This window comes from Rhizobium sp. Nf11,1, assembly GCF_050587665.1.
Lineage (GTDB): Bacteria > Pseudomonadota > Alphaproteobacteria > Rhizobiales > Rhizobiaceae > Rhizobium.
On sequence record NZ_JBOBHU010000009.1, the window covers coordinates 1 to 226567 of the forward strand.

The following is a 226567-nucleotide window of genomic DNA, read 5'->3' on the forward strand; positions in this document are numbered from 1 at the left end:
AGCGCGCTTAGAGCGCGCTTTTATAAACGCAAACCGAAACGGCATCAGCCGCCATTTACCGGGATCTCGCCGCGCAGCATCACGCTGTCATAGGCGGGACGGGGGGTCGGGATCGCGATCCTCATCGCCGGCTCGGGCGCAGGCGCGGTTTCCGGTTGGGTCACCGGAGCCGTTATCTGCATTGGCGCCGTGCTCGCCGTCGCCATCGGATCGGGCGCCGGCAGAGGAACGGGAACGGCCGAGGGTATCAGCGCCTCGAATTGCGGTGGCAGCATGCTTTCGCCGGGCACATAATTCATCGCCACCTCATAGGACGGCAGCGGCGGCGGCGTTTCCAGCATGCCGTTCGAATCGCGCTTCTCGTAGAAGGCGTTGCCGCCGGCGACCGTCACATAATGCATGTTGTCGTAGGGGAATTTCAGACCATCGGTGTGGAAGAACATTGCATCCTTCACGGCCGGATGGCGCGCCCCCTTCAGCAGGATCGCATCAGCCGCGGTGGCAAGTTCCGGTTCCGCCTGAGGCTTGACTTCGCGCGTCATGACCCCGGGCGCAAACTGCTTCTCCTGGGCGACGACACCGCAGATCGATGGGGGGTAGGCGCCTGACGTCAGCCTGTTCATGACGACGGTGCCGACGGCCAGATAACCATCCTCGTCGGAGTGCTGCGATTCGAAATACATCGCGCGCTTCAGGCAGTCGCGATCCTTGGCGGTATAATTGAAAGTGACTTTCGCCGCTTGAGCCTGTTTTGTCTTTGCCGGCGTCGTCGCCGGCTTCGGTGTTGTGGTGCAGCCTGCAGCCGCCAGTCCTACGAATAAAATCCCGATCAGGGATTTTCGAAAGGAAATCTCCGCCCTCAACGCCAGGTGCCTCCTATGGGATTAGTCCAGCCCTTTATGATTAACGCGCAAAATCTTTTACTCGTCATATGACTGAAATACAAACAACCTCAGATAACAAAAGGTCGGAGGGACTCCCGCGAAGGGCGATTCCGGCTGAGCCCTGCGACCGACCGATGCATAAATCCGGAGGGTTAACGAATTATTAAGCAAGGCGCCGTGAGCGCGTCAGGAACGACGCGCGCAATCGAGATCAGCCGCGGAACAGCTTCCAGCGGGTCGGCTTGAACGCCACGCGGTGACGGTCGAGCCGGTCAGCCTCGCTCGGCGGCAGCTCGATTTCGATATTTGGCCGGTCATTGCCGATATCGAGTTCGATATGGCGCGTACCGGCGACGCGGCGGCTGGACACCGGCTGGCCGCCAATGCAGTTTTCGGCTGATTCGCAGAGCCTGACATCATGCGGGCGGAAGTAGAGCTGCGCCGGTCCATCCGGCTCGCCATCGGCATTGAGGCCGAGCGAGCGGCCTTCGAAGAGAATATCGCCGCCCGAAATCTCGACCTGCAGGCAGTTGGATTGGCCGATGAAGCCGAAGACGAAAGGCGAGTTCGGATAATCATAGACTTCGTCGGGCGTCCCGACCTGCTCGATCGCGCCCTGGCTCATCACGACGACGCGGTCGGCAAGCTCCAGCGCCTCATCCTGGTCGTGGGTGACGAAGACGGTGGTGTGGCCGGTACGGTCGTGGATCTCGCGCAGCCATTTCCGCAGGTCCTTGCGCACTTGGGCGTCGAGGGCGCCGAAAGGTTCGTCGAGCAGCAGCACGTTCGGCTCGACCGCCATGGCGCGGGCGAGTGCCACACGCTGGCGCTGTCCGCCTGAAAGCTGGGCGGGATAGCGTTTTTCGAGGCCGGAAAGCTGCACGAGGTCGAGCAGCTCCAGCGCCCGACGGCGGATGTCGGCTTTCGCGGGACGCCGGGCGCCCTTTCTGACCCTCAGGCCGAAGGAGACGTTGTCGAGCACCGTCATGTAGCGGAAGAGTGCGTAGTGCTGAAAGACGAAGCCGATATTGCGCTGCTGTACCGATTTCTTCGAGGCATCCTCGGCGCCGAAGAAGATCTGCCCCTCGGTCGGGCTTTCCAAGCCGGCAATCAGCCGCAGCAATGTCGTCTTGCCGGAGCCCGAAGGGCCGAGCAGTGCGATCAGCTCGCCGGAGCGGATATCGAGCGAGACGTCGTGCAGCGCCGGAAAACGCTCGAATTCCTTGCGAATGTTTTGAACGCGTACTTCCATTTCAAATCCTTCAGTGCCGCCGGCTGGCGGATATTTCGGCGCTGTAGCGCATTTCCAGCAGCGTCTTCAAAACAAGAGTGACCAGCGCCAGCAAGGCCAAAAGCATGGCGACGGCGAAAGCGCCGGTGAAATTATATTCGTTGTAGAGAATTTCCACCTGCAGCGGCATGGTATTCGTCTGGCCGCGAATGTGGCCGGAGACGACCGACACGGCGCCGAATTCGCCCATGGCGCGGGCGTTGCAGAGCAGCACGCCGTAGAGCAAACCCCATTTGATGTTCGGCAGCGTTACGTACCAGAAGGTTTGCCAGCCGCTGGCGCCGAGCGAAAGGGCGGCCTCTTCGTCGGCCGTTCCCTGTTCCTGCATCAGCGGGATCAGTTCGCGGGCGACAAAGGGGAAGGTGACGAACATGGTCGCCAGAACCAGCCCCGGCACGGCGAACAGGACCTTGATCTCGTAGGCACTGAGCCAGTGGCCGAGCCAGCTATTGGCGCCAAAGAGAAGGACGAAGACCAGGCCCGAAATGACAGGCGAGACCGAAAAGGGCAGGTCGATCAGCGTCGTCAGGAAGGCCTTGCCTTTGAACTCGAACTTGGCGATCGCCCAGGCGGCGATGACCCCGAAGGCGAGGTTGAGCGGCACGCTGATGCCGGCAACGATTAGTGTCAGGCGGATCGCCGAGAACGTCTCGGCATCGCTGAGCGCCTCAATGAAAGGGCCGGCGCCCTTGCGGAAAGCCTCGACGAAGACGGCGGCGAGCGGCAGCAGCAGGATCAGCAGCAGGAAGACGAGTGAAAGCGCAATCAGGCTATAGCGCGCGATGCGGTGTTCCGTCGTCACCGAACGCAGCTTTGCCGGTTTGACGATTGCATCAAGCGCCATAACCATACCTCCGCCTGCTCCAGCTCTGGATGAGGTTGATGACCAGCAGCATGGCAAAGGAGAGGATCAGCATGATCGCCGCAATGCCTGTCGCCGCCGCATAATTGTATTCTTCGAGTTTGATGACGATCAGCAGCGGCGCGATCTCCGATTTGAACGGCAGGTTGCCGGCGATGAAGATAACAGAGCCATATTCGCCGACGCCTCGGGCAAAGGCGAGCGCGAAGCCGGTGAGCACGGCAGGCGCCAGCCCCGGCAGCAGCACGCGGAATATCGTCTGGAAGCGGTTGGCGCCAAGCGTTGCCGCAGCCTCCTCGACTTCCTTGTCGATCTCCTCCATGACCGGCTGCACCGTGCGCACCACGAAGGGCAGGCCGACAAAGATCAGCGCGATGACGATGCCGGCCGGGGTGAAGGCGATCTTGATGCCGAGCGGCGTCAGGAACTGGCCGACCCAGCCGTTCGGCGCATAAAGCGTCGTCAGCGCGATGCCGGCAACGGCAGTCGGCAGCGCGAAGGGCAGGTCGACCATGGCGTCGATGATGCGTTTGCCGGGGAAGCGATAACGCACCAGCACCCAGGCGAGGATGATGCCGAAAACGGCGTTGGCAACCGCGGCGACGAAGGCGGTGCTGAAACTGATGCGCAGGGCGTTCAGCGTACGCGGATCGAGCGCGATCGACCAGAATTTCTCCCAGCCGAGCGCGCTCGACCGGACGGCAAGGCCGGAGAGCGGGATGAGGATCAGAAGGGTGAGCCAGGTTAAGGTAAGGCCGAGCGCCATTCCGAAACCCGGAATGACGCTCGGCCGCCTGAACCGCCACCGCGTGGGGCTATGTACTCTCATGAAATCTATTATTGTGCCGGCTTGTAGATTTGGTCAAATACGCCGCCATCGCCAAAGAATTTCGGCTGCGCTTCTTTCCAGCCGCCGAAATCGTCGATGGTGGCGAGCGTCAGCTTTGGGAAGCGGGCGATATCGGCCGGATCGGCGGCTTCCGGCTTGATCGGCCGGTAATAATGCTTGGCGGCGATCTTCTGGCCTTCGTCGGAATAGAGGTAGTTGAGATAGGCTTCGGCGACCTTGCGCGTGCCCTTCTTGTCGACATTGCCATCGACGACCGCGACCGGCGGGTCGGCACGGATGGAGAAGGTTGGCGTCACGATCTCGAACTGGTCGGGGCCGAGCTCTTCGAGCGAAAGATAGGCTTCGTTTTCCCAGGCGAGCAGCACATCGCCGAGGCCGCGCTGGACGAAGGTGGTCGTGGCGCCGCGCGCGCCGGTATCGAGAACCGGAACATGCTGCAGCAGCTTGGTGACGTAATCCTGCGCCTTGGCGTCGTCGCCGCCATTTGCCTGCTTGGCCCATGCCCAGGCGGCGAGGAAGTTCCAGCGTGCGCCGCCCGAGGTCTTCGGGTTGGGGGTGATGACCTGCACGTCATCCTTGATCAGGTCGCCCCAATCCTTGATGCCCTTCGGATTGCCTTTGCGGACGAGGAAGACGATCGTCGAGGTGTAGGGCGTCGAATTGTTCGGAAGCTTGCTCTTCCAGTCGGCCGGGATCTTGCCGGTCGCCTTGGCGATGGCGTCGATATCGCCTTCGAGGGCAAGCGTGACGACGTCGGCGTCGAGACCGTCGATGACCGAACGCGCCTGAGCGCCGGAGCCGCCATGCGAGGCTTTGATCGTCACGGTTTCACCTGTGTCCTTCTGCCACTTGGCGGCAAAGGCGGCATTGAAATCCTTGTACAATTCACGCGTCGGGTCATAGGAAACGTTGAGCAGCGCCTGATCCGCGTATGACGGCGCAATGCTCCCGATGACGAAGCTGCCTGCCATGACCGCGGCCGCGAGGAGCCGGGTGAACCGTTGTGTCTGCATGGGAACCCTCCTGTTATATGCCTTAACTCTATCAAGTCAGTCGTATAAGGAAACGAAACTTGTTCCGGTTTGGGCGGGTCGGTTAGAATGCCGTTCCATTCGACGGGTAATTTTGAAATGCACGTGCCGGGAGTTGGCCGCGGCCAATCATGCGGCTGCCGCGGCCATGCCGCACAACCGTGTTTTTTTGGCCACAGTTCCTCCACATCGGGCGCGAGCAATGCTAATTTTTGCCCGCATTTTGCCGCGATGGCACTTGCGGATTCCTATATGGCGGCGGTGCGGTCGTATTTGCTACCGCTACGTGGGGGCATCTCTTGAAATGCGCCTCGCATTCCAACCTGTTAGGGCCATTCAAAATGAATATCAGAACTATCCTTTTTGCCTCCGTTGCCGCCCTTGCCGCGGCCTCCGGAGCACGCGCAGCCGACGCCATCGTGGCGGCGGAACCCGAACCCGTGGAATATGTTCGCGTTTGCGACGCTTACGGTACCGGCTATTTTTATATTCCGGGAACGGAAACATGCCTTTCGATCGGCGGTTACATCCGTACCGAAGTGCGCTTCGGTGACAACATTGCCGGCGATTCCGATGTAAACTTCTGGACTCGCGGTCAGGTCACCTTCCAGGCCAAGAACGACACTGAGTACGGCACGCTCACCGGCGTCCTGACGCTGCGTTACAATGCCGACAATGCCTCCGATCAGGAAGCGCTGCTGGATGAGGGCTACATCGATATCGCCGGTTTCCGCGTCGGTAAGCTCTATAGCTGGTGGGACGACGACATGAGCGGTGAGACCGATACGCTCGCCAGCAACGAGACGACCCACAACTCGATCCGTTATCAGTACGAGAATGGCGCTTTCGCCGCCGGCCTCTCGGTCGACGAACTGGAAGAAGACTATGCCACCAAGCCGGGCGAAGGCCCGAACAACTTCGGTGTCGCAGGCCAGGTTTCCTACAAGGCCGGCGCCATCAGCGCTTACCTGCTTGCCGGTTATGATGTCGACACCAGCGAAGTCGCCGTCCGCGGCATCGTCTATGCCGATATCGGCCCCGGCACGCTCGGCATTGCCGGCATCTGGGCAAGCGGCGCCAACTACTACTACGAAGAGTCCGAATGGACGATCGCAGCAGAATATGCCCTGAAGATCAACGACAAGTGGACGGTGACCCCGGGCTTCCAGTACTTCGAAAACATCGCCCTCGAGGCTGACGGCAACGGCTTCACCGGCGGCAGCGCCTATACGACCGGTGTGACGATCGACTACCGCATCGTCGACGACCTCAGGACGAAGCTCAGCGTGCAGTACCACGATGAGGACGAAGGCGACGACGAAGTCTTCGGCTTCCTGCGCTTCCAGCGCGATTTCTAAGATCGTCTTATAGAGACGAGCGGGCGCGGCCTTCGAACCGCGCCTTTTTCATACCCGGGAATCAGCAATGAAATCGGAATAGAATTCGTCCACCGTCCTTGCCTGGCGCATGGCGGCAAGCACGCCATCCGATTGCAGCCGCCGGGCGATGGCCGACAGCACATTCAGATATTCGCCGCGATTGTTCTCCCCGAAGATGAGCACGAAGGCGATGTCCGTCAGGATATCGTCGATCGCTTCGAAATCCAGCGGCGGCGCGAAACGAATGAGAAGGCCGCGCGGGCTGGTCATGCCGTCGATGGCGGCATGGGGATGGCTATACCGTTGCCGATTCCGGTGGAGCCGAGCTTCTCACGCGCTTCGAGCGCCTTCAGGATGGTCTGGCTGTCGACGGAAAAGGCCTTGGCTGCCTTGTCCGCTATGATATGCAGCGCGCGCCACTTTGTCGGTGCCGACATGCCGATGAAGGTGTGTTCGGGCCGGATGATGTTGGGAAGATACATGTCGTTCTCGATACTGTTCAGGCGGCGGGTGGGAGAGCAGGTCAGTCCGGTTCCCTGAGCCGATAGCCGACGCCGGTTTCAGTGGTGATATAGTGCGGCTGGTCGGGGCTCTGCTCGATCTTCTGCCTGAGCTGCCTGATATAGACACGCAGATATTGCACGTCAGCTGCCGGCCCCCATACCTGCTTCAAGAGGAACTGGTGTGTCAGCACCTTGCCGGCATGCTGGGCGAGTACGCGCAGGATTTCATATTCCTTCGGCGACAATTTTATTTCCTCGCCGTCGACCTTGACGATGCGCTTGACGAGGTCGACCGACAGGCCGCCGGTCTGGAAGATCGCCTTTTCGCCCTGCTGCTGCAAGCGATGGCGTAACGCCACCCGGATGCGGGCGCCAAGTTCGTTGATGCCGAAGGGCTTGGTGACATAATCGTCGGCGCCGCTTTCCAGCGCCTTGACGATGCCGGCCTCGTCGGTGCGGCTGGAGAGGATGACGACCGGTATGGACAGGCCTTCGTCGCGCCACTCCTGCAAGAGGTCATGGCCAGGCGTGTCGGGCAGGCCGAGATCGAGCAGGATGAGATCGGGCCTGCCGTCGGCAACCGATTGGCGGGCGTTTGCCGCATTCGGCGCCTCCTGCACCTCGTAGCCCTGCGCGGTCAGGCCGACGCGAAGAAGCTTGCGGATTGGGGGCTCGTCGTCAACGACGAGGATCTTGACGGCTGAACCGGTCATCTGAGTTCATCCAGTTTCGGTATGTCGTTGGGTTTTGGCAGGCGGATGGTGAAGACGGCGCCCGGGCGGCCCTTTCGGTTGGCGGCGGTGATCGTGCCGCCCATCGCCTCGACGAAACCGCGACAGATGGAAAGGCCGAGGCCGGTGCCGGCACGCACCTGATCGCCCTTGCGCACGCGATAGAAGGTGTCGAAGACGCGGGTAAGGTCGGCGGGTGGAATGCCTGGGCCTTCGTCCGAGACCTGCAGGACGACGTTGTCGGCATCGGCCCAGCCCTCAATATGGACCACCGATCCCTCGGGCGCATATTTCGCGGCATTGTCGAGGAGGTTGAAGATCACCTGCTCGAACAGGACAGGATCGACGCGCACCATCGGCAGGTCGGCGGGAATGCTCGTCTCGGTCTTGTGGCGCTCGAGGATCTTTGCTGCGCGACGCAGCGCGCTGCCGACGATATCGCCGGCATAATGCAGCGCAAAATTCGGCTCCATCGCACCGGATTCGATCTTAGTCATGTCGAGCAGGTTGGCGATGAAACGATTGAGGCGCTCGGATTCGTCGACGACGGTGGAAAGCAGATCGGCGCGGTCCTCCTCCGGCATGGAGGCGAAATAGTCGCGCAGCGTGCCGGCGGCGCCGAGGATAGCCGCAAGCGGCGTTTTCAGATCATGCGAAATCGAGGTGAGCAGGGCCGAACGCAGCCTGTCGGCTTCGGCCGCAAGCCTTGCCCGGTCGACATCGGCGACGAGCTGGACGCGTTCGATCGCAAGGGCCGCCTGATCGGCCAGCGCATCGAGCAGCCGCTGCTGCTCCGGCGTCAGCAGCGGCCCGTCGCGGCGGTCGCTGTCGAGGCCGATGACGCCGACGGCGGTGCGCCCGGTCCTCAGCGGCACATAGAGCCGCTTGGCGCCGGGCAGGGTATCGGCGCCGCGGCCGGCGGCGTGATTGTGCTCCCAGGCCCAGCGGGCGGCGGCGATATCGGCATCGTCGAGCGTGTCGTCGGGCGGATAACCGGCCTTGACGGCGATGGTGCCCTCTTCCGGCAAGAGCAGGACGACACGGACCTTCAGCATCGAGGCGAGCTGGAAGGCGGTTGCCCAGAGCACGTCGTCGAGCGTGCCGGTGCCGGCGAGCTTCTTTGAGAAAAGATAGAGATCTTCTGTCGTGCGGGCCCGCTGCCTGGCGGCGGCAGCCTGCCGCTGCACGGTCGCGGTCAGATTGCTGGCGATAATGGCGACGCCGAGGAAGAAGAACAGGGCCAGCACGCTTTCCGGATCGCTGATCGTCAGCGTATAGCGCGGCGGCAGGAAGAAGAAGTTGAAAGACAGCGCGCCGAGAATGCAGCTGTAGAGCGCCGGCCGTAACCCATGCAGCACGGCAGAGGTCAGAACCGCCATCAGGAACACAAGGGCAAGGTTGCGCACGTCGAGCACCTGATCGAGCACGATGCTGACGCCAAGCGCGATGACGACATAGACGGTCGCCAGCAGATAGGCTCTGAAATCGAATCCAGGGGCCGTGGCCGCCGCCCGCACGCCGCGCGCGGTGGTGCCGTCCTTCTCATTGCCGGAAATGACATGGACGCTGATCTCGCCGGTCTTGCGGATCAGTTCGTCGGTGATCGAACGGCTCCACCAGTCGCGCCATGTCGCCGCCTTGGGGGCGCCGATGACGATGTGGGTGACATTGTTGGCGGTGGCGTGACGGACGAGCTCTTCGGCGACCTCGCGGCCGGGAATGGTGATCGCCTCGCCGCCGAGCTGTTCGGCAAGACGCAACGTTGCGGCAACAATGTCGCGCTCGGCTTCGGTCAGATTGACCGAACGGCTGGTCTCGACATAGACGGCGGCCCAGGGCGCGCGCAGGCGCGAGGCCATGCGGGCTGCGTATCGCACCAGCGAGGCGCAGCGCGGGTGATGGTCGATCGAGACGAGGACACGTTCGCCCGCCGCCCAGGGGCCCGAGATCGCGTGAGCCTGCATATGGGTGAGCAACTGATCGTCGACGCGCTGGGCGGTCTTGCGCAGCGCAAGTTCTCTCAGCGCCGTCAGGTTGCCCGGGGTGAAATAGTTGGTCAGCGCACGCTCGGCGGTGCGGGGCACATAGACCTTGCCGTCATGCAGGCGCTTGATCAGATCGTCCGGCGTCAGATCGATGATCTCGACGTCGTCGGCAAGGTCGATGATCGAATCCGGCACCGTCTCGCGCACACGGATGCGGGTGATCTGCGAGACGACGTCGTTCAGGCTCTCGACATGCTGGATGTTGAGCGTCGTATAGACGTCGATGCCGCGATCGAGCAGTTCCTTGACGTCGAGATAGCGCTTTGGATGGCGGCTGCCCTCGGCATTGGTATGGGCGAGCTCGTCGACCAGGACGAGGTCGGGCCGGCGGGCGAGGATACTGTCGAGGTCCATTTCTTCGAGCGGCCGCCCCTTATAGTCGATTTTGACACGGGGAATGATCTCGAAACCGGCGAGCAGCGCCTCGGTCTCCTTGCGCCCGTGAGTCTCGACGACGCCGATGACGACGTCGCGGCCGTCGGCGATCTTGGCACGGCCGGAGACCAGCATTTCATAGGTCTTGCCGACACCTGGGGCGGCGCCCAGAAAGATCTTCAGACGGCCGCGCATCTCCGCCCGGGCTTTTTCGAGAAGCGCATCGGGCGAGGGCCTGCCGGCCTGGTCGCGGTTGTCGTCTGGCATGCGTGTTGTCTTTCTGCGAATGGCTGCAATCGAGGTTCAGCTGGCGGATGGCATTCCCGATGTTTACGCGGCGAGATCAGCCCCTCATCCGGCTGCCGCCACCTTCTCCCTGTAAACGGGGCGAAGGGGACGCGCCGCGACCTCTCCGTCCCTCGCCTAGCTCCCGCTTGGCACGTCCCCTCTCCCCGTCAGAACGGGGAGAGGGTTAGGGTGAGGGGCAGCCGTTAGCGCCAACCGGACATCAGTGAGTCAAGCCCGAGGATGGCGGAGAGTGGGGTTGGCCTTGTCGCCAAACCACAGCATCTAACCTGCCAAACTCACTCAGTCATAGAAGCATCAAGGCTCTGGTTCAACGCCAGAACATTGACGGTAGGTTCTCCCAAAATGCCGAGCTCGCGGTCGTGGACGGCGCCGTCGACCAGCGCCTTGACCTTGGTCTCATCAAGGCCCCGCGCCTTGGCGACGCGCGGCACCTGGAAATAGGCGGCCTCGGGCGAAATATCGGGATCGAGGCCGCTGCCGGACGCGGTGACGAGGTCGGCCGGCACCTCGGCGTTTGGGTTTGCAGCCTTGGCTGTTTCGTAGTCGCCCTTTACGCGGTCGATCAGTTTCTGGCTGGTCGGGCCGAGGTTCGAGCCGCCAGAGGCAGCGGCATTGTAGCCATCGCCGGCGGCCGAGGGACGGCCGTGGAAATACTTGTCGCTGGTGAAGGCCTGGCCGATCAGCCTTGAGCCGATCACCTGACCGTTCTTCTCGATCAGGCTGCCATTCGCCTGGGTCGGGAAGAGCGCCTGGGCCGCCCCCGTCATGGCGAGCGGATAAAGCAGGCCCGTGATGGCTGTAGTGGCAACGATCATAACGACGGCCGGGCGAAATTCTTTCAACATTGTTCTTAGCTCCTAGAGATGTCAGGCGAGACGGAGGGCCGCGACGGCCATGTCGATCGCCTTGATGCCGATGAAGGGAACCACAATGCCGCCGAGGCCGTAGATCAGCAGGTTGCGTGACAGAAGCGCGCCAGCGCCGATCGGACGGTAACGCACACCCTTCAGCGACAGCGGGATCAGCGCGATGATGATCAACGCGTTGAAGATGATCGCCGAAAGGATGGCGCTCTGCGGAGTCGAAAGCCCCATGATGTTGAGGATGCCGAGCTGCGGGTAGAAGGTCAGGAACATCGCCGGGATGATGGCGAAATACTTGGCGATGTCGTTGGCGATCGAGAAGGTCGTCAGCGCGCCGCGTGTCATCAACAGTTGCTTGCCGATTTCGACGATCTCGATGAGCTTCGTCGGGTCGGAGTCGAGATCGACCATGTTGCCGGCCTCGCGGGCGGCGACGGTGCCGGTGTTCATGGCAACGCCGACGTCGGCCTGGGCCAGCGCCGGGGCATCGTTGGTTCCGTCGCCGCACATGGCGACGAGCTTGCCCTTGGCCTGTTCCTCGCGCATCAGCGCCAGCTTCATCTCGGGTGTTGCCTGGGCAAGGAAGTCGTCGACGCCGGCTTCGGCGGCGATGGCCGCTGCTGTCAGCGGATTGTCGCCTGTTATCATGACGGTACGGATGCCCATGCGGCGAAGCTCGGTGAAGCGTTCGCGGATGCCGCCCTTGACGATGTCCTTCAGCTGGATGATCCCGAGCAACCTGCCGTCGCGAGCAACGGCGAGCGGCGTGCCGCCTGACTTGGCGACCTCGTCTGATATCGACTGCAGCTCGCGCATAACCTCGTTGCCGTTCTTCGAGGGGGCGTCGCCTTTGACATAGGCGAGCACCGTATCGACCGCGCCTTTGCGGATCGAAGCGCCTTCGAGATCGACGCCGCTCATGCGGGTCTGGGCGGTGAAAGGCACGAAGCTGGCCTTGAGACTCGCCATGTCGCGGCCGCGGATCGCATATTTCTCCTTGGCGAGCACGACGATCGAACGGCCTTCCGGCGTTTCGTCGGCAAGCGAGGCGAGTTGCGCGGCATCAGCGAGCTCCTGCTCGGAAACGCCGCGCACCGGGTGGAAGGCCGTCGCCTGGCGATTGCCGAGTGTGATCGTGCCGGTCTTATCGAGTAGCAGCGTGTCGACGTCGCCGGCCGCTTCCACGGCACGGCCGGACATGGCAAGCACGTTGAAGCGGACGAGCCGGTCCATGCCGGCAATGCCGATCGCCGACAAGAGCGCACCGATCGTCGTCGGGATCAGGGTGACGAAGAGCGCGACGAGCACGATGATCGGGATCGAGCCGCCGGCATAGATGGCAAAGCTCGGGATCGTCCCCGTCGCCAGCACGAAGATCAGCGTCATGCCGGCGAGCAGGATGTTGAGCGCGATCTCGTTCGGCGTCTTCTGGCGCTGCGCGCCTTCGACAAGCGAAATCATCCGGTCGAGGAAGGTGGAGCCGGCCGCCGCTGTGATGCGCACGCGGATCCAGTCGGAGAGCACCTGCGTGCCGCCTGTCACCGCCGAACGGTCGCCGCCGGATTCGCGGATGACCGGAGCGGATTCACCTGTGATCGCCGCTTCGTTGACGGAGGCGACCCCTTCGATGACTTCGCCGTCCGAAGGGATGATGTCGCCGGCTTCGACCAGCACGATATCGCCGCCCTTGAGACTGGTGCCCGGCACCATGCGGTAGCCGCCGCCGTTGGCTGTCAGCAGCTTGGCCTGGGTTTCGGTGCGCGCCTTGCGCAGCGAATCCGCATGCGCCTTGCCGCGGCCTTCGGCGACGGCCTCGGCGAAATTGGCAAAGAGCACGGTGAACCAGAGCCAGAGGTTGATCTGGAACGAGAAGCCGAGATTGCCGTTGCCCGCCACGAGATCGCGCAGGAAGATGACGGTGGTCAGCACCGAAACAGTGGCCACGACAAACATGACGGGATTTCTGGCAAGGTCGCGTGGGTCGAGCTTCTTGAAGGCGGCGCCGACGGCCGGAATAAGGATGCGAGAATCGATGATGCTCGCGGATTTTGCCTGGCTCATAAGAGACTCCAGCTTTGAAACAAGGACGACGAGGAAACCTGGGGATGTGGGTTACGGCATCGCCTCAGAAGGTCTGTCCGGCGATCGCGACCAGGTGTTCGACGATCGGACCGAGCGCCAGCGCCGGGAAGAAGGTCAGGCCGCCGACGATCAGGATCGTGCCGATCAGCAGGCCGACGAAGAGCGGACCGTCGGTCGGAAAGGTGCCTGCCGAGGCCGGAACTGTCTTCTTGGCGGTGAGCGAACCGGCGATGGCGAGCGCCGGGATGATGACAAGGAACCGGCCGGCAAGCATGCCGATTCCAAGTGTCACATTGTACCAGGGCGTGTTGCCTGTGAGACCGCCGAAGGCCGACCCGTTGTTGGCCGCAGCCGAGGTGTAGGCATAGAGGATCTCGGAGAAGCCGTGCGGTCCGGGAGTGCCGACCGAGGCGACAGCGGAGGGCAGCACCGTTGCTATGGCGGTAAAAACAAGCATGGCTAGCGGCAGGCAGAGGATGGCGAGAACGGCCATCTTCATTTCTTTCGCCTCGATCTTCTTGCCGAGATATTCCGGCGTACGCCCGACCATCAGCCCGGCGACGAAGACGGCGACGATGATGAACAGCAGGATGCCGTAGAAGCCGGCGCCGACACCGCCGACAATGATTTCGCCGAGCTGCATGTTGATCAGCGGGATCAGGCCGCCGAGTGCGGTGAACGAACCATGCATGGCGTTGACGGCGCCGCAGGAGGCGGCGGTGGTGATGACGGCGAAGAGTGAGGACAACGCGACGCCGAAGCGGACTTCTTTCCCCTCCATATTGCCGCCGGCGAGGCCAAAGCCATGCATCAGCGGATTGCCGGCCGCTTCGGCCCAATAGGTGATGCCGACGCCGACGACGAACAGCGCGCCCATCGAGGCCAGAATCGCCCAGCCCTGACGCTGGTTGCCAACCATGCGGCCGAAGACGTTGGTCAGAGCCGCACCGATCGCGAAGATCGAAACCATCTGGATGAGGTTGGAAATCGCATCGGGATTTTCGAACGGATGGGCCGAATTGGCGTTGAAGAAGCCGCCGCCATTGGTGCCGAGCATCTTGATGGCGAGCTGCGAGGCGACCGGGCCGAGCGCGATCGTCTGCTTGCCGCCTTCGAGAGTCGTCGCGTCGACATAGGGCCCGAGCGTCTGTGGTACGCCGAGATAGACGAAGACGAGCGTCAGCACGATGCAGATCGGCAGCAGGATGTAGAGCGTGCCGCGGATCATATCGACCCAGAAATTGCCGATCGCCTTGCCAGACGCCCGTGCGAAGGCACGGATGAAGGCGACGGCGATGGCCATGCCGGTGGCGGCGGAAAGGAAATTCTGCACCGTGAAGCCGGCCATCTGCGTCAGATACGACATGGTGCTTTCGCCTCCGTAGTTCTGCCAGTTGGTATTGGTGGGAAAGCTGACGGCGGTGTTGAAGGAAAGGTCGGGCGGAACAGCGGCCATGCCGGCCGGATTATAGGGCAGAACGCCCTGCAGGCGCATCAACGCGTAGAGGAGGAGGACGCCGAGAAGGTTGAACATCAGCATCGCCAAGGCATAGGAGGTCCAATGCTGCTCCTCGCCTTCGCCGGTGCCGGCCATACGGTAAAGTCCGCGTTCGATCGGGACGAGGGCGGGCGAGAGGAACGTTCGCTCGCCGTTATAGACGCGCGTCATATAGCCGCCGAGCGGTTTGACGAGCAAAAGGACGATCCCGCAATAGAGCAGGATCTGAAGCCATCCGTTGAGGGTCATGGAGCTAAAACTTTCAATACCCGGCTGGTTCTCGGTCGCGCAGCGCGGCCTCGCAAGCGCCGGTTCAGAAGCGTTCTGGGCGTAAGAGAGCGTAGGTGAGGTAAACGGTGAGAAACACGGTTACGGCGCCGCTCAGGACATAATCGAGGGTCATCGTCGCTTCTCCTTAGAGCTTGTCGCAGGCTGCGACATAGGCAAAGCACAGCGCGAAGAATAGGATCGCTGTGCCGAGCAGAATGGTATCCATCATGATCGTGACTCATGTTGTTCTTGTTGGAGTCAGACAAGACAAAGGGCCGCCGCCGTTGGAGACTGCCTTTTATGCTTTCTGGCGTGGAGAGGATCCTTCGATCTCTCGGGCACCAATATGGAGCCGGAGCGCATAAAGGTTCGAGACGGCCGAAACCGCATCAATATAAAAATCTTATAAATGCTTTCAGGCGGCTGCAGCGGGAACGAGAGCAGGGCGCGATCTTGAAATTCAAGGGTCGACCCGGAACTGGTAGCGGCCTTCGGCGCTGCGGCCGTCCATCGAGAGGACGCGCCAGTCGAGGGTATAGAGGCCGGGCGCCATTGCGGGATCGAGAGGGATCTTGAATATGGATCCTTCGGGGCCGGAGAGGAACGGCTTGCCGAGGGGGAGCGCCCTGCCTTGGGCATCGAGCAAGGTGGCGGTCGAGCGGGCAAGATCGACGGGACCGCTGAAGGTAAGCTCGACATTGGCCGGCACGAGTTCTTCTTCCTGCTGCTGCGAGGGCAGTGATGCTTGTTCGAGGGCCGCGGCCGCCTGGTTGCCGGCGAAAAGAAGGGATGCGAACAGGCAGAATGACACGACCGACTTCATGATGGCCTTCCTATATTGCCGAGCCATTGGCGCCGGGAGCCGTCATGCTCCCGCCACGCCGTGCGGGCTGCATGCTATCAACGCTGCCGGGGGCGATTTCGATCCCGTGTCCGCAGAATGACGCGCATTGGCTGCCCCGGGTTGTCTCTGCGAAGGGCGGCGTTCAAATCGGCCACCAGTCTGCGCCAGAATTTTCGAAGCGGTCTAAGCATCCTCTGGGAAAGCCGGCTTCCGCCGACATTGTCGTTATCATGCTTCATCACTTGTCGCCTTCCCGCCTTGCCGTGGCTCACGAGTAAGACTGTACCGCGCGCTGTGCTCTTCCGGAATCATACGGAGGTTTATCGGCGCTTATCTTTCGGGCTACGCACATGAGCATTTCGTCGCGTGATGGGCAAAAGCTTACTCAGGCGGTTGAATCGGAGCGCCCTGCGGTCTTATAGTCGCCTCAACGGCACCTCTGAATCTTCGGGGCCATAGGGAAGGAAACCAACAATGACCAAAGTCCGTGCGCTGGTGCTGGAGCGCCAGCATGAGCTTGCGTTGCGCGATATCGATCTGCCGCTGGAGACAGGGCCAGGGCAGGTGAGAATCAAGATTCATACTGTCGGCGTCTGCGGTTCGGACGTTCATTATTACACCCACGGCAAGATCGGCCCATTCGTCGTCAACGCGCCGATGGTGCTCGGCCATGAGGCGGCCGGCACGGTGGTCGAGGTCGGGGCCGGTGTGACACATCTGAAAATCGGCGACCGTGTCTGCATGGAGCCCGGCATTCCCGATCCGAACTCGAAGGCGAGCAGGCTCGGCATGTACAATATCGATCCTGCCGTCAGCTTCTGGGCGACACCGCCAATCCATGGCGTACTGACGCCCGAAGTGGTGCATCCGGCCAACTATACTTTCAAGCTGCCCGACAATGTCAGCTTCGCGGAAGGCGCGATGGTGGAACCCTTTGCCGTCGGCATGCAGGCGGCAGCCAAGGCGAAGATCGCGCCCGGCGATACTGCCGTCGTGCTCGGCGCCGGGCCGATCGGCACGATGGTCGCGATTGCCGCTCTTGCCGGCGGCTGCGCTCGCGCGATCGTTGCCGATCTCGCCCAGCCGAAGCTCGATATATCCGCGCAATATCAGGGTGTCATCCCGGTCAACATCCGCGAGAAGAACCTGGCCGAAGAGGTCGGTCGGCTGACCGACGGCTGGGGTGCGGATGTCGTCTTCGAATGCTCCGGGTCGCCGAAGGCCTGGGAGACGATCGTGGCGCTGCCGCGCCCGGGCGGTGTCATCGTCGCCGTCGGCCTGCCGGTGAACCCGATCGGCTTCGACGTCTCGATGGCCTCCACCAAGGAAATCCGCATCGAAACGGTGTTCCGCTATGCTCACCAATATGAGCGGTCGATCGCATTGATCGGTTCGGGCCGGGTCGATCTGAAGCCGCTGATCTCCGAGACGTTCAAGTTCGAAGATTCGGTCAAGGCATTCGACCGCGCCGTCGAGGCCCGGCCGAGCGACGTGAAGCTGCAGATCGTTATGGAATAGGCGCCGCAGCGCCTTTACGGATGCCTGCCGCTTGGTTTCATCCTGCGAAAGAGTAGAGCCGCGGCTGCGACGACAGCGGCGGCTGCGACGGCGATCAGCAGATGCCGGTGCAGGGGAAGGTGGCCCAGTATCTGCTGGATGCCGTTGCCGAACAGATAACCGAGTGCTGTGAAGAGCTGCCCCCACACCAGAGCGGCTACCGCATTCAGGATGACGAATTTACCGGTTGTTATCCGCGTCGTGCCAATGACGATCGGGCTGATCGTGCGCAAGCCGACGAGAAAACGGAACGCCAGGATGAAGCCGGTCTGATATTTTTCCAGCAGCCGTGTCGCACGGGCGAGCGCGGGTCGTTCCATCAGCCGGCGGACGGGAGCCCATTGCCCAGCATAGCGGCCGGCGAAGAACCAGAACTGATCGCCGGCGAAGGAGCCTGCGACGGCCGCGAGCGACGCCGACCAATAGGACAGCAGCCCGCGGTGGGAAATCACGCCGCCGAGAAAAGCCGCGGTTTCGCCCTCGAAGGCGGCGCCCAGAAAGATCGCCAGCAGGCCATAATTTTCGATCAGCAGTTCGATGGACACGCGTTCCTGGCCTTAAACCGGCTTCAAATCCCCAAGCAGTGTCGGAATCAGCTCCGACACTGTCGGATGGATCGGCACCGACCATTTCAGCGCGGGATAGGTGGTTCCGGCATTCATTGCATCGATCAGGCCGTGGATCACCTCGTCGCCTTCGATGCCGAGGATCGCCGCGCCGAGGATCTCTTTGGTCTCGGCATCGGCAATCACCTTCATGAAGCCCTTGGTCTCGCCGCGTTCATTGGCGCGGCCGACGCGGCTCATCGGCCGGGTCGAGACCATGATCCTGCGGCCGGAGGCGCGCGCCTGCTTCTCCGTCATGCCGACCCGGCCGAGCGGCGGGTCGATATAGAGCGCATAGGCCTGGATGCGGCTTGAGACCTTGCGGTCGTCGCCGTCGAGGAGGTTGGCGGCGGCGATCTCGAAATCGTTGTAGGAGGTATGGGTGAAGGCGCCGCGACCATTGCAATCGCCGAGCGCAAAGATACCCTCGACATTGGTGGCAAGCTTGTCGTCGACGGTGATGTAGCCGCGCTTGTCGATCGCTACGCCGGCGGCATCAAGGCCGAGGTCGTCGGTGTTCGGCTTGCGGCCGGTGGCGATCAGAACATGGCTTGCATCGATCTTCGCCGCGCCGGCGACAACGCTCACTCCGCTGCCGTTTCGGGCAAAGGCGATATCGCCGGCATCGGTATGAACCTCGATGCCTTCGGAGCGCAATATATCGGCGATCGCGTCCGATATATCCTCATCCTCGCGTGAAGCGAGCTTCGGGCCGTGCTCGATGACGCTGACTTCGGCGCCGAAGCGGCGATACATCTGCGCGAATTCCAACCCGATATAGCTGCCGCCGATCACCGTCAGGTGCCGCGGCAGCGTATCGAGATGGATGATCGACGTGCTGGTGAGGTAATCGATATCGTCGATGCCCGGCAGTTCGGGGATGACGGGCCGCGCGCCGACATTGAGGAAAATGCGCGGCGCCGTCAGCGTCTCGCCGTTGACGCGGATGGTTTTCGCATCCTCGAAACGGGCATGGCCGTAGATCACGCTCATGCCCTCCATGCTGTCAAACCAGCCGATCAGGCCGTTGCGGGCATTCATCGTCACGGTTTCCGCCCGGGCTCTCACCACCTTCATGTCGATAGCGATTTCGCCGGGGATATTGACACCGTAGGCGGCGCCACTTCTTGCGACATGGGCAGCGCGGGCGCTGGCGACCAACGTCTTGGTCGGCATGCAGCCGGCATTGACGCAGGTGCCGCCCAGAAATTTGCGTTCGATCAGCGCTACCTTCATGCCCTTTTCGACCATGCGGGCGGCGAGGAACGGGCCGGCCTGGCCGGCGCCGATAACCATGGCGTCGAAGCTCTTCATGACACGGCTCCCACGATTAATAGAGCGCCGACAACGGCAACGGCATCCTCGATGAGAGCGGCCGGTAGATCCTTGCCGAAGGCGGCGGCAAGCCTGGCGCGCAGGGCGGCGCCGCCATAGGTGCCGATGACGGCGCCGATCACGCCGGCGATCAGCCCGCCGAAAAGCAGGCTGCTGGCTGCGCCGATCGTGGCGCCGGCAAGTGCTCCCGTGACGATGCGGGCGCCGAACTGCATCGGCACCTTGCGCGACGGCGTCGACGGCAGCTGGTCGGTGACGAGTTCAACGACGGCGAGAACGGTGAAAATCCACGGCGTCCACCGGTAGCCCATGAAAGCAAGCGGTGTCTGCGATACGTCGACCCAGCCGAGCGCGGCGCCCCAGGCGACGGCAGCGGGCGCGGTCATGGCGCGAAGGCCCGAGATGACACCGATCAGCAATGCAAGAAGCAAAAACATGCGCGATCCCCTCATTGCCGGCCGTGTGCCGCAGCCAGGGAAGGTCGCACATTGTCGGGCGCGTGGCAATTCGCCAGCGCTGACCGGCGCCGGGCAACTTAGTTCGCAAAGGCGGCGATGCCGGTGATCGCCCGGCCGATGATCAGCGCGTGGATGTCGTGCGTGCCCTCATAGGTGTTGACGACTTCGAGGTTGACGAGATGGCGGGCGATGCCGAATTCGTCGGAGATGCCGTTGCCGCCGAGCATGTCGCGGGCCGCGCGCGCCATTTCCAGCGCCTTGCCGCAGCTGTTGCGCTTGAGGATCGAGGTCAGCTCCACCGGCGGATGGCCTTCCTCCTTCATCCGGCCGAGCCGCAGGCAGCCCTGAAGGCCGAGCGCTATTTCCGCCGCCATGTCGGCGAGTTTCCTCTGGATCAGCTGGTTGGCGGCGAGCGGCCGGCCGAACTGCTTGCGCTCCAGCGTGTATTGCCGGGCCCTCGCATAACAATCCTCGGCCGCACCAAGTGCGCCCCAGGCAATGCCGAAGCGGGCCGAGTTGAGGCAGGTGAACGGCCCCTTGAGGCCGGTGACGCCGGGCAGCAGGTTTTCCTCGGGCACGAAGACCTCATCCATCACCACTTCGCCCGTGATCGAGGCGCGCAAGCCGACCTTGCCATGGATGGCTGGCGCGGAAAGCCCTTTCCAGCCCTTTTCGAGGATGAAACCACGGATGAGGCCGTCCTCGGTCTTTGCCCAGACGACGAAGACATCGGCGATCGGTGCATTCGAGATCCAGGTCTTCGACCCGGTGAGGCTATAGCCGCCGTCGACCTTCTTGGCGCGTGTCGCCATCGAGCCGGGGTCGGAGCCATGATCGGGCTCGGTCAAGCCGAAGCAGCCGATCCATTCGCCGGCCGCTAGCTTCGGCAGGTATTTCATTTTCTGTGCCTCTGAGCCGAAGGTTTCGATCGGCACCATGACCAGCGACGACTGCACGCTCATCATCGAACGATAGCCGCTGTCGACCCGTTCGACCTCGCGAGCGATCAGGCCGTAGGCGACATAACCGAGGCCGGCGCCGCCATAATCGGGCGAAATCGTCGGGCCGAGCAGGCCGAGTTCGCCCATTTCGCGGAAGATGGCTGGATCGGTCTTTTCATTTCGAAAGGCGTCGAGAACACGGGGAGTGAGCTTTTGCTGCGCATAGGCATGGGCGGTATCCTGCGCCATGCGTTCCTCATTGGTCAGTTGCTCCACCAGGCGGAATGGGTCCGCCCAGTCGAAAACCTCGCGCGTATGCTGCATGGCGGCGTCTCCTCATTCAGGCTTGCCTCGCTCAAGGTCGCATAGACCCGCCAGCCGAGCGCGTCAACAACAAGGCGGCCCTATCGAAAAGACAGGGGCCGCCATCTTTTCAAACGCCGCGGTATGATCCACTTTGCCCCCGTTCGATTCTGGAATGAGGAGGCGGAAATGTCGTCAAGCGATCTGTTCGTATCGGCCGAAGGCGCCCAATGGGTCAATCCCGAACCCGGCGTCACCAGGCGCATCATGACCTATCTGCCCGAGATGATGATGGTGGAAGTGGCGTTCGAAAGCGGCGCCATCGGAGCTGCCCATTCGCATCCGCACATCCAGGCAAGTTATGTCGCCGAAGGCAGCTTCGAAGTGACGATCGATGGCCGCACCGAGGTGCTGAAACAGGGCGGCAGCTTCATCGTGCCGCCCAATCTCGTCCATGGCGTCAAGGCATTGGAAAAGGGCCGGCTGATCGATAGCTTCACGCCGCACCGGGCCGAGTTTCTCAAGTAATCACGTTTCGGATTCTGGTTGGCGCGGGGCGTTGGCGACAAAAGGCGGCACGAAACGCGCATCTTCGCCGCGCACGGCCTCGCGCAGAAAGTCGATAACGGCCCGCACACGCGGCGCCTGTTTCAGGTCGCGATGGCAGGTAATCCAGTAATGGCGCTTCAGGTCGATCTCCTCGGGCAGCACGCGCACGAGTTCGGGATAACGGCTGGCGAAGAAATAGGGCAGGATGCATAAGCCGAGGCCATTTCGGGTGGCGGTGAGCTGCGCGAAAATGCTGGAGCTCTGGAACTGCGGTTTGATGCGCGGATGCACATCGCTGAGATAATCCAGCCCCGGCGCAAAAATCATTTCCTCGATATAGCTAACGAAGGGATGCTGAAGCAGATCTTCGCGGCTAGTGATATCAGGCGCCTTTGCCAGGTAGTTGCGCGAGCCGTAGATCTGCAGGTGATAGTCGGTCAGCTTTTCAGCGTAATAAGGCCCGCCTTTCGGCTCGTCGAGCACAACGGAAAGATCGGCCTCCTTGCGCGACAGCGACATGATCTGCTGGATTGTCACCAGCTCGAGCGAAAGATGCGGATGCTGGGCGGCAAAGCGCGGCAGCACGGTGGCGAAGAAGAAATTGGCAAAGCCCTCGGGCGCGCTGAGGCGCACTAGGCCGCGCTGCGCCATCGAGCCATCGGCAAGGTCGGCGCGCAGCCGCTCGGTCTCCTGCTCCATCCGCTCGGCCGTCTCGATGAAACGCGTGCCCATGGCAGTCAGCACGTAACCGCGCGGATTGCGCTCGAACAGCTTGACCTTGAGGGTAAATTCCAGCCGGTCGATACGTCGCGAAACGGTGGCATGGCTGGAGCGCAACTGCCGGGCCGCCGTCGAGAGCTGTCCGGTACGGGCGACCGCTAGAAAAAACTGAAGATCATCCCAAGTAAACTGCGGTGGATTGGTCATCGCCGTTCCTATCTGTTCAAAAACGAACAGATACTGTTTGGAATTAGTTGTAAACCACCCGTTGCTTCAATGCGGAATTTCCGTGATCGTAGGCCAAGGATCGGCCGCTCTGAGGAGTGCGGCTGGCCAAATCTGAACAGACCCGCAATCTGGCTCATCTCTGGGAGGAGAGAATATGCGTAAGAATCTCGTTGCATCAGTTGCATTTCTGCTTGCGAGCAGCACAGCGGTGCTCGCGCAGAGCGCGACCGATGGCAAGGTCAAGATCGGCATCCTGAACGACCAGTCGGGCGTCTATGCCGACTTCGGCGGCAAGTCTTCCGTCGAGGCCGCCAAGATGGCGGTCGAGGATTTCGGCGGCAAGGTGCTCGGCGTTCCGGTCGAGATCGTCGATGCCGACCACCAGAACAAGCCGGATATCGCCTCCAACATCGCCCGCCAATGGTATGACACCGAGCAGGTGGATGCGATCATGGAACTGACGACCTCCTCGGTGGCGCTTGCGGTGCAGGCGATCGCCAAGGAGAAGAAGAAGATCGACATCGTGACCGGCGCTGCGACGACCGATCTCACCGGCAAGGCCTGTTCGCCCTACGGCTTCCACTGGGCTTATGACACGCATGCGTTGGCCGTCGGCACCGGCGGCGCGCTCGTCAAGCAGGGCGGCGACAGCTGGTTTTTCCTGACCGCCGACTACGCCTTCGGTTACTCGCTGGAGCAGCAGACAACCGACTTTGTGAAGGCGAGCGGCGGCACGGTCGTCGGCGCCGTTCGCCATCCGCTGTCGAGCCAGGACTTCTCCTCCTTCCTGCTGCAGGCGCAATCATCGGGCGCCAAGGTGATCGGTCTTGCCAATGCCGGCCTGGACACTTCGAACGCCATCAAGCAGGCGGCCGAGTTCGGCATCACCCAGGGTGGCCAGCATCTGGCGGCGCTGCTCTTCACACTCGCCGAAGTCCATGGTCTCGGCCTTGAGGCGGCGCAGGGGCTGACGCTGACAGAGGGCTTTTACTGGAACCGCGACGACGAAAGCCGCGCCTTCGCCAAGAAGTTCTTCGACCGCACCGGCAAGATGCCGAACATGGTCCATACCGGCACCTATTCGGCGGTGACGCAGTATCTGAAGGCGGTGCAGAAAGCCGGCACCGACGAGACGGAAGCCGTCGCCAAAGAGCTGCATCAAATGCCTGTTGACGACGTCTTCGGCCGCGGCGGCACGGTCGGCGCCAACGGCCGCATGATTCACGACATGTATCTCCTGCAGGTCAAGAAGCCCGCCGACAGCAAGGAGCCGTGGGACTACTTCAACGTTCTCGCGACCATTCCCGGCAAGGAAGCCTATATTGATCCCGCTAAGAGCGGCTGCGATCTGGTGAAGTGAGCACGATGGCGGTTTCCGCGATTGAAACTCAGGCAAAGCCGCGGGTGGTATTGTCCGCCCGCGGCCTGCGCCGCGATTTCGGCGGCTTCACGGCCGTCAAGAATGTCGATCTCGACGTGCGCGACGCAAGCGTGCATGCGCTGATCGGCCCGAACGGCGCCGGCAAGACCACGGTCTTCAACTTGCTGACGAAGTTCCTGCAGCCGACGGCTGGCACGATCACCCTGTTGGACACCGATATCACCGACACGCCGCCCGACAGGGTGGCACGCATGGGGCTGGTGCGCTCCTTCCAGATCTCGGCGGTCTTCCCGCATCTCTCGGTCCTCGACAATGTGCGCGTGGCGCTGCAGCGGCCGAACCATCTGTCGACGCAATTCTGGCGGCCACTGTCGGCACTCGACCGGCTGAACGAGCGTGCCGAACAGCTGCTTGCGAGCGTCGGCCTTTCCAAGGAGCGCGACCATTTCGCCGCCGATCTTTCCTATGGTCGCAAGCGCGTGCTGGAGATCGCCACGACGCTGGCGCTGGAGCCGAAAGTGCTGCTACTCGACGAACCGATGGCCGGCATGGGGCATGAGGATGTCGGCGTCGTCTCGGCGATCATCCGCGATGTTGCCCGCGATCGGGCGGTGCTGATGGTCGAGCACAATCTTTCCGTCGTCGCCAATATCTGCCAGCAAGTCACCGTGCTGCAGCGCGGCGAGATCCTTGCCGAGGGCGATTATGCCACGGTCAGTCAGGATGAGCGCGTGCGCGAGGCCTACATGGGCACGGAGGAGCACTGATGGCCGCTCTCCTCGAAGTTCAGGGCCTCAACGCCTGGTACGGCGAAAGCCATATATTGCACGGCGTCGACATGCATGTCGGCGAGGGCGAGACGATCACCATTCTCGGTCGCAACGGCGTCGGCAAGACGACGACGCTGCGCACCATCACCGGCATCGTGCGAACCCGCAAGGGAAGGATCAGCTTTGCCGGCAGCGACATGATGCATGTGCCGCTGCACAAGACGGCGCATCGCGGCATGGGCTTCGTGCCGGAGGAGCGCGGTATCTTTTCGACGCTCACCGTTTCGGAAAATCTGCTGCTGCCGCCGGTCGTTGCCAGCGGTGGCATGACGCTCGAGGAGATCTACGAGCTCTTCCCCAATCTCTACGAGCGCCGCGGCAGCCCGGGCACCAAACTATCAGGCGGCGAGCAGCAGATGCTGGCGATCGCGCGTATCCTGCGCACCGGCGTGCGGCTGCTGATCCTCGACGAACCGACGGAAGGGCTTGCTCCCGTCATCGTCCAGCGCATCGGCGAGGTGCTGAAGAAACTCAAGGAGCGCGGCATGACGATCCTGCTCGTCGAGCAGAACTTCCGCTTCGCCAGCCGTATTGCCGATCGCTTCTATCTGATGGATCATGGGCAGATGGTGTCGGAATTCCCGGTCGGCGAACTGCCGCAGCGCATGGATACGCTGCACAAGGTTCTGGGAGTGTGACCAGATGACGATGATCTTCGGCATTCCCCTGCAGGCGCTGCTCGGCCAGCTTCTGATCGGCCTGATCAACGGCTCGTTTTATGCGCTGCTCAGCCTCGGTCTCGCGATCATTTTCGGCCTTCTAAGGGTGATCAACTTCGCCCATGGCGCCCAATATATGCTCGGCGCCTTCGTCGCCTATCTGTTGTTGACTTATGCCGGCATCGGCTACTGGCCGTCGCTGATCCTGGCGCCCGTCATCGTCGGACTTGCCGGCGCGATCATCGAGCGGCTGTTCCTGCGCCGGCTCTACGATCTCGATCCGCTCTACGGCCTGCTTTTCACTTTCGGGCTGGCGCTCGCCGTCGAGGGCACCTTCCGCTATCTCTATGGCTCGTCCGGCCAACCCTATGCGACGCCCCCAGCCCTTGCCGGCGGCGCCAATCTCGGCTTCATGTTCCTGCCGATCTATCGCGGCTGGGTGGTCGTCGTCTCGCTCGTCGCCTGTCTCGGCACATGGCTTCTGATCGAGAAGACCAAACTCGGGGCCTATCTTCGCGCCGCCACCGAAAATTCCGTCCTGGTGCAGGTCTTCGGCGTCAACGTGCCGGTGCTGCTCACGCTCACTTATGCGCTTGGCGCCGGACTTGCAGCCTTTGCGGGCGTGCTGGCCGCACCGATCTACCAGGTCTCGCCGCTGATGGGCTCGAACATGATCATCGTCGTTTTCGCCGTGGTCGTCGTCGGCGGCATGGGATCGATCATGGGCGCGATCATCACCGGTTACGTGCTCGGCATTGCAGAGGGACTGACCAAGGTCTTTTATCCCGAGGCATCCAACATCGTGATCTTCGTCATCATGGCGATCGTGCTTCTCATCAGGCCCGCGGGCCTCTTCGGCCGGGATGCTTGACATGGCTGACATCACCGAAACCATCCGAACGGAAAAAAGCCGAACCGCTCTTTCGGTGCAGGCTGGCTTCCTCCTCGTGGGGCTGCTGCTTCTGCTGCTCGCCCCGTTTTTCTTCTATCCGATCTTCCTGATGAAGCTGCTATGCTTCGCGCTGTTCGCCTGCGCCTTCAACCTGCTGCTCGGCTATACCGGCCTGCTTTCCTTCGGACATGCCACCTTCTTCGGCGGGGCGGCCTATTTTACCGCCTATACGGTAAAGTCATGGGGGCTGCCGCCGGAGCTCGGCATCCTGATCGGTGTCGTTGGGGCTGCCTTGCTCGGCCTCGTCATGGGCTTCTTCGCCATCCGCCGGCAGGGCATCTATTTCGCGATGATCACGCTGGCGCTGTCGCAGATGTTCTTCTTCTTCTGCCTGCAGGCGAAGTTCACCGAGGGCGAAGACGGCATCCAGTCGGTGCCGCGCGGCCATCTCTTCGGCGTCATCGATCTCAACAGCTCGACCAACATGTATTATTTCGTGCTCGCCGTGTTCATTATCGGCGTGCTGATTATCTGGCGTTTCATCAATTCGCCCTTCGGCATGATCCTGAAATCAATCCGCGAAAACGAGCAAAGGGCGATCTCGCTTGGTTATTCCGTGGCGCGCTACAAGCTCGGCGCCTTCGTCATGTCGGCGGCGCTTGCCGGACTGGCGGGCGCGGTGAAATCTATCGTCTTCCAGTTCGCGACGCTCACCGACGTCGCTTGGCAGATGTCGGGCGAGGTGATCCTGATGACACTGCTCGGCGGTATCGGCACGTTGATCGGCCCGCTTTTCGGTGCTGGGTTGGTGGTGGCGCTGGAAAACTACCTCGCCACATCGGAATTCCCGGTCACGATCATCACCGGCGTCGTCTTCATGGTCTGTGTGCTGATCTTCCGCCGCGGCATTATCGGCGAATTCTACGCTTCGCGACTGGGGCGGAAGCTGGGCTTCGTCTATCGCCGCTAGCTCCTCTTCCGCAGCGGACGGCGGAAGCGGCAGGCATTGGAATTTCGTGCAGGGCGGACATGGATCGTTACGACTACATCATCATCGGGGCAGGCAGCGCAGGTTGCGTGCTCGCCAATCGTCTATCCGCCGACGGCAGGAGCCGCGTGCTGCTATTGGAAGCCGGCGGCAGCGACAATTACCATTGGATCCATATTCCCGTCGGTTATCTCTATTGCATCAACAATCCGCGCACCGACTGGTGCTTCACCACCGCGCCGGAAGCCGGGCTGAACGGCCGGGCGCTGAGCTATCCCCGCGGAAAAGTGCTCGGCGGCTGCTCTTCGATCAATGGCATGATCTATATGCGCGGGCAGGCGCGCGACTACGATCTCTGGCGGCAGATGGGCTGCACCGGCTGGGGATGGGACGATGTTCTGCCCTTCTTCCGCAAGTCAGAGGATTTTTACCGCGGCGAAGACGAGATGCATGGGGCCGGCGGCGAATGGCGCATCGAGAAGGCCCGTGTGCGCTGGGCCGTGCTCGACGCTTTTCAGCAGGCGGCGAGGGAAGCCGGCATTCCGGAGACAGAGGATTTCAACCGCGGCAACAACGAAGGCTCCGGCTATTTCGACGTCAATCAGCGCTCCGGCATTCGCTGGAACACGTCGAAAGCCTTTCTGCGCCCGGCAATGCGGCGCTCCAACCTGACGGTCCTGACCAAGGCGCAGGTGCGGCGGCTGCTGGTCGAGGAGGGGGCGGTCTCCGGTGTAGAATTTCAGCATCAAGGCGTGGCCAAGCGTGCCTACGCGGCGAAAGAGACAGTGCTTTCGGCCGGCTCGATCGGTTCGCCGCATATTCTCGAGCTATCGGGCATTGGCAGGGGCGAAGTTCTGCGGCAGGCGGGTGTCGATGTGGTCACCGAGGTAAAGGCGGTCGGCGAGAACCTGCAGGATCATTTGCAACTGCGCTTGGCTTATAAGGTGACCGGGGTTCCGACGCTGAATGAGAAGGCGACGAAGCTGATCGGCAAGGCGGCGATCGGGCTCGAATATCTCGTCCGCCGCTCCGGCCCGATGGCGATGGCGCCGAGCCAGCTCGGCATCTTCACCCGGTCAGGCCCGGACCGGGAAGCGCCGGATCTGCAATATCATGTGCAGCCGGTGTCGCTGGAGAAGTTCGGCGATCCGGTCCATCCTTTCCCGGCGATCACCGCCAGCGTCTGCAATCTGAGGCCCGAAAGCCGCGGTTCGGTGCACCTGTCGAGCCCGGATTTCGCCGCCCAGCCGACCATCAGCCCGAAGTACCTCTCGACGCAGCGCGACCGTGACATAGCTGTCCGTTCAATACGGTTGACGCGCAGGATCGTGGCGCAGCCGTCCTTCGCCCGTTTTAGGCCGGAAGAATTCAAGCCCGGGCCGAACTACCGGACGGAGGCCGATCTGGAGCGGGCGGCGGGCGACATCGGCACGACGATCTTTCATCCGGTTGGTACCTGCCGTATGGGCGCCGACCGGGACAGCGTCGTCGATCCCAGGCTGAAACTAAGGGCGCTCGGCAAGCTCAGGATCGCAGACGCCTCGGTGATGCCGTCGATCACCTCGGGCAACACCAATTCGCCGACCATCATGATCGCCGAAAAGGCGGCGGCGATGATCCTCGAAGACAATCGATAGGAGAAGACCATGGCAAGGATCGCATTCATCGGCCTCGGCAACATGGGCGGGCCGATGGCGGCCAATCTCGTCAAGTCAGGCCACGAGGTTCTCGGCTTCGATCTCGCCGCTCCCGTGCTGAAGGCGGCCGAACAGAGTGGCGTCAAGCCGGCAAGCCATGTGAGCCAGGCGGTCAAGGACGCGGAGATCGTCATATCAATGCTGCCGCAGGGCAGACACGTGCTGACGGCCTGGACCGATATCCTGCAGACCGCGGCGCAAAATACGCTGGTTATCGATTGCTCGACAATCGATGTCGACAGCAGCCGCAAGGCGCATGAGATGGCCAAGGCCGCCAGTTGCCTGTCGCTCGATGCTCCCGTCTCCGGCGGCACCGGTGGGGCGGCTGCGGGCACGCTGACCTTCATGGCCGGCGGTTCGGACGAGGCCTTCGCCCGGGCGAAACCGATTCTCGAGGCCATGGGCAAGAAGATCGTCCATTGCGGCGAGGCGGGTGCCGGCCAGGCGGCGAAGATCTGCAACAATATGATCCTCGGCATTTCGATGGTCGGCGTCTGCGAGGCCTTCGTGCTGGCCGAAAAACTCGGTCTTTCGCACCAGGCCCTGTTCGACGTCGCCTCGACCTCGTCTGGCCAATGCTGGTCGATCAACACCTATTGCCCGGTGCCCGGACCGGTGCCGACGTCGCCGGCGAACAATGGTTACAAGCCGGGTTTTGCCGCTGCGCTGATGCTGAAGGACCTCAAGCTTTCGCAGGAGGCGGCGCTGGCAACCGGCGCCTCGACGCCGCTCGGTGCGGAGGCCGCCCAGCTTTTTGCGCTGTTCGAAAAGCAAGGCAATGGCGGCAGAGATTTCTCCGCGATCATCGAGATGTTCCGCGAGAAAGTGTAGGCGGCGACTATAGGAGATAGCTGACCGGCTCGTTTCGAACCGGATGCGCGAAGACGCCCATGCCGACGCCGAAAATCGAGTGCAGCGTGTCGGTCTGCATGATCTCGGCGGGCGTGCCTTCGGCAGTGATCCGGCCGCGGTTGAGCGCGACGATCGCGTCGCAGTAGCGCGCGGCAAGATTGATATCGTGCAGCACGATGACGACGGTCAGCCCGCGTTCGTGGCTGAGTTGCTGTACCAGGGAGAGGACGCTGGCCTGATGGGCGAGGTCGAGCGCCGATGTCGGTTCATCGAGCAGCAGGCAGCGGGCATTCTGGGCGAGCATCATGGCAATCCAGGCGCGCTGGCGCTCGCCGCCGGACATGTCGGAAACGAGACGATCGGTGAAGTCCTGAAGCTCGGTGCGGGCGATGGCCTCCTCGACCTTGCTGCGGTCTGTCGCGGTGAAGCGACCGAGTGTGCCGTGCCAGGGAAAACGCCCGAGCGCCACGAGTTCGCGCACGGTCATCCCGTCAGTCGCCGGGGTAAATTGCGGCATATAGGCGACGTGCCGGGCAAATTCCCGGGCGCCCCAGTCCGCCGCCACCTTGCCGCCGAAGGAGATCGCGCCGGATTGCGGCGCGATCTGCCGGGCAATGATCTTCAAAAGCGTACTCTTGCCGGAGCCGTTCGGTCCCACCAAGCCGTAGATACGGCCCTGATCGAGGGTCAGGTCGATGCCATGCAGGATCGGCTTCGGCCCAATGGCATAGGTGATTTGAGACAGGGCAAGGAAAGACGAAGGCATGGTCTGCTCCGGGTTCGGCGCTGCAGGTTGGGGAGTGCCTCTGACATGCATCGGCCTCCCATCCACACCCGGTTCCTGCAAAACTAAACCTGGATTGTCAACTTACCTTTTCTCTGGAGAAGGTGAGACAGCGGGGAATTGCCGCGGCCGCGGGTATAACCAACGTTCATCATGTCTTCGATACCGAAAAACTTAGCCTGGAATCGCCGAAAAGGATGTCGATCTCGCCGGGTTCGGCCAGTTCGATCGCGCCGCTCAACGTGCCCGTTGTGATCAGCGCGCCTGCCTTAAGCGATGTTTGCGGACGCCAGCCGTCATTAGCGTAGTCGACCAGCCAAGTGAGAACGTCGCCCTTCGGATGCTGGGCAGGGCCGTCATAGATGGTGCGTCCGGCATGCGTGACCTTGAGCGGGGTGCCGCCGGCGATATCAACAAGGCTGTTGTCGAGCCTCGGGCCGAGCACATAGCCGCTGTTGCCGAGGCGGTCGGCGGCAAACAGCAGGAAGGAAACGCTGCCGCTTTCCCTGACCGCGCTGATCAGCAGTTCGGCGCCGAGATGGACAGTGGAAATCGCCTCGACCACGTCGGCGCGGCTGTACGGCTTGCCCGCGCGGATCGGCAGGTCCTTGCCGAGGCGCACGGCGATCTCGGTTTCGAATTTCAGCCCTGGATACCAGGGGATTTCAGCACCTGAGACGGCTTCGGCATAGGGATGCAGCGGAGCGCTGACGGCGTGGCCTTGCGGCGAAACCGTCACCTTCCATGCATTGCTGGAAATGCCGTCGGCCGCGGCGAGAAAGTGCTGCGCTTCCGTCGCCTGATGGAGATTGGCCGGCGACAGGAAGGCGCTGGTCGCCTCCTGTCTGCCGGCCCGCCGCAGACTGTAAAGCCTGGCTGCGAGGGCGCGCGGATCGAATGCTTCTGTCATGCTGTCTCCCCGACCTGAGTTTCGAGGCGCCACACTAACCGCAAGCCGGTGAGGAACAAGGGGCGTTGCAGGAAAAGCTCCTATTCGATTTCCGCGAACCAGCGATCCCGATAGACCTTCAACCCGGCAATTTCGGACGGCGGAACATGTGTCTCGGCACCGGAGACTGGCCGGATGCCAGTCAGAAGTGCAGCCCCCTGGCTGGTGCCGGTGGAGCCTGGATGGGCGACGACAACACGGCCGGCGAGGGCGGCGAGCAGCTTAAGATAGGGTTCGTTCAGGGCAAAAGGCCCTTCGACGACAACAGGGCCCTTGGCGCCGATCAGCCCGAGGCAGGCATCGGTCATCAGCGCCAGATAAAGACAGGCAGCGGCATGACGCGCCTCGCGGCCTGCTCCCTCCGCGCCGATCCAGCGGCTTGCCTTTCCGGGAAAGGGTCCGGAGCCGGGGGCGACGTTGGGCAACAGCATCATGCCCTTGCCGATCACCGCACCGATCGCAGCCCAGGCGGCCTCGTCATCCACCGGACCGATCTCGGCCGAAAGAATTTCGAATTCCCGCCCGCCCATGAAACGCGAGGAGGGAACGGCGCGGCCATAGGCGTCGACGTTGGCAAGCGCATCGCGGCTCGGATCAAGGTGGTCGAGATCGCCGCCGACGCCGAAATTGATCACCCACGTGCCAGTGGAGACGACGGCGAAGGGCGCTTCGCGATGAACCAGATGCGGCAGCAGCGAGGCGTTGGAATCGTGGATGCCGCAATAGACCGGCACCGGCGCTGAAAGCCCGAGCGCGGCGGCAATCTCGGGCAGGACCGGGCCGAGCGCATCGAAGGCGGAACGGATCGGCGCCATCAGATCGCGGATGCCGAGCCGGTCGACGAGCGAGGAATAGCTTGATGTTTTCGGGTTCCAGAGGTCGGTGTGGCAGCCGAGCGACGTCAGTTCATTGGCGGCGACTCCGGTCAGTCGCGCCGTCCAGTATTGCGCATAGGTGAGGATGGTTGCGACCTCGGCGAAGTCTTCCGGAAAGGCGCTCTTCTGGTAGTGCAGCTGCGCGCCGACATTGAGGCCCATCGCGAGGCGCGGCGAGAAGGTTTCGCCGAAGGAGGGGCGCAAGGCCGTATAGGCATCGCGGATCGCCTCCGGATATTCATGTTCGTAGTCGATCACCGGCATGGCGAGCGCACCGTCCCGGTCGAGCAGCGCGGCTGCGGCGCCATGGGTGGTGATCGAGATGGCATCGAAGCCGGGTTCCCGCGCAAGGCTCTTCAGCGCGTCGAGGGCGAAGGACCAGAGCGCCTCGATATCGTAATGCGGGTAGGGACCGTTCTTGATCGCAATGTTCGGCCGCTTCAGGACGGCAATTTCGGCACCGGTCGCGCTGTCGAGCACGACGACCTTGGCGTTGGTCTTGCCGATGTCGAGGACGGCGATGCGGCGGTAGGAGCTGGCGGTCATGGCATATGGAAGAGGGTGACGAGGTCGCTTTGAACGGGCGAATTATCCGGATTGGTCGCCATGATGTCGGCCATATGAGCCCACCATTTCTTCATGACCGGATGGTCCGGCAAGCTCGCCATCGTGTGATCGGTTGGCCGCGTCAGAACACCGAACAGCGTATTGGTCTCGCGGTCGAGATGGATGGAATAGTCGCTGGCGCCCGACTGGTGCAGGAGATCGACCAGTTCCGGCCAGATCTCGTCATGCCGCTTGCGGTATTCGGCTTCCATGCCGGGATTAAGCTGCATCTTGAAGGCGTGTTTTTCCAGGGTCATCGGGAGCTCATGAGCTTGATGCGGCGGGCGAGGATCGGGATGGCGATGGTGATGATCAGAAGCAGGCCGATGAAGATCGACATGACGATGCCGGGCACGTTCAAGAGGCCGAGGCCGAAGGTGACGAGGCCCATGACGAAGGCGGCGATGACGACGCCGCCGATCGTGCCGGAGCCGCCGAGGATCGAGATGCCGCCGAGCACGACCATGGTGACGACTTCGAGCTCCCACCCTTGCGCAATCGACGGCCGGGTCGAACCGAGGCGCGAGGTCAGGCAGACGGCGGCAACACCGCTCATGACGCCGGTCAGCAGGAAGAGAATGAATTTGACGCGCTCGACCGGAATGCCGGAGAAGCGGGCGGCGAAATCATTGTTGCCGATCGCATAGACCTGCCGGCCGAAATTCGTCGCATGCAGCAGGATGGCGAAGAGGACCGCCAGCACGATGAACAGCACGAATTCGAAGGAGAACACCCAGAACACGTAGCCCTGCCCGAAATAGGCGAAATCGGCGGGGTACTTGCCGTAGGCCTGGTCGCCGAGCACGATATAGGAAATGCCGCGGAACAGGCTCATCGTGCCGATGGTGACGACGATCGACGGCAGTTTCAGCACCGAGACCAACACGCCGTTGAAGATGCCGCAGGCGAGGCCGGTGCCGATGCCGATCGCGACCAGGCCCGGCGTGCCGACGCCGAGCTGGGCTGCCGCGCCCATCGCCGTTGAGGCGAGCGCGATGATCGCGGCGACGGAGAGGTCGATTTCGCCAGAGATGACGAGCAGCGCCATGGCGAAGGCGATCATTGCCTTTTCGGTGAAGTTGAAAGTCGCGTCCGAGAGGTTCCAGGCATCGAGGAAGTAGGGCGAGGCCACGGAATTGAAGAAGAAGATCAGGACGGCGACACCGAAGAGCAGCACTTCCCAGCTTGCGACGATGCGGCGGAAGGGCGTGCCGAGGCGGTCGGGGATGACGCGCTTTTCGTGGGTGGATACGGTGCTCATGCTGCGGCCTCCGTTCTGATTTCGGCTGCGGCGCGGTCGCGCAGGATGATGCGGCCCCGGTTGCGCTCACGCCGGGCATTGAAGGCGACGGCGAGAATGATGACGGTTCCGGAGATCGCCATCTGCGTGAAAGGGGAAATGCCGATGACCGGCAGGGCGTTCTTGATGACGCCGAGGAAGAGCGCGCCGAGCACCGTGCCCGCGACCGAGCCGACGCCGCCGGCAATCGAGATGCCGCCGATGACGCAGGCGGCAACGCTGTCGAGCTCGAAGCCGTTGGCGATATCGACATAGGCGACGGCATAACGCGACACCCAGAGATAGCTGGAAAGGCCGGCGAGCGCGCCCGAGAGCACGAAAGCGAGGAATTTCGTCCGGCCGGTATCGATGCCGGCATAGACGGCCGCCGTCGGATTGCCGCCGGTCGCATAGGCCGAGCGGCCGAACGGGCTGTAGCGCAGCAGCATGTACATCAGCGCGACGATGATGATCGCAACCCAGCTCAGCACCGGCAGGCCGAGGATAGGCGTGCGGGGGACGGCGAGGAAGGTGGGTGTCATCTGATGGGCGTTCACCCAGGCGCCGCCCGACAGCACGAAGGCCATGCCGCGATAGATTGTGAGGGTGCCGAGGGTGACGACGATCGGCGGGATTTCGAGGCGCCAGACGAGGAAGCCGTTGATGGAGCCGAGGACTGCACCGATCACGACCGCGGCAAGGATCAGCACGATCAATGGCAGGCCGGGAAATGCGGCATTCATCATCGCGATTGCCATGCCGGTGAAGGCAAGGTTGGCGGCAACCGAGAGATCGATCGATTTCGTCAGGATGACCGTCATCTGGGCAAGCGCCAGGATGATCAGGATCGCGGTGTCGTTGAATATCCCGGCGAGATTGTCCGGTGTGGCGAAATCGGCGGCCCGCGTCGAGAAGATGGCAATCATTACCACGATGATGGCAAAGAGCAGCGTTTCGCGTTTTCTGATCAGTCTCATCATGCTCATCACCTCATGCATTTCCGGTCGCCGCGCGCACCAGCGCTTCCGGCGAAAGCTGATCGCGCTCGAAGAGCCCGGCGGACAGACCTTCCTTCATGACAAGCACCCGGTCCGACATGCCGATGATCTCGGGCAGTTCGGAAGAGATCATGATGATCGAGAGGCCCTCTGCGGCAAGCTCGCTGATGAAGCCGTGGACGGCCGCCTTCGAACCGATGTCGATGCCCTTTGTGGGTTCATCGAGGATGATGACCTTGGGCATGGTGGCGAGCCACTTGCCGATGACGACTTTCTGCTGGTTGCCGCCCGACAGCGTGCCGACCGGCACGGAGAGGGCGGCGGCGCGCAGATCCAGCCGCTCGGCATATTTGCGGGCGAGCCCGAATTCTTCCGCCGCCTGCAGGAACCCCTTCCGCGAGGTGCGCGCCAAGGACGGCAGCGTCATGTTCTGGTAGATCGGCATCGGCAGCGCCAGGCCGTGGCGGCCGCGCTCTTCCGGCACGTAGACGATGCCGGCTCTGATCGCATCATGCGGCGAATTGATCGAAATTTCCCGGCCCTCGAGCGTCAGCCGCCCCGAGAGCGGCTTGGTGATGCCGAAGAGCGATTGCGCCAGTTCCGAGCGGCCGGCGCCGATCAGGCCGTAAATGCCGAGGATCTCGCCCTTGCGCAGCGTCAGCGAAATGTCGCGGAACTCGGTGCGGTGGCTGTATTTTTCGACCTCGAGCACCGGGCCGCCGATGGCAACCTCGATCTTCGGAAAAACGTTTTCGACGTCGCGGCCGACCATCATGCGGACGATTTCGTCCTGCGGCGTTTCCTTCAGCCGGCCCTGGCCGACGGCGCGGCCGTCGCGGAAGACAACGAAATCGTCGGCGATTTCGTAAAGCTCGTCGAACTTATGGCTGATGAACAGGATCGCCTTGCCCTGTTCCTTCAGACCCTTGATGATGCGGAAGAGATCGTCGATCTCCTTGCGGGAAAGGGCGGCCGTCGGCTCGTCCATGATGACGATGCGGGCCTCGATCGACAAAGCGCGGGCGATCGCCACCAGGTGGCGCTGCGCGATCGAGAGGTCCTTCAGCCGGATCGTCGGATCGATATTGCTTTCGAGCGCGGTCAGCAGCGTCTTCGAGCGGCTGTTCATCACCTGCCAGTCGATGGTGCGAAAGCGTGTGCGCGGCGCATGGCCGAGGAAGATGTTTTCGGCAACAGTCAACTCGTCGAACAGCACGGTTTCCTGATGGATAGCGGTGACGCCGGCATCGATCGCGGCCTGGGCGCTGGCGAAGGTCACTGTCCGGCCGTCGACCAGAATCTCGCCTTCGTTCGGCCTGTAGATGCCGGTCAGGATCTTCACGAGCGTCGACTTACCGGCGCCGTTTTCACCGATCAGCGCAGTGACCGTGCCGGGATGGAGTGCGATGCTGACATTGTCCAGCGCCTTCACGCCAGGAAAGATCTGGGAGATGCCGCGCATTTCCAGAATGGCGGGGGCATCGCCGGTTTTGCTGTCCGTGACGGATTGTTGAAAGGCGGCGTTCATCGGCTTCTACCAGTGTCGAATGAGAAATCCCGGCGGCTATCACGCCGCCGGGCTTTTATAGAGCTGCTTCGGATCAGAAGACCTTGGAGAACTGGTCGATGTTCGAAGCATTGTAGACGAAGGGATCGGCCATGGCGGCTTCGCCGTTGTCCCCAACCTTGATCTTGCCCATGCGGCCGGCGTTAATTTCGCTGCCCGGCTTGCCGTCGGCCTCACCCTTGACGAGGCGATAGGCGATCTGGGTTGCGGAGTAGCCGAGATCGATGGGGTTCCAGATGGCGAATTCCTTCGTGGCGCCTGACTTGATCGCGCCGGCCATTTCGGATGGCAGGCCGAGACCAGTGACGTAGACCTTGCCAATGAGACCCTTGTCTTCGACGACCTTCGAAGCAGCGAGAACGCCGACCGTCGTCGGAGCGACGATGACCTTAACGTTCGGATTCGACTTCAGCAGGCCTTCGGCTTCACGATAGGACTTGTCCGAGAGGTCGTCGCCATAGACCGTGGTGACGAGGTTGAGGCCCGGGAAATCCTTGAGCTGCTTCTTCATCTGGTCGATCCAGATGTTCTGGTTGGTCGAGGTGGTCGTGGCCGACAGGATGGCAAAGTCGCCCTTGCCGCCTTCCAGATGGTCCTTTGCGAGCGTCAGGCACATCTTGCCGATCAGCTCGTTGGACGAGGGGTTGAGCTGCAGGATGCGGCCTTCGGGTGCAACACCGGAATCCCACGAAATGACCTTGATGCCGCGCTGGGTAGCCTTCTTCAGCGCCGGAACGAGCGCGTCCGGATCGTTGGCCGAGACGGCGATGGCGTCGACGCCCTGAGCGATCAGCGAATTGATGACTTCGATCTGGCCTTCGGCCGTCGTCGACGTCGGGCCGGTGTAGATCACTTCCACGCCGCCGAGTTCCTTGGCGGCTTCCTGGGCGCCCTTGTTGGCGGCGTCGAAGAAACCGTTGCCGAGCGACTTCACGACGAGGCCGATCTTGATGTCCTTGGCACTGGCAGTGCCAGCCATCATGGCGATGGCGAGCGCTGCGCCGAGCGCCAGTGTCTTTGCAAATTTCATGTCACTTTCCTCCCATTAAGATTAGACGTCCACACCTCGGCGGCGCCTCATGCGACCGACGAGGAATCCTCCTTCGCAAGCTGCGCCACCGGGCTGGCGACGACGAGCCGAACGCCGGCATTCTCGACCATGCGAGCCGCCTCGTCGGTAATCCCGTCATCGGTGATGATCGCAGAAACGCGGTCGAGCGCGCAGAGAATGAGGCTCGACCGGCGATTGAACTTGCTTGAATCGACCATGACGACGAGTTCGTCGGCCTGGTGCATCAGCTTCTGCTCGCTCTGGATGATGAGGGCATCCGCCTCCATGATGCCGAGCGGGCCGACGCCCTGCGCGCCGATGAACATGCGCCGCGCATAAAAATTGCGGATCGCGTCATTGTCGAAAGGCGACAGGATGAGGCTCTGTTCGCGATAGATCGCGCCGCCCGGCACCGTCACCGTGTTCTTGGAATGCTTCACCAGATGTTCGGCGATGGCAAAAGAGTTGGTCATCACCTGCATGCGGTGACCGGCCATGTAATGCACCATCTGGAAGGTGGTCGTGCCGCCATTGATGATGATGGCGTCACCCGCCTCGCAGAGATCGACGGCTGCGCGCGCAATTGCGCGTTTTTTATCGATGTTGACTGATTCTGAAACCCTGAAGGGCCGGCCGGCAAGATTGCCGAGCTGCGGCGGATGCACCGCTTCAGCGCCGCCGCGGACGCGGCGGATCTTGCCCTGCACATGAAGGGCCGCAATATCGCGTCGGATCGTCGCTTCAGAAGCTTCCGTCAACTCGGAAATGTCCTGGATCGTGACGACGGACTTTTCCTGAACGGCGCTTAAGATGATGCGATGGCGTTCGCGTTCGTGCATTGGGCTCCTCCTCTTGTCATATTTATTTCGTATCCGTTGGAGGCTGTCAATCACAAACGATCATAAATTTTCATATTGCGCTGCACAATAATCGAATTTGATCGTTTTCGATTGACAACCCTGCTTTTGATGCGCGATACCGTGAGCGAAAGGGCGCTGGGATTGCGGCGCCTTGCAAGCCTATATGGGAGGATGACATGGCGGCAAACGTCCGGCTTCTGGAAAACCGGTGGGATGATGGTTATGCGGCAGGCCTCGATGAGCCCGGCAAGCTGCTCTATCGCTCCAATCTGCTCGGTGCCGACAAGCGCATCACCAATTATGGCGGCGGCAACACCTCGGCCAAGGTGATGGAAACCGATCCGCTGACCGGCGGCAAGGTCAAGGTGCTCTGGGTCAAGGGTTCGGGCGGTGATGTCGGCACGATCAAGCTCGACGGTTTCGCCACGCTCTACCAGGATAAGCTGGAATCGCTGAAAGGCATCTACAAGGGTGTCGAGGATGAAGACCGCATGGTCGGCTTCCTGCCGCATTGCACCTTCAACCTGAATGCCCGCGCCGCCTCGATCGACACGCCGCTGCACGGTTTCGTGCCGTTCACCCATGTCGACCACATGCATCCCGACGCGATCATCGCAATCGCCGCATCGAAGAACTCCAGGGAATTGACCAAGCAGATCTTCGGTGACGAGATCGGCTGGCTGCCCTGGCGCCGTCCTGGCTTCCAGCTCGGCCTCGATCTCGAAGCTTTCGTCAAGGCGAATCCGAACGCCAAGGGCGTCGTGCTCGAAAGCCATGGTCTCTTCACCTGGGCAAACGACGCCAAGACCTGCTACGAACTGACACTCGATATCATCAACAGGGCGATCGAGTGGTTTGCCGGCCAGACCGAAGGCAAGATGATCTTCGGCGGCGCGGCCGTGCAGAGCATGCCGGTTGCCGAACGTCGCGCCGTCGCCGCGCGCCTGATGCCCGAGATTCGCGGCCGCATCGGCAAGCAGGAGCGCAAGCTCGGCCATTTCGACGATCAGGACGCCGTGCTCGAATTCGTCAATTCCAAGGAACTGCGTCCGCTCGGCGCGCTCGGCACCAGCTGCCCCGATCATTTCCTGCGCACCAAGATCCGCCCGCTGATCGTCGATTTCGACCCGGCCAAGCCGGATGTCGATGCGATCGTCGCCGGCCTCGACCAGGCTCTGGAAGATTACCGCGCCGATTACGCCCGCTATTACAACGACTGCAAGCATGACAATTCACCGGCGATGCGCGACGCCAATCCGGTGATTTTCCTGGTGCCGGGTGTCGGCATGTTGTCCTTTGCCCGCGACAAGGCGACGGCCCGCATCGCCAGCGAATTCTACGTCAACGCCATCAACGTTATGCGCGGCGCCTCGACGGTCTCGGAATATCAGGGACTGCCGGAGCAGGAAGCCTTTGACATCGAATATTGGCTACTCGAAGAGGCCAAGCTGCAGCGCATGCCGAAGCCGAAGAGCCTTGCCGGCAAGGTCGCCTTCGTCACCGGCGGCGCCGGCGGCATCGGCCGGGCAACGGCCGCGCGTCTTGTCGGCGAGGGCGCCTGCGTGGTGCTCGCCGATATCGACCAGGCAGCGCTCGAAGCCACCGAGGCCGATTTCGTCAAGAAATACGGCGCCGACGCCGTGCGCAGCGTCCGGCTCGACGTCACCAAGGAAAATGCGGTGATCGCCTCCTTCGCCGAAGCCTCGGTCGAATTCGGCGGCATCGATATCCTCGTTTCGAATGCCGGCATTGCTTCCTCCGCGCCGATCGAAGCCACCGAGCTTTCGACCTGGAACCGCAATATCGATATTCTGGCGACCGGCTATTTCCTCGTTTCGCGCGAAGCCTTCCGCCTGTTCCGCCGCCAGGCGCTCGGCGGCAATATCGTCTTCGTCGCATCGAAGAACGGTCTCGCCGCTTCGCCGAACGCGTCCGCCTATTGCACGGCGAAGGCCGCAGAAATCCATCTTGCCCGCTGCCTGGCGCTGGAAGGCGCCGATGCCGGCATCCGCGTCAACACCGTCAATCCCGATGCCGTCCTGCGTGGCTCGAAGATCTGGAGCGGCGAGTGGCGTGAACAGCGTGCGGCCTCCTCGAAGATCGAGGTCGACGAGCTGGAGGAACATTACCGCAAGCGGTCGATGCTGAAGCTCAACGTCTTCCCGGAAGATATCGCCGAGGCAGTCTACTTCCTGGCGTCAGATCTATCGGCGAAATCGACCGGCAACATCATCAACGTCGACGCCGGCAACGTTCAGAGTTTTACGCGCTGATTTTTGACTGGGGGGCGGATGCGTCTGCCCCTCACCCTAACCCTCTCCCCGTTCAGACGGGGAGAGGGGACTTGCCCAACGAAATGTTGGAGTGAGACGGAGACGGCGCGGCATATCCCCTTCTCCCCGTCTGAACGGGGAGAAGGTGCCGGCAGGCGGATGAGGGGCGGCCGCACGGCAGTTCCAATGTAGAAATTGCAGAACCGGGAGGAAAAAATGGCCGAGTTCAGGATCGCGCAGGATCTGGTCGCGAGCGAAAACGACAAGCGGGCAGCCGCGCTGAAAGCCGATTACGAGGCGCTGGGGGCGACGCTTGATCGCCGCGGCGTCGATATAGAGGCGGTGACACGCAAGGTGGCGGAGTTCTTCGTCGCCGTTCCTTCCTGGGGCGTGGGCACCGGCGGCACGCGTTTCGCCCGCTTTCCCGGCACCGGCGAACCGCGCGGCATCTTCGACAAGCTCGACGATTGCGCCGTCATCAATCAGCTGACGCAGGCAACGCCGAATGTGTCGCTGCATATTCCCTGGGACAAAGCGGATGCACGGGATTTGAAAGCCAAGGGTGATGCGCTCGGCCTCGGCTTCGACGCAATGAATTCGAACACCTTTTCCGACGCGCCGGGGCAGACTTATTCCTACAAATACGGCTCGCTTAGCCACACCGACGCGGCAACACGCGCGCAGGCGGTCGAGCACAATCTCGAATGCATCGAGATCGGCAAAGCGATCGGCTCCAAGGCACTGACCGTCTGGATCGGCGATGGGTCGAACTTCCCCGGCCAGAGCAATTTCACCAAGGCATTCGAGCGTTACCTCGCCTCGATGGCTGACATTTACAAGGCGCTGCCCGACGACTGGAAGCTGTTCTCCGAGCACAAGATGTACGAGCCGGCCTTCTATTCGACGATCGTTCAGGACTGGGGCACCAATTATCTGATCGCCCAGACCCTCGGCCCCAAAGCCCAGTGCCTCGTCGATCTCGGCCACCATGCGCCGAACACCAATATCGAGATGATCGTCGCCCGGCTGATCCAGTTCGGCAAGCTCGGCGGCTTCCACTTCAACGATTCGAAATATGGCGACGATGATCTCGACGCCGGCGTGATCGATCCCTACCGGCTGTTCCTGGTGTTCAACGAACTGGTGGATGCCGAACAGCGCGGCGTCAACGATTTCAACCCAGCCCATATGATCGACCAGTCGCACAATGTCACCGACCCGATCGAAAGCCTGATCAACAGCGCCAACGAAATCCGCCGCGCCTATGCGCAGGCGCTCCTCGTCGACCGCAAGGCGCTCGAGGGCTATCAGCAGGAAAATGATGCGCTGATGGCCTCGGAAACACTGAAGCGCGCCTACCGCGCCGATGTCGAGCCGATCCTCGCCGAGGCCCGCCGCCGCGCCGGCGGCGCGATCGATCCGATTGCCGCCTACCGCGTCAGCGGCTACCGCAAAAAGGTGGCGGCCGAGCGTCCGGCGTCGGTTGCCGGCGGCGGCGGCATCATCTGAGCTGCCGGGCTGAATAAAAGTGTGGTCGCCGGCAACGTGGGGTGAAACGCTGCCGGCAATCGCTCAGGGTTTCCAGGCGCCGGCGACCTGACGGGTTGCGATGTTCAGCCGATTCCAGACATTGATGTTGGCGATGGCGATGACGAGAGCCGCAAGGCTGCGGCCGTCATAATGCCGGGTCGCCTCGTCCCAGATCTCGTCAGGCACCGGGTCGGCGCGGTCGCTGGTGCGGGTCACCGCCTCGGTCAAGGCGAGAGCGGCGCGTTCAGCCTCGCTATAATAGGGAGCGTCGCGCCAGCCGGCGACCGCAAAGAGCCGCTCATCCGTTTCGCCGTGTTTGCGGGCAATGCGCCAATGACCATCGATGCAGACGCTGCAGCCGTTGATCTGGCTGGCGCGCAGATTGACGAGTTCGAGCAGCCTTGGCGAAAGGCCTGTTTCGGTCGGCACCTTGCTGAGCGCATTGAGCGCCTGCATGGCTTCTGGAAGCACGAGGGCGGGATTTCCCATTCTCTCCTGCATGATAGGTCTCCTTGATGGGTTTAGGGTGCGACGATCCGCCGGCGCTGTCACAGCGGCCCGGTTTCATTCGTCATTGATGTGACGGAACGCAGCGAAGGAATGTGACGGATGAACGAGAATAATTGGCTGGCCGATCAATTCGAAGCCAACCGGGCGCATCTGAAGGCGGCCGCCTATCGCATGCTGGGGTCGCGCAGCGAGGCCGAAGACGCGGTTCAGGAGGCCTGGCTGCGGCTCACCCGCGCGGATAGGACTGAAGTCGGCAATCTCGCCGGCTGGCTGACGACGGTGGTGGCGCGCATCTGCCTCGATATGCTGCGTGCCCGCAAGACCCGGCGCGAGGAGCCGCTAGAGACATCGGTCCATGCAGCGATCGCCGATCCGGCAAAGGATCCGGAACGCGACGCCGCCTTCGCCGATTCGGTGGGCGTGGCGCTGCTCGTCGTGTTGCAGACGCTGGCGCCTGCCGAACGAGTTGCCTTCGTGCTGCACGACATGTTCGATCTTCCCTTCGACGAAATTGCGCCGATTATCGGCCGGTCATCCGCCGCCGCCCGTCAGCTCGCGAGCCGTGCCCGCCGCCGGGTGCAGGGCGCGGACGAGACGCCGGATGTCGATCTCGGCCGCAAACGAACGATTGCGGAGGCCTTTCTGACGGCTTCGCGTAACGGCGATCTGCAGGCGCTGATTGCCGTGCTCGCCCCAGATGTCGTGTTTCGCCTGGATGCGACGGCGGCGCGTTTCGGCGCCTTCGGCGAAAGACGCGGCGCATCCGAAGTGGCAGAGTTGTTCAAGGGCCGGGCGCAGGCGGCAGAGATCGCCATCGTCGACGGCGAGCTTGGCTTCGTCGTGCGCATCGCGGGTCAGATCCGCGTCGTGGTGGCGTTTACTATCGCCGACGACAGGATTGCGGCAATCGAAGCCATCGCCGATCCAGACCACCTCAAACGGCTTGAATATTCGATCCTGCGGGATTGAAATCGCTCGAAAAATTTGCCGCTCCTTGACGGCGAGTGCGGCTGAGAACGAGCGCGCTGCCGCCGTTCCCGTGCGGCTGGCTGCGCTTCATTTCTCTTGACAGCAGTCTCTTCGATTTTATTCTATTATAAGGATTAACATGTCATAACTATGGAATTTGCAAATATGATCATGTCGGGCGACCAGGCGAAGAAGCCGCTTCTCCTCACCAATGTCAGACCGACGGCTTTCGGTGCGGGCGCATCCGAGGGGGTGATCGACATTCTCGTCAATGCCGACGGCCGCATCGCCCGGATCGGTCCATCGCTTCCAGCCGCTGAGGATGTGACACGCATCGACGGCAAGGGGGCTTTCATTTCGCCGGGCTGGATCGATCTGCACGTGCACATCTGGCATGGCGGCACCGACATCTCCATCCGCCCGTCCGAATGCGGTCTCGAGCGCGGCGTCACCACCCTGGTCGACGCCGGTTCGGCCGGCGAGGCGAATTTCCATGGCTTCCGCGAGTATATCATCGAGCCCTCACGCGAGCGCATCAAGGCCTTCCTGAACCTCGGCTCGATCGGCCTCGTCGCCTGCAACCGCGTCGCCGAGCTCAGGGATATCAGAGATATCGATCTCGACCGCATTCTCGAAGTCTACGCTGAAAACAGCGAGCACATCGTCGGCATCAAGGTGCGCGCCAGCCACGTCATCACCGGCTCCTGGGGTGTCACTCCCGTCAAGCTCGGCAAGAAGATCGCCAAGATCCTGAAAGTGCCGATGATGGTCCATGTCGGCGAGCCGCCGGCGCTTTATGACGAAGTGCTTGAAATTCTCGGCCCCGGTGACGTCGTCACCCATTGCTTCAACGGGAAGGCCGGTTCGAGCATCATGGAGGACGAGGATCTTTTCAATCTCGCCGAGCGCTGCGCCTCCGAAGGCATCCGCCTCGACATCGGCCATGGCGGCGCCTCCTTCTCCTTCAAGGTCGCCGAAGCGGCGATCGCGCGCGGGCTTCTGCCGTTCTCGATCTCGACCGACCTGCACGGCCATTCGATGAACTTTCCGGTCTGGGACCTGGCGACGACGATGTCGAAGCTGCTGAGCGTCGGCATGCCCTTCGACAAGGTCGTGGAAGCAGTCACCCATGCCCCGGCCTCGGTCATCAAGCTGCCGATGGAGAACCGGCTTGCGGTCGGCGCGCAAGCCGAATTCACCGTTTTCGACCTCGTCGAGTCCGAACTCGAGGCGACGGATTCGAATGGTGATGTCTCGGTGCTCAACAAGCTGTTCGAGCCACGCTATGCGGTGATGGGTGGCGAGGCCGTCGCCGCCAGCCGCTACGTGCCGCGGGCGCGCAGGCTGGTGCGCCACAGCCACGGCTATTCCTACAGATAGAATCCGCCGCGAGGCGGGGGTCCGATCATAAATTCTCCCGAGAGGCCTCAGATGATCGATGGTTCCAGGGATTTACGACAGTCAGTCCCGCCGCCTCAAAGGGGCTTATATCGCGTGTCGCGACAACAAAGCCCTTCGAAGCGGCGATCGCGGCGATATATCCGTCCGGCGTCGGGAAGCCTTTGCCGTTCGTTCTAGCTCTGATGGCAAGGTCGGCATAATGCCGGGCCGCTCCGACGTCGAATGGCAATACCCGATCCCCAAAGAGTGCTAGTAAGCCGCCAAACATCTCGGTCAGGGCCGCTTTGCGTCGACCGTCCGGTAAGGCGCCGATGCCGAACATCAATTCGGCCAAGGTAACACTCGACAAATACAGCGTTTCCGCGGCTTGCTCGTTGAGCCACGCGCGCACAGCCAAACTGGGCGTCGGTTTCATCGTCTCGGAAAGCACATTCGTATCGAGTACGATCATTCAAATCTCAAGGGCTCCGCCGCCGCCCTTTCGCGCAGCTGATCAAGCACCTCGAGATCATCATTGGTCAGCGCCAATTGCCGGCCGAGTTCAGCCAAAGCGTCTCCCATGCGAATGCGCTGCTCGGGCTTTACGGCATTTTGCAGGATTTCGCGAACTTCCGCCTCGGTGCTGCGGCCATGCATCGCCGCCCGGACACGCAGTGCGCGATGCACGTCATCAGGCACGTTTCGAACTGTCAGAACGGCCATATTCAGACCCCCCCCCAAATGCTGTCAGTGACGTCAATATAGAAGCAATGCAGTCAGAGGACAATCCTTCAAGGATCGTGTCCGAGCTCACGTCAGCGGTTGCGCCAACCCATCAGTTTTTCGATCCGCTCCGCAGAATTGCGCACATGCGCGGTATAATGGTTCTCGTCGGAAAAGGCCTTCTGCTCCGGCAGCACGATCGAAATGGTGGCAACGCACTGGCCGTCGCGATCGCAGATCGGCGAGGCGATGCAGGCGACCGCATAATCGGATTCGCCGGCTTGGATCGACAGGCGCGCCTCGAAGGCCTTGCCGGCCGCTTCCGATAGGGTGCGCGGATCGATCTCGGCGCGGCCGGTCGGCGACGAGCGGGCGCAGCGTTTGAAAAGCTCGATGCGTTCCTCTTCGGGCAGGTGGCCGACGAGCAGGCGACCCGACGCCGTCCAGTTGAGCGGCACCCGGGTACCGACGCGCGACGCCACCTGGAAGTGGCTCGGGCCATCCGCCATGGCAAGCACCAGCATGTAATCGCCGTCACGGCCGCAGACCTGCACGGTTTCGCCGGCCTGGCGACAGAGATCGTGCATTTCGTGGGTGGCGATACTCATGAAATCCAGCGACCGGGCATAGGCAAGCCCGTAATGATAAAGTCGGGCGCCGAGCCAGATCGAGCCATCCGCCTGGCGCGTCAGCATATTCTTTTCGACGAGGTCGTCGACGATGACGTAGACGGTCGATAGCGGCGCCTTCACCGCCTTGGCGATGGCATAGACGCCGGCCGGCGATCCTGTTTCATAGAGATGATCGATCACCTGAAGAGCGCGGTCGATGCCGCTGACGCGGGCGCGGCGCGCGCTCTTGCCGCCGGCTTCGCCGACAAGGCTCTCATCTTCGGAGTAAACTGCGGGCGATGTCTTTCCGTCCAATTTCATGCACCTCATGAACACTGCGACCATATTACATTACTATGGTACAGCGGTCGCTGTGGCAAATCGCAACATTTTGTAGGTTGATCGTCGGTGCGAATGTGCGGCGGTGGAACCGGGAGACTGCGTGGTTTCCGCATCCGCCGATACCGCCCACCTCATAACAAGCGGTGACGCGCTCCGATGAGACTGCAGGCTTTTGCCAGCCCCTTGTCCAGCGTGACGAGCGTGGCGTCGCTATCGATTGCGACGGCGAGATGCAACGCATCACCGGCACGAAGACCGATATTGAACTGTTCGATCATTCGCGCCGCTTCGATGAAGTGCGCCCGCGATATCGGCAGGCATTCGAAGGTCGTCGAACATAGTTCCTTGAACAAGGCCAAAGCCTTGCTGCGATCGGCCGGATCGATCTGTCCGTTTCTCGCCTTGAGCCCGATGGCGCTTGAAAATTCGGTTATCGTCCAGCTGCTGACGGCGATCTCCTCGGATCGACGCTCCGCCAGCCATTGCTGCACGTCGTCCGTGCGGGTTTCGACCGTCCATGCGGCGACGAGGACTGAGGTGTCGATGTAAAGCATCAATAACGATCGGTATCGCGCAGATCGCGAATGAAGGTCGCGGAATCGACCGGCTCGGCCGGGGGCTTCATCGAGGCCGTCAATGCTTTCAGCCGTTCGACATCGATCGGTTGTTTCGGCGTCTTCACCGGCACGAGCTGCGCCACCGGCTTGCCATGCCGCAATATCTCGATGGTTTCGCCGGTCTCCACCCTATTGAGCAACTCGCTCAGGTGGGCTTTTGCTTCCGCCAGGTTGACACGTGCCATCATATTGTCTCTGTGACCAATTTTCTGGTCATTTTATTCGGAAAGCGATGTGGCTGCAATGCCGTTGGAACAACCAGCCGCAGCCTGAGTTTGTCCCTCAACTCAGGAGGCTATAATGACGCATTATCCAACACCCCCTTTCCCGTCCCAGAAACAGCCGATGCCGGGTTTCACCGCCCAGATGGACCCGGTTCCCGACCATGGCGAAAAAACCTATCGCGGATCCGAACGGCTGAAGGGCAAGCGGGCGATCATTACCGGCGGCGATAGCGGCATCGGCCGCGCAGTGGCAATCGCCTATGCAAGGGAAGGCGCCGATCTGTTGATTTCCTATCTCGACGAGGATGAGGATGCCGACGAGACGAAGCGGCTCGTCGAGCAGGCCGGGCGCAAGGCAGTGCTCGTCAGCGGCGATATTCAAGATCCCGCCCATTGCCGGCAAATTGTCGAGACGGCGGTCAAGGAGCTCGGCGGTATCGACATCCTCGTCAACAATGCCGCGCACCAGGCAAGTTTCAAGAGCATCGATGAGATCAGCGACGAAGAGTGGGAGCTGACCTTCAAGGTCAACATCCATGCGATGTTCTACCTGACCAAGGCGGCCGTCGCCCATATGAAGCCCGGCAGCGCCATCATCAACACGGCCTCGATCAATTCCGACAATCCGAACCCGACACTGCTGGCCTACGCGACGACAAAGGGCGCAATCCAGAATTTCACTGCGGGACTGGCACAGCTTCTGGCCGAAAAGGGCATCCGCGCCAATGCTGTGGCGCCGGGGCCGATCTGGACGCCGCTCATTCCCTCGACGCTGCCCGAAGACAGCGTCAGCAATTTCGGCAAGCAGGTGCCGATGAAAAGGCCCGGCCAGCCGGCCGAATTGGCCACGGCCTATGTCATGCTGGCCGATCCCTTGTCGAGCTATGTCTCCGGCACGACCATCGCGGTTACAGGCGGCAAACCGATCCTTTAATGCATGTCGCCCGGAATTGGCGGTTCCGGGATGAAGGCATGCACGGATACAAGGAGCTGAAGCGCGTCATCACGATCTGGTAGGATGCGCGCTTCAGTCACGGCTTGCCGTAGCCGCCGCCGGTCGGCGTCGTGACGATCACGGCGTCGCCGGCGGCGAGTATTGCCTGGTCGCAGCCTTCCAGCCTTTCGAGCTTGCCGTCCGCACGACGGATCTCGGTTTTCCCCAGTTGCCCGTCTTCCCCGCCGAAGAGGCCGAAAGGCCGAATCGTTCGGTGCGAGGAGAGAATGCTGCAATCCATCTTTTCCAGAAAGCGGATGGTCCGCTCGGTGCCGCTGCCGGAACTGTATCGTCCTTTGCCGCCGGAGCCGCGGCGGATGTGGAAATCCTCCAGCACGACGGGAAAGCGGAACTCCAGCACCTCGGGGTCGGTCAGCCGTGAGTTGGTCATATGCGTGTGCACGCCGTCCGCGCCGCTGAAGCCGGTGCCGTCGTTGAGCAGCCCGGCCGGGCCGCCGGAGCAGATCGTCTCGTAATATTGGTAGGTGGCGTTGCCGAAGGTCAGGTTGTTCATTGAGCCCTGGGCGGCTGCCAGCGTTCCGAGCGCCCCGAATAGCGCATTCGTCACATGCTGGCTGGTCTCGACATTGCCGGCGACGACGGCAGCCGGATAGGCCGGACGCAGCATCGAACCGTCCGGCACGATGATCCGGATCGGCCGTAGACAGCCGGCATTCATCGGAATCGGCTGCTCGACCATGACGCGGAAGACATAGAGCACGGCGGCGCGCGTCACCGGTTCCGGCGCATTGAAATTGGTCGGTTGCTGCGCACTCGTGCCGGTGAAATCGACCGTCGCCTCGCGCGCCTTCCGGTCGACGGTGATCTTCACCTTGATGACGGCGCCCTGATCGGTGGGATAGGTGAATTCGCTGTCGCTGAGGCGGGCAATCACCCGGCGAACGCTCTCCTCGGCATTGTCCTGGACATGACCCATATAGGCTTCGACGACGTCGAGCCCGAAATGGGCGACCATCTTGCGCAACTCCTGAACGCCCTTTTCGTTGGCGGCGATCTGCGCCTTCACGTCGGCGAGGTTCTGAGCCGGGTTGCGGGCGGGATAAGGATGCTCCCGCAACATTGCGGCGAATTCGGCTTCGCGGAAACGGCCGTTGTCGACTAGTAGGAAGTTGTCGATCAGCACGCCTTCTTCATCGACCTTGGTCGCCCGCGGCGTCATCGAACCCGGCGCCTTGCCGCCAATATCGGCATGATGGCCGCGTGAGGCGACGTAAAACAGGATGGTCTCGCTGTCGTCGTCGAACACCGGCGTGACGACCGTGATGTCGGGCAGATGCGTGCCGCCGTTGTAAGGCGCATTGAGCGCGAAGACATCGCCGGGACGAATGCGGCCTTCGTTGAGGCGGATGATCGTTTCGACCGAGCGATCCATCGATCCCAAATGGACCGGCATATGCGGCGCATTGGCGACGAGTGCGCCGGTGCGATCGAAGACGGCGCAGGAGAAATCGAGCCGCTCCTTGATATTGACCGAGTGAGCGGTGTTCTGCAGCGTCACGCCCATCTGTTCGGCGATCGCCATGAACAGGTTGTTGAAAACTTCGAGCATGACCGGATCGGCGCTGGTGCCGATCGCGGAATTGCGGGAAAGCGCGACCTCACGGGTGAGAACGATATGGTCGTGGCCGGTAAGCCGTGCCTGCCAACCGGCCTCCACGACGATCGTCTGATGCGCTTCGATGATGAGGGCAGGTCCCGCGACCACGGCGCCCGGCTTCAGCGCATCACGCCTGAAAATACCGGCCTGGTGCCAGGTTCCGCCGGAATAGAAGCGGCTCGTGCGCAGCGCTTGCGGCGTGAAGGTCGCCGCCTGGCCGTCCATCTCCTCGATATCGGCGCCGCCCCCGATGCCCTCGACTTCGATGGAGTCGACGACGACAGGCCGGTCGTCGAAGATGAAACCGAACTGCTTCTTATGGGCGGCGGCAAAGGCTTGCGTCATCTCCTCCTGTGGCCCGAAGGCGACCGGCAGCGCCGTGTCGGTGCCTTTATATTGCAGGTGCAGCCGGGTGACGACTTCCATATCGCCGGGCTCGACACCCTGCAGGATAAGTTCCCCGCGCACCTCTTTCTCCAGCTCGGCCCGGATGCCGCCGATTGTCGGCAGGGCCGCTCCGAGTTCCGTCAGCACCGCGCGCTGGCGTGTGGCGCGGATATCGGCGAGCCCCATGCCATAGGCCGAAAGAATGCCGGAGAAGGGGTGGATCAGCACCGTTTTCATGCCGAGGCTGTCGGCGACCAGGCAGGCATGCTGGCCGCCGGCGCCGCCGAAGCAGGTGAGCGCGTAATTGGAAACGTCATAGCCACGCTGGACGGAGATCTTCTTGATGGCGTTGGCCATGTTCTCGACAGCGATGGCGAGGAAGCCGTCGGCGACCTCTTCCGCCGTCCGCCCGCCGCCGATCTTTAGCGCCATCTCGGCAAAGGCCGCGCGCACCGTCTCGGCATCGAGCGGCTGGTCCTGCTCCGGCCCGAAGATTGCGGGGAAGAATTCCGGCAGCAGCTTGCCGGTCATGATGTTGGCGTCGGTGACAGCCAGCGGCCCGCCGCGGCGATAGGATTTCGGGCCGGGCGTGGCACCGGCCGACTCCGGGCCGACGCGGAAGCGTGAACCGTCATAACTCAGGATCGAGCCGCCGCCGGCTGCGACCGTATGGATCTTCATCATCGGCGCGCGCATGCGCACACCGGCGACCTCGGTCTCGAAAGCGCGTTCCAGCTCGCCGTCATAATGCGAAACATCCGTCGAGGTGCCGCCCATGTCGAAGCCGATCATCCTGTCGAAACCGGCGATGCGCGAGACCTCGACCGCGCCAACCACCCCGCCTGCGGGGCCGGAGAGGATCGCATCCTTTCCCTGAAAGAGATGCGCATCGGTCAGTCCGCCCGAGGACTGCATGAACATCAGCTTCGGGCCCTTTCCTTCGACGGCGCCGAGCTCGACGGCAACCTGATCGACATAGCGCCGGAGAACGGGGGACAGATAGGCGTCGACGACGGCGGTGTCGCCGCGGCCGACAAGCTTGATCAGCGGTGAAACGACATGCGACGGCGAGATCTGCGTGAAGCCGATGGCGCGCGCGATGGCGGCGGCCTGTTGTTCGTGCTCGGGATAGCGGTAGGCATGCATGAAAACGATGGCGACGGCGCGCAATCCCTGCGCATAGGCGACTTCAAGCGCGCGCCGCAGATCATTTTCTGAGAGGGGGCGTTCCACCGTGCCGTCCGCCAGTACGCGCTCGTCGGCCTCGATCACATCGGCGTACAGCAGTTCCGGTTTGACGATTTTCTTGGCGAAGATATCGGCGCGCGCCTGATGGCCGATCTCCAGCGCATCGCGGAAGCCCTTTGTCGTCACCAGCAAGGTCGGGTCGCCCTTGCGTTCCAGAAGCGCGTTGGTGGCGACCGTCGTTCCCATCTTCACCGCGCCGATGAGCTCGGAAGGGATCGTCTGGCCGGGATTGAGGCCGAGCAATTCGCGGATTCCATGCACCGCCGGGTCGCGATAGGCTTCCGGATTTTCCGAAAGCAGCTTGTGGGCGACAAGCGAACCGTCGGGGCGGCGGGCGACGATGTCGGTGAAAGTGCCGCCGCGATCGATCCAGAAATCCCACTGTCCGCTCATCGTCCGACCTCCTTTTGAACTGAAAATTTATTGACGATTTATCGATAAAATGTCAACGTCGAGATGGTGATCTTGGAGGGATGGAATGGCAGGTGAGCGCGGGCAGCCGGAAATCGGGCCGATCGTCTCCTCCTCGCATCTCGCCGATGGCGCGCTTCCCGTTCTTTCGGAATTGGAATTCGGTCTCATCCTCGCCGGCAATGCCTTCGACCGCTGGATGGTGCGCTGCATGACGGCGGCGGGCGAGCCCGGCTGCGCGGCGATCGACGTGCTGGTGTTGCATTCGGTGGCGCACCGGCAGCGGCCGAAGCGGCTCGGCGACCTCTGCAGCGTGCTCGGCGTCGAGGATACGCATCTGGTGATTTATGCGCTCAAGAAGCTCGAAAAGCGCGGCCTTGTGAAAAGCGCGCGGGCGGGCAAGGAGAAGGTGATCGCCGCCACGGCCAAGGGCCTTGAAACCTGCCTGAAATACCGGGCGGTGCGGGAAGCGCTACTGGTGGAATCGATAAAGGGACTCGGGCTCGATGCTGGCGCGACATCGGCGGTGGCAGCGACGCTGCGGGCGCTTTCCGGCCATTACGATCAAGCAGCAAGGGCCGCCGCCTCTTTGTGACGACAGCCCTTGTCGGGGGCAGGGAGAGATCCCCCGGTATTCAGGCGGCTTTTTCAGCCGAAGCAGGGAATAGCCGGCAGATTGGCGCGGCTCGTAAGCGCTCCGATCATCTTGCCCACCGGCGTCGGGCGTGGTTCGCTTTTCCCGGCGGCCGTTTCCAGGAGTTGCTTGAAGTCTTCAAGCTTCACGCCGTCGGCGCGCAACACCATGGCGATCAGGGGGTCGCGAAGGGCTTCGGATATTGTCAGGTCGTCTCTGGTCTTTCTCATGGTTTGTCCTCCTTTCATGGGCGGTCGCCCGTGTTCCACATCCGCCGCCAACCCTCTGCGTTGACTTTCGCGGTCTGTGGTGTTACCGGTAAGTAACAATGCTGTTGTTACCGATCGGTCACATTGATGTCAAGGACTTCGTCCGCAAAAAAACCAGAAACTTCGAATGAAATCTCCGCAACCGTTTCAGAAGATCGCATCCCGCCGCGGGAGCGCATCGTCTCGACGGCCGTGGAGCTTTTCCGCGAGCGCGGCATCCGCGGCATCGGCGTCGATGCCATCGCCGACGCCGCGCTGACCAACAAGATGACGCTCTACCGGCATTTCGGCTCGAAGGACGAACTCGTCTGCGAGACGCTGCGGCGCGCCTCCGAGAAGGCCGATGCCATTTGGCGCGATCTGGAGGCCGCTCATCCCGGCGATCCCCGCGCCCAGCTCGACGCCTGGGTGGAGATGCGGGCGCAGTGCCTGAACGGCGAGCCGGCCGGCTGCGATCTCGCCAACGCCGCCATCGAGCTCAAGGGAGAAGGGCATCCCGCCCATGAAATGATCGAGAGGCACAAGGCCGCACAGCGCGATCGCCTGGCCGCGCTCTGTTCGGCGGCCGGTGCGCGCGAACCTCAACTTCTTGCCGATACGCTGACGCTGCTGCTCGAAGGCGCGCGCGTCAGCCGTCAGGCAATGGGCGCCGCCGGCTGTTGCGGCCATTTCGCCAAGGCCTGCCGAGCAGCGATCGCTTCTTTCACCTGATAGACCGGAACCTTACCGCCTCCACACCGTTTTTCCATCACCGGGACGATGTGGAGACCGGGAGATGAACTACGCCTATCTCAAGCGCCTATATGCCAGACGCGCCGAGCTCGAAGCCAAGCTCGAGCTTCACGAGGCACGCTATTGTTTTGGCGAGGAAGAGGTCGATGACGGCACCGACAGCGACCTGCGTCAGCGATTGAGCGAGGTCTCCGAGGAGATCGCCGCGTTGGAAAATCGGGCGGCCAGAGCCTTTCCGGCTTAGATCTCAGCATCCTGCGAGCGCGTTCCTGCGATGCAAGCTCACCGTAGCTGCAGCTGCTGTCGGATCATGGGCAGAGCCATGGTGAGGAGCGCGGCGAAAACCATGATGACGCCATAAGGTATCTTTCGGCTCTTTCGAATTTCCTCGACACGCATGAAAAAGGCGAGATGCGCGACGGGCAGCGGCACCGGCAGCCGCAGGGCCAGCAGCGTCACGATGCCGATGAAAAGGAGCAACACCGCAAACGGCAGCATTCCGTGCCATCCAACAAAAAGGCCGATCGGCAGGAAAAGCTTGGCGTCTCCTGCGCCAAACAGCCGGAATGCCCAGAGCGCCACCCCAAGCATGAACATCAGCAGACCGGCGCCCATGTCCCCGCCGATTCCGCTCGAAGCAAACAGCGCCGCACCGACGTCGTTGGAGCCAAGTATCAAGGCCACCGCACGCAGTGCATAAAGTGTCACGAGCGCCAGCACGACGGCATTGGGGATCTTCCATGTGCAGAAATCGCTCCAGGCGGCGTAGAGAAAAAGACATACTGCAAGAAAATTAATAACATTGACCATTTGCAGCATAGGCTTCAACCTTTTCGGCTACTTTAATCTTACTGTATAGGCTAGGTCCGTGCGGTTACGGCAAAAAAGTCGGCTTTAACGATCATCTCTGTCATTTCCGGTTTTAACTATAAAGTATAAATATAGCCAGTTCCCTTACAAAATATTTGACTAAATTAGAATTAACAGATTATTAATATTTCCAGTCGAAGGGGCGGTCTCGACGACAAAGTGCCGGGGGAAATGACGGCGCACAACTTACCTGGGAGGTAATTCTCGATGAAAGCTTTTGTAAATAGCGTACGCGCTTTCGCGCGGGAAGAAGATGGCGTCGCACTGACAGAATACCTTATTCTGCTTGGTTTGTTGGTCGGCGGAGTTGTTGCATCAGTTGTTCTGATCGGCGGTGAACTCAACACGGCATGGGCATCGTGGGCCACTTGGTTCCAAGCACAAGACCTGGAAGCGCCGGCGGCGTGATGCACCTCAGCTGCTTCCTGAGCAGCGCTTTTGAGCTGAAGAGAGGGGCTTTGTTAACCCCTCTCTTCTAAATTAGCATCAATGAATGGATGCGCTCCGTCCAGTGTAGCGAGTAACCGCGATGCGTTCTTCAACGATTTTAAGCCTCGTTATTGCATTTGTCCTCGCCGCCGCCGCCGTTTTCGGCATGCGAGCGTATCTCTCCGATCAGAAGGCCCGGCTGCTGGCGATGAACGGGACGAAGGCCGAGGAAAGGACACTTGTTGTCGCCGCCACGCCGATGCGCTTCGGCGACCGGATCCGATCCGAAAACCTCAGGGCCATTCCGTGGCCCTCCAATGAAACACCCACAGGCTCATTCGTCAGTATCGACAAGGTCGTCGGCAATGATGCCCAGCCGCGCTATGCCATGGCGGCGATTGACCCTGGCGAGCCGGTGCTCTCCTCGAAAATCACTGGTGCCGGCGAACGCGCCACGCTGTCGGCGGCGCTTGACCAGGGCATGAAGGCGGTTTCCATCCGCGTCAATGACGTGCTCGGCGTTGCCGGCTTCGTCAGGCCTTCCGATCGCGTTGACGTGCTTCTGACGCGGGTCGTGCGCGGACCGGCAGGCAACGATCAGACCTTCGTCGACGTGCTGCTGCAAGGCGTCAAGGTCCTTGCGGTGGACCAGACGGCAGACGAGCGCAAGGACGAGCCATCCGTCGTGAAAACGGTGACGTTTGAGGTCACGACCGACGAGGCGCAGCGCCTGACCCTCGGCTCCAGTGTCGGCACGCTCTCGCTGGCGCTTCGCAATGTTGCCTCTTCCTCAGTCGAGCAGACCCGGCCGATCACTGTCGCCGACCTCGGTGGCGGGGCGATGGCGACAGAACTGGGCAAGGATTTGGAAAAGCAGTTGCCAGAACCGGCAAAACAAGTGCAGATTGTGGAACAAAAGGTTGAGCCGGTGTTGCCGGTTGAGCCGAAGTGGGTGACAGTGGGAGTCTGGAACACGACGAAGCGCGAGGAGCACCGAGTCGGCCTGGTCCAGTGATGTTGATGCGGAATGCCGCAGGTGTGGCGAGCCGGATGAGGGGGCTAAAGCAGGCATGGCGAACGGCAAGAGAAAAATCGCGAGGACGAAAAGCCTTGCGGCACTAGCGGCAGTGTTTTCGGCCTGTGTATGTTTGGGCCCCGGAGTTGCCGGCCGCGCCAACGCACAGGAGAAGTCCATCACTTTAGGCGAATCAGTCCAGCATGTGACCTTGCCTCCGAACGAGACGCTGACGCTCAATACAGGCCAGCCCTTCGGTGATCTTGTCATCGGCAGCGCCGATATGATCGACGTGGTGCCGCTTTCCGACAAGTCGCTGTTCATCCGCGGCAAAAAGCCCGGCGCCACCAATATTTCGGTCTATGGCGACGACAAGTCGCTTCTCGGCGTCATCGACATCCGCGTTGCGAGCGATTTCAGCGAAGTCGCTTCCGCCATTCGCTCTGCCGCGCCCTCGGCTCGGGTCAGGGTCATCAACTCCAACGATCGCATTCGCCTGACAGGCTTCGTCCGTGACGGCATCGAACTGCAGCGGGTGATGGAAATCGCCCAATCCTATTCCGATCAGCCGGTGCTGAATCAGTTGCGGGTCAGTGACAGCCAGCAGGTGATGTTGGAGGTCCGTGTCATCGAAGCCTCGCGCCAGACGGGTCGTGATCTCGGGATTGGATGGTCCGGCTACGGCAATAACAACCGCATCGGCAAGGCAACGACCAGCCAGGGGATCGCCGTGGACGACGGCAGCCTGGCCCGTACCCTCCTTGATCCCAAGGGTGCGGCAACGGGTGCGCTGCCCTTCGGCCAGCTGATCGCCAAGGTGCTGGAAATCTCGGGCGGCCACATCGACGTGGTCATCAACGCACTCGAGCAGAAGGGACTGGTGCGCCGCCTGGCGCAGCCGAACCTCATCGCCATGAGCGGCTCTACCGCTAGCTTTCATGCCGGCGGTGAAGTGCCGATCCTGAAGACGACGAACAACGGCACGACGGTGGCCACAGAGACGGACTATCGCCCATTCGGTGTGCGGCTGACCTTCAAGCCGGTGGTTCTTGATGATGGTCTCATCAACCTGGAGATCGAGCCTGAGGTTTCCGAGATTGATCCGTCGATCAACGTCAACGGCAATCCGGGATTCATCTCGCGCGCTGCCAGCACCACGGTCGCGCTCCGCGACGGCCAGAGCTTTGCCTTGGCGGGCCTGCTGCAGTCGATCAATGCCAAAGACATCCAGCAATTGCCGGGACTCGGGCAGATACCGGTGCTCGGCGCTCTGTTCCGTTCGACGAGTTTCCAGAAGAAGGAATCCGACCTCGTCATCGTCGTCACGCCGCACATCGTGCGCCCGGCCCGCCCGGGTGAGGACCTCTACAGTCCGCTCGATCAGACGCGTTCGTCCAACGACGTCGAGCTCTTCGCGCTCGGGGTTCTGGAAGTCGACAAGGACATGCTCCGACGCTTTCGAAATGGCGTAGGTGTGACCGGGCCTTATGGCCACCGTCTCGACTTGAACCAGGGAGTCCAAGCCGTTGCTACAAAACGCTAAGCGCGTCCTTCTCGTCTTTGCGGCCGCCGGCCTCGCTTCCGGCTGCGCCGACTATATGAACCATCGCGACACGGTCACCTTCGGGCTTGGCAACGCCGTGGAAGCAAACAAGGCCATCCAGATCGAGGACCCATTCCCGCCGGAAGCCCAGCGAACCCGAATCGCAAGCGACGGCAAGGTGATCCGCAGGGTGGTCACTCAATATCAGAACGGCGGGCTAGGCGTTGTTCAGCCGTCGCCGGCTATGGGGGCGAATGGGGCCTCCAACGGGGCGATCGCCAGCCAGTAGCTGGCGGAAGGCATGAACGGCGCAGCGCGCCGCAGGGGAAATGCACGAAACGGGGTCATCCCGGCGATAGCGCCGTGATGGGGGGACGCCAATGCTCAGCAGGGTTGTCAGACGGTTCTGGAATGATCATCGTGGCTATGTCATCGCCTTGACGCTCATCGCCATGCCCATGCTTCTCGGCTTTTCGCTGCTGGTCATCGATGTCGGCCGCAGCAGCAACCTGCATACCGATCTCCAGAACGCGGTCGATGCGATGGCGTTGGCGGGGGCCCGGGAACTCGATGGCCGCGATGATGCCATTTCGAGGGCGCAGACGGCGATCGAGAAAATCGCCAATAGCGCGGCTTTCTCCGGCGGCGGGACCGGCATGTCGCTTGGCTCGTATATCAGCGTGAGCTATGACGCCGGCAATGATGCCGGAAGCACGGTTACCGTGCTTTTTCTGAAGAGCATCCCCGCCAATGACGATACGCCCATCCCGGCTTCGATGGAAACGACAGAGCCCAGCGAAGCTTCCTATGCCTGGGTCATCGCCAAGCCGCAAGCTATGCAGACGATCTTTCCGATTCCGGTCGGCTTCAACCGCGATACGATCAACATTGCCGCCGACGCCGTGGCGGTATACCACGCCAGCGCATGCGACGTGACGCCGATCTTTATCTGCAATCCGTTCGAGCCTGCTGGCAACACCAGTGAAAGCACAGACGCAGCTGCCGCAGCCGCCTTGCACACGAATTTTGCGGCCGGCAATCTCTACGGTCGACAGATCGAGCTTCACAGCACCTCGTCGTCCAGTCCCGGCCCCGGCAATTTCGGCTTCCTGCGGACCCCCTTGGGCAATGGTGCGTCCGTGCTGGCGGAGGCTCTTGCCACTGGCAATCCCGGCGCCTGCTACACACAGGACAATCTTGATACCGAGACCGGCGCAATGGCGGGGCCCATCGAGGACGGGGTGAATACGCGCTTCGGCTTTTACGCCTCCTCGTTCAATAGCGCGAAGGGAGATTATCGTTACCGTCCTGCCCGAAACGTACGCTCCGCTCGGACAACCACCAAGGGAAAGCCGGACTGCGATACCTATGCTCCGGTCATGGTCGGAGACGTTGTCGGCGATGCGACCAAGGCTTTGCCGCTCGGCTACGGAGCGGCCATGAGCTCGCTTGCCGGCGGCAAGATCAGCAGCGGCAACAATTGGAACTACACGACCTATTGGAATGTCGCGCAGGGCACGGCTGCGCCTTCAGTGAGCACGGTCCTCAGCAACTACTCCAGCTATCCCCCGCAGGCGACCGGAACACCGAGCCAGCCCTCCGCCTACGACGTTTATCGTTACGAGCTTGCTAACCCATCTCTGATCAACCATGCCTCGGCGAATGGCGAAACCGGCAAACCGACAACCGGTGGCCAGTGCTATACCGGCCCGGACCTTTCAAACTATACCGCGGCTGAATATGGTGATCGCCGCGAAATCTTCTCAGCCATCGTCAATTGTGGCTATGAAGCCTCAGTCGGGCATCTGAACGGTCATAAGGCCACCCGCGCCGTGGCCTTCGCGCGCATGTTCCTGACCAAGCCGGCGATAAAGGATTCCAGCGAACGATACCTTTCCCTGGAGATGATCGACATCACCGGCAAGGGTGGTCGGGGTACGGCAGACGAATTCCTGCGGGAAGAAGCGGAGTTGGTCAGATGATGGCGCTCCGCAAGTTTATCTTGCATCAGCTTTGCCTCAGCTTCTGGCGGCGGGAGGAAGGCGCGGTGCTTGCCGAGGCGCTGCTCGCGATCCCCTTTGTGACGCTCTTTGCTGCTGCCATACTGGAGTTCGGCAGCATTTTCTGGCAGCGGATGCAGATCGACGCAGGTCTGCGGGATGCTGGGCGTTACCTCTCGCGATGCCGACCGCTGTCGGGAACTTATGTGCCGACATGCAATCAGGCAACGGCAAAGACGATCGCTTTTTACGGAACGCAGACACCTGCGGCAAACGCTCAACCGCGCGTCCCCGGCTGGAACGACCCTGCCGACATTACCATCAGTGCGCCCGACGCCGATGGGAACATTACCATTTCCACTGCGCATCTCTACCAGAGCTCGCCGGTATTCGGTTTTCTTGGAATCGACGCCATCACCCTCAGTTCCTTCCATGAAGAGAGATATATCGGATGGTGATCTTTCGGCAGATCAAGACATTCTGGCAGGATAGCAGTGGTGCCAGCCTGGTCGAAGCGTTGCTGACCTTTCCGATCGTCATGCTAGTATTCGCCGCCTTCATCGAGTTCGGCTATGCCATGTCGCAGTGGAATCTGACGGTGAAGGCACTGCAATATGGTGCCCGACTGGCGGCAGTATCAGATCCGCTGACAACCAATTTCAATGCCGTTTTCCCGACCGACGCTGCGGATCCGCTCAACAACGGCAAAGCCACTCCGAACGATGCCACGATATCGTCGACCTGCGGACCGGCTCTTGCCAACTGCACCGCGGCATTGAACCGGATCGTTCTGGGAAGCGATGGCGTTTGCACCGCCGGTGATCCCAACCCCGGCATTTGCGATCTCAATTGGCGCATCCAACCGCAGAATCTGGTCGTCACCTATCAGCGATCGGGACTCGGCTATTGGGGCCGCCCTGACGGACCCGTGCTGTCGATGCGGGTAGAGGTGCGTGACATCACCTTCGATCTGCCGATCCTCGGCGGGCTGTTGGGACTGAACGACGTCACCATCCCGGCCCATCCGGTGACCATCACGACGGAAGACCTGAAGACCTGCTCAACCTGCTGACTCCTTGTTACGCGTAGGAAAGCGAAAATGACAGCTCACATGAACATTGCCGCATCCACCAAGATCCTGGTTCTCTCCGACGACGCGGCGGCAGCGAGCTTCATGCTCGATACGTTCGGGTCGCTTTCGCGTTACGATGTCCGCCATCTCTCGCTGAAGGCGCTCGGAGAAAAGGGCCGGCTCGATCCGACGCAGTTCGACCTGATCGTTCTCGACGTCGACAACGGGGAGTTGCTGCAGCAGCCGGAGCTCTTCACGTTTCGCACCCGCTATCGCGACATTCCCCTCGTTGTCGTTTCCGAAGACCTGCCGGACGACATGCTGCGGCTGCTCTTCCGCCTGAACGGCAATGACTGGCTGAAGAAGCCGCTCGAGCGCCGCGCCCTGATCGACATGATTTCGACCCATGCGCCAGGCACCGGGGCCAGCGACAGCCGGGTGCATGCCGTGGTCTCAGCCGTCGGTGGTGCGGGCGCCAGCATGATCGCTTCGTCGCTTGCACATTCGCTGGCTCAGCCGACCAAGAACTCGACGCCGCGGGTAGACCTGTTCGATACGGATTTTTGCTCCGGGGCGCTTGGCTACTATCTCAATCTTGTGAACGACTATGACTTGAAACCCGTCATCGCCAACCCTTCCCGGGTCGATCTGGAATTCATCGATCTCGTCCGAAAGCGGCATCCGGGAGGCTTTTCACTGCTTTCCTTCAAGCAGCCGTCAGTCCTTCTGTCGCCGAAGGGTGGTGAACTCGTGCTGCGTATGCTCGACGTGGCCGCCTTCGAGAGCGACCACACGGTCGTCGACGTCCCCTATTATGACACGCCGTGGAAATACGAGGTGCTCACTTCGGTCAACAGCATCTACATCGTCACCGAAATGACGATTCCCGCGCTTTCTCAAGCCAGGGATTTGTTTGCCAATCTGGTACGGCTGCGAGGCAGTTCGGATCAGATATTTATCATCATAAACAAATACCGCGCCAAGCTTTTCGGCCTCGGCCTGCGCCGACAACAGACGGAGAAGATCTTCAAGGGCATCCCGACGCATGTCATTGCGGATGAATGGGATACTTTGAGCGAGGCGGTTAACCGAGGCGTGCTGCCGGCTCAGGTGAATTCCCGCGCGCGCTTCTGCGGCGCGGTCGGTAAACTTGGAGCATTGGTACGATGAAGGCGAGTGACCGTGGGCGCATAAGGTCCTGCGTCGGCCTTCTGGCTCTGGCCGTTCTGGCCGTTGCCGGGGATGCCGCGGCAGCCGGGCTTGTGCCTCGAAGCCTCGGGCCGACGACAAGCACCGTGGTGACGATCGAAAAAAGCTACGCGGCCGGAACGATCGTCATCGTCAGCGCGAACCGAACGCTGGATCTCGTCATCTCTGAAGGACGTGCGATCCGTTACAAGATCGGCGTCGGACGTGACGGATTTCGCTGGAGCGGGACCGTCAAGGTTGGACGCAAGGCAGAGTGGCCTGACTGGCGCCCGCCTGCCGAGATGAAGGCGCGCGCGGCCGGACTTCCGGACCTGGTACCTGCCGGTCCGCTCAATCCCTTGGGCGCTCGCGGGATCTATCTCTTCAAGGGCGGGACCGACACGCTCTACCGCATTCACGGAACGAACGAGCAGTCGACGGTCGGCGATTTCGCTTCATCGGGCTGTTTTCGCATGAGCAATGCCGACGTCATCGATCTCTATGAGAGGGTGAAAGTCGGTTCCACGGTCATTGTAAAATAGTTCAGGGGTGGGAAGCATGGCGAACGGCATCATGGGGCGTTTCTACAAGCATCAGCAGGAGCCTGAAAGCCGCGAACATCCGGAGGCGGCCGACCTGTCTCTCGTCGCAGCTCAGAACATGCCTGCCCGACCGGTCTCCGACAGCGCCACGGCGGGTGGCGAAGAGGCGTCTCTGGGGCCGGACATGGTTTCCGAGCGGGTCAATCTGCACCGTTACCTGCTCGATCGTATCAACCTCGGGATCCTCGACACGCTCGACAACGAGGAGATCGCGACCGAGATCCGGCCGTTGGTCAAGGACTATATCCGGAGTAACAACTTTCCGCTGAATGCCAAGGAAATCAACGATCTGATCCGCGATATCACCGATGAGATGCTCGGGCTGGGACCAATCGAGCCACTGCTGGCCGACGAGACGATCGCAGATATTCTCATCAACGGCTACAGCAGCGTCTATGTCGAGCGGAGCGGCAAGCTCGAAAGCACCGCCGTGCGTTTCAAGGACGAGGACCATCTCCTTCGGGTGATCAACAAGATCGTCTCGGCGGTCGGCCGCCGCGTCGACGAATCGACGCCGATGGTTGATGCCCGCCTCAAGGATGGCTCACGTGTCAACGTCGCCATCAGGCCGATCTCGGTCGATGGGCCGCTCGTTTCCATCCGCAAATTCACCCGCAAGCCGCTGACATTGGAGCGCCTCGTGCAATATGGCGCCATGGCCGATGCGATGCGCATCCTTCTCAGCGCCGCAGTCAAGGGCAAAGTGTCCATGGTCATTTCAGGTGGCACCGGTTCTGGCAAGACCACCTTGCTCAATGCTCTCTCCTCGCAGATTTCTCCAAAGGAGCGCCTGATCACTATCGAGGATGCGGCCGAGCTTCAACTGCAGCAGCCCCATGTCGGGCGTTTGGAAACCCGGCCGCCGACGCTCGACGGACGCAACGAGATCCGTCAACGCGAACTTCTGAAAAACGCCCTGCGCATGCGCCCCGACCGCATCATCGTCGGCGAAGTCCGCGGAGACGAGGCATTCGACATGCTGCAGGCGATGAATACCGGTCACGAGGGGTCGATGACGACCATTCACGCCAACACGCCTCGCGACGCCGTGGGCCGGCTTGAGCAGATGGTCGGCATGGCCGGGATGCCGATGTCGCAGTTGAGCATTCGCTCGCAGATCTCGTCCGCCATCACCGTCATCGTGCAGGTCCAGCGCCTGAGCGACGGCAGCCGCAAGGTTGTCTCGATTTCCGAAATCACCGGCATGGAAGGCGAAGTGGTGCAGATGCAGGAGATTATGAAATTCAAGAAAATCAACACCGACGAAGGCGGGCGCATTCATGGAGAATTCCGCGCCACCGGCATCCGGCCGCGGTTCGTCGAGGAATTTGCCGAACTCGGCATCGATATCCCTGTGTCGATTTTCGATCCCGGTAAACCGCTGCAGACGGGACCTGTTCAATGACGACCCTGACTCTCGTTTACGCTGCCGTTTTCACCGCTGCCCTCGTCGCTGTCGAAGCGATCATGCGCGGCTACTTCAAGACATCCGAACGCCATCGCGCGGTGAACCATCGGTTGCGTTTGCTCGAGGTCAGCGACGATCATCGCAAGACCTATGGCGATATGCTCAAGGAGCGCGGCGCCGGCGGCAGTTGGCGGCAAATCGCCGTGATGCAGCGGCTGCTGCAGTTCTACGCCCAATCGGGAATCAAGTTCGATGTCCGGCGGTTTGCCCTCGTCGCGATCGCCGGCGCGCTTGTGACGTGGTTGGTCGTTCAGTTCCTCGTGCCGAGCACCCTGTTTAGAATACCCGTTTTTCTGCTGATCTGCCTCCTCGTCCCTGCGCTCGTCGTCTGGCGCGCCCGGGCGCGCCGCATGAAGAAATTCGAACTGAAGCTCCCTGAAGCGCTCGATGTCGCCAATCGCAGCTTGGCGGCCGGCCATCCGCTGCCGGCGGCGATTGCTCTGGTGGCCCGCGAGATGCCGGATCCGATCGGCACCGAATTCGGCCTCCTCTCGGATGAACTCGCCTACGGCGTGACACTGGACGATGCCCTTCTCAACCTGGCAGGCCGGGTCGGCGTCGAGGATCTGAATCTGCTTTCGATTTCGTTGAGCGTCCAGGCGGGAACCGGCGGAAATCTGGTCGAGATCTTGCAGAACCTTTCGAAGACGCTGCGAGACCGGACGATGCTGAAGGCAAAGGTCAGGGCGATTTCCTCGGAAGGACGCATCACGGCGATCTTCATGTCGGTCTATCCCTTTCTGCTCTATGCGATGATCAAGGCGTTGTCGCCGACCTACTTCGATCCCCTCTGGGATAGCGGCTATGGAACCGCCGTGGTGAGCGTGCTGCTGGTCGTCATGGCGATCGGGAATGTCATTCTCTACAAGATGGTCAACTTCGAGTACTGAGGCGGTCATGTCGAGTGAGTATGGAATTTACCTCATCGTCTTCTTTGCGGTCCTGATCTTTACTGCAGCAGCCTCGGAACTGTTTTTTCGACAGCGCGAGGTCTCCGTTCGGGTGTCGAAAAGCTCGGCGGCAGCCCGCGAGGAGTTCCAGCTCGGCGATACGACGATTGCCGATCTCGGTGAGGCGGAAAACCGCTTGATCCGTCGCTATTTCGAGATTACGCGACGTGACACGAATGTGCACTCCACCCAGAATCGGCTGATCCGGGCTGGATATTTCGCTGCCGGCGCCGTCACCACCTTCCAAGTCGTTCGCGCGGTGGTCTGTATCGGCATGCTCGTCGCGGCGGTCTGGGCCGTAAACCGGATCGCGCCAGCCATGTCGCAGATGGCGGCCCTGATCATTGCCATGTTTGCTGCGGGCGCAACCTTCATTCTCGTCAACATCTATATCGACCGGCGGGGCGCCGCAAAGGAAAGGGAGTACCGCCGCCTCTTTCCCGATTTCATGGATATGCTGATCGTCTGCCTCGATGCGGGCATGAGCATCGAGGCGGCGGCGAACCGGGTTGCTCGCGAATTCGTCGACAAGCAGCAGGACTTCGGCCTCCATCTCTCGATCATGATGCTGGAAGTGCGGGGCGGCCGGCGATTGCGCGAAGCGCTCGCCAACCTTGCCACCCGCCTGAGGATCGACGAGGCCCGGGCCCTTTCCGTTCTGTTCCGCCAATCGGAGGAGCTCGGGACTAGCGTCACGCAGACGCTGCGGGTCTACAGCAAGGAAATGCGTGACCTGCGTGTGGTTCGCGCGGAGGAAAAGGCGAACGCCCTGCCGGTCAAGATGCTGCTGCCGCTCGGCGCCTTCCTTTTCCCGGTAAGCCTCCTCATCGTTCTCGTTCCCATTATTATGCGTGTCGTCAGTCTTCTCATCGGCATGAAACCCGGCGGTTAAGCCCAGCGAGGTCGTATGCAGTATTCGCTCGAACAGGATCGTAACGATGCCGTCATTTCTCTCGATCCGCGCATGCCGATGGCACCGGCGAGCATAGAACAAGCGGGATTGGACCAGTCGTTCCTGCTTCGGCTGGCCGCAAAATGTGCAGCCGAGCAGGATACAACCACGGCATCTCATCTCGCTGAGCGCATGAAATTGCCGAAAGTGATCGTCAATATTTTGATCAAGGAACTGGTGAAACTCGCATACCTCGAGGCTCGCGGCCTGGCGGGTGAGGATGTCAGATCCGATGTTCGATATGCGCTGTCAACGAAGGGGTTCGAATATGCCCACGCGGCGTCGCGCCAATGCCAATATGTCGGGCCGGCGCCGGTGTCGCTCGACGCGTTCTGCCGGCAAATAGGTTTGCAGTCCATCCATCACGAGCGCGTGACCCCAGACCGGCTGACCGACAGCCTTGAGGGGCTGGTGCTCTCGCACACCCTGGTCGAAAAACTCGGCCCGGCCATCAACTCCGGTCGCTCTATCCTGCTTTACGGACCGCCCGGCAACGGGAAGACCAGCATCGCCGAGCGGACGTCGCAACTGTTTCGGCAAACGATCTGGGTGCCATATGCCATCGAGGTCGGCGGTCATGTCATCAGTTTCTATGACGAGGCCGTGCATCACCCCGTATCGGAGGCTGGCACGGACTCCCATTCGAAAGCGGATCAACGATGGATCGAATGCCGCCGTCCGGTGATCAAGACGGGCGGGGAATTGACCCTCGATCAGCTCGATCTCACCTTCAACGCCGGGCCAAATGTCTATGAAGCACCCATACACTTGAAAGCGTCCGGCGGCGTGTTCATCATCGACGACTTCGGGCGTCAGCAAGTGGCGCCACAGGCGCTCATCAATCGCTGGATTGTGCCGCTCGAGCGCGGATATGACTTCCTGACGCTGCACACCGGCAAGAAGTTCAAGGTTCCCTTTGACGAGCTGGTCGTGTTTTCAACGAATATCGCACCGAAGGACCTCTCCGACGAGGCGGGCTTGCGGCGCCTCAAATACAAGATTTTTGTCAACACTCCGTCGCGCGACGAATATCTCAGAATTTTCAAATCCTACGCCAGCGGCACTGGATTGGTTGTCGCTGACCCAGAGCTGAACTTGTTCTACGATCGCAAGTACAACGGTGATGTGTTAGCGTCTTGCTACCATCCGAAGTATCTTCTCGATTTCGTCGGTTCCTACTGCGAGTTTAATGGCTTAGCGCGAATCGCGTCGCTTGAGATGCTCGAACGCGCGTGGGAAGGTGTATTTACGTCGGAATGATTGCGGGCCTGGCGCTGATCACCGCCTGTTCCTGGACATTGTGTCCAACACGGATTTCATGGCTTACGGGAGTAAAACAATGACCGGCATACCGAATATCGACGTCGAAGCCGACCGCGCAAAACCAAGCCACATGCGAACACCAGAGCCGAGAGGCTCAAGAAACCCGTTGCTCGTCGGATTGATCCTGATGCTCCTGCCGGTGAATGCCGGCGTTCTCATTTATACTGCCAAGAACTCGGCCGATGTTCGCGAGAGCCGCGAGACCATGGCCGCGCTCAAGAGGTCGATTGATGGCCTGAGAGGACAAATGGAAAAGCAGTCGGGCAACATAGCGGACAATGCCAAGGCCGACGAAGTCGCACTGATCCGCCAGGAGATTGATAGCCTGCAAAAGTCCATTCTGTCGATCAACGAAGGAATGCGCAACGACATGAGCGGTGCACGCATGGGTTCAGCTTTGGTCCTCAGTGCACCCGGCAAGGAGCCGGCACAGTTTTTCGCACCCCGTGGCGTGTCAGCGGAAACGCAAACTGCAGATAGCACCCTTGCGTCGATCGAAGCCGGCGGCATTTCCGTCAGTAACCTGCCGCGTTACGAACGCACACTCTCGCCGGAAGGCAAGCTCATTCTTCGGAAGGCACGGTAAACACCGACTCGCCGAAATCTCCAAAGCAATCGGTGGACGCCGCCAGGGGCGTCGTGCCGCTGCTCATATCCAGGGCGTTCTCATCTCGACGCAGATTGCCGATCGCTGAAGGATCGATTACCGCTGAGCATACTTCACGCTGTTCTTCATCAGTTCGAGATTACGGGCAGTGACTTCGTTTCCGGGATCAAGCTCATAGGCTTTCAGGAAATAGCGCCTGGCGGTACGCAGGTCACCGCGTAACAGGTGAGAATAGCCGATATTGTTGTAGTAGACCGGGGTGTTGCCGATCATCCGCGAGAGTTGCTGATAAGCGCGGTCGGAGGTATCGAAGCGGGCAACCATATCGGCGGAGGCCGCCAAGCCTAACCAGGCGGCCGGGTCTTCCGGAAAAACGTCAACCGCTCGCTTGTAGATGGCGTAGGATTTTCCGTAATTCTTTTCCTGAAACTGCAGTTTGCCGTTGGTTATCAGCTCGTCGTTCTTATAGAAGGCGACGGCCGAGTCATCCTGGAGAGTTTTTGCGCTGTCGCCGTAAGCAGCCAGACCATCAACGCCGGATGACTGGCAACCAGCCAAAATCGCTCCGGTCGCCAGCAAAAAGGCAATGCATTTAGTCCCAGCTCTGATCTGCAGCATTGGCAATTTGATCCCCATCAGACATTCTTACCCAAGACTCGGATGCGTTCACCGGCATCATCGTGAAAAAAAGCTAACAACTCAAGAATTTAAGCAGATACTCACAAAAAAGGCGACAGAGGCGGTCTTCGCTGGCTTGCGCCATGGGCAATAAACGCCAACTACTCGGGGTAGGCAACATGTGCGCGCCAAAATCTCGGCCTGATAGAAAAACTTGGCGGCCCATGTCGCTCCGGTTAGAGCAATTCCAGGAAAAGCGCGGAGCGCCTTTGCCGGGAATTGCGTAAAAACAAAAACTTGGAGCGGGTCTGCGCTTCCGTGAAAAGCTGAACCGCTCTAGTCCTTGGCGCTGAGGATCTCGATCGTCCGCTCGTCGAATTTTCCTTGATAAAAACGGTCGATCGCCCGGTGGAAGGGCGACCCGTGATCGCTGATCGCTGCAAACAAGGTCATCGATGAGCGCAGCTTGAGATCATCAGGCGAGCCGAGGATGTCATGGGCCGATCGGCCGTCGATCGATAAAAGAGCCTCGACGCAGCGCAGCAGCCGGCTTGAGAGCGTGGGATCGGCGAGATAGGCGGCCGCTTCCCCGGCCGAGCGTATGGCATATTTTTCCGCCATTGCAGAAGTGCCGAGACCAGCGATCTGCGGAAAGATGAACCACATCCAATGCGAGGTTTTCCGTCCGGCCTTCAGCTCGGACAGCGCCTGCTCGTAGACGCCGTTTTGGGCATCGACGAAACGTTCGAGATTGTATTCGATCTTGCCGGCCATGGTTCTTTCCTCTTTTTGCTGTCAACGCAGCCTTGAGCCAGAGGTCTCTATGCCCGGCGAAGGAACTTCTCCCTGGCGATCAATGTCGCCAGGGGTCGTAGACTCTGCTGTCAGCAGACCCTTTCAGCATAAGGACTGCTGTCACGGCAATGGCCGTAGGGCTGATGATGCGGCGTATCGCCAGGTGTGGCGGCAATGGCCGATGTCGTCACCGGATCCGTCTCGCTGGAAGAATATGCGGCAAAACCAACAAAGCTCAAGACAATCAACGCTGCGACGACGACAACACGCTCGAAACCGGAAAGTTTCTGGGCGCTGACATGTTCCACATAGTCTCGCTCGCCCGGACCAGCAGTTTCGTCCTCTTTCACGTGGAGGGTCACCATATCCTGGCGACCGCTTAAAGTTTCACAATCTGTCATTCTAACTACTCCTGCAACACATGCGGCCGGTCAAAGAGTAAACTCTCACCCTCGTGCCGAGCCGGCTCGCCATGCGTGCATGCATGTGTGTCTTCAATCGTGGCAATTGAAGGGGCAATATTCAAACTCAGTGTTCAAAAATTCGTACCAATAAATGCAAAAGATCGTGAGGCTCTGGCCCGCTCGAATGATCCAGGTTAGTTCTTGGCAGCATCTCTCATCAGGACCATCTCATGAGCAAATCCTTCGGTGCGATGTCGGTCGCCCAGCTTTCCGTTCTCATCCAAGGCGGCGCCGCCGATCCGATCGATGTGGCCGAGACGGTATTCGAATCCATAGCGAACTATGCCGACAAGGCGGTCTTCACCACACTGCTCGAAGGTCGGGCGATGGAGGAGGCGCGCGCCTGCTCCAAACGTTTGCGGGAAGGGCGCTCGCTCGGTTTGTTGGACGGCATTCCGATCGCCTGGAAGGATCTTTTCGACATCGAGGGCCTGCCGACGACGGCAGGGTCCGTCGTCCTGGCCGCCGACGCGCCCGCCACTCGCGATGCGGCGATCGTCAGTCTCCTCAGGCGGGCGGGCATGGTCGCCATCGGCCGCACCAATATGAGCGAATTCGCCTTTTCCGGCCTTGGCATCAATCCCCATTACGGCACGCCGGTCAATCCGCGCGGCACCGATCTCCCGCGCATCCCCGGCGGCTCCTCCTCTGGCGCCGGTGTTGCCGTCGCAGCCGGGTTGGTGCCGGTCGCAATGGGCACGGATACCGGCGGCTCGGTGCGCATTCCCGCCGCCTTCAATGGCATCGTCGGCTACAAGGCGACATCAGGTCGTCATGCGATGGGCGGCGTCTATCCGCTGGCAAAGAGCCTCGATTCGCTGGGGCCGCTCTGCCGCAGCGTCAGGGATGCCGTGTGGATCGATGCGGCGATGCGCGGCCTGACCGTTCCCGATCTCGCCGAGCGTCCGCTGCGGGGACTGGAATTGCTCGTGCCCGAAAATGTCGTTTTCGATGCGGCGGAACCGGGCGTTGTCGAGGCTTTCGAGGCAGCTTTGGAGCGCCTTCAAAGTGCGGGCGCCGCTGTTTCCCGCACGGTTATTCCCGCCTTCAACGAAATTTTCGATCTGATGACAAGATACGGTCCGCTAGTGACGGCGGAGGCTTTCGCCCTTCACCAGGAGCGTTTGGCGGGACCGGACGCAGAGCGTATGGACCATCGCGTCGTCATGCGCACTCGCTTGGGAAGCAGGACGACGGCGCCCGATTACATCGCGATGCTGCAGGCGCGCAGCCGCCTGATCGCCGATACCGACCGTCTCATTGGCAATCGTCTGATCGCCTTCCCCACGGTCGCCCATGTCGCTCCGCCGATCGCGCCGCTGGAGCGCGACGACGAGCTCTTCTTCGCGACCAACAACAAGACGCTGCGCAACACCGCGCTCGGTAACTTTCTCGACTGGTGCGGCGTTTCCGTTCCCTGCGGCACGGCCGGGGCCGGCATGCCTGTCGGCCTGCTGCTTTCAGCGACCGCCCATCGCGACGAGGCGCTGTTGGGGGCTGCCCTGGCCGCCGAGGCAGTCATCCGTGGCGATTTCGCTTGACGGCAATTGAAGCGCGCGGGCTTTTTTTGCCATTAATGGAACGAGAAGCTTTCTGGAGGAAGGCACATGCAGCTTTTGCAGAACGAACGCTTTGCGGTTTCAACGTGGTCACTGCACCGGCTGCTCGGCGCGGTCCATGCCTACAGCCCTGATCCCAGCAAACGCGCTGCCCCCAAAGAACCGTATGGCCCCGGTGTCGCGGCGCTGATCGACGTTCCGGCGGCGCTGGCGGTACGTGGCATCCATCGGCTGGAGATCTGTTCCTTCCATCTGCCGAGCCTCGAAACCGGCTACCTCCACGAGCTGCGCGACGCGATGGCAGCGTCCAATGTGCTGTTCCAGACGCTGCTCGTCGAGGACGGTGACCCGAGCCATCCCGAAACGGCCGAACGCGACGTCGAATGGATGGCGCGTTGGATCGACATATCCGCTGCCCTCGGGGCTGAGCGGATGCGGGTCATTGCCGGCAAGCAGAAGCCGACGGAGGGAAACCTTGCTCGCGCTGCCCGCCATCTGAACTGGTTGGCCGACAAGGCCAAAGGCAGTGGGGTGCGCGTCGTTGTCGAGAACTGGTTCGACCTGCTGCCGTCGCCGCTGGAGATGAACTGGCTGCTGGACCGGCTGGACGGCAAGGTCGGCCTTAACGGCGACCTCGGCAATTGGTCGGCACCCGCCAAGTACGAAGGTCTTGCCGATATCATGCGCCGGGCGGAAATCTGCCACGCCAAGGCCGATTACGGCCCTGCAGGTCTCGATGCCGAAGACTACCGCAAGTGCCTGGAGATGTGCGAGCAGGCCGGTTACGCCGGTCCTTTCACTGTGATTTACGACTCGCCGTTCTTCGCCGATGAATGGGACGGGATCCTGCTTCAAAAAAAATTCATCGAGGATTTTCTGCGCGAGGCGCCAGAGCGCAGGACGGCTTAAAGTCCAAGGACTTCGCGCTTATTCCTGACGCGGGAATCTCTGGCTTTCCTCCAGCACGTTCAGATCCATGTGGTTGCGCATATAACGCTCCGAGGCTTTCTGCAGCGGCTGATAATCCCAGGGGTAATAGGCGCCGTTGCGAAGCGCTGCGTAAACCACCCAGCGGCGCGCCTGGCTTTCGCGCACGGCTGCGTCGAAATCGCCAAGGTTCCAGCGCCGGCTTGCTTGCTCGGTTAGCCGCGCCAAGCCTTCAGCATGCGAGGGATCGCTCGCCAGATTATTCAATTCTCTCGGGTCGGCCTCGAGGTCGAAAAGCATCGGCGGGTCCTTCTCGCAGAGCGACAGCTTGTATCGCCCATCCCTCAGGCAGACGAGCGGCGCTTCGGAACCTTCAGCGGCATATTCGATCGGCACGGGGCCGCGGCTGCCGGTGCCTTGGGAAAGCGGGGCGAGATCCTCGCCCTCGGTCCACGGTTTCAGTGAGGCTATATCGATGCCGACGAGGCCGGCGAGCGTCGGCGTCACGTCGAGGGTGGAAACCGGCTGGTCGATGCGCTTCGGCGCCCAGCCGGGCGCTGCGATCATCAGCGGAACGCGGGCCGACCCTTCGAAGAAGTTCATCTTGAACCAGAGGCCGCGATCGCCGAGCATGTCGCCATGGTCGGACACGAAGAGGATGATCGTGTTGTCGGCCATGCGGCTGCGTTCGAGCACATCGAGAATCTCGCCGATCTTTTCATCGACATAGGAGATATTGGCGAAATAGCCGCGTCTTGCCCGTCTGATCTCCTCCGGGCTGATGTCGAAAGCCTCGTGATCGCAGGCTTTCATCAGACGCTGCGAGTGCGGGTCCTGCTCATCGAAAGCGATCGGCGCAACCGCCGGATCGAGGGCCGGGCAGTCCTCATAGAGATCCCAGAATTTGCGGCGCGCGACATAGGGGTCATGCGGATGGGTGAAGCTGACGGTCAGGCACCAGGGGCGCTCGTCATGGCCACGGGAGAGATCATAGAGTTTCCGCGTGGCGTGATAGGCGACCTCGTCGTCATATTCCATCTGGTTGGTGATTTCGGCCACACCGGCGCCCGTGACCGAGCCGAGATTGTGGTACCACCAGTCGATGCGCTCGCCGGGCTTGGTGTAGTCGGGCGTCCAGCCGAAATCCGCCGGGTAGATATCCGTCGTCAGGCGTTCCTCGAAACCGTGCAGCTGGTCGGGGCCGACAAAATGCATCTTTCCTGACAGCGCCGTCTGGTATCCGGCGGCGCGTAGGTGATGGGCGTAGGTGGGAATGTCGGAGGCGAATTCCGCCGCATTGTCATAGACGCGCGTTCGGCTCGGCAATTGTCCCGACATGAAGGATGCCCGCGCCGGCGCGCAGAGCGGGCTTGCCGTATAGGTATTGGCGAAGCGCACCGAGCGCTCGGCCAGGGATTTCAAATGCGGCGCATGAAGGAAATCGGCCGGACCATCGGGAAACAAGGTCCCATTCAACTGGTCCACCATGAGAATGAGGATATTCGGGCGCGCCATATGATTTGCCTTTTGCTATTTGAAGATTTTATTGAAGCGCCTATCATTGCGCCTGTAAAGGCAGCTTTTTTCGATGGCTGCCTAAAGGGATTTTTATGGCAGAGCACCCCCCTGAGCTTGGATGGATGCGCCTTTTTGTTGAAGTCGCGCGACTGGGCAGTTTTTCGGCGGCTGCGACGCTACTCGGGCTGACCCAGCCCGCCGTCAGCTACCAGATCCGCCGGCTGGAAGACCAGTTCGGTGTCAGCCTGCTGCGCCGCCAGCATCGTGGCGTCGAGCTGACCGCGGAAGGCGAGCGCCTTCTCGCGGTGACCGCCAAGGCAGTCGGCGACATCGATGCACTCGCCCGCAGTTTTCGCGTCGAAGCTCAACGGCCGGTCGTCAGGCTCAGGACAGACTATGCATTCTCCGCACTTTGGCTGATACCACGGATGGAGAGGTTTCGCCTTCTGCATCCAGAAACGGACATACAGATCATTGCGACGCAGAGGCTTGCGGCCGGATTCCGCGATGAAGCCGATGTCGCGGTGGTTTTCGGTACGCGTAAGGAATTTGCAGCCGTCGGTACGCTCCTGCTGCCGGAGAGGGTCGTGCCCGTCTGCACGCGCGGATTTCTCGATCGCAACGGCCCCCTCGACGATCCAAGAGAGCTCGCAAAGGCGCGGCTGATCCATCTTGACGGACCGCTGCCATCGCCCTGGTTCGACTGGCGCAGCTACTTTGCCGAATTATCGGTCCTGCGCGACATCAACGCCGGGCGCGGCGATATCAGCTTCAATACCTATTCCTTGGTCATCCAGGCCGCCCTCAGCGAGCAGGGCGTCGCGATCGGCTGGAAGGGCCTCGTCGATACGCTTCTTTCGGCACGCATGCTCGTCGAAGCCGGTCCACCGCTGGAGGCGCCCGACCACGGTTACTGGCTGGTGCCGCCGCGGTCTCCAAACGTTCACAGCGAGAGGCTCAGCGCCTGGCTGGCGGATGAGGTGAAGAGAAATGATTAGCGGCGGTTGCAGTTCTGTCCAGGAGAAGCCTTGTCATCGGCGATCGCGATCGACATTGTGGGGCCGAATCGATGGCGAAGGTAGCTGAAGCATGCGAACGATCGGATATGTCATAGGTCTGCTCATGGTCTTGCTAGGCCTGATCTGGATCGGGCAGGGAAGCGGCTATTTTCCCTATCCGGCGTCCAGTTTCATGATCGCTCAAAAGATCTGGATGCTCTGGGGAGCCATTCTGGCCGCAGCGGGTATCGTGGTGATCGTCATGCTCTCGCGGCTGCGCCGCAGAGGATGAATTGCTGCTGCCGTCTGGCGGCAAATCCGGCCGCTGACGGCCTGTCGAAATGAGGAGAATGGCATGAGCGCAGCTGAAATCGACGGTTTTGCCGACCGTATCAGAAAGCACCAGGGCGGCATGATCTCCGCCTGGGTCGGCATCCCCGATGCCATGCTCGTCAACCATTTGGCGCAAGAGGCTTTCGATGCCGTCGTGCTCGATATGCAGCACGGGATGTGGGACATGCCGTCGGCGGCAAACGCCGTCGCTCAGGTTCGTCTCGCCGGAAAGCCGGCCATCGCCCGCATACCCGTCGGCGATTTCGCTTCCGCCTCGCGCCTGCTCGATGCCGGCGCCTCCGGCATCATCGCGCCGATGATCAATTCGGCGGAGGACGCGCGAGCGCTGGTCAGGACCACGAAATATCCGCCCCTCGGCGAGCGAAGCTGGGGGCCGTCATTGGCGCTGAACCATACCGGCCTGTCGGCCGATGCCTATCTCAGGAGCGCCAACGAGCTCACGGTCGCCATCGCCATGGTCGAAACCCGCGCCGCGCTCGACGCGATCGACGGCATTCTTGGCGTGACCGGCATCGACGGCATCTTCGTCGGCCCCGCCGACCTTTCGATTGCGCTGTCGAACGGCGATCAGGTGGCGCCGAACGCCGCCGAGATCGACAGCGCTATGCAGCACGCCGTTTCCCGCTGCCGCGCCCACGGGAAATTCGCCTGCGCCTATGCCGGCGATGGCGAGCGGGCCGGGGAACTGCTGAAGTACGGATTCGATCTGGTCATCGCCGGTGCGGAGACTGTGCAACTGCGCGCCGGCGCTCGCCGAGCGATCAACGCTGCGCGCAGAATCGCTTCCGGCGGCTGAGCTCGTCTCAGCGAGCCGGTTTGGCCGCCAGCCAGATCACGTGGCGGGCGCCGCGCTTGCGGTTGGCGCGGGTATTGACCACGTCGACGGATAAGCCGCTGTCCTTGAGACGGCGGGTGAAATCGGGATCAGGGCCGGACGACCAGACGGCGAGCACGCCGCCGGGGCGAAGCGCGTCGCGGGTGGCGCGAAGGCCGGCGAAATCGTAGAGCCGATCATTGGATTTGCGGGTCAACCCGTCCGGGCCGTTGTCGACATCGAGCAGGATCGCATCATAGGCAGCCTTGCCTGCATGGATCGCCTCGCCGACATCGCCCTGGTGAACGTGGACGCGCGGGTCGTCTAGACAGCCCTTGAAGACTTCGGCCATTGGTCCGCGCGCCCAGGCGACGACAGCGGGCACCAGTTCCGCGACGATGACGCCGGCATCCTGGGGAAGGACGGCAAGGGCGGCGCGCAGGGTAAAGCCCATGCCAAGCCCGCCGATCAGGATTTTCGGCTTTGGATGCGCCTTGATCCGCTCCCAGGAAAGGGTCGCCAGCGCTTCTTCCGAGCCGCTGAGGCGGCTGTTCATCAGCTCGTTGGCGCCGAGCATGATCGAGAATTCGCTGCCGCGCCGCTTCAGCCTGAGTTCGCCGTCTTCGCCGGGAATGGTCGCGGAATCGAGCTGGATCCAGGGCAGCATGACGTCTTCGCCTCACTTAAAAGGGACCGTCCCCTAGCACAGGGCGAAGAGCGAGGCCAGCAAGCGGGCCTCAGACCATCCGTATGAAATGATCGGGTTCCACTTCGACGATAGCAGTCTGCGGTGCGGCGGAACGGCGGCGGACATCGTCGATCTCGTCGGGCCTCAGGCGTGCCTTTGGATCGTCGAAGCGGACATCGGGATCGGGCACGGCCGAGAGCAGCAGCCTTGTATAGGGATGCAATGGATTGTCGATCACCCGAGCGGTGCTGCCCCATTCGACGATCTGGCCGGCATACATCACCGCGATGTCCTCGGCGACATAGCGGGCGGTGGCGATGTCATGGGTGATGTAGAGCAGGCCGAGATTCATATCCTGCTTCATTTCGTTCAACAGATTGAGCACCCCCAGGCGCACCGAGACGTCGAGCATCGAGGTCGGTTCGTCCGCAACGATCACCTCCGGCTTGACGGCAAGGGCGCGGGCGATATTGACGCGCTGGCGCTGACCGCCGGAGAGTTCGTGCGGATATTTCGGCGCGACGAGATCGGGATCGAGCCTGACCCGCTGTAGCAGTCTGCGGACCGTGATGTCGATCTCAGCTCCGTTGATCTCCGGCCGGTGCAGCTTCAAGGGCCGCCTCAGATGATGGGCGATGGTATGCGCCGGGTTGAGCGAAGCGAAAGGGTCCTGGAAGATCATCTGTACCGAGCGGCGATAGCGAGCGATCTCATTTGCTCTCGCCCCTTCCACCGGGCGGCCTTTAAAGAGGATCTGCCCCGATGTCGGCTGATATTCGCGCATCGCCATCCGCGCGCAGGTGGTCTTGCCGCTGCCGGATTCGCCGACGAGCGCCAGCGCCCGGCCGGCATGCAGCGAAATGGAGATCGAGCGGGCGGCATGAACGGCGGATGCGCCGTGGCCGAAGGTCTTCGTCACCTTGTCGAGGGCAAGGATGGCATCGCTCACAGCAGCACGCCTCCATGAAGCGAGGGAAAGGAGGCCCACAGCTTCTTCGTGTAGGCGTGTTTCGGCGTCCTGTAGATCGCCTCGGCGCCGTTCTGCTCGACAAGCTTGCCCGCAAGCATGATGCCGATACGGTCGCAGAACTGCACCATCAGCCCGAGATCATGGGTGATGAACAGCACGGAGAAGCCAAAGCTGCGGCGTAGCTCGTTGATGCGCTGCAGGATTTCGCGTTGAACGACGACGTCGAGCGCCGTTGTCGGCTCGTCCATGACGACCAGCTTCGGATCGAGCGCCATGCAGATGGCGATGACGATGCGCTGGCGCATGCCGCCGGAAAACTGGTGCGGATAGTCGCACATGCGGTCCGGCGCGATGTCGACGAGCTTGAGCATCTCGGCAGTGCGTTCGCGCGCTTGCGCACGGCTCATATTCTTGTGGGTGCGCAGCACATCGTAGAACTGCCTCTCGATGCGCAGCACAGGGTTCAACGAGTTCATCGCGCTCTGGAAAACCATGGCGACCTCGCGCCAACGGAACGCGCTGAGCGCCTGCTGGTCGAGGCCGAGCACGTCGCGGCCGTCGAGCAGGATCCGGCTTTCCCTGCGGATCAATGCCGGCGGCTTGTGCAGCCGGCTGATGGCAAAGGCGATGGTGCTCTTGCCGCAGCCGGATTCGCCGGCAAGGCCGAAGACTTCGCCCGGTGCGACATCGAAGCTGACATCGTCGACGGCGCGGAAATCCTTCTCCTCGCCGATGTAGTCGATGGTTAGGTTCCTCACCGAAAGCAGCGGCTGGGTCACAGGCGGCCCTCCCCGGAACGGACGAGCAGGGACCAGCGCTTCAGTTGATTGCCGGTGCGGAGACGCGGATTGGCGATCTCGTCGACGGCGAAGTTCAGCAGCGACATGCCGATGCCGAGGAAAGCAAGCGCGAAGCAGGGGGTAAGGATATCCCACCAGGCGCCTACCGAAAGGGCGGAGGCCTTCTGGGCATTGTAGAGCATCGTTCCCCAGGAGATCGCTTCGGGATCGCCGAGGCCCAAGAATTCCAGCGTCGCCTCGGTGATGATGGCGAAGATGACGCTGCCGATGAAATTGATGCCGACGATCGAGATCACGTTGGGGAAGATCTCGAATGTCATGATGCGCCATTGCGGCTCGCCCATCATCTCGGCCGATTTGACGAAATCCTTGTGTTTGACGGAGAGCGTTTCGGCGCGAGTGACGCGTGCGCCCCAGGCCCAGGAGGTGGCGCCGAGGATGAGGGCGATGACGATGGGGCTTGCCTGGCCGATGAAGGCGGCAAGCACCAAGAGCAGCGGCAGGTTGGGAACGACCAGCACCATGTTGGTGAAGAAGCTGATGACCTCGTCGGTCTTGCCGCCGCGATAGCCTGATATGATGCCGAGCGCGGTGCCGACGAAGGTGATCAGCAGGCCGGCGCCGAAGCCGACGGCAAGCGAGGTGCGGGCGCCGTAGAGCAGGCGGGCGAAGACATCCTGGCCGATGCGGGTCGTGCCGAGGATATGGTCGAGCGACGGCGGCTGGTGCGGCCTGCCGGTGCGGGCGGCGGGATCGTACTGCGTCAGCAGCGGCGCTGCGATCGCGACGGCGATGATGAAAGCGATGATGGCGAGGCCGGTGAGCGCCTTGCGGTTCCGAAGCAGGGTCTTCATCTCATGCGCCCTTCAGCCGCGGGTCGAGCAGGATATAGCTGACGTCGACGATGAAATTGGCGATCAGCATGGTCGCGGTCATGATGAGGAGTTGGCCCTGGATGACGGGATAATCGCGGGCGAGGATCGCCTGATAGAGAATGTTGCCGAGGCCGGGATAGTTGTAGACGACTTCGGTCACCAGCGAACCGCCGAGGATGGTGCCGATGGCGATGGCAAGGCTGGAGACGGTCGGCAGCAGGGCGTTGCGGGCCGCATACCAGAGCATCACATGCCTGTCGGAAAGGCCCTTGGCGCGGGCCATGACGATATAATCCTCGCCGAGCAGGTTGATCATGTTGTTGCGCATGGTGACGGTGAAGCCGCCGATCAGCACGGTGCAGAGCGTCACCATCGGCAGAATGCCGTGATAGGCGACGCTGCCGATATAGTGCAGGCTGAAGGCCGGATCGAGTGAGGGATCGGCGGCATAACCGTTCGGGAACCAGCCGAGCGTGAAACCGAAGATGAAAAGCACGATCAGCGAGGTAACGACGGCTGGGACCGAGGTCGCGAAGATCGCGCCGACGGAAACGACGACATCGAACCTGCTGCCGCGCCGCCAGGCGGCGACGATACCGAACAAGGTGCCGAGCGCGAAGCTGACGATCGTCGCCGTTCCCATGAGGCCGACGGTCCAGACGAGCGCATGGCCGAGCACCGAGGTGACGGGCAGCGGGAAATATTTGATCGAGCGGCCGAGATCGCCGGTGAAGATGCTGCCGAGATAGGTGAGATATTGTTGCCAGAGCGGGCCGTCGACGAAACCGAAGGTCAGCTTCAGCGCCTGCAGGCTTTCCGGCGGCAGTTCGGTGCCGGCACTCGAAAACATGATCTGCACCGGATCGCCCGGCATCAGGCGCGGCAGGAAGAAGTTGATCGTCGCTGCGGCGATGAAGGCTGCCATGTAGAAGACGAGGCGGCGAAGCAGAAAAGCCATGAGAACTCCGTCGTGACGGAAGCGGCGTTCATACGCCGCTTCCGGAGATCGTGATGCTTACTTCACGGGTTCCAGGGCAAGCAGGTTCAGCAGGCGTGCCGGATTGGTGCGCGAGATCGACGGATTGACGAAGGGATTTTCCTTGGTCGACCAGCCGGTGAAGCGCTTGGTGTTGTACTGGTACCAGTTCGGATTGTTGAACACCGGAATCATCGGCATGTTTTCGGCGACGATGCGTTGCGCCTTGTTCATCACCTCTTTCTGCTTGGCAAGATCGGCGGTCTGGGTGAATTCGGTGACGAGTTTTTCGACATCGGGGTTAAACCAGCGCTGCGCGGTGAAGCGGGTCTTTCCCTTGTCGGAAGCACTGAAGGCGCGCTTGTAGGGATAATAAGGCGAGGCCGAAGCCGGCAGGCTGTTGATCGCCGCATCGAACTTGCCGGCGATGAGGTTGCCGGTCCAGACGGCTTCTTCAGGCGTTTCGATCTTGGCGTCGATGCCGACCGCCTGCATGCCTTCGACGGCGATGTTGACCGTGTCGACCCAGTCCGTCCAGGAGTTCGGGACGATGATCGAGAAGGAGATCTTGCTGCCGTCGGGATTATCACGGAAGCCGTCGCCGTCCTTGTCCTTGTAGCCGGCCTCGTCGAGCAGGGCCTTGGCGGCGTCGGCGTCATAGGTCGCGAACTTGCCGAAGTCGGCCTTGACGGACGGATCCGCCCAGCTCCTGTAGAGCTCGCCCATCAGGCCGGGGTCTTCGTTCAGCGTCGGATAGCCGTAGCCGGCGACGTCGATCATCGTTTTGCGATCGAGCGCCATACCGATGGCGCGGCGGAATTTCACATCGTTGAAGGCCTTTCTATTGTTCTCGTTCGCCGTTTCCAGATTGAACAGGAAGGCGACCATGCTGCTCGGTGAATACCAGTAATGGAAATGCGCCGGGTCCTTCGCGACATAGACGTTGTCGATATCGGGAATGAAGGAGACGCCCCAGTCGAGCGTGCCGTCGGCGGTCGCCGTCAGGATCTGGTTGTTGTCGGCAAGCTGCGGGAAGCGAATGCAGTCGACCTTCAGATGCGCATTGTCCCAGTAATTCGGGTTGCGGCACTGGTCGTAGGTCTGGCCGGTGAAGCGCGGCACCTCGGTCAACGGCCCGCTGCCCACCGGGTTCTCGTTGGCGAAGGTGACAGGATCGGCGACATCCTTCCAGACATGTTCGGGAACGATCGGCAGCTGCGAGATCTGCTCGGCAGCAAGCGAGCTCGGATTGGCAAGCGCGAAGCGCACCGTCTGGCCGTCGACGGCCTGCACGTCGGTGACGAAGGTCCAGATGCTGACGAAGTCGAGCGCCGGGAACTTTTTCAGATAATCATAGGTGAACTTGACGTCGGCTGCCGTCAGCGGTTTGCCATCAGACCATTTCAGGTTCGGGCGCAGCTTGAAGTCGATGCTCTTCAGGTCGTCGGAGAGCTTGAAACTTTCGGCCAGGCGATAGACCGGCTTGTTGCTGTCGAAGCGATTGAAAATAACCAGCGGCTCATAGACGAAATCGAGCGTCGATTGGCGCGCCGAGGTCTGGTTGAACGGGTTGAAGTTGCGAACCCAGGTCGTGGCCGGTTCGATATTCGCCGTCAGGATCGTCTGCGCCATGGCGGATCCCGAAAGCAGCGTCAGTGCGGCGGCTGCAAATAGATATTTTTTCATGTTCCATTCCCCTTTTCTTATGCGTGAAAAATGATCTGCCGGTCAGGCGGCCGGCACGCTGGCAAACATGTCTTCCACCTCGGCATGGGCGGCGCGGACGTCGATCTTGAGATTGCCGAGGCGAGCCTTGCCGGCGGCGATACGCTTCAGAGCGGCATCCGTGAGCGGGCGGGCGGCCTTGGCGGCGGCTTCGCTTTCCCTGACGTCCCCGTGGCTGTGGAGGGCGATATCGAAACCCGCATCGAGGACTTGGGCGACGCGTTCCGGCAAGGTGCCCGTGAGCGACTGCATGAAGATGCAGTCGGAGATCAGCACGCCCTCGTAACCCATCTCTTTGCGGATCACGTCGTGCATGACAGGAGAGACGGATGCCGGCAATTCGGCATCGTAGGTCGAGTAGACGACATGGGCGACCATGGCCCAGGGCGTATCCTTCAGTGCGACGAAAGGCTTGAAATCGGTGGCGGTGAGCGTCTCACGGCTGGCATCGACGACCGGACGCTCCTTGTGGGAGTCGAGCGTGGCGCGGCCGTGGCCGGGAATATGCTTCATGACCGGCATGTTGCCGGTCTCTAGCAGCCCGTCGACCACCTCACGGCCGAGGGCAGCGATGAAGTCGGGATCGGGGCCGAAGGAGCGGGCGCCGATGACCGCACTCGTCGTCTCGAAGACGAGGTCGAGAACGGGCGAGCAGCCGCTGGAAAGGCCGAGTTCCGTCATCATCGCGCCCATGGCCCGGGAGGAAAGGCGCAGTGCTTTTTTGCCGAGATCGAAATCGCGGCGGGCCAGTTCGGCGAACTGGCCGAAGCTGCGGAAGAGCGGCCAGGGACCGGCGTCGAGATGCTGGACGCGGCCGCCTTCCTGGTCGGTGAAGACGGGCGCATCCTCTCGTCCGACGGCTTCGCGGAAGCGTTCGATCAGCCGCTTTGTCTGCTCCGGCTCGCGCTGATTGCGCCGGCCGACGAACAGGCCGAGCGGATTGGTCTCGCGAAACAGGGCGAATTCGTCATCCGAAATCGCGGGGTTCGGGAGACCGACAAAAAGGGCGAGCGGGGTCGAGGACACTTCTGGAACTCCGGTATCAACTGGTCATTTCGGCGCGCTTCGCAGCATGCCTTCGTAAATGCCCTTGTCGGGGGCAGGGATGGCGATCGCACCCGCGGTGCTGGCGTAGAAATCGACCGGCCCGGCATCGCCGATGAAGGCATAGGCATGGCCGAGCGTCTTCATCGTCTGAAGGCAGGCGGAAAACAGCGCGAGGCCGATGCCCTTGCCGCGTGCCTCGGGATCGACGCCGGTCGGACCGAAGAAGCCGCGGGCCGTCGTGTCATAGCAGGCAAAGCCGAGCAGCTTGCCGCCGTCGACGGCAATCTGGCAGGCGACGGGTTGGCGGGAAAAGGCAACCGAAACTTCACTCGCCCAATTCTCGCTGAATTGTTCGCGAACCCAGCTGACCACGAGGTGCAGTTCCGGAGGAAGAGCCGGACGGATGGAGATGCCACGATGATCGGCCCGCTCTTTCAGGTCGGCGAGCCTGTTGGAATATAAGCTCACAAGCAGGTCTGGCACCTGTCTCTCCTCCAGATATTCCTTTATAGCGGAATATATATCCGTTTAATGTCATAGACTTGGCTATCTAACTGGGCTTGTCAACAGGGATTTTCAAATGGAGCGGTGCGCCCGGCTTCGGACCAGCGCCAGCTGGCGCGAATGAAAACGGCCCGGGGAGGCCGGGCCGTTTTTCTCTCATAATCCTAAGCCTGCGCCTTTCGGCGGGATCGGTTATTCGCCGTGCTTCCAAAGCGCATGAAAATGCTGCACCGGGCCATGTCCGGAGCCGACAGTGAGACTGCCGGCGGCGGCGACTGCATCGGCAAGGTAATCCTTCGCAATGGCGACGGCTTGCTCGGCCGATGCGCCCTTGGCAAGCTCGGCGGCCAGTGCGCTGGAGAGCGTGCAGCCAGTGCCGTGTGTATTTTTCGTCGGCACTCGCCTGGCCTCGAACCAGTGCAGGCCGTCGGCCGTGGCAAGCACGTCTGGGCTCTCGTCGCTGCCGAGATGGCCACCCTTGACCAATACGGCGGCGGGGCCAAGCGCGCGCAGCCGCTCGGCCTGCGCCGCCATCTCATCGCGATTGGTCGCGACCGGCTGGTGCAACAGGGCCGCGGCCTCGGGCAGGTTCGGGGTAAGGAGGGTTGCGAGCGGCAGCAGCCGCCGGGTCAGCACGTCGACCGCTTCGGGCGCGAGCAGGGCAGCACCACCCTTGGCGATCATCACCGGGTCGAGAACTATGGGGATTCCCGGTCGACCGGCAAGGGCTGCGGCGACAGCTTCGGCTATGCCGGCATTGGCGATCATGCCGATCTTGACGGCGTCGACGCGCACATCGGCGAAGACGGCATCGATCTGGTCGGCGACGAATTGCGGCGGCACCAGATGCACGCCGGTCACCCCTTGCGTGTTCTGTGCCGTTAACGCTGTGAGCACTGCCATGCCGTAAACGCCACGGGCGCCAAACGCCTTGAGATCGGCCTGGATGCCGGCGCCGCCGGAGGGATCCGAGCCGGCGATGGAGAGGACGTTGCGGATCATGGGCGGACCTTTCGGATTTCTGCGGCGATGCGGCGGGCGGCGGCCTCGGGGTCCGGCGTGCCCGCAATGGCGGAGACGACGGCAAGCCCTTCGGCTCCGGCTGCAAACACTTCGGCCACATGCTCCGCCTTGAGGCCGCCGATGGCGACGGACGGCACCGGCGATGCCTTCACCAGCCTGGCAAGACCATCAAAGCCGACCGGCTGCTTGTGGTCGGCCTTGGTCGGCGTCGCAAAGACAGGTCCGACGCCGGCATAATCGACAATATCAGGGTCGACGGCGGCAGCGAGCCGGGCTGTTTCCACCGAGAGACCAAGGATCATCTCGGGTCCGATCATGTCTCGTGCCCTGCGCGCATTCATATCCTCCTGGCCGACATGCAGGCCATCGGCGCCGATCGCGACCGCAGCCTCGACATCGTCATTAACGATGAGGAGGGCGCCGGTTCCAACGAGCGCCTCTCTCAAGGCGCGGCCGGTCTCGATCATGCTGGCCGTGCCGGCATGTTTGTCGCGCAACTGCACCATCGTCGCGCCGCCGGCAACGGCAAGCCGCGCCGTCTCGATCATGCCGATTCCGGCGCAGAGATCGGGATCGAGAACGAGATAGAGCGAAAGGTCGAAGCGCTTCATGCGACCGATACCCTTGCCCTGGCATCGAGCGTTTCGGCGTCGATCGCAGCCAGCGCATCGAGGAAGCGCCAGGAAAAGGAGCCCGGGCCGGCGGCGCCGAGCGCTGCATCTTCGCCGGCGACGGCGAAGGTCGCAAGCGCGGCGACAGTCGCGCCGAAGAGATCTTCGGGCGCGGTCGCGGCAAAGGCGCCGACGAGGCAGGTGAGCGAGCAGCCGAGCGCGGTGACCTGCGGCATCAGGGCCGATCCGCCCGCAATACGGACTGCCCTTGCGCCATCGGTGACGAAATCGACAGCACCGGTGACGGCGACGATGGTCCGCTGCCTCTCCGCCAGCCGCCGTGCCGAATCCTCCGCCTGTTCGACTGGATCGCGGCTGTCGACGCCCTGACCACGGCTCTCGCCGCCGGCAAGCGCGATGATCTCGGAGGCGTTGCCGCGGATAATCGTCGGGCGAAGCTCCAGAAGGTCGGCCACCGCGGCGCGACGGAAGCCCGTGGCGTAATGGGCCACCGGATCGAGCACCCAGGGTTTGCCGGCCGCATTGGCGGCCTTGGCAGCCCCCTGCATGCCTTCGAGCCATTGCGTCGAGAGCGTGCCGATGTTGATGGTCAAAGCATTGGCGATGCCGGCGAATTCGCCGGCTTCTTCAGCGGCATGCACCATGGCGGGCGAAGCGCCCGCGGCCAGCAGGACGTTGGCCGCGATATTCATCGCGACATAATTGGTGATGCACTGAACGAGCGGCGGCTTTTCGCGCATCGCCTTCAGCATGGCTCCCGACGTGATCTTGCTCTGCATGGTGCCCCTTTCAGGCGGGGGCGGGCGCGGGGCGCTGCTCTTACGGCGGTGCCCCGAGCGACTCCCTCCGCCGGCATTATCCGGTTCAGGTTCGAAGGGTTCTTCTCAGCCCGTCTGTCGACGAACGCCCCTGTCTCTCATCACGCTCTTTTTCGCAGAGAAGGGCGCGGCTGTCACTCCGAAAGTGAGTATTCCGGTATTTCGGAGCGGCTGCTCTTGGGCGTGGACATTGCTGGAGGCCTTCCCAGCGCAATCCTGAAGGCATCCAATTTTGCCTAACTCAAATCATGCAGCCCCGTCGTAATAGCCTGGCTGATTGAAAACTCCGAAAATCGAACCCCCAAACCACTCCGCTCCGGCGTACAGGCTGTCGGCCCGACCTCATAGCGATCGGCAGCCGGGAAGGGTGCTAGCCGCAGCAACGGCCAGCGGCTACCGTCGCGGGAGCCCTGGATGCGCACGGCGCCGTTTGCGACAGTCACACGGATGCGGAAATCCTCCAATTCCTTGAAGGGCTGCGACACCGACCAGTCTGACTTTCCGTCGGTGACGACGGTGCTGAGGAAGGCTTCGCCGTCGGTGAATTCGACGCCTGTTTTCACCCAGCGGCTCTCGTCGATGCGTACCATCAGGCCGGCCTGATCGTAGAGGGTGCGGAATTCGCCCTGGACGCGGATCTGTGCGGTGAAGCTGTCGCCGGTGGGAAAGGCGAGGAAGTGGCCGGTGTCGCGGGTGAAGCCGTAATAGGTCTCGCGCCAGAAATCGGTCTTTTCGCCTGTCGTCATCGTCAGGCCGGTTTCGTCGGCGTGCCAGCTGGCCGGCTCGTTCAGCCATTTCCCGTCATTGAAGTCGATGCTCATTCGCTTCTCCCTTCCTTTAATCTTGCCGCAGGGCAGTCGTCTCACTTGGCGTATCACGCAGGCCCCGTGCGGAGAACTAGCGCAGCTGAAGATGGTGCTTTCCGGAAACGCGCCATCCGCGGCTGCATAATCGACCGCTCATGCTTGACACGATAGCTTCAGCTTCTATTCTGTTACAAAAAGATGAATTACATAATTGTGGAACTAAATCGGGAGCTCTCATATGAAAACATTCGTCGCATTCCTTCTCGGCACCGCGCTCGTCGCCCTGCCTTCGACCCTGCTCGCTCAGGAAAAGGGCGGCGTCATCAATGTCGCGACGATCGGCGAGCCGCCGACGCTCGATCCGATGTCGTCCACGGCTGATCTCGTCGGCATCGTCACGCAGCATATTTTCGAGACGCTCTACACTTTCGACAAGAGCTGGAACGTCACGCCGCTTCTCGCTGAAAGCCTGCCCGAGATCAGCGCCGACGGCAAAACCTATACGATCAAGCTCAGGACTGGCGTCAAGTTCCACGACAATACCGATATGACGTCCGAGGATGTGGTCGCTTCGCTTACCCGCTGGATGAAGATCGCCTCGCGCGGCAAGCAGGTGGCCGGCTTTATCGACAAGATCGCGGCTACCGATCCTTCGATGGTTACGATCACGCTGAAGCAGCCCTATGCGCCGCTGACCTCGCTGCTCGCCTTCAACAATTCGGCGGCGATCATCATCCCGTCCGAAAAACAGGACGAGCCGATGAAGGAGTTCATCGGCACCGGACCCTATATGCTGAAGGAACGGAAAGCCGACCAGTATATCCAGCTTGTCCGCTTCGATGGGTACAAGCCGCGCAGCGGCGAGAGCGATGGTTATGGCGGCGCGCGTCATCAATATCTCGATGAAATCCGCTTCGTGCCGGTGCCGGACCCGAACACCCGCGTCGAGGCCGCCGTTTCCGGGCAGTACGACTATGTCGACTCGATCCCGGTCGAATCCTACGACAAGCTAAAGGCCTCGACCGCCGCGCAGCCGGTCATGCTGAAGCCCTTCGGTTATCCGGTTTTTGTCTTCAACACCAAGGAAGGTGTGGCTGCCAAGGTCGATGTGCGCAAGGCGATCCGCCAGGCGCTCAGCATGGAAGACATGCTGGCGGCCGCCTTCGGCAGCAAGGATTTCTATGCGCTCGATGGCGCCATCTATCCCAAGACCTTTGCCTGGTCGACCGATGCCGGCGTCGAGGGCGCCTATAATGTCGCCGATCCGGAAGGGGCCGCGGCCGCCGCCAAGAAGGCCGGCTACAATGGCGAGCCGATCCGCATCCTGACCAGCCGTCAATACGAGTTCCATTACAAGATGGCGCAGGTCGCCGCCGAATATCTGAAGCTTGCCGGCTTCACCGTCGATATGCAGGTGGTGGACTGGGCGACGCTGACGCAGCGCCGCACCGATCCGAAGCTCTGGGATATCTATATCACCCACAGCCCCTTCCTGCCGGAGCCGGCCCTCATCGGTTCGCTGTCGACGAGTTCGCCCGGCTGGTGGGACACGCCGGCCCGCAAGTCGGCCGTCGATGCCTTCACCTCCGAAGTCGATCCGAAGAAGCGCGTGGCGCTCTGGGCCGATGTCCAGAAGGCCGTCTATGCCGATGCACCCTTCATGAAGATCGGCGATTTCAACGCCGTCTCGGCAAAGTCGGTCAAGCTTGAAGGGGTGGATCCTGCTCCGTGGCCGTATTTCTGGAACGCTTCAATCAAGAAGTGAGCATCACCGCCGGTGCCGGTCCTTCGCGATCGGTACCGGTCATCTTTTCTGCCGCATCTGTAAGGACTTGAAGGCCGGCATTCATGATACGCTACATCCTCCAGCGCCTGTTCGGCATGATCGTCGTGATGTTCCTGGTCGTCACGATCGTCTTCGTCATCGTGCGCGTGACGCCGGGTGATCCGGCGGCCGTCATGCTCGGGCCGGATGCGACGCCGCAGGATATTGGCGACCTCAGAAGCCGGCTCGGCCTCGATCAGTCGCTCGGCCTGCAATATGTCTATTATATCGGCCAGCTACTGAAGGGCGATCTCGGCCAGTCGATCTTTCTGAACATGCCGGTCACATCGGCGCTCATCGACCGGGCCGAGCCGACCTTCTTCCTGACGCTGTTTTCGCTTGCCATCGCCAGCATCATCGCGCTGCCGATCGGCATCTATGCCGCCTATCGGCGCGGTTCCTTCATTGATCAGGCGGCAACGACGCTCGCCATGTTCGCCGCCAGCATTCCAAGCTTCTGGCTCGGTCTCATTCTCATGCAGTTCTTCGCCGTCCGGCTCAATCTCTTCCCGGTCTCCGGTTATGGCGGCCCGGGCTCGACCTTCATCGACCGGATGTATCATCTGACGCTGCCGGCCTTTGCGCTCGGCATCGTCTCTTCGGCGCTAATCCTGCGCTTCACCCGTGCCTCGATGCTCGATGTGCTCGGCGACGATTATATCCGCACGGCGCGCGCCAAGGGGCTGATCGAGCGCAAGGTCATCCTCAAGCACGCGCTGAAGAATGCGTTGATCCCGATCCTGACGGTGCTCGGCCTGACGGCGGCGGTGCTGATCTCGGGCGCTGTCGTCACCGAAACCGTTTTCGGACTGCCGGGTGTCGGAAATCTCGTCGTTTCGGCGGTGCTGCGCCGCGACTATCCCGTCATTCAAGGGGCGCTGCTCGTCATCGCCGCCCTCTACGTGCTGATCAATTTTGCGATCGACATGCTCTACCTGCTGGTCGATCCGAGGGTGCGGTACTGATGGCCGACGTCGCAATCAAACCCGTCGAAAGCGAAGGCAGCAAGTTCGTCCGCCGCCTGATGAAGCGCAGGACGGTGGCCTTCGGCCTGCTGATCCTGACGGTCTTCGTGCTGCTGGCGGTGTTAGCACCGGTGGTCGCGCCCTATTCGCCGTCGAAGCTTTCCATCGTCAACCGTCTGAAGCCGCCGAGCGGCACCTTCTTTTTCGGCACCGACGAGTTCGGCCGCGACGTCTTCTCGCGCACGATTTTCGCCGGCCGCCTGTCGCTGCTCGTCGGTGCGGCTGTTGTGGCCTTGTCGGCGGCCATCGGCGTGACGCTCGGCCTGCTTGCCGGCTTCTTTCAAAAGCTCGATACGCCGATCGCCCGGCTGATCGACGCGATGATGGCCTTTCCGGATATCCTGCTCGCCATCGCCCTCGTCGCCGCTCTCGGCCCGTCCTTGACGACGGTCATCATTGCGCTGTCGATCGTCTACTCGCCGCGCCTTGCCCGTATCGTCCGCGCCTCGACGCTTGTCATTCGCGAGCTGCCCTATGTCGAGGCGGCGAGGGCGCTCGGCATTTCGACTTTCCACATCATGACGCGACACGTGTTGCGCAATCTGCTGTCGCCGATCCTGGTACAGGCCACCTTCCTCTTTGCCAGCGCCATGCTTGCCGAAGCCGGCCTCTCCTTCCTCGGCCTCGGCGTCAGCCCCGAAGTGCCGACCTGGGGAACGATGATCGCTGCCGGCCGGCAATATATCGGGCAGGCCGACTGGGTGACGGTTTTCCCCGGCGTGGCGATCGTCCTCTCGGTGCTGTCGCTGCAGATGGTCGGCGACGGCCTGAGAGACATGCTCGATCCAAGACTTCGCAAGGACCTTTAATCCGCCGACAGAGGTCGCCCAATCCAAATCCGCCAATAGAAATTCGCATGACAGGAGTTCGCGTGAATCAGTTCCCCGCCGCCGCCGGCAAGGTCGAGAACTCGCCTTACCAACGGTTAGCCGCGCTTGGCATAACGCTGCCGCCGCCACCGCCGCCGATCGCCAATTTCGTGACGCATGTGCTAGAAGGCAACATGCTCTATCTCTCCGGCCAGGGCCCGCGCGAGGCCGATGGCTTCCTGCATGCCGGCAAGGTCGGCGGCGGAGTTGGTGTCGAGGAAGCTTACCGACATGCGCGGCTGACCGGCATCAACCTGCTTGCCGTCATGCATGAAGCGCTTGGCGATCTCTCCCGCGTCAGGCGGGTGGTCAAGCTGCTCGGCATGGTGAATGCCATGCCCGAGTTCGAGGATCATCCGAGCGTCATCAACGGCTGCTCGGATCTGTTGATCGCCGTATTCGGCGCGGCCGGCGAACATGCCCGCTCGGCGGTCGGCTTCGGCTCGCTGCCCGGCAATATCACCGTCGAGATCGAGGCCATCGTCGCCTTGCATGGCTGAACGTGTTTTCGTGTTTGGAGTGGTCTTCGGATGACTTATTTCTATTTTAACAGGCATCCTTCCCCCGGCTGCTCGACACTACCAGATGGCCGCGCCATGTTCTGCCCTTCCTCCCAGACTTTCGGAGATCTTCATGCCCGATGATATCAGACCTTCGCTCGGCCTTCGTCCCGTCATCAATGTGTCCGGCACGATGACCAGCCTCGGCGCCTCGATCGTCGTTCCGGAGGCGATCGAGGCGATGGCAGCGATCCTGCCGCACTTCGTCGAAATCAACGACTTGCAGCGCAAGGCAAGCAGCGTCATCGCCCGGCTGACCGGCGGGGAGGCCGGTTTCGTCACCGCCTCCTGCTCGGCCGGCATTTCGCTTGCCGTCGCCGGCGCAATCACCGGCGACAATCTGTTGGCGATCGAGAAACTCCCGGACGCCGTCCCGGAGAGGAACGAGGTGCTGGTGCAGATGGGCCATGTGGTCAGCTACGGCGCGCCGGTTGACCAGGCGATCCGGCTTGCCGGCGGCACGGTGGTGCTTGTGGGACAGGCGACCTCGACGCATCGTTTCCACATGGAAAGGGCGATCACCGACAAGACGGCTGCTGCCGTCTATGTCGTTTCCCACCATGTCGTCGATTATGGGCTGCTGAACCTCAAGGAATTCATCGAGATCGCCCATGCCAAGGGCGTCCCCGTCATCGTCGATGCGGCCTCGGAATATGACCTCAGGACCTTCCTGGAGCAGGGGGCCGATATCGCGCTCTATTCCGGCCACAAGTTTCTCGGCGGCCCGACCTCGGGCATCGTCGCCGGCAGCAAGGAATTGGTGCGGCACGCCTTCCTGCAGAATATGGGGATCGGCCGCGGCATGAAGGTCGGCAAGGAAAGTATCTTCGGGGTCATGGCGGCGCTGGAGGCGTGGGAAAGGCGCGATCATGCCGGCATCCGCGAGCGCGAGACCGGTTATCTCAATCTGTGGAAGAAGACGCTCGACGGCCGTCCCGGCGTCACCGCGTTGATCGAGCCCGACCCGACCAACAATCCGCTCGATCGGCTGCGGCTCATCGTCGATCCAGAAGAGGCGCATATCACCGCCTGGGATCTGGCCGATGCGCTCGCCAAGGGCAGTCCGCCGATCATCGTGCGCGATCATGAGGTGGAGCACCGCTATTTCTATCTCGACCCCTGCAACTTGCACCCGGGCCAGGAGGTCATCGTCGCAAACCGCCTCGCTGAGGAACTCGACAAGGCGCGCGCCTCCAACGAAGTCATCGCCACACCGATCGAAAACCGCAGCCGGCACCGCTTCGACGGGTTGCTGTGCTGGCCGGATTGATCGACCGTTCTCATCCGCCGCAAGAGGAGCCGATATGGCCAACGCCCAAGCCCAGCCGATCGAGACATTGAGCCCCGTTCTTTCCGTCGACCGGCTGACTACGTCCTTCCTGGTCGACGGCGCCTGGAAACCGGTCGTGCGCGACGTCTCCTTCACCGTCGCGCCCGGTGAAACTGTGGCGATCGTCGGCGAATCCGGCTCGGGCAAGAGCGTCACCTCGCTGTCGATCATGCGGCTGCTGCAGGCGGAGACGAGCCGCATCGAGGGCCGCGTCATGCTCAACGGCCGCGACCTGCTGGCCCTGCCGGAACATGCGATGCGGCAGGTGCGCGGCAATGAGGTGGCGATGATCTTCCAGGAGCCGATGACCTCGCTCAATCCGCTCTTCACCATCGGCGATCAGATCTCCGAAGCGCTGCTCTGCCATTCCGATATGAGTAAAGCCGATGCCAGGGCGGAGACGATCAGGCTGCTGGAAAAGGTCCGTATCCCCTCGGCCGCCTCGCGCTTCGACGAATATCCGCATCGTTTTTCCGGCGGCATGCGCCAGCGGGTGATGATCGCCATGGCGCTCGCCAGCCGGCCGAAGCTCCTGATCGCCGACGAGCCGACGACGGCGCTCGACGTGACGATCCAGGGCCAGATCCTCGACCTCATCAAGCTGCTGCAGGAAGAGGAGGGGACCTCCGTGCTCTTCATCACCCACGACATGGGCGTCGTCGCCGAGATCGCCGATCGGACGGTCGTGATGTATCGCGGCGAACAGGTCGAAAGCGGGCCTACCGCCGATATTTTTCACCGTGGCAAACACCCCTATACGCGGGCGCTGCTATCGGCCGTGCCGGTGCTCGGCTCGATGCGGGGCCGGCAGCGGCCGCTGCGCTTTCCCGTGGTCAACACGGCGACGGGGCAATCGGACGTTCCCGCCGAGGCTGCCGATACGGTCGCGGCGAAGCCCGTCCTGCAGGTGAAGAACCTCACCAAGCGCTTCGAGATCCATTCCGGCCTTTTCGGCCGGCTGACCAGCCGCGTGCATGCGGTCGAAAACGTCTCTTTCGATCTCAATGCCGGCGAGACGCTGTCGCTCGTCGGCGAGTCCGGCTGCGGCAAATCGACGACGGGGCGCGCCATCATGCGCCTGATCGAGCCGCAGGCCGGCTCGGTGCTCGTCGAGGGCAAGGAGGTGCTCGGGCTCGACAAGAAGGATCTGCGCGAGATGCGCAAATCCGTGCAGATGATCTTCCAGGATCCCTTCGCCAGCCTCAATCCGCGCATGACGGTGGGGGCTGCGATCGCCGAACCCTATCTCGAACACCGGATGGGCAATGCGAAACAGGCAAGGGAGGTCGTCGCCGACCTGCTGGTGAAGGTTGGCCTGTCCGCGGATATGGCGGCGCGCTACCCACATGAATTTTCCGGTGGCCAACGCCAGCGCATCTGCATCGCCCGCGCGCTTGCCTTGCAGCCGAAGGTGATCGTAGCGGACGAAAGCGTCTCGGCGCTCGACGTCTCGATCAAGGCGCAGGTCATCAACCTGATGCTGGATCTGCAGCAGAGCCTCAACCTCGCCTTTCTGTTCATCTCGCACGACATGGCGGTGGTCGAGCGCGTCAGCCACCGCGTGGCGGTGATGTATCTCGGCGAGATCGTCGAGATCGGCCCGCGCGCCGCCATCTTCGAAAACCCGCAGCACCCCTATACCAAGAAGCTTATCGCCGCCGTGCCGGTGCCAGATCCCGACCGCCGCCACGAGAAGCGGATGGTGGCGAACGACGAGATCAAGAGCCCAATGCGCCCGGTCGACTATGCCCCTCCGATAGCCTCCTATCGCGAGGTCGGGCCGGGCCATCTGGTCATGGTCGCTCGCTCGTCCGGGCTGGGAGTTGCCTAACGGATCATCGGCGCATAAAGCAGATGCGGAGACAAATGCTTGGAAAGCCGCACCGATGAACAAGACAGAGTATTTTTCGACGCTCGGCGGCCTGCCGCCGCAGACCCAACTGCTTTCCGGCAAGGCCGTTTTTACCACGGCTTACGCGGTCATCCCCCGCGGCGTCATGAGCGATATTGTCACGAGCCTCCTTCCGCATTGGACGGGAACGCGGGCGTGGGTTCTCTCACGGCCGCTTTCCGGTTTCTCCGAAACCTTCTCGCAATATGTGATGGAAGTTCAGCCGGGCGGCGGAAGCGACCGGCCGGAGCCCGACAAACGAGCCGAAGCGGTGCTCTTCGTCGTCGAAGGCGGCATGACGGTTGAGCTCGAAGGCGTCAGCCATGCGCTGCGCGCCGGTTCCTTCGCCTATCTTCCGGCCGGCTCGGCCTGGCGCCTGAAAAACAACGGTTCGGCTGCTGCCATCTTCCATTGGGTCCGCAAGGCGTTCCAGGAAGTCGAGGGGCTGGAGCCGCCGCCGGCAATTTTTACGCATGAGGATGACCATCCGATCCAGGCCATGCCCGACACCGACGGCCGCTGGGGCACGACCCGCTTCATCGATCCGGCCGATGTGCGCTACGACATGCATGTCAATATCGTGACGCTGGAGCCGGGTGCGGTGATCCCCTTCATGGAAACACACGTCATGGAGCACGGCCTCTATGTGCTGGAGGGCAAGGCGGTTTATCGCCTGAACCAGGATTGGGTCGAGGTCGAAGCCGGCGATTTCATGTGGCTGCGCGCCTTCTGCCCGCAGGCCTGCTACGCCGGCGGTCCCGGCCGCTTCCGCTACCTGCTCTACAAAGATGTCAATCGGCATATGAAGCTCTGGTAAGCGGCTTCGCATAGGCCGCACACGAGGCATGCTCGCACCTGTCCGGTTGCTTGACAGCTCTCCGGTTAACACGCATCGTCCTTCGATGCGGGATATGGATTCATGGCTGTCGGAGAAGAACGAAATCAACCGAAGAAACGCTGCCGAAGCGGTCTTCGAAGATATCCGCACGGCCATTGTGGATCAGAAACTGCCGCTCGGAAGCCGTCTTCCCTCGGAGGTGCAACTGGCCGAACGCTACGGCATCAGCCGGGCGATCGTGCGTGAAGCGCTTCGCTCCCTGCAGACGCTGGGCTTCACGCAGACCAGGACCGGCCGCGGCACCTTCGTCGTTTCGGAAAGCCCCGCACGACAACTTGGCGGCGGTGCCTATTCCGCCCGCGATCTGATGGAGGCGCGCCCCTGCATCGAAATTCCGGCTGCCGGTTGGGCGGCATTGCGCCGTTCGGGCGAGCAGCTGGTCCGGCTGACATCCTTGTGCGACCGGATGAACGAGGAGGAGGATGTCCAGAAATGGGTGCGGATGGACGCGACCTTTCATGGAGAAATCGCGGAGGCTTCAGGCAATGCGATCTTCCGGAAAGTCGTCGCCGATGTTCGCGGCGCGCTCTCGACGCAATCCGAACTGGTCGAGCATGTTCGTGGACGGCGCAAAGCGTCCAATGCGGAGCACCGCCGAATTCTGGAGGCAATTGCCGCGGGCAGCGAGCAGGATGCGCGTGCGGCCATGGCGGAGCACCTGCTGGAGGTCAAGCGGTCCATCATTGGGTTGCCGATGACAGACGCGCAGCGTTGAAGGTGTAATTTCCAATTTGCGCCCGGATATCCCGCCCGGCCGATCGGATGCAAGGCGATGAACGATCTAGAAAACTGGCTGTCCAATCCAGCGACCCTTAGTCGCAAAAGCGCTTCGGAACTTGTGTTCGAGGAATTGCGCAGCCTCATCCTGTCAAGCCGTTTTGCTGCCGGCTCGAAGCTGCCGTCAGAAGCGAAGCTGGCGGCAAAATATGGCGTCAGCCGCCCGATCGTGCGTGAAGCACTGCGCTCGCTGCAGATTCTGGGGCTGACGGAGACACGAACGGGCAGCGGCACATACGTGCTAGCGGCTGCCGGCGACGGCGATATCAGTTACGGCGCTTATTCGGCGCGTGATCTGATGGAGGCCCGTCCCTACGTCGAAGTATCGGCCGCCGGCTGGGCGGCGCTGCGTCGAAGCGATGACGAGCTGTCCCGCTTGCTCGGCCTTTGCGACGAGATGGAGCATGAGGAAAATACCGAGGCCTGGGTGCGGCTGGACTCGGATTTTCATGGGCTGATCGCGGCGGCGTCGAAGAACGCCGTCTTCCGCGATATTGTCGACGAGGTTCGGGAGGCCATGGCGCAGCAATCCGGTCTGCTGACGGTCCTCGGGCCGCGGCGGCAGGAATCGAACGACGAGCATCGCGCCATCGTCGAAGCCATCCGCGCAGGCGCGGAGGTCGACGCCCGGACCGCGATGGACATCCATCTTAAAAAGGTGGAGATGGCCGTCAGCCGGCTCATCGGCAGCGAGACGCGCTAGATCCTGTCTGTCGAGAGATCACCGCGGAATCCCGACGGTTAGTCCTGTGCGGTTGGCCGAACCACGATGCTTCCGATTTCGACGTCAGCCGGCTGGTCGATGGCGAAGGCGATTGCGCGCGCAATGGAATCGGCAGGAATTGCAATTCTGTCCGACCATGCTCTAAGGCGCGCCTGTTCGGCCTCGTCCCCCACCGTCGTCAGGAATTCCGTTTGGATCGCCCCCGGTGAGATCTCCGTCACCCGGATATTCGGTCCGGACTCCTGCCGTAACGCTTCCATGATCGTGCGTACCGCATTCTTACTGGCAGCGTAGACGCCCATCTTCGGCAGGATTCGGAGCCCTGCGGTCGAAACGACAGTGATGACATGGCCGCTCTGCTGCTTGCCGAACACCGGCAGCGCCGCGGCGATCCCATAAAGGACCCCCTTCACGTTGATGTCGATCGTCTCGTCCCATTCATCTACCTGCAGGGCGTCGAAACGCGACAGCGGGCCAATGCCGGCGTTGTTCACGACGACGTCGAGCCGGCCAAATTCGCTGCAAGCCAAGTTGACGAGCGCGGTGAGGTCCTCTCGCTTGGTGACATCCGTGCTCCGATATGCGCAACCGCCGCCAATGGCCTTGATATCCGCGGCCACAGACGCGATCCGATCTTCCCTTCGTCCGCCCAACACGACACGAGCGCCCCGTTCGGCCAAGTGGAGGGCGGTGGCGCGACCCATTCCGCTGCCCGCGCCGGTAATGACGACAACTTTGTTTTCGATAGTCATGGCTTGGTCTCCTTTTCGAATTAAAGGTAGTCGACCTCACTTGGATGATCTATGCTCGGAAGGCCATGAATATGTCGCGATCGTCCATGAATCATTCAGATCCGCTTTCTGATGTGCTCACCACTCTCGGTGCGCGCAGCGGCGGTAGAACTCGTTTGGAAGCCAGTGGCGACTGGAGCCTGTCTTTCGCGGAAAAGGAAAGATTGAAGCTCGTGGCCGTCCTGCGCGGGAAATGTTGGATTCTCTTGCCTGACCACCCCCCGCAGCAGTTGACCGAAGGCGACGTGTTCCTGATCGGCGGCGGAGCCTATGGGGTGGCAAGCAACCCGGACCTGACACCGATCGATGGTGCGGCCTTGTACGCGCAATCCGGCCGCGACATCGTCCGTCTTGGTGGCGACGAGACGGTCCTGATCGGCGGCAGCATCACGTTCGCAAGTGCCGAGGCCAACTTCGTTCTCGACGCGCTTCCGCGTTTCCTGCGCATCGGAGGCGCGTCAGGCGCGGCTACGGCAGTGTCCCGGACATTGGAGCTTCTCGATGGCGAAGTCGGACGGGACCGCATTGGCGGTTCTCTGGTCACGACAAGGCTGGCGGAGGTTTTGTTCGTGGAGGCGATCCGTGCCTATGTCGCCGAGCAGGGCGACGCCTGCATCGGCTGGATCGGTGCGCTGGCGGATCGTCAGATTGGAGAAGCGCTCCGTGTTATCCACGGTGAAACAAAGCGCCCGTGGACTGTTGCGAGCTTGGCGGCGAGGGTTGGCATGTCTCGATCGGCGTTCTCGGCCCGTTTCGCGCGCCGCGTGGGCAAGCCGCCGCTAGAGTATCTCACGGATTGGAGAATGCTTTTGGCGAGGCAATGGCTGAGCGAGCCCGAGGCTGATATCGCGCGCATTGCAAGTGAAGTCGGCTATCTCTCTCAGAGCGCTTTCGGACACGCTTTCAAACGCACCTTTGGTCATACTCCCCGGTCACAAGGTCGGTGAACAACGAGTTCTTCCATATCGCGAAATGGGGGTATCGGATCAACCCGGCATCCAGCTGCCTGTGACGAACCGGCGTCCATATATGCACAACATCGCACGAAAGACCCTTGACCGAGCGGCGTCTCTTCATCTATTTCAAACCTGTCAGACCGCATGGCAGATTGACATCTTTGACGCGACTGCGCGGAGGGGCGGCCGGGAGGTTGCCGAACCCAGGGAGGAGAAATGACAGTGATGGAATCCACCAGAACCGAGGCCGATGGCCAGATTTTCGCCGAGGAGGATCTCGGTTACAAAAAGGCACTGAAGCCGCGGCAGATCCAGATGATCGCCATCGGCGGAGCGATCGGCACCGGTCTGTTTCTGGGCGCGGGCGGGCGGCTTGCCGCTGCCGGTCCGGCGCTTGTGCTGGTCTATGCCTTGTGCGGCTTTTTCGCGTTCCTTGTTCTCCGGGCTCTCGGCGAACTGATCGTGCACCGCCCGACCTCCGGTTCGTTCGTTTCCTATGCCCGTGAATTCTACGGTGAAAAGCTCGCCTTTGCGGTCGGCTGGCTCTACTGGCTGACCTGGGCGATGACGGCGGTCGCCGATGTCACCGCCGTGGCTCTCTACATGAATTTCTTCAAGGCCTACGTCCCATGGATCGCCATGATCGATCAGTGGGTCTTTGCGCTGGCGGCGCTGGTTCTCGTTCTCGCCATGAACCTTCTGTCGGTGAAGGTGTTTGGCGAACTGGAATTCTGGTTCAGCCTCGTCAAGGTTCTCGCTTTGGTCGTCTTCCTGCTTGTCGGGGTCTACTTCGTTGTGACCGGCACGCCGATCGACGGCCACGCTCCAGGCCTCAATACGATTGTCGACTTCGGCGGCATGTTCCCGAACGGAATCCTGCCCGCGCTTGTGGTGATCCAGGGCGTGGTTTTCGCCTATGCCTCGATCGAGCTGATCGGCACCGCCGCGGGCGAAACCGAAAACGCGCGCAAGGTCATGCCGCGCGCGATCCGAACGGTCGTGCTGCGCCTGGTGGTCTTTTATGTGGGCTCGGTTCTGCTGCTGTCGCTGCTGCTGCCCTATACCGCCTATAAGGGCGGCGAGAGCCCGTTCGTCACCTTCTTCGGCAAGATCGGCGTTGAAGGCGCCGACGTCGTCATGAACCTCGTCGTGCTCACCGCCGTCTTGTCGTCGCTCAATGCCGGCCTTTATTCGACCGGCCGCATCCTGCATTCCATGGCGATTTCGGGCTCGGCGCCGGCCGCGCTGGCGAAGATGAACAGATCCGGCGTGCCCTATGGCGGCATTGCGGTGACGGCTGTCGTGACCGCCTTCGGCGTCGTGCTGAACGCCGTCGTTCCGGCAGAAGCGTTCGAGATCGGACTGAATGTCGCCGCGCTCGGCATCATCGCGGCATGGGGAGTCATTGTTCTGTGCCAGCTTAAGCTGTGGCACCTGTCGCGTCAGGGCAAGCTGGTGCGGCCCGAATTCCGGATGTTCGGCGCGCCCTATACCGGCGTGCTGACGCTCGGCTTCCTAACGGTCGTCGTGATCCTGATGGCGCTGGATTATCCGGTCGGCACCTACACGGTCGCGTCGCTGCTGCTGATCATTCCGGCGCTGGTGGTCGGCTGGCTTCTGATGCGGGAGCGCATCCACATGATCGCGGCCGAACAAGGCGACGATCGCGGCGGTTTCGATCTGGCCTGACCGGCGCGACAGCAAGGCTTGCCCCGGCGCCAAATGCCGCCGGGGCCGCTTCAATGGAGAGAGAAATGATCCCGAGTGAGGATTTCGTCGTCACCGACCGTGGCGGCATCGTCGAGAACCGCCATCGCGTCCATGCGGCGGTCGTTGATGCAGAAGGCCGGCTGCTTTATGCGCTGGGAAACCCGACGCGCCTGACGCTTGCCCGGTCTGCCGCCAAGCCGGCCCAGGCGCTCGCCATCCTGGAGACGAGTGGGATCGAGCGTTACGGCTTCGATGATGCGGATCTCGCGCTAATGTGCGCTTCGCACAGCAGCGAAGAGCTGCATATCGCGCACACGCGGACCATGCTGGCGAAGATCCGGGCAGAAGAGGCCGATCTTCGCTGTGGCGGCCATCCTTCCTTGTCCGAAACCGTAAATCGCGCCTGGATCAGGCAAGACTATACGCCGACGGCGGTCTGCAGCAACTGTTCGGGAAAACACGTTGGAATGATTGCAGGCGCCCGGGCCATCGGCGCGGGCGTCGAAGACTATCACCTGCCGGATCATCCGATGCAGGTGCTCGTGAAGCGTACAGTCGCTGAACTATGCGATCTTGATCCGCAGGACGTCGAATGGGGGATCGACGGATGCAATCTGCCGACGCCCGCTTTTCCGTTGGATCGCCTGGCGCGCCTCTACGCCAAGCTTGCTTCGGCAGCAGATCGGGGCGAGGGGCAGGAGGGTTTGTCGAGGCGAGACGCAGCACTCGCTCGCATTTTCCAGTCGATGGCGCGCCACCCCGCAATGGTCGCGGGCGAGGGGCGTTACTGCACAGTACTGATGCGCGCGTTCAACGGCGCGCTGATCGGTAAGCTCGGCGCCGATGCCAGCTATGCAATCGGTGTGCGCGCCTCGGATGACACCAGGCGATTGGGGGCGGATGGGGCGCTCGGCATTTCGGTCAAGGTCGAGGATGGCAACATCGAAATCCTCTACGCGGTTGTGACGGAAATCCTCGATCAGCTCGGCATCGGTTCGCCCGAACTCCGCCGAGAGCTTGCAACGTTCCATCGTCCCAAGCGGGTGAACACCATGGGTGTTTCCACTGGTGGCGTGTCCTTTCCGTTCAGGCTGCGCATATCGGAGCCGGAGGGGAGTAGTCCAGTCCTGCAGCTTTGATACAATGACGCTTCCGGACGCGGCAATTCTGCCGCGCCTAACCGATCATCTCTCCGGCCTGCCGCCGCAGTTCAGATCCGCAGCGCCGCTTTCGAAAGTCCAGCCATGACTATCTCCACTATTGCGAATATCCGCGTCGAGCATGACCTGATCGGCGAGCGCGAGGTGCCGGCCTCGGCCTATTACGGCGTGCATACGCTGCGTGCGGTCGAGAATTTTCCGATCACCGGTCAGACCCTGCGGGAATCGGCGGACCTGATTGCGTCGCTCGCTGCGATCAAGCAGGCGGCGGCCCAGGCCAATGCAAGCCTCGGCCTTCTGGACAGGGCGCGCGCCGACGCCATTATTGCGGCCTGTATCGAGATCCGCGACGGTGCACTGCACGACCACTTCGTTGTCGATCTGATCCAGGGCGGCGCCGGCACCTCGACCAACATGAACGCCAACGAGGTGATTGCCAACCGGGCGCTTGAAATCATGGGATATGGGCGAGGGGATTATCAGCACCTGCACCCGAACGAACATGTCAATCTGTCGCAATCCACCAACGACGTCTATCCTACGGCCCTGAAGCTCGCTGCATGGATCGGCGTTCATCGTCTCGTCGACGCCATGGCGATTCTGCGGCGATCGTTCGAGGCCAAGGCGATCGAGTTTGCCGACGTCCTCAAGATGGGCCGCACCCAGTTGCAAGACGCCGTGCCGATGACGCTGGGGCAGGAATTCGGAACCTATGCGCTGATGCTGGCAGAGGACGAGGCGCGCCTCTTAGAAGCCGTCTCGCTGATCCGCGAAATCAATCTTGGCGCCACGGCCATCGGCACCGGCATCACGGCCCACCCGCAATATGCAGCGCTGGTGCGCGAGCGCCTGTCTGAGATCGTCGGCGTCGACCTGGTGACGTCGCCGGATCTGGTGGAGGCGACGCAGGATTGCGGATCGTTCGTGCAGCTGTCAGGCGTCCTCAAGCGCGTCGCGGTCAAGCTGTCCAAAACATGCAACGACCTGCGGCTTCTGTCTTCGGGGCCGCGCGCCGGGCTGAACGAGATCAACCTGCCGGCGCGCCAGGCGGGTTCGTCGATCATGCCGGGCAAGGTCAACCCGGTCATCCCGGAAGTCGTCAACCAGGTGGCTTTCGAGGTGATCGGCAATGACGTGACGATCACCATGGCGGCCGAGGCGGGCCAGCTCCAGTTGAATGCTTTCGAGCCGGTGATCTTCTACAGCCTCTACCGCAGTCTCAGCCACCTGACCAATGCCTGCCTGACGCTCGAGGCCAACTGCATTCAAGGCATCACCGCCAACCGTGACCGGCTGCGCCAGACAGTCGAGCAGTCGATCGGCATCGTGACGGCGTTGAACCCCTATATCGGCTATCGCAATGCCACGGAGGTCGCGCTGGAAGCACATCATTCGGGGCGGGGAGTCTATGAAATCCTTCTCGAACGCGGCCTGATGCAGAAGGAGCATCTAGATGCAGTTCTGCGTCCGGAAACGCTGACGCGGCCAAGTGAGAAGCTTTCCTTCTCATAAGGCATGCGGCTCATTTTGCCCTTGCGAAGACCGGCCGATGAAGCTCTGGTCGCTTCATGGGCCGGGCAACACTCATTTGTGCGCGGTCACGCCGCCTTTGCTTGCGGCTTGGCAGCCTTGACATGCGTTATGCTGCGGCGGCCGTCGATGCTGACGGGAACATCGCCATCGACCGTGGCGCGGCGCACGACGCGGTGCTGGTCGCCATAGTCGTTGACGGCATAGTGCTGGGTGGCGCGATTGTCCCAGATCGCCACATCCCCGGCTCTCCAGCGCCAGCGCACGGTATTTTCCGGGGCGGTGACGTAGGACTGGAACACCTCGTAGAGTTTTACGGAGTCGCTCTTCGACAGGCCGACAAGGCGCTGAACGAAGTTTCCTAGGAGCAGCGATCTTTCGCCGGTTTCCGGATGGACACGCACGACCGGATGCTCGGTTTCGTAGATCGTCGCGGTGAAAACTTCCTCGAAATGCTTCTTCTCTTCGGCGGTGGCGCGAGGGCGAACGGCGGCATAATCATAGGCATTGCTGTGAATGGCCCACAAACTGTCCGCCAGCAGTTTGAGCGGCGCCGGCAGGCTTTCATAGGCGGCATGGGTGTTGGACCAGATCGTGTCGCCGCCGGCTGCCGGGATGACGACACCGCGCAGGACGGAGAATTTGGGATAGGCGTCGACGAAGGTGACGTCGGTATGCCACTGGTCCGCCCTGCCGCCGCCGCGGCTGGAATCGAGATTGAGGATGGACGCCGTGCCGGCGACGGGTCCCTGGGTTGGATGCGGCACGAGATCGCCGAGCCGGCGTGCAAAGGCTTCCTGTTCGGAATCGTCAAGATGTCCCTGATCGCGGAAGAAGATCACCTTGTGTTTGAGCAGAAGCTGGTTGATGGCTGCCACCGTTGCGTCCGAAAGATCTCCGCCAAGACGAACACCTTTGATTTCGGCGCCGACGCGGCCGGTCAGCGGCACGACATCGGACTCGGGTATGATCTGATCGACGAGAACCGGATTGCTCATGAAAATCTCCTGTTGATGTTGGAAGAGTCGGCAGGTCACCTGCACCCGCAAAAGGATTCTTCGGGTGTTCGAAATCTCATCGCTGAAAGTCGACAGGTCTATGGAACCGTATAATCTATAAAATCTGTAGACAATAATTTCTAATTTTGCCTGTTTTCCTGAAACAGCCGTCTTCGATTTCCTCGCCGGGAGGGAGGCTGGCGGCCGCTGGCATTTCTTCGTATCTTCCGCCGGCAACATGGGCTCGCGGAGCAAACATCGTGCCCGAGGCGGTGTATCGGCAAACCCGAAAGGAAAATCGATGGCAACAGTCAAACTCCTGTCAGACCAAGAGGCCGCAGCCATTCCAGCCGTGCAAGCGGTGTTCGACGACATCAGGGCGACACGCAAGACCGATTTCATCAACAATTTCTGGCGTGCTCTTGCAAACGATCCGGCAAATCTCAAGCGGGTATGGGAGACGCTCAAATCGGTCATGACGGTCGAAGGCGCGATTGATCCGTTGACACGGGAGATGATCTACATCGCCGTGTCGACGGCCAATGCCTGCCAGTATTGCATTCAATCCCACACCGCAGCTGCCCGAGCCCGCGGCATGACCGATGCCCAACATGGCGAACTTCTGACGATCATCGGCCTTGCCGCGCAGACAAATCATCTCGCTCTCGCCATGCAGGTTCCCTCAGATCCGGAATTCGAAGTGCGGTAGGAAACGACGTTACAAATCAAGCACATGCAACCATGCGCGACAGGGCGCCCTACGCCGGGGTTTACTCCGGTTTACCTAATCGCGGTCAACGCCTGGATGTGAGATACTGAATATGCGGCAGATCGCCCGATCTGCCCGATTGTTGAGGAGGATGTCCTATGCCACTGTTCATAATCACAGGGTGCTATTCAGCCGCGGCAACAAAGGGAATGATCGCCGATCCATCGGACCGGGAAGCGGCGGCCCGTGCCATCATGGAAGCAGCAGGCGGGAAGCAGCATTCTTTCTACGTCACGACCGGCGAAACCGACTGGATGGTAATCGCAGAATTCCCCGACGGTGTTGACCTGATCCCCGCGCTTCTTGTCGTCGGCGCTTCGGGAGCAGTATCGAATATCAAAACCGTGCGAGCGTACACAGGTGCGGAATTCAAGGCCGCTCAAGAAAAGGCGGGCAAAATCGCATCTGCCTACAAAGCTCCGGCAAAATAAGCAGACCACTCGTTGAATTATCTTGGGCAGCGGATGTTCGATCCGCTGCCGGTTCGTTCCGGCATCGCCTGACAGGCGGAGAGGTCAGGCATTCGGGCAGGAGAGTCATGATCCAAAATTATTGGTGTCCAAGAGTGCTTGACCGAAGTCCAAAATCATCTGGCGACACTCAGAAACAGGACACTTCAACTTTGAACCCACCCCGGCTACAATCGAATCTGGCGTAATCGATCTTATGGAACTCGAGGGTGCCAAGTAAACGTCGCTGCCTAATTCTTTGAAAATATCCATTAATAGCAATGGCTTTTGGTACTTTCCGACATCAACGTGCGAACGTCAGCCAATCGCCGATCGTTGTCCCAACTCGCATGGCACGGGTTGCGGGGATTGCCGGGCGCTCAGTGGCTATGGTCTTTCGGACTTCACGCGGGCTGAGCCCGAATTCATGGCTGAACGCGCGCGTGAAATTGGCTGCAACGTCGAAGCCGGCGGCCTCGGCAATCTCCGAGATCGGCCTGTTGTCGGTCGGATTGGTAAGATCCGCATAGGCCTGCAGCAAGCGACGTTTGCGAATGTAAGTGAAGACGCCCCCGCTCGTTTCGAACAATCGGTAGAGCCGGGTCCGCGAGATTCCCAGCGCTCGGCACATGACCTCAGGCGTCAAGCTATCTGAATGAAGATTGAGGTGAATATAGCGATGCGCCCGCTCCATCAGCCCCATATTGGTCTGTTCCTGGCCGCGGTCCGAACTTGTGGAGGATGCAGCGCATGCAACGACCATATCGCCGATCGTCCGTATGATCCGCGGCACCTCCTCCACCGTCAAGCTGCTCAGGTTCGTTTCCAGGCCGTTAATATAGCTGACCAGCAATTCAGCCAGGCTACCGGAGAAGGCGGTGTTGTTGGCGCTCTGCAGAAGAGTCGCATCACCGGTCAACAGTTCATAGGGCAGGAAGACGAGCACAGCAACTGAATCGGTCATCCGCCCGCGGTACGGATAACCAAGAGACCTGAAAAATATCTCACCCGGGCCGGTTTCCGTGACATGCCGATCGGCTTCGGTCCAGGCCCGGCCGCTGCGCAGTATGCCGACGTTCCAGTGATCAATTGGGCTCGATCGCAGCATCGCCTGATCGCGAATATAGCTGCACGCCTGCGCGCGCTGCTGAACGATGAGGATATCGCCGAGGTGCCAACCGGTCTGTTCCGCGAGGAAACCATCGCCCTCTGATTTTCCATCCGGCAGATGTACATCCATAAGGGGCGCCACATGTGATCGCCAGGCCTGGAACTGTTCTTTCTGTGGCAGTTCGTGCGTCGAAAATCGCAAGGGCACCAAGGCCGGTGGCACGTCCACCCGATGTTCTTTCTGGGAAGAAGGTTCGCGCGGCCAGCGCCGCCGCTCCAGGTGCGCCGGCCATTCCCGTCCCGCAGCCGGGTCATCTCCAGACTCCGCAACCATCCAATTCCTCCAGCGCATTAGCAGATCCGGGCTGTTGAAACTGAAGCAAACAACAGCCATCCGAGATTCGAATTGGCTAAAGCTCTACGTGCATAAGCTACTTATCATATTCCTCTGCGAGCAGAAATGGACGGACCGATAATTTTCTGGATGCTGCGATAACGACAAGCGCATCCCGTTCATATATCTAAATAAGCAATGGTTAATTCCGAAGGAAGTTCGGAAATTCCAAATACTTAGCTGCCGGTGCGATAGCCCCGACAACGCAAAACGACACTTGTTCAAAACAAAACACGCCAACATGGGAGGATAGGCCGTGAACTATCGGAGAAGTAGTTGTGCTCGCCTTGCGCAAGCAATGGCTCTCAACAGGAATCAATCCAAAGGTGAGCCAGGAAAATTGTGTCGCCAGTCGTTCAGACTGATACGAGGCGCTCCTGAGGCCGACATCGGCAAATAACGGCGCGCGAGGGGTTGCGCGCAGCCGAGGCCATACATGTCGATGCGTAATGGCTCGAGGTCTGTACGCAACCCCTATCATATCCAACCACTGTCGAATTTCTTTGACGCTGCCCTTCATGTGGCAGAGGAGGCTAAGATGACTACCGCATGTGATGAGAACGTTATCCAATTGAAGCCAATTTCGACCTGCAGACGAGAAGTCGAAGTCGCAATGGTGGAAATGCTCGTCAGTTTGCAGAAACGTGGATGGTCGGCCGCGGAATTGGCTTTGACGCTCGCCGATGCCTCGGAAGATCTCGTCATGCTGATCGCGACCAAAGAACTTCGGCCGCATTAGAGCCGTTCCGGGCAAGGTGAGAAGCTGTTTCCTGAGTAAAGTGCGAAGCGCTTTTGCCGGGAACTGCGTAGATAATAAAGTTGGAGCGGTTCTGCGCTTTCGTGAAAAGCCAAACCGCTCCGCTATTTCTGTCTCAATGAGATGGCGGCCTCACCGGGCGCGGTAATTTCCATCATCCCCTATCCCTACGTTCTACCCATTACCCCCCTCTTCAGTCGCCGCGCCGGGCTTGACCACAGGCCGGCGCCACGCCTGCGTCGGTGGCATTTCGTTCAGAGCCGAACTGTTTCTGTCGCAGGTTTACGACCATCACTTGTCTATAAATTTCGATGCGCTAAAGGATGCAAGAATGAGTTGCATCCATCGGTGTCAGCGCGAGAGCGACGGATGGCTGCAGAGCGATACCTTCGGATGCCAACATGATCTGGAACCATCGCATCACACGCATCGTCGTCGGCCTGTTGCTGCTGGCACTGGTGACCGTCGTCTCATTGCCGACGATTACCGGCTTTACCAGCCTTGATGGCACGGTCAATGCCCGGTTTGCTGTCGTCAATGCCCCAATCGACGGCACGATTGCGGAAGAACCCCTCAAGGTCGGCAGCCCGGTCAAAGCGGGACAATCCCTCGCAGAAATCAGAAATACACGCGTTAATCGCGCAATTCTTGCTTCGCTCGAGGCAGATCGGAACACGGCGCTCGACCGCGTCGCGGCACTTAAAAAGGAACGGGAGGAGCTCTCCGCCCTTCGCGAGGAATTGTCTGCAAGATTGGAAGTCTACAGGCAGACAACTATTGCCAATCTCGAACGCGAAGTCGAAATCCTGCGGAAAAAGGTCGAAGTGTCGCAGGCCCAGGATCTTGTCGCACAGGTCGACCTGAACCGCCGGATGGAGCTCGAGTCAAAAGGTATTCTTACGCAGAAGCTGGTCGAAGTCGCGCGAGCCGCCGGAGCTGCGACCGGCGGCGAGGTCGAAATCAGCAATCTGACTGTCGATCAACTGGAACAAAGGCTCAATGCGGTCCGCCAGGGTATCTTTGTTTTCGGCGACGGGCAGAATGACGTGCCTTATTCGCGGCAGCGCGAGGACGAGGTTGTCGTTCGCATCAACGACTTGAATTCGCGCATAGCGGAGAATGAGACACGAGCGACAGAAGTTCAAAAACAGCTCGTCAAAGAGGCAAGCCGCGTTAGCAGCCTTGAATCCGCAACGGCAATAGCGCCGTTCGACGGCGTCGTTTGGACCAGAAGTATCGTCAACGGTTCCAACGTCGTGCTGAACGACGAGCTGATGCGCCTTCTCGACTGTCGGGAGCTGTTTGTGGATATTCTTGTTCCCGAGGTCAACTATGACGAAATCTATCCCGGACTTGTCGCTCAGGTGCGCTTGTTCGGCCGCAGCGATGTCTTCAATGGTACGGTCATCTCCGTCAGAGGCAGTTCGGCTTCGGTTGAGGCCGATTCCTTTGCTGCCAGCTTGCCGCCGTCGACACAGCGCAATGCCCGCATTCGGGTTCGCCTCGATCCATCCTTCATGAATGATGACTTTGCGAACTCCTGCCAGGTGGGGCGGACAGTACAGGTACGGTTTTCCAAACACGGCATCGACGTGTCCAACTGGGTAAAAAGCCTGTGGTTCAGTATCTTCTAGCGCTGGTTCCGACCTTTCTCGTTTCGGCCTTCTTTTTCCTCGGGCCGTTCAATTGGTCGCGGCATCACACCTGGACACGAGCGGTGACCTGCGCGTTTGTCGCAGCATTCGCATTGCGATACATGTACTGGCGCTTGACCGAGACGGTGCTTCCCTATCCCAGCGACGGTGCGAATTTCTACTGGGTGGATCCTCTTCTTCGTCGAGATTCTGGCGTGCGTCGAAGTTATCCTTTTTCTGGTATTGATGAGCCGCTATGTCGACCGGTAGCGCGGAAGCGGACAGGCTGGGTCGTGTTTTCTTCGCGCGCGACAAGCGTGAGCTGCCTACTGTCGACGTTTTCATCCCGACCTATAACGAGCCGCTCGACGTGCTCGAGCGAACCATCATCGGCGCCCGCGCGCTGGATTATCCTGCCGACAAATTGACGGTGTATGTGCTCGACGATCAACGCCGGGATTGGCTGAAGACCTATTGCGAGGAGAAGAACGTCATCCACGTCACGCGCGGCGACAACAGCCATGCCAAGGCCGGCAATATGAACAATGGGCTGAAGGTCAGCTCGGGCGAATTCATTGCGATCTTCGACGCCGATTTTGTTCCCTATCGACATTTCCTTCGCCGGACGCTGCCGTTCTTTTCCGATGAAAGCATCGGCATCGTCCAGACACCCCAACATTTCTTCAATGTCGATCCGGTCCAGTCGAACCTGGGCCTGGAGAATATCTGGCCGGACGAGCAGCGCTTGTTTTTCGACGAGATCGCGCCCAGCCGAGACGCCTGGGACGTCAGTTTCTGCTGCGGGTCATGCTCGATTGCCCGCCGCAAGGCCGTCGACGCAATAGGCGGTTTTCCGACGGAGTCGATCACAGAAGACCTGCTGACCACTCTTTCGATGCTCAACAAAGGCTACAAGACCCGCTACCTGAACGAGCGGCTATCGATGGGACTGGCCGCCGAGAACCTGACCGGTTATTTTGTCCAGCGCGAACGCTGGTGTCAGGGGGGTATTCAAACCCTTTACCTGTACAATGGCCCGCTGCGCGGCCCGGGATTGACGCTCTTTCAACGGATCATGTTCCTGCCCGCGTCATGGCTGGTGCAGTATCTGGTCCGCTTCGCGATATTGCTCGTCCCCATCGTCTATCTCTGGTTTGGCCTGGTCCCGCTCTATTTCACTGATATAGCCGCGTATGTGTCTCATCAGGTGCCGCTGCTGGCGGCCTATTTTCTGCTCATGCTGTGGATCACGCCGACGCGCTATCTGCCTGTGGTTTCCAGCGCTGTCGGGACCTTTGCGACATTCCGCATGTTGCCGACCGTGGTCTCCAGCCTGGTGAGACCATTCGGCAAGCCTTTCAGGGTGACGCCGAAGGGCAGTGGCAACGAGGCGAACCAGTTCGACCGCTACAGTTTCGCCTGGATCGCAAGCATGATCACGATCACCGTGGTTGGCCTGCTGGTCAACGTCGTACCGGAAACGTCGCATGTACAAGGCCAGTTTTCGCCGGTCGCGGCCTGGTGGTCAGGGATCAATATCGTCGTCCTGCTCATCGCGTCACTCATCTGCTTTGAGAAACCTCGGCGCCTGTTCCATGCGTTCAAGCTCGATGAACCCGCTATCGTCGACGATGTCCCCGGTCAAGTCGTCAGTCTGGCACTGGACAAGGCGGTCGTTGCAGTCCCCACCATGGCCCGGTTGCAATCCAAATCGGTGATGCTGAAACTCTCCGGCTTCGCCCCAATCAAAGCCGAGCTCGGTCAGGTCACTCAACGGCGAAGAAGCGTAAGTCGCGGCGGCGACAAGCAAGCCTATTACCTGCACCTTTATTTCGAACTCAGCGGCTCTGCCCGCGACAGCATGATTGTAAAACTCTACACCGGCCGATATTCGCGGGACATTCGCGACATCGACAAGGTTGCCGTCTCTCTTAATCTGCTGTTGCGCTCATTCGGGCGGACGCGCACGTTGTAGCCCGGCTCGGGAGCGAAGTTGTCGCGTCTTCGACGAAGTTGTCCCGCCATGGCCGGAGTCGTCACTCTTCGCGAACTACTGGCCAGATCGTTCGTCGAGGATGGACAGCGCGTCCTGCAGTCTGAGCGCCGCCAGCGCTTCCGTTGCCTCGTCCGGAGACCATCCTGCTTCGAGCGCCGCAGAGAGAACCAGCGATTCCGTTTGCAGTTCGAGCTTCTCATACAGCGGCTCGATGGCTTCGCGTGCGGTGACGACGTGCTGATCGGGCGGAGTAATGGGCGTCGCGGCAACCGTAGGCATGATGCTCCTCCTTTTAAACGCTAAGGTTCGAAACCCAATTGCAGGCATGCTTGTTCCGTTCACAATCGCATTTTTAGCCGGATCAAGGCTGACGGAAACTGTCCGCAGCTCTGGACGATCTTAATTTCGCCCGTCCTCGGCATCTCTGGGCTGTCAGCGAAATCTTCGCTGGATGTGAACGAACGGACAGGCTACCGCACAATTGCCGAAAGCGGAAGCGACTTGCGGTAATCACTATTGCCGCAGAAGCGCGCCTAGTGAAGACCGTCGCCACATCTGCCGAAATTTCCTCCATTTCAGAAGCACCCTGATGACGAGGGCCGACGGTATGTCTTTATGGTCGCCGACGGTCCCCTGCTTGGCGACCGGTGCGTTTGCATAGAGGAGAAACGCGATCAGCGTGGCTGGATCCTTGGCCTCAAGGTCGAGCCGGTCATCCGACAGATGCAGTCCCTGCTGGCCTTCCATGAAGGTTTGACCATCTACGGTGATTGAGCCACGGAAGATATAGAAGTAGAGATCCCAGCCCTGCTTCCGCGGGAATTCCGCTCGCGCGCCTGCTTCCAACCGGATGTCGAAGATGTCGACGGCGCTGCGGACATAAAACGGCGTGCCTTCCCCTTCCGGGCCGACCAGGTGTCGCCAGACATTCGCCGCGACCATGGGGATCGCGCCGTATTGAATCTTCGGCGCCAGATCGGCCGCACGCGGACGAATGAGGATCTGCAGCATTCGCAGCGGCGGATCGGTCACCATCGTCTCCTCCGAGTGCCAGAAGCCTTTCCCGGCATTCATCACCATCAGATGATGGCGGTCGATCAGCAGCCAGCCTGTGGCCCGATCCTGGTGACGCATCACGCCGTCAGGCACCCAGGAGACGATCTCGTCGTTTCTGTGCTCGTGCATCGCGATCAGCCGGCCAGGGACCAGGATGGATTCGACGATCATAGCGAGAGGGCCGTGGCCATGGTCCGTCGGCTTCGGCTTCAACCATCCCGGCATATTGATGTGCGCGACAAAACCGCCAGCATCCCGCACCAGGAATGTCCGTTCGCCTTTGAGCAGCATCGCGTCCTCCGTGCCGCCAGGCTATGACGACACCACGTCTTGCTGAAGATGCCGATGAATGGCCTTAGTGGCAATTTGAAAACATCAGCAGCAATCGATTCGCTGACGGAATCTCCAATGACCATCGAAGCCGCACGAAATCCGCATCCGATCTACTTTGCCGGTGCTTTCGCCACGGGTGGGCTCCTGACGTTCATGGTGCACCTCAATGGCGAGCTGGCACGCTACGGCAATCCGCTGTTTTCTTCCTGGACCGCTCATGGCACAGGCATTGTTGCCGCGGTCATTCTTCTCCTGCTGATCCGCCGGCGACGAACGCCAAAGCCCGAAAAGACGTTGAGAGCGCCTCTATGGGCCTATTTCGGCGGTATCTCCGGCGCGGCAACGGTTATGCTGACCTCGACCGCGGTCAACTCACCGCTCGGGCTCTCCGGCACCCTGGCTCTGGGCCTGGCAGGCCAGGTCGTCTTCAGCGTCGCGGCGGACAGTTGGGGACTGTTCGGCATGCGCAAGCGGCATCCCGATGCACGCGACATCACTGCGCTCGGCCTCGTCGTTGCGGGGGCGGCGCTCATCATATTGTTCGGGCGAGGTGCGGCGTGACGCTCTTCATTCTGCTTGCTTGCCTCGGCGGCGTGCTCGTCGGTCTCAGCCGTCAGCTCAATGGGCGGTTGAGCATCTCGACGACGCCGCTGATCGCATCCTTTTGGAATCACGCAGTCGGATTTGCCGTCCTCACCTGCCTCGGGTTCTTCGTCGGGGGCCTGCTTCCCGCGGGCGCCGCCGCGGCGCCCTGGTATGCCTATCTCGGCGGTCCGATCGGCGTTGTCTTCGTGGCGGCCGGCAGTTGGGCGATTGCGCGGATCGGCGCCGTCAATTCGGCTCTGCTGATCATCGGCGGGCAGATGGTAACGGGGGTGGCGTTTGATTATGTCAGCGGGGTCCCGGGATCATTCTGGGCGAACGCCGGCGGGATTGTTCTCATCATCGGCGGAATGATGCTCAGTCGGGGACGGCGCAAGGTCGACCGTTCGCGATAGCGGGACACGAGGCCTGGCGGCGGGAATGGCTCCCCGCCGCCTCACGCCACTGCATTTTCAGGCAAGGTATTTCGTAAACCAGTCGACCGTTCGCTGCCAGGCGAGCTTGGCCGCCGCCTCGTCGTAGCGCGGCGTGGTGTCATTATGAAAGCCGTGATTGACGTCGGGGTAGATATAAGCCTCGTAGGTTTTTCCCGCCGCTTTCAGCGCGGCTTCGTAGGCCGGCCAGCCTTCGTTGATCCCCTTGTCCAGCCCGGCATAGTGGAGAAGCAATGGCGCCTTGATCTTTGGCACGTCCTCGGCGCGCGGCTGCCGGCCATAAAAGGGCACGGCTGCGGCCAGTTCGGGATAGGCGACCGCCGCAGCGTTGGCGACGCCGCCGCCATAGCAGAAGCCTGTTATGCCGACCTTTCCGCTGGTGAGATCACCCTTCATCAGGAATTCGACCGCCGCGAAAAAGTCGTTCATCAGCTTTTCCGGATCGACTTTCTGCTGGAGCTCCCGCCCCTTCTCGTCATTGCCGGGATAACCGCCGACCGACGTCAGCCCATCCGGCGCCAGCGCGATGAAGCCGGCCTTTGCCACGCGCCGCGCCACATCCTCGATATAGGGGTTCAGGCCTCTATTCTCGTGAACGACGACCACGCCCGCAACCTTGCCGTCGGCCTTTGCGGGCCGCACGAGATAGCCGCGGACATCGCCGTTTCCTTTGGGAGAGGGATAGGTGATGTATTCGGCCGATATATCGGGATCGGTAGACTCGACCTGGGTCGCCAGCGCGTAGTTCGGGCTGAGCGACGCAAGAATGGCGGCTGCCGTCACCCCACCGACCGCAAACTTGGCGGCCCGGTCGAGAAACTCGCGCTTGGTGATTTTTCCATGCGCATAATAATCGTAAAGTTCGAGCAGTTCCTGCGGAAAGTCCTTGGCTGTCATGCGGGTCATGATGGCTCCTCCTTCGGGTATCGCCCATCCTACACACCCGGGCTCGCTACTCTTTTCAACATTTCGCGATTTTTGCGTGAGCTTGCCGGGTCCGCAACAATGACGTCAGCATTCCTGCTTTGAAGATGGCTCTTCCACCGGTTGCCTCCGCATTTTGGCGGTGGCAGCGCTTTGACGATCCTCGCCCGCGAATTATGAAAATCAATTTCATACTCGCGTCTTGCGCCCCGTTTTCTATTGACGCCCTTTGTTTTTTGTCCCAACTTAAAGAAAATAAATTACTTAATCGGGAACTTGATCGGCATGAAAGTGGGCATCATCGGGCTAGGATTCCGGCTCGGCTATCTCGGCTACGTCTTCAAAGCGATCGATAGCAGTTTCGATATCGTCGGCTACGTCGACCCCGATCCTGCCGGCCTTCCCGGTTTGACGGAAAAGGGCATTTCCGCCGGCAAGGCCTACGGCTCGCCGGAGGAGCTCCTCGCCTCCGAAAAGCTTGATCTGCTGATGATCGGCTCCCCCAATCACATGCATCTCGACCATATCAAACTCGGGCTGCAAGCCGGTCTCAAGGTCTTCTGCGAAAAGCCGATCGTCACGACCATCGCCGAAAGCATCGAGCTTGCCCATCTGATGGCGAAGTTCGGCCATGAGCGGCTGATGGTCGGTCTGGTGCTGCGTTACTCCCCTCTCTACAAGGATCTGCGCGCCATCCAGGCCGAGGGCAAGCTCGGCCAGATCGTGTCGATCGAGGCTTCCGAACATATCGAGCCCTATCACGGCGCTTTCTTCATGCGTGATTGGCGCCGCTACGAGCGCTATTCCGGCAGCTTCATGCTGGAGAAATGCTGCCACGATCTCGACCTTTATAATGGCGTCGTCGGCGCGCGGCCGGAGCGTGTCGCCAGTTTCGGCGGCCGCAAGAGCTTCACGCCGGCCAACGACCCGGCGCGCGAGGGCATCAACGATCTCGAGCTTTTCCACCGCAAGCCGAGCGGCTGGATGGGATCGGACAAGGTCTTCGACAGCGATGCCGATATCATCGATTATCAGGTGGCGATCGTCGAATATGAAAATGGCGTCGGCATGAACTTCCACACCAATCTGAACGTGCCTGACCAGTTCCGCCGTTTCGCCATCATGGGCTCGCGCGGCATGGCCGAGGGTGATTTCGTCCGCGGTTATCTCAATGTCCACGAACAGCTGACCGGCAACAAGGTGGTCGAGAACACCTATGCCGCTACCGAACTCTCCCAGCATTACGGCGCCGACGAACAGATGGCGAGCGACCTGCTCGAGAGCGTGCGCACCGGGCTCGAACTTCCCGTCTCCACGCTGAACGCGCTCGAAGCCGGCATTCTGGCTCTGGCGATGGACGAAGCGAGGATCAAGAAAACGGTCGTCGACTTGCGTCCTGTTTGGGACCGCTTCGACGAAGCCCTTCACGCCAGAGCGGCTTGAGGAAGACGGCAAGATGAGTGTCCAAAGAAGCGCCTTCATCTTCGCCTGCATCCTCCTCCTTCCGGCCGTTCTCTATGTTCTCGCAATCGTCGCCTATCCCCTCGTCGATACGTTCATTCTCTCCTTCACCGATGCGTCGCTGAAGAAGACCACCAATTGGGTCGGCTGGGTCAACTACGAGAAGATCTTCAACGCCACATTTGCGGAGGTTATCCTCCGCACCTTCGTCTGGACCTTCTTCTCCGTCGCCCTGAAAATGGTGATCGGCACCTTTGGCGCATGCATGCTGAATGCCGCCGTACCTGGCCGCTCGCTGTTCCGGCTCTTGACAATGCCGCCATGGATCGTGCCGATGGCGATCGGTATCTTCATGTGGGGCTGGATGTATAATGGGCAGTTCGGGATGATCTCGGGCCTGTTGCAGCGCTTCGGCCTCGTCGACGGCCCGGTCGCCTTCCTCGCTTATGGCAGCACCGCCTTCTGGGCGACGATCGTCACCGATGTCTGGATTGGCGTACCGCTGGTGACGATCTATTTCCTGGCCGCGATCCAGTCGATCCCGAAGGATCTCTACGAAGCCGCCTGGACCGACGGCGCCGGCCGCTGGTACCGCTTCCGCCGCATCACCCTGCCGCTGATGGTGCCCGCCATCATCACCATGTCGATGCTGTCGCTGATCGCCACCTTCAACTCGTTCGACATCATTTGGATCCTGACGCAGGGCGGTCCGAGCGGCGAGACGACGACGATGATCATCGACACCTATCAGACCGCGATCGGTTCGAAGAAATACGGTGAAGGTGCGGCGCGCGCCGTGCTGATCTGCATCTTCCTGTCGCTCTTCTGCTTCGCCTATTTCCGTGTCACCCGCCGCCTCAATCCGGAGAAGCGCGCATGAGCAGCCCGGCCATGATCGACCGCTACCGCTGGTGGGAAATCATCCTGATCTATTGCGGCATCGCGGTGTTCCTGTTCTTCGTGCTGGCGCCCTTCGTCGAGGGTTTCCTGGTTTCCCTGAAGCCCCTTGCCCAGCTGTTCTCCTCGCCCTACCGCTTCTGGCCCGAGAACGGCTCCTTCGAAGCCTACCGGACGATGTGGATCAGCGTACCGGGCTTCGGGCGCTATATCTTCAACTCCTTCTTCATCTCGATCATCGTCACGCTGATCGTGCTCTGCCTGGTCATTCCGGCCGCTTACGCCTTCGCCAAGTTCGAATTCAAGGGCATGGGCATCCTGCTCGGTGCCTTCCTGACGGTGAACATGTTCTCCGGCGCCGTGCTGCTCATCCCGCTCTTCCGGCTGATGCGCAGCATGGGCGTGCTCAACACCTATCTCGCCATGATCGTGCCGGGCGTCGCCTTCCTGATCCCCTCGGCGATCTGGCTGCTGCGCACTTATATGATCCGTATTCCCCAGGAGCTCAACGAAGCCGCCTTCATGGATGGCGCCAGCCATTTCTACACGCTTCGCCGCGTCATCCTGCCCATCGCGATGCCGGGCATTATCGTCGTCGCCATTACCACCTTCATCGGCGCTTACGCCCAGCAATTCATCTTCGCGCTGACGTTCAACTCGAAGACCGAATACATGCCCTTGCCGGTGGGGCTCTTTGCTTACTTCGGCAAGCAGGAGGTCATCTGGAACGAACTGATGGCGGCTTCCTTCGTCGGCATCGCGCCGGCGATGGTCGTCATCTTCTTCCTTCAGCGTTATCTCGTCGGCGGTCTGACCGCCGGTGCGGTGAAACAATAAGAGCAATAATCAGTGAACAGCTAACAACCACATTGGGAGTCACAACGTGAGCATAGCAATCAAGACAGGCCTTATGGCGCTCGCCCTGCTCGGTTCGACGGCATTGACCGCGGTCACTGCCCATGCGGCCGACAAGGAAATCAGCTGGATCTATTGCGGCGACACGATCGATCCGGTCCACACCAAATACATCAAGCAGTGGGAAGAAAAGAACGCGGGCTGGAAGGTCACGCCTGAGGTCGTCGGCTGGGCGCAGTGCCAGGACAAGGCAACGACGCTTGCCGCTGCCGGCACACCTGTTGCCATGGCCTATGTTGGCTCGCGCACACTGAAGGAATTCGCGCAGAACGATCTCATAGTCCCGGTGCCGATGACGGACGAGGAAAAGAAAGCTTACTATCCGCACATCGTCGACACGGTGACCTTCGAGGGCAATCAGTGGGGCGTTCCGATCGCCTTCTCCACCAAGGCGCTCTACTGGAACAAGGATCTCTTCAAGCAGGCCGGCCTCGATCCCGAGAAGCCGCCGAAGACCTGGGCTGAAGAAATCGAGATGGCCAAGACCATCAAGGAAAAGACCGGCATTCCGGGCTTCGGTCTTTCCGCCAAGACCTTCGACAACACCATGCACCAGTTCATGCATCGGGTTTACACCAATAACGGTGCGGTGACCGACGCCGAAGGCAAGATCACGCTCGACAGCCCGCAGATCCTCGCTGCGCTGAAAGCCTACAAGGATATCGTGCCCTACTCCGAGGAAGGCCCCACGGCCTATGAGCAGAACGAAGTCCGCGCCATCTTCCTCGACGGCAAGGTTGCCATGATCCAGGCAGGATCGGGCGCCGCCTCCCGCCTGAAGGAAACCAAGATCAACTGGGGCATCACGACGCTGCCGCTCGGTCCCGACGCCAAAGGCCCCGGCACGCTGCTGATCACCGACAGCCTTGCGATCTTCAAGGGCTCGGGAGTCGAGGACAAGGCAACCGAATTCGCCAAGTTCATCACCTCGCCGGATGTTCAGTCGGAATACGAATTGCAGGGCGGCGCCGGCCTCACACCGCTGCGGCCCTCGAAGAAGGTCGATGAATTCGTCGCCAAGGACCCCTATTGGAAGCCGCTCATCGAGGGCATCAGCTATGGTGGTCCCGAGCCGCTGTTCACCGATTATAAGGGCTTCCAGAACTCGATGATCGAGATGATCCAGTCCGTCGTGACGGGCAAGGCCGAACCGGAGGCCGCGCTCAAGAAGGCGGCTGGCGAAATCGAAGCCTTCAAATAAGCTTGCTTTAACGCCTTGGGATCGCGGAGGCGACAATCCGCGATCCCTCTCCTTATGATGATATGCGACGAAGGCCGCCAGCGGAGACAGATTTTTGGGACAGCTTCTTCTCAACAAAGTCCAGAAGTTCTATGGCGACTACGAGGTTCTGAAGGGCGTGCAGCTCGAAGTGAGGAATGGCGAGTTCGTCGTCTTCGTCGGCCCGTCCGGCTGCGGCAAGTCCACGCTCCTGCGCATGATCGCCGGCCTCGACGCGACGACGGCGGGCGACATCGTCATCGACGGCGTCAGGGTCAACGACCTGCCGCCGGTCAAGCGCGGCATCGCCATGGTGTTCCAGTCCTACGCGCTCTACCCGCATATGTCGGTGTTCGAGAACATCGCCTTCCCGCTTCGCGTCGAAAAGATGGAAGAGTCGAAACTCAAGGCCAAGGTCGAGAATGCCGCGCGCATCCTGCATCTCGACCAGCGGCTGCAGCAGAAACCCGGCATGTTGTCCGGCGGCCAGCGCCAGCGCGTCGCGATCGGCCGCGCCATCGTGCGCGAACCGAAGATATTCCTGTTCGACGAGCCGCTCTCCAACCTCGACGCGGCGCTGCGCGCAGACATGCGCATCGAGCTTGCCAAGCTGCACCGGGCGTTGAAGGCGACGATGATCTATGTAACGCACGACCAGGTCGAAGCCATGACCATGGCCGACCGCATCGTCGTCCTCGACGCCGGCAACATTTCCCAGACGGGCGCGCCGCTGGAGCTCTATCACAAACCCGCCAACCAGTTCGTCGCCGGCTTCATCGGCAATCCCAAGATGAATTTCCTGCCGGTAACCTGCAAGGACGTCAGCGCCAATGGCGTCGAAGTCGATTATCAAGGCCAGACCGCCGTTCTGCCGGTGACCCCGCGCGATGGCATGGCCGGCAAGACGCTGACGCTCGGCATCCGGCCGGAGCACATCCAGCTGAACGGCGGCGATATCGTCTTCACCGTGACCCCGACGGTCATCGAACGCCTCGGCGCCAATACGGTCGCTTATGCCTCACTCAACGGCGAGGCCGAAAATTTCTGCGCCATGCTCCCCGGCAGCGTCGGCATCCGCCCCGACGCACCTGTGACAACCGGCATCAATGCCGTTGACTGCCACCTCTTCGACGAAGCGGGCAGTGCATTCGAGCGTCGCGTGGAACTGACCGAAATCGATACGAACGTGATCAACCCGACGGCGGCTTGAGCCGACGGGCTTGGTTTGTTCCACCAGGAGTCCCGGCGGGGGCGAGATGACACCCTCTTCCGTCAATCCCGCCAAGAGTATCGCCAATGGGATGGGAAGCGCTCGGACAATGGGGTGAAGACGCGGTCCGCATCAACGGCTGACGGGCGGAGTTGCCAATGACGTGTGGAGCGTTCGCATCCACGGCCAGGTCGCGGTCGGTCGTGTCGGCTACAGAACCGACGCCGATCTCACATGGGAAACCGAGCTCATCCCAGTAAAGGCATGCACGTTTCAGCGCTGATCCCGACGACCGACGGCCGGCTGTTCGCGAACGGTCTGGTGGTGATGAAATACATGGAGCCGCCCGAGACAGAGTCCGACTGGCGTCGCGTGGCCGACACGCTCCGCGAATGCATCGGTTGACACAGGGCAGCGGCCGCCTAGGGAGAAATCACAACAAGAGCCGTCGAGATTCCCTCGCCTTCCCGGCGGTAACTGTGCGGAACGCTTGAGTCAAAATACATAGCGTCGCCCGCATCCAGCGCTGTCTCCTTGCCGTCCACAATGACGACGAGCCGACCGCTGAGCACGTAGATGAACTCGGCGCTGCCATGTTGATGCGGCTCCGAGGGCGACGAATCGATCGGGAACTCGGCGTAATACGCCTCCATCCGGCGGTCGGATGCGGGATAATCGAGGCTTTCGAAGAGGAAGGCCGGGTTCTTTTCGCCCGGCGGGCTTGGAAGTTTGAGGCGCTCGTGCTTGCGGACGACCGCAATGAGCGGCTCCTCCTTGTCGGATTTGAAGAAGTGATCGAGGCCGACCCCGAAAACCATAGCGATCCGAAGCAGCGTGGGCAGCGTCGGAAACATCTGCCCGCGCTCGATCTTCGAAAGCATCGCAGGCGAGAGCCCTGTATGCCCCGCCAACTGCACCAGCCCCAGCTTCTTTCTCAGTCGCAGTGTCTTGATACGCGGGCCGATCGCGTAGCGCTGAAGCTCATTGGACAGCGTGTCGGAGAGCACTCGTAAACTCCTTTTCGTTTCGGGAAACTACCCCAATGACTATTTTCATTACAAGATAATTCGGTTTCTGCTCACGAAAATTTGAGTGGCAATAAAATCTATGTTCTCCAAATGAAAGATGTGAGGTGCAACGCGCACCTGTCATCGAGAGGAGAATGACATGAAGTTGAGAAGCCTTTTAGTCGCTGCAGCAATCACGCTTGGCAGCAGTTTCAGCGGGGTCGCCGCGGAGAAGGATGTCGTCGACACTGCCGTGGAGGCGGGTAAATTCAAGACGCTGGCGACCGCGCTCGAAGCGGCAGGCCTGGTCGCCACTCTCAAGGGAACGGGTCCGTTCACGGTCTTCGCTCCGACCGATGAAGCCTTCGCCAAGTTGCCGGCCGGTACCGTCGAAAACCTTCTGAAGCCGGAAAACAAGCAAAAGCTCACCGCGATCCTCACCTACCATGTGGTCGCGGGCAAGGTCATGGCTAAGGACGTGGCGGGTATCAATGAGGCGAAGTCGGTCAATGACAAAACGATCGACGTCAACGTCGAGGGCTCCACCGTCAAGGTGAACGACGCCGTTGTAACTGCCGCCGACGTTGCTGCCTCCAATGGTGTCATCCATGTCATCGACAAGGTGATCGTGCCGCCGGAAGGCTGACCCTGGTCCCCTCAACTGGAGAAGAACCATGAAGTTCCTCAACATACTAACGCTCATCCTCGTGATCGTAGGCGGCCTGAACTGGGGGCTGGTCGGGCTATTCGGCTTTGACCTCGTGGCCGCCATATTTGGGGCCGGCTCGGGGCTCGCCCGGGTCGTTTACGTCCTGGTGGGGCTGTCGGCCGCCTGGCAGGTAATCCCGCTGTTTTCTGCAATGGGTTCCGGCGAAATCGCTGCTCGCCAGAACCAATAGGGCCTTCGGAGGGACTCGCTTGTCGCGTCGGCGGCTCCCTCCACCTTTTGTCGGATGGACATGGATTCCCTTCTTGTGCTGGTCGCCTTTCAGGCCGCGAGCTTTGCTGCGGCGGCCACCGGCGTGATTTTTCGGTCAGGCGAATGGTACAGGCAGCTCGACAAGCCAGGATGGCGGCCGCCCGATTGGCTGTTCGCCCCGGTCTGGACGGTACTCTATGCCTCGATCGGACTGTCGGGCTGGCTCCTGTGGTTGGAGGCAGGCATTGCCGGCGCAGCATTCCCGCTCAGTGTCTATGCAGTCCAGCTTCTGCTCAATGCTGCGTGGTCGCCGATCTTTTTTGCGCTTCACCAACCCGGGCTTGCCGCGGTGGAGATCATGCTGCTTTGGGCTGCGATCCTGGCGACGATCATCTTGTTTTATCCCGCGAATTCGGCTGCCGCCCTGCTCCTTGTTCCTTACCTCGCGTGGGTGAGTTTCGCGGCGGCACTGAACGTGTCCATCTGGCGGCGCAACCGCCCGAAACCGCTGTCGGAGGGCGCCTGATGAAACCCCGGTGGATCGTCGTGAATGATCGGATGCAGCAAGGCTATCGATACGTTCTCGCTGCACCAAGTGGCCGCAACTTCCATCCAGACTTCCGGCCAGAGCTGACCCCCGCCGAGATGCTTGCACTCGGCGTGTTCGGCGGCAAATATATGACCGATTGTCGTGACGAATTCCCGGAAAGCTGGTTTGCAGAGGCCCGTCTGTCGCCGCTGCGAAAGGATCCGTCACTGAATTGCTTCGGTGTCGACGCCAGCCAATCCCTTAACGTCTGGCGAGCCAAAGGATGGATACATCCCGACGATCCGCGTGGCTGGTTCCAGTGGTATTGCCGCTATTATCAAGGTCGCCGCATGCCTGGCGAGGACGAGCGACAGATCGCCCGCTGGAAAGCCATTCGCCGCCATATCGCTCAGCTTCGCCGAGCCTGCGAGCCTGGAGATTGCTGGTGCCGACCGCGCCAGCGCCAGGCGCTGCTGCATTGGGCATATGACAGCCGCTCGATCTAATTCCCGCTGCTTCGCCGATGTGCGTATCGAGCTTGCCAAGCTGCATAGGGCGTTGAAGGCGACGATGATCTATGTGACGCACGACCAGGTCGAAGCCATGACCATGGCCGACCGCATCGTCGTGCTCGACTCCGGCAACATCTCCCAGACCGGCGCACCGCTCGAGCTTTATCACAAGCCCGCCAAGCAGTTCGTCGCCGGCTTCATCGGCAATCCGAAAATGAATTTCCTGCCTGTGTGAAGCAGTCGCACCGGTGCCTGATCGTCATGGGCGGATGCACACCTGCGGGTACGCTACTGGGCCATCCGCGCGCGGAGGCGAGGCCCGATCCAGTCGAGGAAGCACCGCACCTTCAGCGACAGGGGATCGGCTGGACCGTGCATAACGTTCACAGGCAGAGGTTCCGGTGCGAACTCGGTCAGCAGTTCCTGCAGAGCGCCGGAGCGCAGCTGATCGGAAATCTGGTAAGACAGCACGCGGATGATGCCGATGCCGGCCATTGCAGCCTGAATGGCCGCTTCCGTCGTGTTGACCGCGAGTTTGGACCGCGGTTCGATGGTGAAGGCCGGACCGTCCCGGCGGTAGCGCCATTCTGGCGCGGTCGCAAAGCCCTGGAAGCTTATGCCGTCATGTCGCGCGAGGTCTTCCGGTCGACGCGGCACGCCACGGCGCGCCAGATATTCGGGGCTCGCGCAGATAACCCGGCGGACGCTGCCGACGCGCGTCGCGATCAGCGCGCTGTCCGTCAGGTGACCAATTCGCAGAGCCACGTCAACCTGCTCATCTGCCAGATTTATCTGCCGATCAAGCAGCGTCAGGCGCAGGTCGATGTCGGGTTGCTCCTTCAAAAATTCCAGCGCGATTGGCAGCAGATAGCGCTCGCCGAAAGCAATCGGTGCGGTCACATGAAGCCCGCCACGCAGCGCGCCATGATCGCCGCTGGCCTGCCGCTCCGCCGCGTCCAGGTCCTCGAGAATGCGACGTGAGGCGGCGACGAAGGCGCGCCCCTCCTCTGTCAGCGAGAGACCGCGGCGCGTGCGCAGCACTAAGCGCGCTCCGAGGTGCTTTTCAAGATCGGCGACCTTGCGGCTGACCGTGGCGAGGGGTGCATTGAGCCGCCGCGCCCCGGCAGAAAGACTGCCGGCATCGACCACCGCCAGCAGTACCGACATCGCGTCAAAACGATCCATCCAATCCTTCCGAAATCTGAGAGTAAGCTTCCCGAAATGGCAGGATACCCTACTGTTTGTGGATGTCATAGCTTCACGTCGTTCGAGGGCGCTGCCAGGCTCCCCAATATTTGCCGATCATCAGGATGGACGTCATGCCCCAGCTTTCGCGTCGTGCCTTTGCAAGCGCTCTCCCTCTTGGCCTCCTCGGGGGAAGCCTCTTTGGCGGAGGTATGATTGAAGGCGCGTCCGCGCTTGCTGCGACGCAGGAGGCCGCCAAAGCGCCGGTCAGCGTCACGCCTCTCGCGCAGATCCGCATCGGCCGCTTTACGGTGACGGCGTTGACGGACGGGTATGCCGACATGCCCTATGAATATTTTCCGGGGCGTACCGCAGCGGAGGTCGAACAGGCGGCAGTCGCGCAGTTCACCGCCCGGCCGAGTGGGGTGCGATTCCTCTTCAACCAATACCTCATTGAGGATGGCGAACGCCGCATCCTGATCGATGCCGGTACAGCGGGCTCGATCGGGCAGACCGGGCAGTTGCCGCAGGCGCTCGCCGCGCTCGGCCTGCAGCCCGACCAGATCGACGCGGTGATCGTAACGCACATGCATCAGGACCACATGGGTGGGCTGATTCTCGGCGGCAAGAACAACTATCCCAAGGCCGAACTCTATATAGATCGCCGCGACGTCACCCATTGGACTGATCCGGCCAAGCGCAACGGCGCGCCCGATTATCTTCAAACCAGCTTCAAGATGGCGGAGGAGGTCGTGCGTCTCTACCCGAGACTTCAGGCGATCGACGGAGAGCGAGAAATTGTACCGGGCGTCTCGATTGTCGACCTGACCGGCCATACACCCGGACATATCGGGGTGCGGGTCGAAGATGGCGGACAGAGTCTCATCATGGTCTCGGACATGATCTTTCCCGTCGTGCATCCTGCGGCCACCGATGTGTTCTTCCTGTTCGAGCAGGATCGTGCAGCAGCCAAAGCGATGCGCGACCGGTTTTTCCCTCGCGCCGCTTCGGAAGGCGCCTTCATCGCCGCCACCCACATGCCCTTCCCAGGGCTCGGCCGGGTCGTTGCCGACCGCGGGCAGATGCGCTGGCAGACTGCGGACTGGGCCTTGCAGAACTGAGGTTTGCTTCGAAGATGCGGCTGTTCTGCGCCGTCGCGGCCCCTTGTTGAGCAGGCGCAGAAGGTTGATTGCTGCCTATACCTTGACCATATGTCATGCTCAGTACGGGAGGTGATTGCCAAATCTCATTTGCCAGTAGAAGGTCGCTTAGCATAGGTCGGCACCTGAAACCGGCGGCGATAGTTCCCAGGGGCCAAGCCGGTTATCCTCCTGAACAAGCGTCGAAAGAAGGCCGGTTCCTCATACCCTACCTGCCAACTTATCTCGTCGACGGAAGCCTCCGTTCGCTCTAGCCGCCGCTTCGCCTCCTCGATCCGCAGCCGTTGCACATAGGCGATCGGGCTCATGCCGGTCGCCCGTGTGAACCGCCGCTTGAAGGTCCGTTCCGTCAGCCCCGCCTGCCTGACCATCTCCTCCAGCGGATTGGCGACCGAAATGCGCGGCAAGCCAGTCTTGCGCGGTCTGGATCGCCTGGTCGCCGTGGTCGCGCCGCCCCTCGAACACCATGTAGGGAGCCAGCCCGTCCTGGTGCCATTGCAGCGCAAAATATCGGGCCACCGTCTGCGCCGCCGTCGCCCCGGCATGGCGGGCGATCAGGTAGAGCACGAGATCGTGCCATGTTATCGAGGCGCCTGACGTAATCAGCTCGTCCCGCTTGCCGGCGACCACCAGCACCTGCTCGGGATGGATCGGGACCTCTGGATAGGCGTCGCGGAACGTCTGGGCATAGCCGAAATGGACGGTGGCATCGGCGCCATCGAAGACCCCGGTCTCGGCAAGCAGGAAGATGCCCGAACAGGCTGAGCAGATCAGCGCCCCCCTCACATGCATCCTCCGGCACCATTCCACCAGTTCAGGATAGCGGCGCTTCACCCAGCCTTCCGGCCCGAGCACGACCGACGGCACGATGACGATGTCGGTCCGCTCGATGTCGGCGACCGGCCGCTGCACCACCAGCGGCACGCGGCTGGCGAGCGTCAGCGGGCCGGCCCGTTCGCCGACGATCTCGACGTGGAAAGGAGGCGTCTTGGCAATGCCGTCTTCCGGCGGGACGATGGAAAAGGCGTTCATCACATCAAAGATGCCGCTGAGCGTCGAGACTGCCGCCTCCGGCAGCGCCACCAGGCTGACATGGAGTGGCTGCGGCCCCGGCGCCCGCTCTGCCTCCTGCTGCGTTCCGGTCATCATCGGTTCCCCCTTGGCAGCAATGATAACCCCGGAGCGCAGCCGGGGCCACTGCGGACGTGCAGCTTCCCTGGCGTGGCGCAAATGGCCCGATCATGGCCAGCACCGCTCTGCCGCTGACGCTCCCGGTCTGCGATCTTCCCTGGACCTCGAACGGAGGTTTCCAACCAGGGAGAAACATCATGGATACCATGCAAAGCAGGACCATCGACAGTGCGAAGCTCGACACGCTGGTCGGCCGCGTCGTCAGCGATCTTTCCGCCGGCTATGGCGGGGTCATGGTCAGCCTCGGCCACCGCCTCGGTCTCTACAAGGCAATGGCCGACCGCGGTCCGCTCACGTCTCGCGAGATCGCCACCCGCGCCCGCTGCGCCGAACGATATGTGCGCGAATGGCTGAATTCGCAGGTGGCCGGCGGCTATGTCACCTATCATGCCGTCAGCGGCACCTATGAGCTGACGCCGGAACAGGCCTTCGTGCTGGCGAACGAGGACAGCCCCGTCTTCATCCCGAATGCCTGGGCAACGCCGGCTTCCATGTGGGCCGACGAGGAAAAGGCGGTCGAGGCCTTCCGCACCGGCGCCGGCATTCCTTGGGGTGACCATGATGGCCGGCTCTTCTGTGGCGTCGCGTCCTTCTACCGCAACGCCTACCGCGCCAGCCTCGTGCCGGAATGGCTGCCGGCGCTCGACGGCGTGGTGGAGAAGCTGAAGGCCGGCGCTCTGGTCGCCGATGTCGGCTGCGGCCACGGCCATTCGACGGTGCTGATGGCGCAGGCCTTCCCGAACTCGAAATTCCACGGCTTCGACACGCACGAAAAGTCGGTCGACGAAGCACGCAGGGTGGCGGGCGAGGCGGGCGTTTCCGATCGAGCGGGCTTTTCGGCCGCACGCGCCGAGACCTATCCGGGGAGGGGCTATGACCTCATCTGCTTCTTCGACTGCCTGCACGATATGGGCAATCCGGTGGCAGCCGCCACGCATGCGGCCAAGGCGCTTGCCAAGCATGGCACGGTGATGCTGGTCGAGCCCTTCGCCAATGACCGGGTGGAGGACAATATCTCGCCGGTCGGCCGGCTCTATTATGCCGCTTCGACGACGATTTGCTGCGCCCATGCGATTTCCGACGGCGGTCACATCGTGCTCGGCGCCCAGGCTGGCGAGGCAAGGCTCAAGGACGTCTTCCGCAAGGCGGGCTTCACCCGCTTCCGCAAGGCCATGCAGACGCCCTTCAACCTAATCCTGGAAGCCCGCCTCTGACAAGACCCGGCGACCGAGGGTGCCGGAACTCGCGGGACCAATGCAGGCTTCTATGTTAGGACGGAGCCTGCATTGTAGCCCTTAATCAAACAATCAGAGCATGGTGCGCCCGTCGAGCCATTTCGCCCTCAACCGGAAACCAGCTCTACCAGACGAGGCCGCGGGCCGCGACGTCCTCGACGCGGGTCACCACACCGCCGCGATGGAAAACCATCGTATCGAACAGGTTTGATACCACGCAGGTGTGGTTCGGGATGATGAAGAGCCTCTCACCGATCTGTGGCCGCGGGCCAGTGCAGTTCGACAGATCGATCACGCCATGTTCTTCCGACAGGCTGGTGATGCGCGCCTGGGGATAACCGACGATCAGGCCGTAATCGCTGAAACCCTGAAGATCCGATGTCAGCGCCTTCGAACCGGAATCGATGACGGCGCGGTCGGCGTTCGGCCGCGACACGACGGTCGCCAGCACATGCATGGCGCAGTCGTCCTCGGTGCAATGGCCCATGCGCACCATCTGGCGGTCGTTATAGATATAAGTGCCGGCGCGGTGTTCCGTGGCCGACTTGACGAGGTGTGCCTCGAACAGGCTCGGGGTGCCGCCGTTGCTGACGATGGCGCAGCTTATGCCTTCGGATTGCAGGCGGCTTACCGCCTCAGTGATGAAGGCTTCCACGGCGGCGGCCGATTGCGGTTTCGGATAGGTCACGATGCCGCCGAAGGTGAGGCCGTCGGCTGCGGCGATGCGCTTGGCGAGCGAGGCCGCCTCCTCCGGCGTCTGCACGCCACAGCGGCCGGCGCCGGTGTCGCATTCCACAAGCACCGTCAGCGGCTTATGGCCGGAAAAATGTGCCGCGAGCCCATCGACCGTCACTTCGCTGTCGGCGACGACTTTCAGGGCTGGAATTTTCTCGTTCAGCCTGGCGAGGCGCTCGAGCTTCTGCTGTCCGAGAATGTTGAAGGTGATGAGGATGTCGCCGAAGCCGGCTTCGGCAAAGACCTCGGCTTCCGTGACCTTCTGGCAGTTGATGCCCTTGGCGCCGGCGGCGACCTGTGCGACGGCGAGTGCCGGAATCTTGTGCGTCTTGATATGCGGGCGGAAGTTCAGCCCATGCTGATCCATATAGGATTGAACGCGGGCGATGTTTGCAGCCAGCCGGTCCTCGTCGATGACAGGACGCGGCGTCGAGAGATCGGCGATCCGGTCACCGGCCTTGGCGACGACGGCAAACCGATTGTCATGCATTCAGGCGGCTCCGCGTTCTGTCCCGTGTGGATCGGCCACGATCGGCCAGATGGTCTTCGGCGCCCGCCGGTATGGCGTAGTCGCCGGATTATTGGGATAAGGCGTTCCGGCGGAGCAGTAAAGGATTTCCGCCGCAATCTTCGAGAATGACGCGAAGAAGTGGTTGGTGGATTTGATCACCAGGATCTTCTGCTCCGCGGGATCGATGCCCATCACCGAAAACAGGCTTGGATCGAAGCTCTGGGCGCGGGTCGAATTGAGAATGATGTCGATGCCGTTGAGGATGATATGGGCGGCGTCACCGAAGGGCGCCAGGCTCTCACCAAACTGCATCTCGGCATTCCTCACCAGCTTGACGACCCTGACGGTGCCGTCGACGGGATTGCCGGTGCCGGGGGCTGACTTGGCGCCGAAGCGCAGCGGAATCTCCGCCCCCTCGCCCGCCGCAAAACAAATCTGCACGGCCACCGGATCCCAGATGGTGCCGATCGCCGCACTTCTGACGCCGCGGGCCATGAGCTCTGCGAGAATGACAGTCGCATCTCCTGCCGTGCCGCCGCCCGGATTGTCCCAGACGTCGGCGATGACGACGGGCCATGCGGTCGCCGCCATTGCGCGCGCGACGGCTTGCCTCTCGTCGATCTGCGGGACCATGAAGGTGCCGCGCTTGGAAAAGAGCTCAAGGCCGAGTTCGCGCGCCAGCGCCGCGCCTTTTTCCGGCTTGTTGTCGGTCACGACAAGCAGCTTCGTTCCCATTTCGGGGACGTCGCCGACCATGAAACCGTGGATCACCGAAATCGACAGGATCTCGGGGTCGTCCTTCTCGATCTGCATGATCTTGTCGACGAAGGAGCGCATGGGTTCGCGCGAGGTTGGGAAGACATCGATCATGCGGCAGTCGAACACCGACATGACTGGCTTGACCCGGCCTTCGAGCGTTTCCACAGCGATGCGCCAGAGATCTTCGGCGCGGTCGACGAAGTCCGTATGCGGAAATTCCTTGAAATAGACGGCGAAATCAAGCGCTGCGACGCGTTTTGCGGTCAAATGGCTGTGCGGATCGAGTTCGGCTGAGATGAGCACGTCAGGCCCGACGATTTCGCGCATACGCTGGAGAAGATCGCCTTCCGTATCCTCATATCCGGACGCCACCATGGCGCCATGCAGGCCCATGACGACGGCATCAACAGGCATTGCCGCCCTGAGCTGCCCGAGGATTTCGTCGCGCAGTTCCTCATAGGTGGCCCGGTTGACGAGGCCGGCGGGGTCCGCCCAGGTGGCGGTTCCCTCGATCAGCTCCCATCCCTTCTCTTTGGCGACGCGCCTGCCGACGGTGATCGGCGCGGTGCAGAGCGTCGGCGTTTCGGGATGCTGGCCGGGCGGGGCATAGAGCGAGGCTTCGAAGGCGCGGCGATCCACGCAGATCGGGGAGAAGGTGTTGGTCTCGGTCGCCAGTGCTGCCGTGAAAATGCGCAAGAAAGTGGCCTTCTTCTTATCGGCTCCGCTTCAACCCATCGGGTTCGGCAGGTAGCCGGTGAAACCTGAGATCTTCCAGCGTCCTTGGTGAAGCCGGCAATAATAGAGTGTCTGCCATTGCAGGACATCGCGGGTGCCGTCCGCCTTGGCAATGCCGCCGTCGAACTTCTTGCGAACCAGCGCCGTGTCGCCTTCGATCTCGATATCTTCGAGCGTCGTCGTGGTGAAGATCGCTGTGCGCGCATCTTCAGCGAAGCTCTGTTTGGCGAAATCCTCCGCCTGCCTCAGCCACTCGTCGCGGTAGGCTTCGAGCGTCGGGAAAGCGAGCCGCCATTTGTCGGGGTTTGTCTCCTTGCGGCCATCGATGCCGATGAAGCCATCTTCCACGAAGTCATGCTCCACCATCGACCAATCGGCGGCCAGAAAGGCATCGATATCGCGGGGAACGAGCATCTCCCAGATCGCGTGGCGGGCGCTATCGGATGGGAAAGGATTCTGGAATGGATCGCGCATGGCTGCCCCGGATTGAAATTCTTTTCATAAAAGGCGTTTTTCACTGGTCAAATTCTGCTTTCTATGGTCACTTGTCAACTTATCAAGAAAATAATTTGCAAGGACTTGAGAATGCCTATCAAGCGCTATGGCACTGTTCAAACCGGCGCCGGCGGCAAGGCGCTGCCCTTCGCGCGCGCCGTCGAAGCTGACGGATGGCTCTATGTTTCAGGCCAGGTTGCGATGGAAGGCGGCGAGATCATCGATGGCAACATCATCGCCCAGACCCATAAGACGATCGCCAATGTTCTTGAGATCCTGGAGGAAGCCGGTTACGGCGTCGAGCATGTCGTGCGCGTCGGCGTCTGGCTCGACGATCCGCGCGACTTCTGGACCTTCAACAAGATCTATCAGGAGTATTTCGGCGAGCATCCGCCGGCGCGTGCCTGTGTGCAATCGTCGATGATGGTCGATTGCAAGGTTGAGATCGACTGCGTGGCCTATAAGAAGAAGGGTGATTAGCGGATACCATCGGGGGAGCGGGTTTGGATATCTTTTCGACATTGCAGGAAGACAAGGGCCGGCTCTCTCCCTCCGAAAGCCGCATCGCCGAGATCATCGTCAACGATTTCGAGTTTGCAGTGAACGCCTCGATCATCGAGCTTGCCGAACGCGCCGAGGTGTCGCCGCCGACCGTCACGCGCTTTTGCCGGCGGCTGGGCTGCGAGAGCTTTTCCGATTTCAAGGTGCAGCTTGCCCGCACCGCTCATATCGGCGTGCGCTATCTGAAGCCGGAATCGAAAAGCACCGATCCGGCCGATGTCGCCCAGGATATCATCACCAAGGCCCAGAACGCCCTCTTTCTCCTGCATCGGTCGCTCGATCTGGCCGCTATCGAAGCCGCCGTTTCCCATATCGCCAAGGCGGACATGATCTACGCCTTCGGCTCGGGCGGCAATTCGTCGATGATCGCCGATGAGCTGCAGAACCGCCTCTTCCGTCTCGGCCTTCGCATCACGGCGAGTTCCGACCACAGCATGCAGCTGATGATGGCGGCCGCGGCGAAACCGGGCGACGTGCTGATCGGCTCGTCCTTCTCGGGGCGCAATATGGAGCTAGTGCGGGCCTTCGAGCTTGCCCGCGACACCAAGGTGAAAACGATCGCTTTGACCCAAACGGATAGCCCGGTTGCCAAGGCCGCCGAAATCGTCGTGCCGATCGATCTTCCCGAAGGCAACAACATCTACCGCCCGACCTCGACGCGTATCGCCTACCTCGCGATGGTCGATATTCTGTCGAGCCTGGTGGCATACGCGGTTCAGCCGAAGGCGACCGTGACGCTGCGGCGCATCAAGCAGCAGCTCGTCCTTCACCGGGACGGCGATGACCGGCAATTGCTTGGAGATTGATATCCATGAACGGGAGCGACAATCAATGACCCAATCGATCGCCGTCGTGACGGGCGCTGCAGGCGACATCGGCGCGGCGATTGCCGCGCGGCTCGCCGATGACCATGATGTCGTACTGCTTGCCGATATCAATGCGGCTGCCGCTGCCGCCGCAGCTTCGAAACTCGGACCGGAGGAGCGTTTCGTCGCCGTCGGATGTGACGTGACCAGCGAGGCGAGCATTGCCGGATTGGCAAAACGTGCTGCCGGCAGCGGCGTCGTGCGAACCCTCGTCAACAATGCCGGGGCCGCCCGCGCCACCAGCCTGCACGATACAACGCCAGAGATCTGGCGGGCCGATAATGCGCTCAATCTCGAAGCGGCGTTTTTATGCTTCCGCGCCTTCGAGCCGATGCTGAAAGCCTCGAAGGGCTCCGTCGTCAACATCGCCTCGGTCAACGGCATGAACGTTTTCGGGCACCCGGCCTATAGCGCCGCCAAGGCGGGCCTCTTGCATTTCACCCGGCTGGTCGCCGTGGAATACGGCAAGTTCGGCATTCGCTCCAATGCCGTCGCACCCGGCACGGTGAAGACGCAGGCCTGGGAAGCGCGCGCGAGGGCCAATCCGAACGTGTTCGAGGAGGCGCGCCGCTGGTATCCGCTGCAGCGCGTCGTCGATCCGAAGGATGTTGCCAATGCCGTGGCCTTCCTTGCCGGGCCGCTCGCCGCAGCGATCACGGGCATCTGCCTGCCGGTGGATTGCGGCCTTACGGCCGGCCAAGCCGAGCTGGCGAGAACCTTTTCCCAATCCGAACATTACTGACTGTCAGGGCTTCGTTTTTAGAGACGCGATGCATGACATGACCTTCGGGACTGCCCGCCGCGGCTGCGCCTGCCGATTTCCCTGACGATTGATGATTTCATGAGCCGCCTCTTTCCCGACGTCTTCCGCAATCCGGCGATCCGCGCCAGCATGATCGCCATTTTCACCTTCGGCATGGCGGGCGCGATGACCGCACCCTATCGTTCGATCGTCGGCATCCGCGAATTGGGCTTGAGCGACGGTCTCTATTCCTTCCTGGCCTTTGCTTCGGCGGCGGTGAATGTGGTCATCAGCGTTCTGCTCGGCAATCTCGCCGACCGGCTCGGCGAATACCGTTCAGCGATGATCGGCGCCTGCATCTTCGGCATTGCCGGCTACGGCATGGTCTATGCCTTTCCGAGCGCGCCCGTCTTCGTCATCAGCGCGCTGCTGCCGCTTCCGATCTATGGGGCGCTGAATTCACTGCTGTTTGCCAATGCGCGCGCGGCGATGCAGGGCATGAGCCGGGACGACATGGTGACGGCCAACTCAGGCGTGCGCGCCATGATCTCGCTCTCCTGGGTGCTGATCCCCGGCATTACGGGCCTTCTGCTTTCGGGCGCATCGAGCATGCTGCCGGCCTATCTCTTTGCCGCCATCTCCTGTCTCTTATGCCAGAGCATCATCCTCTTCGCCCTGCCGAAGCGGGCGGCAACGGAGATCGCCACCATTGATCATCTTTCCTATTTCGGCGCCCTGCGGCGGGTGATTTCACCGCGGATTTCGGCGCATATCATCGGGGTGGCGCTGATCACCAGCACGCTGCATCTCAACGACGCCCTGCTGCCGTTGATCGCCACCGGCGCGGCTCATGGCGCGCTCAGCGACGTCGGCATTCTGGTCGGGATCGTCGCCTTGCTCGAGATCGTCTTCATCATCGTCTGGTCGCGGATCGCGCGGGATGCGGGCCAGATCACCGCGCTTGCCGCCGGCACCATCGTCTATGCCGCATTCCTCGGCCTACTCGGTTTTGCCTCCCAGCCGTGGCATCTCTACGCGCTCACCTTACTCGCCGGAATCGGCGCGGCGGCGATCATCAGCATCCCGATCACCTATCTGCAGGATCTCATCGCCGACCGGCCGGGGCTCGGCAGCGCACTGATCTCCGTCAACGTTTTTGCCAGCGCGGGCATCGGGGCGCTGGTCTTTGCCGCCGGCACCTATGTGACCGGTTATTCCGGGACCGCCATGCTGAGCGCCGTCACCGGATTGTCGGGGATCACGATCCTCGGCCTGCTGCAGAGACCAAATGCCGTTGCGCCTGCCGACGCCGAGCTTCGATAATCAGTCAAAGAATGTGGCTTTCATCGCCATCCGTCTTGTGACAAGGGTGATGCTTCACTTGCTTCGAAGGCGACATGAAGGCGATCTCCGGCACGAATCTCGAGCAGGCCAAGTCTCACAACCGGCGCGTGGTGATCGAGGCTGTGCGCACCCACGGTTCGCTGTCGCGGGCTGCGATCGCCCGGATGACGGCCCTGACGCCGCAGACCGTCTCGAATATCGTCGAGGAGCTGCAGCGGTCGCAGCTTCTCGTTGCGGCCGCGGCGCAGAAGCTGGCGCGAGGCCAGCCGATCATTCCCTACAGCATCAATCCGCACGGCGCCTATTCGATCGGCCTGGAGCTTGGCCGCCGACGCGCAAGCGGCGTGCTGACGGATCTCTCGGGCGCCGTCTGCGCCCGCATCGAGCACCAGGTCGAACACCCCGATCCGCAAAGGGCCATGCCGGCGCTGCAAACAATCGTCGAGGATCTTCAAGAGGCTTTTGCATTCGACAGGAACAGGCTGCTTGGTATCGGCATCGCCCTGCCCGGCCGCTACGCCGATGGCGGCACCACATCTCTCAGCCCGCACAGCCTGCCGGGCTGGCAGGATTTTCCGGTCGGGCATGCACTGGAACAACGGGTCGGAGTGCCGGTTCTGGTCGAGAACGACGCGACGGCGGCGGCGATCGGCGAGCGCCTTCACGGTGTTGCCCGGGGTCTCGGCAGTTTCGTCTATCTGTTTCTGGCCGGCGGCGGCGGTATCGGCGCCGGAATGTTTCTCGACGGCCACCTCTACAAGGGCAGCCGCAACAATGCCGGCGAGATCGGCCATATTATCGTCGAGCCGCATGGCAGGCTCTGCAGCTGCGGCAAGCGCGGCTGCCTCGATCGCTACATCTCGCCCTCAGTCGCTTACGAATTCATGGGCATCGCCAATGCCGGCGAGCTTTCCCCCGACAATCTCGACGCGCTGATCGCCGAAGGCGGCGAAGGCGTTGATGCCTGGCTCGATCAGGCCATTGAGCCCCTGCGGCAGACACTCGATTTTCTGGAACTCGCCTTCGATCCGCAGACCATAGTGCTCGGCGGCAGCGTATCGACATCGCTGATGCGGCGGCTTGCCGAGCGGCTCGAGCCGCTGCACGATCCGATCGATCCCGACCGAAAGCGGACGATACCCCGCGTTATGATCGGCATGACCGGCAAGGATACGGCGATCCTCGGCGCTGCCGCCCTGCCAATTTTTTCGGAAACCAATCCGCGCTTCGACGTCCTGCAAAAGCCGGTCGGCTAACACCCTCACCCGCCTGCCGGCAGCCGCGCATCTGCTTGGCGCACGCGACGGGGCAGAGGTCGTGCAAATATGACGACATTCCCGAGAAGCGTCAGCCCCAGGCCGATCAGGCCGAGACCGCTCCAGTGGTAGCCCTCGAAGACTGTCGACAATGACAGGGCGACGATCGGGAACAGGACGGTGGCATAGGCAGCGCGCGAGGAGCCGATGCGGGAGACCAGCATGAGATAGGTGGTGAAGCCGATCACCGAGCCAACTGCCGCGAGATAAAGCAGGGCGGCAAGATAGCTGATGTCGGGCGGCGCCACGATCGGTGTTTGCGTCACGGCAATCAGCAAGAGGAGGACGATCGCGCCGTAGGTCATGCCCCAGCCATTGGCGGTCAGCGGTGAGATTCCGGCCGCGCTGTTTCGGCGCGATGCCATGTTGCCGAGCGAGAAGAACAGCGTGCCCAACGCTGCGAGCCCGATCCCTTTCAATGTGCCCATATTGAAATCGACGACCACCTCCTCTCCGAACAGCAAGAGAAGGCCGGTGGCTCCGAGCGCCGCTGCGAGAAGCGTGCGGCCTGTGATGCGGTCGCCGAAGAACAGGCGCGCATTAACGGCATTGTAGATCGTTGCCAGCGAGAAGATGACCGAGATCAGCCCTGAGGGAATGAAGCTGGCGGCGTTGTAGAAACAGATGAAATTGAGGCTGAAGAGGCAGAGCGCTTGCGCCAGGATGAAAGGTTGATCGCGCAAGGCAGGGAGGTTGAGCCGCCGCATGAAAGCCAGGATGGCGACGAGGATCACGGCTGCGAGCGCAAATCTGTAAAAGACCGAGACTAGGACCGGCACGGGACCGACCTGCATCGCAATGGCGATCCAGGTCGTTCCCCATATGAGGACGGTCGCGATGAAGAGAGCGGCATTTGCCATGGTGTGATCCTCGTTTTCTCCATGAATAGGCGAACGGTGAGCCGGTCTCTTGCAGATTCTTGCTATTAAATTTCTCGCGCCGGAGTTCCCGCTCGCCACGTCGGCCGTCCACCGGTATTGTTCGCAAGACGTCACATGTGTGGGAAGAATTGGTGAAAGATAGCCGCCTCTCGGTTTTCAGGTTTTTGTCTGCATCGCCCTCGGCGCGGATGTCGCAGTCGATCGATCTGGGGTTCGGGCGATCGGCGGCCCTCTGGAGCAATGGCAGCGACAGGATGAGCTATGAACGGCCGGACGGACATACGTTCAGCCTTTATCTCAACGGGGGCGCCGGAACGCGCCGCCTGGATGGCAGCCCCGCCGCGCGAGGCCGGCCCGGCGCCTTGTGCGTCATGCCACAGGGGCACTCGTCCGAATGGGAAATCACCGATCCTTTCGACTTCGTTCATCTCTATGTTCCGGACGATCAGATGCGCCGGATGTTTGCCGAGACCTTCGACCGTGATTCCAGGCTTATGGCTGTCTCCGAAGTGACCTTCGCCGATGCACCCGTCTTGGCGCGCACGCTTCGGCAGCTGAGGCAAGCGATGTCAGCGGGTGAGCATCTGCTGGCTGAAGAAGCGATGACTGAGACGATCAACGATTTCTTCGTTGATCCGCGTTATGGAGGGACGCGCCCCTGCGCGATCAGCGGCGGGCTCGCTCCCCATATCAGGCGCCGCTGCCTGGATTATATCGAGGCTCATCTCGGTGAGACCATCCGCTTGCAGGATCTGGCGGCGATTGGGCAGCTCAGCGCCTTTCATTTTCAGCGGATGTTCCGGGCAAGCTACGGCGTGTCCCCGCATGGCTGGGTGGCCCACCGGCGTGTCGAGCGCGCGAAATCGATGTTGCGCGGCACGGACCCAATCGCGCAGATCGCCTCGGCTTGCGGCTTCAGCAGCCAGAGCCACATGACCCGTGCATTTAAGGCGGGCACAGGCGTCACGCCCTCTGCCTACCGGCCGCGACAGTGAAGCCGGGCGCTATGACTCCTGCAATCCATAGAGCAGCGGCATCAGCCCAGCGAGCGCCTTGAAGCGTTCCCATGACTTGGACGAGGGTTTCGTCCAGCCTGTTTCGGCAAGTGCCGAAAGGCGCGGGAAGACGAGACGGTCGAAGACGGCGCGATCCGTCATCGGTTCGGACCAGATGCAGGCCTGGATGCCGAGCAGCTGCTGTTTCTGGCTCGCTGTCCAGCCGCCGACCGGATCGAAATTGTAGAGCTTTTCCGCGTCCGAATTTCCTGCCCAGCTGGCGCCGGGCTCATCCCAGTCCGGCCTCAGCGCCATGTCGAGATAATACACCTGGCCGGGGCAGACGACCATCTGGTAGCCGCGTTCGGCGAGTTCGGCCGAAACCTCAACATTGCGCCAGCTGCAGAGGTAGCTCTTCGATTTGTCGATGACGTCGCCGTGCGCCGCTTCTTCCCAGCCGCCGGTGATGCAGCCCTTGCTCGCCAGGAAGCGCTGGACGCGCTCCAGGAATTCCGCCTGCAGGACGGCGGCGCCCGATCCGTGGATGTCGTCGGCGCCATGTGTATTGGTGACGACGTTCAGCCGCTTGGCATGCGCATCGGCAACCTCGTCGCCGGCGATGGCGCGCAGCCGCTTGAGCGCTTCCGGCGAGCCGGACCATGCGCCGAGGGGAACCTCGTCGGCGCCGAGATGGATCGTCTTGAATGGAAAGAGCTCGATGAGTTCGGAAAGAATGGTCTCGACGATCTCATAGGTCTGCTCGCGTGCCGGGTTGATGCAGTTGTCGGGAAAACCCTGAACCGAGTGATAGCTGCCTTTCTCGGCCGGATCGCGCAGCTCGGGTATCGCCTGCTGCATGGCATAACAATGTCCGGGCATATCGATCTCCGGCACGATTTCGATGCCGAAGTTCTTTGCCAGGGCGACGATCTCGCGGATGACAGGCTTTGTATAGTAGCCGCCCGTCCGGGCCGGGCTTGAACCCAGAAGCGGCGGCACGGCGAGACCGTGACCGCGCCAGGCGCCGATCTTTGTCAGGGCCGGGTAGGCATCGATCTCCACCCGCCAGGCTTCGTCATCGGAAAGGTGCCAGTGGAAGCGGTTGAGTTTATTCCAGGCCAGCACCGCGATCAGCTTCTTGACTTCGGCCGCGCCATAGAACTGGCGGGCAACATCGAGATGCAGGCCGCGCCAGCCCATCGACGGCTCGTCGACGATCTCGCCGGATGCGGGAAACTGGAAAACGCCGGGATGCAGCTTAGCGCCGCGCCAGATCTGGCCGAGCGTGACGAGGCCGTAGAGGAAGCCGGTGCGGCTGCTTGCTTCGACCGTGATCGCCTCTTCTTCGAAGCTCAGCCGATAGGCCTCCGGCCCGAAGCCGGCGGCGTCCTTCAGACCGACACGAACCGCGCCTTCGGCCTCGGTTCGCACGATGCCCTCGACGGCGAAGAGATGTTCGACCAGCGCCGAAAAGCTTTTCGCAGCCGCTTCCCCTTCAGGGCTCTGCGCCTGCGGCGCAAAACCGGCCGGCAGCGGGCGGCGCGCTGCGACGGCGACGCGGTTCGGCCAGGGGATGATCGACACCGCAACGGGCGCGTTGACGGGAACAGGATAGATCTCGGCACCGCGCTTCAGCGGCGCATTGCTGACGGAAGAGCGTGTCGGCTCGACAGCGAGCACGATGGTTTTGCCGTCGGACAGTGCGAGATAGGCGCTCGTCGCGCCATCCGTCCAGTGGCGGAACTGCCAGCTGAGCGCATAGACGGAGATCGTCCAGGTTTCGCCTGCGCCGAGCACGAAGTTGGCCGGCGGCTGGAATTCGGTGAAATTCGAAAGCCGTTGCGACACCGTTGCGCCTTCGACGCGTCCGGCGGGGTCGACGCGGCCTGGACCGCTGACGCAGAGAGAAAAATTCGAAAGCGGTTCGCTGCCGAGGTTCTTGAGGCGCAGGACATAGGAGAATTCCTTGCCCTCGGTAGGCGGGTTCCAAAGGGTTTCAAGCCGCAGGGCATTCGGTCGCGGTGTCGACATTGGTCACTCTTCCTTCGAGGAAAACGAGGTTTTTGGACGTTCCTGCACGGCCACGGGATGGAGCGGCGGTTGAAGTCAATCAAATTGATTTAATAGTGATAGCCAGTTTCCCGCCGGGCCGTCAATCGGCCATGCGGAATTTGTGCTGGCCGGCGTCAGGACAAATTCTGCCGACGACATCGCCGGGGTGTCGCAATTTGGGAAAAAATATCGGCTTAGCCGTTCGCGTTAACGATTAAGGTACCTTTAAGTACCATAATTGGCTCAACAGTGGCGAATTGACCACCCCGAAGAGGGATCGATAAGCATGAGGCTGCTCGCCACGGCCCGGATGTCCCCCGGGATGCAACACATCCAACTTCCGAATCAGGCGACATTTCCATGACCAGCATCAATACCAACAATTCCGCGATGGCAGCCCTTCAGACGCTGCGCAGCGTCAATTCCAATCTCGAATCGACACAGAACCGTGTTTCTACCGGCTACCGGGTCGACACCGCATCCGACAACGCCGCCTATTGGTCGATCGCGACCACGATGCGGTCCGACAACAAGGCCCTTTCCGCCGTATCCGACGCGCTCGGCCTCGGCGCCGCAAAGGTCGATACCGCCTATACGGCAATGGAAAGCGCGATCGACGTCGTCGACGAGATTAAAGCCAAGCTCGTGGCCGCGACAGAAGATGGTGTCGACAAGTCCAAGGTCCAGGAAGAAATCAGCCAGCTGCAGGAGCAGCTGATGAGCATCGCCCAGTCAGCTTCCTTCTCGGGCGAAAACTGGGTCGCCGGCGCTGACGGCACCGTGAGCGTCGTATCGTCCTTCGTCCGCGACGGCTCCGGCGCCGTTTCGGTGAAAATGACGGATTACGCTCTCGATACCAGCTCCATGGGCAACGTCCTGTTCGGCATGAGCGGCGGCTCGATCGAAACCTCCACAGGTATCCTCGGAACGGCTGACGCAAACGGCGATTCCGTTTACTCGCTTGACATTACCGACTTTACCACCGGCCAGATCCAGTCCGCGCTGTCCACCATCGAATCGGCGCTATCGGCGATGACCTCGGCCGGTGCACAACTGGGTTCGGTCTCGACCCGCATCGAACTGCAGGAAGACTTCGTCGGTGCGCTTTCCGATTCGATCGACTCCGGCGTCGGCCGCCTCGTCGATGCAGATATGGAGGAGGAGTCGAGCAGGCTTTCCGCGCTGCAAACCCAGCAGCAGCTGGCGATACAGTCCTTGTCGATCGCGAATTCGTCGTCCCAGAACATCCTGTCGCTCTTCCGCGGCTAATCCTGACCGATGCAAAGGGAGCCGGGCGCATAGAACGTCCGGCCCAAATTCGCCGATCGAACACCGAGCCTGCCCTTCCCGGTCAGGCTCGGTCGCGTTTCGGGCATGAGCGACCAACGCCGGGCTGGTGACGATCTCCTCGCTCTGCCGGTTGACATGGCGATCGTTTCGATCGCAATCATGAAGGCTCTAGATTTCTCACCGATGCACACATTGCCGCGCTGGCGGGATCCTCGCATGTCGGAACGACTTGAAGCTGCTCGTCCTGATGGAAGGCCCGCCATCGTCTGGCTCGGCTTCCTGGCCATGTGCGTCGGCATGTTCATGGCGATCCTCGACGTTCAGGTGGTGGCGACATCGCTGCCGACCATCCAGTCGGCGCTTGATATCGATCCGGATCAGATGAGCTGGATACAGACCGCCTATCTGATCGCCGAGGTGGTCGCGATCCCGCTGACCGGCCTGCTGACGCGGCTTCTGACGATGCGGTGGCTGTTCGTCGTCGCCATAACCCTGTTCGTGACGGCGTCCGCTGGCTGTGCGGCCAGCGGCAGCTTCGGCGCGCTGGTCGCCTGGCGGGTGCTTCAGGGCTTTTCCGGCGGGACGCTGATCCCCTCGGTCTTTTCAGCCGTGTTCATCCTGTTTCCAGACATGCGGCAAGCGCTTGCGACGACGATTGCCGGCGTGCTTGCGGTGCTTGCGCCGACTGTCGGCCCGATCGTCGGCGGATGGCTGACCGAAACCTATTCCTGGCACTGGCTGTTTCTGATCAACATCCTTCCCGGGATTGCCTCGGCGACCCTGGCGGCTCGCTTCCTTCCGAGGCAGGCAGCCGATCCCTCCGAGCTCAGGCATCTCGACGGTCTGTCGCTCCTGTTGATGGCGGCAGCGCTGACGGCGCTGGAACTCAGCCTCAAAGAGGCGCCGACCAGCGGCTGGACCTCGGCCTATGTGCTGAGCCTGCTGGCCGTCTGCCTTCTTTCGGGGAGTGCGTTCATCACGCGAACACTGCGCCGAGGCCGGCCGATCGTCGATCTTAGCAATTTCGGCGATCGGAATTTTCTGGTCGGCTCGGTTCTGAGCTTCATCCTCGGCATCGGCCTCTTCGGCTCGGTCTATCTCATGCCGGTCTTTCTCGCTTTCATCAGGGGACACGACGCCCTCGAGATCGGCGTGACCATGCTGGTCACCGGCGTCGCACAGCTGGTCACGGCGCCAGTCGCTGTTGCGCTGGAGAAGCGCATGGATGCACGGCTGCTCTCGGCCGCCGGTTTCGCCCTGTTTGCGATCGGTGTCGGCATGAGCGCGTTTCAGGATCCGCGCTCGGATTACGATGCGATGTTCTGGCCTCAGGTCGTGCGCGGCGTCGCCATCATGTTCTGCCTGCTGCCGCCGACGCGGCTGGCGCTCGGCACGCTTCCGGCCGATCGCGTTCCCGATGCGAGCGGGCTTTTCAATCTGATGCGCAATCTCGGCGGCGCCATCGGCATCGCGCTGATCGACACCATCATCTACACACGCTCGGAGCCGCTGGGACAAAACCTCTGGGCACGCCTCCAGGCCGGCGACATCGAGGCGGCCACGTTTGTCGGCGTGCCTGCCGAGATCATATCACGACATAGCGGCAGCTTCGATGCGGATACGATGGCGACGCTCGATCCGCTGGTCCAGACAGCGGCTAGCGTTCAGGCGATCAACGAAGCCTGGATGGTCGTCGCCGTCCTGACCGGCTGCGCCCTGCTCTCAGTCCGCTTCGCCAGGCGGCCGGCGCCGGGCGAAGACCCTCAGTGACGAAGCCCAGTCCATGGTGGAACCGCCGGCGCTCGCCAAAAGTTTGGCTTTTGAAGCCATTGGCATTGGGAGGTTGGTATGAACACCGAGACGATCATTTTCGAACCGAGCGGCTGGGTCCCGAACAACCCTCGTCTGCCTGTATTGCTCTATCTTGCCGATGATGAACCTGCTGATTTCAAAAGTCGTTTCGCGGCAAATGGTTGGACCGGCATCTGGACGAACGGTGTCTTCGATTATCAGCACTACCATTCCGGCGCTCATGAAGTGCTGGGCATTGCACGTGGCGGCGCCAGACTGCTGATCGGCGGTCCCGGCGGTCGAGCTCTCGACGTCGCGGCGGGTGACTGTCTGGTGCTTCCAGCCGGAACCGGACACCAAAACCTCGGCTGCACGGCGGACTTCGAGGTCATCGGCGCTTATCCCAAGGGGCAGCATGCCGATATTCAGACTTCGGCTGCTTCAAGCGAAATGTTGGCGAAAATCTCGTCAGTACCCCTGCCCGATACGGATCCCGTTCAAGGACGGTCGGGATTTCTCCTCGAAAAGTGGCGGTAGCAATTTGCACCGCCGTTATATTTTCGTTTTCTAATCCGCTCTGCCTGACTCTGTTCCGCTGTAGGCGAGTTTCGGTAGCACTTTGATGTGAGTTTATCAGCCGCGGCAACTTGTCGGTCTTCCCATCACCGGTAAGATTTCTCTCAATCTTTTTACGCCATCCTTTGATTCCCCTCTGATATCAATCGACGAGATCTCAATGGCCCTGAACCTCAAGCGCAGTTTGCAAATGCCACGACGCGAAGAGCTGGGTCTCCTTGCGATCAGCAACGGTTCCGGCCTGTCGATATCAGCTTTGCCGAACGGCACGCTGTTTGCCATCGAATATGCCGACGACAAGGGGGCGGTGCAGATCAATCAGATCCAGGGCTCGCCGCTCTACGGCGGCATCAGCCGCCTTTATCTGCGCATCGGCGGCGCCAAGCCTGATGTCGTCGAGATCGTCGGCCCTCGCGCCGATAGCCGCTTCGGGCACGATGCGACGAGCTTTTCCTGGAGGGGCAAGGCCGGCGATATCAGCTACACCGTCCGCCTCGAGCTTCATGCTTCCGAAACGGCCTGGTTCTGGCGCGTCTCGCTCAAGCATCCGAAGAAGGGAACGCTGCCGGTGGATCTGGTGCTCGTCCAGGACGTCGGTCTCGGCGATCGCGGCTTCCTGATGAACAGCGAGGCCTATGCTTCGCAATATGTCGATCACCATATCGCCGATCACGAGACATTCGGCCCGGTCGTCATGAACCGGCAAAATCTCAAGCAGTCGGGCGCCCGCAATCCCTGGCTCGTCCAGGGATGCTTCGATGGCGCGGCCGCCTACGCCACGGATGCGATCCAGCTGGTGCAGGCGAAGCACCGGCAGGGCGACCATCTGGTCGGGCCCTTCGGCAGCAGCCTTCCGGGCGAACGGCGGCAGCAGGAGACGGCATGTCCCGCCATTCAGTCGAGGCCGCTTTCCGTGTCAGCAGACGGCGCGACAGCCACCTTCGTTGCCCTGTTCGCCGCCGATCATCCCGAGGCCTCGAGCGATGCCGACCTTTCGCGGCTTGACGGTATCGCGGCACCGGAGAGTGCAATTGCCGATCCGGAGGGGGCCGCGGCCGTTCGCAGCCTGCTCCAGGATGCGCCCCTGCTGGAGGCCGAGGCGCTGGACCTGAAGGCGATCCGACAGCTCTATCCGGAGCGGAGCCTCGAAGAGCGCGCGCATGGAAAGCTTCTTTCATTTTTCGTGCCGGATGGCGTCCTCAACCGCCACGTCGTCCTGCGTGACAAGGAACTCATCGTCGCGCGGCGCCATGGCGCCATCGTGCGGAGCGGCCAAAACATGCTGCTCGACGATACCACCCTTGCCGCCAGCTGCTGGATGCAAGGAATTTTCGCCGCGCAGTTGACGATCGGCAATACGTCCTTCCACAAGCTCTTTTCGGTGTCGCGCGATCCCTACAATCTGACGCGCGCCAGCGGACTGCGCATCATGGCCGATCTCGGCGCGGGCTGGCGGCTTATGGCGGCGCCGTCGGCTTTCGAAATGGGACTGAGCGACTGCCGCTGGATCTATCAGTGCCCGGAGCGCAGGATCATCGTCACGGCGGTCGCTTCGGGCGAGGATGCGGCAATGCAGTGGAGCGTTTCCGTGGAGGGCAAGCCGTGCCGCTTCCTGGTGTTTGGCCATATCGTGCTCGGGGAGCGCGAATATGACGCTGGCGGGCAGATCGAATTCGATCCTGAGCGTAAACGCATCTCTTTCCGGCCGGACCCGGCCTGGCTCTGGGGCGAGCGTTATCCCGATGCCGTCTACTGGCTGGTGAGTCCGACACCCGACGCCATCGATGAGATCGGCGGCGACGAGCTCCTCTATGCCGATGGCGTTGCGCGCAACGGCGCGTTCATCGCACTCAAGTCCCGGCCGACGCGGGCGCTCTCCTTTGCCGTCGTCGGCTCGATGACCGATGCCGAAGAAGCCGAACGGCTGGCGCAGCGTTACGAGGGCGGCGTCACCAATGAGGCGATGCTTGCGCCGGCATCGGCATTCTGGCGCAACGCCGTGCGCGGCATGACGATCGACAGCTCTTCCCCCGATCTCGCTGCCCAGGCGACCCTCCTGCCCTGGCTCGCGCATGACGCCATCGTGCATCTGAGCGTGCCGCACGGCCTGGAGCAATACACCGGTGCTGCCTGGGGCACGCGCGACGCCTGCCAGGGACCGATCGAATTCCTGCTCGCCTATGAGCACGACCGTGAAGCCAGGGAGGTGGTGAAGACCGTCTTTAGCGAACAATATCTGGAAAAAGGCGACTGGCCGCAATGGTTCATGCTGGAGCCCTATGCCAACATCCGGGCGGGCGACAGTCACGGCGATGTCATCGTCTGGCCGTTGAAAGCGCTCTGCGACTATATCGAAGCGACCGGCGATCTCGCCATCCTCGACGAGAAGGTATCCTGGCGCGACGAAAAGACCATGCAGAAGGCGCCCGTGGCCGATGCCATCGCCACCCATGTCGAGAAGCTGCTCGAGACCGTCCGCACACAGTTCATCCCGGGAACGCATCTGATCCGCTATGGCGAGGGAGACTGGAACGATTCACTGCAGCCGGCCGATCCGCATCTGCGCGATTGGATGGTCAGCAGCTGGACAGTTGCTCTGCTTTATGAGCAGATCGTCCGGTATTCCGCCATTCTGCGCCGCCTCGGCCTTGATGATAAGGCCAGGGCGCTAAGGAAGATCGCAACCGCGATGCGCCGGGATTTCAACCGGCATCTCGTGCGTGACGGCGTCGTCGCCGGCTACGGCATCTTCGATCCGGCCCATGACGGCGTCGAATTGCTGCTGCATCCGAGTGACAAACGCACCGGCCTTTCCTTCTCGCTGATCTCGATGACGCAGGCGATGCTCGGCAAGCTGTTCACGCCGGCGCAGAGGCGGCATCACATGCGGCTGATCGAAGAGCACCTGCTCTTCCCCGATGGCGTGCGGCTGATGGAAAGGCCGGCGACCTATTCCGGCGGGCCCGAAACGCTGTTTCGCCGGGCCGAATCCTCGTCCTTCTTCGGCCGCGAGATCGGGCTGATGTATGTGCATGCGCATCTGCGCTATTGCGAAACGCTGGCGCTGGAGGCGGAAGCGGAAGAGCTGTGGAAGGCAATCGCCGTCGTCAATCCGATCGCCGTCACGACGGCCTTGCCGCATGCTTCACTGCGCCAGCGCAATACCTATTTCAGCAGCAGCGACGCGGCTTTCCCCGACCGTTATCAGGCGGCGGCGCAATGGGCGCGCGCCAAGACCGGAAAGATTGCCGTCGACGGCGGTTGGCGCATCTATTCGAGCGGACCTGGCCTCTACACCAGGAGTTTCGTCGAAAATATTCTCGGCTTCAAACGACGCTTCGGCAGGCGCAGGCGCACGCCGCTTCTGCCCGCGGCGCATGCCGCCGTCGATCTGCAGACGGATCACAGCGCCTGGCGGCGGTTGATGAAGCCGAAGACAAGGGGACACTATTGAGAAAGCCCTAAACAACGGCAAGAGAGAACGGCTGGAGAAAGTCCTATGTGGCCCGTGTTCCTCTCTGCAGGTCGAGGGATTCCGCGCCGCTCCGAGCAACAGGATTTCTTATGATAGGCAACTCCTCACAAAGCAAAATCCTAAAACACACCGCACGATCCGATGCAGAAAAAGCGCGTATTTGCGCCGCTAACAATGCAGACCTCTATCAGGCGGTTTTCCGTGCCCACGGACTGCCTGATCAACGAACCAGCGCGTTTTGGTCAAGCGACGCGATCGCACCGCCATACTATTCCAACATGACAACACTCGACCGGAATGCAACGGAGGAGCAACTGGTTGAAATCGGTCGGCTGACAGATCGGCTAGGAGGGCGCCCTGGTCTTAAAGACGGGTTTTCCAGACTCGACCTCGTCAACAAAGGGTTCCGGTTGTTGTTTTCCGCATCGTGGATTTGGGCTGAACCTCACAGAATTTCTGCGCCTGCGCCGCAAGATTGGGTACGCATTCGCGATGGGGCAGCCCTGCAGCGCTGGGAACATTCGTGGAAACAGTCAGGCAGCCCCACAGATGCCAAGGTCTTCACACTGGCTCTGCTTTTCGATCCCGACATCCATATCTACGGCCGATGCGCCGGCGGCGGCTTTGATGCGGGCTGCATCGTAAATCGATCACCCGAGGCTGTCGGGATCTCCAACATCTTTAGCTTGGCTGGCACGCCGCAGGTCTTCCGGGATGCCGTCTCGTTGGCCACTGTCGCCTTTTCACCCGAGCTGCCGCTTGTCGGATACGATCGTGATGAAGCACTAGACGCAATGACAAAACTGGGTTTCAAGCCGGTCGGCCAATTGCGGATTTGGCTATCTGATGAGGACGGCCTGTAACGCTTTTCTTCATTTGCGTTGTTCAGCGGGAAAATCACGCAAGGCCTTCAAGATGTGAACGTTCAGGACGGGCCAGTTGCGTCGCGCAGTTCTTCGAAGCGGGCGGCACTCTTCGACAGATGGCTGCGGATGGCGCGCCGCGCGGCAGGTTCGTTGCCGTCGCGGATCGCCGAGAAAATGGCGTGGTGTTCCCTGCGCATGCGAGCGGCATGGCGCTTGCGCTCCGCAGCCGTCATCTTGTCCAAACGCGCCCATTGCCGCGGCACCATGATATTCCCGAACGTATCGAAGAGGCGGCCGTAGTAGGAATTCTGCGTCGCGACCAGGATCGACCGGTGGAAGGCGTAATCCTCCTCTGCCCCGTATCCGCCCTCTTCGAGCGCCCTGTCCAGAGCATCGAGCCGGTCCTGCATCCGGTCGATATCTTCCTGCGTGCGCCGCAGCGCCGCAAGACCGGCCGCCTCGTATTCGACCCCCATGCGCAGCTCCAGCACCCGCAGAACCTCATCGATCGACTGCAGGTCATTCGGAATGATGGAGAAGGATCTCGGTGTCGGATCGTCCGAGACGAAAGCCCCGAGGCCCTGATGCGTTGTGATCAGTCCTTTGGCGCGCAGGGTGGCGAGTGCCTCGCGCACGATCGTGCGGCTGACGCCAGTCGCCGCCATGATCGCCTGTTCGGTGGGAAGGCGCTGGCCGGGCTTGAGGTCGCCGGACTCGATCTGCGCCGTCAGCGTATCGGCAAGGTTGCTGCGCAGGTTCGACGGCTGGCGAATGGTGCTGAAAAGCGCGTTGTCCTTGTCCGTCATTCCTTGTCGAATCCTGCCTGTCGGGCGGCTGCGCCGGCCGTTATGCTTTTGCTAGCGCATGCCGGCCGGAAAGGCAAAAGACGACGCGAGTCACGACAGCTGTGAACCGTGAGATGGCGAAGCGATCACCGCGCCAGCCAGCCACCGTCGACGGGCAGCACCGTCCCGTGCACGTAATCCGATGCGGGCGATGCCAGGAATACGGCAGCACCGCCAAGTTCGGACGGCGTTCCCCAGCGTCCCGCCGGAATACGGGCCAGGATGGCGGCGTTGCGATCGGGATCCTCACGCAGCGCCGTCGTGTTGTTGGTGACGAAGTAACCGGGCGCGATGGCATTGACGTTGACGCCTTTGCCGGCCCATTCGCAGGCGAGCAGCTTTGTCAGCCCGGCAAGGCCGCTTTTGGAGGCGGTATAGGAGGGGATGCGAATGCCGCCCTGGAAGGAGAGCAGCGAGGCGATGTTGATGATTTTGCCCCTGCCCTTCTCGACCATGTGGCGGCCGGCCGCCTGCGACAGGAAGAAGGCCGTCTTCAGATTGACGTCGATCACTGCGTCCCAATCTTCCTCGGTGAAGTCGAGCGCATCGGCACGGCGGATGATGCCGGCATTGTTGACGAGAATGTCGAGGCCGCCGAAGGTCTCGATGGTCTCGGCGACGATCCCCTTGACCGGCTCGATGGTGCCGAGATCAGCCTTGATGACGTGGAAGCGGCTTCCTGCCTGCTTCACCAGCGCCTCGGTTTCATCCATCGAGGAGCGGCCGACGGCAACGATCGACGCACCGGCCTCGGCCAGGGCGGCCGCGATCGCCTGGCCGATGCCGGTATTGGCGCCGGTGACGACGGCGGTCCTGCCGGAAAGGTCGAAGGGATTTGCCACGGCGCTCACCTCAGATCCGCGATGGCGATGTGATCCATGTCGGTGAAGCTCTTGTTGTCGCCGGCCATCGCCCAGATGAAGCTGTAGTTCTTGGTGCCGGCGCCCGAATGGATCGACCAGGGCGGCGAGATGACCGCCTGCTCGTTGGCGACAAGCATATGGCGGGTCTGCTGCGGTTCGCCCATGAAGTGGAAGACGCGCTGTTCGGCTTCGAGATCGAAATAGAGATAGGCTTCCATGCGCCGGTCATGCGTGTGGGCCGGCATGGTGTTCCAGACGCTGCCCGCCTCGATCATGGTGAAGCCGAGCGTGAGCTGGCAGGACTGGCAGACATCAGGGTGGATGAACTGATAGATCGACCGCTTGTTGGCCGTCGCAGCCTCGCCCGGCGTCAGGTGACGGGCCTTTTCGCGGGTGAGCAATACGGTCGGATGCGACTGATGCGCAGGCGTCGAGACCAGGTAGAATTTTGCCGGATTGGCGGCATCGGCGCTCTCGAACCTGATATCCTTGGCACCCTTGCCGGCATAAAGGCAATCATACTTGGCGAGGTCGTAGCTTGTGCCGTCGACGATGATGCGGCCGGCGCCGCCGATGTTCAGCGCACCAAGCTCACGTTCGGCGAGGAAGGTTTCCTGGCCGATCGCCGTCGGCGCCGTCAGCGTCAGCCCGGCGCCGAGCGGTGTGGCGCCGCCGATGACCATGCGGTCGTAATGGGAATAGGTGAGCCGGATCTCGCCGCCTTCGAAGATGGTTTCCACCAGAAAGTGACGCCGCAGCGTCTCCGTGTCAAAATTGCGCACGGCCTCGGGATGGGAGGCGTGCCTCACGTCGATCTGCATGTCAATTTTCCTTCAGCTTCGTTGTCGTCAGGCGTTGTCGCTCGCGGCGCCGTCTCGTCCGGCGTTTTCCGCTGCGGCGGTATCCATCCGGTTACATAGTTGTACGACAAGTTTGGTGTCAACAGCTTTGTCCGGCCTCGCTTGAGGAGACGCGATGCCGCAAGAACACCAAAGCAACTGGGTGGAGAGACTGCCGGAGATGATGGCGCCATGTCCAAGCGATGAGCGCAAACGGCCGTTCAAGGCGCGGTCGGCTATTCCCTTCGCCAAAACGAAAAAGCCTGCCGCGGGAGGAGGTGCGGCAGGCTTTCGGAAAAACCGAACGACAGCTGGGAGGAGGAGTGCTGTCGTTCCCACAGGCGACTCTGGGAGGAGGATGAGGCGCCTGCATCACCGAAGGGATGCGGGAGGAGGTGCATCGCTTCGATTGATATAATCATACTTATTTTCTGCTCAGATGATAGGCATTTCTTTGCAGGGCAGCTATGCGCTATGCGAAAAGCGGGCAGCTCGCCATCTGACGGGTAAGTGCAAAAAGCAAAGCGCCCGCTTGGGAGGAAGCAGGCGCTGGGCAAGTCTCGAAATGGTGGTCTGTCCGGCCGTTAGCGGGCGATGGCTGCGCGCGCAACGTTGCGGATGTCGCCGCGGCCGATGCCGAGGTCGTCCAGTTCGCGGTTGGACATACGGCCCAGTTCAGCGACCGTCTGACGGTACTTGCGCCAATTGTTGAAAGAGCGTGCTACGTTCATGATGATCCCCTTTCCGTGGGCTTTCGAAGCCTAGCTGCCAGTCCTTGGCGCTTTGGTTGCTTCGATGCGCTGTATATAATACGGGACCCTCGGTTGTTGCAGCGTCAATGCATCACTGCACCTATGCGATAACTGCATGGGTTCTACAGGGCAGCGGCCGACGTCAGGCTTTGAAGCGGTCGAAGGCCGTCAGCCGGACGAGCGGCGGATCGGCCTCCCACCGGTAGATTTCCGACCGCAGAAAGGAAAGCTCGTCACCGAGATCGTCTTCGCCGACTTCGATCCACCAGGATTTCAGGCGGCCATCGCTTCCGTCCGACCAGCGGTAGCCCCTTGCCTTCAGATGATCCTTCATCTCGAATGGGCTGTGTTCGGCAAAGATGCGGATGCGGCAGCGCTGGCTGGCGCGGTACAGCTCGGCGAAGGGGCTTTCACCGTCGCCTTGCTGTCGATCGAGAATCTCCAGGAGCGCATGGCAATCGTCCACCGCTCGGTGGCCTTCGTGGAAATAACCGGCCTGGCCGACGAGATAACCGAGCTTGGTGCCCTCGAAACCGCGGGCGCTCCAGTCGATCTCCGAAACCGAGCACGCCCAGGCCTTGCCGGCGAAAATGGGTGAGAAGGCCTCGCAGAACGGCCGGTCGAACCCGGCATTGTGGGCAATGATGAGGTCCGCCGGTTCGATCAGGGCACTCAGTGAGGCCATGTCGATGACCTGTCCTTCGACCATGGCCTCGGTAATTCCGGTCAGCCTGGTAATGTCGGGCGGGATCGGCCTGGAGGGCTGCTGCAGGCCGCCATAGATGCCGACCACATCGCCGACCGCGCCGTCATCGCTGAAGGTGAAGGCGACGGCGCCGATTTCGATGATCTCGTCGCTGCGGTGATTGAGGCCCGTTGTCTCGGTATCGAGGATGACGCCGAGCCGCGAAAATCCAGGCTGTCTCGCCACCGCGACCGGCCGGGCGGCGAGTTTCCTCAGGATCCGGTAATTGCCGCTCTCCTCGAGTGCGCGCGCCATGTCTTCAGCGGAGGGGGCCGGCGGTGACGGCCGCCGGCGCGATGGACCGCGTGCTTCGGCCATTGCGGGCGATGCCTTGGCAAACATGTCGAGTTGCGAATCTCTGTGCACGCTCATCGAACTTGTATGTCACGGAGGCGCGGGCGAATCCATCGCCCGCGGCGCGCTATGCCCAGCCCTTGCCTTTCATGGTCAGGAAAGTTTAGCTGAGGATCAGCGGCTGAAGGAGAATCCATGCCCCGTGACGACATCATGGACGCCGACGAAGACGTCGTCATCATCGGCGCCGGTGCTTCCGGTATTGCCGCTGCCCGCCGCCTGCTGGCAATTCGTCCCGGTCTTTCCGTCCTCATGCTCGAAGCCGGCAACCGTCTCGGTGGCCGGGCCTGGACGGTCGGGCTTCCCGGAACCGGCGATCTGGGTTTCGATCTCGGTTGCGGTTGGCTGCACGGGGCGCGAACCAATGCTTGGACGGCAATTGCCGGCGAGATCGGTCTGACGGTCGACCGCTCGCCCGCGCCCTGGAACGGCGGGCGGCGGCTTCAGCGGGACGATGCGGAGACCCACGCCGCGCAGCAGGCGATCGGCGCTTATTTCGAACGCCTCGAAAGCCATGAAGGCAACGATACCGACCTGGCAGCAAAGCTCCAGCCCGGCGGTCGCTGGAACGGCCAGATCCGGGCGATCGGCACTTACATCACCGGCGCAGAATTGGAGCGCTCGTCGATCGCCGACTACAACAGATATGATCCCGGCGCCGGCCCCGACTGGCGTGTGCGGCAGGGCTACGGAACATTGATCGCGCTTTATGGTGCGCCGCTCCGGACAAGGCTAGGCGTCGAAGCAAGAGGAGTCGACCACCGCCATGCCGGCCATATCGGCATCGAGACGAGCCAGGGAATGATCACCGCCCGGACTGTGCTCGTCACTGTTTCCACGAACGTGCTTGCCGCCGGCAAGATCGTCTTCGATCCTCCCTTGCCCGACAAGATCGAAGCGGCAGCTCGTTTGCCGCTGGGGCTTGCCGACAAGCTCTTCCTCGGCCTCGCCGATCCGGAGGCGCTGCCGGCGGATACTCATATGCTCGGCTCGACCAGTCGCAGTGCAACCGGCACCTATCAGCTGCGGCCGTTCGGCGCTCCCGTCGTCGAAGCCTATTTTGCCGGCGATCTCGCCCATGATCTGGAGCGAGCGGGAGCAGAGGCTGCCTTCTCCTTCGCCGCGGACGAGCTGGCGGCACAATTCGGCGCCGACATCCGCAAGCAGCTGTCGGTGGCGGCGGTCTCGGCTTGGGCCGCGACGCCTCATATCGGCGGTTCCTATTCCTATGCGGAACCCGGCGCCTCCGATCTGCGCGGGGTCCTTGCCGCACCGCATGACGGGCGGATTTTCTTTGCCGGCGAAGCCTGTTCGCGCGCCCGTTATTCGACGGCACATGGCGCCTATGAGACCGGTGTTGCCGCCGCCGATCTGATCGCTGCTCTGTTTCGGCAAAATCCGTAAACGTTGTCGGAAATATTTTTTCCCACTTGTCGCACGGGCGGGATTGGCTATTCTGCTCTCGCCCCCGCGCTACCCCAGCTTGGGGCGCTATACCTCATCCGGCGGCAGAGGCCGCTTCAAGCACGATATTGTCATTGATTGCAGGAGCCCCGGCTTCTACCCCGACGATTTTGCGCGTCGGCCGCGGGTATCCGCATGAGGAGGAAGACATGGATTATCGCAAGCTCGGTCCGAGCGGGACCGTCGTCACCGCCTATTGCCTCGGCACCATGACCTTTGGCGCGGAGGCCGACGAAGCGGCCTCGCACAAGCTGCTCGACGATTATTTCGCCTGGGGCGGCAATTTCATCGACACCGCCGACGTCTACAGTGCCGGCACGTCGGAAGAGATCATCGGCCGCTGGCTGAAGGCGCGCCCGACTGAGGCCCGCCAGGCGATCGTCGCCACCAAGGGGCGTTTTCCGATGGGCAACGGACCCAACGATATCGGCCTGTCGCGCCGGCATCTCGGCCAGGCGCTCGACGACTCGCTGCGCCGCCTCGGCCTCGAGCAGATCGACCTCTACCAGATGCATGCCTGGGACGCGCTGACGCCGATCGAAGAGACGCTGCGCTTCCTCGACGATGCGATTTCATCAGGCAAGATCGGCTATTACGGCTTCTCCAATTATGTCGGCTGGCATATCGCCAAGGCTTCGGAGATCGCCAAGGCGCGGGGTTATACCCGTCCGGTGACGCTGCAGCCGCAATACAGCCTGTTGGCGCGCGACATCGAGCTCGAAATCGTCGCGGCCTGCCAGGATGCCGGCATGGGTCTCTTGCCGTGGTCGCCGCTCGGCGGCGGCTGGCTGACCGGCAAATACAAGCGGGACGAGATGCCGACCGGCGCCACCCGCCTTGGCGAGAACCCCAATCGCGGTAGCGAATCATATGCGCCGCGCAACGCTCAGGAACGCACCTGGGCGATCATCGGCGCGGTCGAGGAGATCGCCAGAGCCCGCGGCGTCAGCATGGCGCAGGTGGCGCTCGCCTGGACGGCGGCGCAGCCGGCCGTGACCTCGGTCATCCTCGGCGCCCGCACCCCCGAACAGCTCGCCGACAATCTCGGCGCGATGAAGGTCGAACTCTCCAAGGAGGAGATGGCGAAGCTCAACGAGGTCAGCGCCCCGCAACCCCTGGACTATCCCTACGGCAAGGGCGGCATCAACCAGCGCCACCGCAAGATCGAAGGCGGCCGCTGAGTCTTTTCGCCGCGGCGTGACGAAGGTTGCCCGCTTCGCCAAAGGCGGACAGTTTTGCCGGCGCCCTCAATAGAAAAGCCGCCATGTTTGCCTGGCGGCTTTTCAGAAAGCAGGACTGGAAATTGTCGTCGTGCTCAGGCGGCCTGTACCGCTGCGTTCAGCGGAATTTCGACGTCGATCTCCAGGGTCGAGACAAACTCGTTGCGGTCGATCGTCACCTGTACCTTGTCGTGGTCGAGCTCGACGTGTTTGGCGATGACCGCAAGGATTTCCTCGCGCAACAGGGAGACCAGGTCCGATCCTGCCGACGAGCGCTCATGGGCGAGGAGCACCTGGAGGCGCTCGCGGGCGGCGGGTGCGGTGCGCTGTTTGTTGAAGAGACGGAAAATGCTCATGCCGCTCTCCTTCCGAAGATCTTGCCGAAGATATTCCGTTTTTCCTCGGGGACCGCAATCGGCAAGGTTTCGCCGGCGAGCCGGCGGGCGGCATCGAAATAAGCCATGGCGGCCGGGCTGCGGCTTTCCGCCAGCGTGACCGGTGCGCCGACGTTGGAGGCGCGCAGCACATCCATGCTCTCAGGCACAATGCCGAGAAGCGGGATGGACAGGATTTCCAGCACGTCGTCGACCTTGAGCATGTCGCCGCGCTCGGCGCGATTGACGTCGTAGCGGGTGAGCAGCAGGTGCTTTTCCATCCGCTCGCCGCGTTCGGCCTTGGCGGTCTTGGCATCGAGCAGGCCGATGATGCGATCGGAATCGCGCACCGACGAGACTTCCGGGTTGGTGACGACGACGGCAACGTCGGCATGGCGCATGGCAAGCGTTGCGCCGCGTTCGATGCCGGCCGGGCTGTCGCAGATGATCCAGTCGAAATAGCGCTTCAGGTCGTTGATGACGCGCTCGACGCCCTCGGCTGTCAGATTGTCCTTGTCGCGCGTCTGCGAGGCCGGCAGCAGGAACAGCGTTTCCAGCCGCTTGTCGCGGATCAGCGCCTGGGTGAGCTTGGCGTCTCCCTGAATGACGTTAATGAGGTCGTAGACGACGCGGCGCTCTGCGCCCATCACTAGGTCGAGATTGCGCAGGCCGACGTCGAAATCGACAACGACAACCTTTTCATTGCGTTGCGCCAGCGCCGCGCCCAATGCGGCGGTCGAGGTCGTCTTTCCAACCCCGCCCTTGCCTGACGTGACGACGATCACTTTCCCCATTTCTCTCTCCTTTGCCGTGGCCGCAGTAATTCAAAGTGCTACAGCGTCCTTTGCGCGTCTCTTAAGACGCGCGGCGCTGTCGTCAGATCAGTTTTTCCGCCATGATCGCATCCTCTTCGAGCCAGAGCTGAACAGCCTGTCCGCGAAGATTGGGGGCCATGTCTTCCGCCATTTTGTAGATGCCGTCGATTGCCACCAGCTCGGCCTCGAGCTTGCGGCAAAAGATCCGCGCCGATGCGTTTCCGACGGATCCCGCCATGGCTCGGCCGCGCAGTGCGCCGTAGATATGGACGGAGCCGCCGGCGATGACTTCGGCGCCCGAGGCGACCGAGCCGACGATGGTGACGTCGCCTTCCGGGAAGATCACCGATTGCCCCGAGCGCACGGGCTCCCGAATGACGATGGATTGGGTCGTTGCCGGGCGGGGCTCGGCCGCTGCCGGTTTGCCGGCCGGTCCCGCAGGCTCATTCGGCTGAACCTCGATATCGGAAGCGGAGCGGCCGCCTTTGAGTGCCGGAGGCATGCCTGCACCGAGAATGGAAGGCCGCGCCCCCTCGATGCCCATGATGCTGACATTGCGCTTGGCGAGCTCGGCGATGAGTTCCTTGAGCTGCGGCCGATCGATCTGCAGGTCCGTCACATCAAGTACGACGGGGCGTCCCAGGAAGAAACCAGCCGAACGGGAGGCCAGATCGTCGAGCCTTGCCAACCAATCATCGAAAGGAAGGTCGGGGGACAACATGACGGCCAGGAAGGAGCGGCCCTTGATGCGGATAGAGCGAGCGTCTGTTAGCACTTTGGTCATCTGTGTGAAGAAATCGTTGACCATGTCTACTGCTGACATGGTTAACAAATGGTTAACGCAGACGGGAAATTCCCTAACGAGACGCCAATCAATTCAGTCGATGATGAGACGCAAATACCGGAAAATAAATATTATTTCTGAAAGGTGAATATTCATCACATGTAATCGGAGCGAAGACCTGTCCCCACGATCGCAGCGGCGGAATCGATTAAGATTCGATTGATTTCTGGCGCCCGTCATCGACCCTCTGCCGACTCACCCCATGCGTTCTGAGGCGTAGCTTCCGGGGCTGGCAGGGAAGACGACGGTGCGGTTGCCGTTGATGAAGGTGCGGTGATGGATATGGGCGTGGATGGCGCGCGCCAGCACCTGGCTTTCGACGTCGCGGCCGATCGAGACATAGTCGTCGGGCGACTGCGCATGGGTGATGCGGGCGGTGTCCTGCTCGATGATCGGGCCTTCGTCGAGGTCGGCGGTGACGTAATGGGCGGTCGCGCCGATCAGCTTGACGCCGCGCTGATAGGCCTGCTTGTAGGGATTGGCGCCCTTGAAGCTCGGCAGAAAGGAGTGGTGGATGTTGATGATCTTGCCCGACATCTGCTTGCAGAGCTGGTCGGAGAGAACCTGCATGTAGCGGGCAAGCACGATCAGTTCGGTGCCGGTCTGCTCGACGAGGTCGACGAGCTGGGCTTCGGCCTGAACCTTGTTCTCCTTGGTCACCTTGATGCGGTGGAAGGGGATGTCGTGATTGACCACGACCTTCTGGTAGTCGAAATGGTTGGAGACGACGCCGACAATGTCGATCGGCAGGGCGCCGATCTTCCAGCGGTAGAGCAGGTCGTTGAGACAATGGCCGAAGCGCGACACCATCAACAGCACCTTCATGCGGCTCTCGCTGTCGTGGAAGTCGTATTCCATGGCGAAGGGCGCGGCGACGGCGGCAAAATCGGCGCTGATTGCGGAACCGGAAAGTCCTTCCTCGGAAATGAAGCTGACGCGCATGAAGAACCTGCCGGTATCGAGATCGTCGAACTGGCTGGAGTCGATGATGTTGCAACCCTTCTCGGCCAGATAGCTCGAAATCGCTGCAACGATGCCGCGCGTCGACTTGCAGGATACGGTAAGTATGAAGCTCTTCATGCTGTCTCTTCCTTCGCCCTTTCAGGTACAGAGAGTCCGGTCATGCCGAGCTGTCCAACCCGGCATGGCGAAGACGTCGGTCCGGCTGCTCAGATGTCGAGCGTGCTGTCGCGTTCCCACTGGGTGAAATGCGAGCAGTAGGCATTCCATTCCAGGTGCTTGAGCTTGAGATAGGCGGAGGAAAACTCAGCCCCGATTGCCGCCTTCAAGCCCTCGTCGGCATCAAAGGCGCGCAGCGCATCGAGAAGGTTGAGCGGCAGGCGCGGCGCATCCTTCACCAGGTGGCCCTCGGCATACATATCGATATCATAATGCTGGCCTGGGTCCGCCTGGCTGCGGATGCCGTCGAGGCCGGCCGCAATGATGATCGCCTGTAGGAGGTATGGATTGACCGCGCCGTCCGGCAGGCGCAGCTCGAAGCGCCCTGGTCCCGGCACGCGCACCATGTGAGTGCGGTTGTTGCCCGTCCACGTCACGGTGTTCGGCGACCATGTCGCGCCCGAGGTGGTGCGCGGCGCGTTGATGCGCTTGTAGGAATTGACCGTCGGATTGGTGATCGCGGCCAGCGCCGAGGCATGCTTCATGATGCCGCCGAGGAAGGTTTTACCCTGAGCCGACAGCCCAAAGGCCATTTCCTTGTCCGCGAAGGCGTTTACCCTGCCATCGACGTCCCAGACCGAGATGTGCGCATGGCATCCGTTTCCGGTCAGGCCTTTGAAGGGCTTCGGCATGAAGGTGGCGCGAAGGCCGTGCTTTTCGGCGACCGATTTGACCATGAATTTGAAGAAAGAGTGCTTGTCAGCGGTCTTCAGGACATCGTCATATTCCCAGTTCATCTCGAACTGGCCGTTCGCATCCTCGTGGTCGTTCTGATAGGGCTTCCAGCCGAGTTCCAGCATATAGTCGCAGATCTCGGCGATGACATCGTATCGACGCATCACGGCCTGCTGGTCGTAGCAAGGCTTCTCGGCGGTATCGAACTGGTCTGAAATCACCGAACCGTCAGCAGAGATGAGAAAGAATTCGGGCTCCACGCCGGTCTTTACCCGAAGTCCTTCCTTCGCAGCTTCAGCCACCAGTCTTTTCAGCACGACACGCGGTGCCTGTTCGACAGGCCGTTCGTCCATGACGCAGTCGGCGGCGACCCATGCGACGTCCTTCTTCCAGGGCAATTGGATGACGGAGGAAGGATCGGGAACAGCAAACAGGTCCGGATGGGCCGGCGTCAGATCGAGCCAGGTTGCAAAGCCTGCAAAACCGGCGCCATCCTTCTGCATGTCGGCGATGGCTTCCGCGGGGACCAGCTTGGCGCGTTGACCGCCGAACAGGTCGGTATAGCTGATCATGAAATATTTGATGCCTTTGTCTCTCGCAAAAGCAGCAAGGTCCAGTGTCATTCTCGTTCCCCTTTGGATTTCTTCGAGACACTTTGGTTATGGATATGAGACGGCCGGGATATTGCCCGGCCGGTAGAAATCAGAAGCCTCCCTTGCCAGGGATCCAGTTGGTACCGGCGAGCGGCACCTGCGCCATGGCCGATGCCTCGATCGTCAATGCAACGAGGTCTTCCGGCTCGAGATTGTGCAGGTGGTTCTTACCACAGGCGCGTGCTATCGTCTGAGCCTCGAGCGTCATGACCTTGAGGTAGTTGGCGAGGCGGCGGCCGGCCGCAACCGGGTCGAGGCGTTGTGCCAGTTCTGGGTCCTGGGTGGTGATGCCCGCCGGATCCTTGCCTTCATGCCAATCGTCATAGGCGCCGGCCGTGGTGCCGAGCTTCTGATATTCCTCTTCCCAGCGTGGATCGTTGTCGCCGATGGCGACGAGCGCCGCCGTGCCGATCGCGACCGCGTCGGCGCCTAGCGCCAGCGCCTTCGCCACGTCGGCGCCCGAGCGGATGCCACCCGAAATGATCAGCTGCACCTTTCGGTGCATGCCGAGATCCTGCAGCGCCTGGACGGCCGGACGTATGCAGGCGAGCGTCGGCATGCCGACATTTTCGATGAAGACATCCTGGGTCGCCGCAGTGCCGCCCTGCATACCATCGAGCACCACGACGTCGGCGCCGGCCTTCACGGCAAGAGCGGTGTCGTAGTAGGGACGTGCGCCGCCGACCTTGACGTAGATCGGCTTTTCCCAGTCGGTGATCTCGCGCAACTCCATGATCTTGATTTCAAGATCGTCGGGTCCGGTCCAGTCCGGATGGCGGCAGGCCGAACGCTGGTCGATGCCCTTCGGCAGGTTGCGCATATTGGCGACGCGGTCGGAGATCTTCTGGCCGAGCAGCATGCCGCCGCCGCCGGGCTTGGCGCCCTGGCCGACGACGACTTCGATTGCGTCGGCGCGGCGCAGGTCCTTCGGGTTCATGCCGTAGCGCGACGGTAGATATTGGTAGACCAGCGTCTGCGAATGACCGCGTTCCTCATCCGTCATGCCGCCGTCGCCTGTTGTGGTCGACGTGCCTGCGATCGTCGCACCCCGGCCGAGCGCTTCCTTGGCGTTGCCGGAAAGCGCGCCGAAACTCATGCCGGCGATGGTGATCGGCGTCTTGAGCGTGATCGGCTTCTTGGCGAAGCGCGAGCCGAGCACCACTGTCGTATCGCACTTCTCGCGGTAGCCTTCGAGCGGATAGCGCGAGATGGAGGCGCCGAGAAACAGCAGATCGTCGAAATGCGGAACCTTGCGTTTGGTGCCGGCGCCGCGGATGTCATAGATGCCGGTGGCGGCCGCGCGGCGGATTTCGGCGAGCGTATAGTCGTCGAAAGTCGCGGACTTGCGTGGCGGGGTATAGGGGTTGTGATAGCTCATGAGTGTCCCTCGCCTCAGTACGCGTCTGCGTTGTCGATGTTGAAATTGTAGAGCTTGCGGGCGGAGCCGTAGCGTTTGAACTCTTCAGGTCTGACGTCCGTCACGCCTGCCTTGTCGAGCAGTTCGGCAAGCTTTTCCAGATGCTCCGGCCGCATCTCTTTCTCGATACAGTCGGAGCCGAGGCTCTTGACCTCACCGCGGACGAACAGCTTGGCTTCGTAGAGCGAATCCCCGAGCGCATCGCCAGCGTCGCCAAGTACGACGAGATGGCCGGACTGACCCATGAAGGCCGACATGTGGCCGATGCTGCCGTGTACAACGATGTCGATGCCCTTCATCGAAATGCCGCAGCGCGAGGCGGCATTGCCCTTGATGACGAGCAGGCCACCCCGGCCGGTCGCGCCGGCATACTGGCTGGCGTCGCCCTCGATGACGACGGTGCCGGACATCATGTTTTCGGCAACACCCGGTCCAGCCGAGCCATGAACCGTAATCTTGCCGCCGTCATTCATGCCGGCGCAGTAATAGCCGACAGATCCCCTGACAGCGACCGTCACCGGGCTGTCGATCCCGACGGCGACGGCATGGCTGCCGCGCGGGTTGATGACCTCGAATTCAGTGTCGTTGGCACCTTTGGAGAGAGCGTGTAGCGCGCTGTTCAATTCGCGAAGAGGCGTGTTGGAAAGATCGAATGTCGGCATTGAATCCTCATTGGTCCGGGAGACGGTCCGCGCCGCCTCTTGGCTTTCAGCGCGCCTCAGGCCGCCTTGTCGTGATCCCAGAAGTAGACAGTTGCTGGCTCCGGCTCCCAGACGCGGGCATTCTCGATCCCGGGAAGATTGACCAGCGCGCGGTATTCCGAACCGAAGGCGACATACTGGTCGGTCTCGGCCATGACGGCGGGCTTGCAGGCGATCGGGTCGCGCACCACGCCGAAGCCGGACTTGGTGCCGACGACGAAGGTGAAGAAACCGTCGAGATCGTCGAGCGCACCGGTCAGCGCCTGGCCGAGATCCTTGCCCTTGGCCATTTCGGCCGTCAGATAGGCGGCGGCGACTTCGGAATCATTCTGCGTCTCGAAGGTCATGCCTTCGCGCGCCAGTTCGCGGCGCAGGTTGTTGTGGTTGGACAGCGAGCCATTGTGCACGAGGCACTGGTCGGCGCCGGTCGAGAACGGATGGGCGCCGAGTGTGGTGACGGCGGATTCCGTCGCCATGCGGGTATGGCCGATGCCGTGGGTTCCGCTCATCGCGCGGACGCCGAACCGCGCCACGACGTCCTTTGGGAGACCGATTTCCTTGTAGATCTCGACGCTCTCACCCGAGCCCATAAGACGGACTGCCGGGCGAATCCGTTCGAGCGCCTCGCGCACTGCTCCAAGCTTGCAGGCATCAAGCTCAATGACCGCGTGCGTGCTCTTGATCCACACATGGGCCTTGATGCCGGCTGCCTCGAGGTCAGTGGCGAGGCCCTCGAAGTCCGCGCCTGGATTGCTGGACTGGATAGTGATTTTCGCCTTGCCCTCTGCGGAGCCGCCATAGATCGCGATACCGGCCGAGTCCGGCCCGCGATCCGTCATGGTGATCAGCATATCCGAAAGCAGGTTTCCGAGCTGAGGCTCAAGGCTTTTGTCCTTGAGGAACAATCCAACAATGCCGCACATCGCCTGTGCCTCCTTTCATGTTGAGAAAGGAATAGCAGGTCTATGTATGGACTTCAACTGGTAGGAATAAACTTTTCTTCTAAGGCAAGTCAGCTTCGCGAGTTCTGCTGGGGATAGCTGATAATCGAGAGGTACCTGCTCGGCAGTTTTACCAGTTGCTCCGGCCCATGCGGCGCATCGGCGTCGAAGAACAGGCTGTCGCCCGGCTGCATCTGGAAAAGCTGGTCGCCGTGGCGGTAGATGACCTCGCCTTCGAGCATGTAGAGAAACTCCATGCCCTCATGCTGGAAGGTCGGGAAAACATCGGAATCGGCCGTCAGCGTGATGAGATAAGGCTCGACGATGACGCCGCTGGTGTTGTTGTCGATATGGCCGAGCAGATTATATTGATGGCCGGCGCGGGTGCCGCGCCGTTCCAGCTCGACGCCCTGCCCCGCTTTGACGAAGACGGCATTGCGCGGCTCCTCGTAGCGGCGAAAAAAGGCCGTCAGCGGCACGCCGAGCGCCCTCGACAATGACTGCAGCGTCGTCAGCGACGGCGAGATGTTGCCGTTCTCGATCTTCGACAGCATGCCGAGCGAAATGCCGGTCGCAGCCGCGAGATCGGTGACGGTGATGCCGAGTTTCTTGCGGTAGGCCCGCACCTCATGGCCGATCGCCATTTCGAGGTTGTTTTCCTTCGGTTCCCGAACGGCGTGCGGGTCCTGGGAAAAGGGGGTGCGTCCGCCCTGCGCCTGTTCCGGTTGGTCTGCCGCTTCACCTTTGGCTTTCATCGGATTTACTGCTGCCTTCTCTTTTGGGTCAAGGCAACGCTATCGCCATAGTGAAAATTTCTCAACCGTGAAGAAAACTTATTCCCGCCGCGCCTCTCGCGGGGCGATGCCGTAGACGACACGGAACATCCGGGAAAAATGGCTGAGGCTGGAAAAACCGGTGGCAACAGCGATCTCCGAGACGGAAAGCGGGCTCTGCTTCAGCAGGCGATGGGCATGCTGAAGCCTGATCCTGCGGTATTGATCGAGGAAGCTGGTGGCGAGATGGGCCGCAAAGAGCCGGTCGAGATGGCGGGTGGTGACACCGGCGATCCGCGCCATGGCGGCGCGCTCGAGCGGCATCTCGATCGTCTCCTCCATCCGTTCGAGAACATTAAGCAGGCCAGCGTGGTGGACACCGTATCGCTCGGCGAGAGACGCACGCTGCGGAGCAGCGGGTTCGTTGACCTCGGTGTGAAGATACCAGTCGCTGACCCGGCGGGCGAAATCCGGCCCCATCCGCTCGGCGATCAGCACATGCATCATGTCAAGTGGAGCGATACCGCCGCCGCAGGTGATCCTGTTGCCGTCGATCACGAAGCGCGCCTGGCGCGGCGTGAGATCCGGGAAGGCTTCGAGAAGGGCGGCCGCATGCTCCCAATGGATAGTGAAGTCGCGGCCCCCAAGCAGTCCGGCGGCGGCCATCAGATAGGGGCCGCCGGAAATGCCGCCGATCCGCATGCCTTCGCGCGACAACTGCCTCAGGCAGGCAAGCACGCCAGGATATCGCCAATCCCGAGGCAAGCCGCCGGCGCAGACGAAGGCGGTACTAAGGCCCGATCCCCTCATGGGAAGGGGATCGGCGGGCACGCTGACGCCGGAGGAGGAAAGGGCCGGCGCGCCATCCGGCGAATAGGTGGAGACACGATAGATCTCGCGGCCAGCCAGCAGATTTGCCGCCCGCAGCGGCTCCGTCGCCGAGGCATAGGACATCAGCGCAAATCCCGGAATCAGGATGAAGCCGATCGTCTGAACATTTCTGCCATCAAGTGAGGACATGTCCCTTTCTTAGCGACATATGTCCGTTTTGTGCAAGTCTCGTCGATTCTTTCTGGCATCATGCAGCTGTTCTTTCCGGGTGACCCATGCGCTATTTCGCTCTTTCGATTCTTCTGAACGGCCTTCGCGGCAACAAGGGCTGGGCGCCCGCCTGGCGCGATCCGGCGCCGAAGCCGCATTACGACGTCGTCATCGTTGGTGGCGGCGGTCATGGTCTGGCCACTGCCTATTATCTTGCCAAGGAGTTCGGCATCACCAATGTCGCCGTCCTGGAAAAGAGCTATCTCGGCTCCGGCAATATCGGCAGGAACACCACGATCATCCGTTCCAACTACCTGCTGCCTGGCAACAATCCCTTCTACGAACTGTCGATGAAGCTTTGGGAAGGGCTGGAGCAGGACTTCAACTTCAACGCCATGGTCTCGCAGCGCGGCGTGTTGAACCTCTTCCATTCCGACGCGCAGCGTGACGCCTATACGCGCCGCGGCAACGCCATGCGGCTGCACGGCGTCGATGCCGAGCTGCTCGACCGGCAGGCGGTGCGCCGAAAATTGCCCTTCCTCGATTTCGACAATGCCCGTTTCCCCATTATGGGCGGCCTGTTCCAGCCGCGCGGCGGCACGGTGCGCCATGATGCCGTCGCCTGGGGTTATGCCCGCGGCGCAGACAGCCGCGGCGTCGATATCATCACCCAGTGCGAGGTGACCGGCATCCGCCGCGAAAACGGCCGGGTGACCGGCGTCGAGACCAGCAGGGGCTTCATCGGCTGCGGCAAGCTGGCGCTGGCGGCGGCCGGCAATTCCACCGTGGTCGCCGATATGGCCGGCCTTCGCCTGCCGATCGAAAGCCATGTGCTGCAGGCCTTCGTCTCCGAAGGGCTGAAACCCTTCATCGACAATGTCGTCACTTTCGGGGCCGGTCATTTCTACGTCTCCCAGTCCGACAAGGGCGGCCTCGTCTTCGGCGGCGACATCGACGGCTATAATTCCTATGCGCAGCGCGGCAATCTCGCTTCGGTCGAGCATGTCGCCGAAGCCGGGGTCGCGATGATCCCGTCGCTGTCGCGCGTGCGTTATCTCCGCTCCTGGGGCGGGGTGATGGATATGAGCATGGACGGCTCGCCGATCATCGACCGCACCCATATCGACAATCTCTACCTCAATAGCGGCTGGTGTTACGGCGGCTTCAAGGCCACGCCCGCCTCCGGCTTCTGTTACGCCCATCTGATCGCCCGCAACACGCCGCACCAGACGGCACGTGCCTTCCGGCTCGACCGTTTCGCGCGCGGCTATCAGATCGACGAAAAGGGCGTCGGCGCCCAGCCCAACCTGCACTGAGGACATTTAGACAATGGCAAGCCTGATTTCATGTCCCCATTGCGGCGTCCGCCCCAAGGAGGAATTCTCGATCCGCGGCGATGCGAACCTTGTCCGGCCGGCGCCGGATGCCGGGGCGGATGCCTGGTACGACTATGTCTATCTCCGTGACAATCCGCGCGGCCGCCACAGCGAATATTGGCACCATTCCTCCGGATGCCGCCGCTGGTTGATCGTCGATCGCGATACCGTCACCCATAAGGTCCATGGCGTCAGGGATGCTGCCCTTGCCAAGCTCGGCGGAGACCCGGCATGACGAGCTTCCGTCTTTCCTCCGGCGGCCGCATCGACCGCTCCACCTCGCTCGGCTTCAGCTTCGACGGCAGGGCGCTCGCGGGCCATCCGGGCGACACGCTCGCCTCAGCGCTGCTTGCCAACGGTATCCAGCTCGTCGGCCGCAGTTTCAAATATCACCGCCCGCGCGGCATCCTGACGGCAGGAGCCGCCGAACCGAACGCGCTGGTGACGACAGGCAGCGGCGGACGCACCGAGCCGAACACGCGCGCAACGATGATCGAGCTTTACCAGGGGCTGACGGCCAAGAGCCAGAACCGCTGGCCCTCCCTCGGCTTCGATGTCGGCGCGGTCAACGGGCTGCTGTCGCCTTTCCTCAGCGCCGGCTTTTACTACAAGACCTTCATGTGGCCGGCGGCCCTCTGGGAAAAGCTCTACGAGCCGGTGATCCGCAAGGCGGCGGGCCTCGGCAGAGCCTCCTATGAAGCCGATCCCGATTCCTACGAGAAATGCTGGGCGCATTGCGACCTGCTGGTGATCGGCGCAGGCCCCGCCGGTCTGGCCGCGGCACTCACCGCCGGCCGCGCCGGCGCACGCGTCATCCTCGCCGACGAAGGCCCCGAACTCGGCGGCAGCCTGCTTTCCCCCGGCACTGTCGACGGCAGGCCGGCAAACGCTGTTGTCGGCGAGCTGCTGGCCGAGCTGGAGGGCCTGGAGAATGTACGCCGCCTGCCGCGCATGACGGTGTTCGGCTGGTACGACGACAATGTTTTCGGCGCCGTCGAACGGGTGCGGAAGCACGTGGCCTTGCCCGATCCGGATCGTCCGGTCGAACGCTTGTGGCGCATCGTCGCCCGCCAGGCGATCCTGGCGACCGGCGCCGAAGAGCGGCCGCTCGTCTTCGGCGGCAACGATATTCCGGGCGTGATGATGGCAGGCGCCATGCGCAGCTATCTCAACCGGCAGGCGGTGGCGCCCGGCCAAAACACGGTGATCTTTACCACCAACGATACCGGCTATGACACCGCCGCCGACCTTGAAGCCGCCGGCCTCGCCGTTGCGGCAATCGTCGACAGCCGCGCGGATGGCGGCAAGGGGTGGCAGGGTCGCGCCGAGCTGATGAAGGGCGCTCGTATCATCGATGCGCATGGCGGCAAGCGCCTGCGCGGCGTCAGCGTCGAGACCGCAGGCGGCATTCGCCGCATCGACGCGGACGCGCTCGCCATGTCGGGCGGCTGGAGCCCGATCATCCATCTTGCCTGCCATCGCGGCGGCAAGCCGCAGTGGTCGGATGAGGCTTCGGCATTTCTGGCGTCGGCTGCACAGGATGGTCTTGCTGTTGCCGGCGCGGCTGCCGGCCTTGCGCAGACCGCAGCCTGCCTCGGCGATGGCGCCGCCAAGGCATCAGCCGCATTGCAGGCAATCGGCCTCGCCGCCGAACCGGCCTTTGCCTCCTTCGCCGAGACGGCTCAACACGCAAGGCCGCTCTGGTCGGTCAAAGGCTCGAAGGGCAAGGCGTTCGTTGATTATCAGAACGACGTGCATCTTAAGGATTTGGGTCTTGCCGTCCGCGAGGGCTACGGCCATGTCGAACTCGCCAAGCGCTACACCACATCAGGCATGGCGACCGACCAGGGCAAGCTTTCCAATATCAACGCCATCGGCATCCTTGCCGAGGCGCGCGGCGTCTCGCCGGCGCAAGTGGGAACGACGACCTTCCGGCCCTTCTATACCCCGGTGTCCTTCGGCGCTTTGACCGGGGCATCGCGCGGCAAGGATTTCCAGCCGACGCGCAAATCGCCGCTGCACGGCTGGGCGAAAAAGAACGGCGCGGTCTTCGTCGAAACCGGCCTCTGGTATCGTTCCTCCTGGTTCCCGCGTCCAGGCGAAACGACGTGGCGCGAAAGCGTCGACCGCGAAGTGCTGAACATCCGCAAAAATGCCGGCCTTTGCGATGTCTCGACGCTCGGCAAGATCGAAATTTTCGGCAAGGACGCCGCGACCTTCCTCGATCGCATCTATTGCAACGGCTTCGCCAAGCTTGCCGTGGGCAAGGCGCGTTACGGCATCATGCTGCGCGAGGACGGCTTCATCTATGATGACGGCACCACCAGCCGTTTCAGCGATGACCATTTCTTCATGACGACGACGACGGCACTTGCCGCCGGCGTGCTGACCCATCTCGAATTCTGTGCCCAGACGCTCTGGCCCGAGCTCGACGTCTGCTTCGCCTCCTCGACCGATCAATGGGCGCAGATGGCCGTGGCCGGGCCGAAGTCGCGCGCCATCCTCTCTGAGATCGTCGACGAGGATCTGTCGGATGCCGCCTTCCCCTTCATGAGTGCCCGCAAGGTCTCGCTCTTCGGCGGCCGGCTCGAAGGCCGGCTCTTCCGGATTTCCTTCTCCGGCGAACTCGCCTACGAGCTGGCGGTGCCGGCCGGCTACGGCGAAGGCGTTGCCGACGCGATTATGGCATCAGGTGAGAAACACGGCATTTGCGCTTACGGCGTCGAAGCGCTCGGCGTCATGCGCATCGAAAAGGGCCACGTCACCCATGCCGAGATCAATGGCACGGTCACACCGGGCGATCTCGGCTTCGGCCGCATGGTCTCATCGACCAAGCCGGATTTCATCGGCAAGGCGATGCTCGCCCGCGACGGCCTGCAGGATCCCGAGCGCCCGCGCCTCGTCGGGGTCAAGCCGCTCAATCGGGCAAGCGGCTTCCGCACCGGCTCGCATATCCTTGCCGAGGGCGCTGCGGCGACGCTCGAAAACGATCAGGGCTATGTCACGTCGAGCGCGTTTTCGCCGAGCCTCGGCCATACGATCGGCCTGGCGCTCGTCCGGCGCGGGCCCGAGCGCATCGGCGAGAAGGTGACGGTCTGGAACGGCCTGCGCAATGAATTCACCGAGGCGGTGCTCTGCCATCCCGTCTTCATCGATCCCGAAAACGAGAAGCTCCATGCCTGATCTTCCGCAACACAGACCGGTTCTTGCCGGGGCTAGATATACCGGTATCTCAGAGGCAGACATCCGGCTGGAAGCCCAGCCGGAAGGCCACCTGCTGCATGTGCTTGGCGCAATCGAGCCGGCCACGCTTGCCGCGGAATTGGCGAAAGCGGGCCTTGCCACAAGTTCGATCCGCCAGGCGGGCTTCCGGCAATGGTTCGTTGCCGGCGACGAGCCGCTTGCCCCCGCCGGTCTTGCGGCTCTTACGGCGGCGCTCGCCGGAAAAGCCTTCGTCACAGACCAGAGCCACGGCCGCATCCGCATCGGCATTTCCGGCCGCTCCTCAAGGCTGCTTCTTTCCAAAGGCACGGCGGTCGATCTCGACGCCGGCATATTTGCGGAAGGCAGCTCTGCGATGACGATGGTCGGTCACATTTCCGTGCAGATCGCCCGCACCGGCGATGACAGCTTCGAGCTCACGGTCCTGCGCAGCTTCGCCGAAAGCCTCTGGGACGAGCTTAAGCATATGGCGGCGAGCGCCGAAAAGGATAGCGGCGCGTAACACCACCATCGACCGCGCGCTGTTCCCTCGCGCGGGTCACTGCGACGCTTGCTCGAAATGCCCGTTTTCTCTCGCCGCCGATCCAGAAGGCGCCGTCTGCAGTTGCGCGCCCCTGTGATCGATCGGCTAGTCGAAAATCCTGTCAATCAACGACAGTTATGCGTGCTGTGATCTCCCAAACGCCGGCCTCCGACTCGCTTGAGTCTCGCAACCTTACTTTATCGGATCCAGTGAAGCCGGCGCCGGGCGTATAGTAAACCACAGCTCCGTCTACCTTGCGGCCATTGCATTTGAAGCGAGGATTGCTTCGTTCGAAATTCGGAAACACCTTTTCATGGACGATTTGAATCTTTCCATGTTTGCCGCCGTCCAGAATCTTTAGGCGCGGCAGGGCAGCAGACGTGCAGTCAGGATGCACGAATGACGACTGGTAAATGACGGTTCGACTGCCTGAGATGACCGTAGCGGAGGTACTCTCCTTCGTGATCTCCTGAGCTTGAGCGTGCCCTCCCTCAAGGAGAAGGAGCGCCGAATAAAAAAGTGCGTATCGCATGTTCATGGGAGGTTCCCAGCCTGGAGGTTGGATTCTGGGGCGGCGGCGTTAAAGCTCGCGATGCCGGTCGCCATCACAGCATGCTATTCGACAACGGTAATGTTCAGGACCCCTTCATCGACAACGCCGTTTTTATAGGAGGTGCGAACAACCACTCTGTCCTTGCCGACAAAGCCCTTGTCAGAGGTGTAGTACCCGACCGTGGCGGGCACCTTTGTGCCATTGCACTTCTTATATTCACCCTTGCCATTGGGGAACGCGAGTTCGCGCAGACTCTCTACCTTGCCGTGCTTCGGTGCCTCGCGGATGCGAACCTCCGGCACTGCTTTCATGCTGCAGTCAGGATTGATGAGGAAGGCGACACCCAACCTAGTGCGCTCGCCACTCGCCACGCTGACGTCCTTTTCATAGCGCGTCAAACCATCGGCAGTTACTGTCGTGCAACCAGCCAATACTGTGTTGAAGGACATCGCTACGATCGATAGAAGGAATGCTTTCCTCATTGGAACCTCTGTTGTCATTGTTGATTTGGCCGGCACGCGTCGCTGCTCGACGACTGGCCCGGTCTGATGATGGTGTTTGGATGGTGAAGGGAAAGCATCTGGATAAATAAACAGTATGCGGCAAATGGAAAAAATCTGGAAACGAGAGCTAGGTTGCAATTAAAGATATCTTAAATCCAAGTTTGATTTCTTAGACAATTATCGCCTCTGAACAAGGGGGTGGCACAAAAATACCGCAATCGTCCAGACAATCCTTGTGCCGTCGGATTGTGTAGGAATGCGTTCGACGCTGGAGATCGAAAATCTGGCAAAGATCGCAGAAAGCTCTCGGCCGCGAAGTATTGAAACTCGGCCGATACGATGATGGAACGGGCCGATTGGCCCTTTATCAAGCCAAGAAGGCGGAGCGAAGCCGCTTTGCCTGCGTCGCTTGAAAAGGGACCGGAGTCGGATGTCCATTAAAGCCTGGGATCAAGTGTCTAGCCGCGAAACGTATAGTTGCTGATCGACGCCGGTTTCATCTCGATGGAAAAGCCCGGCAGGGTCGGCGGCATATAGGCGGCGTTCTCGATCCGGCAGGGATCGAGGAAATGTTCGTGCAGGTGATCGACATATTCGATGACGCGGCCTTCCTTGGTGCTCGAAACCGCGACGTAGTCGATCATCGACAGATGCTGCACATATTCGCAAAGGCCGACGCCGCCGGCATGCGGCCAGACCGGCAGGCCGAATTTGGCGGCGACCAGCAGGACGGAAAGGACCTCGTTCAGCCCGCCCATGCGGCAGGAATCGATCTGGACGATGTCGATCGCGCCTTCGGCAATGAACTGTTTGAACATGATGCGGTTCTGGCACATCTCGCCGGTTGCGACCTTCACCGGGCCGATTGCCTGGCGGATCTTGCGGTGGCCGGCGACATCGTCGGGGCTTGTGGGCTCCTCGATGAAGAAGGGCTTGGCGAAGGCAAGCGCCTTGACCCAGTCGATCGCCTGACCAACGTCCCAGACCTGATTGGCGTCGATCATCAGGTAGCGATCGGGACCGATCACCTCGCGGGCGATCCGCAGACGCCGGATATCGTCTTGCAGGTCGCGGCCGACCTTCATCTTGATATGGTTGAAGCCGGCGTCGATCGCTTCCTGGCAGAGCCGGCGCAATTTCTCGTCTTCATAACCCAGCCAGCCGGCCGACGTCGTGTAGCAGGCGTAGCCTTCCTTTTCGAGGATGGCGATCCGTTCCGCCTTGCCCGCTTCTGCCTTCTTGAGGATAGCGACCGCTTCATCGCGCGTCAGCACGTCGGTGAGATAGCGGTAGTCGACGATATCGGCGATCTCTTCCGGCGACATGTCGGCGACGAGCCGCCAGACCGGCTTGCCGGCCTGTTTGGCGAGCAGATCCCAGACGGCGTTGACGACCGCACCGGTCGCCAGGTGAATGGCGCCCTTTTCGGGGCCTATCCAGCGCAACTGGCTGTCGCTGGTCAGATGCCGCCAGAATTTGCCGGGATGGGCAAGCACCTCGCCGAGATCGGCGCCGACGACGAGGTGGCGCATCGCTTCGATCGCCATGCAGCAAATGTCGTTGCCACGGCCGATGGTGAAGGTCAGGCCATGGCCGGCAAGGCCCGGGACATCCGTGTCGAGAATGACATAGGCGGCCGAATAGTCGGGATCGGGGTTCATTGCATCGGATCCGTCAAGGCTTTGCGAGGTGGGAAAGCGGAGATCGAAGACGCGAAGGTCGGTGATGCGGGTCATGTTGTTCCTCCCGATTTAAGGGGCCAATTGCGATAGCCGGGGTCGGCCGGCACTCTGCCGGCCGCCTCACGAAGCCGACGTCAGATCGTCCAACCGCCGTCGATGGCGATCGCCTGGCCAGATGTGTAGGTGGCGCCGGCGAGATAGACGGCGAGATCGGCGATCTCTTCCGGCGAACCGAGCCGGCCCATCGGCTGGCGGGCGATGAAGGCGGCGCGGGCCGCATCGTAATCGCCCTGTGCGCGCATGCGGTCCTGCAAGGACGGACTTTCCACCGTGCCGGGGCAGATGGCATTGCAGCGGATGCCTTGAGCAACATAATCGGCGGCGACCGATTTGGTAAGGCCGATGACCGCCGCCTTGGTGACGCCATAGGCGAAGCGATTTTGCACGCCCTTGATGCTGGAAGCGACGGAGGCCATGTTGATGATCGACCCGTCCTTGCGTTCGAGCATGCCGGGCAGCACCGCCCGGATGGTGCGGATCATCGCCTTGACGTTGAGGTCGAAAGCGAATTCGAGATCGGAATCCGGCATGTCCAGGATCGAGCCGGCATGGACGAAGCCGGCGCAGTTGAACAGAACGTCCACAGTGCCGATTTCGGCGACGAGCGCCGTGACCGCATCCCCGTCGAGCACGTTGAGCTTATGGGTGAAGACGCCGGTTTCCGCGGCAAGGGTTGCCAGCGCGTCGGTGTTGATGTCGGTTGCATGGACCTTGGCGCCGGCCGCGGCAAAGGCTGCCGCCGTCGCCCGGCCGATGCCCTGGCCGGCGGCGGTAATGAGAACGGTCTTGCCGGAAAGTCTGTTTGTCATGTCACGGGCCTCTTCTGGATTGTCTACATGAGACGATGCATGCGGTTATCTTGCCGAAGGCCGCGCGGTGATGGAATAGGACGTCCATCAGGGCCTGCCATTTTCTCTCTTTGCGCCTTTCGGCCGGCGTAGGGCAAGGCGCGAAGCCCCGCCTCTCGTCGTTTCTGCTGATTGGCTGTCTTCAATTATGATTTGTCTGTTTATAGACAAACAGACGATTGGCCAAGGGTCAAGCGCGAAGTTTTCCTTTTCCGGCCATGGTTCTGCGTATATGCAGAATAATATTTACAGGAGGAAGGAATGGAGACCGACGAGTCAGACCGCTATCGCGCTCCTGCTTTAGACAAGGGCCTCGATATCCTGGAGCTGCTCGCCGGCGTCGACAGCGGCCTCACCCAGGCGGAGATTGCCAAGCGGCTCGACCGCAGTCCCAATGAATTCTATCGTATGCTCGACCGGCTGGTGCGTCGCGGTTACGTCACCCGGCTGGATGGCGATCGCTACTCGCTGACGCTGAAGCTCTTTGGCCTTGCGCAATTGCATGCGCCTGTGCGCCGGCTTGCCTCCTATGCCACGCCGCTGATGCGCGACCTCGCCCAGCGCACCCGTCAGGCCAATCATCTCGCCGTCTTTGACCGTGGCGCCGCCGTTGTCATCGCCCAGCAGGAAGCGCCGGACTATTGGGGCTTCTCGATCCGCATCGGCGCCCATATCAGCCTGTTCGACACCGGCTCGGGGCATGTGCTGCTCGCCTTCCGCAGCGACGAGGAGCGGGAGATGATGATATCGGAACATGCGCGCAACCGCGCCGAGATCGACCTTGGCGCCGAATTTTACGATCGCCTCGACCAGATCCGCGAGCGAGGCTACGAGATGATGGCGAGCGCCCAGACATCAGGCGTCTACAATCTGTCGGCGCCCGTTCTTGGGCCGGACCGGCGTTGTATCGCCGCCCTGACCTGCCCCTTTATCGCCCTTGTCAATGCGCCGTCCGCCCCCGACATCACCCAAACGATCACGCTGGTGCAGAAGACCGCCGCTCAGCTTTCGCTGCTGGCCGGGGCGGATGTCAGCCCGATCTGACCATCGCGCCGCTGCCCCTTATCCGGCTGCGCCACCGACCGGGGTCGAGCCACGGGTCTCGACCCGTCCTTCGGACCCCCGCAGGCGGGCGAAGAGGATATGCCGCGGCCTCTCCGTCCCTCTCTCCCCTCGCCCCGTTTTACGGGGAGAGGGTTAGGATGAGGGGCAGGCTTTACGGCATGCCAGGGTGAGGCAGCCATGCCCGGGCAGCAGAAATTTCTATTTGAATAATCCATTCACGAGAAATAGGTTGCGGCAAAGACCATTCCTGGGAGGAGGAAAACGTGCTCATCGACACCCATTTGCATATCATCGACCGGTCGGCGCTTTCCTATCCCTGGCTCTTCGGCGTGCCGGCTCTCGACCATGACTTTCTCTATGAGACCTATGCGGCCGAGGCGCGGCGCTGCGGCATTATGACGGCGCTGCATATGGAGGTCGATGTCGATCCGGCCGTCATGCAGGCCGAGACCGACCACATTGCATCGATCGCCAAAAGGCAAGGCAGCCTGATTGCCGGGGCGATTGTCTCCTGCCGTCCCGAGGAGGAAGGCTTTGCCGCCTATCTCGAGCTGCAAAAGGCCGATCCCTTCGTCAAGGGCTTCCGCCGCGTGCTGCATGTCGTGCCCGACACCGTCTCGGAAGGCGTCCTGTTTCGAGACAACATCCGGCGCATCGGTGGCAGCGGCCTGACCTTCGACCTCTGCACATTGCCGCATCAGGCCGGTCGCGTCACCGCTCTCGTCGATCTCGCGCCCGACGTGCAGTTCGTCCTCGATCATTGCGGCGTGCCGGATATCCGCTCCGATGCCTTCGAGCCATGGAAGGCCGGCATATCGGAAATCGCCCGCCGGCCGAACGTGATCTGCAAGATATCAGGCGTCGTCGCCTATGCGGATGCGCAGACATGGACAGCACAGACGCTGACGCCCTATATCGAACATGTGATCGCAAGTTTCGGCTGGGATCGTGTCGTCTGGGGCAGCGACTGGCCGGTCTGCACGCTCGGCGGCGGCCTTTCCACCTGGGTTGCAGCGACCCATGCCGTGCTCGCCGGCAGCAGCGAGGCGGAGCGTTCCAAGCTGCTCTTCGCCAATGCCCAGCGCCTCTGGTCATTGTAACTTTTATTTACGCCGTGCTGATCCTTCGGCTGAAAGGTCCGCAGCAAACTACCATGCTCGGCACCCTGAAATCGGATGATGTAACCCCCCAAAAGTGCTACTTTGGCATGTTTTTTGCTGCTGCTAATATGGAGCGATGCGATGTTTCGGTTTGGGACGACTTTCAGCCAGACAATTGCTAGCTTTGTGTGTCTCAGTTAAAAGTGTCAGACACGGATATGGCGAATAACCTCATGTCCGTGTCCTCAGGAGGGAAACAAATGAAAGAAGAACCGCACGCAGTGGATGTTCATGTCGGAAAGACGATCCGCATACAGCGTCTGCTGCGCAAAGTTTCGCAGACGGAATTGGGCGATCGTGTCGGCGTAACGTTTCAGCAGATCCAGAAATACGAAAAAGGCTCCAACCGCGTTTCCGCCAGCATGCTGGTTGAAATCGCCGGCGCGCTGAACGTCGACGTCAGGACGTTCTTCGACGACCTCTCAACGCCCGAGACGGCTAACGACAACCCCGCTCCCAGCGAAGAATTCGTCATTTCGCGCGAGGGTGTGCTTCTGAATGCGGCGTTCTTCTCGATCAAAAACGAAGCTCTTCGCAAGAAGATCCTGAAGCTTGTTCAGGCAATCGCCCACACCGAACAGGTCGAGGGTGAAGCGGCCGAATAGGCCGGATCTCCTTCACGCGATTCCAACGGACGGCATGAAGGTCAATGGCGATCAATCAGGATTAGATTCTCGCTAGCGTCCTTCATTGCGATCTTGGCCTTGCTGCCGAGCAGTTTCTCGAGGTTAACGTCAAGTTCCCTGTCCGGATCTATGCCGTCCCAATCGATTACGACCTGCAGCAGTGCCATGTTCGTCAGGTGCATCAGATTACGCAGCTGAAGCTTTTCAGCCTCCTCCTTGGCTGCCGACAGCAGCCGGAAGATCCTTGCGTATTCGCTGCCTGTACCTTCGTTACGTTGTTCAAACATTGTTCCCGCCCCTTTGGCCGTGAAGCCTCAGATTCCATCACCCCTGCATCATCTAGCCGAGACCGTTATTCAAGCGTTACAGGAGTCACGTTGCGGGTGACTTCGGCGTGCAAAAGCTCCCAATGCGAGGTTGCGGCAAAGCGCCAGTCACGGTTGACAGGTGTGAATTGCTCGCGGTGCAGCCACTCCAGCACTAGCCGCGCGTCGTCATGTTTGCGTTCGACCCTATTCTTGCGGAGAGCGGCGAGGAGGAGGTCACGACGCGGCTTGCGGAAATGGCACTCGTCGACCACGCGCGCATAGGTGCGCTCGGAGAAATGCAGGAAGCGGCCGGCGAGCAGTAGTTTCTTGCGCTCGGCCGTGGAGATCTCGCCGCGGGCATGAAGCGCATCAACCGTGGGCTCGAAATCGACCCAGGGTACGGAAAGCGGCAGCCAGCCAAGCGCCTGCGGCGCATGCACGAGTGCGACGGCCTCATCGTCGAGCAGCCGCCCGGACTCGTAATCCTCGAAGATCGAGCCGAGCCCGACCATGCCGAACGGAGCGCATTCTGCAGCCCGCAATGCGCCCATGCTGGCGCCGCCGGCTACGGCGACATCATGTTCGAGCGCGTAGAGAATTTCCTTGTGCCAGACCGATGGCAGCTCGCCGAAATAGCCGTCGACAAGGCCGATCGCGGTGGCGCCGTCTTCTACTGCCTTCAGGATGTCGCCGCGGGCGGCAGGCGGGCGGAAATCAATGCAGGGAGACATGTTTCTCGCTGCGGCAAGACCGCCACCAAGGCTCGGACCGACGAACAGAACCTTCATGATTGGGCTCCTCTCATGGTGTTGACGGCGCGCAGGCCGAGCTGGACGTACTGGCCTGATATATCGACCTCCAGGCCCGGCACGATCACCCTGACGACCGAGACCGGCAAAGCCGGATGGGCAAAGGGCACGGCGACGATCTGTTCGATCCCGCTCGCCACCAGCCGGTCGGCTATGTGGCGGATGGTCTCCTGGATCGTCGACGCACGGCGATGGCGGTTCTGAAAGGCGCGCATCCGGCCGTCGCTCTCGCAGAGTTCGACCAGCTGCTGCATCGCCGCACTCCGATCGAGCCGCTGGTAGATGCGCGGCGAGAAATCGTCGCGACTGCCGGCGATCGCCGTCAGCCGGCTCTGGGCCGCTTCGGTGATGGCGCGCAGTGCGGCGCGCACAGGATCGGGATGGCAGCCGCAGCCGCCGCAGACATGCGACCAGCGCGCATCGGCGCGGTCGGAAAGATTGCCCGGCATAATGACGGCCAGAAAAGCCGGAACGCCGATATCCGTGGTCATGTCGAGCAGCAGCAGCCGCATGCCGGCGCGTGTGACCCGGTCGGTCATGACGTCGATGACAGCATCGCCGAAGGAGGCGGGGTCGATGCGGCTCTCCTTCAGGCGCTGCGGTGATTTCAACTGGGTCAGAGCCCAGGCGTCGCGCTCGACCAGCTCGCAAAGTCCGTGCAGGACCGCTTCGGACGGCGCATTGCCGGAGGCAAGCCCATCGCTCGATTGCTCGAAGCCCGGCGGCCGCTCGCCGCGATGGTCGAGGCCGACAAGCCACCAGGGGACGAAGACGCTGCTGCCGGACAGAATGTCGAGGCCGGAGCACCAGGGGATGGGGTCACCGCCGATTTCATCGGGCGCGCATCGTGCGACATTGTCGAGATCGATCATGGCGGCGCCTTCCGCCCGCATGCTCTCCACCGTCGCCTGCGTCAGGTCGGCGGGCGGAATTTCCGCGATCCGCGTCTCGATCGCCTCCATGGCGGCCGAGGCCATGGCGGCATCATTGTCGATGCCTTTGCCCTGGAAGACCGAAAGCGTGTGGCTGTTCGGCCTCGTCGCGAAGGCGACGGGGATGCTCAGCACGTCGAGAGCGGTCAGCAGGCCGACGCGCGTGATGCCGAATTCGCGCAGATGCGGCCTAATGGCCGCGAGTGTCTGCGCCGGCGTGATTGCACGGTCGTGATAGTCGCTGACGCCGGCCGATGATCGTCTGAGATCATCGGCTAGCGATTCAAGATCGGCGAAGGCGGACATACCGATCTCGCCTCTTTAGCGGAACTTCAGCGCATGGGTCAGATTTTCGAGAGCATTTGCCGTGACATTGAGTTCGTCCTGCTTCATCGCAGCCTTGGCTGCGGCCGAGAAGCGCGGCTGGGAAGGCATTGCTGCATGGGTTTCAACAGTGGTTTTCATTGTCCATCTCCAATGGGATAGGCAGCCGGCTGCCGTTAACCATTGCAGAGGAACATTGTCTGCGTCATTTAACCGTTACAGGCTTCGTTAAAAGGCCATGCAATCAGGGAAGTCCGGCCAGTTGGAGGCCATGAATCAGCGTTTCCGTATAGCGGGGATCGCGGTCGGGAACGAAATGGCGGATGTCCTCGCTGCGGAAATCCGGGAAATTTTCCAGGACGACGTTAGCGTATTTGCCGGCCTTTTTCATATCGCCCGCCATGGCGTGGGCGGCTGCCAGCAGTCGCGCGGTCGCCTGTTTCGACTGCACCGGCTCAAGCGCCTCGATCGCCTGATTATATTCGCCTCGGTCGAAGTGGATGCCGCCACGATTCCAGTAGTAATAATCCGGCGGCAGCGGATTGAGCTTGAATGCCGCATTGTTCAGATCCAGCGCCTTGTCAAAGTCGCCGTAGTGGCAAAGCGCGTCGGCGTAATCGGCGAGGATGTCGGCGTCGTTGGGATTGAGATCCTGGGCCTGCTGGAAATAGTCCAGGCTTTCGTCGAAACGGCGGCGGTACAGCGCCACGAAGCCGAGCTCGCGATAGGCCCGGCCGCTGTTCGGGTCGGACTGTTGCGCCAGCCGGGCGGCGCCATTCGCCTCGTCGAGCAGTTCGGTGTCCTGCATGCCGCGGATCAGCCATTCCATGCCGAGCGCACGCGACACGCCGGCATGGGCAGCCGAGAAATTCTCATAACGATTGAGCGAGGATCTGAACCATTTGCGCGCCTGGCGCAGATGCTGCAGATCGGTCTGGGCGATCAGCCGCTTGCCTTCGAGATAGAGACGGTAAGCGGATGGCGGCGCCTCGCCGATCGGCATCGCCAGCTCGTGGCGTTCGACGGTGTCGGCGAGCGAGGAGACGATGCGCCGCGTCAGATGCGCGAAGGATTCGCTGATCTTCTGCATGACCAGCGGCAGTTCCAGAGCCCAGATCACCTCCGATGTCGTCGTCCGCGTCAGACGGCAGGTCGCATAGACATCCTCCTCGCGGCCCTGGATGGTGACGTAAACCGCGTAATCGAAGCTGAGGTCGAGCGCACGGGGCACAGCTCGGGCCGGATCGACCGAACGGCTGAGGATTTCGAGGCTCGTATGGGCTGCGATCACCTTGAAGCCGCGCTGCTGGCTGAGGCCGATGGTGACGTCTTCAAGCAGCGCCCTGCCGACGCGCTCCATCAGCGGATCGGTGAAAATGCTTTCCGGCGGCAGGATGATGATCCGCGGCTGGCCGAGCAGATCGGCGAAGGCGCCGGGCGCTGGCGATGGACGTTCGGCGGCCGCGGGCTGAGCTGCCGGGATCAGGCCGAGTTCGCGGGCAAGCGCGGTGGTGCTTTCCTCCGGTTCGGTTTCGAACTCGTCCTTCAGCTGGCTCTTGCACTTCAGATAGGACTGCCGGGCCGCGGCCGGGTCGTTCATCCTGACATAAATGCGCATCAGGGCCCGATAGGCCGTCTCGCTGGCGGGGTCGAGCTCCAGCAGGCGACGGGCAAAGGCCACCTGCTCTTCGTCCGATCTGTCGTCAGCAGTTTCGACCAGCCGCGTCAGATGGGCGGCGCGCAGTTCATCGATACGCTGGCGTTCGAAGGTCAGCCAGTCCTCGGCGCCCTGCGTCGGCGACTTGGCGCCTTCTAGCAATTCGCCATTCAGAATGTCGCCGTCTTCGGCTGCGAGCGGCGCTTTCTGTTTGAGTATATGGATATCGACTTCCCAGCCTTCGGCAAGGCCGATATGGGTTCGGGTCGCTTTCAGCAGCGGCGGAAGGCCGGCGGGAATGCTTTGCTCGATGCGCGCCAGCAACTGGCGCAAACTGCCTGCGCGTTTTTCCGGCGCTTCCGATTGCCAGAGCTGCCGCCTGACGGTTTCCCGGTCGAGTTCGAGATCGGCTTCGGCGGCGAGCATGGCGAAAAGAAAATAAGACTTCTCCGGCAAAGGGAGTTCCCTCCCCGCTGCCAGCAATCGCGGTCTTCCGAGCAGGCAGAGCCTGTTCGCCGACATCTGTCCGGATGTCCGTTGCATCCCGCTTCTCACCCCTGAAGACCAGGCGCGCATGCACACCGGCCGCGCAGGAACATGTTAGAGCGTTAATTGGCCCGCGCATAGCGCAAAAAGAGGTTTTTACACCGAATATTTGCATTTTCTCACATTAGCCGGCCGGGAATGCTTGCCAACACTTTGCCCCCGGACCTGATTTGGCGCAGTTATTTCCGCTGCGGCCTCCATAGCCGCAACCAATAGCAAGCGAGCCTAAGCGATCACAGTATTCGGCGCGATCTATTTGGTGCTGGTTTACGCCGCGCTGGCGGCCTCGACGAAATCGAGGCCGATATCCAGCACGGGCGCGCTGTGCGTTAGCCAACCGACCGAAATGAGGTCGACTCCGGAAGCGGCGATTGCCGCGGCCGTTGCTGGCGTCACCCGGCCCGAAGCCTCGGTGATCGCCCGCCCGGCGACGATGGCGACGGCCTCGCGCAGCTGATCCGGCTTCATATTGTCGAGCAGAACGGCATCGACACCGACCGCCATCGCTTCCTGCAGCTGATCGAGCCTGTCCACCTCGACCTCGATCTTTACCAGATGGCCGATGCCAGCCCGCGCCCGGCGGATCGCCTCGGCCACGCCGCCTGATATGGCCACGTGATTATCCTTGATCAGCACCGCGTCATAAAGCGCGAAACGGTGGTTCATGCCGCCGCCGGCCCGCACTGCATATTTCTCCAGCGCCCGCAGCCCGGGCGTCGTCTTGCGCGTGCAGGCGACTGAGGCCCTGGTGCCGCTGATAGCGGCGGCAATCCCGGCCGTGACGGTGGCGATGCCCGAGAGATGGCTGAGGAAATTCAGCGCGGTGCGCTCACCGGTCAAGAGTCCGCGCGAAGGGCCCTCGATGGTGGCGATGACGTCACCTGATTTGACCGCATCGCCGTCCTCGATGTGGCGGCGCATGACAATTTCGGGATCGACGAGCGTGAAGGCGAGGCCGGCCGCATCAAGGCCGGCGATCACGCCGGGCTGGCGGGCGGCCATCACCACCGTGGAGCGGTGATCCGAGGGAACGACCGACGCCGAGGTGATGTCGCCGGCAAGGCCGAGATCTTCGAGCAGGGCTGCCCGCACCAAGGGTTCAATAATCAGGCGCGGAAGGGGGGCTAGGCTCATGTCAGGCGCTCCTGGCAAGCGAATAGGGTGGTGTGGCGCGGGCAATCTCCAGCGCTTGGGAAAGGCGCATCCGGCGGCGCTGCGCATCGGCGAGCTTCAGGGGAAAATCGGTGCGGGCGTGGGCGCCGCGCGATTCCATCCGCAGGCTGGCAAAGACGGCGACCAGCAATGCGACGATGGCCGGATCGGAGGCAGGACAGTCGGCCTCGACAAGTGGCAGTAATGCGGCGATTGCACCGTGAAGGGCATCGGCATTGCGCAGCACGCCGAGATGACGCGAGACAGTCATGCGGATGGAGGATGCGTCGGCCGGCGCCGGTAGCTGTTCTGCGAGGATGGCGCCGGTGCGGTCTGCTGGCATGGCCGATATGTCGCGCGCCGCCCGCATGCCCATGACAGCTGCCTCGAGCAGCGAATTGCTGGCAAGTCGGTTCGCGCCGTGCAGACCGGTCGACGCAGCCTCGCCGGCGACCCAGAGTCCGGGAACCGAGCTGCGGCCATTGTCATCCGTCGCGACGCCGCCCATGTGGTAGTGAACGGCTGGGCGCACCGGCACGAGGTCTTTGACCGGATCAATGCCGGCCTCGCCGCAAAGAGATGATATGACGGGGAAGCGTGCGGCAAAGCGGCTGCCGAGCGCCTTGCGGGCGTCCAGGAAGACGCGGCCGCCGCGGGCGATCTCGGCACTGATGGCGCGCGCCACCACGTCGCGCGGCGCGAGTTCGGCGCCCGATATGCGGGCCATGAACCGTTCGCCGCGTTCGTTGACGAGCAAGGCCCCCTCGCCGCGCACCGCCTCGCTGACAAGCGCCAGGGGCCTGCGACGTGAATCGAGCGCCGTCGGATGGAACTGCACGAATTCCATATCCGCAAGCTCGGAACCCGCCCTTGCCGCGAGCGCAATCCCCTGACCGACATTGCCCATCGGATTGGTGGTCGCATCATAAAGCCCGCCGATCCCGCCGGTGGCGAGCACGAGCCTCGCAGTCGGAAGGACGGCGGCCCCGCCGCTTGCGGTCGCGCAAAGCAGGCCGGCGACGCGCTCGCCGTCCATCAGAATACGCCGCGCCTCGAAGCCTTCGAGCACGGTGATGGCGGGCGTCCGCGCCACCGCCCGCACCAACGCTGCGATGATCGCCGCACCCGAGCCGTCGCCTTCGGCATGGACGATGCGGCGGCGACTATGGGCGGCCTCCAACCCGAGCGAGAGTTGTCCGGCGTCATCGCGGTCGAAGCGAACGCCGGCGCGCTCCAGTGCGGCAATGGCTGCCGGCGCGTCGGCGGTGATGCCCGCGGCAATGCTCCGGTCGCAGAGCCCGTCGCCGGCCGCAAGCGTATCGACCAGATGCAGCGCGGCGCTGTCGTCGGCGCCGATGCCGGCGGCAATGCCGCCCTGCGCCCAGGCGCTCGAGGTCTCAGCACCGAGCGCGGCGCGTGTGACGATGACGGAAGGTTCCGGCGCCAGCGTAAGCGCCGTCATCAGCCCGGCGAGGCCGCTGCCGACGATGACGGTGCGGCCGCTCAACTGTTCGAGGATCTCGGTCATATCGCCAGCATTCTCTCGACGGCGCGGCGGGCGGCCATGGCGATGGCCGGATCGACCGTCACTTCATGGCGATTTTCCTCAAGTGCGGCGCGGATATTGGCAAGCGTGATCCGCTTCATGTGGGGGCAGAGATTGCAGGGGCGGATGAACTCGACGTCAGGATGGTGCACGGCGACGTTGTCGCTCATCGAGCATTCCGTCAGCAGTACCACTCGTGCCGGCTTCTGCCTGCCGACATAATCGGACATGACAGCGGTGGAGCCGGCGAAATCGGCCTCTGCCACCACGTCGGGCGGGCATTCCGGGTGGGCGAGCACCGTCACGCCGGGATGGTTTTCACGCAGCTGGCGGACATCGTCAGCGGTAAAGAGTTCGTGCACTTCGCAGTGTCCATGCCAGGCGACGATCTCGACATCGGTCTCGCGGGCGACGTTGCGGGCGAGATATTCGTCGGGGATCATCAGCACCTTCGGCACGCCGAGCGACTCCACCACCTGTTTGGCATTGCCCGAGGTGCAGCAGATGTCGGAGGCCGCCTTCACCGCGGCCGAGGTATTGACATAGGTGATGACGGGGACGCCGGGATGGGCTTGGCGCAGCAGCGCGATATCCTCAGGCGTGATCGAATCCGCCAGCGAGCAGCCGGCGCCGAGATCGGGGATCAGCACGGTTTTCTCAGGATTGAGAAGCTTGGCGGTCTCGGCCATGAAATGCACGCCGGCCAGCACGATGACATCGGCATCGACCTCGACAGCCTTGCGGGCTAGCGCCAAGCTGTCGCCGACGATATCGGCCACGCCGTGAAAAATCTCAGGCGTCTGATAATTGTGGGCGAGAATGACGGCGTGGCGGCGGCGCTTGAGCTCGAGAATGGCGTTGATGTCATCCTCGAACGACATCCATTCGGCTTTGGGAATGACGCGGCTGACGCGGTTGTAGAGCGAGGATGCGGAAACTGCGTGATTCATGACCGGCTCCCAATTATGCTCGATATGAGCATATCATAGGCAAAGACATATCCTCGCTGTGAGCATATGTCAATTGCGGGAGAGCGGTAATTTCGTTCCTGCGAGCGCCCGTTCTTCGAGCACGGTGTGGCGGAAGCGGAAGAGCTTGGCCGGCCGGCCGCCGGTTTCGCTTTCCGTTCCACCGGTTTCCTCGACCAGTTCCTGCTGTTCGATGAGGCGGCGGAAATTCTGTTTGTGCAGCGTCAGTCCGGCCAGGGCCTCGATCGTGCGCTGCAGCCGCAGAAGCGTAAAACTCTCCGGCATCAGTTCGAAGACGACAGGGCGGTATTTGATTTTGGCGCGCAGCCGGGCGATCCCAGTCGCCAGAATGCGGCGGTGATCGGCAAACATCGCTCGCCCAAGATTGGCTTCCGCCCCGCATCCGGCTTCAGCCACAAGGCCGGCTTCATAAAGCAGTTCGTAGCGCTGCAGGGCCAGATCCTCATTCCAGCCGCCGCCGTCGAGGCCGAAGGTGAAGTCGGCGCGGCGATGGCGATGGTCCTGCCGGGCCGGATCGGCATCCGCCCAGCTTTTCAGGCGTGCCACGATTTCATCCAGCACGGCCGGCCGGCCCTGCCGATGGTCTTCCCAGGGAAAATAGTCGTACCAGCCATGCCATCCGGGCCGGCCGGCGCCCGCCTGCTCGTTGACGAGGCCAAGATAGCTGATCGAGATCGTCCGCCCGCCAAGGATCTCGTTGTTCCGGTCGCGGTCGGCGAAGGTATAGAGTTGTTCGAGATAACCAACCGGGTGCTCGGTCTGCTCCTGCACCCATTCGCGCAGGCCCGATTGCAGGGTTCGATGGCCCATTTCGAATGGGCCCGACGGCAGCGCGTTGCCGGAGCGGATGGTCATGACGCGCGGCTCATCCCCCGTCACCGAGACGAGCACTGCAATCAGTTCCGCATGCGCAAAGCCGATCGTCACAGGGGCCGAATACTCCGTTCTAAATGAATCGAACGGATCATTCCTGCCACAGGCGGCGACGGAAGCCAATGCAACTTTCCCCCTCTCCCGCTGGGCCCCGCTGGGGAGAAGGGAGTCGCCGGGCAGGCGTCAGCGCTTGCCCGTCTCGTTGGTCAGCCGGTCGAGGAAAATCTTCAGTTCGGCCTCGTCGATACCGACGCAATGACGCCTTTCCGGATAGGCGCCGGTCCTTACGTCCTCGGCGAATTCGGTGAAGGCGGCGATGCGCTCGCGCTGCAGCCGATCATGTTCGGCGGCGAAGTTGCGATAGACCTTGGCATGGCGAGGATAGTGGTCGCGATTGGCGCCGAGCACGTCGTCGGCGAAGAGATATTGGGCGTCGCAGCCGCTGCCTGCCCCCATCGAGATCATCAGCATCGAGGTGTTGCTGCTGATGGCGGCGGCGACATCCCCCGGCACGACTTCGATTTCGGCGGCGAAGGCGCCGGCCTCTTCCAGCGCCTTGGTCTGCCGCCAGATCTCGGCCGCACTTGCCGCCGTCTTGCCGACCGCGCGGAAGCCGCCGGTCCAGGTGGCTTTCGAGGGGATCAGCCCGAGATGGCCGCAGACCGGGATGCCCTCGTCGCGCAGGCGCCGGATCGTCTGCAGGCTCGCGGCGCAATAGACCGCATCGCCGCCGGCCTTCAGCGCCGCAAAGGCGGCGCGCAGATAGTCTTCGGCCGAGACATGGTCGCCATATTCGAGACCCGGAATGGCAAAGGGCGTGGGGGCGATCTCGCGGAAGACCGGACCGAGCAGCGACGGCGGCACCGAGACGATGTCGATCCCGGCCTTTTCGGCGGCTTCGGCCTCGTCGAGCGAGGTGACGCGCAGCATGGTCAATTGACGCCTGCCCTTTTCCGCAAGCAGGTCGGCAACGGTTGCACGCTTATGTTTTTTCATCATCATTTCCTTTGAAAATATCGGGGGCTCAGGCGGCCAGAAGGGATTTCAGCTTGACGTTGCTTGATGTCAGCGCAGCCGGGTCTGGATGGGCGCCAGCCGCGATCAGCATTTCCGCAAGCCTGATGTCGCGCGCCACGGCATTGCCTGGTCCGATGCCGCTGGCGGCGACCAACCGGCCATCGGCGTCGAGGTGAAAGAGAATGAACGCGTCTGGGCCGAGGTCGCGGCGCAGATGCAGCACCGCCCCTTCGGCGAGGCCTGCTATCTGCAGCGTCATGTCATATTGATCCGACCAGAACCACGGCACGGATGAAACGGCTTCGCCGAGGCCGAGCATGTTGGCGGCGGCCAGCGTGCCCTGCTCCTGGGCATTGCGCCAGGATTCCAGCCTTACCCGCCGGCCACCATAGATCGGCAGCGGAAAGGAGCAGCAGTCGCCGGCGGCAAAAACATCAGGCGCCGAGGTCCGGAGATAGGTGTCGACGGCAATGCCGTTTTCGATTGCAAGTCCCGCCCTTTCGGCGATATCGACATTCGGCCGTGCGCCGATGCCGACGAGGGCGAGATCGGCCTCTACCACCTCGCCAGTCGATAGTTTGACGACGGCTTTCCCGCTTTCCTCGGTCAATGTCTCGATCGAGACGCCGCAGCGGATATCGACACCTTCGGCGCGGTGGCGTTCGGTGAGCAGATGGGCGATCTCCTCGGGCACGCCGCGTTTCAGTACGCGCTCCAGCCCCTCGATCACCGTGACGTCGGCGCCAAGCAGCCGCGCCGTCGCGGCAAGTTCCAGCCCGATGAAGCCGCCGCCGATAATGGCGATATGCCGCCCCGGCTTCATTGCTTCGCGCAGGGCGGCCGCATCGTCGTGGGTCCGAAGCAAACGGATATGCGGATTGCCTTCCGGGGCGCCGGGAAACGATCGGGCGGCCGCGCCCGTCGCCAGCAGAAGCTTGTCGTAGGAGAGCGCGGTGCCATCCGAAAGCATGACGGTCCGGGAGGCAGGATCGAAATCCCTGGCCTCAATGCCGGTCAGTAGCCGGATGGCGCTTTCGGCGTATTTTTCCGCAGCGGCGATGAATTTCGGGGCGCCGGCATCGGCGGCAGCGGCCTTGGAAAGCGGCGGCCGTTCATAAGGGTGGAGGGCTTCAGCGCCAACGAGCGTTATCTCGCCGGCAAAACCTTTTTCCCGCAGAGCGAAGGCGGCGCGGGCACCGCATTCGCCCGCACCGAGGATGATGAAATGAGCCACATCAGCCTCCCTCACACCGCGATGAAGACGGTATCGCCTTCGACCTTGACTGGATAGGTCCTGAGATTGACGCAGACCGGCGCACCCTTGGCTTCCCCCGTCTTGTAGTTGAAGCGGCCGTTATGTTTCGGGCATTCGATGATCTCATCCATGACAAGTCCGTCGGCGAGATGGATATGTTCATGCGTGCAGAGCCCGTCGGTGGCGAAGAATTCGTCGTCGGGGCTGCGGTAGACAGCGAAGGTGCGCCCGCCATGATCGAAGCGGATGACATCCTCTTCGTCGATCTCGTCCTTGCCGCAGACTTCGATCCAGTTTCCGCTCATCTTTAACTTTCCTCGATTGTGATTATTGCGCCGCCGGGGCGAGTTCGTTGTGGAATTCCTCGCGGTAGGGCCGCGCGGTGGCCGGCAGTTCCCGCTTCAGGAAATAATCCTCGTTGCGCAGCTGGCGCAGGAAAGCCGGGATCATCTCGCGGTAGCCCGACCAGATCGACCGGTTCGGCGCCGGCAGATCGTGCTTGATCATTGCGTGCAGCCGGGGCAGCGCGTGATAGGGCACCATCGGGAACATGTGATGTTCGACGTGGTAGTTCATGTTCCAATAAATGAAACGGCTGATCGGGTTCATATAGACCGTGCGGCTGTTCAGCCGGTGATCGATGACGTTGTCGGCTAGGCCGCCATGCTGCAGGAGCCCGGTCAGCACGTGGTGCCAGGCGCCGTAGAGGCGCGGCAGGCCGATCAGCATCAGCGGCAGGATCGAGCCGGTGGCGACCGCGACGGCGATCGTCGCCAGATAGATCGCCAGCCAGATACGGGCGAAGCGGATCGCCTTCGGCTGCTCCATCTCCGGAATGAAGGTCTTTTCCGCCGCGCTGATGATGCCGAAGGCGTTGCGCAGCATATCGACCATCGCATGCCAGACATCGAGGATGCCGAAGAAATTGAGGATCAGCCGGAAAAGGTCCGGCGGCCGCATGACGGCGATTTCCGGGTCGCGGCCGACGATGACCGTATCAGTATGATGGCGCGTATGGCTCCAGCGCCAGGTCACCGGATTGCGCATGATCATGAAGCAGGCGATCTGGTAGACGGCATCGTTCATCCAGCGCGTCTTGAAGGCGGTGCCATGGCCGCATTCGTGCCAGCGGCTGTCGGAGGCCGAGCCATAGAGCACGCCATAGGCGAGGAAGAAGGGCAGCGCGATCCAAGAACCCCAGAAATAGATGCCGAGACCGGCAAAGACGACCATGCTGCCGAGCCAGATGGCGGTGTCACGGATCGCCGGCGCATCGGAGCGCTGCATCAGCGCCTTCATCTCCTTGCGCGGAATCTCCGTGTGATACCATTCGGCAGCCGCCAGTCCCGTCTCCACCGCGGTGCGGCCGCTTTCCCCGAGCAGGTCGTAGTCACGCTTCTTTGTCTGGCTCGCCATTATCCGCCTCCTGTGTTGTTGTCGGGAGAATAGGTTGACTTTGGGCGACGCTCAATGCAGGCTTGATGTAATCTATCAAAAGCCATCATGAATGGCTCGCATCCGTGAGCGAATACATCAGGAATACCATGCGCCGCCCCACCATCTCCGATCTCGCCCGCGCCTCCGGCGTCAGCGTCGCCACCGTCGACCGCGTTCTCAACGCTCGTCATCGTGTGCGCGAGGAGACGGCGCGGCGGGTCTACGATGCGGCGCAGGAGATCGGTTATCACGCCGTTGGCCTAATCCGGCAGCGCGTCTTCGAAGATCTGCCGCAATACAAGCTCGCCTTTCTGCTGCAGAAGCCGACGCAGGCCTTCTATCAGACCTTCGCCCGCGAAATCGAAGCAGCGGCGCGCGCCGTCACCACCGCCCGTCTTCAGGTCCAGATCGAATACCCGTCTTCGACGACTCCTGCCGCCATCAACGAGAAGATCAAGTCGCTCGGCGCCCGCAACCAGGCCGTAGCCGTCGTCGGCCCCGACTACCCCGCGGTGACGACCGCTGTGGAGGAATTGAAGGAGCGCGGCATTCCCGTCTTCTCGCTGCTCTCCGATCTCGCCACCGGCGTGCGCGACGCCTATGTCGGCGTCAACAACCGCAAGGTGGGACGCACCGCCGCGTGGATGATTGCGCGCACGGCGCACAGGCCAGGCAAGGTCGCCTGTTTTGTCGGCAGTCATCGCTTCCACGGCCATGAACTGCGGGAGATCGGTTTCCGCTCCTATTTCCGGGAGAACGCGCCGGAATTCGATGTCGCCGAAACATTGATCAACCTGGAGACCGCCGAAATCACCCATGAGGCAACGCTGACGCTGCTGCAGAAACATCCCGACCTCGTCGGCCTTTATGTCTGCGGCGGCGGCATGGAGGGGGCAATTTCGGCGTTCCGTGAAGAGGGTGTCGGCGGCCGGATCGTGCTTGTCGTCAATGAGTTGACGCCGGAGAGCAAGGCTGGCCTCGCCGACGACATCGTCACCATGGTGGTCGCCACTCCTCTGCCCGCTCTCTGCAAGGAGCTTTTATCGCTGATGCTCGGCGCGATAGAGCACGGTGAGGCCGCCGTTCCCGGCCAATCCTTCCTGCCTTTCGATATCTATATTTCCGAGAATATCTAAAGAATGATGGAATTCTATCATTCCGCCTGAAATTCTTTCAGCAATGAAGGCGGGTGCCGGCGATGACGGATGGATTGCCCGGCAAATTGGGATAGAAATTCGCTCGCCCATTCACGAGTATCTCTCCGCTCATGTCGCGGAGACGAGGAGGATATATCCGTCATGACTTCGATCCGTTTTGCGCTTAACCATATGGCCGCGCCGTCCCTCGCTATTGATGATTTCTTCGCTCTGGCAAAGTCGCTCGGCATCGACTCTGTCGAGATCCGCAACGACCTTTCCGGCAATGCCATTCTCGACGGCAGCAAGCCCGAAGCGATCAGAGAAGCCGCCGCGCGTCACGGCCTGACGATCATTTCGATCAACGCCCTGCAGCGCTTCAACGAATGGAATGAAACCCGCGCCAGGGAAGCGCAGGAATTGATCGACTATGCCAGCGCATCGGGCGCCAAGGCGCTCGTCCTCGTTCCGAAGAACGACGGCACAGGCTGCGCCGACAGCGAACGCCAGGCGAATCTGCGCGAGGCTCTGTCCGCACTAAAGCCGATGCTGGATAAGGCCGGCATTATCGGCCTCGTCGAGCCGCTCGGTTTCGAGATCTGCTCGCTGCGCTCAAAGACCGAGGCGGCCGAGGCGATCAAGGAGCTCGGCGCGCAATCGACCTTCAAGCTCGTTCACGACACTTTCCACCATCACCTTGCCGGCGAAACCGCGACCTTCCCCGAACTGGCCGGTCTCGTGCATATTTCCGGCGTCAGCGATCCCTCGGTTTCCATTGCCGATATGCGTGACTCCCATCGCGTGCTCGTGGACGGCGACGACCGGCTCGACAATGCCGGGCAGATCAAGGCGCTGCTGCAGGCGGGCTATAAGGGTCCGTTCTCCTTCGAACCCTTTGCTGCGGAAGTTCATGCGGTCAAGGACCCGGCCGCTGCGCTGCGCGCCAGCATGGATTATCTGACCACGCGGGTCTGAGGCCCGACGCACGCTTCTCTTCACGATCGGCCGCCGGCGAGCGGTCGATCGTAAGCCACTATTCCCGGCTTCTGAATCGACGCTGATAGGCCGGATCATAGAGCGAGCTCTCGCGAAAATCTTCCGCCTCGAGCGACGGTCCGACGAAGATGATCGCCGTGCGTTCGATCGGTTCGGCCGCAACCTTTGCCTCGATATCGAACAGCGTACCGCGCAGGATGCGTTCGTCCGCCCAGGAGGCCTTGACAACGATGACGACCGGGCAATCGGCGCCGTAGAGCGGCGTCAGTTCCTCCACGACCTGCTTCAGCGCATGGATTGCCAGATGGATCGCGAGTGTGGCGCCCGTCGCGCCGAATTTCGCTAGCGTCTCGTCGTTCGGCATCGGCGAGGCGCGGCCGGAAAAGCGGGTGAGCACCAGGCTTTGGGCGACGGCCGGGATCGTCAGTTCTCGTCCGAGTGCCGCGGCCGCGGCCGCAAAGGCTGGAACGCCCGGTGTCATCGTATAGGCGATTCCGTGCTTCTGCAGCCGGCGCACCTGTTCGGCCACGGCACTCCAGACGGAGAGGTCGCCGGAGTGCAGCCGGGCGACATCCTGGCCGGCGGCAGCGGCGCGGAGATATTCCGCCTCGATCTCATCGAGCGACATCGGGGCAGTATCGATAATGCGCGCGCCAGGCGGGCAATATTGCAGCAGTTCCGGCGAGACGATCGAGCCGGCATAGAGGCAGACCGGGCAGCGGGCGACGAGATCGCGGCCACGCACTGTGATCAGATCCGCGGCGCCCGGCCCCGCTCCAATGAAATGCACCGTCATCCCGTTATCCTTTCGTCCAGCGCCATTGCGTCACCGGCATCGCCGGCCGCCAGCCGCTCATGCTGCCGAGCGGCGCGGCGCGCGATATTTCGATCCGCGTGAGGGAGCCTCCGCGTTTGCCATGTTCGCGGATCAATGCCGCCTCCATGTCAAGCGTCACGCCATTGGCGAGGAGCCGCCCTCCCCGCTTCAGCGCAGTGATGGCAGTGTCGATGACATCAGGTTCGCTGCCGCCGCCGCCGAGGAAGATCGCATCCGGTTCCGGCAGGCCTCTCAGCGCATCGGGCGCTGAACCCTCGACAACGGCCAGATGCGGCACGCCGAGGGCGGTTGCGTTGCGGGCAATCCGCGCCGCCCGCTCCGGCGATTGCTCGACGGCGATCGCCTTCAGCGATGGATCGGCCAGCATCCATTCGATGCCGACTGATCCCGAGCCGGCGCCGATATCCCAGAGCAGTTCGCCGTGACGTGGCGCAAGCGCCGAAAGCGTCATCGCCCGGATCTCCCGTTTGGTGATCTGACCGTCATGCTCGAACAAATCATCCTCGAGACCTGCGGCAAAAGGCAGGATGCGAGCCCCCTCCCCTGCCGTAACCTCGAGCGCGCAGACGTTCAGGGGATCGATGTCAGTGAGATCGAAATCCGACGCCACGGCGTGTCTCTGTCGTTCCCGCGCACCGCCCAACGCTTCGAGTACGGTAAGTCTCGACTGACCGAAGCCGATGGCGACAAGCAAGGCAGCGAGTTCGCCGGGTCCATTTTCATCAGAGGTCAGAGCAATGATGCGCCGCCCGGGGTGCAGATACGGTCGAACGAGGCCGAGCGGGCGCCCATGCAGCGAGATCGTCGTCACGTCCTGCTGCGGCCAGCCGAGCCGGGAGGCGGCAAGGCTGAAGGCCGAGGGCGCGGGAATGACGCGCATCTCTTCCGCCGCGACACGGCGGCAGAGGGTTGCGCCGACGCCATAGAGAAACGGATCGCCGGAGGCGAGCACGACGACAGGCGTGCCGCGCCGTTCAAGGACGGCATCGACCGAGCGCTCGAACGGGCTCTGCCAGGCAAGTTTTTCGCCCGATATCAGCGATGCGGCAAGCGCGTGGTGCCGCGCTCCGCCGAACACCGCCGGTGCGGTGGCGATCAGCCTCTTCGCCTCCTCACCCAGCCCTGCTGGACCATCTTCGCCGATGCCGATAATAGTCAGCCAGCGCTTGCTGCAAGTGGGAAAGACATCAGACATGGGAAGACTTCGCATCCTGATTCTCGGCGGCACGAGCGAAGCGCGCCTGCTCGCCGAAGCGCTCGCGGCGCGTGATGATTGCGATATTCTGCTGTCGCTGGCAGGACGTACCGAGAAACCGGCCGAGCAGCCTGTTCCGGTCCGTATTGGTGGTTTCGGCGGTGCCATGGCGCTGGCCGACTTTTTGAAAGCCGGGGGCTACGGGCTGCTGATCGACGCCACGCACCCTTTCGCCGAACGAATTTCCGAAAACGCCGCCATCGCGTCCGCGGCCGCCCCTCTCGCTGCGATCGCTCTGCGCCGCCCCGAATGGCAAAGCCTGCCGGGCGATCGCTGGCGGGACGTGCAGAGCATCCCGGCGGCCATCGCGGCACTCGGCCAATCTCCCCGCCATGTCTTCCTGGCGACGGGCCGGCAGGGCGCTCACCATGCGGAAGCGGCGCCGCAACATCACTATCTCATCCGCAGCGTCGACCCCGCCGAACGGCCGCTTAGGCTTGCGAATGTCGACTACATCCTCGATCGCGGCCCCTTCACGCTGGAAAGCGAATGCACTTTGCTGAGGCGGCATCATATCGATGTCATCATTGCCAAGAACAGCGGCGGCACCGCCACCTATGCGAAGATCGAGGCGGCGCGCCTGCTCGGCATCGAGGTGATGATGGTGGCGCGCGCGCCGTCGCCGATCATCACATCGGTCGAAACCGTCGAAGCGGCGCTTGCGGCGGTCGATCACCTCTTTCCTCCCGCCATGAAGCGCGGCGTGTAGACCAGGTCGGGCTTGCCGGAACGCGCGACGATCCGCGTTTCGGCGGAGCCGATGATGATGCAGGTCGCCATATCGGCGATCGATGCATCCGCTTGCGATAGCGGCTGCACCGCGATGTGCTCGTTTGCCCGCCCGGCCGCGCGCCCGAAAATCACCGGGGTTGTTGCCGGCAGATGGTCGCGCAGCAGCTTGAAAGCCTCGCCGAGTTGCCACGGCCGCGCCCGGCTGATCGGATTATAGAGCGCGATGACGAAGCCCGCCTTTGCCGCCAGTTCAAGCCGTGTTTCGATGATGTTCCAAGGCTTTAGGTTATCTGATAGCGATATTGCGCAGAAATCGTGCCCAAGCGGCGCCCCGGCTCTTGCTGCCACCGCCAGCATCGCCGTGACGCCGGGAAGCACGGTGAGATCGACGGCGCGCCACGCCGCCGGCCCGTTCTCGATCGCCTCGCAGACGGCAGCAGCCATGGCGAAGACACCGGGATCGCCGCCGGAGACGATGCAGACATTGGCGCCATCCGCTGCCATGGAAAGCGCCGTCCCTGCCCTGTCGAGCTCCTCGCGATTGTCCGACGCATGCCGCAGCTGATCGGAGCGGAGCTGCAACCGGTCAAGATAAGGTCCGTAGCCGAAGAAATCCGTCGCCGCATCGACGGCGGCCAGCGCTTCCGGCGTCATCTGCTCGGGATTGCCGGGACCGGTGCCGATGACGAAAAGCCCGCCACTCATCGGCTGCCCTCCCAGCCCGGCACCAGCACGAGCGAGAAATAGGGCGCATCGCCGTCGCTCCTGTCGGCAAGCTTTTCCATCGCCGCGTTCGCCATGGTGCCGCGCTCGACATAGAGGGCGTCCGCAAGCCGGCCGGCTGCCGAAAGCGCCCGGCGGATTTTCGGCAGATTGCGGCCGACCTTCATGATGACCGCAGCTTGCGTATCGACAAGGCGCCGCGTCAGTTCGCCCTCGGCCATCGTACCGGGCAGTACGGAAAGCACGTCGTCGCCCTGGACAATCGGCATGCCGGCCAGCGACCAGCAGCCCGACATGGCGCTGATGCCGGGGATCACTTCGGTGGGGTAGTGCGTGGAAAGCCTGACATGCAGGTGCATATAGGAGCCGTAGAAGAGCGGGTCGCCTTCGCTGAGAACGGCGACAGTCCGCCCGGCGTCGAGATGCCCGGCGATGTCTCTTGCAGACCGGTCGTAGAACTCGGTGATCAGGCTCTGATAGCGTTCGTCATTCTTGTCGATCTCGGTGGTGACGGGATAGTAGAGCGGCAGCAGAGTGACCCAAGGTTTCAGCAGCGGCTCGACGATCGCCTTGCCGTTACCGCCCCTGCCCTGCTTGGCAAAGTAAGCGATGACATCCGCGCGTTCGATGGCGCGCACGGCCTTGAGGGTCAGAAGCTCGGGATCGCCGGGACCCGTGCCGACGCCGATGAGACGGCCTGGGGTCGTCATAGGCCCGGCCTCGCCAGCGCATTAATGGCGGCAGCCGTCATGGCGCTGCCGCCGAGCCGGCCGCGCACGATGGCGAAGGGAACGCCATAGGAATTTTCTGCCAGTGCATCCTTCGATTCGGCTGCGCCAACGAACCCGACGGGCATGCCGAGGATCGCCGCGGGTTTCGGGGCGCCGTCGCGCAGGAGTTCGAGCAGATGGAAGAGCGCGGTCGGCGCGTTACCGATCGCGACAATGCTCCCGCCGAGCCGATCGAGCCAGAGATGCATGGCGGCGGCCGAGCGTGTATTGCCGATCTCGCGTGCGAGCTCCGGCGTTGCGGGATCGCGCAACGTGCAGATCACCTCGTTCAGCGCCGGCAGCCGCGCCCGCGTGACGCCATGCGACACCATTTCCGCATCGCAGAAGATCGGCGCGCCGGCCTTCAGCGCATCGCGTGCGGTGCTGACGAAACCGGTGGAAAAGAGGAAATTCTTCGCCGCTTCCACGAGCCCGCAAGCATGAATCATGCGAACGGCAATTTCAGCCTCGTCTTCGGTGAAAGGCGAAAGATCGGCCTCGGCGCGGATGATCGCAAAGGAACGCTCGTAGATCGCGTCGCCGCTGCGGATGTAATCGTAGTCTGGCATTGCTATTCCTGTCGCGGCGCCTTCGAAACGCTGGTTGCGCCAAGCCGTGTAAGGCAGGCGGCGGCCGATTCGCCAGCGTTCCTGTTGTCTTCGATGGACTGGGCGAGCCTCTCTATAGCGAAATCGATCCGACCGCCAGCGATCCGTTCATCCGGCAGATCTGAAGCAAGCCCGTTGAGAATGAGACCGAAACCATCCGCCGATCCGGTCAGCGTCAGCGCCGGCCCGGCATGGGCGCAGCCTTTCGAACAGCCGGAGAAATGGATCGTCAGAGATCCGTCGAAGAGAACGGGTGCTGCGGTAATGAGGCGGTGCGCCAGGGATCTCGTCTCGTAAAAAGCGGAGCCGCAGGCGCCGGCGCCAGCGCAGGCAGCGACATATTCGCTTTTCTCGCCGGGTTGCACGGTGAAGCCATGTTTGCTCGAAGTTATCTGCAGAGCCGGCGCGGCCCCTGCCGGAAAGCCGGTGAAGAAGAAGCCGCGGCCGGGCGCAAGTCGGATGGCTGTTGCGCCGTGAGCTGTTGCGTCGTCGAGCAGGGCGGTCAAATCGGGGGCCTGCATTTGGCCGAATTCCGGCCGCACACCAAGCACGTGTTTTCCGTCCTTCAGCCGGTGCAAGCCGGAAAGCGGCGTCTGTTTTTGATGTGACCGAAGAAATCGGATGATGTCCATAGCGGGAAAGCGCGCCCGCAGAAGGGCCGGATCGATATCCCTCGCTCGCAGGCTCTGCCTGACCGCCAGCAGATCGAGAATTTCGCCAACGGCCGATATCGCCGCTTCTGCTGCACCCTTCGCCACAGGCGTTGCCGTCTCGCCATCGCCGTTGATCGCTACGAGCCATTGTGCGCCGGGCTGTGCGACGATACGGATATCGGCCGAGAGCGCCGATAAACCGAACGCTCCGCCGCCGTCGATAATGAGGGAGAGTTTTGGCGCGAGCCGCGGCGAGGCGAGCAGCTGTGCGAGCTTGCTGCGCAAGGTCTTTTCCAGTGCTGCCGGATCGCTTGTCTCCTCAGGATCGATACCGTGCAGTGGCGATAGTTCGATTGCCGGCCCGTCCGGCACGGCGATCCCGGCGGCATCGATATCGGCGGCGAACCGCTGGACGGTTTCAGCCCGCAGTCCGCGGATCTGCAGGTTGCCGCGGGCGGTGATTTCCAAGATGCCGTTTCCATGCTCTGCAGCCGAGCGGGCAAGCGCTGAGAATTGCGCTAGCGTCAAGGCGCCACCGGCCGGACGCAGCCTTACGAGCAAACCATCGCCAGTCGGCATCGGTGCGGCAAGGGCCGGGCAGGCGCCGCGCGGGCGTGGCTTCGCTGTCGGCCGATCATCGAGATCCGCCTCGCCTGTCCTGTCGATTGCCTTGGCGGCCTTCGTGCCCATTCTCAATCCTCTGATCATCTCTTACATGATCGCGGCCAGTGCGGCAAAACATGACGGCGACGGCTATTCCTCGAAGTCGCGTCCCTTACGCAGCAGATATATGTCCATGATCCAGCCGTGCCGCTGTCTCGCCTCGGTCCGGAGCGCCTGAATGTCGGACGCGATGTCTGCGAGCTGTCCCGACCGGATGATTTCGTCCGCGGTGCCGAGATAGGCGCCCCAGAAGATCTCGGCGTCAGGATCGTCGATCTTCGTAAAAGCCTGTTCGCCATCGAGCATGATGACCGCGCTGCCGCCTCGAAATCCATCCCGCGCCAGCCGCCGCCCGGTGGTGATCTCAACCGGCTTGCCGACGAGGTTGAGCGGGATTTTGTGGCTGGCGGCCAGAGCCTGGATACTGGTGATGCCTGGAACGACGCAGTAATCGAAATCAATGCTGTTTGCTTTCCGCACGCGTTCGATGATGCGGATCGTGCTGTCGTAAAGACTGGGATCACCCCAGACGAGAAAGGCGCCGGTGCCGCCGTCCGGGAGGCCCGAGATCAATTCTCCATAGATATTGGCGATCTCGCCGTGCCAGGCATCGACGCTTTGCGAGTAGCTTCTGTCTGCGGTCTGTCTTTCCGGTAGCTCGAATTCCGCGATCCGGACAGCTGGCCGAGTGATATAGAGCTCGCAGATCTCCCGCCTGATCTCGGCGAGCTCTTCCTTGCCGGCGCCCTTGAGCGGCAGGAAGATCACGTCGGCAGCGTTCATGGCGTTGATCGCCTGTATGGTGACGTGTTCTGGATTGCCCGTGCCGATTCCAATTATATTGATATGCTTCAAGCGGATCTTCCCCGTGAGTCCAAGCGGTCTTGCCCAAAAACACGGCCGCCCGCAAGGGCAGGGCAGGGAGTTGGCCGCGGCCAACTCGGCCGGCCGCGACGGCTTGACCCCTATTGTTGCCGTAAATCCCGAATCGTGTCACTTTCGATACGCTTTTTGACGCTATGTGACAGAAAAGCGCATCGAAAAGGATTGGGTGTTTTGGACAACATTAGCGTATCAACGACGGACGTGCGGATCGAGCGGCATGCGAACCAGCTTTCGCGCCAACTGAAGCTTCTCCGCGACAAGCTGTTTCCGCCGCTTGCGCAGAAGACGCTGCGCACATTCTCATCCGGCGAAGCCGCCCAGATGATCGGCGTTTCCGATGGTTATCTTCGCCAGCTTTCGCTGGATGGCAAGGGGCCGCAGCCGGAGCTTTCCTCAAATGGTCGACGCTCCTATACGCTGGGGCAGATCAATGAATTGCGCCATTACATGGCGAACCTCAAGCCGAAGGACGCGCTGAGTTACCTCCCGTGGCGTCGCCCCGGCGAAAAGCTGCAGACGGTCGCCGTCACCAATTTCAAGGGTGGTTCGGCCAAGACGACGACGACGCTCTATCTGGCGCAATATCTGGCACTGGAGGGGTACCGGGTGCTGGCGATCGATCTCGATCCGCAGGCCTCGCTCTCCTCCATGCTGGGCGTTCAGCCGGAATTCGATCTGTCAGACGGCGATACGCTTTATGGGGCCATTCGCTACGATGCGGCTCGTAAGCCGCTGAAGGAGATCGTCCGCAAGACCTATTTCGACGGACTCGATCTGGTGCCCGGCAATCTCGAATTGATGGAGTTCGAGCATGAGACGCCGCGGGCGCTCAATGATCGCCAGAAGCCGGCCGAGCTGTTTTTCCGCCGCGTCGGCGTCGCGATTGCCGAGGTCGAGGCCGATTACGACGTGGTGGTGATCGACTGCCCGCCGCAGCTCGGCTACCTCACCCTCGGTGCCGTTTGCGCTGCCACGTCGCTGCTCATCACCATCCACCCGCAGATGGTCGATGTCGCCTCCATGTCGCAGTTCCTGTTGATGACCTCGGATCTTCTCTCTGTGGTTCGCAGGGCCGGCGGCGACCTGCAGCACGACTTCATCAAATATGTCGTCACCCGCCACGAACCCTTTGATGCGCCGCAGTCGCAGATCGTCGCGCTGCTGCGCAGCCTGTTCGGTGACGACGTGCTGACGGCAACCATCCTCAAATCGACAGCAATCGCAGATGCCGGGCTGACGAAGCAGACGCTTTACGAAATTGAGAAGGGGCAGGTGCGCCGCTCGACGTATGACCGGGCGCTGGAATCAGTCAACGCTGCCAATGGCGAGGTTCTTGCCGGCATTCACAAAGCCTGGGGCCGCACATGAGTAGACGCGATCGCCTAAAAGGTCTTTTCGACGATACGGCGCAGGAGTTGGCCGCGGCCAACTACGAGGAGCCGTCTTCGCGCGGATCGGCCGGGCCGGTGCGGACAATGGCGCTGACCCTCGGCCGCATGGAGGAAGAGAGCAGGGCGATGCAGGAAGCTTTGCTCTCCGGCGAGCGCATCGTCGAACTCGATCCCGATCTGATCGATTCTTCCTTCGTCCGCGACCGCCTTGCCGACCATCCGCTCGATCTTGAGGACGAGCTGGTGCAGTCGATTGCCGACAATGGCCAGGAAGTGCCGATCCTTGTTCGGCGACATCCCGAAGTCGGCGAGCGTTACCAGATCGCCTACGGCCATCGCCGGCTGCAGGCCGTCAAGCTGCTCGGACGCAAAGTTCAGGCGATCGTCCGTCAGCTCGACGACACCGATGTCGTTATTGCGCAGGGCATCGAGAATTCTGCGCGCCGGAACCTTTCCTATATCGAACGCGCCGTCTTCGCTCTCAATCTTGAGCTCAAAGGTTTTGAGCGTCCTGTCATCATGAAGGCGCTGTCTACTGATAAGACGGAGCTATCGAAGCTGTTGTCGGTCGCCAGGGCCATTCCGGCCGAGATCATCAGGTCGGTGGGGGCCGCACCCGGGATCGGACGACGCAAGTGGATGGCGCTTGCCCAGGTCTGGAATGGGACCGCGGCGGCGCGGCTTGCGAAGCTTATCGCCTCGGATGGGTTCAGGGCGGAGGAGAGCGACCGCCGATTCGAGCTTCTGGTCGCCGAACTCGCCAGGAAAGAGGCGAAGCCGGAGCCCACCGAATATGACTGGAAGCCGAAGAGCGGCGGCAAGATTGCCGGCCGAATCAGACGCACCGGCAATTCCTTCACGATCGCGTTGAAAACAGGCGATGCGCCGGATTTCGGCGCTTACATTTCACGCCGTCTCGATGAGCTTTACGAAGCCTATCAGGCCGGCAAGTTGCAAGCAGGAGAGTAGGCCGCAAAAGAAAAAAGCCTCCGAACGTTGCCGTCGCGGAAGCCTTTCTCATATCTGGACAATCTGAGAATCGCACTTCCTCGAATCAGTGTCAAGCATCTTCGGCATCCTTTTGGGTGGTAGATTTCTTTTGCCTTGAAAAAAGGTGAGGGACATGGAGCCTCAATATGTATCGACGCCCTTCGGGCGGCGATCGATGACGCTTGGCATGCTGGCAAGTCAGGAAAGCGCTAGCAGGATTGATGCGGACGCATCGGTCGACAAATGGAAGATCTTTCGCGCGCTCTGCGAAGCAAAGAGCATGATCGGCGTGTCCGACCGTGCGCTTGCCGTTCTCAACGCACTGTTGACCTTCTATCCGAAGAACGAGATTGCCGAAGCCAACGGTTTCGTCGTCTTTCCGTCGAATGAGCAACTGTCGCTGCGCACCCATGGCATGGCCGGAACCACGCTACGGCGAAATCTGGCGATGCTGGTGGAGGCCGGCCTGATCATCCGGCGCGACAGTCCGAACGGGAAACGTTTTGCCCGCCGCAACGGCGAGGGTGGGCTCGGGGAAGCCTTCGGCTTCAGCCTGGCGCCACTCCTCGTGCGCGCTCGCGAGATCGAAGCCCACGCGGCGCAGGTGCTTGCCGACAAGCTTGAATGGAAGCGTCTGAGGGAGCGGCTGAGCCTTTGCCGGCGCGATATCGCCAAGCTCATCGAGATCGCGCTGGAAGAGGAAATTGCCGGCGAATGGATCGAGATGCAGCAGCATTTCAATCGCCTTTCGGCAAGCCTGCCGCGCCGTCCATCGGCCGCCGAGATTGAGAGCGTGCTGACCGATCTCGAAGCCTTCCGCGAGCTGATCGTCAAGACGCTGGAATCGAAGACAAAAGCAGAAAAAACAGACGCCAATGACAGCCAAAACGGTCGGCACATACATAATTCAAACCCACACCCCATATCTGAACTTGAACCAAGCTTCGAAACGAAGCAGGGCGCAAAGTCGGAGGAAGAACCGCGGCCGTGGCGGGAGCCACCGAAATCCTTCCCCCTGGCCATGGTGCTGCAGGCCTGCCCCGAGATTGTTGCCTATGGGCCGGGCGGCGGGATCGGCAGCTGGCGGGATTTGATGGCCGCGGCCGTCGTCGTCCGTTCCACCCTCGGCGTCAGTCCCAGCGCCTACCAGCAGGCCTGCGATGTTATGGGGCCGGAAAATGCTGCCACGGTAATCGCCTGCATTCTGGAACGCGGCGGCCATATCAATTCGGCGGGCGGCTATCTGCGTGATCTGACGCGGCGGGCGGAGCGCGGTGAATTCTCGCTCGGTCCGATGCTGATGGCGTTGATGCGGGCCAATGGTCCGATGGCGAGAAAAACCGGATGAACGGCCCAAAAGCTTCGCGCCAGTTGCAGAGGTTAAAGGGACTGTGGATCGGCGATCGGCCATCTTCTTCGCTTCCTTCCCTCGCGCTTTTGTTGAAACAAACCGTTAACCATGTCATAGATGGCGGAAGGAAATAGCTATTTTGCTTCCATTTGTCAAAAACCGTAAAGCTTAACAATGCACTATGATATCGACGGTATAATGCTCCAAACCCTGCTTCCATTGCTTGCCGCCGCGGAGGATGCGGTGGCGCGGCTGGACGAGCGGGTGTTGCGTTCGTCAGTTGGTGAGGGATTTGCCGAACGCAGTCACTTTTTTGATGCCGCTGGTGCGTTATGGGTCGCCGGCGAGCTCGTTCATGTCGAGGATCTCGTTCTGCACGACGCGCATATGGATAGCCGCGCTCCGAGCCACGAGCTGACGATCGCCCATTCGGTGCTGCGGACGCGTCGGCGCATATGGACCGGCGAACCGTCCTGGGCTCTCGGCGCCTCGGGGCTGGCAACGCTGACCGCGACCACAGGGGAAGGGGAGGGCCTCACTCAGGAAGCCAAGAGCCGGGCGGCTGCGGTCGGGGCCGACGATGAGGGCGAGGATGAAGACGCGCCGCTCGCCGCCGAAATGGCCGAGATCGATGCCATTCTTGCCCGCTCGCAGAAGCTCATCGACATCCATACGGGCAAAGCGCTGCCTGGCGAGGCGGCCGCAATATTTCCGGCCAAGCGCAACGATGACCCTCTCGGCCTGCTTGGCGACGAGGAATGGGATGAGGAGCAGCGGCTTGCGGAGTGGCGGTGCGTGCTGCCCCTGGCCGACAACCTGCCGCCGGTTCTAGGCGCCGTGATCCTGTTCGAAGCCTGGGACAGGATCGAGCCGTTGCGGCGTCAGCATTGGCTGGGCGGGCTTCTGGTCGAAAGCTACCTGCGCGCCCGCGGCAAGGTCGCTTCGCATCTCTTTTCCTTTTACGGCGGGCTGAAATTGGTGCGCCACGAGCGGCGTCGGGCCCGTGACCGGGTGACGCGGCTGCAAGCTTTTCTCGAAGCGATGCAGCTGGCTGCGGCGGCTGGCCTCAAGGAAATCGACCGGTTATCGCTGGCCCGCAAGCAAATGGAGCTGCGCTTTCGCGGCCGTCGCTCGAACAGCAGCCTGCCGGAGCTTGCCGATTTCATCCTGTCGCGACCGATGGTGTCGGCAGCGATGATCGCCCGTCAGCTGCGCATCACGCCGCGCGGCGCGCTGAACCTCGTCAACGAGATCGGCATTCGTGAAATCACCGGCCGCGGCCGCTATCGCGCCTGGGGCATCATCTGAAATAAAAACACGGCCGGTTGGACCTCCGGCCGTACCTTTGAGAGTGAGCGCCCGGTCTGCCATCCTGTCACAGATTGCAGACCGGACGCTCTTGCGCTTCCATTGCCCCCAGAAGCGCGGTCCTATTCCCGCTCGCCGGTGAAGTTGAGCAGAAGCTGGAAGATGTTGACGAAGTTCAGGTAGAGCGAGAGCGCACCGAAAACGGCAAGCTTCTGGTTCGATTCCTGATCGTAATTTTCCGAATATTGTTCCTTGATGTTCTGCGTGTCGTAGGCGGTCAGGCCGACGAAGACGACGATGCCGATCACCGATATGGCAAACTGCAGGGCACTCGAACCCAGGAAGATGTTGACCATGGCGGCGATGATGATGCCGAAGAGACCCATCATCAGGAACGAGCCCATCTTCGAGAGGTCACGCTTGGTCGTGTAGCCGTAAAGGCTGGTGGAGCCGAACATGGCCGCGGTGATGAAGAAGGTCTGGGCGATGCTCGTCTTGGTGAAGACCAGGAAGACGGAGGCAAGCGACAGGCCCATCACGGCGCAGAAGGCCCAGAAGGTGATCTGAGCGGTGCTCGCCGACATGGTCTGGATGCGGAAGGAGAAGAAGAAGACGAAGGCGAGGGGCGCGAGCATCACCACCCACTTCAGCGGTGAGCCGAAGATCGGGACATAAAGCGCCGGCGTCGAGCCGACGATGAAGGCAACGATGCCGGTGATGACGAGGCCAAGGCCCATATAGTTGTAGACGCGCAGCATATGCTGACGCAGACCCTCGTCGAAAAGGGCTTGGGAGCCGGCGACGGCTCCATAGCGGGGATTGATCGGGTTCATGCTGATCTCCTCGGTTTGAACTAGTAGAGCGAGCGGGCGAGCCGTTCGGCCGCCTGATCGAGATTGACGCCGCTATCGTCGGCGATCAGCGCATAGGCGACGTCGCCGATCTGCCAATAGGCGGCTTCTGCTTTTTCGAGTGCGAGATGGCTGACCTGCCGGACCTCGAAGGCTCCCGGCCGGACGGCGAAAAGCGACAGCCGTTTTCCATCGGCCACCGTTATCGCCATCTCGACGCTCGGTCCGAATTCGGACGGGAATATCTGCACGTCGGCGATCTTCCAGTCTTTCGGCAACTCAGGCATGACGATCGCGGTGGCGGCGCGGATGTCCTCGGCGCTATAGCTAGTCGGGGTCTGCGAAGGCATCGAGGCGCGAAGGGCCGCGGTCTGATAAGCGCGGACGGCATCCTCGACATAAGCAGGCGCCGGAACAGAAGCCGCCACCTCGGTCGCCGAAAAAGCGCCGAAGGAATTATGCGCCACCCAGCCGGCGGTAACCAGAATGCCGACGGCGGCGATGCGCTGCATGGAATGAAGAATACGGCCATAGGAAAGGCCGCGCTCCAGCCGGCGGGCGGCATCGCGGGTCTCAGGACGGCCGAAGGCATTTTCGCCGGCAAGCGCCAAGCGCAGCTCGCCTTTCATGCTGAGATCGGCCATGACCTTGGCGGCAATCGCCGGATTCTCCGACAGATAGGATTCGACCTGAATACGGCGGGCGACATCGAGCTCGCCATCCACATAGGCATCGAGATCGGCATCGATGATCGGATCAACTGCTTTCATTGCCGCTCCCTCCGATTAATTTGAGATGCGAAACGCGCGGCGTCTTCTCCTCGAATTCGCGCAGTTGCGCCCGGGCACGGGAGATGCGCGACATCAGGGTGCCGATCGGAATACCGAGCGCATTGGCGGCTTCCTGATAGGAAAGGTCTTCGATGGCAACGAGATGCAGCGCCTCGCGCTGTTCCTCCGGCAGGTCGAAGAAGGCGTCGCGCACCTGCTGCAGGCGCACCGCATGTTCCTGGCCGGCCGGCAGCGACTGCTCGCCTTCGATAGCCGCTTCGTCGTGGCGACGAGTGAGCGACCGGTTCCGGCGAAGACGATCGATATGGGCATTGTGCAGGATGGAAAGCAGCCAGGTGCGCAGATTGCCACCGCTTCGGAAGCTTTTTCTCTTCTCTAAGGCGCGCACCAGAGCATCATGCACCAGATCCTCTGCCTCATCCGAGTTGCGCACCAGCGCGCGCGCATAGCGCCGCAGCGCTGCAAGCTGTCCGATGACATCGAAGGGGCGGTCTTTGCGTTCCATGCTTGAGTATACGCAACCGCTGCGGATTTTATTCCCGGCGGCATAAAAAAATGATGCGGGGAAATACCACCCGTCAGCGCATGCCCTTAAATCGGCGATTGTTTATGACAATTACATGACAGATCATCACCCCGCTGATTTGCAGGGGACGATATAGGATGAAGGAAAAGAAGCGGGTCTACGAAGCTCTCGTGGACGGCGCCATGGAAGGGCTGACGAGTGAGGCACTCTATGATTTCGTCAAGGCACGATGCCCGAAAGCCACCAGCAAGAAGATCGTCAGAGCTTCGCTTCTCGCTCTGACCGATCCTCATCTCAAAGACCGCAATATTCTCGACGTGATTTACGCGCTTGCGATCAAGCACCGCCTCGATGAGGGCGTGTTTGACGACGGCGACGAGGACGAGCCCGCCGAACTGGCGCCGTTCCAGACGGTCAGCTAGAGCCTTCCGGCTTTCCCAGGATGGTCAGCGACCGTCCGAGAGCTCTTCGAGAATCGGACAATCCGGTCGGTCGTTGCCATGGCAGGCATGCACGAGGTGCTCGAGGGTGCGGCGAAGCTCCGTCAGCTCGCGGATCTTGCGGTCGATTTCTCCGAGTTTCGTCTCGGCAATGTCCCTGACATCGGCGCTCGCCCGGGCTTTGTCCTCATAAAGCGCCAGCAACTGCCGGCATTCCTCGACGGAAAAGCCGAGGCCGCGCGAACGCTGCAGGAAGCGCAGCTTGTGAACATCGGCCGCAGCATAGTCGCGATAGCCGTTTCCGCCCCTTTCGGGGCGGATCAGGCCGATATCCTCGTAGTAGCGGATGGTCTTCGAAGGCAGGCCGGACCGCTCAGATGCTTCGCCGATATTCATGGCCGTCTCCTATAATTTTGCAAGGCGCAGTCTCAGCGCATTAGCGATCACCGATACCGACGAGAGGCTCATCGCCGCCGCCGCGATCATCGGCGAGAGCAGCAAGCCGAAAACGGGATAGAGGATCCCGGCAGCGACCGGAACGCCGAGCGCGTTATAGCCGAAGGCGAAGCCGAGATTCTGGCGGATATTGCGCATCGTCGCCTCCGCCAGCCGCCGCGCCCTGACGATCCCGTTGAGATCGCCTTTGACCAAGGTGATGCCTGCGCTTTCCATTGCAACATCGGCGCCGGTGCCCATGGCGATGCCGACATCGGCTGTCGCAAGAGCCGGGGCGTCGTTGACGCCGTCGCCTGCCATGGCGATCACCGCGCCCTTGGCGCGCAGTTCCTCGATCAGCGCCTTCTTGCCTTCCGGCAGCACGTCGGCGCGGACCTCGTCAATGCCGAGGCTGTTCGCGACCGCCCGCGCCGTGCGCTCGTTGTCGCCGGTCGCCATGATGATCTTCAGCCCGCTGTCGTGCAGCGCCTTGATGGCAGCTGATGTCGTCGGCTTGATCCGGTCGGCGACGGCGACGAGACCGGCGAGCTTGCCGTCGAGGGTCACGAACATCACCGTCTTGCCATCGCCGCGCAGGGCTTCGGTCTTCTCCGACAGCGCCGACGGATCGACGCCGAGATCGGTGAGCAGCGCCGCATTGCCGAGTGCCACCTTCGTACCGTCGGCTATGCCCTGGACCCCCTTGCCGGTCTTCGCCTCGAAGCCGCTCACCTCCACGAAGGCGGCACCGCGTTCTTCGGCGCCGGCAACGATCGCTTCGGCCAGCGGATGCTCCGAGCCGCGCTCAAGGCTTGCGGCCAGCGACAGCAGCCGGTTCTCCTTGACGCCGCCTGCGGCGACGATGTCGGTGAGCACGGGCTTGCCTTCGGTCAGCGTGCCGGTCTTGTCGACAATCAGCGTGTCGACTTTGGAAAAGCGCTCCAGCGCTTCGGCGTCCTTGATCAGCACGCCTTCGCCAGCGCCGCGCCCGGTCGCGATCATGATCGACATCGGCGTCGCAAGGCCGAGCGCACAGGGGCAGGCGATGATCAGAACGGCGACGGCGGCAAGCAGCGCGTTTGCCAGGCTCGGCTCCGGCCCGATCGCTGCCCAGACGACGAAGGCAAACATGGCGACGGCGACGACGGCGGGCACGAAGAAGGCCGACACCCGGTCGACCGCGCCCTGAATCGGTGCCCGCGAACGCTGCGCCTTGGCGACCATGTCGACGATACGAGACAGCACCGTGTCTGCGCCGACTTTCTCCGCCGACATGACGAGAGAGCCGTTCTTGTTGATCGTGCCGCCGGTCAGCCCGTCGCCCGTCGTCTTCTCGACGGGCAGGGGCTCGCCCGATATCATCGATTCGTCGACCGTCGACTGGCCCTCCAGGACGGAACCGTCCACCGGTACGCGCTCGCCCGGGCGCACGCGCAGCCGGTCGCCGGTCTGGATCTCCTCTACCGGCACGTCCCTCTCGTTGCCATCGGCATCAATGCGCCGCGCCGTCTTCGGCGCGAGGTCGAGCAGCGCGCGGATCGCCGAGCCGGTCCGCTCGCGTGCCTTCAATTCCAGCACCTGGCCGACGAAGACCAGGGCGACGATGACGGCGGCCGCCTCGAAATAGACAGGCACGGTGGCGCCATGGCCGCGAAAGCTCATCGGGAAAAGACCGGGCGCAAGCGTGGCGACCACGCTGTAGACATAGGCGGTGCCGACGCCGAGGCCGATCAGCGTCCACATGTTCGGGCTGCGGTTGACGAGAGAAGCCCAGGCGCGGCGGAAGAAGGGCAGGGCGGCCCACAGCACGACCGGCGTTGCGAGCGCTAGCTCAATATAGGTTGCCCGTGGTTCGCCGATCGCTTCGCGAAGCGGCAGGCCGAGCATCGGCCCCATGCCGAGCGCCAGCAGCGGCAGGGCAAGGCCGGCGCTGACCCAAAGCCGCCTGACGAAATCGAAAAGCTCTGGATTCGGTCCTTCATCGGCCGGAGGAATGCCCATCGGCTCCAGCGCCATGCCGCATTTCGGGCAATCGCCGGGCCGGTCGCTGACGACTTCCGGATGCATCGGGCAGGTATAGAGCGTACCCTTCGGTGCCGGCTTTGCCGCCGGACGGGCGCCGCCGCGATAGGCCGACGGGTCGGCCTCGAATTTGGTTTGGCAAGCGGCCGAGCAGAAGTAGAATTTCTCGCCCTCGAATTTGACGAAGTATTTTGCCGTCGAACGATCAACGGTCATGCCGCAGACGGGATCCTTCGCCGTCAGATAATCCTGCGGCTGAGCCGCAAACTTCGTCCGGCAACTCTCGGAGCAGAAATGATAGACACGGCCCATGTGGTCGAACGAGGGTTTGCCGGCTTGCGGATCGACCGTCATGCCGCAGACGGGATCGCGGATCACCTGTTCGGCGGTCTTCTCCTGATGATCATGGCCGCAATGGCAGTGACCGTTGCCGTGGCTGTGATTGTGATGATGATGGTGGCCGTGTTCGTGCTTGGTATCCATGACTATCTCCTATGCCCGAAGGGCAGTTGGAGAGACTTATCCACCTTCCAGCAACTGGAAGGTCAAGCACTAAATTTAACGATGTCGATTTTATCGAAAACTGCCGCTGCGCGTGTCGCTGTGGTGGCATTGCCCGATTTCTCAGGTCCCGCCCGATCCTCAAATCGGGCTGATCAGACCGAGCGGCTGGCTCCCGAGCAGTGCGGCCACCGAAATGCTGCCTCCCGGCTCGATCGTTTTTCCGGTCACGAGATCCGCCTTCAACCCGTGAAGAGGGGAGGGGACCGCGATCGCTGTTTCTTCCCAGAACTCCGGGCCGGCAAAAAGCACGCCGGGATCGAGCCAGCCGAACATCAGCCGCGGGACGACGGTGATCGCGAATTCGCTGTTGTGCACGCGGGCAAAGGCCAGCACGTGATCACGGCGGCTGCCTGTCGTCTTCAACGGCAGATAGTCACCCCGGGCAAAGAGAACCGGGTGCCGCCGGCGCAGCTGCAGACCGATTGCGATGATACGCTGCTTCAAGGCCGCCGCCTGGAGCTTGGCGATCGGTCCGGCTTCATCAAGCCAGGTCGTCAGCCTGGCATGATCGACCGGCCGGCGATTGTCGGGATCGACAAGACTGAAATCGAAGCCTTCCGCGCCTTGGTAAATGTCGGGAATTCCCGGCGCGGTCAGCTTGAGCAGCGTCTGCGAAAGGCTGTTCACGTACCCCGCCGCAATGAAGGGCTGCAGCACTCGTTCGAAATCTTCCAGAAAGGCGTCATTGTCCGGCGACACCAGCGCCGCTGCATAGGCGGTGATCGCCTCCTCGTAAGCGTCATCCTGTTCGGTCCAGTCGCTTCGTAATTTCGCCTCGCGCACCGCCTTGACCGCGTAATCGGTAAAGCGCACGCGGAGGTCGTCCCCCTTTGCTCTGTCGAATTCTTCCGGCCAGACGCCGGCGAGCGCCTGATACAGCATCCATTCGGTATTCGGTTCCGGCGCTGCACCACCCGGCAGATCCTTCAGCCAGGACAGGTTCATGTCACGCCAACGCTCCACCGCCTGGGCAAAAACGTCCGCGCCCTCGCTCAAGACGTAGAGTCTTGCGCGTGCATCCTCGCCGCGTTTGGTGTCGTGAGTGGAGCTTGCCGAAAGCCCATGCGGCTGCAGCCGCGCCCGCTCGGCCATGCGACGATGGAATCCGTCCGGCCCCTCGGGTGCCTTTCCGGGTTCGCCGCCGACCTCGTTTGCGGCAAGCAGCCTGTTATAGCGGTAGAACAGCGTATCCTCTGTCGCTTTCGCCATGACAGGCCCGCTCAGCTGCTGGAAGCGGATCCGGAATTCGTGGGCCGCGTCACCGTCAATCTTGCCTTCGAGAAGCTTCAGCACGTGATCGAGCGCACGCCGGTCGTCGAGACGCGGCATGACCTGGGATGCGGTCGCGGCAAGGACGGCCGAATCCTGCCAGCTCAGCGGACCGCCGTCGCCATAGGTGCGGTAGACGGGGAATGCGATCAGCAGCTCGCGCACGGCGGTGGCGATTTCTTCCCGGTTTATCTCGGGAAAGATTCCCGCTGCCATCGCGACCAGCCTGCCGGTCTCGCCGGCAAAATTGCGCTCGACCATCTGTCGTTTGGCTAGCCGCCGGCCCTCCTCGAGATCGCCCGCCTCGCCGGCGAGGCCGCGATAGGCACCGTCCAGTATCCGCAGGCCGCCGGCGTCGATGAAGAGCTCGCCGAGGGCGGCGATGAATTCATATCCGGTGGTTCCGGCAACCGGCCAGCTCTCCGGCAGGACCTCGCCCGCCCCGAGGATCTTTTCGACAACGATATAGGTGTCGGTCCCGACTGCTGCCCTCAGCCTGTCGAGATAGGCCGTGGGTTCGGCAAGTCCGTCAACATGGTCGATGCGCAGGCCCTGCACCTTGCCATGGCGCACGAGTTCGAGCACCAGCCGATGCATGTCCTCGAATACCTGGGGATCCTCGACGCGGGTGCCGACCAGTCCGGTCACCTCGAAGAAGCGACGGTAACTCAGATGCCGCGCCGCTTCCTTCCAATGGATCAGCCGCCAATGCTGCTCGTCATGCAGGCTCCTGAGGAATTCGCGATCGGTCGAGGCGTCCTCGAGTTTCTCCCGAAGGACCGCCCGATCGCCGCCCTCGAAGAGGATGTCGCGCAGCGCGCGGGCGAAGTCCTCGCCTGACGTCACGGCCGCGGCCTCTGCCATTCGCGTTGCGACCGGATCGCCGAGCCGGTTCGCGATCGCGCCGTAGCTGCCGGGTTTGAGGGGCAATAGCGTCGGAAAATTGGCCAAGGCGAAATTGCCGTGCGTCTCGTCGAGCACGAGGCGCAGTTCGCCTGATGCTAGCGCCTCTTCGAAATCCTGGCCGAGCTGCGGCAGTGTCAGCGGCTCGCTCCAGTCGATATCGAAATGACTGGCATAAGCGCTTTGCGGACCGAAGGCCAGCACGTCCCGCCACCAGGCGTTCTCAGGCGAAGCGGCCATATGGTTCGGAACGATGTCGAGAACCAATCCCATGCCCGCCGAGGCGAGGCTTTCCGTCAGCCGGTCGAACCCCGCGCGACCGCCAAGCGCCGGATCGATCTCATTGGCGTCGATGACATCATAGCCGTGAGTCGAGCCGCTGACAGCGGTGAAGATCGGTGAGGCATAGAGATGGCTGATGCCGAGCGTCTTGAGATAGGGAACGAGGTCGCAGGCACCATCGAAGGTCATGCCGTTGCGGAACTGTATCCGGTAGGTCGCTGTCGGAAGAGTCATGAGGCCGTCTGACGTTGGAGGGAGACCTTTTCCAACGGTTGTCGGACTAATTTGGTTCCTTCAGTCGATGAAAACGCCGACACTTGCGGCGCGTCCGGCTGAATCGATGACGGTCAGTTTCGAATAGCCGCCGCCGTCGGGCAGCCATTGCTGGGTGCGCCGGCGCGAGAGATCGGGCAAGGGCTTGCCGTTGGCAAGCCAGCGGAAGGGCGCGCGGCCACCTTGCAGCTTCAACAGCAGCGGCGACAGGTCGCCCGCTTTCGCGCCGAGATCGATATGAGCGCCCTCGGGCGGATAGACGATCAGCGGCGCTGGCTCGCGGCCGGAAGCGACGAGCAGGCCGCTGGCATTCAGCGCAAAACGCCGCTGGCTGATCGGCAGCTCCGACTGAGCGATGCGCACGGCGCCTGCCGGCGGGCGGGGCAGGGGCGTGGTGGCGATGCCGGATTTGGCGAAAGCCTCGAACAGGATCGGCGCGGCGGTGCCATAGCCGGTCAGACCGGGCACGGCGCTGTTATCGGGCCGTCCGACCCAGACGCCGAGCACATACCGGCCGTCATAGCCGACCGACCAGGCGTCGCGATAGCCGTAGCTCGTCCCGGTCTTATAGGCGATGCCGCGCTGCGGCGCGCCGGCGGGGGGAATGACGCCGGAGAGGATATCGGCGACGTTCCAGACCGCGACCGGTTCCAGCAGCGGTTCGCCGTCGAGCTTGCCCGGTGTGCCGGTGACACCGTCGCCGAGCCGTGCCGGCTGGCCGCGGTTGGCGAGCGCCGTGTAAAGCTGCACCAGATCCTTCAGCGTGATGCCGACGCCGCCGAGACCGATCGCCAGTCCGGGCGTTTCATTCGGCGGCAGGGCCGGACGCACTTCGGCGCGGCGGAAGCGCACCAGCAGCCGCGACGGCCCGACGGCGTCAAGCAGCTTGACGGCCGGCACGTTCAAGGAGAGCTGCAAGGCCTCGCGCACGGTGACATCGCCTTGGTAGCTCATGTCGAAATTGCGCGGCCGATAGCCGAAGAAATCGGCCGGCCGATCTTCGATGATCGTCTCCTGGGAAACGAGGCCCTGCTCGAAGGCAAGCCCGTAGATGAAGGGCTTCAGCGTCGAGCCCGGCGAGCGGTTGACGCGGGTCATGTCGATCCAGCCGGAGCGGCTGGCGTCGAAATAATCAGCCGAGCCGACTTCACCGACAATCGCGCCGGTCTGCGCATCCGCCATCACCATGGCGAGTGAAAGCTTCGGCCCTAGCTTCGTCGTCGCTGCGCGCGCCACGGATTCTAGCCCCTGCTGCACCTGCTTCTTCAACGTCGTCTGATGCTTGAGGACCAGAGGCTCCTTGCGCAATGCGGCTTCGCCGATATGCGCGGCAAGGGCAGGCAGTTGCAGGCGCCGCGGGGGAATGGCGACCGTTTCGGCCCGTTCCGCCTCGCCGTCGCCGACGGCCTCGGCCACTGCGACGCGGTCGAGCACGCGCTTGCGCGCCTCCTGCGCGGCCTTGAGATTGCGGTCCGGCCGACGCCGTTCCGGCAATTGCGGCAGGGCGACCAGCAGCGCCGCCTCGGCCACCGTCAGGCGGCGCGGCTCCTTGCCGAAATAGGCAAGGCTTGCGGCGCGCACGCCCTCGAGGTTGCCGCCATAGGGCGCATGCGTCAGATAGAGGTCGAGGATCTCTTCCTTCGACAGCCGCCGTTCGATCTGCACGGCGCGTGCGAGCTGCAGAAGCTTTGCTGAAAACGAGCGTTCGGCGCGCGGCTCGATCAGCCGGGCCACCTGCATCGAAAGCGTCGAGGCGCCGGAGACGATGTGACCGTTGCGGACGAACTGCAGGCTGGCGCGCCCGAGCGCCCAGATATCGATGCCGCGGTGATCGTAGAAACGCTGATCCTCATAGGCAACAAGCATGCGCAGAAATTGCGGATCGACGTCGGCGACCACAGTCTTCAGCCGCCAACGGCCCTCCGGCGTCGCGAAAGCGCGCAACAGCTGCCCATCGGCATCCAGCACCTCGGGTGAAACCACAGCCGCCTTGTCGAGCGGCGGCGGAAAGGCCCGGTCGGCGGCTTCGAGCGCGAGGAGAGCCGCGCCGGCAAGAAGGATGCCGGCGGCGGAGCCGATCGCGAGCTTGTGCCACAGCCTCATTTTTGCGCTGCTACGACCTCCATCTTGCCGGTCGCCGTGCGGGCCGAAAGCTCCGGCCGGTACATGTCCTCGACGCTTGCCGCCGGATGGTCGTAGGTGCCGGGGGTGACGGCGCGCACGACATAGGCGACGTTGAATTCACGCTCGTCGCCCGGCGCGCGGTTGAAGGCGGCGACAAAGCGGTCATAACGGAACTCGGTATGGGCGGCTGATATTTCGCCGATCCAGTCGAAATTCGTCATCTGGGCGCTGTCGACGAGATTCGGATTGTCGATCTCGAAGCCGGCCGGCAGAAGGTCGGTGATGACGATGCGCGATTGCCAGTCATTGGTCTCGCGCACGTGGATTACGACCACGTAGCGCTCGTTCTGCTTCGCCTCGCTGATATTGGCCCCCTCGCCGTCAAGCGTGTAATAGCTGCGCTCGATGAGGAAGCCGTCGCCGCCGGCCGGCAGCGGCACGGTGGGGGCGGCGACTGTGGTGACGACAGCGGAGACGGAGTCGTTCGTTTGGTTGGTCAGCGTCAGCGGATGATCGGCGAGCGCATCGCCGGTCATGCGTGCCATATAGGCGCCGCTGTGGGCGGCGCCATTGACATCGATCTTCAGACCGTCATCACCGCCCTGGAGGGCGCGCGCGGCAAGCAGCATCCAGGCCTCTTCCTGGGTGCTCTTATATTTGCTGCGGCCCCATTCCTTGGCAACGGCCTTGGCGAGATCCGGGATGACAGGCGGTACCGGCCGGCTTTCGGCGGCGAGCGCCAGGATCGCCGCACCGTCGCGCAGGATCGTGCCGTAATCGGTGCGTGACAGGTTGACGCGCGACACCATCGATTGCTGCGACATCTGCAGCGCGTCGATGAAAATATTCTTCGAACGCTGGGCGTCGCCATAAAGCGCCAGTGCGGCGGCGATATGCGCCTTGGCAAGCGGCGTCGGGAAGTCGTTGATCATCGTGTCGGCATAATAACGCAGATCGCTGATCGCGGCCTTCTTGTTGCGGGCGAGAACATAGATGGCATAGGCGATCTGGTCGCCCTGGCCCTTGATGTCGGTGGTGTAGGAGAGCGTGTTCTGCAGGTTTTCGAGCGCCTGCACGAAGGCTTTTTCCGGCACGTCATATTTCATTTCGCGGGCCCGCGTCAGGAAATCGGTGACGTAGGAATCGAGCCAGACGTCGCCGGAATCCGGACCCCAGAGGCCGAAGCTGCCGGCCGAGGCCTGGTAGGAGAGCACCCGATAGATCGCGTCCTGCACTCTGCTGTGAACGTCGTCATCATTTTCGATGCCGGCCTGTTTCGCCACTTCGGCGAAGTAGAGCAGCGGTAGCGCCCGGCTGGTGGTCTGCTCGGCGCAGCCGAAGGGGTAGCGGTCGAGCGTCATCAGCAGCGCCGGAATGTCGAAGGCCGCCGAACGGGTGACGTTGACGCTGATCGAGGCGCCGGGCAGCACGCTGTCGGCCAACAGGTTCTTGTCCACCGTCAGCTTGGCGCCCGGCTTCAGCGCCAGCACCCTGCGTTGGGTGATCGGCAGGGATGAGGGGCGCACCGGCACGTCGACGACCTGGTCGAGTGAAAGGCCGGAGGCGTCCGAAAGGTTGATCGAGACGCTGCCGGCGCCCGGCTGATTGCCGATGAGCGAAAGCGTCAGTTCGGATTTCGCGCCGGCTTCGAGGCGGATCGTCTGCGCGGCGGATGCTGCTTCGATGCCGACTGCGTCGTTGCCGGTCAGCTGCAGCTTGTAGTCGCCTGCCGGCGCATCGGTATTGGCGATGTCGAGGCGCAGATTGGCCTTGTCGCCGGGAGCGAGGAATTTCGGCAGGCTCGCCGTCACCACCACGGGATCGCGGATGATGACGTCCTTGACGCCGTGGCCGACGCCAGTCTTCGACCAGGTGACCGCCATGACGCGCGCCGTGCCGTTGAACTGCGGAATGTCGAAGGAGACCTTCGCCTTGCCCTCGGAGTCGAGCTTGACCGGGCCAGAGAAGAAGGCGACAAGCTTCTGCGTCGGCGGGCTTGCCTGCAGCGCAATGGCGCCACCGTCGCCGCCGGTCCTGAGCTTGCCGGTCGCGCCGAGCGAGCCGTCGATCAGCCTGCCATAGAGGTCGCGGATCTCGAGACCGAGCTGACGCTGGCCGAAATACCAGTCTTCGGGATTCGGCGGTTCATAACGCGTCAGGTTGAGAATGCCGACATCGACGGCGGCAACCGTCACGTAGGCATCCTCGTTGGCGCCGGCGCCGGTTACCTGCAGGCCGATATCAAGCGGCCCGCGCGGCAGCATCTTTTCCGGCGTATCGATCTTTACCGCAAGTGCACGCTGTTCGGGATCGACCTTCAGCCATTTTATGCCGATCGAGCGCATCGGCATGTGGCTGTCCTGCGCGTCGCCTGGGCGGAAGAGCGTCGCCGTGACATAGGCGCCGCCGCCCCAGTCCGCCGTGACCGGGATGTCGATCTCGCCGCCGGTCTCGCCGATCGTGGCGTTCTCTACGGCCACGAGCTCTTCGGTTCCGGTCGTCACCATCAGTTCGCCGCCATAGTGCGACGTGATTTTCAGCTTGGCTGTTTCGCCGATCTTGTAGCTGTCCTTGTCGAGGGCGATTTCCAGGCCGTCCGGCGTTTCGGTCGAGGTCGAGGCAACGAACCAGCCGGCGTCGAATTCGACGCTGGACGTCGGGCCGTCGGCATCAGGGCTTTCCACTTCGAGGCGGTAACGGCCCCAGGTTACCGGCACGGAAATCTTGCCGCCATCCATCGTCGCGTCGACGCTGCCGTTGGAAATCTGCTCGGCGGTATAGACCGGCTCGTATTTCCAGGCCGTCCCTTCGCGGTACCATTGGTATTCGCGGTTGAGGCTGTAGAACTTCCAGCGCAGGCCCTTCATCTCCTGCTTCTGTCCGTTAGCATTGACGCCGATCACCGTGAAATTGGCGATGGAATTCTCGGGCAGCTCGTCGGAAAATTCCGGCTTGATACCGATCGAGGCGCGCTCGTTCTTAACCGGAAGGACAAGCGAGCGCTCGATGGCACGCCCGCCTGCTTCCTGCATGCGTATATAGACGGTGGCGTTGAGCAGCTGCGTCGTTGCCGGCAGGTCGCTGACGGTGAGGTCCGTCGAAGCTTCGCCGTTTTCGTCGAGTTCTGGCAGTCCTTCGATCGGTAGACGCGAATCCTCGTTCGCCTCCTCGTCGGCAAGCCCGAAGAGGTAGCCCTTATAGGCGGCGCTCTCACGCGTGGGCTTGACGACGACGTCGCCCTCGAGCGTCAGGCCGACGGCCGGCGCGCCATAGAGATACTTGCCTGAGATGGCGATGTTCGCCGGCGTATCCGGGCCGATCTCCTTGGCTTCGGTCTTGATCTCCATGTCGGTGCGATCGGGCACGAAGTCGTCGACGAGGAAACTTTTGCTGGCGATCGCGCTGCCCTTCGGATCGGTGTAGATGTTCATCGTCCAAGTGCCGCGCATGGCGTTTGCCTGGGTGGTGAAATCGACGGAATAACCGCCGAGATTGCTGGTCTGGCTGACGATCCGGCGGTCTTCGACGCCATCAGGGCGGCTGAAGATGAAAGTCAGCGGCAGATTCTCGATGGCGTTGCCGTCGGTGTCGCGGGCAAGCGCCTGAGCGTGGACCGTTTCGCCGGCGCGATAGATGCCGCGTTCGGTAAAGGTCAGCACGTCGATCGCGCCGGGTGAGGCGCGGCCGGTGACGCCGCGGTCGGAGAGATCGAAGCCGGCGCGCGTCATGTCGAGGAAGACGTAGTCCGAGGCGCCGTTTTTCGCGGTGATGACGGCGGGCGTCAGGGCCGCCGTGCCGCGGATGAGGCCGGCAGTGAAGGTGGCGCGGCCGTTCTCGTCGGTGGTGGCGGTGCCGAGCACTTCATTGTTCTTGGCAAGTAGCTGCAATTCGACGCCCGATATCGGCTTGGCCGAGGCGAGCGAACGGGTAAAGACATTGAGCCCGTCGGTGCCGGCATAGGTGGTGACGCCGATGTCGGAGACGAGGAACCATTGCGTCGCCTGCGAATCCCACTCCTGCGTCGGTCCATTCGGCGCCGTCGCCGTCATCACGTAGATGCCGGGCTTGCGCTCGGGCAGCGCCTCGTCGACGGGGAAGCTGGTGATGATGTCCTTGTTGAGCTCGTTGGCGATGTCGATCGAACCCTGCCAGACGAGTTCGCCGCTTTGATCCTCGATATTCTGGGCGCTGTAGCCGTCGAGCTGGCTCAGGAACTGCGAGTTGGTCAAGAGCGGCGCGATGGCGCGATCGCCGATACGGTAGAGTTTGAGATTGGCGGAAGTCAGGTTGACCGAAACGATCGGGATGCCGCGGCGCGCCGTCGAGGGCAGCACGAAGCTGTCGCCGGTGAAGCGCACCATCTGGCTGCGGTCCTTGATATAGACGTCGATGGTAACAGGTGCATCGAGCGTCTCGTCGACCGATGACGGCAGGCCGTTGCGGAAGGCGATCTTGTAGGTCTGGCCGTGCGTCAGGCCCTCGACGCAGATCTGCTTATCCTTGGTTTCGACCGCCTTCGGCGCCTCGCCGTTCAGCGTCACGAAGGGCGTGTAGTCGGTGGTCTTGATCAGCGCCTCCGAGAAGGTGACGCAGGCCCGCGGCGTGGCGCTGTCGGCGTCGACCGTGTGTTCGGTGATGCGGAAGCCCTGCGTCGATTTCAACTGCAGGTAAGCCGCCTGCACATCCTCGGAGGCAACCAGCGCCAGACTCGCCTTGTAGGCGTCGAGCGCCGCGCGGTAATTTGCGTTTCGATCCAGGGCGTCGGCGAGGACGGCGAGCGCCTCCGCGCGCTTGGGCTTGGTGCGCGTCAGCTCGTAGCCGTTCAGCGCGTCGAGCACGGCCTGGCCTGATGTGTTGGTCTCGGCGCTACCGAGCGAAGCGGCGGCGCGGGCGGTTTCCAGCCAGAGATCGGCGTCGTCAGGGGTGATCGACAGCGCGCCATGGAAGGACTTCAGCGCGTCGGCCAGATTGTTGCCGGTGAGATCGGTGCGGGCATTGGCCGTCAGGCTGTCGACGCCCTGGCCCTGCTGGTCGTCGGCAAGCGCGAGATTGTCCTTGAAGTCGTGAGCCTGCTGAATGAGGTCGTTGCTCAGGAAGCTCAGACGCGGCGCGGCGCCGAGATCCGGCTCCTGCTTGGCTGATGTCTCGACGATCTTGCCGGCGACGGCGCCGGGGAAGGCGTTCATCGTCTTGAAATCGGACTTCAGGAAGCACCATTTCACCTTGGGATTGTAGGTGAAGGCCTTGCAGCTCTTGTCGCCGATGCAGGAGGTCTTGCATTGATCGAGCGAGACGTTCTGTTCGGTGCGAAGATCGAAGCCGAAGAAATCGGCATCCTTGATCGTCTGGATGTCACGCTTGGTCTCCGCAGCGGCGACCGGAAGACCGACGGCGATCGCGGAAAAAAATGCGATGGTGGCGAAAGCAAAGAACGAGCGCACGGACATAGGTTCCCCCCGGAATGCTGGCTCAGATCGGCGGCACTCTCCTCACTCCTCACGAGATTGTCAACTCAACTTGAGCGCTGTTTCGCGTTCAAGCACACGCTTTCATTTAGTTGTCACATCGGCGTGAGTGAACGTCTTGTGATTTGCCGCTTTTACAAGGATGAGCAAGGATTTGAGCGACCCTCAGGAGGTAGCGCGATGCCCATCTCTTCCAACCTTACCTCGCTCCTCGTCACTGTCGTCGTCTCGCTCGGCGCGGGCATGGCATGTGCCGCTGAGGAAGCGGTCGTCATTCCGCCGCCGACCATTGACGAAACCGCCGGGTCCGCTACTGAAACCGCCATTTTCGCCGGGGGATGTTTCTGGGGCGTCCAGGGCGTCTTTCAGCATGTGAGGGGCGTCGAGAGCGCCGTTTCCGGTTATGCCGGCGGCGAGGCTAAAACGGCACAGTACGAAACCGTCAGTACCGGTTCGACCGGTCACGCAGAGGCCGTCGAGGTGAGGTTCGATCCGAAGAAGGTGAGCTACGGCAGGTTGCTGCAGATCTTCTTCTCGGTGGCCCACAACCCGACGCAGCTGAATTTTCAGGGACCGGATCGGGGCACCCAGTACCGCTCGGCGCTGTACGTCACCGCTCCCGAGCAGCGAGAGGTGGCCGAGCGCTATATCGACCAGCTCGACAAGGCGCACGTCTTCCCGCAGCCGATCGTCACCAAGGTGTCCGAGGCCGCCGGCTTCTATCCCGCCGAGGCCTATCACCAGGATTTCCTGACGCGCAATCCGACCTATCCGTATATCGTCTACAACGACCTGCCGAAGATCGAGAATTTAAAGTCGCTGTTTCCCACCGACTACCGCAGCCAGCCGGTGCTCGTCGGGAAGACCAAGGGCTGATCTGAGCCTGCTCGGTTTCGGGGCCGATGCCGGTGAACCGGATCGCAGCCGCTTAAGGCATGATGTCGATGGGCGTATGATCGGGAACGCGAGCCCAAATATCGCGCATCTCCGCATCGGTCACCGCAATGCAGCCATCCGTCCAGTCCCACAGGCGATGGATCCCTCCGAGCAGGCCCCAGCCATTGGGCAGCCCGTGGATCATGATGCTGCCGCCGGGCGGATAGCCATTGACTTCAGCCTCATGCTGGTGATTCGGATTCGGATAGGAAATGTGCAGGCTGAGATGCGCCACGGATTTGGGATTGCGCCAGTCTATCTCGTAGCGCCCTTCCGGTGTTTTCTCGTCGCCTTCGCGTTGCTTGGGACCCGCATCGGCAGCACTTCCAAGGGAAATCTGATAGGCCGAGATTGCAGCGTCGCCTCTGAAAAGGACCATGCGGCGTTCGGACTTGTAAACGCGAATGAGGTCGGCGCGTTGCTCCGGAGGTGCATCCGCGGGCGGCAAGCCCGAGCCGATTCTGGCCATCACTTTGGTATAGGCGAACAGGCTGACGGCCACGATGAAAAGGACGATAAGTTTGGTTCGCAACGTGATCCTCAATCGCCCAAGCCGATGGAATAATCCGATCGTATCATTTGCCGCTCTCATCCAGAAGTAGGCAGGTAAAATTCAAATGATTAAGCGGCGGGTTTTGTTTTTGCGGCTTTTCCTGTTAAGAATTTATAAACGTTAACAACATGTTAAATGGCGAGAATCGCGTTCCACCGCGGAACATATCGCCAGGTTCCCCGTTACGACAATGAGTTTCGGCAGGGACAGACTGCCGAAGCGGCTCCTTCTTTCGAAGTATATGCGTAACAAGAGGACGGATCATGGCCACCAATGTCGTGCGGCGCTACCAACAAGATGATCTCATGAAGCAGAGAGTGTTGATCGTCGAAGATGAATTCCTGATCGCGCTCGATCTCGGCGCGACGGTGGAAGGCATTGGCATGCAGGTCGCCGGCCTTGCGAATGACCGCGAACAGGCGCTGCGGCTGGCGCCGTCCGCCGATATCGCCTTCGTCGACGTCAATCTCGCCGATGGCCCGACCGGGCCTGAGCTTGGCAGGCGGCTGGCGGAAGAGCATGGTATCGCCGTCGTCTTCATGACGGGCAATCCCGAGACCGTCGCCGACGGCGTCAAGGGAGCGGTCGGCGTCGTCCAGAAGCCGGTGATTCCTTCGCTTGTCGAACAGCTGTTGAAATATCTTGCGGCGCGCCGTGTCGGCATGTTTGCGGTCGTGCCGGCGCAGATGACGGTTTTTAGGTGATCACAGGGTGTGATCAGCCTGGTATGGCCGCGAGCTGCGGCTCTCCGCCGGCTTTTTCGGCTTTCGGCCTGCCGTAGGCCTTCAGAAAGGTCCGCACCGCATTGCGTGCCGCCTTTTCCAGTTCTTCATTGCTGGGTGTGCCGCCGAACAGCGTCATCATCTGCAGGTCTGCATTGGCGAGCGCCACGAACTGCCGGGCGGCGACGTCGAAATCATCGATAGCCAGCGCCTGTTTGTGGGCAAGCCGCGCCAGAAGCGCGGAAAGCGCAGTGGTCAGTTTGCCCGGCCCCTGTTGGCGCCAGCTTTCGAAGAGGTGCGGATATCGCTCGCCCTCCGTCTGCACCAGTTTGCGCAGGAATTTTCCGTCATGATTGCAGATGCAATTTTTGTTGAGGCGCACGGCAAACGCCGTCAGAGCGTCCTCCAGATCGTCGGCGCTGTCAGGAAAAGTCGACAGCACGGAAAAGAGCATGGCGTTGGCGCGGTTCATCACATCCTCGACCACGGCGACGAAGAGCGTCTCCTTTTCACGGTAGTGATTGTAGATCGTCTGGCGGGACACACAAGCGACGGCGGCGATCTCGTCGATGCTGGCGGCTGCAAAACCCTGGCGGCAGAAGACATCGGCGGCGGCGTCGAGGATCGACATACGCTTGGCGCATTGTCCACGCTGCGTATGCCCCATCATCCGGACTGCCGGTCTCATGCTATTTTTCATCGAGCGAAGATAAGACGTCTTGACGATTTAGACAATGGCGTCTAATTTTACAGGCGTGTCCAAATTTATTGACACTCTTGAGTTCGTTGCTGGAGATCTCCCAACTTCATCATCGCGCGAACGATCATCATTGAACCCAGCGCATCGGCGCGAAGATCGCACTGATTTTCGGAGAGCAGGATGCGTCGATTCCAAAGAGTGCGGAGCGACGATCCGGCGCTTCCGCTGCGCTTTTACGAAAGATTACCATTATGACGGCTTCCTTCTTTCGCATTGCCCTCATTCTCGGCCTGTTGTCGGCCATCGGTCCCTTTGCCATCGACATGTATCTGCCTGCGCTGCCCTCCATCGGCCAGGACCTGCATGCCGATAACAGCGTCACCCAGCTGACCCTGCTCGCTTTCTTCATCTCCTTTGCGCTTGCCCAGCTCGTCTACGGGCCGCTGTCGGACATGTGGGGCCGCAAGCTGCCGCTCTATCTCGGTATCGGTCTCTTCGCAGTCGCGTCGATCGGCTGCGCTTTTGCGACCGATATCGAAACGCTGATCGCCTTCCGTTTCGTCCAGGGCATCGGCGGTGCCGCCGGCATGGTCATTCCGCGCGCCATCGTCCGCGACATGCACACCGGCGTCCAGGCCGCGCGGCTGATGTCGCTGCTGATGCTGGTCTTCTCGATCTCGCCGATCCTGGCGCCGCTGACCGGTAGCGCCGTCATCGAGCTCTCAGGCTGGCGCGGCGTATTCTGGGCCGTGACCGGCGCTGCGGTGATCGGCCTCCTCCTGCTTTCCACCCAGCTTGAGGAAACCCGCCCGGGCGAGGAGCGAAACGGCAGCGGCCTCGGCAGCGCCATGAAGGCCTATCGCCTGCTGCTCGCCGATCGCAATTTCCTGACGCTGACCTTCATCGGCGGCCTCGGCATTTCGAGCTTCCTCGTTTATCTCGCCAACTCGCCCTTCGTGCTGATCCAGCATTACGGGCTGACGCCGACCGAATACAGCCTCGCCTTCTCGATCAATGCCGTCTCCTTCTTCGCGGTATCGCAGGCAACGGGCTGGCTCGGGGAGCGTTTCGGCCTGGTGCGCGTCATGCGGATTGCCGTCAGCGCCTTTGCGCTGGCCATGATCGTCATGGCTGTGGTGATGGCTGCAGGCTTCAACCAGCTGCCTGTTATGGCGACCTTCCTGTTCATCGGCTACGGCTTCCTTGGCCTCGTCATTCCGACGAGCGCGGTGCTTGCGCTGGAGGAACACGGCGCGATCGCCGGCACCGCCTCGTCGCTGATGGGCACGCTGCATTTCGTCATCGCCGCCGTCGCCATGGTTATTTCGAGCCTGTTCTTCGACGGCACCGCCGTTCCGATGGCCGCCGGTATTGCGCTTTGCGCTTTGCGCCTTCTCGGCCTTCGTGCTGACGCAGGCGACGATCGGCCGCCGCGCCGCCGTTGCCGCCGCCGAATAACGGAAAACTGGCTGCACCCGGCAGCGGGTGCGGCCCCGCCATCTTCCGGGAAAGTACAACGAGCGATTGATTATCGGCGATCTGCACTATCTACGCCTGACGATGCGTTGTGATACCGGAGGATGAGGATGGTCGACGAGAAGCGGCTGATTTCGAAAATCACCTGGAAGCTGATGCCGTTTCTCGGCATCCTCTATCTGATCGCCTATATCGACCGGCAGAACGTCAGCTTCGCCAAGTTGCAGATGGTCGATGCGCTCGGGCTGAGCGAATATGCCTATGGCCTTGGCGCTTCGCTCTTCTTCATCGGCTATTTTCTCTTCGAGGTCCCGAGCAATCTCTTCCTCGACAGGCTCGGCGCGCGGGTCTGGTTCGCGCGCATCCTGGTCTCCTGGGGGCTTGTCACCGTGGCGCTCGCCTTCACGCAGAACGCGACGATGTTTTATATCCTGCGGTTCCTGCTCGGTGTCTGCGAAGCCGGTTTCTTCCCTGGCGTCCTCTACCTCCTGACGCTCTGGTTCCCTTCGGTCTATCGCGGCCGGATGGTCGGGCTGTTCATGATCTTCAGCGCCATCGCCAATGCCGTCGGCGCACCGCTCGGCGGCGTGCTGCTTGATCTCGACGGCCTCTATGGCTTTGCAGGCTGGGAGTGGGTCTTCCTGGCAACTGGCGTGCCGGCCGTCATTGCCGGCGTCGTCACCTTCTTCTATCTTCCCGGCCGGCCGGAGAGCGCAGGGTTTCTCAGCCGTGAGGAGAAGGAGTGGCTGCAACGCCGGCTCACTGCGGAAAATGCCGGCATGGGCGAAAATGCCGGAAACGGTTTCAAGGCGCTCGTCGATCCGCGCGTCCTGCTGATGGCGCTCTGCTATATCGCCTTTCCGCTGTCGGCCTATGGCCTCAGCTATTGGCTGCCGACCATCGTCCAGGTTTTCGGCGTCAGCAACACGGTCAACGGCTTCCTCAACATCATCCCCTGGCTGCTGGTCGCCGTCTCGCTCTATGCCATTCCCGCCATGGCCGACAAGGCGCAATCGAAGACGCCCTATATCGTCATCCCGGCCTTCATCGGCGCTGCCTGCCTGCTGCTGTCGGCGCTGATCCCGAACCATACGGTGCAGTTCGCCTTCCTCTGCGTCGCCGCCGCCGGGATTTTCGCGCCCCAGCCGGTGTTCTGGAGCCTGCCCTCGCGCTTCCTGAAAGGGGCGGGTGCGGCGGCCGGCCTTGCCGCCATTAACTCGGTCGGAAACCTCGGCGGCTTCGTCGCCCAGAACGTCGTGCCCTGGATCAAGGATGAGAGCGGCAGCACGATCGCGCCAATGTTCTTCCTGGCCGGCTGCCTTGCTGCCGGCGCCCTGCTGGTCTTCGTCGTCGCACATCAGCTGGCGAACCGGGAACAGTCGGCGCCGAGCCGGGCCTGAAATCGGCCTTGGTCTCAGCCCGCCAGAGTGAAAGCGTCGCTTTCGCCTGGAACAAGCTCCATCGGCCAGATCCTGTTGCGGGCTCCCTGCGGATAATGCTCGGCATAGGCCGGCATGGTGGCGAGCAGGGTTTCGCCGAGCTGGGCGCCGAGATCACGCAGCGACATGCGGAAGGAGGTCAGCGTCGGCTGCAGGAAATGGGTGCGCGGCTCTTCGCGGAAGCCGACGACAGCGAGGTCGCGACCCGGCACGATGCCGGCCTCGGCCAGCCGCCGGTACAGCCCGATCGCCATCAGTTCGTGGATCAGGATGATCGCGGTCGGCCGCTCTTCCAGCATCAGCAGTTCGTGGCCGGCCTGGTAGCCGCCTTGCTCGCTCGACTTTACACGGATGATGAGGGCGGGGTCGAAGGGAATGCCGTGGCGTTTCAACGCCTGACGGTAACTGTCGATGAAGATATAGCCGAGATTGATGTCGGAGGAGGGGGCAGCCACGGCAATCCGCCGGTGGCCCTTCGCAACGAGCCGGTCGACGCCGCGTGCCGCTACGCCCTCGAAATCCAGATCCATCCAGGTATAACTGCCGCCCGACGCGCTGCGGCCGAGCGCCACGAAGGGGATACGGGCCTTTTCTAGAAGCTCGATGCGCCGGTCGGTGCGCCGCGTCGCCGAAATGATCAGCGCGTCGACCAGCCGGCGCGCCACCATGCGCTTCAGATATTCGTGCGGATCCTCGTCGTCGGGGCAGGGCAGCATGACCAGATCGAGCTTGTGACGGGAAAAGACGCTCTGCAGCCCGTCGGTGACGCCGAGGAAGAAATCGTCGCTGTTTTCGACCGTCTCGCGGCTGACCTCGAGCATCAGCCCGATGACATTGGTCATGCCCTGGCGCAGGCTGCGGCCCGACTGGTTGGCGACATAACCGAGCTCTTCGGCGGCGGCGAGCACGCGCCGGCGCGTGTCTTCATTGACATCCGGCTTGCCGTTCAGCGCCCGGGACACGGTCCCGATCGAAATGTCGAGGTGCTCGGCGAGCTGGCGAATTCCTTTCATCTCAGGCGACTTTCCTCCCCACCCGATCGCATCAAGCCCTTCTTGCCACAGGATTGCGCCCGCGAGAAGCGGTAAGAGATGTTAGGGTTTGAAGCTGTGGCGGATGACGAGTTCCGGAATGACGCGTTCGGAAGCCGGCGCGAGTCCGGGTTTTCGAGCCGCCGCTCCATCAGATCGACGGCGCGCTGTGCCATGACCAGCGGGTCCTGGCGGAAGGTGGTCAGCTGGTAGCTCAGCCAGGAGGATTCCGGCACGTCGTCGAAGCCGATGACGGCGATATCCTGCGGAATGCTTAGCCGCGCTTCCAGGCGCGCGACATCCACCAATCCGAAGGCGATCAGGTCGTTGGCGCAGAAGATAGCATCGGGCTTTATTCTTTCGGAGAAGAGGGCGCGCCCGGCGGTGACGCC

At 61.9% G+C, this 226567-nt stretch carries 212 protein-coding genes, 7 pseudogenes and 1 riboswitch (1 of these 220 cut by a window edge); of the genes and pseudogenes, 102 read left to right on the forward strand and 117 right to left on the reverse strand.

Annotated features, from left to right (window positions below; all coding sequences use genetic code 11):
• Positions 1–44: 44 nt before the first annotated feature.
• From ACQ7C1_RS14945 to ACQ7C1_RS14965, 5 genes are all read right to left on the reverse strand, one after another.
• Positions 45–863 carry a cell wall hydrolase gene (locus ACQ7C1_RS14945; RefSeq protein WP_085781056.1) on the reverse strand — a complete coding sequence of 273 codons (819 nt, stop codon included), beginning with the start codon at positions 861–863 and terminating at the stop codon, positions 45–47.
• A 232-nt stretch (positions 864–1095) separates the two neighbouring features.
• Complete coding sequence (locus ACQ7C1_RS14950) at positions 1096–2136, reverse strand: sulfate/molybdate ABC transporter ATP-binding protein (RefSeq protein WP_430958818.1); 1041 nt, start codon at positions 2134–2136, stop codon at positions 1096–1098.
• Positions 2137–2146: 10 nt separating this feature from the next.
• On the reverse strand, positions 2147–3019 hold the full coding sequence (gene cysW / locus ACQ7C1_RS14955; protein ID WP_430958819.1) for a sulfate ABC transporter permease subunit CysW: 873 nt from the start codon (positions 3017–3019) through the stop codon (positions 2147–2149).
• Entirely contained in the window at positions 3009–3866 is an 858-nt protein-coding gene (gene cysT, locus ACQ7C1_RS14960) for a sulfate ABC transporter permease subunit CysT (RefSeq protein WP_430958820.1), read from the reverse strand. Before cysT ends, cysW begins: the two co-directional genes overlap by 11 nt.
• An 8-nt stretch (positions 3867–3874) precedes the next feature.
• The gene (locus ACQ7C1_RS14965) at positions 3875–4900 is read right to left on the reverse strand and encodes a sulfate ABC transporter substrate-binding protein (protein WP_430958821.1); all 1026 of its coding nucleotides are present in this window, start codon (positions 4898–4900) and stop codon (positions 3875–3877) included.
• A 359-nt stretch (positions 4901–5259) separates the two neighbouring features.
• Between ACQ7C1_RS14965 and ACQ7C1_RS14970 the strand changes: the two genes are divergently transcribed.
• Positions 5260–6276 carry a porin gene (locus tag ACQ7C1_RS14970; RefSeq protein WP_430958822.1) on the forward strand — a complete coding sequence of 339 codons (1017 nt, stop codon included), beginning with the start codon at positions 5260–5262 and terminating at the stop codon, positions 6274–6276.
• A 48-nt stretch (positions 6277–6324) separates the two neighbouring features.
• On the opposite strand, the pseudogene ACQ7C1_RS14975 reads toward ACQ7C1_RS14970, so the two are convergent.
• The 8 genes and pseudogenes from ACQ7C1_RS14975 to ACQ7C1_RS15010 form a co-directional block, all read right to left on the reverse strand.
• Positions 6325–6779 (reverse strand): annotated as a pseudogene (locus ACQ7C1_RS14975) (PTS sugar transporter subunit IIA).
• Between the two features lie 41 nt (positions 6780–6820).
• Positions 6821–7513 carry a response regulator transcription factor gene (locus tag ACQ7C1_RS14980; RefSeq protein ID WP_430958823.1) on the reverse strand — a complete coding sequence of 231 codons (693 nt, stop codon included), beginning with the start codon at positions 7511–7513 and terminating at the stop codon, positions 6821–6823.
• Positions 7510–10218: a DUF4118 domain-containing protein gene (locus tag ACQ7C1_RS14985; RefSeq protein WP_430958824.1), complete on the reverse strand. Its 2709-nt coding sequence runs from the start codon at positions 10216–10218 to the stop codon at positions 7510–7512. The genes ACQ7C1_RS14980 and ACQ7C1_RS14985 overlap by 4 nt, the downstream gene beginning before the upstream one ends.
• A 317-nt stretch (positions 10219–10535) precedes the next feature.
• Positions 10536–11105, reverse strand: coding sequence for a potassium-transporting ATPase subunit KdpC (gene kdpC, locus ACQ7C1_RS14990; RefSeq protein WP_430958825.1), 570 nt, complete (start codon positions 11103–11105; stop codon positions 10536–10538).
• A gap of 21 nt (positions 11106–11126) precedes the next feature.
• On the reverse strand, positions 11127–13184 hold the full coding sequence (gene kdpB / locus ACQ7C1_RS14995; protein WP_430958826.1) for a potassium-transporting ATPase subunit KdpB: 2058 nt from the start codon (positions 13182–13184) through the stop codon (positions 11127–11129).
• Between the two features lie 64 nt (positions 13185–13248).
• On the reverse strand, positions 13249–14952 hold the full coding sequence (kdpA, locus tag ACQ7C1_RS15000; protein WP_430958827.1) for a potassium-transporting ATPase subunit KdpA: 1704 nt from the start codon (positions 14950–14952) through the stop codon (positions 13249–13251).
• A 64-nt stretch (positions 14953–15016) separates the two neighbouring features.
• Entirely contained in the window at positions 15017–15106 is a 90-nt protein-coding gene (locus ACQ7C1_RS15005; RefSeq protein ID WP_003547774.1) for a K(+)-transporting ATPase subunit F, read from the reverse strand.
• Positions 15107–15433: 327 nt separating this feature from the next.
• Positions 15434–15796 carry a copper resistance CopC family protein gene (locus ACQ7C1_RS15010; RefSeq protein WP_085781067.1) on the reverse strand — a complete coding sequence of 121 codons (363 nt, stop codon included), beginning with the start codon at positions 15794–15796 and terminating at the stop codon, positions 15434–15436.
• Between the two features lie 495 nt (positions 15797–16291).
• Between ACQ7C1_RS15010 and ACQ7C1_RS15015 the strand changes: the two genes are divergently transcribed.
• A complete protein-coding gene (locus tag ACQ7C1_RS15015; protein WP_430958828.1) occupies positions 16292–17335 on the forward strand; it encodes an NAD(P)-dependent alcohol dehydrogenase in 1044 nt (347 codons plus the stop codon).
• Between the two features lie 14 nt (positions 17336–17349).
• Here ACQ7C1_RS15015 and ACQ7C1_RS15020 read toward each other — a convergent pair whose 3' ends face one another.
• The 4 genes from ACQ7C1_RS15020 to ACQ7C1_RS15035 all read right to left on the reverse strand — a co-directional run bounded on the left by ACQ7C1_RS15020 (position 17350) and on the right by ACQ7C1_RS15035 (position 21037).
• Entirely contained in the window at positions 17350–17919 is a 570-nt protein-coding gene (locus tag ACQ7C1_RS15020; protein ID WP_097600830.1) for a DedA family protein, read from the reverse strand.
• 12 nt (positions 17920–17931) lie between these two features.
• Complete coding sequence (locus ACQ7C1_RS15025) at positions 17932–19293, reverse strand: FAD-containing oxidoreductase (protein ID WP_430958829.1); 1362 nt, start codon at positions 19291–19293, stop codon at positions 17932–17934.
• Positions 19290–19751, reverse strand: coding sequence for a DUF4126 domain-containing protein (locus ACQ7C1_RS15030; protein WP_430958830.1), 462 nt, complete (start codon positions 19749–19751; stop codon positions 19290–19292). Before ACQ7C1_RS15030 ends, ACQ7C1_RS15025 begins: the two co-directional genes overlap by 4 nt.
• 98 nt (positions 19752–19849) lie before the next feature.
• Positions 19850–21037 (reverse strand): acyl-CoA dehydrogenase, encoded by a 1188-nt coding sequence (locus ACQ7C1_RS15035; RefSeq protein WP_430958831.1) that lies wholly within the window; start codon positions 21035–21037, stop codon positions 19850–19852.
• A 168-nt stretch (positions 21038–21205) separates the two neighbouring features.
• On the opposite strand from ACQ7C1_RS15035, the gene ACQ7C1_RS15040 reads away from it, so the two are divergent.
• On the forward strand, positions 21206–21544 hold the full coding sequence (locus tag ACQ7C1_RS15040) for a cupin domain-containing protein (RefSeq protein ID WP_430958832.1): 339 nt from the start codon (positions 21206–21208) through the stop codon (positions 21542–21544).
• Here ACQ7C1_RS15040 and ACQ7C1_RS15045 read toward each other — a convergent pair whose 3' ends face one another.
• Positions 21545–22492, reverse strand: coding sequence for a LysR family transcriptional regulator (locus ACQ7C1_RS15045; RefSeq protein WP_430958833.1), 948 nt, complete (start codon positions 22490–22492; stop codon positions 21545–21547).
• Positions 22493–22667: 175 nt separating this feature from the next.
• Between ACQ7C1_RS15045 and ACQ7C1_RS15050 the strand changes: the two genes are divergently transcribed.
• Genes ACQ7C1_RS15050 through mmsB form a run of 7 tightly spaced genes read left to right on the forward strand, consistent with a single transcriptional unit; the run spans position 22668 to position 29791 of the window.
• Positions 22668–23873 (forward strand): ABC transporter substrate-binding protein, encoded by a 1206-nt coding sequence (locus tag ACQ7C1_RS15050; protein WP_430958834.1) that lies wholly within the window; start codon positions 22668–22670, stop codon positions 23871–23873.
• 5 nt (positions 23874–23878) lie between these two features.
• Positions 23879–24661 carry an ABC transporter ATP-binding protein gene (locus ACQ7C1_RS15055; protein ID WP_430958835.1) on the forward strand — a complete coding sequence of 261 codons (783 nt, stop codon included), beginning with the start codon at positions 23879–23881 and terminating at the stop codon, positions 24659–24661.
• Positions 24661–25362, forward strand: coding sequence for an ABC transporter ATP-binding protein (locus tag ACQ7C1_RS15060; protein ID WP_430958836.1), 702 nt, complete (start codon positions 24661–24663; stop codon positions 25360–25362). Before ACQ7C1_RS15055 ends, ACQ7C1_RS15060 begins: the two co-directional genes overlap by 1 nt.
• Before the next feature lie 4 nt (positions 25363–25366).
• Positions 25367–26254 carry a branched-chain amino acid ABC transporter permease gene (locus ACQ7C1_RS15065; RefSeq protein WP_430958837.1) on the forward strand — a complete coding sequence of 296 codons (888 nt, stop codon included), beginning with the start codon at positions 25367–25369 and terminating at the stop codon, positions 26252–26254.
• Between the two features lies 1 nt (position 26255).
• Positions 26256–27245: a branched-chain amino acid ABC transporter permease gene (locus ACQ7C1_RS15070; protein WP_430958838.1), complete on the forward strand. Its 990-nt coding sequence runs from the start codon at positions 26256–26258 to the stop codon at positions 27243–27245.
• Positions 27246–27304: 59 nt separating this feature from the next.
• A complete protein-coding gene (locus tag ACQ7C1_RS15075) occupies positions 27305–28900 on the forward strand; it encodes a GMC family oxidoreductase (RefSeq protein ID WP_430958839.1) in 1596 nt (531 codons plus the stop codon).
• Positions 28901–28909: 9 nt separating this feature from the next.
• The gene (gene mmsB / locus ACQ7C1_RS15080; protein ID WP_430958840.1) at positions 28910–29791 is read left to right on the forward strand and encodes a 3-hydroxyisobutyrate dehydrogenase; all 882 of its coding nucleotides are present in this window, start codon (positions 28910–28912) and stop codon (positions 29789–29791) included.
• 7 nt (positions 29792–29798) lie between these two features.
• Here mmsB and ACQ7C1_RS15085 read toward each other — a convergent pair whose 3' ends face one another.
• The 9 genes from ACQ7C1_RS15085 to ACQ7C1_RS15125 form a co-directional block, all read right to left on the reverse strand.
• Positions 29799–30578 carry an ABC transporter ATP-binding protein gene (locus tag ACQ7C1_RS15085; RefSeq protein WP_430958841.1) on the reverse strand — a complete coding sequence of 260 codons (780 nt, stop codon included), beginning with the start codon at positions 30576–30578 and terminating at the stop codon, positions 29799–29801.
• A 169-nt stretch (positions 30579–30747) separates the two neighbouring features.
• Entirely contained in the window at positions 30748–31506 is a 759-nt protein-coding gene (locus ACQ7C1_RS15090) for a fumarylacetoacetate hydrolase family protein (RefSeq protein WP_430958842.1), read from the reverse strand.
• An 80-nt stretch (positions 31507–31586) separates the two neighbouring features.
• On the reverse strand, positions 31587–32966 hold the full coding sequence (locus tag ACQ7C1_RS15095; protein ID WP_430958843.1) for an FGGY-family carbohydrate kinase: 1380 nt from the start codon (positions 32964–32966) through the stop codon (positions 31587–31589).
• Positions 32963–33283, reverse strand: a complete 321-nt coding sequence (rhaM, locus tag ACQ7C1_RS15100) for an L-rhamnose mutarotase (protein WP_097600811.1) — start codon at positions 33281–33283, stop codon at positions 32963–32965. Before rhaM ends, ACQ7C1_RS15095 begins: the two co-directional genes overlap by 4 nt.
• Complete coding sequence (locus ACQ7C1_RS15105; protein ID WP_430958844.1) at positions 33280–34287, reverse strand: ABC transporter permease; 1008 nt, start codon at positions 34285–34287, stop codon at positions 33280–33282. Before ACQ7C1_RS15105 ends, rhaM begins: the two co-directional genes overlap by 4 nt.
• Positions 34284–35285, reverse strand: a complete 1002-nt coding sequence (locus ACQ7C1_RS15110; RefSeq protein WP_430958845.1) for an ABC transporter permease — start codon at positions 35283–35285, stop codon at positions 34284–34286. The genes ACQ7C1_RS15105 and ACQ7C1_RS15110 overlap by 4 nt, the downstream gene beginning before the upstream one ends.
• A 10-nt stretch (positions 35286–35295) precedes the next feature.
• Positions 35296–36831, reverse strand: coding sequence for a sugar ABC transporter ATP-binding protein (locus ACQ7C1_RS15115; RefSeq protein ID WP_430958846.1), 1536 nt, complete (start codon positions 36829–36831; stop codon positions 35296–35298).
• 73 nt (positions 36832–36904) lie between these two features.
• Positions 36905–37900 (reverse strand): rhamnose ABC transporter substrate-binding protein, encoded by a 996-nt coding sequence (rhaS, locus tag ACQ7C1_RS15120; RefSeq protein ID WP_430958847.1) that lies wholly within the window; start codon positions 37898–37900, stop codon positions 36905–36907.
• Positions 37901–37947: 47 nt separating this feature from the next.
• Positions 37948–38760 (reverse strand): DeoR/GlpR family DNA-binding transcription regulator, encoded by an 813-nt coding sequence (locus ACQ7C1_RS15125; RefSeq protein WP_430958848.1) that lies wholly within the window; start codon positions 38758–38760, stop codon positions 37948–37950.
• Between the two features lie 197 nt (positions 38761–38957).
• Between ACQ7C1_RS15125 and ACQ7C1_RS15130 the strand changes: the two genes are divergently transcribed.
• Positions 38958–41054: a bifunctional rhamnulose-1-phosphate aldolase/short-chain dehydrogenase gene (locus ACQ7C1_RS15130; RefSeq protein WP_430958849.1), complete on the forward strand. Its 2097-nt coding sequence runs from the start codon at positions 38958–38960 to the stop codon at positions 41052–41054.
• Between the two features lie 216 nt (positions 41055–41270).
• Positions 41271–42563: an L-rhamnose catabolism isomerase gene (gene rhaI / locus ACQ7C1_RS15135; RefSeq protein ID WP_430958850.1), complete on the forward strand. Its 1293-nt coding sequence runs from the start codon at positions 41271–41273 to the stop codon at positions 42561–42563.
• 63 nt (positions 42564–42626) lie between these two features.
• Here the strand turns inward: rhaI and ACQ7C1_RS15140 are convergent, their stop codons facing one another.
• Positions 42627–43085, reverse strand: coding sequence for a carboxymuconolactone decarboxylase family protein (locus tag ACQ7C1_RS15140; RefSeq protein WP_221112864.1), 459 nt, complete (start codon positions 43083–43085; stop codon positions 42627–42629).
• 108 nt (positions 43086–43193) lie between these two features.
• Between ACQ7C1_RS15140 and ACQ7C1_RS15145 the strand changes: the two genes are divergently transcribed.
• Together ACQ7C1_RS15145 and ACQ7C1_RS15150 are read left to right on the forward strand one after the other, a co-directional pair.
• A complete protein-coding gene (locus ACQ7C1_RS15145) occupies positions 43194–44063 on the forward strand; it encodes a sigma-70 family RNA polymerase sigma factor (RefSeq protein WP_430958851.1) in 870 nt (289 codons plus the stop codon).
• 171 nt (positions 44064–44234) lie between these two features.
• Positions 44235–45443 carry an amidohydrolase/deacetylase family metallohydrolase gene (locus ACQ7C1_RS15150; protein WP_430958994.1) on the forward strand — a complete coding sequence of 403 codons (1209 nt, stop codon included), beginning with the start codon at positions 44235–44237 and terminating at the stop codon, positions 45441–45443.
• Between the two features lie 25 nt (positions 45444–45468).
• Here the strand turns inward: ACQ7C1_RS15150 and ACQ7C1_RS15155 are convergent, their stop codons facing one another.
• The 5 genes from ACQ7C1_RS15155 to ACQ7C1_RS15175 all read right to left on the reverse strand — a co-directional run bounded on the left by ACQ7C1_RS15155 (position 45469) and on the right by ACQ7C1_RS15175 (position 47921).
• The gene (locus tag ACQ7C1_RS15155; protein ID WP_430958852.1) at positions 45469–45915 is read right to left on the reverse strand and encodes a type II toxin-antitoxin system VapC family toxin; all 447 of its coding nucleotides are present in this window, start codon (positions 45913–45915) and stop codon (positions 45469–45471) included.
• A complete protein-coding gene (locus ACQ7C1_RS15160; RefSeq protein WP_430958853.1) occupies positions 45912–46166 on the reverse strand; it encodes a FitA-like ribbon-helix-helix domain-containing protein in 255 nt (84 codons plus the stop codon). The genes ACQ7C1_RS15155 and ACQ7C1_RS15160 overlap by 4 nt, the downstream gene beginning before the upstream one ends.
• Positions 46167–46258: 92 nt before the next feature.
• A complete protein-coding gene (locus ACQ7C1_RS15165) occupies positions 46259–47098 on the reverse strand; it encodes an IclR family transcriptional regulator (protein ID WP_430958854.1) in 840 nt (279 codons plus the stop codon).
• A gap of 152 nt (positions 47099–47250) precedes the next feature.
• Entirely contained in the window at positions 47251–47673 is a 423-nt protein-coding gene (locus ACQ7C1_RS15170; protein WP_430958855.1) for a type II toxin-antitoxin system VapC family toxin, read from the reverse strand.
• Positions 47673–47921 carry a type II toxin-antitoxin system Phd/YefM family antitoxin gene (locus ACQ7C1_RS15175; protein WP_430958995.1) on the reverse strand — a complete coding sequence of 83 codons (249 nt, stop codon included), beginning with the start codon at positions 47919–47921 and terminating at the stop codon, positions 47673–47675. Before ACQ7C1_RS15175 ends, ACQ7C1_RS15170 begins: the two co-directional genes overlap by 1 nt.
• 115 nt (positions 47922–48036) lie before the next feature.
• On the opposite strand from ACQ7C1_RS15175, the gene ACQ7C1_RS15180 reads away from it, so the two are divergent.
• Positions 48037–48894 carry an SDR family oxidoreductase gene (locus tag ACQ7C1_RS15180; RefSeq protein WP_064808855.1) on the forward strand — a complete coding sequence of 286 codons (858 nt, stop codon included), beginning with the start codon at positions 48037–48039 and terminating at the stop codon, positions 48892–48894.
• Positions 48895–48991: 97 nt separating this feature from the next.
• Here ACQ7C1_RS15180 and ACQ7C1_RS15185 read toward each other — a convergent pair whose 3' ends face one another.
• A complete protein-coding gene (locus tag ACQ7C1_RS15185; RefSeq protein WP_430958856.1) occupies positions 48992–52600 on the reverse strand; it encodes a hydantoinase B/oxoprolinase family protein in 3609 nt (1202 codons plus the stop codon).
• 85 nt (positions 52601–52685) lie between these two features.
• On the opposite strand from ACQ7C1_RS15185, the gene ACQ7C1_RS15190 reads away from it, so the two are divergent.
• The gene (locus ACQ7C1_RS15190) at positions 52686–53213 is read left to right on the forward strand and encodes a winged helix DNA-binding protein (RefSeq protein WP_430958857.1); all 528 of its coding nucleotides are present in this window, start codon (positions 52686–52688) and stop codon (positions 53211–53213) included.
• A 53-nt stretch (positions 53214–53266) separates the two neighbouring features.
• On the opposite strand, the gene ACQ7C1_RS15195 is transcribed toward ACQ7C1_RS15190, so the two are convergent.
• Positions 53267–53482, reverse strand: coding sequence for a hypothetical protein (locus tag ACQ7C1_RS15195; RefSeq protein WP_430958858.1), 216 nt, complete (start codon positions 53480–53482; stop codon positions 53267–53269).
• A gap of 126 nt (positions 53483–53608) precedes the next feature.
• On the opposite strand from ACQ7C1_RS15195, the gene ACQ7C1_RS15200 reads away from it, so the two are divergent.
• Both ACQ7C1_RS15200 and ACQ7C1_RS15205 read left to right on the forward strand, forming a co-directional pair.
• Positions 53609–54232 (forward strand): TetR/AcrR family transcriptional regulator, encoded by a 624-nt coding sequence (locus ACQ7C1_RS15200; RefSeq protein WP_430958859.1) that lies wholly within the window; start codon positions 53609–53611, stop codon positions 54230–54232.
• Between the two features lie 64 nt (positions 54233–54296).
• The gene (locus ACQ7C1_RS15205) at positions 54297–54497 is read left to right on the forward strand and encodes a hypothetical protein (protein WP_430958860.1); all 201 of its coding nucleotides are present in this window, start codon (positions 54297–54299) and stop codon (positions 54495–54497) included.
• 38 nt (positions 54498–54535) lie between these two features.
• On the opposite strand, the gene ACQ7C1_RS15210 is transcribed toward ACQ7C1_RS15205, so the two are convergent.
• A complete protein-coding gene (locus ACQ7C1_RS15210) occupies positions 54536–55072 on the reverse strand; it encodes a prepilin peptidase (protein ID WP_430958861.1) in 537 nt (178 codons plus the stop codon).
• Positions 55073–55330: 258 nt separating this feature from the next.
• On the opposite strand from ACQ7C1_RS15210, the gene ACQ7C1_RS15215 reads away from it, so the two are divergent.
• From ACQ7C1_RS15215 to ACQ7C1_RS15280, 14 genes are all read left to right on the forward strand, one after another.
• The gene (locus ACQ7C1_RS15215; protein ID WP_430958862.1) at positions 55331–55531 is read left to right on the forward strand and encodes a hypothetical protein; all 201 of its coding nucleotides are present in this window, start codon (positions 55331–55333) and stop codon (positions 55529–55531) included.
• Between the two features lie 121 nt (positions 55532–55652).
• A complete protein-coding gene (cpaB, locus tag ACQ7C1_RS15220; RefSeq protein ID WP_430958863.1) occupies positions 55653–56567 on the forward strand; it encodes a Flp pilus assembly protein CpaB in 915 nt (304 codons plus the stop codon).
• A gap of 55 nt (positions 56568–56622) precedes the next feature.
• Positions 56623–58110 (forward strand): type II and III secretion system protein family protein, encoded by a 1488-nt coding sequence (locus tag ACQ7C1_RS15225; RefSeq protein WP_430958864.1) that lies wholly within the window; start codon positions 56623–56625, stop codon positions 58108–58110.
• Positions 58094–58399, forward strand: coding sequence for a hypothetical protein (locus ACQ7C1_RS15230; RefSeq protein ID WP_430958865.1), 306 nt, complete (start codon positions 58094–58096; stop codon positions 58397–58399). The genes ACQ7C1_RS15225 and ACQ7C1_RS15230 overlap by 17 nt, the downstream gene beginning before the upstream one ends.
• A gap of 91 nt (positions 58400–58490) precedes the next feature.
• The gene (locus ACQ7C1_RS15235; protein ID WP_430958866.1) at positions 58491–60092 is read left to right on the forward strand and encodes a TadE/TadG family type IV pilus assembly protein; all 1602 of its coding nucleotides are present in this window, start codon (positions 58491–58493) and stop codon (positions 60090–60092) included.
• Complete coding sequence (locus ACQ7C1_RS15240) at positions 60089–60568, forward strand: TadE/TadG family type IV pilus assembly protein (protein ID WP_430958867.1); 480 nt, start codon at positions 60089–60091, stop codon at positions 60566–60568. The genes ACQ7C1_RS15235 and ACQ7C1_RS15240 overlap by 4 nt, the downstream gene beginning before the upstream one ends.
• Entirely contained in the window at positions 60562–61182 is a 621-nt protein-coding gene (locus tag ACQ7C1_RS15245; RefSeq protein ID WP_430958868.1) for a TadE/TadG family type IV pilus assembly protein, read from the forward strand. Before ACQ7C1_RS15240 ends, ACQ7C1_RS15245 begins: the two co-directional genes overlap by 7 nt.
• A gap of 27 nt (positions 61183–61209) precedes the next feature.
• A complete protein-coding gene (locus ACQ7C1_RS15250; protein WP_430958869.1) occupies positions 61210–62352 on the forward strand; it encodes a pilus assembly protein in 1143 nt (380 codons plus the stop codon).
• Entirely contained in the window at positions 62349–62912 is a 564-nt protein-coding gene (locus tag ACQ7C1_RS15255; protein ID WP_430958870.1) for a L,D-transpeptidase, read from the forward strand. Before ACQ7C1_RS15250 ends, ACQ7C1_RS15255 begins: the two co-directional genes overlap by 4 nt.
• Before the next feature lie 16 nt (positions 62913–62928).
• A complete protein-coding gene (locus tag ACQ7C1_RS15260) occupies positions 62929–64377 on the forward strand; it encodes a CpaF family protein (RefSeq protein ID WP_430958871.1) in 1449 nt (482 codons plus the stop codon).
• A complete protein-coding gene (locus ACQ7C1_RS15265; RefSeq protein WP_430958872.1) occupies positions 64374–65330 on the forward strand; it encodes a type II secretion system F family protein in 957 nt (318 codons plus the stop codon). Before ACQ7C1_RS15260 ends, ACQ7C1_RS15265 begins: the two co-directional genes overlap by 4 nt.
• A 7-nt stretch (positions 65331–65337) precedes the next feature.
• Positions 65338–66282, forward strand: a complete 945-nt coding sequence (locus ACQ7C1_RS15270) for a type II secretion system F family protein (protein ID WP_430958873.1) — start codon at positions 65338–65340, stop codon at positions 66280–66282.
• 15 nt (positions 66283–66297) lie between these two features.
• The gene (locus ACQ7C1_RS15275; RefSeq protein ID WP_430958874.1) at positions 66298–67602 is read left to right on the forward strand and encodes an AAA family ATPase; all 1305 of its coding nucleotides are present in this window, start codon (positions 66298–66300) and stop codon (positions 67600–67602) included.
• Positions 67603–67681: 79 nt separating this feature from the next.
• Positions 67682–68251 (forward strand): hypothetical protein, encoded by a 570-nt coding sequence (locus tag ACQ7C1_RS15280; RefSeq protein ID WP_430958875.1) that lies wholly within the window; start codon positions 67682–67684, stop codon positions 68249–68251.
• Positions 68252–68368: 117 nt separating this feature from the next.
• Here the strand turns inward: ACQ7C1_RS15280 and ACQ7C1_RS15285 are convergent, their stop codons facing one another.
• From ACQ7C1_RS15285 to ACQ7C1_RS15295, 3 genes are all read right to left on the reverse strand, one after another.
• Positions 68369–68890 carry a tetratricopeptide repeat protein gene (locus tag ACQ7C1_RS15285; RefSeq protein ID WP_097600785.1) on the reverse strand — a complete coding sequence of 174 codons (522 nt, stop codon included), beginning with the start codon at positions 68888–68890 and terminating at the stop codon, positions 68369–68371.
• Positions 68891–69226: 336 nt separating this feature from the next.
• Positions 69227–69664 (reverse strand): DUF1810 domain-containing protein, encoded by a 438-nt coding sequence (locus tag ACQ7C1_RS15290; RefSeq protein WP_430958876.1) that lies wholly within the window; start codon positions 69662–69664, stop codon positions 69227–69229.
• Positions 69665–69774: 110 nt separating this feature from the next.
• Complete coding sequence (locus ACQ7C1_RS15295; RefSeq protein ID WP_430958996.1) at positions 69775–70050, reverse strand: hypothetical protein; 276 nt, start codon at positions 70048–70050, stop codon at positions 69775–69777.
• A 269-nt stretch (positions 70051–70319) separates the two neighbouring features.
• Between ACQ7C1_RS15295 and ACQ7C1_RS15300 the strand changes: the two genes are divergently transcribed.
• Together ACQ7C1_RS15300 and ACQ7C1_RS15305 are read left to right on the forward strand one after the other, a co-directional pair.
• The gene (locus tag ACQ7C1_RS15300) at positions 70320–71690 is read left to right on the forward strand and encodes an amidase (RefSeq protein ID WP_430958877.1); all 1371 of its coding nucleotides are present in this window, start codon (positions 70320–70322) and stop codon (positions 71688–71690) included.
• 66 nt (positions 71691–71756) lie between these two features.
• On the forward strand, positions 71757–72617 hold the full coding sequence (locus tag ACQ7C1_RS15305) for a sugar phosphate isomerase/epimerase family protein (RefSeq protein WP_430958878.1): 861 nt from the start codon (positions 71757–71759) through the stop codon (positions 72615–72617).
• An 18-nt stretch (positions 72618–72635) separates the two neighbouring features.
• On the opposite strand, the gene betC is transcribed toward ACQ7C1_RS15305, so the two are convergent.
• The gene (betC, locus tag ACQ7C1_RS15310) at positions 72636–74150 is read right to left on the reverse strand and encodes a choline-sulfatase (RefSeq protein ID WP_430958879.1); all 1515 of its coding nucleotides are present in this window, start codon (positions 74148–74150) and stop codon (positions 72636–72638) included.
• A 95-nt stretch (positions 74151–74245) separates the two neighbouring features.
• Here betC and ACQ7C1_RS15315 point away from each other — a divergent pair, with 95 nt between their 5' ends.
• The 3 genes from ACQ7C1_RS15315 (at position 74246) to ACQ7C1_RS15325 (ending at position 76301) form a co-directional block, all read left to right on the forward strand.
• Entirely contained in the window at positions 74246–75151 is a 906-nt protein-coding gene (locus tag ACQ7C1_RS15315; protein ID WP_430958880.1) for a choline sulfate utilization transcriptional regulator, read from the forward strand.
• A 91-nt stretch (positions 75152–75242) separates the two neighbouring features.
• Positions 75243–75443 (forward strand): hypothetical protein, encoded by a 201-nt coding sequence (locus ACQ7C1_RS15320; protein WP_097600776.1) that lies wholly within the window; start codon positions 75243–75245, stop codon positions 75441–75443.
• Between the two features lie 63 nt (positions 75444–75506).
• The gene (locus ACQ7C1_RS15325) at positions 75507–76301 is read left to right on the forward strand and encodes an HpcH/HpaI aldolase family protein (RefSeq protein WP_430958881.1); all 795 of its coding nucleotides are present in this window, start codon (positions 75507–75509) and stop codon (positions 76299–76301) included.
• A 7-nt stretch (positions 76302–76308) separates the two neighbouring features.
• On the opposite strand, the gene ACQ7C1_RS15330 is transcribed toward ACQ7C1_RS15325, so the two are convergent.
• From ACQ7C1_RS15330 to ACQ7C1_RS15385, 12 genes are all read right to left on the reverse strand, one after another.
• On the reverse strand, positions 76309–76986 hold the full coding sequence (locus ACQ7C1_RS15330) for a spermidine synthase (protein WP_430958882.1): 678 nt from the start codon (positions 76984–76986) through the stop codon (positions 76309–76311).
• Between the two features lie 70 nt (positions 76987–77056).
• On the reverse strand, positions 77057–77956 hold the full coding sequence (locus ACQ7C1_RS15335) for an ABC transporter ATP-binding protein (RefSeq protein WP_430958883.1): 900 nt from the start codon (positions 77954–77956) through the stop codon (positions 77057–77059).
• The gene (locus ACQ7C1_RS15340) at positions 77953–78756 is read right to left on the reverse strand and encodes an ABC transporter ATP-binding protein (RefSeq protein WP_097600770.1); all 804 of its coding nucleotides are present in this window, start codon (positions 78754–78756) and stop codon (positions 77953–77955) included. Before ACQ7C1_RS15340 ends, ACQ7C1_RS15335 begins: the two co-directional genes overlap by 4 nt.
• A complete protein-coding gene (locus tag ACQ7C1_RS15345) occupies positions 78753–79631 on the reverse strand; it encodes an ABC transporter permease (RefSeq protein ID WP_430958884.1) in 879 nt (292 codons plus the stop codon). Before ACQ7C1_RS15345 ends, ACQ7C1_RS15340 begins: the two co-directional genes overlap by 4 nt.
• Before the next feature lies 1 nt (position 79632).
• Positions 79633–80610: an ABC transporter permease gene (locus ACQ7C1_RS15350; RefSeq protein ID WP_097600768.1), complete on the reverse strand. Its 978-nt coding sequence runs from the start codon at positions 80608–80610 to the stop codon at positions 79633–79635.
• 57 nt (positions 80611–80667) lie between these two features.
• Entirely contained in the window at positions 80668–82314 is a 1647-nt protein-coding gene (locus ACQ7C1_RS15355) for an ABC transporter substrate-binding protein (protein ID WP_430958885.1), read from the reverse strand.
• A 42-nt stretch (positions 82315–82356) separates the two neighbouring features.
• On the reverse strand, positions 82357–83379 hold the full coding sequence (locus tag ACQ7C1_RS15360) for a glycoside hydrolase family 3 N-terminal domain-containing protein (RefSeq protein ID WP_430958886.1): 1023 nt from the start codon (positions 83377–83379) through the stop codon (positions 82357–82359).
• 24 nt (positions 83380–83403) lie between these two features.
• The gene (locus tag ACQ7C1_RS15365; RefSeq protein ID WP_430958887.1) at positions 83404–83883 is read right to left on the reverse strand and encodes a GNAT family N-acetyltransferase; all 480 of its coding nucleotides are present in this window, start codon (positions 83881–83883) and stop codon (positions 83404–83406) included.
• A 213-nt stretch (positions 83884–84096) separates the two neighbouring features.
• Complete coding sequence (gene thiD / locus ACQ7C1_RS15370; protein WP_430958888.1) at positions 84097–84906, reverse strand: bifunctional hydroxymethylpyrimidine kinase/phosphomethylpyrimidine kinase; 810 nt, start codon at positions 84904–84906, stop codon at positions 84097–84099.
• Complete coding sequence (gene thiE / locus ACQ7C1_RS15375; RefSeq protein ID WP_097600762.1) at positions 84903–85538, reverse strand: thiamine phosphate synthase; 636 nt, start codon at positions 85536–85538, stop codon at positions 84903–84905. The genes thiD and thiE overlap by 4 nt, the downstream gene beginning before the upstream one ends.
• On the reverse strand, positions 85535–86338 hold the full coding sequence (gene thiM / locus ACQ7C1_RS15380; RefSeq protein WP_430958889.1) for a hydroxyethylthiazole kinase: 804 nt from the start codon (positions 86336–86338) through the stop codon (positions 85535–85537). The genes thiE and thiM overlap by 4 nt, the downstream gene beginning before the upstream one ends.
• A gap of 45 nt (positions 86339–86383) precedes the next feature.
• A riboswitch (TPP riboswitch) is annotated at positions 86384–86480 on the reverse strand.
• A 133-nt stretch (positions 86481–86613) separates the two neighbouring features.
• Positions 86614–87198 (reverse strand): DUF1349 domain-containing protein, encoded by a 585-nt coding sequence (locus ACQ7C1_RS15385; RefSeq protein ID WP_430958890.1) that lies wholly within the window; start codon positions 87196–87198, stop codon positions 86614–86616.
• Positions 87199–87421: 223 nt separating this feature from the next.
• On the opposite strand from ACQ7C1_RS15385, the gene ACQ7C1_RS15390 reads away from it, so the two are divergent.
• The 9 genes from ACQ7C1_RS15390 (at position 87422) to ACQ7C1_RS15430 (ending at position 97061) form a co-directional block, all read left to right on the forward strand.
• Positions 87422–88948 carry an ABC transporter substrate-binding protein gene (locus ACQ7C1_RS15390; protein WP_430958891.1) on the forward strand — a complete coding sequence of 509 codons (1527 nt, stop codon included), beginning with the start codon at positions 87422–87424 and terminating at the stop codon, positions 88946–88948.
• Positions 88949–89031: 83 nt separating this feature from the next.
• The gene (locus tag ACQ7C1_RS15395; protein WP_430958892.1) at positions 89032–89973 is read left to right on the forward strand and encodes an ABC transporter permease; all 942 of its coding nucleotides are present in this window, start codon (positions 89032–89034) and stop codon (positions 89971–89973) included.
• A complete protein-coding gene (locus tag ACQ7C1_RS15400) occupies positions 89973–90842 on the forward strand; it encodes an ABC transporter permease (protein ID WP_430958893.1) in 870 nt (289 codons plus the stop codon). Before ACQ7C1_RS15395 ends, ACQ7C1_RS15400 begins: the two co-directional genes overlap by 1 nt.
• 47 nt (positions 90843–90889) lie before the next feature.
• The gene (locus tag ACQ7C1_RS15405) at positions 90890–91402 is read left to right on the forward strand and encodes a RidA family protein (RefSeq protein WP_430958894.1); all 513 of its coding nucleotides are present in this window, start codon (positions 90890–90892) and stop codon (positions 91400–91402) included.
• 133 nt (positions 91403–91535) lie between these two features.
• Positions 91536–92732 (forward strand): aminotransferase class V-fold PLP-dependent enzyme, encoded by a 1197-nt coding sequence (locus ACQ7C1_RS15410; RefSeq protein ID WP_430958895.1) that lies wholly within the window; start codon positions 91536–91538, stop codon positions 92730–92732.
• Between the two features lie 34 nt (positions 92733–92766).
• Positions 92767–94623, forward strand: coding sequence for an ABC transporter ATP-binding protein (locus ACQ7C1_RS15415; RefSeq protein WP_430958896.1), 1857 nt, complete (start codon positions 92767–92769; stop codon positions 94621–94623).
• A 55-nt stretch (positions 94624–94678) separates the two neighbouring features.
• A complete protein-coding gene (locus ACQ7C1_RS15420; protein WP_430958897.1) occupies positions 94679–95500 on the forward strand; it encodes a bifunctional allantoicase/(S)-ureidoglycine aminohydrolase in 822 nt (273 codons plus the stop codon).
• An 85-nt stretch (positions 95501–95585) separates the two neighbouring features.
• Positions 95586–96296, forward strand: coding sequence for a FadR/GntR family transcriptional regulator (locus ACQ7C1_RS15425; protein WP_430958898.1), 711 nt, complete (start codon positions 95586–95588; stop codon positions 96294–96296).
• Positions 96297–96353: 57 nt separating this feature from the next.
• The gene (locus ACQ7C1_RS15430) at positions 96354–97061 is read left to right on the forward strand and encodes a FadR/GntR family transcriptional regulator (protein WP_430958899.1); all 708 of its coding nucleotides are present in this window, start codon (positions 96354–96356) and stop codon (positions 97059–97061) included.
• Between the two features lie 38 nt (positions 97062–97099).
• Here the strand turns inward: ACQ7C1_RS15430 and ACQ7C1_RS15435 are convergent, their stop codons facing one another.
• Complete coding sequence (locus tag ACQ7C1_RS15435) at positions 97100–97834, reverse strand: SDR family oxidoreductase (protein ID WP_430958900.1); 735 nt, start codon at positions 97832–97834, stop codon at positions 97100–97102.
• Between the two features lie 65 nt (positions 97835–97899).
• Here ACQ7C1_RS15435 and ACQ7C1_RS15440 point away from each other — a divergent pair, with 65 nt between their 5' ends.
• From ACQ7C1_RS15440 to aspA, 4 genes are all read left to right on the forward strand, one after another.
• The gene (locus ACQ7C1_RS15440) at positions 97900–98820 is read left to right on the forward strand and encodes an AraC family transcriptional regulator (protein ID WP_430958901.1); all 921 of its coding nucleotides are present in this window, start codon (positions 97900–97902) and stop codon (positions 98818–98820) included.
• 225 nt (positions 98821–99045) lie between these two features.
• A complete protein-coding gene (locus ACQ7C1_RS15445; RefSeq protein WP_430958902.1) occupies positions 99046–100518 on the forward strand; it encodes an amino acid permease in 1473 nt (490 codons plus the stop codon).
• A gap of 65 nt (positions 100519–100583) precedes the next feature.
• Positions 100584–101678 (forward strand): asparaginase, encoded by a 1095-nt coding sequence (locus ACQ7C1_RS15450; protein ID WP_430958903.1) that lies wholly within the window; start codon positions 100584–100586, stop codon positions 101676–101678.
• Between the two features lie 105 nt (positions 101679–101783).
• The gene (gene aspA, locus ACQ7C1_RS15455; RefSeq protein ID WP_430958904.1) at positions 101784–103211 is read left to right on the forward strand and encodes an aspartate ammonia-lyase; all 1428 of its coding nucleotides are present in this window, start codon (positions 101784–101786) and stop codon (positions 103209–103211) included.
• 86 nt (positions 103212–103297) lie between these two features.
• On the opposite strand, the gene ACQ7C1_RS15460 is transcribed toward aspA, so the two are convergent.
• Positions 103298–104227 carry a TauD/TfdA dioxygenase family protein gene (locus ACQ7C1_RS15460; protein WP_430958905.1) on the reverse strand — a complete coding sequence of 310 codons (930 nt, stop codon included), beginning with the start codon at positions 104225–104227 and terminating at the stop codon, positions 103298–103300.
• Between the two features lie 301 nt (positions 104228–104528).
• Here ACQ7C1_RS15460 and ACQ7C1_RS15465 point away from each other — a divergent pair, with 301 nt between their 5' ends.
• Together ACQ7C1_RS15465 and ACQ7C1_RS15470 are read left to right on the forward strand one after the other, a co-directional pair.
• Positions 104529–104936, forward strand: a complete 408-nt coding sequence (locus ACQ7C1_RS15465) for a carboxymuconolactone decarboxylase family protein (protein WP_088674573.1) — start codon at positions 104529–104531, stop codon at positions 104934–104936.
• 158 nt (positions 104937–105094) lie between these two features.
• The gene (locus tag ACQ7C1_RS15470; protein WP_097600749.1) at positions 105095–105427 is read left to right on the forward strand and encodes a GYD domain-containing protein; all 333 of its coding nucleotides are present in this window, start codon (positions 105095–105097) and stop codon (positions 105425–105427) included.
• Between the two features lie 322 nt (positions 105428–105749).
• On the opposite strand, the gene ACQ7C1_RS15475 is transcribed toward ACQ7C1_RS15470, so the two are convergent.
• Positions 105750–106889: a helix-turn-helix domain-containing protein gene (locus ACQ7C1_RS15475; RefSeq protein ID WP_430958906.1), complete on the reverse strand. Its 1140-nt coding sequence runs from the start codon at positions 106887–106889 to the stop codon at positions 105750–105752.
• A 598-nt stretch (positions 106890–107487) separates the two neighbouring features.
• On the opposite strand from ACQ7C1_RS15475, the gene ACQ7C1_RS15480 reads away from it, so the two are divergent.
• The 3 genes and pseudogenes from ACQ7C1_RS15480 (at position 107488) to ACQ7C1_RS15490 (ending at position 111315) form a co-directional block, all read left to right on the forward strand.
• The gene (locus ACQ7C1_RS15480) at positions 107488–107688 is read left to right on the forward strand and encodes a hypothetical protein (protein WP_221156573.1); all 201 of its coding nucleotides are present in this window, start codon (positions 107488–107490) and stop codon (positions 107686–107688) included.
• Positions 107689–108107: 419 nt separating this feature from the next.
• On the forward strand, positions 108108–109340 hold the full coding sequence (locus ACQ7C1_RS15485) for an HlyD family secretion protein (protein WP_221156517.1): 1233 nt from the start codon (positions 108108–108110) through the stop codon (positions 109338–109340).
• Positions 109322–111315, forward strand: a pseudogene (locus tag ACQ7C1_RS15490) (glycosyltransferase). Before ACQ7C1_RS15485 ends, ACQ7C1_RS15490 begins: the two are co-directional and overlap by 19 nt.
• A gap of 75 nt (positions 111316–111390) precedes the next feature.
• Here the strand turns inward: ACQ7C1_RS15490 and ACQ7C1_RS15495 are convergent.
• Complete coding sequence (locus ACQ7C1_RS15495) at positions 111391–111615, reverse strand: hypothetical protein (RefSeq protein ID WP_064695708.1); 225 nt, start codon at positions 111613–111615, stop codon at positions 111391–111393.
• A gap of 234 nt (positions 111616–111849) precedes the next feature.
• Positions 111850–112683, reverse strand: coding sequence for a pirin family protein (locus ACQ7C1_RS15500; protein ID WP_221156520.1), 834 nt, complete (start codon positions 112681–112683; stop codon positions 111850–111852).
• Positions 112684–112800: 117 nt separating this feature from the next.
• Here ACQ7C1_RS15500 and ACQ7C1_RS15505 point away from each other — a divergent pair, with 117 nt between their 5' ends.
• Together ACQ7C1_RS15505 and ACQ7C1_RS15510 are read left to right on the forward strand one after the other, a co-directional pair.
• The gene (locus tag ACQ7C1_RS15505) at positions 112801–113286 is read left to right on the forward strand and encodes a DMT family transporter (RefSeq protein ID WP_221156522.1); all 486 of its coding nucleotides are present in this window, start codon (positions 112801–112803) and stop codon (positions 113284–113286) included.
• Positions 113283–113723, forward strand: coding sequence for a DMT family transporter (locus ACQ7C1_RS15510; RefSeq protein ID WP_221156524.1), 441 nt, complete (start codon positions 113283–113285; stop codon positions 113721–113723). Before ACQ7C1_RS15505 ends, ACQ7C1_RS15510 begins: the two co-directional genes overlap by 4 nt.
• A 57-nt stretch (positions 113724–113780) precedes the next feature.
• Here the strand turns inward: ACQ7C1_RS15510 and yghX are convergent, their stop codons facing one another.
• On the reverse strand, positions 113781–114668 hold the full coding sequence (yghX, locus tag ACQ7C1_RS15515) for a YghX family hydrolase (RefSeq protein WP_097601389.1): 888 nt from the start codon (positions 114666–114668) through the stop codon (positions 113781–113783).
• Positions 114669–114971: 303 nt separating this feature from the next.
• On the opposite strand from yghX, the gene ACQ7C1_RS15520 reads away from it, so the two are divergent.
• The 6 genes and pseudogenes from ACQ7C1_RS15520 to ACQ7C1_RS15545 form a co-directional block, all read left to right on the forward strand.
• Positions 114972–116129 carry a Gfo/Idh/MocA family protein gene (locus tag ACQ7C1_RS15520; protein ID WP_097601402.1) on the forward strand — a complete coding sequence of 386 codons (1158 nt, stop codon included), beginning with the start codon at positions 114972–114974 and terminating at the stop codon, positions 116127–116129.
• 13 nt (positions 116130–116142) lie between these two features.
• A complete protein-coding gene (locus tag ACQ7C1_RS15525; protein ID WP_221156528.1) occupies positions 116143–117027 on the forward strand; it encodes a carbohydrate ABC transporter permease in 885 nt (294 codons plus the stop codon).
• Positions 117024–117881 (forward strand): carbohydrate ABC transporter permease, encoded by an 858-nt coding sequence (locus ACQ7C1_RS15530; RefSeq protein ID WP_430958907.1) that lies wholly within the window; start codon positions 117024–117026, stop codon positions 117879–117881. Before ACQ7C1_RS15525 ends, ACQ7C1_RS15530 begins: the two co-directional genes overlap by 4 nt.
• A gap of 73 nt (positions 117882–117954) precedes the next feature.
• On the forward strand, positions 117955–119160 hold the full coding sequence (locus ACQ7C1_RS15535) for an ABC transporter substrate-binding protein (protein WP_430958997.1): 1206 nt from the start codon (positions 117955–117957) through the stop codon (positions 119158–119160).
• A 94-nt stretch (positions 119161–119254) separates the two neighbouring features.
• Entirely contained in the window at positions 119255–120388 is a 1134-nt protein-coding gene (locus ACQ7C1_RS15540; protein WP_430958908.1) for an ABC transporter ATP-binding protein, read from the forward strand.
• Between the two features lie 86 nt (positions 120389–120474).
• Positions 120475–120801, forward strand: a pseudogene (locus ACQ7C1_RS15545) (aminoglycoside phosphotransferase); the annotation flags it as partial.
• A 9-nt stretch (positions 120802–120810) separates the two neighbouring features.
• Here the strand turns inward: ACQ7C1_RS15545 and ACQ7C1_RS15550 are convergent.
• Positions 120811–121395: a helix-turn-helix domain-containing protein gene (locus ACQ7C1_RS15550; protein WP_097601386.1), complete on the reverse strand. Its 585-nt coding sequence runs from the start codon at positions 121393–121395 to the stop codon at positions 120811–120813.
• A gap of 160 nt (positions 121396–121555) precedes the next feature.
• Between ACQ7C1_RS15550 and ACQ7C1_RS15555 the strand changes: the two genes are divergently transcribed.
• The 5 genes and pseudogenes from ACQ7C1_RS15555 to ACQ7C1_RS15575 form a co-directional block, all read left to right on the forward strand.
• A complete protein-coding gene (locus tag ACQ7C1_RS15555; RefSeq protein WP_430958909.1) occupies positions 121556–122041 on the forward strand; it encodes a fasciclin domain-containing protein in 486 nt (161 codons plus the stop codon).
• A 28-nt stretch (positions 122042–122069) separates the two neighbouring features.
• Positions 122070–122294, forward strand: coding sequence for a DUF378 domain-containing protein (locus ACQ7C1_RS15560; RefSeq protein WP_430958910.1), 225 nt, complete (start codon positions 122070–122072; stop codon positions 122292–122294).
• A 60-nt stretch (positions 122295–122354) separates the two neighbouring features.
• Positions 122355–122840: a TspO/MBR family protein gene (locus ACQ7C1_RS15565; RefSeq protein ID WP_430958911.1), complete on the forward strand. Its 486-nt coding sequence runs from the start codon at positions 122355–122357 to the stop codon at positions 122838–122840.
• The gene (locus ACQ7C1_RS15570; RefSeq protein WP_430958912.1) at positions 122840–123349 is read left to right on the forward strand and encodes a hypothetical protein; all 510 of its coding nucleotides are present in this window, start codon (positions 122840–122842) and stop codon (positions 123347–123349) included. Before ACQ7C1_RS15565 ends, ACQ7C1_RS15570 begins: the two co-directional genes overlap by 1 nt.
• A gap of 13 nt (positions 123350–123362) precedes the next feature.
• Positions 123363–123587: pseudogene (locus ACQ7C1_RS15575) on the forward strand (ABC transporter ATP-binding protein); the annotation flags it as partial.
• A gap of 56 nt (positions 123588–123643) precedes the next feature.
• Here ACQ7C1_RS15575 and ACQ7C1_RS15580 read toward each other — a convergent pair.
• Positions 123644–124540, reverse strand: a complete 897-nt coding sequence (locus tag ACQ7C1_RS15580; RefSeq protein ID WP_430958913.1) for a LysR substrate-binding domain-containing protein — start codon at positions 124538–124540, stop codon at positions 123644–123646.
• A 134-nt stretch (positions 124541–124674) separates the two neighbouring features.
• On the opposite strand from ACQ7C1_RS15580, the gene ACQ7C1_RS15585 reads away from it, so the two are divergent.
• Entirely contained in the window at positions 124675–125661 is a 987-nt protein-coding gene (locus ACQ7C1_RS15585; RefSeq protein ID WP_430958914.1) for an MBL fold metallo-hydrolase, read from the forward strand.
• Positions 125662–125786: 125 nt separating this feature from the next.
• Here ACQ7C1_RS15585 and ACQ7C1_RS15590 read toward each other — a convergent pair.
• Positions 125787–126849 (reverse strand): annotated as a pseudogene (locus tag ACQ7C1_RS15590) (GlxA family transcriptional regulator).
• Positions 126850–127028: 179 nt separating this feature from the next.
• Between ACQ7C1_RS15590 and ACQ7C1_RS15595 the strand changes: the two are divergent.
• Positions 127029–128105: a class I SAM-dependent methyltransferase gene (locus tag ACQ7C1_RS15595; RefSeq protein WP_430958915.1), complete on the forward strand. Its 1077-nt coding sequence runs from the start codon at positions 127029–127031 to the stop codon at positions 128103–128105.
• Between the two features lie 145 nt (positions 128106–128250).
• Here the strand turns inward: ACQ7C1_RS15595 and ACQ7C1_RS15600 are convergent, their stop codons facing one another.
• The 3 genes from ACQ7C1_RS15600 to ACQ7C1_RS15610 are packed head-to-tail and all read right to left on the reverse strand — an operon-like array spanning position 128251 to position 131340.
• A complete protein-coding gene (locus ACQ7C1_RS15600) occupies positions 128251–129351 on the reverse strand; it encodes a D-TA family PLP-dependent enzyme (RefSeq protein WP_430958916.1) in 1101 nt (366 codons plus the stop codon).
• A complete protein-coding gene (locus tag ACQ7C1_RS15605) occupies positions 129352–130827 on the reverse strand; it encodes a M81 family metallopeptidase (protein ID WP_430958917.1) in 1476 nt (491 codons plus the stop codon).
• 30 nt (positions 130828–130857) lie between these two features.
• Positions 130858–131340 (reverse strand): hypothetical protein, encoded by a 483-nt coding sequence (locus ACQ7C1_RS15610; protein ID WP_430958918.1) that lies wholly within the window; start codon positions 131338–131340, stop codon positions 130858–130860.
• 111 nt (positions 131341–131451) lie between these two features.
• Between ACQ7C1_RS15610 and ACQ7C1_RS15615 the strand changes: the two genes are divergently transcribed.
• The 5 genes from ACQ7C1_RS15615 (at position 131452) to ACQ7C1_RS15635 (ending at position 136130) form a co-directional block, all read left to right on the forward strand.
• Complete coding sequence (locus ACQ7C1_RS15615) at positions 131452–131841, forward strand: RidA family protein (RefSeq protein WP_097601376.1); 390 nt, start codon at positions 131452–131454, stop codon at positions 131839–131841.
• Positions 131842–131864: 23 nt separating this feature from the next.
• A complete protein-coding gene (locus ACQ7C1_RS15620) occupies positions 131865–132728 on the forward strand; it encodes a MurR/RpiR family transcriptional regulator (protein WP_430958919.1) in 864 nt (287 codons plus the stop codon).
• Between the two features lie 25 nt (positions 132729–132753).
• The gene (locus tag ACQ7C1_RS15625; RefSeq protein ID WP_430958920.1) at positions 132754–133530 is read left to right on the forward strand and encodes an SDR family oxidoreductase; all 777 of its coding nucleotides are present in this window, start codon (positions 132754–132756) and stop codon (positions 133528–133530) included.
• A 99-nt stretch (positions 133531–133629) separates the two neighbouring features.
• The gene (locus tag ACQ7C1_RS15630; protein WP_430958921.1) at positions 133630–134853 is read left to right on the forward strand and encodes an MFS transporter; all 1224 of its coding nucleotides are present in this window, start codon (positions 133630–133632) and stop codon (positions 134851–134853) included.
• Between the two features lie 74 nt (positions 134854–134927).
• Positions 134928–136130 (forward strand): ROK family transcriptional regulator, encoded by a 1203-nt coding sequence (locus tag ACQ7C1_RS15635; RefSeq protein WP_430958922.1) that lies wholly within the window; start codon positions 134928–134930, stop codon positions 136128–136130.
• A 5-nt stretch (positions 136131–136135) separates the two neighbouring features.
• Here the strand turns inward: ACQ7C1_RS15635 and ACQ7C1_RS15640 are convergent, their stop codons facing one another.
• A complete protein-coding gene (locus ACQ7C1_RS15640; protein WP_430958923.1) occupies positions 136136–137050 on the reverse strand; it encodes a DMT family transporter in 915 nt (304 codons plus the stop codon).
• A 275-nt stretch (positions 137051–137325) separates the two neighbouring features.
• Here ACQ7C1_RS15640 and ACQ7C1_RS15645 point away from each other — a divergent pair, with 275 nt between their 5' ends.
• On the forward strand, positions 137326–138066 hold the full coding sequence (locus ACQ7C1_RS15645) for a helix-turn-helix domain-containing protein (protein WP_430958998.1): 741 nt from the start codon (positions 137326–137328) through the stop codon (positions 138064–138066).
• A gap of 9 nt (positions 138067–138075) precedes the next feature.
• Here the strand turns inward: ACQ7C1_RS15645 and ACQ7C1_RS15650 are convergent, their stop codons facing one another.
• Complete coding sequence (locus tag ACQ7C1_RS15650; RefSeq protein WP_430958924.1) at positions 138076–140097, reverse strand: beta-N-acetylhexosaminidase; 2022 nt, start codon at positions 140095–140097, stop codon at positions 138076–138078.
• 381 nt (positions 140098–140478) lie between these two features.
• Here ACQ7C1_RS15650 and ACQ7C1_RS15655 point away from each other — a divergent pair, with 381 nt between their 5' ends.
• From ACQ7C1_RS15655 to ACQ7C1_RS15675, 5 genes are all read left to right on the forward strand, one after another.
• Positions 140479–141387 (forward strand): flagellin, encoded by a 909-nt coding sequence (locus tag ACQ7C1_RS15655; protein WP_430958925.1) that lies wholly within the window; start codon positions 140479–140481, stop codon positions 141385–141387.
• Between the two features lie 237 nt (positions 141388–141624).
• A complete protein-coding gene (locus ACQ7C1_RS15660) occupies positions 141625–143178 on the forward strand; it encodes a DHA2 family efflux MFS transporter permease subunit (RefSeq protein ID WP_430958926.1) in 1554 nt (517 codons plus the stop codon).
• A 78-nt stretch (positions 143179–143256) separates the two neighbouring features.
• Positions 143257–143736: a cupin gene (locus ACQ7C1_RS15665; protein WP_430958927.1), complete on the forward strand. Its 480-nt coding sequence runs from the start codon at positions 143257–143259 to the stop codon at positions 143734–143736.
• Between the two features lie 199 nt (positions 143737–143935).
• A complete protein-coding gene (locus tag ACQ7C1_RS15670) occupies positions 143936–147229 on the forward strand; it encodes a GH36-type glycosyl hydrolase domain-containing protein (RefSeq protein WP_430958928.1) in 3294 nt (1097 codons plus the stop codon).
• A 110-nt stretch (positions 147230–147339) separates the two neighbouring features.
• Positions 147340–148113, forward strand: coding sequence for a hypothetical protein (locus ACQ7C1_RS15675; protein ID WP_430958929.1), 774 nt, complete (start codon positions 147340–147342; stop codon positions 148111–148113).
• A 62-nt stretch (positions 148114–148175) separates the two neighbouring features.
• Here ACQ7C1_RS15675 and ACQ7C1_RS15680 read toward each other — a convergent pair whose 3' ends face one another.
• From ACQ7C1_RS15680 to ACQ7C1_RS15700, 5 genes are all read right to left on the reverse strand, one after another.
• The gene (locus ACQ7C1_RS15680; RefSeq protein ID WP_430958930.1) at positions 148176–148922 is read right to left on the reverse strand and encodes a FadR/GntR family transcriptional regulator; all 747 of its coding nucleotides are present in this window, start codon (positions 148920–148922) and stop codon (positions 148176–148178) included.
• Between the two features lie 125 nt (positions 148923–149047).
• On the reverse strand, positions 149048–149812 hold the full coding sequence (gene kduD / locus ACQ7C1_RS15685) for a 2-dehydro-3-deoxy-D-gluconate 5-dehydrogenase KduD (protein ID WP_430958931.1): 765 nt from the start codon (positions 149810–149812) through the stop codon (positions 149048–149050).
• Entirely contained in the window at positions 149809–150645 is an 837-nt protein-coding gene (gene kduI / locus ACQ7C1_RS15690) for a 5-dehydro-4-deoxy-D-glucuronate isomerase (RefSeq protein WP_430958932.1), read from the reverse strand. The genes kduD and kduI overlap by 4 nt, the downstream gene beginning before the upstream one ends.
• 602 nt (positions 150646–151247) lie before the next feature.
• A complete protein-coding gene (locus ACQ7C1_RS15695) occupies positions 151248–151394 on the reverse strand; it encodes a DUF1127 domain-containing protein (RefSeq protein WP_085781186.1) in 147 nt (48 codons plus the stop codon).
• Positions 151395–151557: 163 nt separating this feature from the next.
• The gene (locus ACQ7C1_RS15700; protein WP_221156552.1) at positions 151558–152532 is read right to left on the reverse strand and encodes a 3'-5' exonuclease; all 975 of its coding nucleotides are present in this window, start codon (positions 152530–152532) and stop codon (positions 151558–151560) included.
• Between the two features lie 117 nt (positions 152533–152649).
• Here ACQ7C1_RS15700 and ACQ7C1_RS15705 point away from each other — a divergent pair, with 117 nt between their 5' ends.
• Positions 152650–153918 (forward strand): flavin monoamine oxidase family protein, encoded by a 1269-nt coding sequence (locus tag ACQ7C1_RS15705; protein ID WP_430958933.1) that lies wholly within the window; start codon positions 152650–152652, stop codon positions 153916–153918.
• Positions 153919–154127: 209 nt separating this feature from the next.
• A complete protein-coding gene (locus ACQ7C1_RS15710; RefSeq protein ID WP_430958934.1) occupies positions 154128–155159 on the forward strand; it encodes an aldo/keto reductase in 1032 nt (343 codons plus the stop codon).
• A 134-nt stretch (positions 155160–155293) separates the two neighbouring features.
• Here the strand turns inward: ACQ7C1_RS15710 and minE are convergent, their stop codons facing one another.
• From minE to ACQ7C1_RS15760, 10 genes are all read right to left on the reverse strand, one after another.
• Complete coding sequence (gene minE / locus ACQ7C1_RS15715; RefSeq protein WP_430958935.1) at positions 155294–155554, reverse strand: cell division topological specificity factor MinE; 261 nt, start codon at positions 155552–155554, stop codon at positions 155294–155296.
• On the reverse strand, positions 155551–156366 hold the full coding sequence (minD, locus tag ACQ7C1_RS15720) for a septum site-determining protein MinD (RefSeq protein WP_430958936.1): 816 nt from the start codon (positions 156364–156366) through the stop codon (positions 155551–155553). Before minD ends, minE begins: the two co-directional genes overlap by 4 nt.
• An 82-nt stretch (positions 156367–156448) precedes the next feature.
• The gene (gene minC / locus ACQ7C1_RS15725; protein WP_430958999.1) at positions 156449–157171 is read right to left on the reverse strand and encodes a septum site-determining protein MinC; all 723 of its coding nucleotides are present in this window, start codon (positions 157169–157171) and stop codon (positions 156449–156451) included.
• Between the two features lie 255 nt (positions 157172–157426).
• Positions 157427–158311: a formyltetrahydrofolate deformylase gene (gene purU / locus ACQ7C1_RS15730; protein WP_430958937.1), complete on the reverse strand. Its 885-nt coding sequence runs from the start codon at positions 158309–158311 to the stop codon at positions 157427–157429.
• Positions 158312–158400: 89 nt separating this feature from the next.
• Positions 158401–159708 (reverse strand): type III glutamate--ammonia ligase, encoded by a 1308-nt coding sequence (gene glnT / locus ACQ7C1_RS15735; RefSeq protein ID WP_097598747.1) that lies wholly within the window; start codon positions 159706–159708, stop codon positions 158401–158403.
• Positions 159709–159787: 79 nt separating this feature from the next.
• Positions 159788–161116: an FMN-binding glutamate synthase family protein gene (locus tag ACQ7C1_RS15740; protein ID WP_285195083.1), complete on the reverse strand. Its 1329-nt coding sequence runs from the start codon at positions 161114–161116 to the stop codon at positions 159788–159790.
• Positions 161117–161130: 14 nt separating this feature from the next.
• The gene (locus ACQ7C1_RS15745) at positions 161131–161817 is read right to left on the reverse strand and encodes a GXGXG domain-containing protein (protein ID WP_183702062.1); all 687 of its coding nucleotides are present in this window, start codon (positions 161815–161817) and stop codon (positions 161131–161133) included.
• Between the two features lie 56 nt (positions 161818–161873).
• A complete protein-coding gene (locus tag ACQ7C1_RS15750; RefSeq protein WP_183702065.1) occupies positions 161874–162779 on the reverse strand; it encodes a class II glutamine amidotransferase in 906 nt (301 codons plus the stop codon).
• 89 nt (positions 162780–162868) lie between these two features.
• On the reverse strand, positions 162869–163552 hold the full coding sequence (locus ACQ7C1_RS15755; protein WP_085781211.1) for a helix-turn-helix domain-containing protein: 684 nt from the start codon (positions 163550–163552) through the stop codon (positions 162869–162871).
• A 78-nt stretch (positions 163553–163630) separates the two neighbouring features.
• Positions 163631–164590: a GlxA family transcriptional regulator gene (locus ACQ7C1_RS15760; RefSeq protein ID WP_430958938.1), complete on the reverse strand. Its 960-nt coding sequence runs from the start codon at positions 164588–164590 to the stop codon at positions 163631–163633.
• A gap of 86 nt (positions 164591–164676) precedes the next feature.
• Between ACQ7C1_RS15760 and ACQ7C1_RS15765 the strand changes: the two genes are divergently transcribed.
• The 4 genes from ACQ7C1_RS15765 to ACQ7C1_RS15780 are packed head-to-tail and all read left to right on the forward strand — an operon-like array spanning position 164677 to position 169711.
• Positions 164677–165927, forward strand: a complete 1251-nt coding sequence (locus ACQ7C1_RS15765) for a sarcosine oxidase subunit beta family protein (protein WP_430958939.1) — start codon at positions 164677–164679, stop codon at positions 165925–165927.
• A 13-nt stretch (positions 165928–165940) separates the two neighbouring features.
• Entirely contained in the window at positions 165941–166222 is a 282-nt protein-coding gene (locus ACQ7C1_RS15770; protein WP_430958940.1) for a sarcosine oxidase subunit delta, read from the forward strand.
• A complete protein-coding gene (locus tag ACQ7C1_RS15775; RefSeq protein WP_430958941.1) occupies positions 166219–169170 on the forward strand; it encodes a sarcosine oxidase subunit alpha family protein in 2952 nt (983 codons plus the stop codon). Before ACQ7C1_RS15770 ends, ACQ7C1_RS15775 begins: the two co-directional genes overlap by 4 nt.
• Positions 169163–169711 (forward strand): sarcosine oxidase subunit gamma family protein, encoded by a 549-nt coding sequence (locus ACQ7C1_RS15780; protein WP_430958942.1) that lies wholly within the window; start codon positions 169163–169165, stop codon positions 169709–169711. The genes ACQ7C1_RS15775 and ACQ7C1_RS15780 overlap by 8 nt, the downstream gene beginning before the upstream one ends.
• Before the next feature lie 142 nt (positions 169712–169853).
• On the opposite strand, the gene ACQ7C1_RS15785 is transcribed toward ACQ7C1_RS15780, so the two are convergent.
• From ACQ7C1_RS15785 to ACQ7C1_RS15800, 4 genes are all read right to left on the reverse strand, one after another.
• The gene (locus ACQ7C1_RS15785) at positions 169854–170270 is read right to left on the reverse strand and encodes a hypothetical protein (protein WP_430958943.1); all 417 of its coding nucleotides are present in this window, start codon (positions 170268–170270) and stop codon (positions 169854–169856) included.
• Positions 170271–170347: 77 nt separating this feature from the next.
• Complete coding sequence (locus tag ACQ7C1_RS15790) at positions 170348–170767, reverse strand: hypothetical protein (protein ID WP_430958944.1); 420 nt, start codon at positions 170765–170767, stop codon at positions 170348–170350.
• A 479-nt stretch (positions 170768–171246) separates the two neighbouring features.
• Positions 171247–172524 carry an L-fuconate dehydratase gene (locus ACQ7C1_RS15795; protein ID WP_430958945.1) on the reverse strand — a complete coding sequence of 426 codons (1278 nt, stop codon included), beginning with the start codon at positions 172522–172524 and terminating at the stop codon, positions 171247–171249.
• A gap of 80 nt (positions 172525–172604) precedes the next feature.
• Positions 172605–173339 (reverse strand): SDR family oxidoreductase, encoded by a 735-nt coding sequence (locus ACQ7C1_RS15800; RefSeq protein WP_430958946.1) that lies wholly within the window; start codon positions 173337–173339, stop codon positions 172605–172607.
• A gap of 300 nt (positions 173340–173639) precedes the next feature.
• On the opposite strand from ACQ7C1_RS15800, the gene ACQ7C1_RS15805 reads away from it, so the two are divergent.
• The 3 genes from ACQ7C1_RS15805 to ACQ7C1_RS15815 all read left to right on the forward strand — a co-directional run bounded on the left by ACQ7C1_RS15805 (position 173640) and on the right by ACQ7C1_RS15815 (position 176208).
• On the forward strand, positions 173640–174422 hold the full coding sequence (locus ACQ7C1_RS15805; RefSeq protein WP_430958947.1) for an IclR family transcriptional regulator: 783 nt from the start codon (positions 173640–173642) through the stop codon (positions 174420–174422).
• Between the two features lie 284 nt (positions 174423–174706).
• Positions 174707–175543, forward strand: a complete 837-nt coding sequence (locus ACQ7C1_RS15810; protein ID WP_430958948.1) for an amidohydrolase family protein — start codon at positions 174707–174709, stop codon at positions 175541–175543.
• A 260-nt stretch (positions 175544–175803) separates the two neighbouring features.
• On the forward strand, positions 175804–176208 hold the full coding sequence (locus tag ACQ7C1_RS15815) for a helix-turn-helix domain-containing protein (protein ID WP_085781220.1): 405 nt from the start codon (positions 175804–175806) through the stop codon (positions 176206–176208).
• Positions 176209–176249: 41 nt separating this feature from the next.
• Here the strand turns inward: ACQ7C1_RS15815 and ACQ7C1_RS15820 are convergent, their stop codons facing one another.
• The 13 genes from ACQ7C1_RS15820 to ACQ7C1_RS15880 all read right to left on the reverse strand — a co-directional run bounded on the left by ACQ7C1_RS15820 (position 176250) and on the right by ACQ7C1_RS15880 (position 189053).
• Positions 176250–176516 carry a hypothetical protein gene (locus tag ACQ7C1_RS15820; RefSeq protein WP_003594963.1) on the reverse strand — a complete coding sequence of 89 codons (267 nt, stop codon included), beginning with the start codon at positions 176514–176516 and terminating at the stop codon, positions 176250–176252.
• Between the two features lie 65 nt (positions 176517–176581).
• Complete coding sequence (locus ACQ7C1_RS15825) at positions 176582–177325, reverse strand: TfuA-like protein (protein ID WP_183702086.1); 744 nt, start codon at positions 177323–177325, stop codon at positions 176582–176584.
• Positions 177322–178584 (reverse strand): YcaO-like family protein, encoded by a 1263-nt coding sequence (locus ACQ7C1_RS15830; protein ID WP_430958949.1) that lies wholly within the window; start codon positions 178582–178584, stop codon positions 177322–177324. Before ACQ7C1_RS15830 ends, ACQ7C1_RS15825 begins: the two co-directional genes overlap by 4 nt.
• A gap of 15 nt (positions 178585–178599) precedes the next feature.
• On the reverse strand, positions 178600–178743 hold the full coding sequence (locus tag ACQ7C1_RS15835) for a hypothetical protein (RefSeq protein WP_176536271.1): 144 nt from the start codon (positions 178741–178743) through the stop codon (positions 178600–178602).
• Positions 178744–178846: 103 nt separating this feature from the next.
• Positions 178847–180802 carry a BTAD domain-containing putative transcriptional regulator gene (locus ACQ7C1_RS15840; protein ID WP_430958950.1) on the reverse strand — a complete coding sequence of 652 codons (1956 nt, stop codon included), beginning with the start codon at positions 180800–180802 and terminating at the stop codon, positions 178847–178849.
• A gap of 270 nt (positions 180803–181072) precedes the next feature.
• Positions 181073–181939 (reverse strand): carboxylating nicotinate-nucleotide diphosphorylase, encoded by an 867-nt coding sequence (gene nadC / locus ACQ7C1_RS15845; protein ID WP_430958951.1) that lies wholly within the window; start codon positions 181937–181939, stop codon positions 181073–181075.
• Position 181940: 1 nt separating this feature from the next.
• The gene (locus ACQ7C1_RS15850; RefSeq protein ID WP_430958952.1) at positions 181941–183485 is read right to left on the reverse strand and encodes an L-aspartate oxidase; all 1545 of its coding nucleotides are present in this window, start codon (positions 183483–183485) and stop codon (positions 181941–181943) included.
• Positions 183482–184453, reverse strand: a complete 972-nt coding sequence (gene nadA / locus ACQ7C1_RS15855) for a quinolinate synthase NadA (RefSeq protein WP_430958953.1) — start codon at positions 184451–184453, stop codon at positions 183482–183484. Before nadA ends, ACQ7C1_RS15850 begins: the two co-directional genes overlap by 4 nt.
• Positions 184454–184522: 69 nt before the next feature.
• On the reverse strand, positions 184523–185419 hold the full coding sequence (locus ACQ7C1_RS15860; protein ID WP_430958954.1) for an NUDIX hydrolase: 897 nt from the start codon (positions 185417–185419) through the stop codon (positions 184523–184525).
• 129 nt (positions 185420–185548) lie between these two features.
• Complete coding sequence (locus tag ACQ7C1_RS15865; protein ID WP_430958955.1) at positions 185549–186364, reverse strand: 3-methyl-2-oxobutanoate hydroxymethyltransferase; 816 nt, start codon at positions 186362–186364, stop codon at positions 185549–185551.
• Between the two features lie 25 nt (positions 186365–186389).
• The gene (locus ACQ7C1_RS15870) at positions 186390–187616 is read right to left on the reverse strand and encodes an NAD(P)/FAD-dependent oxidoreductase (protein ID WP_430958956.1); all 1227 of its coding nucleotides are present in this window, start codon (positions 187614–187616) and stop codon (positions 186390–186392) included.
• 11 nt (positions 187617–187627) lie between these two features.
• A complete protein-coding gene (locus tag ACQ7C1_RS15875) occupies positions 187628–187942 on the reverse strand; it encodes a MocE family 2Fe-2S type ferredoxin (protein ID WP_085781230.1) in 315 nt (104 codons plus the stop codon).
• 22 nt (positions 187943–187964) lie between these two features.
• Positions 187965–189053, reverse strand: a complete 1089-nt coding sequence (locus tag ACQ7C1_RS15880; protein ID WP_430958957.1) for a fatty acid desaturase family protein — start codon at positions 189051–189053, stop codon at positions 187965–187967.
• Positions 189054–189181: 128 nt separating this feature from the next.
• On the opposite strand from ACQ7C1_RS15880, the gene ACQ7C1_RS15885 reads away from it, so the two are divergent.
• Positions 189182–190210, forward strand: coding sequence for a LacI family DNA-binding transcriptional regulator (locus ACQ7C1_RS15885; protein ID WP_430958958.1), 1029 nt, complete (start codon positions 189182–189184; stop codon positions 190208–190210).
• Positions 190211–190372: 162 nt separating this feature from the next.
• Positions 190373–191185, forward strand: a complete 813-nt coding sequence (locus ACQ7C1_RS15890; RefSeq protein ID WP_430958959.1) for a TIM barrel protein — start codon at positions 190373–190375, stop codon at positions 191183–191185.
• 58 nt (positions 191186–191243) lie between these two features.
• Here the strand turns inward: ACQ7C1_RS15890 and cobM are convergent, their stop codons facing one another.
• A complete protein-coding gene (cobM, locus tag ACQ7C1_RS15895; protein ID WP_430958960.1) occupies positions 191244–192002 on the reverse strand; it encodes a precorrin-4 C(11)-methyltransferase in 759 nt (252 codons plus the stop codon).
• Positions 192003–192006: 4 nt separating this feature from the next.
• A complete protein-coding gene (cbiE, locus tag ACQ7C1_RS15900; RefSeq protein ID WP_430958961.1) occupies positions 192007–193239 on the reverse strand; it encodes a precorrin-6y C5,15-methyltransferase (decarboxylating) subunit CbiE in 1233 nt (410 codons plus the stop codon).
• Here cbiE and ACQ7C1_RS15905 point away from each other — a divergent pair.
• Positions 193238–194008 (forward strand): cobalt-precorrin-6A reductase, encoded by a 771-nt coding sequence (locus ACQ7C1_RS15905; RefSeq protein WP_430958962.1) that lies wholly within the window; start codon positions 193238–193240, stop codon positions 194006–194008. The two genes, cbiE and ACQ7C1_RS15905, sit on opposite strands and share 2 nt — an antisense overlap.
• Here the strand turns inward: ACQ7C1_RS15905 and ACQ7C1_RS15910 are convergent.
• The 5 genes from ACQ7C1_RS15910 to cobF form a co-directional block, all read right to left on the reverse strand.
• Positions 193972–194736, reverse strand: a complete 765-nt coding sequence (locus ACQ7C1_RS15910; protein ID WP_430958963.1) for a precorrin-3B C(17)-methyltransferase — start codon at positions 194734–194736, stop codon at positions 193972–193974. The genes ACQ7C1_RS15905 and ACQ7C1_RS15910 overlap by 37 nt on opposite strands.
• Positions 194733–195464 (reverse strand): precorrin-2 C(20)-methyltransferase, encoded by a 732-nt coding sequence (locus ACQ7C1_RS15915; protein ID WP_430958964.1) that lies wholly within the window; start codon positions 195462–195464, stop codon positions 194733–194735. Before ACQ7C1_RS15915 ends, ACQ7C1_RS15910 begins: the two co-directional genes overlap by 4 nt.
• Positions 195461–196093, reverse strand: coding sequence for a precorrin-8X methylmutase (locus ACQ7C1_RS15920; RefSeq protein ID WP_430958965.1), 633 nt, complete (start codon positions 196091–196093; stop codon positions 195461–195463). The genes ACQ7C1_RS15915 and ACQ7C1_RS15920 overlap by 4 nt, the downstream gene beginning before the upstream one ends.
• Before the next feature lie 2 nt (positions 196094–196095).
• On the reverse strand, positions 196096–197475 hold the full coding sequence (cobG, locus tag ACQ7C1_RS15925) for a precorrin-3B synthase (RefSeq protein ID WP_430958966.1): 1380 nt from the start codon (positions 197473–197475) through the stop codon (positions 196096–196098).
• 63 nt (positions 197476–197538) lie between these two features.
• A complete protein-coding gene (gene cobF, locus ACQ7C1_RS15930) occupies positions 197539–198303 on the reverse strand; it encodes a precorrin-6A synthase (deacetylating) (RefSeq protein ID WP_430958967.1) in 765 nt (254 codons plus the stop codon).
• A gap of 201 nt (positions 198304–198504) precedes the next feature.
• Between cobF and repA the strand changes: the two genes are divergently transcribed.
• The 4 genes from repA (at position 198505) to ACQ7C1_RS15950 (ending at position 203373) form a co-directional block, all read left to right on the forward strand.
• The gene (gene repA, locus ACQ7C1_RS15935; protein WP_085781242.1) at positions 198505–199701 is read left to right on the forward strand and encodes a plasmid partitioning protein RepA; all 1197 of its coding nucleotides are present in this window, start codon (positions 198505–198507) and stop codon (positions 199699–199701) included.
• Positions 199698–200693, forward strand: a complete 996-nt coding sequence (repB, locus tag ACQ7C1_RS15940; protein ID WP_430958968.1) for a plasmid partitioning protein RepB — start codon at positions 199698–199700, stop codon at positions 200691–200693. The genes repA and repB overlap by 4 nt, the downstream gene beginning before the upstream one ends.
• A 154-nt stretch (positions 200694–200847) precedes the next feature.
• On the forward strand, positions 200848–202062 hold the full coding sequence (gene repC / locus ACQ7C1_RS15945; protein WP_430958969.1) for a plasmid replication protein RepC: 1215 nt from the start codon (positions 200848–200850) through the stop codon (positions 202060–202062).
• A 177-nt stretch (positions 202063–202239) separates the two neighbouring features.
• On the forward strand, positions 202240–203373 hold the full coding sequence (locus tag ACQ7C1_RS15950; RefSeq protein ID WP_430958970.1) for an RHE_PE00001 family protein: 1134 nt from the start codon (positions 202240–202242) through the stop codon (positions 203371–203373).
• A 122-nt stretch (positions 203374–203495) separates the two neighbouring features.
• Here the strand turns inward: ACQ7C1_RS15950 and ACQ7C1_RS15955 are convergent, their stop codons facing one another.
• The 3 genes from ACQ7C1_RS15955 to ACQ7C1_RS15965 are packed head-to-tail and all read right to left on the reverse strand — an operon-like array spanning position 203496 to position 205520.
• Positions 203496–204206 (reverse strand): Bax inhibitor-1/YccA family protein, encoded by a 711-nt coding sequence (locus tag ACQ7C1_RS15955; protein ID WP_430958971.1) that lies wholly within the window; start codon positions 204204–204206, stop codon positions 203496–203498.
• A gap of 20 nt (positions 204207–204226) precedes the next feature.
• Entirely contained in the window at positions 204227–204994 is a 768-nt protein-coding gene (locus ACQ7C1_RS15960; RefSeq protein WP_430958972.1) for an anti-sigma factor family protein, read from the reverse strand.
• Positions 204981–205520 (reverse strand): sigma-70 family RNA polymerase sigma factor, encoded by a 540-nt coding sequence (locus ACQ7C1_RS15965; RefSeq protein ID WP_430958973.1) that lies wholly within the window; start codon positions 205518–205520, stop codon positions 204981–204983. Before ACQ7C1_RS15965 ends, ACQ7C1_RS15960 begins: the two co-directional genes overlap by 14 nt.
• Before the next feature lie 158 nt (positions 205521–205678).
• Between ACQ7C1_RS15965 and ACQ7C1_RS15970 the strand changes: the two genes are divergently transcribed.
• Positions 205679–205963 carry a hypothetical protein gene (locus ACQ7C1_RS15970; protein WP_430958974.1) on the forward strand — a complete coding sequence of 95 codons (285 nt, stop codon included), beginning with the start codon at positions 205679–205681 and terminating at the stop codon, positions 205961–205963.
• A gap of 24 nt (positions 205964–205987) precedes the next feature.
• On the opposite strand, the gene cueR is transcribed toward ACQ7C1_RS15970, so the two are convergent.
• The 5 genes from cueR to ACQ7C1_RS15995 form a co-directional block, all read right to left on the reverse strand.
• Entirely contained in the window at positions 205988–206377 is a 390-nt protein-coding gene (cueR, locus tag ACQ7C1_RS15975) for a Cu(I)-responsive transcriptional regulator (protein ID WP_064808024.1), read from the reverse strand.
• 9 nt (positions 206378–206386) lie between these two features.
• On the reverse strand, positions 206387–208921 hold the full coding sequence (locus ACQ7C1_RS15980) for a heavy metal translocating P-type ATPase (RefSeq protein ID WP_430958975.1): 2535 nt from the start codon (positions 208919–208921) through the stop codon (positions 206387–206389).
• 159 nt (positions 208922–209080) lie between these two features.
• Positions 209081–211690, reverse strand: a complete 2610-nt coding sequence (gene treY, locus ACQ7C1_RS15985) for a malto-oligosyltrehalose synthase (protein WP_430958976.1) — start codon at positions 211688–211690, stop codon at positions 209081–209083.
• A 60-nt stretch (positions 211691–211750) separates the two neighbouring features.
• The gene (gene pbpC, locus ACQ7C1_RS15990; protein WP_430958977.1) at positions 211751–213832 is read right to left on the reverse strand and encodes a penicillin-binding protein 1C; all 2082 of its coding nucleotides are present in this window, start codon (positions 213830–213832) and stop codon (positions 211751–211753) included.
• A complete protein-coding gene (locus ACQ7C1_RS15995; protein ID WP_430958978.1) occupies positions 213829–219300 on the reverse strand; it encodes an MG2 domain-containing protein in 5472 nt (1823 codons plus the stop codon). The genes pbpC and ACQ7C1_RS15995 overlap by 4 nt, the downstream gene beginning before the upstream one ends.
• A 198-nt stretch (positions 219301–219498) precedes the next feature.
• Here ACQ7C1_RS15995 and msrA point away from each other — a divergent pair, with 198 nt between their 5' ends.
• The gene (gene msrA, locus ACQ7C1_RS16000) at positions 219499–220194 is read left to right on the forward strand and encodes a peptide-methionine (S)-S-oxide reductase MsrA (protein ID WP_430958979.1); all 696 of its coding nucleotides are present in this window, start codon (positions 219499–219501) and stop codon (positions 220192–220194) included.
• A gap of 52 nt (positions 220195–220246) precedes the next feature.
• On the opposite strand, the gene ACQ7C1_RS16005 is transcribed toward msrA, so the two are convergent.
• Positions 220247–220786, reverse strand: a complete 540-nt coding sequence (locus tag ACQ7C1_RS16005) for a L,D-transpeptidase family protein (RefSeq protein ID WP_430958980.1) — start codon at positions 220784–220786, stop codon at positions 220247–220249.
• Between the two features lie 284 nt (positions 220787–221070).
• On the opposite strand from ACQ7C1_RS16005, the gene ACQ7C1_RS16010 reads away from it, so the two are divergent.
• Positions 221071–221511 carry a response regulator gene (locus tag ACQ7C1_RS16010; protein ID WP_430958981.1) on the forward strand — a complete coding sequence of 147 codons (441 nt, stop codon included), beginning with the start codon at positions 221071–221073 and terminating at the stop codon, positions 221509–221511.
• 13 nt (positions 221512–221524) lie between these two features.
• Here the strand turns inward: ACQ7C1_RS16010 and ACQ7C1_RS16015 are convergent, their stop codons facing one another.
• On the reverse strand, positions 221525–222229 hold the full coding sequence (locus tag ACQ7C1_RS16015; protein ID WP_430958982.1) for a TetR/AcrR family transcriptional regulator: 705 nt from the start codon (positions 222227–222229) through the stop codon (positions 221525–221527).
• Positions 222230–222480: 251 nt separating this feature from the next.
• On the opposite strand from ACQ7C1_RS16015, the pseudogene ACQ7C1_RS16020 reads away from it, so the two are divergent.
• Together ACQ7C1_RS16020 and ACQ7C1_RS16025 are read left to right on the forward strand one after the other, a co-directional pair.
• A pseudogene (locus ACQ7C1_RS16020) lies at positions 222481–223687 on the forward strand (multidrug effflux MFS transporter).
• A 128-nt stretch (positions 223688–223815) separates the two neighbouring features.
• Positions 223816–225105, forward strand: coding sequence for an MFS transporter (locus ACQ7C1_RS16025; RefSeq protein WP_097598790.1), 1290 nt, complete (start codon positions 223816–223818; stop codon positions 225103–225105).
• 14 nt (positions 225106–225119) lie between these two features.
• On the opposite strand, the gene ACQ7C1_RS16030 is transcribed toward ACQ7C1_RS16025, so the two are convergent.
• A complete protein-coding gene (locus tag ACQ7C1_RS16030; protein ID WP_097598791.1) occupies positions 225120–226157 on the reverse strand; it encodes a LacI family DNA-binding transcriptional regulator in 1038 nt (345 codons plus the stop codon).
• 81 nt (positions 226158–226238) lie between these two features.
• Positions 226239–226567, reverse strand: a pseudogene (locus tag ACQ7C1_RS16035) (LacI family DNA-binding transcriptional regulator) (it continues 711 nt past the right edge of the window).

Coding starts and splice junctions, on each gene's coding strand:
- ACQ7C1_RS14950 (WP_430958818.1), bottom strand. CDS start 2,136: ATGGAAGTACGCGTTCAAAACATTCGCAAGGAATTCGAGCGTTTTCCG.
- cysW (WP_430958819.1), bottom strand. CDS start 3,019: ATGGCGCTTGATGCAATCGTCAAACCGGCAAAGCTGCGTTCGGTGACG.
- cysT (WP_430958820.1), bottom strand. CDS start 3,866: ATGAGAGTACATAGCCCCACGCGGTGGCGGTTCAGGCGGCCGAGCGTC.
- ACQ7C1_RS14965 (WP_430958821.1), bottom strand. CDS start 4,900: ATGCAGACACAACGGTTCACCCGGCTCCTCGCGGCCGCGGTCATGGCA.
- ACQ7C1_RS14970 (WP_430958822.1), top strand. CDS start 5,260: ATGAATATCAGAACTATCCTTTTTGCCTCCGTTGCCGCCCTTGCCGCG.
- ACQ7C1_RS14980 (WP_430958823.1), bottom strand. CDS start 7,513: ATGACCGGTTCAGCCGTCAAGATCCTCGTCGTTGACGACGAGCCCCCA.
- ACQ7C1_RS14985 (WP_430958824.1), bottom strand. CDS start 10,218: ATGCCAGACGACAACCGCGACCAGGCCGGCAGGCCCTCGCCCGATGCG.
- kdpC (WP_430958825.1), bottom strand. CDS start 11,105: ATGTTGAAAGAATTTCGCCCGGCCGTCGTTATGATCGTTGCCACTACA.
- kdpB (WP_430958826.1), bottom strand. CDS start 13,184: ATGAGCCAGGCAAAATCCGCGAGCATCATCGATTCTCGCATCCTTATT.
- kdpA (WP_430958827.1), bottom strand. CDS start 14,952: ATGACCCTCAACGGATGGCTTCAGATCCTGCTCTATTGCGGGATCGTC.
- ACQ7C1_RS15005 (WP_003547774.1), bottom strand. CDS start 15,106: ATGACCCTCGATTATGTCCTGAGCGGCGCCGTAACCGTGTTTCTCACC.
- ACQ7C1_RS15010 (WP_085781067.1), bottom strand. CDS start 15,796: ATGAAGTCGGTCGTGTCATTCTGCCTGTTCGCATCCCTTCTTTTCGCC.
- ACQ7C1_RS15015 (WP_430958828.1), top strand. CDS start 16,292: ATGACCAAAGTCCGTGCGCTGGTGCTGGAGCGCCAGCATGAGCTTGCG.
- ACQ7C1_RS15025 (WP_430958829.1), bottom strand. CDS start 19,293: ATGAAGAGCTTCGACGCCATGGTTATCGGCGCCGGCCAGGCCGGCCCG.
- ACQ7C1_RS15030 (WP_430958830.1), bottom strand. CDS start 19,751: ATGTTTTTGCTTCTTGCATTGCTGATCGGTGTCATCTCGGGCCTTCGC.
- ACQ7C1_RS15035 (WP_430958831.1), bottom strand. CDS start 21,037: ATGCAGCATACGCGCGAGGTTTTCGACTGGGCGGACCCATTCCGCCTG.
- ACQ7C1_RS15040 (WP_430958832.1), top strand. CDS start 21,206: ATGTCGTCAAGCGATCTGTTCGTATCGGCCGAAGGCGCCCAATGGGTC.
- ACQ7C1_RS15045 (WP_430958833.1), bottom strand. CDS start 22,492: ATGACCAATCCACCGCAGTTTACTTGGGATGATCTTCAGTTTTTTCTA.
- ACQ7C1_RS15050 (WP_430958834.1), top strand. CDS start 22,668: ATGCGTAAGAATCTCGTTGCATCAGTTGCATTTCTGCTTGCGAGCAGC.
- ACQ7C1_RS15055 (WP_430958835.1), top strand. CDS start 23,879: ATGGCGGTTTCCGCGATTGAAACTCAGGCAAAGCCGCGGGTGGTATTG.
- ACQ7C1_RS15060 (WP_430958836.1), top strand. CDS start 24,661: ATGGCCGCTCTCCTCGAAGTTCAGGGCCTCAACGCCTGGTACGGCGAA.
- ACQ7C1_RS15065 (WP_430958837.1), top strand. CDS start 25,367: ATGACGATGATCTTCGGCATTCCCCTGCAGGCGCTGCTCGGCCAGCTT.
- ACQ7C1_RS15070 (WP_430958838.1), top strand. CDS start 26,256: ATGGCTGACATCACCGAAACCATCCGAACGGAAAAAAGCCGAACCGCT.
- ACQ7C1_RS15075 (WP_430958839.1), top strand. CDS start 27,305: ATGGATCGTTACGACTACATCATCATCGGGGCAGGCAGCGCAGGTTGC.
- mmsB (WP_430958840.1), top strand. CDS start 28,910: ATGGCAAGGATCGCATTCATCGGCCTCGGCAACATGGGCGGGCCGATG.
- ACQ7C1_RS15085 (WP_430958841.1), bottom strand. CDS start 30,578: ATGCCTTCGTCTTTCCTTGCCCTGTCTCAAATCACCTATGCCATTGGG.
- ACQ7C1_RS15090 (WP_430958842.1), bottom strand. CDS start 31,506: ATGACAGAAGCATTCGATCCGCGCGCCCTCGCAGCCAGGCTTTACAGT.
- ACQ7C1_RS15095 (WP_430958843.1), bottom strand. CDS start 32,966: ATGACCGCCAGCTCCTACCGCCGCATCGCCGTCCTCGACATCGGCAAG.
- rhaM (WP_097600811.1), bottom strand. CDS start 33,283: ATGACCCTGGAAAAACACGCCTTCAAGATGCAGCTTAATCCCGGCATG.
- ACQ7C1_RS15105 (WP_430958844.1), bottom strand. CDS start 34,287: ATGAGCACCGTATCCACCCACGAAAAGCGCGTCATCCCCGACCGCCTC.
- ACQ7C1_RS15110 (WP_430958845.1), bottom strand. CDS start 35,285: ATGATGAGACTGATCAGAAAACGCGAAACGCTGCTCTTTGCCATCATC.
- ACQ7C1_RS15115 (WP_430958846.1), bottom strand. CDS start 36,831: ATGAACGCCGCCTTTCAACAATCCGTCACGGACAGCAAAACCGGCGAT.
- rhaS (WP_430958847.1), bottom strand. CDS start 37,900: ATGAAATTTGCAAAGACACTGGCGCTCGGCGCAGCGCTCGCCATCGCC.
- ACQ7C1_RS15125 (WP_430958848.1), bottom strand. CDS start 38,760: ATGCACGAACGCGAACGCCATCGCATCATCTTAAGCGCCGTTCAGGAA.
- ACQ7C1_RS15130 (WP_430958849.1), top strand. CDS start 38,958: ATGGCGGCAAACGTCCGGCTTCTGGAAAACCGGTGGGATGATGGTTAT.
- rhaI (WP_430958850.1), top strand. CDS start 41,271: ATGGCCGAGTTCAGGATCGCGCAGGATCTGGTCGCGAGCGAAAACGAC.
- ACQ7C1_RS15140 (WP_221112864.1), bottom strand. CDS start 43,085: ATGCAGGAGAGAATGGGAAATCCCGCCCTCGTGCTTCCAGAAGCCATG.
- ACQ7C1_RS15145 (WP_430958851.1), top strand. CDS start 43,194: ATGAACGAGAATAATTGGCTGGCCGATCAATTCGAAGCCAACCGGGCG.
- ACQ7C1_RS15150 (WP_430958994.1), top strand. CDS start 44,235: ATGTCGGGCGACCAGGCGAAGAAGCCGCTTCTCCTCACCAATGTCAGA.
- ACQ7C1_RS15155 (WP_430958852.1), bottom strand. CDS start 45,915: ATGATCGTACTCGATACGAATGTGCTTTCCGAGACGATGAAACCGACG.
- ACQ7C1_RS15160 (WP_430958853.1), bottom strand. CDS start 46,166: ATGGCCGTTCTGACAGTTCGAAACGTGCCTGATGACGTGCATCGCGCA.
- ACQ7C1_RS15165 (WP_430958854.1), bottom strand. CDS start 47,098: ATGAAATTGGACGGAAAGACATCGCCCGCAGTTTACTCCGAAGATGAG.
- ACQ7C1_RS15170 (WP_430958855.1), bottom strand. CDS start 47,673: ATGCTTTACATCGACACCTCAGTCCTCGTCGCCGCATGGACGGTCGAA.
- ACQ7C1_RS15175 (WP_430958995.1), bottom strand. CDS start 47,921: ATGGCACGTGTCAACCTGGCGGAAGCAAAAGCCCACCTGAGCGAGTTG.
- ACQ7C1_RS15180 (WP_064808855.1), top strand. CDS start 48,037: ATGACGCATTATCCAACACCCCCTTTCCCGTCCCAGAAACAGCCGATG.
- ACQ7C1_RS15185 (WP_430958856.1), bottom strand. CDS start 52,600: ATGAGCGGACAGTGGGATTTCTGGATCGATCGCGGCGGCACTTTCACC.
- ACQ7C1_RS15190 (WP_430958857.1), top strand. CDS start 52,686: ATGGCAGGTGAGCGCGGGCAGCCGGAAATCGGGCCGATCGTCTCCTCC.
- ACQ7C1_RS15195 (WP_430958858.1), bottom strand. CDS start 53,482: ATGAGAAAGACCAGAGACGACCTGACAATATCCGAAGCCCTTCGCGAC.
- ACQ7C1_RS15200 (WP_430958859.1), top strand. CDS start 53,609: ATGTCAAGGACTTCGTCCGCAAAAAAACCAGAAACTTCGAATGAAATC.
- ACQ7C1_RS15205 (WP_430958860.1), top strand. CDS start 54,297: ATGAACTACGCCTATCTCAAGCGCCTATATGCCAGACGCGCCGAGCTC.
- ACQ7C1_RS15210 (WP_430958861.1), bottom strand. CDS start 55,072: ATGCTGCAAATGGTCAATGTTATTAATTTTCTTGCAGTATGTCTTTTT.
- ACQ7C1_RS15215 (WP_430958862.1), top strand. CDS start 55,331: ATGAAAGCTTTTGTAAATAGCGTACGCGCTTTCGCGCGGGAAGAAGAT.
- cpaB (WP_430958863.1), top strand. CDS start 55,653: ATGCGTTCTTCAACGATTTTAAGCCTCGTTATTGCATTTGTCCTCGCC.
- ACQ7C1_RS15225 (WP_430958864.1), top strand. CDS start 56,623: ATGGCGAACGGCAAGAGAAAAATCGCGAGGACGAAAAGCCTTGCGGCA.
- ACQ7C1_RS15235 (WP_430958866.1), top strand. CDS start 58,491: ATGCTCAGCAGGGTTGTCAGACGGTTCTGGAATGATCATCGTGGCTAT.
- ACQ7C1_RS15240 (WP_430958867.1), top strand. CDS start 60,089: ATGATGGCGCTCCGCAAGTTTATCTTGCATCAGCTTTGCCTCAGCTTC.
- ACQ7C1_RS15245 (WP_430958868.1), top strand. CDS start 60,562: ATGGTGATCTTTCGGCAGATCAAGACATTCTGGCAGGATAGCAGTGGT.
- ACQ7C1_RS15250 (WP_430958869.1), top strand. CDS start 61,210: ATGACAGCTCACATGAACATTGCCGCATCCACCAAGATCCTGGTTCTC.
- ACQ7C1_RS15255 (WP_430958870.1), top strand. CDS start 62,349: ATGAAGGCGAGTGACCGTGGGCGCATAAGGTCCTGCGTCGGCCTTCTG.
- ACQ7C1_RS15260 (WP_430958871.1), top strand. CDS start 62,929: ATGGCGAACGGCATCATGGGGCGTTTCTACAAGCATCAGCAGGAGCCT.
- ACQ7C1_RS15265 (WP_430958872.1), top strand. CDS start 64,374: ATGACGACCCTGACTCTCGTTTACGCTGCCGTTTTCACCGCTGCCCTC.
- ACQ7C1_RS15270 (WP_430958873.1), top strand. CDS start 65,338: ATGTCGAGTGAGTATGGAATTTACCTCATCGTCTTCTTTGCGGTCCTG.
- ACQ7C1_RS15275 (WP_430958874.1), top strand. CDS start 66,298: ATGCAGTATTCGCTCGAACAGGATCGTAACGATGCCGTCATTTCTCTC.
- ACQ7C1_RS15280 (WP_430958875.1), top strand. CDS start 67,682: ATGACCGGCATACCGAATATCGACGTCGAAGCCGACCGCGCAAAACCA.
- ACQ7C1_RS15285 (WP_097600785.1), bottom strand. CDS start 68,890: ATGCTGCAGATCAGAGCTGGGACTAAATGCATTGCCTTTTTGCTGGCG.
- ACQ7C1_RS15290 (WP_430958876.1), bottom strand. CDS start 69,664: ATGGCCGGCAAGATCGAATACAATCTCGAACGTTTCGTCGATGCCCAA.
- ACQ7C1_RS15295 (WP_430958996.1), bottom strand. CDS start 70,050: ATGGTGACCCTCCACGTGAAAGAGGACGAAACTGCTGGTCCGGGCGAG.
- ACQ7C1_RS15300 (WP_430958877.1), top strand. CDS start 70,320: ATGAGCAAATCCTTCGGTGCGATGTCGGTCGCCCAGCTTTCCGTTCTC.
- ACQ7C1_RS15305 (WP_430958878.1), top strand. CDS start 71,757: ATGCAGCTTTTGCAGAACGAACGCTTTGCGGTTTCAACGTGGTCACTG.
- betC (WP_430958879.1), bottom strand. CDS start 74,150: ATGGCGCGCCCGAATATCCTCATTCTCATGGTGGACCAGTTGAATGGG.
- ACQ7C1_RS15315 (WP_430958880.1), top strand. CDS start 74,246: ATGGCAGAGCACCCCCCTGAGCTTGGATGGATGCGCCTTTTTGTTGAA.
- ACQ7C1_RS15320 (WP_097600776.1), top strand. CDS start 75,243: ATGCGAACGATCGGATATGTCATAGGTCTGCTCATGGTCTTGCTAGGC.
- ACQ7C1_RS15325 (WP_430958881.1), top strand. CDS start 75,507: ATGAGCGCAGCTGAAATCGACGGTTTTGCCGACCGTATCAGAAAGCAC.
- ACQ7C1_RS15330 (WP_430958882.1), bottom strand. CDS start 76,986: ATGCTGCCCTGGATCCAGCTCGATTCCGCGACCATTCCCGGCGAAGAC.
- ACQ7C1_RS15345 (WP_430958884.1), bottom strand. CDS start 79,631: ATGAAGACCCTGCTTCGGAACCGCAAGGCGCTCACCGGCCTCGCCATC.
- ACQ7C1_RS15350 (WP_097600768.1), bottom strand. CDS start 80,610: ATGGCTTTTCTGCTTCGCCGCCTCGTCTTCTACATGGCAGCCTTCATC.
- ACQ7C1_RS15355 (WP_430958885.1), bottom strand. CDS start 82,314: ATGAAAAAATATCTATTTGCAGCCGCCGCACTGACGCTGCTTTCGGGA.
- thiD (WP_430958888.1), bottom strand. CDS start 84,906: ATGATCCGCAACGTCCTCTCCATCGCCGGCTCGGATCCCTCCGGCGGC.
- thiE (WP_097600762.1), bottom strand. CDS start 85,538: ATGAAGCGCTTCGACCTTTCGCTCTATCTCGTTCTCGATCCCGATCTC.
- thiM (WP_430958889.1), bottom strand. CDS start 86,338: ATGCAGAGCAAGATCACGTCGGGAGCCATGCTGAAGGCGATGCGCGAA.
- ACQ7C1_RS15385 (WP_430958890.1), bottom strand. CDS start 87,198: ATGAGCATCGACTTCAATGACGGGAAATGGCTGAACGAGCCGGCCAGC.
- ACQ7C1_RS15390 (WP_430958891.1), top strand. CDS start 87,422: ATGAAAACATTCGTCGCATTCCTTCTCGGCACCGCGCTCGTCGCCCTG.
- ACQ7C1_RS15395 (WP_430958892.1), top strand. CDS start 89,032: ATGATACGCTACATCCTCCAGCGCCTGTTCGGCATGATCGTCGTGATG.
- ACQ7C1_RS15400 (WP_430958893.1), top strand. CDS start 89,973: ATGGCCGACGTCGCAATCAAACCCGTCGAAAGCGAAGGCAGCAAGTTC.
- ACQ7C1_RS15405 (WP_430958894.1), top strand. CDS start 90,890: ATGACAGGAGTTCGCGTGAATCAGTTCCCCGCCGCCGCCGGCAAGGTC.
- ACQ7C1_RS15410 (WP_430958895.1), top strand. CDS start 91,536: ATGCCCGATGATATCAGACCTTCGCTCGGCCTTCGTCCCGTCATCAAT.
- ACQ7C1_RS15415 (WP_430958896.1), top strand. CDS start 92,767: ATGGCCAACGCCCAAGCCCAGCCGATCGAGACATTGAGCCCCGTTCTT.
- ACQ7C1_RS15420 (WP_430958897.1), top strand. CDS start 94,679: ATGAACAAGACAGAGTATTTTTCGACGCTCGGCGGCCTGCCGCCGCAG.
- ACQ7C1_RS15425 (WP_430958898.1), top strand. CDS start 95,586: ATGCGGGATATGGATTCATGGCTGTCGGAGAAGAACGAAATCAACCGA.
- ACQ7C1_RS15430 (WP_430958899.1), top strand. CDS start 96,354: ATGAACGATCTAGAAAACTGGCTGTCCAATCCAGCGACCCTTAGTCGC.
- ACQ7C1_RS15435 (WP_430958900.1), bottom strand. CDS start 97,834: ATGACTATCGAAAACAAAGTTGTCGTCATTACCGGCGCGGGCAGCGGA.
- ACQ7C1_RS15440 (WP_430958901.1), top strand. CDS start 97,900: ATGAATATGTCGCGATCGTCCATGAATCATTCAGATCCGCTTTCTGAT.
- ACQ7C1_RS15445 (WP_430958902.1), top strand. CDS start 99,046: ATGACAGTGATGGAATCCACCAGAACCGAGGCCGATGGCCAGATTTTC.
- ACQ7C1_RS15450 (WP_430958903.1), top strand. CDS start 100,584: ATGATCCCGAGTGAGGATTTCGTCGTCACCGACCGTGGCGGCATCGTC.
- aspA (WP_430958904.1), top strand. CDS start 101,784: ATGACTATCTCCACTATTGCGAATATCCGCGTCGAGCATGACCTGATC.
- ACQ7C1_RS15460 (WP_430958905.1), bottom strand. CDS start 104,227: ATGAGCAATCCGGTTCTCGTCGATCAGATCATACCCGAGTCCGATGTC.
- ACQ7C1_RS15465 (WP_088674573.1), top strand. CDS start 104,529: ATGGCAACAGTCAAACTCCTGTCAGACCAAGAGGCCGCAGCCATTCCA.
- ACQ7C1_RS15470 (WP_097600749.1), top strand. CDS start 105,095: ATGCCACTGTTCATAATCACAGGGTGCTATTCAGCCGCGGCAACAAAG.
- ACQ7C1_RS15475 (WP_430958906.1), bottom strand. CDS start 106,889: ATGGTTGCGGAGTCTGGAGATGACCCGGCTGCGGGACGGGAATGGCCG.
- ACQ7C1_RS15480 (WP_221156573.1), top strand. CDS start 107,488: ATGACTACCGCATGTGATGAGAACGTTATCCAATTGAAGCCAATTTCG.
- ACQ7C1_RS15485 (WP_221156517.1), top strand. CDS start 108,108: ATGATCTGGAACCATCGCATCACACGCATCGTCGTCGGCCTGTTGCTG.
- ACQ7C1_RS15495 (WP_064695708.1), bottom strand. CDS start 111,615: ATGCCTACGGTTGCCGCGACGCCCATTACTCCGCCCGATCAGCACGTC.
- ACQ7C1_RS15500 (WP_221156520.1), bottom strand. CDS start 112,683: ATGCTGCTCAAAGGCGAACGGACATTCCTGGTGCGGGATGCTGGCGGT.
- ACQ7C1_RS15505 (WP_221156522.1), top strand. CDS start 112,801: ATGACCATCGAAGCCGCACGAAATCCGCATCCGATCTACTTTGCCGGT.
- yghX (WP_097601389.1), bottom strand. CDS start 114,668: ATGACCCGCATGACAGCCAAGGACTTTCCGCAGGAACTGCTCGAACTT.
- ACQ7C1_RS15520 (WP_097601402.1), top strand. CDS start 114,972: ATGAAAGTGGGCATCATCGGGCTAGGATTCCGGCTCGGCTATCTCGGC.
- ACQ7C1_RS15525 (WP_221156528.1), top strand. CDS start 116,143: ATGAGTGTCCAAAGAAGCGCCTTCATCTTCGCCTGCATCCTCCTCCTT.
- ACQ7C1_RS15530 (WP_430958907.1), top strand. CDS start 117,024: ATGAGCAGCCCGGCCATGATCGACCGCTACCGCTGGTGGGAAATCATC.
- ACQ7C1_RS15535 (WP_430958997.1), top strand. CDS start 117,955: ATGGCGCTCGCCCTGCTCGGTTCGACGGCATTGACCGCGGTCACTGCC.
- ACQ7C1_RS15555 (WP_430958909.1), top strand. CDS start 121,556: ATGAAGTTGAGAAGCCTTTTAGTCGCTGCAGCAATCACGCTTGGCAGC.
- ACQ7C1_RS15560 (WP_430958910.1), top strand. CDS start 122,070: ATGAAGTTCCTCAACATACTAACGCTCATCCTCGTGATCGTAGGCGGC.
- ACQ7C1_RS15565 (WP_430958911.1), top strand. CDS start 122,355: ATGGATTCCCTTCTTGTGCTGGTCGCCTTTCAGGCCGCGAGCTTTGCT.
- ACQ7C1_RS15570 (WP_430958912.1), top strand. CDS start 122,840: ATGAAACCCCGGTGGATCGTCGTGAATGATCGGATGCAGCAAGGCTAT.
- ACQ7C1_RS15580 (WP_430958913.1), bottom strand. CDS start 124,540: ATGGATCGTTTTGACGCGATGTCGGTACTGCTGGCGGTGGTCGATGCC.
- ACQ7C1_RS15585 (WP_430958914.1), top strand. CDS start 124,675: ATGCCCCAGCTTTCGCGTCGTGCCTTTGCAAGCGCTCTCCCTCTTGGC.
- ACQ7C1_RS15595 (WP_430958915.1), top strand. CDS start 127,029: ATGGATACCATGCAAAGCAGGACCATCGACAGTGCGAAGCTCGACACG.
- ACQ7C1_RS15600 (WP_430958916.1), bottom strand. CDS start 129,351: ATGCATGACAATCGGTTTGCCGTCGTCGCCAAGGCCGGTGACCGGATC.
- ACQ7C1_RS15610 (WP_430958918.1), bottom strand. CDS start 131,340: ATGCGCGATCCATTCCAGAATCCTTTCCCATCCGATAGCGCCCGCCAC.
- ACQ7C1_RS15615 (WP_097601376.1), top strand. CDS start 131,452: ATGCCTATCAAGCGCTATGGCACTGTTCAAACCGGCGCCGGCGGCAAG.
- ACQ7C1_RS15625 (WP_430958920.1), top strand. CDS start 132,754: ATGACCCAATCGATCGCCGTCGTGACGGGCGCTGCAGGCGACATCGGC.
- ACQ7C1_RS15630 (WP_430958921.1), top strand. CDS start 133,630: ATGAGCCGCCTCTTTCCCGACGTCTTCCGCAATCCGGCGATCCGCGCC.
- ACQ7C1_RS15635 (WP_430958922.1), top strand. CDS start 134,928: ATGAAGGCGATCTCCGGCACGAATCTCGAGCAGGCCAAGTCTCACAAC.
- ACQ7C1_RS15640 (WP_430958923.1), bottom strand. CDS start 137,050: ATGGCAAATGCCGCTCTCTTCATCGCGACCGTCCTCATATGGGGAACG.
- ACQ7C1_RS15645 (WP_430958998.1), top strand. CDS start 137,326: ATGAGCTATGAACGGCCGGACGGACATACGTTCAGCCTTTATCTCAAC.
- ACQ7C1_RS15650 (WP_430958924.1), bottom strand. CDS start 140,097: ATGTCGACACCGCGACCGAATGCCCTGCGGCTTGAAACCCTTTGGAAC.
- ACQ7C1_RS15655 (WP_430958925.1), top strand. CDS start 140,479: ATGACCAGCATCAATACCAACAATTCCGCGATGGCAGCCCTTCAGACG.
- ACQ7C1_RS15660 (WP_430958926.1), top strand. CDS start 141,625: ATGTCGGAACGACTTGAAGCTGCTCGTCCTGATGGAAGGCCCGCCATC.
- ACQ7C1_RS15665 (WP_430958927.1), top strand. CDS start 143,257: ATGAACACCGAGACGATCATTTTCGAACCGAGCGGCTGGGTCCCGAAC.
- ACQ7C1_RS15670 (WP_430958928.1), top strand. CDS start 143,936: ATGGCCCTGAACCTCAAGCGCAGTTTGCAAATGCCACGACGCGAAGAG.
- ACQ7C1_RS15675 (WP_430958929.1), top strand. CDS start 147,340: ATGATAGGCAACTCCTCACAAAGCAAAATCCTAAAACACACCGCACGA.
- ACQ7C1_RS15680 (WP_430958930.1), bottom strand. CDS start 148,922: ATGACGGACAAGGACAACGCGCTTTTCAGCACCATTCGCCAGCCGTCG.
- kduI (WP_430958932.1), bottom strand. CDS start 150,645: ATGCAGATCGACGTGAGGCACGCCTCCCATCCCGAGGCCGTGCGCAAT.
- ACQ7C1_RS15695 (WP_085781186.1), bottom strand. CDS start 151,394: ATGAACGTAGCACGCTCTTTCAACAATTGGCGCAAGTACCGTCAGACG.
- ACQ7C1_RS15700 (WP_221156552.1), bottom strand. CDS start 152,532: ATGAGCGTGCACAGAGATTCGCAACTCGACATGTTTGCCAAGGCATCG.
- ACQ7C1_RS15705 (WP_430958933.1), top strand. CDS start 152,650: ATGCCCCGTGACGACATCATGGACGCCGACGAAGACGTCGTCATCATC.
- ACQ7C1_RS15710 (WP_430958934.1), top strand. CDS start 154,128: ATGGATTATCGCAAGCTCGGTCCGAGCGGGACCGTCGTCACCGCCTAT.
- minE (WP_430958935.1), bottom strand. CDS start 155,554: ATGAGCATTTTCCGTCTCTTCAACAAACAGCGCACCGCACCCGCCGCC.
- minD (WP_430958936.1), bottom strand. CDS start 156,366: ATGGGGAAAGTGATCGTCGTCACGTCAGGCAAGGGCGGGGTTGGAAAG.
- minC (WP_430958999.1), bottom strand. CDS start 157,171: ATGACCAAAGTGCTAACAGACGCTCGCTCTATCCGCATCAAGGGCCGC.
- purU (WP_430958937.1), bottom strand. CDS start 158,311: ATGAAGAGCTTCATACTTACCGTATCCTGCAAGTCGACGCGCGGCATC.
- glnT (WP_097598747.1), bottom strand. CDS start 159,708: ATGACACTGGACCTTGCTGCTTTTGCGAGAGACAAAGGCATCAAATAT.
- ACQ7C1_RS15740 (WP_285195083.1), bottom strand. CDS start 161,116: ATGAGCTATCACAACCCCTATACCCCGCCACGCAAGTCCGCGACTTTC.
- ACQ7C1_RS15745 (WP_183702062.1), bottom strand. CDS start 161,817: ATGCCGACATTCGATCTTTCCAACACGCCTCTTCGCGAATTGAACAGC.
- ACQ7C1_RS15750 (WP_183702065.1), bottom strand. CDS start 162,779: ATGTGCGGCATTGTTGGATTGTTCCTCAAGGACAAAAGCCTTGAGCCT.
- ACQ7C1_RS15755 (WP_085781211.1), bottom strand. CDS start 163,552: ATGAAAGCCAAAGGTGAAGCGGCAGACCAACCGGAACAGGCGCAGGGC.
- ACQ7C1_RS15760 (WP_430958938.1), bottom strand. CDS start 164,590: ATGTCCTCACTTGATGGCAGAAATGTTCAGACGATCGGCTTCATCCTG.
- ACQ7C1_RS15765 (WP_430958939.1), top strand. CDS start 164,677: ATGCGCTATTTCGCTCTTTCGATTCTTCTGAACGGCCTTCGCGGCAAC.
- ACQ7C1_RS15770 (WP_430958940.1), top strand. CDS start 165,941: ATGGCAAGCCTGATTTCATGTCCCCATTGCGGCGTCCGCCCCAAGGAG.
- ACQ7C1_RS15775 (WP_430958941.1), top strand. CDS start 166,219: ATGACGAGCTTCCGTCTTTCCTCCGGCGGCCGCATCGACCGCTCCACC.
- ACQ7C1_RS15780 (WP_430958942.1), top strand. CDS start 169,163: ATGCCTGATCTTCCGCAACACAGACCGGTTCTTGCCGGGGCTAGATAT.
- ACQ7C1_RS15785 (WP_430958943.1), bottom strand. CDS start 170,270: ATGAACATGCGATACGCACTTTTTTATTCGGCGCTCCTTCTCCTTGAG.
- ACQ7C1_RS15790 (WP_430958944.1), bottom strand. CDS start 170,767: ATGAGGAAAGCATTCCTTCTATCGATCGTAGCGATGTCCTTCAACACA.
- ACQ7C1_RS15795 (WP_430958945.1), bottom strand. CDS start 172,524: ATGACCCGCATCACCGACCTTCGCGTCTTCGATCTCCGCTTTCCCACC.
- ACQ7C1_RS15800 (WP_430958946.1), bottom strand. CDS start 173,339: ATGACAAACAGACTTTCCGGCAAGACCGTTCTCATTACCGCCGCCGGC.
- ACQ7C1_RS15805 (WP_430958947.1), top strand. CDS start 173,640: ATGGAGACCGACGAGTCAGACCGCTATCGCGCTCCTGCTTTAGACAAG.
- ACQ7C1_RS15815 (WP_085781220.1), top strand. CDS start 175,804: ATGAAAGAAGAACCGCACGCAGTGGATGTTCATGTCGGAAAGACGATC.
- ACQ7C1_RS15820 (WP_003594963.1), bottom strand. CDS start 176,516: ATGTTTGAACAACGTAACGAAGGTACAGGCAGCGAATACGCAAGGATC.
- ACQ7C1_RS15825 (WP_183702086.1), bottom strand. CDS start 177,325: ATGAAGGTTCTGTTCGTCGGTCCGAGCCTTGGTGGCGGTCTTGCCGCA.
- ACQ7C1_RS15830 (WP_430958949.1), bottom strand. CDS start 178,584: ATGTCCGCCTTCGCCGATCTTGAATCGCTAGCCGATGATCTCAGACGA.
- ACQ7C1_RS15835 (WP_176536271.1), bottom strand. CDS start 178,743: ATGAAAACCACTGTTGAAACCCATGCAGCAATGCCTTCCCAGCCGCGC.
- ACQ7C1_RS15840 (WP_430958950.1), bottom strand. CDS start 180,802: ATGCAACGGACATCCGGACAGATGTCGGCGAACAGGCTCTGCCTGCTC.
- nadC (WP_430958951.1), bottom strand. CDS start 181,939: ATGAGCCTAGCCCCCCTTCCGCGCCTGATTATTGAACCCTTGGTGCGG.
- ACQ7C1_RS15850 (WP_430958952.1), bottom strand. CDS start 183,485: ATGACCGAGATCCTCGAACAGTTGAGCGGCCGCACCGTCATCGTCGGC.
- nadA (WP_430958953.1), bottom strand. CDS start 184,453: ATGAATCACGCAGTTTCCGCATCCTCGCTCTACAACCGCGTCAGCCGC.
- ACQ7C1_RS15865 (WP_430958955.1), bottom strand. CDS start 186,364: ATGATGAAAAAACATAAGCGTGCAACCGTTGCCGACCTGCTTGCGGAA.
- ACQ7C1_RS15875 (WP_085781230.1), bottom strand. CDS start 187,942: ATGAGCGGAAACTGGATCGAAGTCTGCGGCAAGGACGAGATCGACGAA.
- ACQ7C1_RS15880 (WP_430958957.1), bottom strand. CDS start 189,053: ATGGCGAGCCAGACAAAGAAGCGTGACTACGACCTGCTCGGGGAAAGC.
- ACQ7C1_RS15885 (WP_430958958.1), top strand. CDS start 189,182: ATGCGCCGCCCCACCATCTCCGATCTCGCCCGCGCCTCCGGCGTCAGC.
- ACQ7C1_RS15890 (WP_430958959.1), top strand. CDS start 190,373: ATGACTTCGATCCGTTTTGCGCTTAACCATATGGCCGCGCCGTCCCTC.
- cobM (WP_430958960.1), bottom strand. CDS start 192,002: ATGACGGTGCATTTCATTGGAGCGGGGCCGGGCGCCGCGGATCTGATC.
- ACQ7C1_RS15905 (WP_430958962.1), top strand. CDS start 193,238: ATGGGAAGACTTCGCATCCTGATTCTCGGCGGCACGAGCGAAGCGCGC.
- cbiE (WP_430958961.1), bottom strand. CDS start 193,239: ATGTCTGATGTCTTTCCCACTTGCAGCAAGCGCTGGCTGACTATTATC.
- ACQ7C1_RS15910 (WP_430958963.1), bottom strand. CDS start 194,736: ATGAGTGGCGGGCTTTTCGTCATCGGCACCGGTCCCGGCAATCCCGAG.
- ACQ7C1_RS15915 (WP_430958964.1), bottom strand. CDS start 195,464: ATGACGACCCCAGGCCGTCTCATCGGCGTCGGCACGGGTCCCGGCGAT.
- ACQ7C1_RS15920 (WP_430958965.1), bottom strand. CDS start 196,093: ATGCCAGACTACGATTACATCCGCAGCGGCGACGCGATCTACGAGCGT.
- cobG (WP_430958966.1), bottom strand. CDS start 197,475: ATGGGCACGAAGGCCGCCAAGGCAATCGACAGGACAGGCGAGGCGGAT.
- repB (WP_430958968.1), top strand. CDS start 199,698: ATGAGTAGACGCGATCGCCTAAAAGGTCTTTTCGACGATACGGCGCAG.
- repC (WP_430958969.1), top strand. CDS start 200,848: ATGGAGCCTCAATATGTATCGACGCCCTTCGGGCGGCGATCGATGACG.
- ACQ7C1_RS15950 (WP_430958970.1), top strand. CDS start 202,240: ATGCACTATGATATCGACGGTATAATGCTCCAAACCCTGCTTCCATTG.
- ACQ7C1_RS15955 (WP_430958971.1), bottom strand. CDS start 204,206: ATGAACCCGATCAATCCCCGCTATGGAGCCGTCGCCGGCTCCCAAGCC.
- ACQ7C1_RS15960 (WP_430958972.1), bottom strand. CDS start 204,994: ATGAAAGCAGTTGATCCGATCATCGATGCCGATCTCGATGCCTATGTG.
- ACQ7C1_RS15965 (WP_430958973.1), bottom strand. CDS start 205,520: ATGGAACGCAAAGACCGCCCCTTCGATGTCATCGGACAGCTTGCAGCG.
- ACQ7C1_RS15970 (WP_430958974.1), top strand. CDS start 205,679: ATGAAGGAAAAGAAGCGGGTCTACGAAGCTCTCGTGGACGGCGCCATG.
- cueR (WP_064808024.1), bottom strand. CDS start 206,377: ATGAATATCGGCGAAGCATCTGAGCGGTCCGGCCTGCCTTCGAAGACC.
- ACQ7C1_RS15980 (WP_430958975.1), bottom strand. CDS start 208,921: ATGGATACCAAGCACGAACACGGCCACCATCATCATCACAATCACAGC.
- treY (WP_430958976.1), bottom strand. CDS start 211,690: ATGACTCTTCCGACAGCGACCTACCGGATACAGTTCCGCAACGGCATG.
- pbpC (WP_430958977.1), bottom strand. CDS start 213,832: ATGAGGCTGTGGCACAAGCTCGCGATCGGCTCCGCCGCCGGCATCCTT.
- ACQ7C1_RS15995 (WP_430958978.1), bottom strand. CDS start 219,300: ATGTCCGTGCGCTCGTTCTTTGCTTTCGCCACCATCGCATTTTTTTCC.
- msrA (WP_430958979.1), top strand. CDS start 219,499: ATGCCCATCTCTTCCAACCTTACCTCGCTCCTCGTCACTGTCGTCGTC.
- ACQ7C1_RS16010 (WP_430958981.1), top strand. CDS start 221,071: ATGGCCACCAATGTCGTGCGGCGCTACCAACAAGATGATCTCATGAAG.
- ACQ7C1_RS16015 (WP_430958982.1), bottom strand. CDS start 222,229: ATGAAAAATAGCATGAGACCGGCAGTCCGGATGATGGGGCATACGCAG.
- ACQ7C1_RS16025 (WP_097598790.1), top strand. CDS start 223,816: ATGGTCGACGAGAAGCGGCTGATTTCGAAAATCACCTGGAAGCTGATG.
- ACQ7C1_RS16030 (WP_097598791.1), bottom strand. CDS start 226,157: ATGAAAGGAATTCGCCAGCTCGCCGAGCACCTCGACATTTCGATCGGG.